This is a genomic window from Corynebacterium sp. KPL1818, from assembly GCF_000478135.1.
GTDB classification, from domain to species: Bacteria; Actinomycetota; Actinomycetes; order Mycobacteriales; family Mycobacteriaceae; genus Corynebacterium; species Corynebacterium accolens.
On the sequence record NZ_KI515760.1, the window covers coordinates 288,290 to 465,959 of the forward strand.

The 177,670-nt window shown below is 59.1% G+C and carries 167 protein-coding genes, 4 tRNA genes and 4 pseudogenes; 110 read left to right on the forward strand and 65 right to left on the reverse strand.

The genetic code is table 11. The features are described 5' to 3' along the window. The first annotated feature begins 250 nt into the window (after positions 1 to 250). From HMPREF1261_RS12570 to HMPREF1261_RS11075, 29 genes are all read left to right on the forward strand, one after another. Positions 251 to 532, forward strand: a complete 282-nt coding sequence (locus tag HMPREF1261_RS12570) for an HNH endonuclease (RefSeq protein WP_023030990.1) — start codon at positions 251 to 253, stop codon at positions 530 to 532. Between the two features lie 592 nt (positions 533 to 1,124). After that, positions 1,125 to 1,589 (forward strand): HNH endonuclease, encoded by a 465-nt coding sequence (locus tag HMPREF1261_RS13300; protein WP_084538551.1) that lies wholly within the window; start codon positions 1,125 to 1,127, stop codon positions 1,587 to 1,589. A 10-nt stretch (positions 1,590 to 1,599) separates the two neighbouring features. Beyond that, positions 1,600 to 2,064 carry a hypothetical protein gene (locus tag HMPREF1261_RS10950; protein WP_023030992.1) on the forward strand — a complete coding sequence of 155 codons (465 nt, stop codon included), beginning with the start codon at positions 1,600 to 1,602 and terminating at the stop codon, positions 2,062 to 2,064. 73 nt (positions 2,065 to 2,137) lie between these two features. Beyond that, positions 2,138 to 3,712 carry a hypothetical protein gene (locus tag HMPREF1261_RS10955; RefSeq protein WP_232208014.1) on the forward strand — a complete coding sequence of 525 codons (1,575 nt, stop codon included), beginning with the start codon at positions 2,138 to 2,140 and terminating at the stop codon, positions 3,710 to 3,712. Next, positions 3,713 to 5,119: a phage portal protein gene (locus tag HMPREF1261_RS10960; RefSeq protein ID WP_023030994.1), complete on the forward strand. Its 1,407-nt coding sequence runs from the start codon at positions 3,713 to 3,715 to the stop codon at positions 5,117 to 5,119. Beyond that, positions 5,119 to 5,952, forward strand: coding sequence for a hypothetical protein (locus HMPREF1261_RS10965; RefSeq protein WP_023030995.1), 834 nt, complete (start codon positions 5,119 to 5,121; stop codon positions 5,950 to 5,952). Before HMPREF1261_RS10960 ends, HMPREF1261_RS10965 begins: the two co-directional genes overlap by 1 nt. A 93-nt stretch (positions 5,953 to 6,045) precedes the next feature. Next, positions 6,046 to 6,621, forward strand: coding sequence for a hypothetical protein (locus HMPREF1261_RS10970; RefSeq protein WP_023030996.1), 576 nt, complete (start codon positions 6,046 to 6,048; stop codon positions 6,619 to 6,621). Between the two features lie 3 nt (positions 6,622 to 6,624). Beyond that, complete coding sequence (locus HMPREF1261_RS10975; protein ID WP_023030997.1) at positions 6,625 to 7,026, forward strand: hypothetical protein; 402 nt, start codon at positions 6,625 to 6,627, stop codon at positions 7,024 to 7,026. 3 nt (positions 7,027 to 7,029) lie between these two features. Further along, on the forward strand, positions 7,030 to 8,052 hold the full coding sequence (locus HMPREF1261_RS10980) for a major capsid protein (RefSeq protein ID WP_023030998.1): 1,023 nt from the start codon (positions 7,030 to 7,032) through the stop codon (positions 8,050 to 8,052). A gap of 128 nt (positions 8,053 to 8,180) precedes the next feature. Further along, complete coding sequence (locus tag HMPREF1261_RS10985) at positions 8,181 to 8,564, forward strand: hypothetical protein (protein WP_023030999.1); 384 nt, start codon at positions 8,181 to 8,183, stop codon at positions 8,562 to 8,564. 242 nt (positions 8,565 to 8,806) lie between these two features. Further along, positions 8,807 to 8,929, forward strand: coding sequence for a hypothetical protein (locus HMPREF1261_RS13180; RefSeq protein WP_255342633.1), 123 nt, complete (start codon positions 8,807 to 8,809; stop codon positions 8,927 to 8,929). After that, positions 8,926 to 9,093, forward strand: coding sequence for a hypothetical protein (locus tag HMPREF1261_RS12785; protein ID WP_023031001.1), 168 nt, complete (start codon positions 8,926 to 8,928; stop codon positions 9,091 to 9,093). Before HMPREF1261_RS13180 ends, HMPREF1261_RS12785 begins: the two co-directional genes overlap by 4 nt. Positions 9,094 to 9,096: 3 nt before the next feature. Then, on the forward strand, positions 9,097 to 9,348 hold the full coding sequence (locus HMPREF1261_RS10995) for a hypothetical protein (RefSeq protein WP_156907322.1): 252 nt from the start codon (positions 9,097 to 9,099) through the stop codon (positions 9,346 to 9,348). Between the two features lie 6 nt (positions 9,349 to 9,354). Continuing rightward, a complete protein-coding gene (locus HMPREF1261_RS11000; RefSeq protein ID WP_156907324.1) occupies positions 9,355 to 9,720 on the forward strand; it encodes a hypothetical protein in 366 nt (121 codons plus the stop codon). Positions 9,721 to 9,760: 40 nt separating this feature from the next. After that, a complete protein-coding gene (locus HMPREF1261_RS11005) occupies positions 9,761 to 10,432 on the forward strand; it encodes a hypothetical protein (protein WP_023031004.1) in 672 nt (223 codons plus the stop codon). A gap of 105 nt (positions 10,433 to 10,537) precedes the next feature. Then, the gene (locus HMPREF1261_RS11010; protein WP_023031005.1) at positions 10,538 to 10,807 is read left to right on the forward strand and encodes a hypothetical protein; all 270 of its coding nucleotides are present in this window, start codon (positions 10,538 to 10,540) and stop codon (positions 10,805 to 10,807) included. A 56-nt stretch (positions 10,808 to 10,863) separates the two neighbouring features. Beyond that, positions 10,864 to 11,241, forward strand: a complete 378-nt coding sequence (locus HMPREF1261_RS11015) for a hypothetical protein (RefSeq protein ID WP_023031006.1) — start codon at positions 10,864 to 10,866, stop codon at positions 11,239 to 11,241. A gap of 28 nt (positions 11,242 to 11,269) precedes the next feature. After that, positions 11,270 to 17,077: a tape measure protein gene (locus HMPREF1261_RS11020; protein ID WP_023031007.1), complete on the forward strand. Its 5,808-nt coding sequence runs from the start codon at positions 11,270 to 11,272 to the stop codon at positions 17,075 to 17,077. A gap of 20 nt (positions 17,078 to 17,097) precedes the next feature. Further along, positions 17,098 to 17,826 (forward strand): hypothetical protein, encoded by a 729-nt coding sequence (locus HMPREF1261_RS11025; protein WP_023031008.1) that lies wholly within the window; start codon positions 17,098 to 17,100, stop codon positions 17,824 to 17,826. Between the two features lie 236 nt (positions 17,827 to 18,062). Then, positions 18,063 to 18,263 carry an HNH endonuclease gene (locus HMPREF1261_RS13305; RefSeq protein WP_369707789.1) on the forward strand — a complete coding sequence of 67 codons (201 nt, stop codon included), beginning with the start codon at positions 18,063 to 18,065 and terminating at the stop codon, positions 18,261 to 18,263. 95 nt (positions 18,264 to 18,358) lie between these two features. After that, positions 18,359 to 19,237, forward strand: coding sequence for a hypothetical protein (locus tag HMPREF1261_RS11035; RefSeq protein WP_023031009.1), 879 nt, complete (start codon positions 18,359 to 18,361; stop codon positions 19,235 to 19,237). Continuing rightward, positions 19,237 to 20,490 (forward strand): hypothetical protein, encoded by a 1,254-nt coding sequence (locus HMPREF1261_RS11040; protein WP_023031010.1) that lies wholly within the window; start codon positions 19,237 to 19,239, stop codon positions 20,488 to 20,490. Before HMPREF1261_RS11035 ends, HMPREF1261_RS11040 begins: the two co-directional genes overlap by 1 nt. 42 nt (positions 20,491 to 20,532) lie before the next feature. Further along, the gene (locus tag HMPREF1261_RS12170; protein WP_156907326.1) at positions 20,533 to 22,002 is read left to right on the forward strand and encodes a hypothetical protein; all 1,470 of its coding nucleotides are present in this window, start codon (positions 20,533 to 20,535) and stop codon (positions 22,000 to 22,002) included. Positions 22,003 to 22,077: 75 nt separating this feature from the next. Further along, the gene (locus HMPREF1261_RS13310; protein ID WP_369707790.1) at positions 22,078 to 22,704 is read left to right on the forward strand and encodes a glycine-rich domain-containing protein; all 627 of its coding nucleotides are present in this window, start codon (positions 22,078 to 22,080) and stop codon (positions 22,702 to 22,704) included. 27 nt (positions 22,705 to 22,731) lie between these two features. Further along, positions 22,732 to 23,292 (forward strand): hypothetical protein, encoded by a 561-nt coding sequence (locus HMPREF1261_RS11055; RefSeq protein ID WP_023031013.1) that lies wholly within the window; start codon positions 22,732 to 22,734, stop codon positions 23,290 to 23,292. A gap of 64 nt (positions 23,293 to 23,356) precedes the next feature. Beyond that, positions 23,357 to 24,148, forward strand: coding sequence for a peptidoglycan recognition family protein (locus tag HMPREF1261_RS11060; protein WP_023031014.1), 792 nt, complete (start codon positions 23,357 to 23,359; stop codon positions 24,146 to 24,148). Then, positions 24,148 to 24,513, forward strand: a complete 366-nt coding sequence (locus tag HMPREF1261_RS11065) for a hypothetical protein (protein ID WP_023031015.1) — start codon at positions 24,148 to 24,150, stop codon at positions 24,511 to 24,513. Before HMPREF1261_RS11060 ends, HMPREF1261_RS11065 begins: the two co-directional genes overlap by 1 nt. A gap of 5 nt (positions 24,514 to 24,518) precedes the next feature. Next, the gene (locus HMPREF1261_RS11070) at positions 24,519 to 24,932 is read left to right on the forward strand and encodes a hypothetical protein (protein ID WP_023031016.1); all 414 of its coding nucleotides are present in this window, start codon (positions 24,519 to 24,521) and stop codon (positions 24,930 to 24,932) included. Further along, complete coding sequence (locus tag HMPREF1261_RS11075; RefSeq protein ID WP_023031017.1) at positions 24,929 to 25,303, forward strand: hypothetical protein; 375 nt, start codon at positions 24,929 to 24,931, stop codon at positions 25,301 to 25,303. The genes HMPREF1261_RS11070 and HMPREF1261_RS11075 overlap by 4 nt, the downstream gene beginning before the upstream one ends. 33 nt (positions 25,304 to 25,336) lie before the next feature. Here the strand turns inward: HMPREF1261_RS11075 and HMPREF1261_RS11080 are convergent, their stop codons facing one another. The 8 genes from HMPREF1261_RS11080 to HMPREF1261_RS11115 all read right to left on the reverse strand — a co-directional run bounded on the left by HMPREF1261_RS11080 (position 25,337) and on the right by HMPREF1261_RS11115 (position 32,090). Beyond that, positions 25,337 to 26,026, reverse strand: a complete 690-nt coding sequence (locus tag HMPREF1261_RS11080) for a MucR family transcriptional regulator (RefSeq protein WP_023031018.1) — start codon at positions 26,024 to 26,026, stop codon at positions 25,337 to 25,339. After that, a complete protein-coding gene (locus HMPREF1261_RS11085) occupies positions 26,026 to 26,691 on the reverse strand; it encodes a hypothetical protein (protein ID WP_023031019.1) in 666 nt (221 codons plus the stop codon). Before HMPREF1261_RS11085 ends, HMPREF1261_RS11080 begins: the two co-directional genes overlap by 1 nt. A gap of 94 nt (positions 26,692 to 26,785) precedes the next feature. Next, complete coding sequence (locus HMPREF1261_RS11090; protein WP_023031020.1) at positions 26,786 to 26,980, reverse strand: hypothetical protein; 195 nt, start codon at positions 26,978 to 26,980, stop codon at positions 26,786 to 26,788. A 407-nt stretch (positions 26,981 to 27,387) separates the two neighbouring features. Then, positions 27,388 to 27,461, reverse strand: a tRNA-Arg gene (locus HMPREF1261_RS11095). Positions 27,462 to 27,514: 53 nt separating this feature from the next. Then, positions 27,515 to 29,071 (reverse strand): alpha/beta fold hydrolase, encoded by a 1,557-nt coding sequence (locus HMPREF1261_RS11100; RefSeq protein ID WP_023031021.1) that lies wholly within the window; start codon positions 29,069 to 29,071, stop codon positions 27,515 to 27,517. 111 nt (positions 29,072 to 29,182) lie between these two features. Continuing rightward, complete coding sequence (locus HMPREF1261_RS11105) at positions 29,183 to 29,803, reverse strand: LUD domain-containing protein (RefSeq protein ID WP_023031022.1); 621 nt, start codon at positions 29,801 to 29,803, stop codon at positions 29,183 to 29,185. After that, positions 29,800 to 31,305, reverse strand: a complete 1,506-nt coding sequence (locus tag HMPREF1261_RS11110) for a lactate utilization protein B (protein WP_023031023.1) — start codon at positions 31,303 to 31,305, stop codon at positions 29,800 to 29,802. Before HMPREF1261_RS11110 ends, HMPREF1261_RS11105 begins: the two co-directional genes overlap by 4 nt. Then, entirely contained in the window at positions 31,305 to 32,090 is a 786-nt protein-coding gene (locus tag HMPREF1261_RS11115) for a (Fe-S)-binding protein (RefSeq protein ID WP_023031024.1), read from the reverse strand. The genes HMPREF1261_RS11110 and HMPREF1261_RS11115 overlap by 1 nt, the downstream gene beginning before the upstream one ends. A 226-nt stretch (positions 32,091 to 32,316) precedes the next feature. On the opposite strand from HMPREF1261_RS11115, the gene argS reads away from it, so the two are divergent. Both argS and lysA read left to right on the forward strand, forming a co-directional pair. After that, positions 32,317 to 33,969, forward strand: coding sequence for an arginine--tRNA ligase (gene argS / locus HMPREF1261_RS11120; protein WP_023031025.1), 1,653 nt, complete (start codon positions 32,317 to 32,319; stop codon positions 33,967 to 33,969). Beyond that, positions 33,970 to 35,307, forward strand: coding sequence for a diaminopimelate decarboxylase (gene lysA / locus HMPREF1261_RS11125; RefSeq protein ID WP_023031026.1), 1,338 nt, complete (start codon positions 33,970 to 33,972; stop codon positions 35,305 to 35,307). 106 nt (positions 35,308 to 35,413) lie between these two features. Here the strand turns inward: lysA and HMPREF1261_RS11130 are convergent, their stop codons facing one another. Further along, complete coding sequence (locus HMPREF1261_RS11130; RefSeq protein WP_232207963.1) at positions 35,414 to 36,613, reverse strand: IS30 family transposase; 1,200 nt, start codon at positions 36,611 to 36,613, stop codon at positions 35,414 to 35,416. Positions 36,614 to 37,209: 596 nt separating this feature from the next. Between HMPREF1261_RS11130 and HMPREF1261_RS11135 the strand changes: the two genes are divergently transcribed. Next, positions 37,210 to 38,553: a homoserine dehydrogenase gene (locus tag HMPREF1261_RS11135; RefSeq protein ID WP_023031027.1), complete on the forward strand. Its 1,344-nt coding sequence runs from the start codon at positions 37,210 to 37,212 to the stop codon at positions 38,551 to 38,553. A 23-nt stretch (positions 38,554 to 38,576) separates the two neighbouring features. Beyond that, positions 38,577 to 39,506, forward strand: coding sequence for a homoserine kinase (gene thrB, locus HMPREF1261_RS11140; RefSeq protein WP_023031028.1), 930 nt, complete (start codon positions 38,577 to 38,579; stop codon positions 39,504 to 39,506). Here the strand turns inward: thrB and HMPREF1261_RS11145 are convergent. The 4 genes from HMPREF1261_RS11145 to HMPREF1261_RS11160 form a co-directional block, all read right to left on the reverse strand. Continuing rightward, a complete protein-coding gene (locus HMPREF1261_RS11145) occupies positions 39,493 to 40,152 on the reverse strand; it encodes a metalloregulator ArsR/SmtB family transcription factor (protein ID WP_023031029.1) in 660 nt (219 codons plus the stop codon). The genes thrB and HMPREF1261_RS11145 overlap by 14 nt on opposite strands. Before the next feature lie 4 nt (positions 40,153 to 40,156). Continuing rightward, positions 40,157 to 42,013, reverse strand: a complete 1,857-nt coding sequence (locus tag HMPREF1261_RS11150; RefSeq protein ID WP_023031030.1) for an ATP-binding cassette domain-containing protein — start codon at positions 42,011 to 42,013, stop codon at positions 40,157 to 40,159. Positions 42,014 to 42,016: 3 nt separating this feature from the next. Continuing rightward, positions 42,017 to 42,778 (reverse strand): molybdate ABC transporter substrate-binding protein, encoded by a 762-nt coding sequence (gene modA, locus HMPREF1261_RS11155; RefSeq protein ID WP_023031031.1) that lies wholly within the window; start codon positions 42,776 to 42,778, stop codon positions 42,017 to 42,019. An 84-nt stretch (positions 42,779 to 42,862) separates the two neighbouring features. Further along, positions 42,863 to 43,123: a DUF2249 domain-containing protein gene (locus HMPREF1261_RS11160; RefSeq protein ID WP_005282371.1), complete on the reverse strand. Its 261-nt coding sequence runs from the start codon at positions 43,121 to 43,123 to the stop codon at positions 42,863 to 42,865. A 71-nt stretch (positions 43,124 to 43,194) separates the two neighbouring features. Here HMPREF1261_RS11160 and HMPREF1261_RS11165 point away from each other — a divergent pair, with 71 nt between their 5' ends. From HMPREF1261_RS11165 to HMPREF1261_RS11175, 3 genes are read left to right on the forward strand one after another with little or no spacing between them, the layout of a single operon-like run. After that, positions 43,195 to 44,271 carry a hypothetical protein gene (locus HMPREF1261_RS11165; protein WP_023031032.1) on the forward strand — a complete coding sequence of 359 codons (1,077 nt, stop codon included), beginning with the start codon at positions 43,195 to 43,197 and terminating at the stop codon, positions 44,269 to 44,271. Beyond that, on the forward strand, positions 44,261 to 45,460 hold the full coding sequence (locus HMPREF1261_RS11170; RefSeq protein ID WP_023031033.1) for a hypothetical protein: 1,200 nt from the start codon (positions 44,261 to 44,263) through the stop codon (positions 45,458 to 45,460). The genes HMPREF1261_RS11165 and HMPREF1261_RS11170 overlap by 11 nt, the downstream gene beginning before the upstream one ends. Next, positions 45,461 to 46,846, forward strand: coding sequence for a multicopper oxidase domain-containing protein (locus HMPREF1261_RS11175; protein ID WP_023031034.1), 1,386 nt, complete (start codon positions 45,461 to 45,463; stop codon positions 46,844 to 46,846). It begins immediately after the preceding gene. A 317-nt stretch (positions 46,847 to 47,163) separates the two neighbouring features. Here HMPREF1261_RS11175 and narI read toward each other — a convergent pair whose 3' ends face one another. The 5 genes from narI to HMPREF1261_RS11200 are packed head-to-tail and all read right to left on the reverse strand — an operon-like array spanning position 47,164 to position 55,464. Continuing rightward, positions 47,164 to 47,943, reverse strand: coding sequence for a respiratory nitrate reductase subunit gamma (gene narI, locus HMPREF1261_RS11180; RefSeq protein WP_005280178.1), 780 nt, complete (start codon positions 47,941 to 47,943; stop codon positions 47,164 to 47,166). Positions 47,944 to 47,953: 10 nt separating this feature from the next. Beyond that, the gene (gene narJ / locus HMPREF1261_RS11185; RefSeq protein ID WP_023031035.1) at positions 47,954 to 48,781 is read right to left on the reverse strand and encodes a nitrate reductase molybdenum cofactor assembly chaperone; all 828 of its coding nucleotides are present in this window, start codon (positions 48,779 to 48,781) and stop codon (positions 47,954 to 47,956) included. Between the two features lie 8 nt (positions 48,782 to 48,789). Further along, positions 48,790 to 50,382, reverse strand: coding sequence for a nitrate reductase subunit beta (gene narH, locus HMPREF1261_RS11190; RefSeq protein WP_023031036.1), 1,593 nt, complete (start codon positions 50,380 to 50,382; stop codon positions 48,790 to 48,792). Next, positions 50,382 to 54,119 carry a nitrate reductase subunit alpha gene (locus HMPREF1261_RS11195; RefSeq protein ID WP_023031037.1) on the reverse strand — a complete coding sequence of 1,246 codons (3,738 nt, stop codon included), beginning with the start codon at positions 54,117 to 54,119 and terminating at the stop codon, positions 50,382 to 50,384. The genes narH and HMPREF1261_RS11195 overlap by 1 nt, the downstream gene beginning before the upstream one ends. A gap of 19 nt (positions 54,120 to 54,138) precedes the next feature. Beyond that, positions 54,139 to 55,464, reverse strand: a complete 1,326-nt coding sequence (locus HMPREF1261_RS11200) for a NarK/NasA family nitrate transporter (RefSeq protein WP_005280182.1) — start codon at positions 55,462 to 55,464, stop codon at positions 54,139 to 54,141. Between the two features lie 228 nt (positions 55,465 to 55,692). On the opposite strand from HMPREF1261_RS11200, the gene HMPREF1261_RS11205 reads away from it, so the two are divergent. Continuing rightward, entirely contained in the window at positions 55,693 to 56,172 is a 480-nt protein-coding gene (locus HMPREF1261_RS11205) for a molybdopterin-binding protein (RefSeq protein ID WP_023031038.1), read from the forward strand. Between the two features lie 66 nt (positions 56,173 to 56,238). Here HMPREF1261_RS11205 and HMPREF1261_RS11210 read toward each other — a convergent pair whose 3' ends face one another. The 5 genes from HMPREF1261_RS11210 to HMPREF1261_RS11230 all read right to left on the reverse strand — a co-directional run bounded on the left by HMPREF1261_RS11210 (position 56,239) and on the right by HMPREF1261_RS11230 (position 61,484). After that, positions 56,239 to 56,814 carry a molybdenum cofactor guanylyltransferase gene (locus tag HMPREF1261_RS11210; protein ID WP_023031039.1) on the reverse strand — a complete coding sequence of 192 codons (576 nt, stop codon included), beginning with the start codon at positions 56,812 to 56,814 and terminating at the stop codon, positions 56,239 to 56,241. Further along, a complete protein-coding gene (gene moaC, locus HMPREF1261_RS11215; protein ID WP_023031040.1) occupies positions 56,814 to 57,293 on the reverse strand; it encodes a cyclic pyranopterin monophosphate synthase MoaC in 480 nt (159 codons plus the stop codon). Before moaC ends, HMPREF1261_RS11210 begins: the two co-directional genes overlap by 1 nt. Before the next feature lie 15 nt (positions 57,294 to 57,308). Beyond that, the gene (locus HMPREF1261_RS11220; RefSeq protein ID WP_023031041.1) at positions 57,309 to 58,508 is read right to left on the reverse strand and encodes a molybdopterin molybdotransferase MoeA; all 1,200 of its coding nucleotides are present in this window, start codon (positions 58,506 to 58,508) and stop codon (positions 57,309 to 57,311) included. An 11-nt stretch (positions 58,509 to 58,519) separates the two neighbouring features. Then, positions 58,520 to 59,635 carry a GTP 3',8-cyclase MoaA gene (gene moaA / locus HMPREF1261_RS11225; protein ID WP_023031042.1) on the reverse strand — a complete coding sequence of 372 codons (1,116 nt, stop codon included), beginning with the start codon at positions 59,633 to 59,635 and terminating at the stop codon, positions 58,520 to 58,522. A 61-nt stretch (positions 59,636 to 59,696) separates the two neighbouring features. Continuing rightward, positions 59,697 to 61,484 (reverse strand): long-chain fatty-acid--CoA ligase, encoded by a 1,788-nt coding sequence (locus HMPREF1261_RS11230; protein ID WP_034658387.1) that lies wholly within the window; start codon positions 61,482 to 61,484, stop codon positions 59,697 to 59,699. A gap of 373 nt (positions 61,485 to 61,857) precedes the next feature. On the opposite strand from HMPREF1261_RS11230, the gene rho reads away from it, so the two are divergent. The 25 genes from rho (at position 61,858) to HMPREF1261_RS11350 (ending at position 84,174) form a co-directional block, all read left to right on the forward strand. Beyond that, positions 61,858 to 63,732 (forward strand): transcription termination factor Rho, encoded by a 1,875-nt coding sequence (gene rho / locus HMPREF1261_RS11235; RefSeq protein WP_034658388.1) that lies wholly within the window; start codon positions 61,858 to 61,860, stop codon positions 63,730 to 63,732. After that, entirely contained in the window at positions 63,725 to 64,801 is a 1,077-nt protein-coding gene (prfA, locus tag HMPREF1261_RS11240; RefSeq protein WP_005282411.1) for a peptide chain release factor 1, read from the forward strand. Before rho ends, prfA begins: the two co-directional genes overlap by 8 nt. Positions 64,802 to 64,810: 9 nt before the next feature. Continuing rightward, complete coding sequence (gene prmC / locus HMPREF1261_RS11245; protein WP_023031045.1) at positions 64,811 to 65,644, forward strand: peptide chain release factor N(5)-glutamine methyltransferase; 834 nt, start codon at positions 64,811 to 64,813, stop codon at positions 65,642 to 65,644. 32 nt (positions 65,645 to 65,676) lie between these two features. Beyond that, positions 65,677 to 66,345: an L-threonylcarbamoyladenylate synthase gene (locus tag HMPREF1261_RS11250; RefSeq protein ID WP_005282416.1), complete on the forward strand. Its 669-nt coding sequence runs from the start codon at positions 65,677 to 65,679 to the stop codon at positions 66,343 to 66,345. Positions 66,346 to 66,359: 14 nt separating this feature from the next. Further along, positions 66,360 to 67,535: an MraY family glycosyltransferase gene (locus tag HMPREF1261_RS11255; protein WP_023017787.1), complete on the forward strand. Its 1,176-nt coding sequence runs from the start codon at positions 66,360 to 66,362 to the stop codon at positions 67,533 to 67,535. Between the two features lie 10 nt (positions 67,536 to 67,545). Next, the gene (locus HMPREF1261_RS11260) at positions 67,546 to 67,977 is read left to right on the forward strand and encodes a hypothetical protein (protein WP_005280194.1); all 432 of its coding nucleotides are present in this window, start codon (positions 67,546 to 67,548) and stop codon (positions 67,975 to 67,977) included. A gap of 445 nt (positions 67,978 to 68,422) precedes the next feature. After that, entirely contained in the window at positions 68,423 to 69,223 is an 801-nt protein-coding gene (gene atpB / locus HMPREF1261_RS11265; RefSeq protein WP_005280195.1) for a F0F1 ATP synthase subunit A, read from the forward strand. A 104-nt stretch (positions 69,224 to 69,327) separates the two neighbouring features. Next, positions 69,328 to 69,567 (forward strand): ATP synthase F0 subunit C, encoded by a 240-nt coding sequence (locus HMPREF1261_RS11270; RefSeq protein ID WP_005280196.1) that lies wholly within the window; start codon positions 69,328 to 69,330, stop codon positions 69,565 to 69,567. A 43-nt stretch (positions 69,568 to 69,610) separates the two neighbouring features. Beyond that, positions 69,611 to 70,180, forward strand: coding sequence for a F0F1 ATP synthase subunit B (locus tag HMPREF1261_RS11275; protein ID WP_005280197.1), 570 nt, complete (start codon positions 69,611 to 69,613; stop codon positions 70,178 to 70,180). 6 nt (positions 70,181 to 70,186) lie between these two features. Further along, positions 70,187 to 71,002 (forward strand): F0F1 ATP synthase subunit delta, encoded by an 816-nt coding sequence (locus tag HMPREF1261_RS11280; RefSeq protein WP_023031046.1) that lies wholly within the window; start codon positions 70,187 to 70,189, stop codon positions 71,000 to 71,002. 60 nt (positions 71,003 to 71,062) lie between these two features. Further along, entirely contained in the window at positions 71,063 to 72,703 is a 1,641-nt protein-coding gene (gene atpA / locus HMPREF1261_RS11285; RefSeq protein WP_023031047.1) for a F0F1 ATP synthase subunit alpha, read from the forward strand. A gap of 50 nt (positions 72,704 to 72,753) precedes the next feature. Further along, positions 72,754 to 73,743, forward strand: coding sequence for a F0F1 ATP synthase subunit gamma (locus HMPREF1261_RS11290; RefSeq protein WP_005280200.1), 990 nt, complete (start codon positions 72,754 to 72,756; stop codon positions 73,741 to 73,743). Positions 73,744 to 73,746: 3 nt separating this feature from the next. Beyond that, entirely contained in the window at positions 73,747 to 75,192 is a 1,446-nt protein-coding gene (gene atpD, locus HMPREF1261_RS11295) for a F0F1 ATP synthase subunit beta (protein ID WP_005280201.1), read from the forward strand. Positions 75,193 to 75,202: 10 nt separating this feature from the next. Continuing rightward, positions 75,203 to 75,577, forward strand: coding sequence for a F0F1 ATP synthase subunit epsilon (locus tag HMPREF1261_RS11300; RefSeq protein WP_005280202.1), 375 nt, complete (start codon positions 75,203 to 75,205; stop codon positions 75,575 to 75,577). 183 nt (positions 75,578 to 75,760) lie between these two features. After that, on the forward strand, positions 75,761 to 76,240 hold the full coding sequence (locus HMPREF1261_RS11305; protein WP_005280203.1) for a DUF2550 domain-containing protein: 480 nt from the start codon (positions 75,761 to 75,763) through the stop codon (positions 76,238 to 76,240). Positions 76,241 to 76,261: 21 nt separating this feature from the next. Beyond that, positions 76,262 to 76,954: an endonuclease NucS gene (nucS, locus tag HMPREF1261_RS11310; RefSeq protein WP_023031048.1), complete on the forward strand. Its 693-nt coding sequence runs from the start codon at positions 76,262 to 76,264 to the stop codon at positions 76,952 to 76,954. Continuing rightward, positions 76,954 to 77,238: a hypothetical protein gene (locus tag HMPREF1261_RS13100; RefSeq protein WP_084538553.1), complete on the forward strand. Its 285-nt coding sequence runs from the start codon at positions 76,954 to 76,956 to the stop codon at positions 77,236 to 77,238. Before nucS ends, HMPREF1261_RS13100 begins: the two co-directional genes overlap by 1 nt. A gap of 10 nt (positions 77,239 to 77,248) precedes the next feature. Further along, positions 77,249 to 77,557 (forward strand): thiamine-binding protein, encoded by a 309-nt coding sequence (locus HMPREF1261_RS11315; protein WP_034653892.1) that lies wholly within the window; start codon positions 77,249 to 77,251, stop codon positions 77,555 to 77,557. Then, the gene (locus HMPREF1261_RS11320) at positions 77,557 to 78,474 is read left to right on the forward strand and encodes a tetratricopeptide repeat protein (RefSeq protein ID WP_023031050.1); all 918 of its coding nucleotides are present in this window, start codon (positions 77,557 to 77,559) and stop codon (positions 78,472 to 78,474) included. The genes HMPREF1261_RS11315 and HMPREF1261_RS11320 overlap by 1 nt, the downstream gene beginning before the upstream one ends. A gap of 50 nt (positions 78,475 to 78,524) precedes the next feature. Next, entirely contained in the window at positions 78,525 to 79,343 is an 819-nt protein-coding gene (locus HMPREF1261_RS11325) for an ABC transporter ATP-binding protein (RefSeq protein WP_023031051.1), read from the forward strand. Beyond that, positions 79,343 to 80,170, forward strand: coding sequence for an NUDIX domain-containing protein (locus HMPREF1261_RS11330; protein ID WP_005282435.1), 828 nt, complete (start codon positions 79,343 to 79,345; stop codon positions 80,168 to 80,170). Before HMPREF1261_RS11325 ends, HMPREF1261_RS11330 begins: the two co-directional genes overlap by 1 nt. After that, positions 80,167 to 81,300, forward strand: coding sequence for a class I SAM-dependent methyltransferase (locus HMPREF1261_RS11335; protein WP_023031052.1), 1,134 nt, complete (start codon positions 80,167 to 80,169; stop codon positions 81,298 to 81,300). Before HMPREF1261_RS11330 ends, HMPREF1261_RS11335 begins: the two co-directional genes overlap by 4 nt. Positions 81,301 to 81,326: 26 nt before the next feature. Then, positions 81,327 to 82,109: an electron transfer flavoprotein subunit beta/FixA family protein gene (locus HMPREF1261_RS11340; RefSeq protein ID WP_005282437.1), complete on the forward strand. Its 783-nt coding sequence runs from the start codon at positions 81,327 to 81,329 to the stop codon at positions 82,107 to 82,109. Between the two features lie 8 nt (positions 82,110 to 82,117). After that, positions 82,118 to 83,059, forward strand: a complete 942-nt coding sequence (locus tag HMPREF1261_RS11345; RefSeq protein ID WP_023031053.1) for an electron transfer flavoprotein subunit alpha/FixB family protein — start codon at positions 82,118 to 82,120, stop codon at positions 83,057 to 83,059. Further along, complete coding sequence (locus HMPREF1261_RS11350) at positions 83,059 to 84,174, forward strand: cysteine desulfurase family protein (RefSeq protein WP_023031054.1); 1,116 nt, start codon at positions 83,059 to 83,061, stop codon at positions 84,172 to 84,174. Before HMPREF1261_RS11345 ends, HMPREF1261_RS11350 begins: the two co-directional genes overlap by 1 nt. Here HMPREF1261_RS11350 and HMPREF1261_RS11355 read toward each other — a convergent pair. Then, a complete protein-coding gene (locus HMPREF1261_RS11355) occupies positions 84,171 to 85,349 on the reverse strand; it encodes an HNH endonuclease signature motif containing protein (protein WP_023031055.1) in 1,179 nt (392 codons plus the stop codon). The two genes, HMPREF1261_RS11350 and HMPREF1261_RS11355, sit on opposite strands and share 4 nt — an antisense overlap. A gap of 206 nt (positions 85,350 to 85,555) precedes the next feature. Between HMPREF1261_RS11355 and HMPREF1261_RS11360 the strand changes: the two genes are divergently transcribed. Then, positions 85,556 to 86,719, forward strand: coding sequence for a glycoside hydrolase family 25 protein (locus HMPREF1261_RS11360; RefSeq protein WP_034658491.1), 1,164 nt, complete (start codon positions 85,556 to 85,558; stop codon positions 86,717 to 86,719). Here HMPREF1261_RS11360 and HMPREF1261_RS11365 read toward each other — a convergent pair. Next, complete coding sequence (locus HMPREF1261_RS11365; RefSeq protein ID WP_023031057.1) at positions 86,700 to 87,536, reverse strand: spermidine synthase; 837 nt, start codon at positions 87,534 to 87,536, stop codon at positions 86,700 to 86,702. The genes HMPREF1261_RS11360 and HMPREF1261_RS11365 overlap by 20 nt on opposite strands. A 97-nt stretch (positions 87,537 to 87,633) precedes the next feature. Between HMPREF1261_RS11365 and mnmA the strand changes: the two genes are divergently transcribed. Next, positions 87,634 to 88,719, forward strand: coding sequence for a tRNA 2-thiouridine(34) synthase MnmA (gene mnmA, locus HMPREF1261_RS11370; protein ID WP_023031058.1), 1,086 nt, complete (start codon positions 87,634 to 87,636; stop codon positions 88,717 to 88,719). Further along, positions 88,720 to 89,640, forward strand: coding sequence for a hypothetical protein (locus HMPREF1261_RS11375; RefSeq protein WP_023031059.1), 921 nt, complete (start codon positions 88,720 to 88,722; stop codon positions 89,638 to 89,640). It abuts the gene before it with no gap. Here HMPREF1261_RS11375 and HMPREF1261_RS11380 read toward each other — a convergent pair. The 5 genes from HMPREF1261_RS11380 to HMPREF1261_RS11400 all read right to left on the reverse strand — a co-directional run bounded on the left by HMPREF1261_RS11380 (position 89,637) and on the right by HMPREF1261_RS11400 (position 93,341). Further along, a complete protein-coding gene (locus tag HMPREF1261_RS11380; protein ID WP_051142548.1) occupies positions 89,637 to 90,719 on the reverse strand; it encodes an ATP-binding protein in 1,083 nt (360 codons plus the stop codon). The genes HMPREF1261_RS11375 and HMPREF1261_RS11380 overlap by 4 nt on opposite strands. A gap of 153 nt (positions 90,720 to 90,872) precedes the next feature. Then, positions 90,873 to 91,133 carry a hypothetical protein gene (locus HMPREF1261_RS11385; RefSeq protein ID WP_023031061.1) on the reverse strand — a complete coding sequence of 87 codons (261 nt, stop codon included), beginning with the start codon at positions 91,131 to 91,133 and terminating at the stop codon, positions 90,873 to 90,875. A 9-nt stretch (positions 91,134 to 91,142) separates the two neighbouring features. Then, a complete protein-coding gene (locus HMPREF1261_RS11390) occupies positions 91,143 to 92,132 on the reverse strand; it encodes a serine hydrolase (RefSeq protein ID WP_023031062.1) in 990 nt (329 codons plus the stop codon). After that, positions 92,132 to 92,629 (reverse strand): helix-turn-helix transcriptional regulator, encoded by a 498-nt coding sequence (locus HMPREF1261_RS11395; RefSeq protein WP_023031063.1) that lies wholly within the window; start codon positions 92,627 to 92,629, stop codon positions 92,132 to 92,134. Before HMPREF1261_RS11395 ends, HMPREF1261_RS11390 begins: the two co-directional genes overlap by 1 nt. Positions 92,630 to 92,669: 40 nt before the next feature. Further along, positions 92,670 to 93,341, reverse strand: coding sequence for a 3'-5' exonuclease (locus HMPREF1261_RS11400; RefSeq protein WP_034658395.1), 672 nt, complete (start codon positions 93,339 to 93,341; stop codon positions 92,670 to 92,672). Between the two features lie 45 nt (positions 93,342 to 93,386). Here HMPREF1261_RS11400 and ligA point away from each other — a divergent pair, with 45 nt between their 5' ends. Next, a complete protein-coding gene (gene ligA / locus HMPREF1261_RS11405; protein WP_084538554.1) occupies positions 93,387 to 95,456 on the forward strand; it encodes an NAD-dependent DNA ligase LigA in 2,070 nt (689 codons plus the stop codon). Positions 95,457 to 95,467: 11 nt separating this feature from the next. On the opposite strand, the gene HMPREF1261_RS11410 is transcribed toward ligA, so the two are convergent. Further along, entirely contained in the window at positions 95,468 to 96,130 is a 663-nt protein-coding gene (locus tag HMPREF1261_RS11410; RefSeq protein WP_005280230.1) for an amino acid-binding ACT, read from the reverse strand. Between the two features lie 199 nt (positions 96,131 to 96,329). Here HMPREF1261_RS11410 and gatC point away from each other — a divergent pair, with 199 nt between their 5' ends. The 3 genes from gatC (at position 96,330) to HMPREF1261_RS11425 (ending at position 98,752) form a co-directional block, all read left to right on the forward strand. Next, positions 96,330 to 96,626, forward strand: coding sequence for an Asp-tRNA(Asn)/Glu-tRNA(Gln) amidotransferase subunit GatC (gatC, locus tag HMPREF1261_RS11415; RefSeq protein ID WP_005280231.1), 297 nt, complete (start codon positions 96,330 to 96,332; stop codon positions 96,624 to 96,626). Then, on the forward strand, positions 96,627 to 98,114 hold the full coding sequence (gene gatA / locus HMPREF1261_RS11420; RefSeq protein ID WP_023031066.1) for an Asp-tRNA(Asn)/Glu-tRNA(Gln) amidotransferase subunit GatA: 1,488 nt from the start codon (positions 96,627 to 96,629) through the stop codon (positions 98,112 to 98,114). Between the two features lie 104 nt (positions 98,115 to 98,218). Continuing rightward, positions 98,219 to 98,752 carry an META domain-containing protein gene (locus HMPREF1261_RS11425; protein ID WP_023031067.1) on the forward strand — a complete coding sequence of 178 codons (534 nt, stop codon included), beginning with the start codon at positions 98,219 to 98,221 and terminating at the stop codon, positions 98,750 to 98,752. A 77-nt stretch (positions 98,753 to 98,829) separates the two neighbouring features. On the opposite strand, the gene HMPREF1261_RS11430 is transcribed toward HMPREF1261_RS11425, so the two are convergent. After that, complete coding sequence (locus HMPREF1261_RS11430) at positions 98,830 to 99,153, reverse strand: membrane protein (RefSeq protein WP_005282483.1); 324 nt, start codon at positions 99,151 to 99,153, stop codon at positions 98,830 to 98,832. Positions 99,154 to 99,200: 47 nt separating this feature from the next. Between HMPREF1261_RS11430 and HMPREF1261_RS11435 the strand changes: the two genes are divergently transcribed. The 3 genes from HMPREF1261_RS11435 (at position 99,201) to HMPREF1261_RS11445 (ending at position 102,671) form a co-directional block, all read left to right on the forward strand. After that, positions 99,201 to 100,577, forward strand: coding sequence for a DHA2 family efflux MFS transporter permease subunit (locus HMPREF1261_RS11435; protein WP_034658397.1), 1,377 nt, complete (start codon positions 99,201 to 99,203; stop codon positions 100,575 to 100,577). A gap of 24 nt (positions 100,578 to 100,601) precedes the next feature. Further along, positions 100,602 to 101,633 carry an ATP-dependent 6-phosphofructokinase gene (locus HMPREF1261_RS11440; protein WP_023028693.1) on the forward strand — a complete coding sequence of 344 codons (1,032 nt, stop codon included), beginning with the start codon at positions 100,602 to 100,604 and terminating at the stop codon, positions 101,631 to 101,633. Positions 101,634 to 101,705: 72 nt separating this feature from the next. After that, positions 101,706 to 102,671 carry a bile acid:sodium symporter family protein gene (locus tag HMPREF1261_RS11445; RefSeq protein WP_023031069.1) on the forward strand — a complete coding sequence of 322 codons (966 nt, stop codon included), beginning with the start codon at positions 101,706 to 101,708 and terminating at the stop codon, positions 102,669 to 102,671. On the opposite strand, the gene HMPREF1261_RS11450 is transcribed toward HMPREF1261_RS11445, so the two are convergent. Further along, a complete protein-coding gene (locus tag HMPREF1261_RS11450; RefSeq protein ID WP_023031070.1) occupies positions 102,668 to 103,453 on the reverse strand; it encodes a DUF4261 domain-containing protein in 786 nt (261 codons plus the stop codon). The genes HMPREF1261_RS11445 and HMPREF1261_RS11450 overlap by 4 nt on opposite strands. A gap of 57 nt (positions 103,454 to 103,510) precedes the next feature. Between HMPREF1261_RS11450 and gatB the strand changes: the two genes are divergently transcribed. From gatB to HMPREF1261_RS11465, 3 genes and pseudogenes are all read left to right on the forward strand, one after another. Then, positions 103,511 to 105,016, forward strand: a complete 1,506-nt coding sequence (gene gatB / locus HMPREF1261_RS11455) for an Asp-tRNA(Asn)/Glu-tRNA(Gln) amidotransferase subunit GatB (RefSeq protein ID WP_034658400.1) — start codon at positions 103,511 to 103,513, stop codon at positions 105,014 to 105,016. Between the two features lie 127 nt (positions 105,017 to 105,143). Beyond that, positions 105,144 to 106,195: pseudogene (locus HMPREF1261_RS11460) on the forward strand (NAD(P)-dependent alcohol dehydrogenase). A gap of 204 nt (positions 106,196 to 106,399) precedes the next feature. Beyond that, complete coding sequence (locus HMPREF1261_RS11465; protein ID WP_023017814.1) at positions 106,400 to 107,830, forward strand: hypothetical protein; 1,431 nt, start codon at positions 106,400 to 106,402, stop codon at positions 107,828 to 107,830. Between the two features lie 115 nt (positions 107,831 to 107,945). Here HMPREF1261_RS11465 and HMPREF1261_RS11470 read toward each other — a convergent pair whose 3' ends face one another. Beyond that, complete coding sequence (locus tag HMPREF1261_RS11470; RefSeq protein ID WP_023031073.1) at positions 107,946 to 108,665, reverse strand: LysE/ArgO family amino acid transporter; 720 nt, start codon at positions 108,663 to 108,665, stop codon at positions 107,946 to 107,948. A gap of 69 nt (positions 108,666 to 108,734) precedes the next feature. Here HMPREF1261_RS11470 and HMPREF1261_RS11475 point away from each other — a divergent pair, with 69 nt between their 5' ends. Next, on the forward strand, positions 108,735 to 109,607 hold the full coding sequence (locus HMPREF1261_RS11475; protein WP_005280244.1) for an ArgP/LysG family DNA-binding transcriptional regulator: 873 nt from the start codon (positions 108,735 to 108,737) through the stop codon (positions 109,605 to 109,607). Here HMPREF1261_RS11475 and HMPREF1261_RS11480 read toward each other — a convergent pair. After that, positions 109,576 to 110,673, reverse strand: coding sequence for a glutathione S-transferase family protein (locus HMPREF1261_RS11480; RefSeq protein ID WP_023031074.1), 1,098 nt, complete (start codon positions 110,671 to 110,673; stop codon positions 109,576 to 109,578). The two genes, HMPREF1261_RS11475 and HMPREF1261_RS11480, sit on opposite strands and share 32 nt — an antisense overlap. A gap of 195 nt (positions 110,674 to 110,868) precedes the next feature. On the opposite strand from HMPREF1261_RS11480, the gene HMPREF1261_RS11485 reads away from it, so the two are divergent. The 3 genes from HMPREF1261_RS11485 (at position 110,869) to HMPREF1261_RS11495 (ending at position 112,668) form a co-directional block, all read left to right on the forward strand. Next, entirely contained in the window at positions 110,869 to 111,759 is an 891-nt protein-coding gene (locus HMPREF1261_RS11485; protein WP_023031075.1) for a DoxX family protein, read from the forward strand. A gap of 146 nt (positions 111,760 to 111,905) precedes the next feature. Further along, positions 111,906 to 112,361, forward strand: a complete 456-nt coding sequence (locus HMPREF1261_RS11490; protein ID WP_023017819.1) for a hypothetical protein — start codon at positions 111,906 to 111,908, stop codon at positions 112,359 to 112,361. Beyond that, a complete protein-coding gene (locus tag HMPREF1261_RS11495) occupies positions 112,351 to 112,668 on the forward strand; it encodes a transcriptional regulator (protein ID WP_005280248.1) in 318 nt (105 codons plus the stop codon). The genes HMPREF1261_RS11490 and HMPREF1261_RS11495 overlap by 11 nt, the downstream gene beginning before the upstream one ends. Here HMPREF1261_RS11495 and HMPREF1261_RS11500 read toward each other — a convergent pair. From HMPREF1261_RS11500 to HMPREF1261_RS11510, 3 genes are all read right to left on the reverse strand, one after another. Continuing rightward, a complete protein-coding gene (locus tag HMPREF1261_RS11500) occupies positions 112,643 to 113,914 on the reverse strand; it encodes a glycosyltransferase 87 family protein (RefSeq protein WP_023031076.1) in 1,272 nt (423 codons plus the stop codon). The genes HMPREF1261_RS11495 and HMPREF1261_RS11500 overlap by 26 nt on opposite strands. A gap of 78 nt (positions 113,915 to 113,992) precedes the next feature. Beyond that, entirely contained in the window at positions 113,993 to 115,846 is a 1,854-nt protein-coding gene (ilvD, locus tag HMPREF1261_RS11505; protein ID WP_023031077.1) for a dihydroxy-acid dehydratase, read from the reverse strand. Between the two features lie 56 nt (positions 115,847 to 115,902). Beyond that, a complete protein-coding gene (locus HMPREF1261_RS11510) occupies positions 115,903 to 116,445 on the reverse strand; it encodes a PH domain-containing protein (protein ID WP_005280251.1) in 543 nt (180 codons plus the stop codon). Positions 116,446 to 116,750: 305 nt separating this feature from the next. On the opposite strand from HMPREF1261_RS11510, the gene HMPREF1261_RS11515 reads away from it, so the two are divergent. The 9 genes from HMPREF1261_RS11515 (at position 116,751) to HMPREF1261_RS11555 (ending at position 127,403) form a co-directional block, all read left to right on the forward strand. Continuing rightward, complete coding sequence (locus tag HMPREF1261_RS11515; RefSeq protein ID WP_023031078.1) at positions 116,751 to 118,601, forward strand: acetolactate synthase large subunit; 1,851 nt, start codon at positions 116,751 to 116,753, stop codon at positions 118,599 to 118,601. 3 nt (positions 118,602 to 118,604) lie between these two features. Next, complete coding sequence (ilvN, locus tag HMPREF1261_RS11520) at positions 118,605 to 119,120, forward strand: acetolactate synthase small subunit (protein ID WP_005282517.1); 516 nt, start codon at positions 118,605 to 118,607, stop codon at positions 119,118 to 119,120. Between the two features lie 102 nt (positions 119,121 to 119,222). After that, entirely contained in the window at positions 119,223 to 120,236 is a 1,014-nt protein-coding gene (ilvC, locus tag HMPREF1261_RS11525; RefSeq protein WP_023031079.1) for a ketol-acid reductoisomerase, read from the forward strand. A gap of 124 nt (positions 120,237 to 120,360) precedes the next feature. Next, positions 120,361 to 122,151 (forward strand): DUF262 domain-containing protein, encoded by a 1,791-nt coding sequence (locus HMPREF1261_RS11530; RefSeq protein WP_023031080.1) that lies wholly within the window; start codon positions 120,361 to 120,363, stop codon positions 122,149 to 122,151. Further along, positions 122,135 to 123,046, forward strand: coding sequence for a hypothetical protein (locus HMPREF1261_RS11535; RefSeq protein ID WP_023028713.1), 912 nt, complete (start codon positions 122,135 to 122,137; stop codon positions 123,044 to 123,046). The genes HMPREF1261_RS11530 and HMPREF1261_RS11535 overlap by 17 nt, the downstream gene beginning before the upstream one ends. Positions 123,047 to 123,110: 64 nt before the next feature. Further along, positions 123,111 to 124,697, forward strand: coding sequence for a phosphoglycerate dehydrogenase (serA, locus tag HMPREF1261_RS11540; RefSeq protein ID WP_023031082.1), 1,587 nt, complete (start codon positions 123,111 to 123,113; stop codon positions 124,695 to 124,697). 133 nt (positions 124,698 to 124,830) lie between these two features. After that, positions 124,831 to 125,850, forward strand: coding sequence for a 3-isopropylmalate dehydrogenase (locus HMPREF1261_RS11545; RefSeq protein ID WP_023031083.1), 1,020 nt, complete (start codon positions 124,831 to 124,833; stop codon positions 125,848 to 125,850). A gap of 115 nt (positions 125,851 to 125,965) precedes the next feature. Continuing rightward, the gene (locus tag HMPREF1261_RS11550; RefSeq protein ID WP_023031084.1) at positions 125,966 to 126,778 is read left to right on the forward strand and encodes a fumarylacetoacetate hydrolase family protein; all 813 of its coding nucleotides are present in this window, start codon (positions 125,966 to 125,968) and stop codon (positions 126,776 to 126,778) included. Positions 126,779 to 126,884: 106 nt separating this feature from the next. Beyond that, the gene (locus HMPREF1261_RS11555; RefSeq protein ID WP_156907332.1) at positions 126,885 to 127,403 is read left to right on the forward strand and encodes a bifunctional 2-polyprenyl-6-hydroxyphenol methylase/3-demethylubiquinol 3-O-methyltransferase UbiG; all 519 of its coding nucleotides are present in this window, start codon (positions 126,885 to 126,887) and stop codon (positions 127,401 to 127,403) included. Positions 127,404 to 127,417: 14 nt separating this feature from the next. Here the strand turns inward: HMPREF1261_RS11555 and HMPREF1261_RS11560 are convergent, their stop codons facing one another. Next, positions 127,418 to 128,521, reverse strand: coding sequence for an isochorismate synthase MenF (locus HMPREF1261_RS11560; protein WP_005282538.1), 1,104 nt, complete (start codon positions 128,519 to 128,521; stop codon positions 127,418 to 127,420). A gap of 100 nt (positions 128,522 to 128,621) precedes the next feature. Between HMPREF1261_RS11560 and HMPREF1261_RS11565 the strand changes: the two genes are divergently transcribed. Continuing rightward, positions 128,622 to 129,686 carry a PHB depolymerase family esterase gene (locus tag HMPREF1261_RS11565; protein ID WP_232208015.1) on the forward strand — a complete coding sequence of 355 codons (1,065 nt, stop codon included), beginning with the start codon at positions 128,622 to 128,624 and terminating at the stop codon, positions 129,684 to 129,686. A 26-nt stretch (positions 129,687 to 129,712) separates the two neighbouring features. On the opposite strand, the gene HMPREF1261_RS11570 is transcribed toward HMPREF1261_RS11565, so the two are convergent. The 7 genes from HMPREF1261_RS11570 to HMPREF1261_RS11600 are packed head-to-tail and all read right to left on the reverse strand — an operon-like array spanning position 129,713 to position 139,404. Then, positions 129,713 to 131,260, reverse strand: coding sequence for a choice-of-anchor M domain-containing protein (locus HMPREF1261_RS11570; RefSeq protein WP_023031087.1), 1,548 nt, complete (start codon positions 131,258 to 131,260; stop codon positions 129,713 to 129,715). Beyond that, positions 131,257 to 132,177, reverse strand: a complete 921-nt coding sequence (locus HMPREF1261_RS11575) for an anchored repeat-type ABC transporter permease subunit (RefSeq protein WP_023031088.1) — start codon at positions 132,175 to 132,177, stop codon at positions 131,257 to 131,259. Before HMPREF1261_RS11575 ends, HMPREF1261_RS11570 begins: the two co-directional genes overlap by 4 nt. Beyond that, positions 132,174 to 132,908: an anchored repeat-type ABC transporter ATP-binding subunit gene (locus HMPREF1261_RS11580; RefSeq protein WP_084538555.1), complete on the reverse strand. Its 735-nt coding sequence runs from the start codon at positions 132,906 to 132,908 to the stop codon at positions 132,174 to 132,176. Before HMPREF1261_RS11580 ends, HMPREF1261_RS11575 begins: the two co-directional genes overlap by 4 nt. After that, positions 132,895 to 133,785, reverse strand: coding sequence for a choice-of-anchor M domain-containing protein (locus tag HMPREF1261_RS11585; RefSeq protein ID WP_023031090.1), 891 nt, complete (start codon positions 133,783 to 133,785; stop codon positions 132,895 to 132,897). The genes HMPREF1261_RS11580 and HMPREF1261_RS11585 overlap by 14 nt, the downstream gene beginning before the upstream one ends. After that, positions 133,778 to 135,283, reverse strand: coding sequence for an anchored repeat ABC transporter, substrate-binding protein (locus tag HMPREF1261_RS11590; RefSeq protein WP_023031091.1), 1,506 nt, complete (start codon positions 135,281 to 135,283; stop codon positions 133,778 to 133,780). Before HMPREF1261_RS11590 ends, HMPREF1261_RS11585 begins: the two co-directional genes overlap by 8 nt. Beyond that, positions 135,283 to 136,869: a choice-of-anchor M domain-containing protein gene (locus tag HMPREF1261_RS11595; RefSeq protein WP_023031092.1), complete on the reverse strand. Its 1,587-nt coding sequence runs from the start codon at positions 136,867 to 136,869 to the stop codon at positions 135,283 to 135,285. Before HMPREF1261_RS11595 ends, HMPREF1261_RS11590 begins: the two co-directional genes overlap by 1 nt. Positions 136,870 to 136,926: 57 nt before the next feature. Next, positions 136,927 to 139,404 (reverse strand): choice-of-anchor M domain-containing protein, encoded by a 2,478-nt coding sequence (locus HMPREF1261_RS11600; RefSeq protein ID WP_023031093.1) that lies wholly within the window; start codon positions 139,402 to 139,404, stop codon positions 136,927 to 136,929. Between the two features lie 233 nt (positions 139,405 to 139,637). Here HMPREF1261_RS11600 and gltX point away from each other — a divergent pair, with 233 nt between their 5' ends. From gltX to HMPREF1261_RS11620, 4 genes are all read left to right on the forward strand, one after another. Next, complete coding sequence (gene gltX / locus HMPREF1261_RS11605; protein ID WP_084538557.1) at positions 139,638 to 141,131, forward strand: glutamate--tRNA ligase; 1,494 nt, start codon at positions 139,638 to 139,640, stop codon at positions 141,129 to 141,131. 228 nt (positions 141,132 to 141,359) lie between these two features. Beyond that, a tRNA-Gln gene (locus tag HMPREF1261_RS11610) sits at positions 141,360 to 141,431 on the forward strand. A 38-nt stretch (positions 141,432 to 141,469) separates the two neighbouring features. After that, positions 141,470 to 141,542: transfer RNA gene (locus tag HMPREF1261_RS11615), tRNA-Glu, on the forward strand. A gap of 227 nt (positions 141,543 to 141,769) precedes the next feature. Next, positions 141,770 to 141,842, forward strand: a tRNA-Glu gene (locus HMPREF1261_RS11620). 317 nt (positions 141,843 to 142,159) lie between these two features. Here HMPREF1261_RS11620 and HMPREF1261_RS11625 read toward each other — a convergent pair. From HMPREF1261_RS11625 to HMPREF1261_RS11640, 4 genes are all read right to left on the reverse strand, one after another. Beyond that, positions 142,160 to 144,349: a YhgE/Pip domain-containing protein gene (locus tag HMPREF1261_RS11625; RefSeq protein ID WP_023031095.1), complete on the reverse strand. Its 2,190-nt coding sequence runs from the start codon at positions 144,347 to 144,349 to the stop codon at positions 142,160 to 142,162. After that, complete coding sequence (locus HMPREF1261_RS11630) at positions 144,346 to 147,018, reverse strand: YhgE/Pip domain-containing protein (RefSeq protein WP_023031096.1); 2,673 nt, start codon at positions 147,016 to 147,018, stop codon at positions 144,346 to 144,348. Before HMPREF1261_RS11630 ends, HMPREF1261_RS11625 begins: the two co-directional genes overlap by 4 nt. Before the next feature lie 234 nt (positions 147,019 to 147,252). Continuing rightward, positions 147,253 to 147,546, reverse strand: a complete 294-nt coding sequence (locus HMPREF1261_RS11635) for a hypothetical protein (protein ID WP_023031097.1) — start codon at positions 147,544 to 147,546, stop codon at positions 147,253 to 147,255. 214 nt (positions 147,547 to 147,760) lie between these two features. Continuing rightward, positions 147,761 to 148,444 (reverse strand): IclR family transcriptional regulator, encoded by a 684-nt coding sequence (locus HMPREF1261_RS11640; RefSeq protein WP_023031098.1) that lies wholly within the window; start codon positions 148,442 to 148,444, stop codon positions 147,761 to 147,763. A gap of 52 nt (positions 148,445 to 148,496) precedes the next feature. On the opposite strand from HMPREF1261_RS11640, the gene leuC reads away from it, so the two are divergent. From leuC to HMPREF1261_RS11655, 3 genes are read left to right on the forward strand one after another with little or no spacing between them, the layout of a single operon-like run. Continuing rightward, positions 148,497 to 149,918, forward strand: a complete 1,422-nt coding sequence (gene leuC / locus HMPREF1261_RS11645) for a 3-isopropylmalate dehydratase large subunit (RefSeq protein WP_023031099.1) — start codon at positions 148,497 to 148,499, stop codon at positions 149,916 to 149,918. A gap of 22 nt (positions 149,919 to 149,940) precedes the next feature. Further along, positions 149,941 to 150,531 carry a 3-isopropylmalate dehydratase small subunit gene (gene leuD / locus HMPREF1261_RS11650; protein WP_023031100.1) on the forward strand — a complete coding sequence of 197 codons (591 nt, stop codon included), beginning with the start codon at positions 149,941 to 149,943 and terminating at the stop codon, positions 150,529 to 150,531. 48 nt (positions 150,532 to 150,579) lie between these two features. Next, complete coding sequence (locus tag HMPREF1261_RS11655; protein ID WP_023031101.1) at positions 150,580 to 151,365, forward strand: hypothetical protein; 786 nt, start codon at positions 150,580 to 150,582, stop codon at positions 151,363 to 151,365. 29 nt (positions 151,366 to 151,394) lie between these two features. On the opposite strand, the gene HMPREF1261_RS11660 is transcribed toward HMPREF1261_RS11655, so the two are convergent. Further along, on the reverse strand, positions 151,395 to 152,393 hold the full coding sequence (locus HMPREF1261_RS11660) for a bifunctional NUDIX hydrolase/histidine phosphatase family protein (RefSeq protein WP_023031102.1): 999 nt from the start codon (positions 152,391 to 152,393) through the stop codon (positions 151,395 to 151,397). 150 nt (positions 152,394 to 152,543) lie between these two features. On the opposite strand from HMPREF1261_RS11660, the gene HMPREF1261_RS11665 reads away from it, so the two are divergent. Continuing rightward, positions 152,544 to 153,542, forward strand: a complete 999-nt coding sequence (locus tag HMPREF1261_RS11665; RefSeq protein WP_023028733.1) for an NAD(P)H-dependent glycerol-3-phosphate dehydrogenase — start codon at positions 152,544 to 152,546, stop codon at positions 153,540 to 153,542. A 22-nt stretch (positions 153,543 to 153,564) separates the two neighbouring features. Continuing rightward, positions 153,565 to 154,632 carry a D-alanine--D-alanine ligase family protein gene (locus tag HMPREF1261_RS11670; RefSeq protein ID WP_023031103.1) on the forward strand — a complete coding sequence of 356 codons (1,068 nt, stop codon included), beginning with the start codon at positions 153,565 to 153,567 and terminating at the stop codon, positions 154,630 to 154,632. Between the two features lie 14 nt (positions 154,633 to 154,646). On the opposite strand, the gene HMPREF1261_RS11675 is transcribed toward HMPREF1261_RS11670, so the two are convergent. Beyond that, positions 154,647 to 155,546 carry a DUF3515 domain-containing protein gene (locus tag HMPREF1261_RS11675; protein WP_023031104.1) on the reverse strand — a complete coding sequence of 300 codons (900 nt, stop codon included), beginning with the start codon at positions 155,544 to 155,546 and terminating at the stop codon, positions 154,647 to 154,649. Between HMPREF1261_RS11675 and HMPREF1261_RS11680 the strand changes: the two genes are divergently transcribed. The 8 genes from HMPREF1261_RS11680 to HMPREF1261_RS11715 are packed head-to-tail and all read left to right on the forward strand — an operon-like array spanning position 155,494 to position 162,731. Further along, positions 155,494 to 156,531: a thiamine-phosphate kinase gene (locus HMPREF1261_RS11680; protein ID WP_034658411.1), complete on the forward strand. Its 1,038-nt coding sequence runs from the start codon at positions 155,494 to 155,496 to the stop codon at positions 156,529 to 156,531. The genes HMPREF1261_RS11675 and HMPREF1261_RS11680 overlap by 53 nt on opposite strands. Before the next feature lie 2 nt (positions 156,532 to 156,533). Then, positions 156,534 to 157,172, forward strand: coding sequence for a uracil-DNA glycosylase (locus tag HMPREF1261_RS11685; RefSeq protein WP_023031106.1), 639 nt, complete (start codon positions 156,534 to 156,536; stop codon positions 157,170 to 157,172). A gap of 10 nt (positions 157,173 to 157,182) precedes the next feature. After that, positions 157,183 to 158,535, forward strand: coding sequence for a DAK2 domain-containing protein (locus tag HMPREF1261_RS11690; protein WP_034658413.1), 1,353 nt, complete (start codon positions 157,183 to 157,185; stop codon positions 158,533 to 158,535). Positions 158,536 to 158,537: 2 nt separating this feature from the next. Next, positions 158,538 to 160,664 (forward strand): ATP-dependent DNA helicase RecG, encoded by a 2,127-nt coding sequence (locus HMPREF1261_RS11695; RefSeq protein ID WP_023031108.1) that lies wholly within the window; start codon positions 158,538 to 158,540, stop codon positions 160,662 to 160,664. A gap of 19 nt (positions 160,665 to 160,683) precedes the next feature. Then, complete coding sequence (locus HMPREF1261_RS11700; protein ID WP_005282633.1) at positions 160,684 to 160,896, forward strand: biotin/lipoyl-containing protein; 213 nt, start codon at positions 160,684 to 160,686, stop codon at positions 160,894 to 160,896. Then, complete coding sequence (rsmD, locus tag HMPREF1261_RS11705; protein ID WP_023031109.1) at positions 160,897 to 161,499, forward strand: 16S rRNA (guanine(966)-N(2))-methyltransferase RsmD; 603 nt, start codon at positions 160,897 to 160,899, stop codon at positions 161,497 to 161,499. It abuts the gene before it with no gap. Positions 161,500 to 161,514: 15 nt separating this feature from the next. After that, on the forward strand, positions 161,515 to 161,988 hold the full coding sequence (coaD, locus tag HMPREF1261_RS11710; RefSeq protein ID WP_023031110.1) for a pantetheine-phosphate adenylyltransferase: 474 nt from the start codon (positions 161,515 to 161,517) through the stop codon (positions 161,986 to 161,988). Beyond that, a complete protein-coding gene (locus tag HMPREF1261_RS11715; RefSeq protein ID WP_023031111.1) occupies positions 161,985 to 162,731 on the forward strand; it encodes a sulfite exporter TauE/SafE family protein in 747 nt (248 codons plus the stop codon). The genes coaD and HMPREF1261_RS11715 overlap by 4 nt, the downstream gene beginning before the upstream one ends. 28 nt (positions 162,732 to 162,759) lie before the next feature. On the opposite strand, the gene HMPREF1261_RS11720 is transcribed toward HMPREF1261_RS11715, so the two are convergent. Genes HMPREF1261_RS11720 through HMPREF1261_RS11735 form a run of 4 tightly spaced genes read right to left on the reverse strand, consistent with a single transcriptional unit; the run spans position 162,760 to position 166,193 of the window. Beyond that, the gene (locus tag HMPREF1261_RS11720; protein ID WP_023031112.1) at positions 162,760 to 163,524 is read right to left on the reverse strand and encodes an amino acid ABC transporter ATP-binding protein; all 765 of its coding nucleotides are present in this window, start codon (positions 163,522 to 163,524) and stop codon (positions 162,760 to 162,762) included. Then, complete coding sequence (locus HMPREF1261_RS11725) at positions 163,524 to 164,477, reverse strand: amino acid ABC transporter permease (protein WP_023031113.1); 954 nt, start codon at positions 164,475 to 164,477, stop codon at positions 163,524 to 163,526. Before HMPREF1261_RS11725 ends, HMPREF1261_RS11720 begins: the two co-directional genes overlap by 1 nt. Continuing rightward, positions 164,470 to 165,357, reverse strand: coding sequence for an ABC transporter substrate-binding protein (locus tag HMPREF1261_RS11730; RefSeq protein ID WP_023031114.1), 888 nt, complete (start codon positions 165,355 to 165,357; stop codon positions 164,470 to 164,472). Before HMPREF1261_RS11730 ends, HMPREF1261_RS11725 begins: the two co-directional genes overlap by 8 nt. After that, positions 165,357 to 166,193, reverse strand: coding sequence for a DUF368 domain-containing protein (locus HMPREF1261_RS11735; RefSeq protein WP_023031115.1), 837 nt, complete (start codon positions 166,191 to 166,193; stop codon positions 165,357 to 165,359). The genes HMPREF1261_RS11730 and HMPREF1261_RS11735 overlap by 1 nt, the downstream gene beginning before the upstream one ends. Positions 166,194 to 166,721: 528 nt before the next feature. Here HMPREF1261_RS11735 and HMPREF1261_RS13315 point away from each other — a divergent pair. Both HMPREF1261_RS13315 and HMPREF1261_RS11745 read left to right on the forward strand, forming a co-directional pair. Further along, positions 166,722 to 166,865: a hypothetical protein gene (locus HMPREF1261_RS13315; protein WP_284902041.1), complete on the forward strand. Its 144-nt coding sequence runs from the start codon at positions 166,722 to 166,724 to the stop codon at positions 166,863 to 166,865. Further along, positions 166,866 to 168,056: pseudogene (locus HMPREF1261_RS11745) on the forward strand (IS256 family transposase); the annotation flags it as partial. Between the two features lie 511 nt (positions 168,057 to 168,567). Here the strand turns inward: HMPREF1261_RS11745 and HMPREF1261_RS12795 are convergent. The 5 genes and pseudogenes from HMPREF1261_RS12795 to HMPREF1261_RS11775 all read right to left on the reverse strand — a co-directional run. Continuing rightward, positions 168,568 to 169,522: pseudogene (locus HMPREF1261_RS12795) on the reverse strand (IS3 family transposase); the annotation flags it as partial. Positions 169,523 to 169,629: 107 nt separating this feature from the next. Next, positions 169,630 to 170,022: a hypothetical protein gene (locus tag HMPREF1261_RS12590; RefSeq protein ID WP_023017857.1), complete on the reverse strand. Its 393-nt coding sequence runs from the start codon at positions 170,020 to 170,022 to the stop codon at positions 169,630 to 169,632. 102 nt (positions 170,023 to 170,124) lie between these two features. Next, positions 170,125 to 170,832, reverse strand: coding sequence for a DUF4232 domain-containing protein (locus tag HMPREF1261_RS11765; protein ID WP_023017858.1), 708 nt, complete (start codon positions 170,830 to 170,832; stop codon positions 170,125 to 170,127). A gap of 196 nt (positions 170,833 to 171,028) precedes the next feature. After that, positions 171,029 to 171,811: an ABC transporter ATP-binding protein gene (locus HMPREF1261_RS11770; RefSeq protein ID WP_023017859.1), complete on the reverse strand. Its 783-nt coding sequence runs from the start codon at positions 171,809 to 171,811 to the stop codon at positions 171,029 to 171,031. After that, positions 171,811 to 172,722 carry an iron-siderophore ABC transporter substrate-binding protein gene (locus HMPREF1261_RS11775; RefSeq protein ID WP_023017860.1) on the reverse strand — a complete coding sequence of 304 codons (912 nt, stop codon included), beginning with the start codon at positions 172,720 to 172,722 and terminating at the stop codon, positions 171,811 to 171,813. Before HMPREF1261_RS11775 ends, HMPREF1261_RS11770 begins: the two co-directional genes overlap by 1 nt. A gap of 522 nt (positions 172,723 to 173,244) precedes the next feature. On the opposite strand from HMPREF1261_RS11775, the gene HMPREF1261_RS11780 reads away from it, so the two are divergent. Further along, positions 173,245 to 174,444, forward strand: a complete 1,200-nt coding sequence (locus tag HMPREF1261_RS11780) for an IS30 family transposase (protein ID WP_232207963.1) — start codon at positions 173,245 to 173,247, stop codon at positions 174,442 to 174,444. Here HMPREF1261_RS11780 and HMPREF1261_RS11785 read toward each other — a convergent pair. Both HMPREF1261_RS11785 and HMPREF1261_RS11790 read right to left on the reverse strand, forming a co-directional pair. After that, on the reverse strand, positions 174,431 to 175,495 hold the full coding sequence (locus HMPREF1261_RS11785; protein WP_023031119.1) for an iron chelate uptake ABC transporter family permease subunit: 1,065 nt from the start codon (positions 175,493 to 175,495) through the stop codon (positions 174,431 to 174,433). The genes HMPREF1261_RS11780 and HMPREF1261_RS11785 overlap by 14 nt on opposite strands. Beyond that, entirely contained in the window at positions 175,495 to 176,598 is a 1,104-nt protein-coding gene (locus HMPREF1261_RS11790; protein WP_023017862.1) for an iron ABC transporter permease, read from the reverse strand. The genes HMPREF1261_RS11785 and HMPREF1261_RS11790 overlap by 1 nt, the downstream gene beginning before the upstream one ends. A gap of 125 nt (positions 176,599 to 176,723) precedes the next feature. Between HMPREF1261_RS11790 and HMPREF1261_RS13105 the strand changes: the two genes are divergently transcribed. Next, on the forward strand, positions 176,724 to 176,999 hold the full coding sequence (locus HMPREF1261_RS13105) for a hypothetical protein (RefSeq protein ID WP_023028744.1): 276 nt from the start codon (positions 176,724 to 176,726) through the stop codon (positions 176,997 to 176,999). Positions 177,000 to 177,001: 2 nt separating this feature from the next. Here the strand turns inward: HMPREF1261_RS13105 and HMPREF1261_RS12600 are convergent. Both HMPREF1261_RS12600 and HMPREF1261_RS12605 read right to left on the reverse strand, forming a co-directional pair. Then, positions 177,002 to 177,088, reverse strand: a pseudogene (locus tag HMPREF1261_RS12600) (IS3 family transposase); the annotation flags it as partial. 40 nt (positions 177,089 to 177,128) lie between these two features. Continuing rightward, the coding region (locus HMPREF1261_RS12605; protein WP_023031120.1) for an IS3 family transposase at positions 177,129 to 177,670 on the reverse strand (542 nt) is incomplete at its 5' end.

The following is a 177,670-nucleotide window of genomic DNA, read 5'->3' on the forward strand; positions in this document are numbered from 1 at the left end:
TCAGCTCCTGACGTCTTTGAAGCCGAGAATTCAGCTACACTGACTAGAGCAGCATAGCTAACCCCCGACGTGTCCACTTTCCGGGGGTCAGGCCCCCCACCACCCGGTGGGGAGTTCTTCGTTTTACCCGTCTTGTAGCCACCTCAACACCAAGCACACCCCGCGAGATAGTGCTTGCTCTAAGCGACAATGAGGCGCAGGCCGCTGGTTCATGACCAGAACAAGACACCAATAAGGAATGAGGCCCAAAATGTGGAACAACCCATCACGCGGCGCACCCCACAAACAACGCCAACAAGCCCTCAACCGCGACCACCACCAATGCGTACAATGCGGCAACACCGAAAACCTCGAAGTAGACCACATCAAAAACATCGCCAACGGTGGTAGTCACAACCTCGACAACCTGCAAACACTATGCAGACCATGCCACAAGCAAAAAACACTAGGGGAAATGCGCGCCGGCCACCAGGGGAGAAAAACCCGCGCCCGGTATCCAGCAGAAACCCACCCCGGACTGATAAAAAAATAATAATCGAAAAAGAATTTCATAAAAGGGCAGGGGGATTACCCCTCCCCCCGCCTCCCAGCCGAGCCGGAGGGCAATGTTGCTAAGGCTGTGCCTAACCGTGGAGATCCAGATAATAAAATTTTGATACATGATTAGAAGAACCGGCGATGGCGGCAACCATCCCGGCTCGTGGCTGAAACTGTGAAGGAGTTTCAACGTGGATAATGTTACATATCCTTATGGCGATTTCTCGCCGGGGCATTGTTTATGGTGCGGTTCTGTATTGCCGAGACCGGCGCGGAGCAATAAAAAGTGGTGTTCAGAATCATGTTGCAGTAAGGCATCTAGTTTTAGAGCTAAAGGATTCGTGGGCGCTAGGTTCCCTGCTAAGGCGCGGGTAGAGCTTTCTAGTTGTCGTGGTTGTGGGGTCGAGATAGACCAGTCGGGGTGCCGTAATCCTCGGCGTTGGTGTTCTCAAAAATGCCGGTTGCGGTTCTATCGTGAGAATAGTGAGAGCTACCGGGAATCTAATGCGGCTAGTGCTGAACGGAGTAGGCAGCGTTTAGAAAAATCGAAGCCTCCACGCCCGCGCTGTAAAAATTGCGGTGCCGAGATGAATCGACGCAGGTCTAATGTTTTTTGTTCTAAACCGGAGTGCCGTTCTGCATCTCGAAAAGAATACGCGAAGAGTCAACCAGAGTGCTCTATTGAAGGGTGCTTACGTCCAGTGAGCGCGAATGGGCTTTGTGGTTCTCATTATTCGGCTCAATGGAGGAAGAAGAATCCCGATAAGGCTTCTGCGGTTCGAGGACGCTATCGCGCTCGCAAGCGGTCTGCGTTTGTTGAAGATGTGGAGCCGATAGCTGTGTTTGAGCGCGATAAATGGATTTGTGGAATCTGTGGGGAGCTAATCCCAAAGCGGGCTAAGTGGCCTGATATGCGTAGCGCGTCGGTTGACCATATCGTGCCGTTGTCGTGTGGCGGGAAACATGAAATGCGGAACGTTCAGGCTTCGCATTTGGGGTGCAATAGCGTGAAGCAAAACCGGGGCAGTGGTGAGCAATTAGCGTTGATTTAAGGAGGTTGTGATGGCTGGTAAGGGAATGGTCGGTAAGCCTGCGGATAAGTTAGCGGGGCATGGCGCACGTAAGAAGCGTGAAGCACAGATGACTGTTCTGGTGTCTGACCCTGTTGCGCAGCCACCGTTGCCAGAGTCTCGCCCAGGTGGAGAGGATTGGCCAGAGCAGACTGTGCGGTGGTGGGAAATGTGGAAAGATGACCCGCTTTCATCAGAGTTCCGCGAGGTTGATTGGGCGGAATTGTTGGACTGCGCGTTGATACATGCTGAGGTGTGGTCTGGCAATGTGCGCATGGCTAATGAGCTCCGTTTGCGTACCCAGATGTTTGGTACGACGGCGGAGTCTCGTGCTCGGTTGCGTATTCAGTTCGCGGCAGCCGATGAAGCTGATGATAAGCGTGAGCGCCGTCGTTCAGGGCAGGCGGGAGAAGACACTAAGAAGCGTTATTCCAAGTTACGAGCGGTTGATTCTTAAATAGCTAAGGTGGTGGTCTGCTTTGCCGTGGAAGCCGGACTATCCAGGCGAATTTCCCACATTGGGGTGGGCGATGCTCGATTTTTACACGGACATGTTGGCGCAGCCGGATTGTGCAGACTATCGACCGTTGACGTTGACTAATGAGCAGGCAAAGTTTGTTCTTGATTTCTATCGCATAGATCCATTGACAGGGCGGCGGGTTTATCGTCGTGCTGTGTTTAGTCGTGCGAAGAAGTACGGCAAGTCTCCAATGATGGGCGCACTTGGCATCGGTGAGGCGCTTGGCCCAGTCGTTTTTGACGGGTGGGATGCTGATGGCAAGCCTGTAGGTAAACCATGGTCGGAAGTTCGTACCCCGTGGGTGCAGTTTGCGGCGGTAAATGAAGACCAGACACGAAACGCGTTTGATCCAGTCTTACAGATGATTCGCCAAGGGCCGATCATGGATTATTACTCGATTGACCCAATGGAGACGTTTGTGGCTTTACCACAAGGCCGCATTGAGTACATTACTGCCGCAGGTACGTCGAAAGAGGGGCAACGCCCAGTGTTCGCGGCGTTAGACCAGACTGAAAGCTGGTACCGCAATAATGGTGGGGTAAATTTGGCTGCCGTTATTCGCCGTAACTTGGCGGGTACTGGTGGTACATCAATTGAGACTCCTAATGCTTATCGCCCAGGTTCGGGGTCTGTGTCGGAGGCGTCGTTTGAATATGCCCAGTCCATTAAAGAAGGGACTGTGCGTGATGAGGGCCTTTTGATGGATCATCAAGAAGCCCCGCCGGATACGGATATGTCTGATGAAGAATCATTACGTGCTGGGCTTACGGTGGCTTATGGTGATTCTGCTAAAGACAATGGTGGTTGGGTAGATATTGACCGCATTATGGCGGATATTTACGACCCTGCTACTGATCCACAAGATGCGCGGCAATACTTCCTCAACCAGGTCACCCATGCGTCGGATTCGTATTTGTCGCAGGTTGATGTTCGTGCTGTGAAGGATGATTCGAAGCAGTTAGAGCCCGGCGACACGATTGTGCTGGGATTCGATGGTTCCGGTGGCCGTGTTCGCGGCAATCCTGATGCGACTGCCCTTGTGGCTGCACGCCCATCTGATAGGCATATTTGCGAAATTAAGATTTGGGAGAAAGGCCCGGATGACCCGCAGGATTGGCAACCAAACCTGCTTGATGTCCAGGCCACGCTTGATGATTGCTTTCGCAAGTATCGCGTCGTTGGGTTCTACGCTGACCCGTCCGGGTGGCAGTCACAGGTTGCTGAATGGGAAGCGCGTTATCGCAAGTATTTGCGTGTTCGTGCGTCTCGTAATTCGCCTATTGCGGCGTGGCCACGTTCTAAAACGTCGTCGGTGTCGGAATGGGTCGAGAACTTCCGCCAGGCGATTGTCATGGAGGAAGTCAGTGTAGGCCCGTCGCCGCATCTTATTCGGCACCTGCTGAACGCCCGCCGGCGTGCTACGCGCTCGGGCTATTTGCTGTATAAGGCTTACCCGGATTCACCGGACAAAATCGATGGCACTTATGCAGCAATGTTGGCATTTAGAGCGATGACAGAGGCCGTGTCGTTGGGTTATACGAAGAATAAAGACCGTACTGATAAAAGAAAGATTGGGGTGCTGTAAATGGCTGTGCTTTCCAAGTCGCACCATGAGTATCTTTCCACGCTGGATAACGTGCGCTTGTCGCGGTTGTCTGCGAACAAGACTGCGGAGCAGTTTTACACTGGTGAGTACATCACTGGCACCCTGGATATTGCAGTGCCGCCGGAATTGTCGTCGAAGCTTAATGTGGCATCGGATTGGCCGGCTACGGTGGTTGATTCTTACGCGGAGCGCATGCGATTCCTTGGGTGGGCTGACCAGCGTAACCGCGGCGTTAGCGAGACTACTCAGCTCGCTGGAGTGTCATTGGCGGCGAAAGAATCTGTTCTTGATTCCCTCATTTTTGGCATCGGATTTATCGCCCTGGAACCAGACGATTCTGGCACCTGGGTAGCCCAGTCCGTGCCGCCGACTGAGGGCACAATTATTTGGGACAATCTCAACAATCGCCCGGTGGCCGGCATGCGGCTGCGAACATTCATGGATGGCTCGCAGCAGACGGTCATGTACTTGCCGGAAGGTGTGGCCTATGTGTCGGGTGCTTCGCATCAGATAGACGATTTCGTGCCGCATACTTTGGGGATGCCGTCAATTGTGCGTATCCGCAATAGTGTGCGCTCACGCCGCTGGTATGGCCGGTCAATGATTTCCCGCCCGGTGCGGTATTACACCGTTGCCGCGTGCCGCACCCTTGAGGGCATGGAATTAAACCGTGAGTTCTACACGTACCCGCAGCGGTGGTTGAAGAACGGAACGATGGACATGTTCGTGGATTCGGATAATCCATCTCATTCAGAGAAAGTCATGGCCGGGTTTAAGGCCACGACCGGTTCCATGCTGACGCTGCCGCCACCGGAGGAACCGGGCGACCCAGAGATGGAACTGCATCAATTTTCATCATCGCCGCCAACGCCGTTCATTGAGCAGATACGAACCTATTCGCAGCTCATGTCATCGGCTACTGGCATACCGGTGGCGTATCTTGGTTTCTCCACAGAAAACCCGCCCAGTGCGGATGCCATTAGAGCTTGGCTAGACCGGCTCATTTTGGGTTGCCGTAATCAACAAGACCTCATTAACCCGGATTTACGCCGGGTGGGGTGGATGGCAGCATGGCTGAACGGGAATCGTATCCCCTGGCAGGAGTTCACCACCAACGTGAAGGAACGTTGGGAAGACCCCGCATCGCCAACACTGTCGTCTGATGCTGATGCGATCATGAAGCTGTCACAGTTTATTGACCCAACCTCTGATTGGGCGCTTGACCGGCTACGCATTCCTGATGATCAACGTCCTAAGATTCGTCAGAATGCGCGGGCTGAAAAGCTCAATAAGTTGGTGGAGTCAAAGATGCAGCAGCAAACGGCATCACGCAGCAATGATGATGAGCTCGCCGACGAGTTAGCTAATAAGCGGGGTGAAGCTTAATGACAGCCCCGGTTTTAGCGGGCGTGTCAGTTCTTTCTGGCAATAAGCTGGAATGGGACTTGATGCGCAACCAGCTCACGCAAGTCAACGCCATGGCAATGCGGGACTTAATCAGCATCGTCAATCGCGCCCAAGAAATGGACCCCTGGGCTGGCAGGGCATATCTGACAGACGCTTTCGAAGCTCTGGTAAACACCTATGGTGGTGTGGCTGGTGACCTTACTGCCACTTGGTGGGATGAGATTATGGCGGATGATATTTACTTTGCCCGCCCGGCTGACATGCCGACTTACGACCAGTTACGCACCGAAGTGGCATGGGGTACAGCGTTAAATGCGAATGGCCGGCGTGATGTCTTATCCCGCATGGCGCTTTTGACCCAGAAGCATATTTTTGGCGCGCACCGCGACACCGTAGACCTTAACGCGTTGAACACTAAGACAGGGTATGCGCGCATGGCCCAGCCCGATGCGTGTGCTTTTTGTCGAATGCTTGCTTCACGCGGAGCTGTCTACGGTTCCGAATCAGCAGCACTGTATGTCGGCGCGGCTACAGTGCGTAAGCATTACTCTGACGGGCATGACCGCGGTTATCGGCTCAAGCAGGGCCGGGTGCGTGGAGTCCAGGCCGCTGGCAGTAAGTACCACGACCATTGCCGTTGTGTGGCGGCGCCGATACCGAAGCATATCGACGCGAACGCACCGTCTTATATCGACAAGTTCGATGACGAGTACAGGAAGGCGATTAGTGCCCTAGACAAGATAAACCCTGATAAGCCGCATTCATTGGCTGAAGTCACGAAAATGATGCGCGAGCAGGGACACGGTAAATAGCCGGAAAGGCCGAGTTAGTAGCGCGGGAACGCCCCACGGTGGGGTGGTCGCGCTCATAAGTCATGTCCGAAAAGGAAAACAAAGGAGACCGCTATGACTGATGGCGTAAACCAGGAAGCAACCCAAGAGGAAGCAACCACCAACGAGGCCACAACGCCTTCTACCCCCAACGAAGACAACATCCCCGCGAACCCGTGGGAGGAAGCATTCCCCGGCAAATCCCCCGAAGACGTCCTTAAAGAGACCAACGAGTGGAAGCAGCATTCTCGGGAGTGGGAAAAGCGCGCTAAGTCGTGGAAAAAGCAGGTGGATAACAATTCACCTAAAGAACAGGACTTCGACGAGCTCAATAGCCGCGTCGAACACACTGAATCGCGTCTTAGCGAAGCACAGGCCGAAAACGGCATGTTCCGTGACCTCATCGCCTTAGAAATTGAGTCGGGAAACCCGGTACCAATTTCACAGCTGGCGGACTCAATCGCGTTCCGCAACGCATACGATGCCCTTGACCGTGAAGCCGACGATTTTGCTGACAAGCTACAAGAAATTGTCGATAAGCGCGCCCCGAAGACGACTGCCGGCATTCAACGCCAGGTGGAAGTGGGGCAAGAAGAGTCCAGCGGCATTGATTTGTACCAACGCATGTTCAACAAAGAGAAGGAGAACTAGAACATGTCCCTTATCCTCGCAGACGAAAAGCTGGGCAATTTTAACCAGAAGTGGTTAGGCTCTGCCCACGCCACTAGCGAAGCGCAGACCGTCACCTTGAAGGTGGAAGCATTCAGCGCATTCGGCGACACCATCCCATCTGGTGTGCCGCTCAAGAAGAACGAAAAGGGCACCTACGAGCCAGTCACCGACGCCGGTGACACCCTCGCTGGGTTCCTTTTCACTGACCAGCCCGCCCGCGGTGAATTTCAGGTCGCGCCGATGCTGTGGCACGGTCGTATCCGGCCTAAGCATCTGCCAGAAAAGGCATTCGACATCACCACGCTGACCAACGTTCCGCCGCTGCTGTCTTTCCCCACTAAGCCGGCAGCAGAAGAAGGCGTAACTGAAGACTCGGAGGTTTAACCCATGGCGCTTTACAATGATTTGATTTCTGCCTCTGAACTTACGGTGTTCGCCCGCCGTACCCAGCAGGACATCAACGCGAACAACCTATCGTTGTCGCAGTACTTCCCGGACACCCTGACCGACTCTGACGTGGCTAAGTACACCATCGCTGATGGTGGCTTGGTTCCCGCCGCAGAGTACCGCTCCTACGACGCTGAATCGTCTATCGGCGGTGTTCGCGGTGGTCGCCAGGTTGCTATTCAGCTGCCGCCGGTATCGCAGAAGAACCGTGTTGGCGAGCTCGACCAGATTCGTTCCCGTGCAGGCAACGAACAGGCCGAGCTGAAGATTGGTCAGGTCGCCGCTGACACCACCGCCGCTGTCCTGAACCGCATCGAAGCGATTCGCGGTACTGTCCTCGAAACCGGCCGTGTCACTATCAACGAGAACGGCTTCTACGCTGATGAAGACCTTGGCCGCAAGAAGGACATGACCACCAAGGCCGCCAACCAGTGGGACACCAACGAGGGCACCCCACTGGATGACCTCATTGCTTGGGCTGAAAAGTACCAGGACGAAAACGGTGTCCTGCCGGGCTCTATCCTTGCTTCCAACAAGGTTATTTCCGCATTCCAGCGCAGCAAGCAGGTAGGCGACGCCATCGGCGGCAACGCCACCCGAAATGTCGTATCCATCGACGAGCTCAATGCGCTGCTTGGCTCCTATGACCTGCCAACGTTCACCCGATTCACCCGCCGGGTAAACATTGGCGGCAAGATGCAAAATGTGCTGTCCCCAGACAAGGTATTCTTGCTGCCAGCCGCAGGCACCAACGAGCTCGGCCAGACCGTGTACGGCACCACCGCCGAAGCAAACGCCCCAGAATACGGTATTGCCACCGGTGCCGCCCCCGGCCTTGTAGCCGGCGTAAACATTGAGTTCGACCCGTATGCATACTGGGTTCGCGTCAACGGCATCTCTCTGCCGGTGATGACTAACCCGAACGCTTCGATGGTTGCGCAGGTGCTTAACTTTGCAGGTTAAAAACACACTCACTGGAACAGTGCTAGTTCACACCCCAGCAGGGCCAGTATTCCTCCAAGCAGGCGATACTGTCCCTGATGGGGCCACGATTGATGACGCGCTGGTAGACGCAGGAAAGGGTGGCAAGAATGCCGCAACTAGCGGAACTAAGCGACGTGCAAAGGCTGCTTCCCAACCAGCCAATTCCGGAAAGTGACACTGATTTCGTTGCCGCGCTAATCGAAGAATCCGGCGACCTAATCAGTGCGTACTGCCGAACGGCATTTGACGACCACGTACCGGAAAAGATTCGCCGCGTAGCCGCCCGCATGGTGGCAAGGGCGTATAAGGAACAACTCGATGGGATGCAGCTCCCAGAGGGAGCGTCGAACGCGTCCTTTACGGCTGGGCCTTTTTCACGCTCTATGGGCTTCGAAACCGGTTCCACCACCTCCGGCGTTTGGCTATCGGCCAATGACAAGCAGCGCCTACGCGGCTACCGAGCTCGCGTCTTTACGGTGTTCCCGTACTAGAAAAAAGGGGGAGGGCCACGAACATGTTTCCTTTAGCACAAAAGGTAGACATACTTATCCGGGGTGAGCCTGAAACAGACCGCTTCGGTAATGAGCGCCCCGGTAAGGGTGTGTGGCGGTCGGTGGCTGTGGCGTCGTGGTGGGTTGACCGTACGGATGAAAAATCAGGCGATTCAATTCTGCGCACCATTGATTATCTGCATGTGCATTTCCGGCCTGAGGATGCACCTAAACCTGATTCTGTGATTCGTCTACCGGATGGGTCACAGTGGCAGGTGCAGGGAAACGTTGAGGACTATAACCACGGTTGGCACGGCTGGGCGCCGGGCCTAGTGGTGGTCAATGCGAAGAAGGTAGAGGGATGATCCAGGTTAATATCCGCGATGAGCATGGGGCGATTAAGCCGTTGGATTTTGACACGAACGCTGTTGAGGTCATGGACGGGGCGCTGATTGTGTATTCAATGGATGCCCGTGATTTCCTCGCCGGGTTCGCTGCTGGCCAGTGGTTGACGTTTCAGAAGATGTGATGCGTGATGACTGTCCGTTTTAAATGGTCGTCGGATGCGTTCAATAAGATTCGTCAAGACCCAGCATTACGCGGTGAGATTGACGATTTAGCATCCGGTATCGCCACTCGTGCTGGCCGTGGCTTCGGGTGGAAAGCAGAAGTTCGCGGCGGCAAGCGCGGCAGTCGTTACCGCGCCATCGTCTTCACGGATACGCCTCGCGCCATGGTTGTCAATGCCCGGGATAATACGTTGTTGAAAGCACTTAAGGGGTAAATAGCATTGTTTGTTACTCCTGTTGAGATTCTTCAGTCGGCACTGCGGAAGAGTCTTGATGCTCCGATTTATACGAAAGTGCCGATGCACCCGCCTGGCCTGTTTGTGAGGTTGGATGTCACCTCCAATGAGATGACCACCCCAAACTCGCAGGATACGACCATTGCGGTGCAAGTGTACGGGGCGAACCAGGAAGAAGTCATCAACATGCTTGGTGCTTTGCGGTTCGTCCTTGCTGATGAAATTTATGCCCGTAACCCAAAGATTCTGTGGTGGCAGGAAATATCGGGGCCGATGGAATTTCCAGACCCTGATACGGATAACCATCATCGTTGGCAGCTTACGGGCACAATGACCACGACCCTCACCTAAGCCAGGTGCAGGGTCTTTTCTTTTGAGTTAGGAGACTCACATGGCTGATTTGCGTAATCGTCGCAATGTTCTCGTTGGCGCACCAGACGTGCAGGCCGCTGGTGGCATCACCATTGGCCCGGCATTGAAGACGTCGGAAAACTTCCCGACTGATGCGTCTAAGGAACTGGATGCTTCCCTAAAGCATGTTGCTGCTGGCTACGTATCCGAAGATGGTGTGACCAAGACCGTTGACCGTTCGACCGAAAAGATTAAGGACTGGCACGGTGACACGATGGTTATCACCCAGTCTGACCACTCGGTGACTTTGCAGCTGACCTTCATGGAGGGCGCTAACGGTGAAGTGCTCAAGATGATTGCCGGCGAGAACAACGTCACTGTTTCTGGCAACACTGTGCGTGTTGTTGATAACGCGGACGAGTTGCCGCACCGTTCTTTGGCGTTCTACATCAAGGGCGGCAATGGTGCCCGCATTCTGGTGTTTGCCCCGGATGCGCAGGTCACTGAGGTTGGCGATGTGTCTTACGTGCGCTCGGACGTGGTGAAGTACCAGGTGACGGTGGAGTGCTTCGGTGTGGATAACACGAAGCTCATTTCGTTGATTAAGCGCGCCGATGATGATGGTGTCGCGGTCGCCGGCGGCGCTGAGGAAACCCGCGACGGGCGCGGTGAGGAAGATTCTCCTCGCGAGGGCGACACCGAAGAGAGCTAGTAGTACGACGGCCCTGGGGACTTTTCATAGTGGTTCACCCCAGGGCCACCCAACGAACCACTATGCAGTTGTCACACAAACACAATTCGAGAAAGGGAAACCACTATGGCACTCGAAAAATTCCACTTTGAAGCATCCGACGGCACCACCATCGACGTCCACTACATGATGGATAAGCTGTCCTATAAGAAGATGCGCAAGATTCGCAAGGAATTCGAAGGCGACGGCGAAGCCCAGGGCGACGCATTCCTTCAAGCAGCCCTCAACAAGGACGAGCTCGACAAGGTAGAAAACCTGTCCATGCGTGACTTCAACGCGTTTATGAACGGTTGGGCTGAAAACGAGGATGTGGACCTGGGGGAATCTTCGAAGTAGTCCAACTCCTTGAGGACGAGGACACGCTCGCAGCCCTAGAAGCTGACCTTATTCGCATGGGGCTGCGATTACGGTGGATTGGTGACGGCACCGACCGTATGTCGTGGCGTGACCTTATTGCGCTGGTGCATCATCCGCTGCCTGATTCGTCATTGTCTGTCCAGGTGACAGGCGGGGATAGCCAGTGGGGCTTGCAGGAACACTTGCAGGCCCTAATTTTTGATGCTGTACAGGGCATCATTTGGCAAAACGGCGGCGGCAAGGGCGCCAAGCCGAAACCATTCCCACGCCCCGGGGACACCACTGCATTTGCACATAGCCCAGAGGTGGCAGAGGGGCCGCAGGGTAACCCATTTTCAGACGATGAATCCGGCGTATTCCGCGGTGAGCCCACCCCGCTGAACGAACTAAACGAGTGGCTGGGGTGGACATAGACAACACTTACTGAATGGAGATTTAATTATGGCTGGCGTTGAACTCGCGAACGCGTGGGTGACTATCATCCCAGATACGTCGAAAATTGCCCCGAAAATTAAATCTGCATTCGGTGATGTTGAGCCCGCTGTCCAGAAGAAGGGCATGAGCATCGGCAATGGATTGTCGAACGCTATGGGCAAGGCCCTTAAGGTTGGTGCAGCGTCGGTAGGTGTTGCTGCCGGCGCAGCCCTTTCTGGGTCTATCGCCAAAGGCTTTAGCCGCCTGAACGCAACCTCGAACGCGGAAAAGAAGCTGGAAGCGTTGGGCAACTCGGCCACTGATGTGGCTGGCATCATGGATAACGCCTTGGCGTCGGTAAAGGGCACTGCGTTTGGTATTGGTGAAGCTGCTGGCACCGCGGCAACGATGGTTGCATCTGGCATTAAGCCAGGCCAGGAGCTTGAGACTGTCCTTAAGGGCGTTGCCGATACCGCGTCGGTCGCTGGCACGTCCATGGAGGATATGGGCCTTATCTTTGGTAAGGCCGCAGCTAAAGGCAAGCTTGATGGTGAGGTTGTAGCCCAGCTGCTTGAACGCCAAATCCCTGTTTATGACATCTTGTCAAAGAAGATGGATGTCGCCTCTGAAGACATCGCCGACATGGTGTCCAAGGGTGAGGTGGACTTTAAAACCTTCTCCGAAGCGATGAATGAGTACGTCGGCGGCGGCGCGCAGAAGATGGCCGAAACGTTCGATGGTGCATTCATGAACATGGGCGCTGCCATGGGCCGTTTCGGTGAGACGCTGTTGAAGCCACTGTATGATGCATCGCCAGCATTATTGTCCGCTGTCGGCGGTGTCTTTGACGGCATGGAAGAGGCCATGTCGCCTGCAATGGAGCAGGTGGGTGAAAAGCTTGGCCCTGCCTTTGAGTCTTTTGCGGGGATAATTGAAGATAGAATCACCCCAGCCATGGCGGGTTTTGCAGAATGGCTGGGCGAAATTGCGCTTAAGGTGACAGACGTCGTTGTTGACCCGGAGAACTGGGAGAAATTAGGCGAGGCGTTTTCATCGCTTAAGGACACGGCGGCAAACCTTGGACCCGCGTTAGGTGACCTGATTGGTTCGTTGGCGGCTGTGTCTGCATCGGTCAGTGTGGCTGTGTGGCAGGCGCTGGCAGACGTGCTGAATGCCCTTGAGCCGCTGATTTCGTCTGTGCTGGTTCCCCTGGTGGAAAAGATTGCAGACGTCGCTGCACAGAATCCAGGGGCTGTGCAGGCGGTGGTTATGGCGTTCCTTGGGTTCAAGGGATTGTCTGCCATTGCAGGCCCGGTGGGCTCTGCTGTCGGCATCATTAAGAACTTGGGCGGGGCAGCAAAGTTCGCCGGCGGCGCATTTAAGGGCGCCTCGATTGGTGAAGCAATGCTCACGCTCATGTCGGGCGCTAATTCTGCCAACCCAGCTGTGTCCAAGATGGGTAAAGCCACCGCTAAGACCGGGCGTGGACTGGCTAAAAGCAGCATGGCTGCCAGCGCTACGGGCAAAGCCTTCGGCAAGATGGGCAAGGTACTTGGTCCTGTCGGTAAGGTCTTTGGCACGATTGGCCGCGCCGCAATGAAAGCCATCCGATTCATCAACCCGTGGGTTGCTGTAATCGCGACGCTTACCGGCGCGTTCGTGTGGTTTTTCACCAAAACCGAGTGGGGACAGCAAATCTGGGAGTCGTTCACCCAAGCTATCGGTGCCGGGTGGGATTGGCTCGTTGAGAAATTCCAGGCCGGTATCGACTGGATACAGTCCACGTTTGGGCCTATTTTCTCCCAGATTGGTGACACCATTTCCGCCGCATGGGACGCCACGGTCGAGAGAATCACCGCGGGCATCGACAAGGTCAAGGAAATCTTCGCCGGTGGCCTAGAGTTTTTCCAGACCGGCGAGACTACGGACTTAGCCGCAGCATTTGGCCTTAGTGAAGATTCGCCCATCTTTACTGTGATGACGTTCTTGCGCGACAAGATTGTGATGCTCAAGGACGTTGCCATTGAGGCGTGGGGCCTGATGAAGGAGAAGTGGGCCGAGTTCACCACTGGGTTCGGTCAATTCTACGAAACGTGGATTGCCCCGGTCGTGGATTTTATTGGTGAGAAATTCACTGGGGCGAAAGAGCTCGCTGTTGAGGCGTGGCAGGCCATGCAAGATAAGTGGGCTGAGTTTACGCAAGGATTCGGCGAGTTCTATGAGACGTGGATTTCGCCCATCGTGGAGACAATGGGTGAGGCTTTCACCGTCATGGGTGAGGTTGTTTCTGCTGCCTGGACTGCTTTGGGTGATGCTGTATCCGCAGTGTGGAATGGTGTCATCAAGCCGGTGTTTGACACGTTTAAGCAGGTAGCAGAGATTATCTTCCCAGCTATCGCCAGCATCGTTGGCACTGTGGTTGGTGCCGCATTCCAGAATATGGGCTCTGTCATTTCCACGGTGTGGAATAGCGTTATCCGCCCCGCGTGGGAAGTAATGAAGTCCGTATTCGGGGTTGTTGCTGACGTACTGACGGGTAATTTCGACAACCTGGGCAACCGGTTCAGTGAGCTTGGTTCCCGCATCATGGGCCTGGTGACCGGTATCTTCACAGGCGCGTGGAACCTTCTGCGCTCTGTGGTGACTACCGCGTTGAACGCTGCTGGCGCCATTGTTGACACGTTCAAGGAAACCGTCATCAGAATGGTGAACGTTGCCAAGGGCCGTATCGATGACCTGATTAATGGCTTTAAGGCCATGCCGGGCAAGATTAAGGGCGCGTTCGCGAACGCTGGTACGTGGCTGTTGGATGCAGGCCGCAGCATTATCAGCGGTCTTGCTCAAGGTATCCGTAACGCTGCTGGCATGGTCGAAAGCGCCATTCGTGCAGTAGTCCCAGATAACTTGGAACGCTTTATCCCAAACCTGCACTTGGGTGGTGTTGTCCCAGCATTCGCCCGCGGCGGCGTACTGCCGGACATTCCGGGTATTTCTCGAAACGAACGTGACCCAATTCTGGGCTGGTCGTCAGAAAAGAAACAACCCATCGCCCGCGTGGAACCCGGCGAGTTCATCGTCAACCGTGAAGCTACGCGCAAGAACTGGCGACTACTCACCGCGATTAATGGCGGCAAGGTTGATGGCCAGCAAGGCGATATTGGCCTGCCGCGCTACGCGAACGGCGGCGTCGTATCCTACGACCAGGCCTACCGCTTCCTCAAAGGCGAAAGCATCAATGGCGCCCGACCGCCGCGCCCACTGGAAGGCTCAGCCTACGTGTGGGGCGGCGGCCTGAATGCCAACTGGGGCGACTGCTCTGGTACACAGTCGGCTGAGGCCGCGCTCGTGGCTGGCGTTAACACCGCAGGCCGCAAGTTCGCCACCGGCACGCAAGGCAGTTGGCTTGGACAGCACGGCTTTAAGCGTGGCCGTGGACCGGGTAAGAACGCATTCGAGACCGGCTATTTCAATGGTGGCCCTTGGGGTGGCCACACCGCGGGTACACTGTTCGACTCGCAAGGCCGGTCGGTCAACTTTGAGATGGGCGGCGGTCGCGGTAACGGCCAGCTTGGTGGACCTGCGGCTGGCTCGCGTCATCCACAGTTCACTGATGTGTGGTGGCACCCGCTGAAAGCGTCTTCTAAGACGATTACCGGCGTGGAATCTACCTCTACCAGCGGCGTTACTGTCAGCACCGTCGATGAGAAGAATAATTTCCAGGCGGAGCAGATAGATTGGGGCGAAGCCTCTAAGCTGGCTACGGACTGGGAGAAGGACGAAAGGACGAAGAAGAACCTTCGTCGGTGGTCTGCCGGTATCTTTGACACCGGCGGCATCCTAAAGCCAGACCACTTTGCGTTTAACGCGTCCGGTAAGCCCGAGCGCATTCTTGACCCAGGATTGACTGTTGCTGTCGAGCAGATTGCCAAGGTGTCGCCCGATTTGGCTAAGGCGATGAACAACTTCGCCAACGTCAATTGGGCCGGTGTAGGTACTGAAATGTCGGTTGCGTTCGCTGGCGGCAATGCTGGTAACAAGAACCTGGCCGCCGCTGTCGGTGACCATGTTGCAGAGCGCCTTACCGGCTACGCGTCGTTTGCTGGCGCTCAAACGCGCAGCATTCAGCGCGGCGACAAGATTGGGGCATACCTGCAAAACATCGGCGTCGTCGAAGGTGTAGACCTCGCCGACAAGATTGGCAACCTTGTTGGCATCGACGGCATCAAGTCCACGTTCGGTGGCGTTGCCAGTGCCTTTGAGGGCCTGGAGGATGCAGCATCTGCGGAAGTGGACGCCGCTGAATCTGTAAAGCAGGCAGAAAAGAATCTGGCTCGCGCCCGCAAGGAAGGCTCCCCAGAGGACGTTAAGGCCGCCGAGGAAGACCTTGCTAAGGCCCGTGGTGCTGTCCAAATGGCCGCAACGGCCATGGGGCAGGCCCAGGTTGCGATGATGGTGGAGCTTGCCGCGCTGGCTATCAAGCTGGTGAAGGGAATTTTCCAGTTCATCGAGAGCAAGATCCAGGGCGTGATGAAGGCTCACGTTGAAGCGTTTGAGGCTATCTCTGACGTTATGGGCGCGGTTGGCAAGCTGGATGAGACGGTGCTGAAGCTACGTGAATCTGTCACCGGTTTGGTCATTGACCAGGCTATGGCGCAGATTGAGCTTGCTGCCGCTGCCCGTAATGTGCGCATGGCGCAAATGGATGGGGTAACCGCGCAGCTTGAGGCCACGAAGACGCTTGCAGAAGCGCAAGCCGATTTCGATGCGCAGCGCAAAAAGGACATGCGCCTAGCCGCCATGGACTACACGGATTTGTCGTTGGCATACGACCGATTCCGGTGGGAAATGATGGGCGCTAATGAGGACATGATGGATTCCATGGCCGCATGGTCTGACGAGTCCCATGCCTTGTATTCCGAATTGTTGGCCGCACAGGTCAACCAGCAGTTGGTGCAAAAGCAGGCGCAGCAGGCCAGCTTGGAGGCCGCTTATAAGCACACTTTGGCTGTGCTTGAGCTCAACGATGTGACGGCGAACCTGGAGGTTGCGGCGAAGAAATTGGCCGTAGCTTCCAGCCAGGCGTTCGGCATGGACCAGGTTGGTGCCACGGTCGGACAACGCTATGCCAACTTGATGGGTGAAAAAGCGAAGCTGAAGGCTGACCAGGCCAGCTTAAAGACGTGGCTGAACCCCGTGAACTGGTTTACGACCATGCCAGCTAACCAGCGTCGCATTAAGCAGATTGACCAGCAGCTAAAGCAGCTAGAGTCCATGCCGGAGTTTAAGGACTTCGACAAGGGCACGCGCCGCGATATTGATAAGGCCGTGAAGTCTTCGGGCTGGATGGGCTTTTTCGGCGCTGGTGACAAGGTTGAGCAGATGATTAAGAACTCTGCTTTGGGGGATGCTTCGCGTGCGCTGGAGCAGATGGAGTTTGAGCATCGTCTAATCGACTTGAAGGCTAATCAGGACGAGCTTCGCCGCAAGGTGGAGAAGAATCTTGCTGAGGTTGAGTACCGCAAGAAGAATGACCCGCTTGAGACGCTTATTGAGGGGCTGAAGCAGGAGAAGGATTCTCATAAGACGTGGGCAGAGTACTGGCGCACGGATAACGAGAATGTTCGAAAGGCTCTTGCTGACCTGGCTAAGCATCAGGCGGATTCTGCGGCTGAGCTGAAGAAGATGTCTGCGGAGCCCAATAAGGTTGTGCAGATTTCTGGCGAGTCGTTTACGCGTGAACAGCTGGAAGCTGCGATGCGCGAGCTGGGTGTGCGCGTGGAACGTTTGGAGAATCCACGTGCTTCGGCGTCACAGGTTGTGGCGTCGCGTCGCTAAAGAGGTAGAGGAGAAAAGTAGTGCCGTATTCATTGTCGTATTTGTCGCCGACTGGCAACGAGTACGAGTTCCTTCACGGTTCTGATGGTGGCCCGTTTATCGAGCTGGATACGCTGACGGGGTTTGTCGCCCAGTTTGAGGACATGCCCGTGTCATCGGTGGGGTTGCCGGGTGCGACTGTTGATATTCGTGACCGTGTAATCCATCAGATGGAAGGCTCGTTTACGCTTGTGGTGTTTAGCCAGGAGCAATGGCGGCAGGTGCGGCGCGATTTCTCTACGCGTGAGACCGGCACGTTGATTCTTGATGATGGTAATCGTCTTGAATTGCCGTGCCGCTTGGCTGCGTCTTTGCCGACGCCGGGCCGTGTACCCAAGGTTGGTGCGCGGCTTGAGGTGAGCATGATTGCTGACGGTGGCGTGTGGGAGTCGGCGACGTCTGCTTCGGGCAGGGTTGAGGTCACGAACTGGGGCGATGTTCCTATATGGCCCTCCGTTGTGTGGTCTGGCGATGTTGGTGACGTTGTTTTGCCGTCTGGGGTCGAGTTCAGATTGCCCAGTGTGTCTGGTGAGCACCGACTCCCCCTTGACCGTCGTGCGAGTGGTAAGGCGGTAAACCTGTTGACGGGGGAGCGGATTAATACAGACGCGGTTAGTGAGATGGTTCCAGTGGAGCAATCGCGTGTCTATACGGTGCCGAGTGGGGCCAGGCTGGAATGGCGGGTCGGCTTATTTGACCCGTGGAATTAAGTAGATAAGAAAAGGCCGGTAGTTCGCTCTACCGGCCTTACGCATATGTCTGAATAGGAGACAACATGCAGAAGGAAACTTTATCAGCTCATAAGAATCTGAAAAACCCTGCAAAAGGGAAGTGTGGGTGGTGTGGTAGCACGCTTCCCCGTCATGGCAGAGGCCGTCCCCGTAAATTCTGTAGCGCTTCCTGTAAGCAGAGAGCTTACGAATCCCGGAAGTTTGGCATCGCGGAGATGTGGAGTTTATTCCAGTCTGAAGTTTCGACTTGTTATATCTGCGGGGAATGTCTCGACTATTCACGTCCACAAACTCTTTGTGTTGACCACGTTATCGCTACGGTTCATGGCGGACGAACGGATGTTGAGAATCTGCGCCCGGTTCATATTCGCTGCAATGCTGCTAAGGGGGCGAGTTTGTTTGCGCCAGCTGTTTAGTCACAGGTGTGACGTTAATGGCCTAACTGTTAGGTCGTTTCCGGGTTTTAATCGTCTTATTTTACTGGGAGGTTCCCACTTTTTAAGGAGGGGAAATGGATTTAGTGCAGTGGCGCGCCCACATTAAGCAGGTTGTGGAGGACGAGGGCCAGTGGCTCGGCATTCTTAATGAGGACGGTTTACCGTTTTATGAGCTCGGCCAAGTATCACGGGTGTCTTTCCCTGAAACGCGGCTGGCAGCATCGTCGGTAGAGGTCGCGGTAAACGTGACACTTGGCGATAGGGTTGTTGATGACCTTGTTGGCGAGGGGCTCGGCAAGACAAGTGACGAGGGCCGACTTGTGCCGGCCACTGGCGCGTTGCGCATGCTATGCCTTATACGCCCCGGCGGGGAACGACGCGTGGCGTATGTGACGCACACTGTAGCTGAGGGGCGTGCTACCCCGTCTGTGCTCACGATTCATGGCTTGGATTTGGTCGATGGCTTAGCGGCATGGCCGTGCCCGTCTATCCCCGTGGAATGGTCAGGCAAAGAATTCAAGACATGGGATACGGACGCATCAGGGATTGAGTACTCTAAGCCGCGGGTTTTAGCCCAGGTGCCGTTTGCGACCAAGGCAGACGGATACACGGTGAAAGGGTCGGCGAGGGATACGATTCGGCGTCTTATCCAGGATTCTTTCGATGGTGTCAACGCATTGTATGGGTGGGGTGATGACCCTCATGCGGTGGTTGAGTTTGATTCTTCGGTTGATGATTCCGCCCAGGTGCTGATTCGTGTCAATGATGACCCTGTATTGGAGACGGTGGCGGAACCGGCACGCTCGGCGGGCCTTGGCATTGAGGTGTCGTTGTGGTGGCCGGGGGATACGCCGGTTCGGGTGAGGGTGTCACGCGACCCTGAACAATTTGAGGTGCGGTCATGGGCTCACCCTGTGCAGGTTGTGCGTATCCGTCGCGTTAAGGAGAAGTGATGTACCCGTTAGTTGCTGATGGCGGCGAGGTCACGGTTTTACGTGACTTGGCCGCTTTTTCCTATGGCAGTTGGTCGGTGGATTGGCCGGAATCGGTACCGGAAGACCAGCGCCCCGAATTGCCGGATGATAGGGATTTTGGCTACGCCTTAAAGCTGAAGGAACCGCCGGGCCGTATGGGCCGCCGGTTCGTGCGGGCCAACGTGTCTATCACGGCGCAGGACTTCGACAATGAGGGCCAGCCGGTGCCTTTTAGCGGCGAGTCCGATGTTGAGCAGGTGCTCGAAGAAGCCGCTGAACGCGTTGATGGGGACGTGTTCTTTGAGCGGGAGATTACCCGCGCCGGGCTGGGTGCCCTGGTGCCGCGTGTTGATTTCGATGTTGATGATGTCGTGCCGGTGATTATTTGGGGCAAGACGATTTTGTCGCCGGTGACGTCGATTGAGGATGTGGCGGAGGCCGGCGCTGTGGTGGATTATCGGGTGCATGTTGGTGGGCAGTTGTTGCGTGATGATGCTGCTCGTGAGCGGGCTAATCGTGAGGTTGAGCGCACGATTGCGCAGGAGCGGCGGGAGCGGGTGGAGTCTGTCGCGAAGGAACGCAAGGCCCGTAAGCGGGAGATTAGTGCTGAGTCGTCGGCGCGGCGTGCTGATGTGGAGTCGGTGCGTGGTGTTTTGACTGGTGGGGGCGAGCACCAGCAGGACTTACTCGCGTCGTTGGAGGGGTTGAATCGGCAGCTTCGGCGTAATGGTGAGGAACCCGCCCCTGGGCTTATCCCCGCGTATTTGCAGATGAATACGCAGTTGTGGCGTGTACAGCAGGAGACGAATGAGGCCCTGCGGCGCTCTGACGAGGCTCTGAAAAAAGGGCAGGAGGCGAATACGAATCTTATTGAGACGAATCGTCGCCGCCAGCAGGAAATTCAGGCCAACCAGTCCAGGTTGGAGGACCAGTCAAGGCGGCTTAATAACGTCATCGCGGACGTGCAAAGACGGCAGCCGCAGTTTATTGCTTTCTCGTCGGGTGGGGGGATTAGTTCGCTGGGGGCGATTTCGATTAGCCGCGGCAACATCGTCTTCTCAAAGTCGGGTTCGTGGTCTGGGAATGTGGCGATTTTTGCGTGGGTTGATGCGATTTTGGCTTATCCGATTGCGTCTCAAATTTTCTTGAGCTCATCGGAACGCGAAAAGGAGTTTCGTGTGGGTGCTTTTGAGTCGGTGAAGGCTGGCTTGGCGATTATTGTCCCTGATTAAGGAGGGTTTTGTATGGCTACGGTGAGTGGAAGTTTATTGTTTGTGTCGTCTCGGGCGGCGCAGGTTAGTGAGGTGTGGCTGCACGCTCGTGAGGTGCGGACCCACGACCGTGGTGTGGTGACGACGGGGAATGACCGCTTCCCCGTGAACGAGGGGGAAGTAACTTTTACGTGCTTGCCTGGCCCGGCCGTGCTGGCACTCATCTCGCAGGGCAGGGCTGTGGATACGATTCCTATCGTCGTCGGTGAGTCCGATGAGCAGTCTTTGCGGAATGTGGTGCGTGCTGCTCAGGTGGTGGACGATTCCACGCAGCGTGAGATTGAGCGTCTGTCTGCGGAGATGATGGAGGCGCTGGACTCAGCGCGTGGGCATGATGAGTCTGCGGCGGAGTTTGCTGCGGAGGCTAAGGAGTCTGCTGGTAAGGCTGGTGGTGCTGCGTCGGCGGCGGAGTTGTCGGCTGGTGAGGCGAAGTCGTCGGCTTCGGCGGCTGAGGGGCATGCGTCTCGGGCGCAGCAGTCGGCGGAGGAGTCGGGGCGTGCCGCTGACCGTGCCGAGGGGGCGCGAGGTGAGGCCCGTGCGGCGTGGGACGGGGCGAAAGAAGCCCGCGATACCGCCGAGGGCCACGCGTCCACGGCGGAGGGGCACGCCAACGCGGCTTCCTCTTCGGCCAGTGATGCTCAGGGTGCCGCCGGGCGCGCTGATGAATCCGCACAGCAGGTGCGTGAAATCGCGGAATCCACGCGGTGGGATGGTGACCAGGTCACCGTGAATGGTAAGCAATCCCCACACCTCACGGGCCCACGGGGTGAGATAGGCCCTCCAGGCCCTCCCGGCACCGTCGACGGCATCGACTTTGAGCAGTACGCCAAGGTAGAGCAGCTATCTGACGTGGTGCGCGAGGGCACGGAAGCTAATTTGTCCGGCATTTTCCTCGACAATGGCGCAGAAGACGCTACCGGCATCATCTTTCAAAATAGAGGTGCAGAGTCCTACCTCCGCTTTTCTGCGGATAATCACCTGACGCTCACAAATATTGATGGTGACGCCGACCGTGTAGTCTCCATGCCTGACCAGTGGGATTTCAACACGCATGTGGACATGCGGGGTAACCAGCTGCGTGGCCTGCCAGCCCCGTCGGGCGACAACCATGCCGCAACTAAGCAATACGTGGACGGCAAGGTGGATGGTAAGCAGGATGAGGCTCAGGTGCTGAATGAATTATCCCGCTTTAAAGGGACGACCACCACTATCAGTGGTCACAGTATCCTCAATGACCAGTCGAATAAGGTATTAGTCACAGACTCTAATGGCTGGGTATCGGTCTTTCAAAATCCGAGACATGAGAGTCACGTAGCCCATAAAAAGTACGTCGACGAGCAGGTCAGTAGCGTGCGTGACCGTGTAGGCGCGCTGGAATCCGGCGGCGGGGGCGGTGGCTTTTGGGCTGGCACTCAGGCCGCGTATAACCGCGAATCCAAAGACTCAAATACGCTTTATGTGATTACGGGGTGATGTGGTGTGCCTACTGTAAGAGCGAGGGATATTGCAGGTGCGTATGTGGGTGAGCGTGAAGCCGGGGCGATGCTCATGGGTAATAAAATCATCTGGAACCGCACCGCCCTATACACCCGCACGAATAATAGTGCCCCGGCTGTGCCTGATTGGGCCACGTTTTTCACCGCAATTCTCGTAGGCGGCGGTGCTGGCGGCCAGGCCGGTAACGGTGGTGTCGGCTCACAAGGCGCTGGTGGTCGCAGTGGTGACGTGCGATTCGTGTCGGATAGTATCCACCCCGGCTCGAGCCTGTCCCTAGTGATAGGCAAGGGTGGTAGTGGTGGCCGCAGCGCATCATTGGAGTACGGCCGCAGTGGCACTAGCACGACGCTGTCGTATCGAAAATACGGGTCCTCATCCCGGAGTAGTACCAGTGCTGCTGGTGGTAGTGGTATCAAGGGTAATCCGACTGCGGGGTCACCGTATATTACCTCTGGTCAGGGTGGCCGGTATTACTCGTCGCATAGGGGCGGGACTTCCACGATGACTATTGGTAGTGGCGGGAAAGGCAACGCGGGTTCCGGCACGAATGGTGGTGGCGGCGCTGGTGGTAATGGTGGATTTTTCAACAATTACACTCCCGGCGGCCGCGGCGGCGACGGCTGGTTCCAAATCCAATTCTATGGAGTGGACCCGCTGGCCTACCAGGCTTATAGGTAGACAGAAAACATTGATTAAGGAGAGATAATGGAGACCATTAAGAAGCAGATTCAGGCCCTAAATGGTGCTGATTTTGCGGAGCTACGCCGCTGGATTTTCGACGATGAGGTACAGCGCCGCCAGGCACTACCAGCCGTGCAGGAAGCCGAAGTGGAGCTGGTGAAAGACCTCGCAGCGCAGGGTGAGATTACTCGCCCTGAGGTGGCGACCGAGGAGGCCGCAATCAACGGGGACGGTATCGTGCCAGCGTGGCGTGACCCGAGCTCGAAGAAATCCCAGGCCTACATGCGGGGTGACGCGGTATTAGACGATGGGCGTATCTACATCAACCGAGCCGACGGGCTGAACAAAAATCGGCCATCCGCCCCTGATTCTGGGTGGGAGGTGTACAACCCACCCAAGGAAGACGCGGTGCCGGAGCCGGAGGAGGCCCCGGGCGTGCCAGCATGGAAAGAACCACAATCCAAGACCGAGCTGTACCCCGCGGGCGCAGAAGTCACCCACCAGGGCAAAACCTGGCGCTCCACCACCGACGGCAACCGCAGCGAGCCCGGAACCGATACCAGCTGGGAAGAAACCAGCGAATAACCCCCACAGCCCCCGTTGACCGCCAAGGTCACGGGGGCACACTCATACCCTAAGGAGGGCAAAAATGGATTGGGAAAATATCGAGCCGGATAAATATAACCTGCTCAACAAGCACTACACACCGGGGCGCGGAGGAGCACGAATCGAGTTCGTCACCCTACACCACATGGCGATGATAGGAGACGTAGACGACTGCGTACGCGTCTGGCAGCAACGGCCAGCCAGCGCACACTACGCCATCTCACCCACCGGCATGATCGGCCAAGCCGTCAACGATACGGACACCGCTTGGTCGAATGCGAATCTATATTCTAACCAGCGTTCGTTAAGCATCGAGCATTCTAACAGCGCCGGGCCTGACCAGGACTGGCCCATCAGCGAAGTCACCCGCGAGGCAGGCGCGCATCTTGTCGCCGCACTATGCCGCTACTACAAACTAGGACGCCCAGAGTCAGGCAAGAACGTCCGCTTCCACAGTATTGAGTCCGGCGGCTCGACCTCATGCCCGTATCACCTACGCCCCGGGCATAAATACCATGATGCGTATATTCGTCGCGCCCAAGAATGGTACGACCAAATGACCAACGCGGCGCCAGCGCCGAAGAAAGAGAACACGCCAGTGGCACTCACACAAAAATACTTCACCGATTTCATCACGGGCTATTTTAGCCCGCAGTTTGACGCTATCCAGGAAATCTGGACGCAGCTACGCGGCCCACACGGCAAGGGCTGGCCCCAGCTAGGGCAAAACGAGAAAGGGCAGGACCTCACACTGGTTGATGCTGTGGCAAGTATTCGCCACCAGCTTGTGCAGATTCAAGCAGACCTAGACGAGCTAAAGCGGAGGAAGAAATAATGGCAAAGCACTACAAGAATCCTGCCCTCACGACCGTGTCGGAGCAGGTTGCTGACGCTGTAGCCATAGAACTCCAGGAGCAGCCGTGGTGGCTACGCTACAAGGGCACCATCATGCTGGTGTTGCAGGCCTTAGCATGGGTCGCTGGCATTATCCCCGTCTACTACGCGAACGCCCCAGAATGGACTATTGCGCTTATTGGCGGCGTGGGATTTTTCCTCACCACACTAGTCAACCGCCTTACCATTGATGGTGTCACCCCATCCATGGCGCCGCGCTTGGCTGGGCAGGCTGACCGTGCTCACCTCGAAGCACAGCCCGCAGGGTTGCCGGTTTACAGTGGCCCTACTACCGCGGGGGAGTGATAATCATGGACTCCTGCAAGCTCCGCACGTGGCTCACGAGTGACGCCGCAGGGTTGGCTATTCTAGGTATCTCCATCATTGTGCGCGGTTCCTCATACCTCCCGATGATTGTGGACCAACGCCGCACGCCAGTGCACTTTTTGGAGTCGCTGGCGGAACCATCTACATGGTCGTGGGTGTGGCTCACTATCGGCCTTTTCTGCCTGGCCGCCATCCCATTGCGGCACGCCCGCCCCCTGGCCGTCGGCCTGGGCATCGGTATTCATTTCATGTGGGCAGTCAGCTTCATTGTCTCCGGTGGTCGTGGGTGGGTCACCGCGATTGGTTACGCCACCATCACACTCCTCGCCCTCTGGGCATTCGGTAGGGGCCGCGCCCCCGATAAGCTGGAGGTGCCCGAGCTTAAGGGGGCTGGATGAATATTAGCGGTGAATGGGCCACGCTCATAGGTGTCATCGGCGCCGCCATCCTCACCTATTTAGGAACGAAAGTCACAGCCCAAGCCACCCGCGACGCGAAACGCATAGAGTCGGATAAGCCAGAATGGAAAGCATTCACCGACTCCATCATGCGGCGCATCGACGCCCAGCAGGAAGAACTCAAGGCACAGTCCGACCAAATCGATGCGTTGCGAGACCGGGTAGAATCCCTCCAAGAAATTGTGGAGACCACCCGGCGGAAATATTGGGCCGCCGTCAATGGCCTGCGCCGCATCACCCAAAAACACGATGTGCAGCTAGATTCCGCCCAGCTCCCACCCGACGTGCATGAGGATGTCATCAACGGATAAACCCCGCCCACCCGGCGGGGTCTTTTCGTCGTTTTACAGGCTATCGCGCTCCCATGCCTCCAGCTCCACCCCAGGCACCTCGCTTATCAGGACTCTAATATCATCCATGTGCTCCAACCAGCGGTTGACCTTTACTCGCACATTCGTATGCGAGCACCCATACTGTCTACCGATGCTGGATTTTGATTCACCCGCTTCGAGCATTTCAGCCCACCGGGTGACAATCGGGCCACTGCCCCAGGTGCGATAGCGGTGAATCCGGGCGCATACCGGCCCGCAGGTGGGCACATTGAGTTGTGCTTTGCTGGGTGGCCTGCCGCATACCTCGCAGGGGCGGCGCGGCTTCCGCGCCCCGGCAATATTCTGTATGGCTATCTCCCGCTGCCGCTCGCGCTCCACACCCCGCCGGGTGAAAGACTCTTTACTCCTCGCGTGAGATGCGGCGGTGGGGTCGCGCTTGCTCTCGAAGTTTTTCCACCCCGCATCGCCTATCCGTCCCCGTGTGTGAGTGGATATGCGGTCTCCTACATCGTCAGAGACTAGCGGGATATGCCGGGGGATACCGTGCTCCTCCCGGTATTCATCAGCGGTCATGCCATGCGCTATGACCGCGTGAGCTCCGAGAGACTGGAAATACTCGCCGCATTCATGGCATAGAAGGTGGGTATGGTCGCCGTCGATGAATCCGTATCGGCCATACCCGTCTGGGTCACCTACTCGCATTAGCGGCTCATTTTTGCGACTGCCTGCCGGGTGATACCGGCGGCGCGGGCTACATGGGAGGCGGATGCACCGGCGGCCAAAGCGGCCTTTATGGCGCGGTCGCGCTCCTGCCTAAGCGATTCCGCCGTATCCGCCGCGTCCTGATACTCCGCCGCACAGTCCTCTACATGCTCCATCTCGTTTCGTCCGAGGTCACCGGCGGCCCGGGCGCTTTTCACCGCGCCAATAAGGAAATCAGCATCCTGCTCACAAATCGCATCCTCATCAATGCTCCGCCCGTCGATATCCTCTACCTGCTCAATGTAGGTGCGTAGCGTGTCTACCGCCGCGTCCGTATCCATGTCGAGCATGTAGTGCAGAGTATCGCCGAGGCGGTGAATGTCGGTGCCGTCCTCCTCATGTAGGGAGACAGTGGGCACATCCCAGACCATGCGGGCTAGTCCTTTGAGAATGTCCGGGGTGAGGTTGCGGGGCGCAGTCGACTCCTCATCGTCGTCCAGCTCAGATTCGTCGCGGGGGTAGACCGCCTCGAATTGGTCTAGGTAGTCGCCGTATTGGGGGTCGCGGCGATTCTCCTCATGGAAATCGACCAATTTTTTGCGCAATTCTTCCAGCGTGTCGCCGGTGAGCGAGAGATCCTTATTCGGGGTGGTGAGGCTGTACATGAAATGTCCTTCCAGTGGTGGGGGTGGTAGCGCCGGGTGGCGCGGTGCCTAGCGGGGGAGTCGAACCCCCGCGGGTGACCATCTAGGCTATTTTTTACAGTGCGTGCTGTGCGACTACATCCCAGAAGTCCACATCCTCGCGCAGGGTGTAGCGGTAGTCGATGCCCTCGCCGGTGGTGGTGAGTACTGCGTCTGCAATGGCGTCGATATCGTGCTGTGCGGCGTACTCGCCGAGCGGGGTGATGATCTCGCGGTCGATGGCCTCGTTGCGGGTGGTGTAGGCGGTCATTGTTGTTTCCTTTTGGTGTTGCTCTCTTGCTTACATGTCTAAGTGTATGACAAGCGGGGCGCGTTGTCAACCTGGTTGCGTAGTGCTGTGCGAAAGGGGCGCAGCGATGCCTAGCTAGCAGTGGGGGATACACCGTTGCCGAGCCGGCGCGTACCCATGGCGGCCCCGGGGTGCGCCGGCTATGCCGTCGAGCCGGGATAAGCCGGGATAGAGTGCTGCACTATAGGGCATAGGGTGCGCCCATCGACCGGTCCGAGCTACCGAGCTATCTCCGCAAAAACGGCCATGCAATTCCACGACATACACGACAGGAAACCACCCAAAACGGCCCGAAATCACCCGATACACGAAAACGAAGAAACCCCCTCCCACCAGCAAAAACACTGATAAAAGGGGGATTATAAAAGTGTCCCCGACAGGGATCGAACCTGCGACCTTCGGTACCGGAAACCGATGCTCTAATCCGCTGAGCTACGGAGACATCGCTGGGAAAATTCCCAACGATGTGATTCTAGCGCATCGGCCGCCGCGGAACTAAATCAGGCCCGGTGCGTCAGCGGTGGTTACCTCACCGGTGCGTAGATAGTGCACGCCAATCTCATCGACGGCCTTATTACCCAGCGCAAAGTGTCCGTGGCCGGGACCGTGGACGGTGACGACCCGCGATTGCATGGGCTGGGAGAGGGCCTCATGGTACTGGTACGGGGTCTGCGGATCGCCCGTGCCTTGGATTTGCAGGGGCTTGGTGGCAAGGTGCGAGCCATCGAGTGGTGCCCCGCCGGTAACGGGTCCGCGGCCGCCACACCCGGCGCCAGATCCATACATGGAATTAACCAAGGAGAAAATATCGCCGGTGACGAAGTTGGACCACAGGTAGGTGGGGAAGAGCCACGGGTTACCGGCGACGGTGTTCTCGTTGCAGACGATGAGGTTTTGCATATTCATCATCTGGATTGTTTGCTGTTGCACCGCGCGGGCAAGCTCCGGATCATCGACGACTTCGAGGGGCTTGCTGCCGTTTAAGTACTTGGCAAACTCATCCCAGTGCGCGGGCATGGGAACTACCTCGCGGGTCTTGCCTAAGGTGATTGAGGCCCTCTGATCTGCTTGTGGGTTAAGAGCCTTGTTGGCGAGGAATTCTGCCTGCACGCGCAGCTCACCCGTGGCGGTCATGATGTCCGCGCCCGGTTGGCCGGCGAACTCGAGCCCTGGGGGAAGGTCACCGATTTTCGCATCCGGTGGCAATACGGTGGGGCGGGCGCCGGCTTCCATGGCGACTTTCTGCGACCACTTTTCATAGACCTGGAGTGGGGTAGAACCCAAGTGGTAGGTGGCGTCATTGTCCGCGATGAATTGGAAAAGATCCTGCAGCGCATTTTCATATCCCTGTTGCTGCGAGGCGAAGATGCCGTTCCATGCCAGCTGCGGGCTCATGCCGGAATCGAGCAGCACCTTGCCGGTGTGCTGCGGATACTTGGTGGCATAAGCCGAGCCAAGGTAAGTGCCGTAGGAAACGCCGGCGATGTCAATGACGTCCTCACCCAGCGCCTGGCGCACCATTTCCCAGTCTTGGGCGGTATTGGCGGTGGTCAAAGAGTTGGTATAGCCAGGGGTATTCTGCTCGCAGGCATCGCGGGTGGCCTTGCCGATCTGCGTAGTGGCCTCGATGGGATTGAAATTCGGGGTGGCGGCGCAGTCTACCGGGGTGGAACCGGGCAGCCCGCGCGGTTGGACGCCGATCAGATCCCATTCGTTGCGAATTTCTTCGGGCCATTCGACGGCATCGTTGCCAGCCCAAGAATAGGCGTCACCGCCAGGGCCACCTGGGTTGGTAAAGAGCGCACCGCGGCGCGCGTCTGGCTGCGCGGCGGGTACGCGAACGAAACCGACGCTAATGGTGCCAGCCTCGGGATTATCGTAGTAGGTAGGTACCTCTATCCGGCCGCACTCGGCGCGATCGATGTTGACCTGTTCAGGGCAATCCTCCCAGGTGATGTGCGGCTCTGCCGCGGTGGCGGTGGGGGCTGCCACGCCCAGTGCGAGGGCGCTAGCGCAGACTACGGTAGAAATTTTTCTAGAAAAAGAAAGCATAAGCTAAAGCTCCGACTTCTATAGCGTTTGTCAGAGTCAGCTTATGCTTTTTTCAGGTTCGTAGCAGTGATTTCCACGCGGCGGGTGCCCTAACTCGGCACCCTAACCACGCTACTTCACAATAATCACAATGAGATCGCGCGGGCCGTGCACTCCCTCGACGCGCGAGAGCTCGATATCGGAGGTGGCGGAGGGGCCAGAAATCCACGTTGCGGGCTTGTCGGGGTCCATCCGGGAGATAACCTCGGGGATACCGTAGACCACCTCGTCGCGGCGGACGATGCAGATGTGGCGGTCCGGTACCAGCGTCAACGCGCGGCGGCCGCAGCGGGAATCGGACTGCAATACGATGGTGCCGGTCTGTGCGGAAGACACGAAGGACTCGGTGACGACGGCATCGGCATCGTCAAGCTCGCGCGGATCCGCGTCCTCGTCGTCCGGGCGGGCCGGAAGGCCGTCAAAAAGATCGGCATTCATGCCCGGGGCGTAGCGGATGTCCTTACAGTTTCGATCGTTGACGATCGTATCCAGCGTCTTTTTGAGATCGCTTTCCTCCGTGACGTGGACTTCCGCCTTGTAATCCTCGAGGCGATCGACCAGCATCTCGCGCAGCTCATCATCGTTTAGAGTGCCTTTGCGCTGATATTCGCGCGGCACATCGACGTGATCCGCGAGCCCAGCCTGCTTCTGTGCCGAGCGAATGCGGTTTAGGATGTCTTGCTTGGCGCTCACTTGTTGGCCTCCTTACGGGCATTAGCCAGCAGCTCTTTGCCTTCTTCGGAGTCGAACCATTGGCGGAAGGATTTCTTCGGTGGAATCGCGGTATCGCGGCCATCGGACCAACCGGACAGAAACAGCGGAAGCGATTCGATGGTCCCGTTGAACCCGCCCATTACGCGGCCGAGCGCCACGAGGTGGGTGACCTTATCCCACATCTTCGGATTATCCCAGAGCAGCTGCACCGTCTTGAAGAGCTTCGGCTCGATCGGGGAGGCAGCGTGGGTGACCTTCTGATGGCGGTTTTCCACGATGACATCAGAGAGCGGAATCTTCACCGGGCACACGTCGTCGCAGCGTCCGCACAGCGAGCAGGCATACGGCAGGCTTGCCGATGGATCGTTGTGGTCCTTCATGCCGGTAAGCTGCGGCGTCAGCGAGATGCCGATAGGGCCTGGGTACACGGAGCCGTAGGCGTGGCCGCCGGCGCGCTCGTACACGGGGCAGACGTTCAGGCAGGCCGAGCAACGGATGCACTTCAGCGCCTGGTGGCCAATGGGCGAGGACAGCGCAGCGGTGCGCCCATTGTCCAGCAGAACGATGTGGAAGTTCTGCGGGCCATCGCCCTCTGTCACACCGGACCACATGGAGGTATAAGGATTCATGCGCTCCGCGGTGGAGGAGCGGGGAAGCAGCTGCAGGAAGACTTCCAGGTCCTGGAAGGTGGGCACGAGCTTTTCGATACCCATGACGGTAATCAGCGTTTCCGGCAACGTCAGGCACATGCGGCCATTGCCCTCAGATTCCACAACGTTTACGGTGCCGGTCTCGGCCACGCCGAAGTTGGCGCCGGAAATGGCGACCTTGGCCTTCATGAATTGCTGGCGCAGGAACTTACGGGATGCCTCGGCCAATTCAGCGGGCTCAGCCTTCAGAGAGTCATCCGTATTGGGCATCTTATCGACGAAGATATCGCGAATCTCCGCACGGTTGCGGTGGATTGCGGGCACCAAAATGTGCGATGGCTTATCGTTACCAAGCTGGACGATGAGCTCTGCCAAGTCGGTTTCCTGGGCGTGAATTCCGGCTTCTTCGAGGTGCTCGTTTAAGCCGATTTCCTGGGTAGCCATGGATTTCACCTTGACCACATCGGTCTTGCCCGTTTCACGGATGAGCCCTTCAATGATCTCGTTGGCTTCCTTGGCGTCGCGTGCCCAGTGGACGATGCCGCCGCGGTCAGACACGGCCTTTTCAAACTGCTCGAGCAGTTCCGGCATGCGGGCAGCGACGTCCTCTTTGAGGGCAGAACCGGCGTTGCGGAGCTGCTGCCAGTCATCTACTTCCTGCACGGTGTTGGCGCGCTTTTGGCGGATCGTGGTGGTCGCGTGCTGCAGGTTGTGGCGCTGGGTAGCATTATTCAGCCCAACGTGCGCGAGCGGGACGAAGGCCTTGCTACCGCGCAGGTTGCCGTAGCCTTCAGGGGCGCGTGGTGGGGTGGTCTCGAGGAAAGAGGTCATTAGAGCATCGTCTCCTTGGAGTAAGCGGCGGAGTCAGGCTGCCACGGGTGTTCCTTCGTGGAGGCCAAAATCTCTGCCATGTGCAGGGCGCGAATGCCGGAGCGCTGGCGGTGCAGGGCGCCGCCGATATTCATCAGGCAGGAGGAGTCACCGGCGGTCACGTACTCGGCCTTGGTGTCTTTAATGTGGCGAGTCTTATCGGAGACCATGGCCTGGGAGACCTCCGGATTCTTCAGTGCGAAGGTGCCGCCGAAGCCGCAGCATTCCTCGCTATTGGCCAGCGGTGCTAAGTCGATGCCCTCGACTTCTTGCAAAAGCTTGTAGGGGCGGTCTTCTAGCTTAAGGAAGCGCAGGCCGTGGCAAGCGGAGTGGTAGGTCACGCGGTGCGGGAAGAAAGCGCCGACGTTGGTCGCGCCCTCAATATCGACCAAAAATTCCGTGAGGTCGTAGGTCTTTCCCGCGGTCTTCTGCGCGCCATCCACATCGGCCGAAGTACCGTAGCGGTCGGCGATGCTCTCGTGGCGGTCGCGAACTGCTGCCACGCAGGAACCGGAGGCGGCCACGACGTAGTCAATGGAAGGATCCGCGAAGGCATCCGCATAAGAGCGGATCATCCCCAGAGTTTCCTTCTGGTAGCCGGTGTTGATGTGCATCTGGCCGCAGCAGGTTTGCTCTTCCGGAAGGACCACTTCGTGACCTAACCGGGAAAGAATCAATGCCGTCGCCTTTTGGACGTCCGGGAACAGGGTGTCACCAATGCAAGTAGAAAAAAGCGCAATGCGCATACGGTGCTCCTTATTAGTTTTTTAAGTCATGGAGGTGTAATTAACCCTACACATTCACCAGGTGAATCGTAGGGTGTATCACCTTGTTATCAGCATATATTTTGTAATATATATCGCAATATAGGTTTGCCTAAGAGGTCTAGAAAATGAGTAAATTCTGCCCTCGGAAAAGTTAGCCAGTGCTTCTTTTCGCACGTGTCGGGGCAGTGGACTAGACTCTTGCCACATGACTCCAGCTGATTTGGCCACCTTAGTTAAAGAATCCGCCACCGAGGTCATGGCAGAACATGACCTAGACGTGTCCGTATTGCCGGACTCAGTCACGGTAGAGCGCCCCCGCAACCCAGAACACGGTGACTACGCCACCAACCTTGCTTTGCAGGTGGCCAAGAAAGCCGGCGCTAACCCGCGCGAATTTGGCAGCTGGCTAGCGCAAAAATTGGCCCAGCACGATGCGATTGCGGAGGCCGATATTGCCGGCCCTGGCTTTATTAATATCCGCCTGGCCGCCGCCGCCCAGGGTGAGATCGTGGCCCAGATTCTGCAGGCGGGCGCGGACTACGGTTCCAATGGTTCCTTTGCGGGCAAGAAGATTAATTTGGAATTCGTATCCGCCAATCCCACCGGCCCGGTTCACCTGGGCAGTACGCGGTGGGCCGCCGTCGGCGATTCGCTGGGCAGGGTGCTTACTGCCTCCGGTGCCGAGGTCACCCGCGAGTACTACTTCAACGATCACGGCGGCCAGATTGACCGCTTCTCGCGCTCCCTTGTTGCCGCAGCGAAGGGCGAGCCCACGCCGGAGGACGGCTACGGCGGAGATTATATCCACGACATCGCAAGCGCGGTGGTGGAAAAGAATCCAAGCGCGCTCGAGGGCGATGCCGCACAGGTACAAGAGGCCTTTCGTGCCGATGGCGTGGAGATGATGTTTGCCCAGATTAAGCAGTCCCTGCATGAATTCGGCGTGGACTTTGATGTCTACTTCCACGAAAACTCGCTCTTTGAATCTGGCGCGGTAGATAAGGCGCTTGAGACCCTGAAGTCTGAAGGCCACCTCTATGAGGCGGACAATGCGTGGTGGCTCAAGTCCACTGATTATGGCGATTCTAAGGATCGCGTCGTGGTGAAATCGGACGGCAATGCGGCGTATATCGCCGGCGATATCGCCTATGTGGCCGATAAATTCGACCGCGGTCACGATCTCAATATCTACATGTTGGGCGCTGACCACCACGGTTATGTACCGCGCTTGAAGGCGGCAGCAGCCGCCCTGGGCTATGACGCCGATGGCGTCGAGGTGCTCATTGGCCAGATGGTCAACCTGCTGCGCGATGGCAAGCCGGTGCGCATGTCTAAGCGCGCGGGCACCGTGATCACCATTGAGGATTTGGTCGCCGCCATCGGTATCGATGCATCGCGGTATTCGCTGGTGCGCTCGTCCGCGGATCAGTCCATCGATATCGACCTGGGCCTGTGGGAGTCGCAGTCTTCGGATAATCCGGTCTACTACGTGCAATACGGGCACGCCCGGTTGTGCTCGATTGGGCGCAAGGCCGCCGAGCTAGGAGTGAGCTCCGAGGGTGCGGACCTCTCCCTGCTGGAGCATGAGCGCGAAGGCGACCTCATCCGCACCCTGGGTGAGTTCCCTGCCGTAGTGGCAGATGCCGCGGAGCTGCGCGAGCCGCACCGCGTGGCGCGCTATGCCGAAGAGTTGGCTGGCGTATTCCACCGTTTCTACGACACCTGCCAGGTCTTGCCCAAGGCAGGGGAGGAAGAGCAGCCCATTCACAGCGCACGCCTCGCATTGGCGGAAGCCTCCCGCGTCGTCCTGTCCAATGCATTGACCATGGTTGGCGTGAGCTCACCGGAGAAGATGTAAATGACTGATTTCAATGAGCTTCCCGCCCACGTGTGGCCGCGGAATGCGAGCCGCCAGGAAGACGGCGTCGTTACCGTGGCTGAGGTGCCTTTGCCGGATTTGGCAGAGGAATTCCAGACCCCGCTCTACGTTCTCGATGAAGATGACTTTCGCTCGCGCTGCCAAGACATGGCCCGCGCCTTCGGTGGACCCGATCACGTGCACTATGCCTCCAAGGCGTTCATTTCCAAAAAGGTCGTGCAGTGGGTCAACGAAGAGGGCCTGTGCCTCGATGCCGCCGCGCTCAATGAGCTAAAGATCGCGCTCGCCGCCGAGTTCCCAGCCGCACGCATTACCGCGCACGGCAATAATAAGGACGAGGAATACTTGCGCCTGTGCGTGGATGCAGGCGTGGGCCACGTGGTCATTGATAATGAGCAGGAGCTCGAAGAGCTCAACCGCATCGCCGGCGAGGCTGGCGTGGTGCAGCCGGTAATGATTCGCGTTAAGCCGGGTGTGGATGCGCATACGCACGAGTTCGTTGCTACCTCGCACGAGGACCAGAAATTCGGAATTTCCTTGGCCACGGGCGCGGCTTTTGCCGCCGCGAAGCGCTGCCTTGAGGTAGATAACCTTCACTTGAGTGGCTTGCACTGCCACGTGGGTTCTCAGGTTTTCAACGCCGAGGGGTTCAAGCTCGCCGCCGAGCGCGTGCTGGAGCTCTACCGTCAAATCCACACCGAGCTGGGCGTTGACCTAGCGGAGCTGGACTTGGGCGGTGGCTTTGGTATTCCATATATGCCCTATGAGGAAGCGCTGAATATTGACCGCGTGGCGCAGGACATGCTGCGGGCCGTGGACCAGACCGCGGAAGAACTCGACATTAAGGCACCGTTCCTCCTCGTGGAGCCGGGGCGCTCCTTGGTGGCGGGTTCTGCCGTGACCGTCTACCGCGTGGGTACGGTCAAGGACGTGGAAACCGGCAAGGCCGATTTGCCGGTGCGCCGGTATATCTCCATCGATGGGGGAATGTCCGATAATATTCGCCCCGCGCTCTATGGTTCCGAATACGATGTGCGCCTGGTGAACCGCTTTAGCGATGGCGAGATGGTGCCCTCGCGCATCGTGGGCTTCCACTGCGAATCCGGCGATATCCTGCTGGAGGAAGGCGAATTGCCCAATGATATCCAGCCGGGAGATTTGCTCGCCTTCGCGGCCACCGGTGGGTATCAGTACATGATGTCCTCTCGCTACAACGGCGCGGTGCGCCCAGCCGTGGTTGCCACGCGCGTGGGAAATACCAAACCCATGCTGCGGCGCGAAACCATTGAGGATCTTTTGTCCTTGGAAGTGGATTAAGCCCAGTTCTACCCCCGTAACGCAGGGGCCGCATTCGGCCCGTGCGGCGGGGGTTTTCTGTAGCTGAACGAATCTTGGATTCTAGGGGTCGTTGCAACGATGATGGTTACTTTGGTGTGATACTACCGGTTTGTGTCAGGGCGTTGGTCATTACTTCGGCTGGGGTGCGCCAGTTGAGTGCTTTGCGTGGTTTGTGGTTGTGAATGTTGGCGATCATCTCCAGGTCCTCGGCGCTGTAGATGGACAGGTCGCTGTTTTTGGGAAGGTTTCTCCTGAGCCTGCCGTTGGTGTTTTCGTTGCTGCCTCTCTCCCACGGTGATCCTGGATGGCAGAAGTAGATGGGAATGTCAGTGGCCATGGTAAAGGCTTTATGGCCAGCCATTTCACTTCCTTGGTCCCAGGTAATTGATGACCAGAGTGCTTTATCGATTCCAGCGACAGCCTTGTGCAGGGCTGTGAATACTTCTTTGCTGGTGTGCCTGCCTGGCAGGTGGCCAAGGACAACAAATCGGCTGACGCGTTCTACTAACGTGATCACCGCGGATTGGTTATTTTTACCAAGGATGAGGTCGCCTTCCCAGTGGCCTGGCAAAATACGTTCAGTAACCTCTTCTGGCCGGTCGTCGATGAGGATCATGTCGTCAACGAAGCGTTGCTGGGCCGGTGTGGTGGTGCGTGTGTGGCGTTTCTTGCGTTTCTTTCTGCCGGTAGGCAAGTCCAGGCCAAGGTCTTTGAGTCGTCCTTTGGACTGTAGATAAAAGGCGTCATAAATCGTTTCGTGACTAATGCGCATGTCCTTATCCGTGGGGTAGTCGATGGGCAGGCGATTGGAAATCTCCTCCGGTGACCATTGTGCCCGCAATTGTGCGCATACATAGTCCCATAACCTTTTGTTGGCCAGCAGTTTCGGTATTTTCGGTCGCAATCTCCGCGCACAAGCCTTTAACTGGGCGGTTTCTGCACGATACGGGCCTTCAGCGCTGTGGTTTCTGCGTACTTCACGCTGAATTGACGAGGCACTTCGCCCTAAACGGCGCCCGATTTCCCGCAGCGGCACATGCTCACGAAGAAGGTCGGCGATAATTACGCGTTCTTCAAAGCAAATATAGCGATCACTGATGCGTTTATACGGATCCACACCGCCAGGCAAGGCAGGGGCACAAAGCCGTCCAGATTCGATGACGTCATGGCGTTGGCGCAGCGCTTTCATGAGTCTTTTATACGTGGTGGCATCCTCGCCGACAGGTATGAACTCTTTACGTGGCCCTCCGGATTTGATGAGTCCTTTTTCGAAGTCTAAAGACAATCGACGATCAATTCCTATCCCAGCCCCAGCATCACCAACAGGCAAGCTCGCCAACCGAAGGCGTAAGTATTCCACCCTTAACTGTGTTTGGCGGACTTTCCGGGCATACCTCGTTAGCCGGATATGGCACCCAGCTTCTGTAGCAACGGCATACGCAGCGGTGGGATGCATTCCACACGTTTTGGCGGCTTGGTGTACTGAGAGTCCGCCTTGAACTAGTTCTACAAGCTGTAAAGCCTGGCTACCGCGGCGATCAACTCGTTTGGCTTTATGTATGACTGGCACTCCGTGAGCATGGCAAAAATTCAAAGCATGCACGTAATGACAGCCAAGCTCACCAGCAGCCGAGCGAACGCTACGCCCACTGCCAACCATGGCCACCAAGCCACGACGATCCGACTCAGACAACGAATGAAACGGGCCCACAACTCCAGGCACAACAACACCCTCCTAAGGGAAAGTGTTGCAACGACCCTCTGAACTCAAGAATATTATCCCCCGGATGTCGCAATATAGACAGCTCGTTCTGTATAGTGACCTGTAGCCGCATACAGCGGGAGACATTTTCCACCACTTAATCGACATGGAGACGGACTATGGATGCTTCAAACAGTGAGCTACAGCTACATTCGCGTACCGGCAAGGGCGAAGGCGAAACCGTTGGCATTGCGCTGCTTGGATTCGGCACCGTGGGCGCGGAAGTTTTCCGCCTCTTAGATGAAAATGCGGATGCCTTTGCTCATCGCATCGGTGGGCCAGCAGAGATCCGTGGCATCGCCATCCAGAATAAGAATAAGCTGCGCCCGGGCGTGCCCAGCGAATTGTTGACCGATGATGCTAAGGCCCTGATCTCCCGCGATGATATTGACTTGGTGGTGGAGGTCATCGGCGGGATCGATTTCCCGCGCGAGCTGGTTTTGACCGCGCTTAATTCCGGCAAGTCCGTGGTGACGGCGAATAAGGCGCTGGTTGCCGCGCACGCTGATGAATTGGCCGAGGCTGCGGAACGCTCCGGGGTTGACCTCTACTTTGAAGCGGCCGTGGCTGCCGCCATTCCGGTTGTGGGCATGCTGCGCCGCTCTTTGGCTGGCGACCAGATCGAGCGCATCTCCGGCATCGTCAATGGCACGACCAACTACATCCTGGACGCCATGGAATCCACCGGTGCTTCCTATGATGAGGCCTTAGCGGAAGCCACCCGCTTGGGCTACGCCGAGGCGGATCCCACCGCGGACGTAGAGGGCCACGATGCCGCATCGAAGGCCGCCATCATGGCCTCCATCGGCTTCCACACCCGCGTGAAGTTCGAGGACGTGCACTGCGAGGGCATTACCGATATCACGGCAGACGATATTGCCGCGGCAAACGATGCCGGCTATTCCATCAAGCTGCTGGCCATTTGTGAGCGCCTGCGCCGCGAGGACGGATCCGAAGTGGTCAACGCGCGTGTGCACCCGACCTTGGTGGCTAAGGATCACCCGCTGGCTTCTGTCAGCGAGTCCTATAACGCCATTTTCGTCGAGGCAGAGGCAGCCGGCTCGCTCATGTTTTACGGCAATGGTGCCGGCGGCAACCCTACCGCTTCGGCTGTGCTTGGCGATGTCGTCGGTGCCGCCCGCAATATCGTCCACGGCGGCCGCGCGCCTGGCGAGAATACCTACGCCAACCTGCCGATTGCGGACTTCGGCGAGGTCGATACCCGCTTCCACATCGATATGGAAGTCCAGGACCGCGCCGGCGTCTTGGAGGCTATTTCCGCGCTCTTCGCGCAGCATGGGGTATCCCTGCGCACCGTGCGCCAGGAGGACGGCGAGGACACCGCGCGCCTTATTGTGGTCACCCACGCTGCCAAGGAAGCGACCCTGGAAAGCATCGTCTCGGCATTGGGCGAGCTCGATGAGGTCAAGGCCGTTCACTCGGTCATCCGCCTGGGCAGCTAAATCGGTTCGATATATTAGTCACCATGAGCATCGAAGTTGAAGTCGGCACCAAAGCGATAGTCACCGTCCCCGCCTCCACGGCGAATTTGGGACCGGGCTATGACACCCTGGGCATGTCATTGAGCATGTATGACACCGCCGAGGTGGAGGTCATTCCCTCCGGCCTCGAGGTGGAGATTTTTGGCGAGGGGGCAGACGACCTCCCGCGCGATGGATCGCACCTGATGGTCAAGGCCATCCGGTCCGCACTATCTGCTGCCGAAGCTACGGTGCCAGGGCTGCGCGTGGTCTCGCATAATACGATTCCCCAATCGCGCGGCCTGGGATCTTCTGCGTCCACGGCGGCCGCCGGCGTTGCCGCGGGCAATGCCTTGGCGGGCAGCCCGCTGACCCAAGATCAGCTCGTGCAATTGTCCTCGGCGTTTGAGGGCCACCCGGATAATGCTGCGGCCTCGGTGCTGGGCAGCGCCGTGGTTTCGTGGACGACGGTGCCCGTCGATGGCCGCTCCTTACCGGAATACAAGGCCGCTACCATCAACGTGCATCCCGATATCCGGGCGACCGCGCTGGTGCCGGATTCCCATGCCTCCACCCAGGCGGTGCGCCGCGTCCTGCCCTCGCACGTGACGCATTCCGATGCCGCCTTTAACGTCTCCCGCACCGCAGTCCAGGTAGCCGCATTGCAGAACTACCCGGAATTACTGTGGGAAGGCACCCGCGACCGCTTGCACCAGCCGTATCGCGCCGACGTGCTGCCCGTGACCGCGGAGTGGGTAAACCGCCTGCGCAACCGCGGGTACGCCGCCTATCTTTCTGGGGCGGGGCCGACGGTGATGGTGCTGCACACGGAGGACATCGACGAGAGCATTCTTGATGATGCCCGCGAGCAGGGCCTGCGCGTCTTCGATCTCAAGGTCGCGGGCCCGGTCCGCGTGGAAGTTACACAGGCTTAATCTCGATTTGGCACACTTCGGGGCGCTGCATCGGCGTTAAGGCGATGTCCGTATCCGTACCGCTGGCTTCTTGCAAAAAGCCAGCGTGTATGGCGCAGACAAAGGGGCTCGGGGTGGTTCCGGAGGAGACGAACGGGCAGGCATTCAACTCGATTTCGGAAGGATCCGCGCCCTGCGAGGGATCAAAACCCATATCGCGCAGGGTGGCAAAAAGGGTATCGAGCGCGCCGCTCTGGATATCCGCGCCCGTGGCGCGCGCCCACTGCCGCCCCAATTCCCGTGCCTGTGGGGAAGAAAAATCATCGAGCTCTTCCTTGCCTGCGAGCATGGTGGTGAGCACGCTAATGAGGCCGACGTATTCGTCTGCGATGGCGCGGTTATCTGGCACGCGTGCCTGGAAGATCAGGGACGGGCGCCCGCGCCCAGTGCTGCGTTCTGGAACGGCGGTCACAGCGCCGACATGAATGAGTTCATCGATATGCCCGCGCGCGGTATTGACGTGCATGCCTAAATCTTTTGCTACCTCCGCTGCACGAGCTCCTCGCGGGTAGTGCTGCAGCTGCGTGAGTACCTCGCGTTGCTTAGGCGATAGCTTGAGCGCTTCTGGGAAAAGGTCGGAACTGGGGCGGGGGAGCGAATTAGGCATGCGATTAACTTCGTATCTCTGAGTGCTGATGAGGGGCTTGATTAACAGAAATCTTATCTTTAGCCACGCAATAGGATACGGTATCGCCCGTATCAATACCTAAAGCCGTCTGCCTGCTTACCGGCACGGTAATGGTGTGTCCGCCCATATTCAGGCTCAACCGGGCATCCGCCATGCTGGCCGCTTCCACCGCGATGACCTTGGTGGACCAGTGATTAATCCCGGTAGCCTTGTCAGACTTCAGGTGCACGTCGCTGGGTTTAAAGGTGACCGCTACCTTATCGCCGGCGCGGAGATCGGCGGGCCCGCCGGTGATGGTGGTATTCCCGCAGGTAACAACGGTTTCGGTGGCGGTTGCCTCTGAAACGGTGCCTTCCACGCGGTTGAGCCCTGCAATATTAGCCACAAAGCCGGTGGGTGGGACATCGAGGAGGTCTGCGGCAGGTCCGTGGGCGGTGACGCGGCCGGAATTCATGACCACCATGTCATCGGCAAGCCCGGCAATATCCAACGCATTGTGGGTCACCAGCAAGGTGGTGCGGTCATGGCGGGTAGCGCGCAGGAAGCGGCGCCACTTGCTGGCGGATTCCACGTCGATGGCCGCCAAGGGCTCATCCAAAATCAGGATGGTGGGCCGCGCGGCGAGCGCGCGGACGAGGGCCACTTGGGCGGCCTGGCCGCCGGAAAGGGCGGGCACGGGGACATCGTTAAGCTCCCGCAAGCCTGCTGCCTCCAGCAACTCCGTGGCGCGCTGCTTATCGCGGGTGACCATCGCAATGGCCTGGTTGGCGGTGGCCCGCGGCGGCAGGCCGGGGCGCTGGGTAAGCAGGACGATCTCATCTGGGTCGGCGGTAATCTCCGCGCCGGTCAGCCGCCCGGCGATGCGCCCCATGAGTGTGGTCTTGCCCGAGCCATTGGAACCGACGATGGCCGTGATCGCGCGCGGGGTAAATTCCGTGGTTTCCCCATCCGCCGTGACGTTTAGGGTGGGGGCCTTTTCTGGGGCCGTCAGGGCGCTGAGCTTCTCATAGTCCATGCTGTGTAGCTCGCGGGCCTGCGCTCGGTAGGAACGCTGGAGGAGAGAGGGAAGCCCGGCGAGGGTGAGGCAGAGGATAGCCATCGCAATGAGGATGGCGGAGAGCACATAGGCACCATCGGTATCGACCTCGCGCTCCAAGTAAATGCCGAGCGGCATCGTGCGGGTCACGCCCGGCTGGGAGCCCGCAAAGGTCAGCGTGGTACCGAACTCGCCAAGGGAGCGCGCAAACGCAAGGCCGGCGCCGGTGGCCAGGGCGGGGGCGATGGAGGGGATGGTGATTTTTCGCAGTACCTCCCAGCGGGAAAGTCCCACGCTGGCGGCAGAGGCCAAGATCTCTTGATCCAATTGGCGCAGGGCGGAATCGACCGCCACCACGACGAAGGGCAAGGCGACGAAGCACTGCGCGGCGATGACGCCGGGAAAAGCAAAAGCAAAATGGAAGTCTATGGCGTCAAGAAACGGGGCCAAGTAGCCCCTGCGGCCAATGGCTGCGGTAAGCGCGAGGCCGCCCACCACGGGCGGCATGGCCAGGGGCAAATAAATGAACAGGCGGATAACGCCGCTGCCTCGGCCGAGCTGTTGGACCCATAAGGCAAGACCGGTCCCCAGCACCATCGCCAGCAGCATTGATTGGAATGCCGCGGTAAGGGACAGCTTGAGCATGTCCCAAATCTCCGGTTTGGCGAGGTATTCGCCGATGCGGTTCCACGGTACGCGCAGCCCCAGGGAGGCTACGGGAACGAGGATGACAACGACCGCGATGAGGCCGATAAGGCCGATAACGAGGGGAGATTTAAGGCGTATGGGCTGGGGAGGGGTCATTTATTAATCTGCTGGGTTAAAGCCGTACTCTTCCCAGGTCTTATCAAAGTCATCGGCCAACAGGTCGAGGACTTTTTGCGCCTCTTCTGGGTGCTCAGCCTCGGCGGAAACGGCGCCCAGGATCTGGTTGGCGAACTTATCAGCATCCGGAATCTCGATGACCTCTACGTCATCGCCAGCGGCTGCAGCGTCGGTGGAGTAGACCCAGCCGGCATTGGCCTCACCGGAGACAACCTTGCCCAAAACGTCAGCGACCTGCTGCTCCTGGGAGGCAGGCTTTACGTCCAGGTTGTTTTCTTCGATGATCTGGGAAGAGATATCGCCACATGGAACCTGTGGGTCACAGATGACGAAGCGGTCTTCGTTCTGCAGATCCTCGATGGAGTGGATATTGCCCGGGTTGCCCTTCGGTACAACCATCACCATGACGTTGGTGGCAAGCACCTTCGGGTCCTTGACGGTTCCGTCATTGATTGCCTTGTCCATGGTCTTCTTGGACGCGGTGAGCAGCAGGTCTGCAGGAGCGCCCTCGCTCAGCTTATTGACCAAGTCGGAAGAGCCGCCATTTTGGAACTCGAGGTCAACCGGGGTGTCGAACTCGGAAGCGCGCTTTTCCAGCTCATCGTTGATGACGCGGGTGGACGATGCAGCCAGCAAGTTCAAGCTGGTCTGCTCTGCATTGGAGGTGGTGGAGGTATCGGGAGAGCAGGCGGAGAGCGCCAGGCCGGTCGCAGCCACGGCGGCTGCGGCAAATTTCTTATTCATAGTGAATGCTCCGTGTTATGTAGACAACTATGTACGAGAGATAGAGTTATCACCACTTAGCCTATCGATTAGCACGGGAATACACTACGAAATTCGCGTGAACTTGATGTGATAGTCGTTTTCTTCTTCCTTGAGGTAAGACAGCTCAAATTCCTCCGCGCGCTCTTCCACTTCCTTGAGTAGAGGGAGTGGGTTGTGCGGGGCAATGAGGATCATGGCTTGGCCCACGTTCAGCGTGCCCAAAGCGCCGTGGATGGCGCCGTGGCGCACGGCGTGGGGGATTTCCGTGGCGTTGAGGGTGGGAATGGAGTGTTGCTGGGAGGAATCGGTGATGGGAAGTTCCATGGGGGAGAGTCATCCTTTCGGAGGTGGGGTGAGAGTTTTACCTTGCCACCAATATTAGTACGATTAAAGCCGTGATAAATAATAGGCTCGCGCACCGCTTCTTCTTCCTTGCTTGCGCCGGGCTGTCCTTGCTGCTTGGGCTCGCCGCCGGGGCATCCCTGCTCGGCGTGGGATTCTCACCGGCAGCTTCTCTGGCTGCGGATCATGGCCCCTTGATGGTCTTCGGCTTTGTCGGCGGCGCCATCGGGTTGGAGCGCGCCGTCGCCGTGCGCACGCGGTGGGCATGGATAGGCCCCATCTTCCACGTCGCCGGCTTCGTGGGCATCGTGGCGGGCCTGCCGCGGCAGGTTCCGGCTTTGTGTTTTGCCGCAGGCTTCATAGTGCTGGGGTTTATCTATGCCACCATCCACCGGCGCCAGCCCGCCTTGTCCATCATCGTGCAGGCCACCGGCGTCATCGGCGGGGTAGCGGCGGCCCTGCTGTGGGCCATGGAGCCGGCCTTTTCTACTGCGATGCCGCTGTGCGTGCTCTACGTGGTAGCGACGATCATCGGCGAGCGCATGGAGCTAGCCCGCATCACCATGGCCGGCACCCAGTCAGAAAAGCGCATTACCCTGTGGGTTTTGGGGCTGGCGGCGCTCAGCGTGGTCTATATGCTCTCCCCGGCAGTGGGCTATCGCGCCATGGGCGCGGCGCTTATCGGCGTTGCGGTTTCTACCGTGCGCGTGGATGTGGCGAAGAACCTGGTGCGCTCGCGCGGGCTGCCGCGCTATTCCGCCGCCTGCATGCTCGCCGGGTATTTCTGGCTGGCCCTCGGCGGATATTTCTGGCTGCTCTACGGGGAAAGCTCCGGCTTTGCCTACGACGCCTCCGTGCACGCCATCTTCTTGGGCTTTGTCATGTCCATGATTTTTGCCCATGCCCCCATCATCATTACCTCCGTCATCCGCCGCCACTTGCCCTACCATCCGGTGCTCTTCCTCCCCGTAGCGGTCCTGCACGGCGGGCTGGCGCTGCGCATTCTTGCCGATGTCGCCCGCCACACCGTCGCCTACCAAGTGGGCGGTCTGACTACCATCGCTGCCGTCTTGGTTTTCCTCGCCTGCGGCATTACTTTGTCGGTGAAGGAGGCCCACCGTGCACATTAATGACATCTCTCTGGCCGCCCGCAGCCGCTGGCACATCGTGACCGCTGCGCTCATCGGCGCGTGGGTGCTCATCGGCATCGGCATCAACGTGGCGGGTCACTTGGGCGCGCCCGTGGTGTGGTGGGATCTCATCCACCCGCTGACCATCGGCGCGCTGACCACCGCCATCATCGTATTTTCCACCCACTTCACCGAGGCGCTTACCCGCACCGCCAATAACGGATACCGGGGCGTGGGCGCGCGCGTGGTACTCATCCAGGTGGGCCTCATTCTGCTCATGATCGATCGCGCGGGCTATGACTGGGGCCTGCTTGCCGATGCCGCCTCCCTCCTCATCATCGCCGCCCTTGCCTGGCAGCTCGCATTCACCTACACGCGTTTGCGCGGCTCGCTTTCCGGGTCTTTCGCGGTGACGGTGCCGTTTTATGCGGCCGCATCCATCTTCATGATCGTTTCTGTGATCCTCGTGATTTTAAGCGGCAATGGCGTGGGCAACTATTCCTTCCTGGTGGCGGCGCACTCGCGCGGCATGGTCTGGGGGTTTGCGTGGCTGACCATCGTGGGCACCATCGTGACGCTCCTTCCCACCTTGTCCAGCACCGCGATTTCGCCCACCGCGCGCACCAGGTGCACGCGCGGGCTCATCGTCCACTGCGCCGGGCTAGCGCTGACCATGGTCTGCGGCGCGGTGGGGTGGACGCGCGCGGCGGGCATCGCCCAGCTGCTCGTCGTGCTCGCCGCCATCATGATCATCCAACCCGTCCTGGCCACCGTGCTGGGGCGCAACCCCCGGCTGACCACTGCATCGGTTTCCGTCATCGCGGGGCTGCTATGGATGGTGGCCCTGTGCGCCGGGGATGCCGTGGCCGCAGCGCTTGGTGCCTATCCGCGCGTCATCACCCTATTTTTGGTCCCGGCCTTCATCGGTGGTGGAGTCTTGCAAATGGTCACGGGCGTATTGCACCACCTCTTGCCCACGCTGGTGGGAGGGGGACCTGCCAAGGTGCACCACGGCCGGGCTACCGCGGACCACGCGGGTTTTGCCCGACTCGTCCTCATCAACCTCGGCGCCCTGCTGAGCCTTGTCAATGCCCTGGCTGCCGGGCTTATCCTCATGGGGATAGGCTTAGCATTAAACGTGCTTGCCGTGGGCCGCGCCGTTTACCAACAACAGAATCTGGAGAATTAAATGCTTAGTGTTTCTTCCCCACAGCCACAGGATAAGCCGCCGGAGTCCGGCAACTCCCAGTGGGCCTCGTGGCTGCTCATCGGTATCGCGCTTGCCGCGGTTATCGCACTGGCCCTAGTCAATACCACCTCTAAGGACTCCCAGCCGTCGAGCTCTGTGGCCGAAGGCGAAACCCACACCATTGACGTGGAAGTCGATGGCATGGCCTTCGTCCCCAACCACGTCGATGTGGATCCCGGCACTCACTTGGTGGTTAACTTCACCAATACCGGCGACCAAGTCCACGATCTCAAGATTGGCGATGCCGAAACCGGCCGCGTCGATCCCGGCGATACCGTGCAGCTCGATGCCGGCGTCATCGACTCGAGCATCGAAGGCTACTGCACCATCGCCGGCCACCGCCTGCAGGGCATGACCTTTGACGTCAACGTGGGCGATTCCACGCCAAGTACCGGCGGGCACGATCATCACCATCACGCCGTGGCCGGGGCGTCCAACCCGCACGTTGATGTTCCCAGCGCCGCCGAACTCGGTGCCTCCCGCGAAGGTTTTAAAGCCCATGACGCCTCCCTCGCGCCAGCGGCCAATACCACCACGCATGAAGAAACCTGGTCTATGACCGAGGAAATCGTTGAGGTAGCCCCCGGCGTCAAGCAGATGCAATGGCTCTTTAACGGCCAAGCGCCCGGGCCGACGCTGCGCGGCAAGGTGGGCGATAAGTTCAAGATCACCATCAAGAACGAGGGCAGCATGGCCCATTCCATCGACTTCCACGCCGGTGAGGTCAGCCCCGATGAAAACATGAAGTCCATCCAGCCCGGGGAAGAACTGACCTACGAGTTCACCGCAAATCGCGCCGGAATCTGGATGTACCACTGCTCAACTGCCCCGATGTCCCTGCACATCGCCAACGGCATGGCCGGCAACGTCATTATTGATCCACCAGATCTTAAGGACGTGGATGCCGAGTACAACTTCATCGCCAACGATGTCTTCCTCGGCGAGGAAAAGACCGGCGCCGATGCCCAGCGCGTAGCCGATGGCGAGTTCGACCTCATGGCCTTTAATTACTACCCCAGCCAGTACGACGTCGATCCCATCAAGGCCAAGGTAGGCGATACCGTTCGCCTGTGGATCCTGAACGTGGGCCCCGATCAGCCGCTTAGCTTCCACGTGGTGGGCGAGCAATTCGATACCGCCTACAAGGAAGGCGCCTATCTCATCAAGGACGAGGAAAAGACCGGCTCGCAGGCCTTCGACCTGCTTCCCGCGCAAGGCGGGTTTGTGGAAATGACCTTCAACGAGCCCGGAACCTATTCCTTTGTCAACCACATCATGACCAACGCCGAGAAGGGACAGCACGGCAAGTTCGTCGTCACCGAATAAAGCGGCCTTAGTTTCCCGCCCCTAGCCCCGCACTTCGTCCCCTCGCCCTTCGCGCTCACCAGGGCACTGCAGAGAGGTAGATCCACCTCTCCCCGTGAGCGCGAAGGGCGGGTGGGTTCTTCGAGCGCTGCCTCTCCTTGGCGCTCACTGGGTGGAAGTATCTACGGGCGCACCGCCTTGCCGGTGAGCGCGAAGGGCGCGTGGGAGGCGAGTGGTGGGCGCATGGGGAGCGCCGGAGTAAACGTAGACATAAGGAAACCGCCGCGGGCCATCCAAATATTGGACAGCGCGCAGCGGTGAAAGGACCGAGGAACTACCTAGGCACCGTGGCCCGGGGTTTCTCCTTCCAATTGCTTCCGGTTGGAGCGGATAGGCTCCCACGCGGTATTGGAGCGCATCGGGGTGGTGCGCTCATCGCGGGAACGGTAGACCACGTACGGGCGGGTAACGTAGCCGACCGGCGCCGAGAAGGCATGGACCAGGCGGGTAAAGGGCCACACGGCGATGATGGTGAAACCGCAGAGGACGTGGACCTTAAATTGCCACGGGGCACTGGCCATGAGATCGGGCTGGATGTTGAAGATCAACAGCTGGCGCAGCCACGGGGAAATGGTTTCGCGGTAGTCGTATCCACCGGTGCCGGCGAGGTCAAAAAGCTGCAGGGTAAAGGTGGCAAAAGAACCCGATACCAGCGCGAGGCCGAGCAGCGCGTACATGACCTTGTCCGAGGTAGAGGTGGACAAGAACACGGAGCGGTTCTTCAGCCTGCGATACAGCAATCCGGCAAAGCCCAGCAGGACTGCCAGCGCGGCGATGGATCCTGGGATGGTGGCCAGGAGGTGGTAGGCGTGGTCGCTGATGCCAACGGCCTGGGTCCAGGACTTGGGGAAAGCCAAGCCCATCAGGTGGCCGATGACGACGAAGACCATGCCCCAGTGGAAAAGCGGCGAGGATAAACGCAGCAGCTTGGATTCATAGATTTGGGAGGAGTGGGTGGTCCAGCCGAATTGGTCGGAACGCCAACGCCAGAAGATGCCCACGAAGAATGCCGCGATGGCTAACCACGGGAAGGCACCCCAGAGGAAGTTATCAAACATGATGTGGCTCCTAGACGAGGTCTGGTTGGGTAGTGGGGAAGGGTAGGTCTGCAATGCCGACCATCTCGGCGGGTGGGCCGGTGCGGATGAGATCGACGTACTTTTGCGCGGTATCAGAATCGACTTCTGGAAGGGCCTTGCACAGCGCGACGATCAAGCTGACATACGGCGAACGCTCGCGGGCGAGGGCCGCGCGCAGCACCTCGATTCCTTCGCGGTAGCTGGCTACCAATTCGACGGCGCGCTCGTGCGTATCCTCCTCGCTCATGGCGAGGGCTTCGAGGACCACGCAGAGGTGATCGGGCAGTTCTTCATCCGAAATTTCGAAGCCGAGCGACTCCAATTGCTGGCGGAAGGACAAAATAGCCATCCCGCGCTGGCGGGTATCGCCAACAGCAAAGTAGGACAGGTACAGCGCGCAGCGGCGGCGCTGGTCAAAGGTCTCGACGTAGTGCTCTTCCAAGCCGCGGGGGCCGATGCTGCGGGCCCATTCGGCGAAGTTGATGAAGTCGGTGGCAATGGCCAGCGGCAGGTCATCTACCTGGTCTTCGACCACTGAGAGGCGGTCAAAGATGTCTTCGCCGGGGTAATTAAGCAGCACGGACACGGCCATGGCGACGATTCGCCGCTGGTCTTCGGTGACCTCGACCGGCGTGACGAATTCGTTAGGGACCTGACCGGTGTGGGTGCGCAGCGTTTTTTCGACGTCCTTGGCACCGCCCATGGAACCGATGCCGGCGGGTGTTCCGAATCCTGCCACGGGGGCATCGCCACCCTGCTGGGCCGATTGCCGCTGCAGGGATTCCTGGCGTTTGCGGAGTTTATCGAAGATATTCACGGCTTAACCTACTTCCGCGGCGGGAACATGGCATCGGGCCGGTCACCGCTCCAGGAGAGCAGCGAGACCTTGCCCTGTGGTTCCGCGCCGTGGGTACAGGCCTCGGGCGCACCCATGCCTAGGTCGTGGAAGACGTCCTCGGAGGCCTTGGCCGGGTCCACATCGCCAAACGGGTCCAAGTCGGTAATGCCGCGCGGGGATTCGGGCGAGGCGGTGGGGATGACGTAGCGGTCATCGTATTTAGCGATGGACAACAGGCGGTACATGCCTTCCATGTCCCTGCCCGTCATGCCGACTGCCTGCGCGATCTCCTCCTGCGGCTCATTGCCCAGGTTGATATCGCGCATATACGAGCGCATGGCGACGAGCCTGCGCAGGGACTTTTCCACCGGGACGGTATCGCCGGCGGTAAATAGGCCCGCCAAGTATTCCAGCGGAATGCGCATATTCGATAGCGCCGAGAAGAGGATCTTGTGGTCCTCACCGTCGTTGCCGGTTGCGGTCACCTTGTCAACGATGGGGGACAGCGGCGGGATGTACCAAACCATCGGCAGCGTGCGGTACTCCGGGTGCAGCGGCAGAGCGACGCCGTACTTGAAGATGAGGTCGTAGATCGGCGACTGCTGCGCGGCATCGATCCAGGAGTGCGGGATTCCCTCGGCCTGGGCCGCGCGGACAACCTCCGGGTCGTGGGGATCGAGCATGATCGACTTTTGGGCCTCGAAAAGGTCCTGCTCATTCTCGGTGGAGGCGGCCTCGGCGACGCGGTCGGCATCGTAGAGGATGACGCCCAAGTAGCGCAGGCGGCCCACGCAGGTCTCGGAGCACACGGTGGGCTGTCCCACCTCGAGACGCGGGTAGCACAGCGTGCACTTTTCGGCCTTGCCGGTTTTGTGGTTGAAGTAGACCTTCTTATACGGGCAGCCGGATACGCACATGCGCCAGCCGCGGCAGCGGTCTTGGTCCACCAGGACGATGCCGTCTTCGGTGCGCTTGTACATCGCGCCAGAGGGGCAGGAGGATACGCAGGTCGGGTTCATGCAGTGCTCGCAAATGCGCGGCAAGTAGAACATGAACGAGTCCTCGATTTCCTTCTTGATCTCGAGGTTCATGTTGTGGAGCACGGGGTCATCGTCAAGCGTGGCAGTAGAGCCACCCAGGTTATCGTCCCAGTTGGAAGACCATTCGATCTTGCCGATGTCCCGGCCATCGATCTGGGAGACCGGCTTGGCGGTGGGCTGGGTCTTCTGACCTGCCTCGGCGCCCATCAGGTCCTCGTACTGGTAGGTCCAGGGCTCGTAGTAATCCTGGATGGTGGGCAGGTTGGGGTTGTGGAAGAGGGTGGCCAGCTTTTTGAGGCGGCCGCCAGCCTTGGGCTTGATCTTGCCGGACGCCGTGCGCTCCCAGCCGCCCTTCCACTTTTCTTGGTCCTCCCAGGTGCGCGGGTAGCCGAGGCCGGGGCGGGTTTCGACGTTATTGAACCAGATGTACTCGGTGCCTTCGCGGTTGGTCCATGCCTGCTTACAGGTAACTGAACACGTGTGGCAACCAATGCACTTGTCCAGGTTCATGATCATGGAGATTTGGGCCATGACTTTCATTAGTAGGATACCTCCTGGGAACGGCGGCGTACGCGGGTGACTTCATCGCGGTTATTGCCGGTAGGGCCGATGTAGTTGAAGTGGTAGGTCAGCTGGCCATAGCCGCCAGCGATGTGCACCGGTTTGATGGAAATGCGGGTCAGCGAGTTGTGCGTGCCGCCGCGGCGGCCGGTGTGCTCGTTGATCGGCGTGCCCACGGTGCGCTCCTGCGCGTGGTTGCACAGCATGGTTCCCTCCGGGATGCGGTGGGAGACGATGGCGCGGGCGGAGACGACGCCGTTGCGGTTATATACCTCAACCCAGTCGTTGTCCGTGACGCCGATTTTCTCGGCGTCCTTATTGGACATCCAGACCACCTGGCCACCGCGCGAGATGGACAGCACGTGCAGGTTGTCGAAGTACTGCGAGTGGATGGACCACTTATTGTGCGTGGTCAAGTAACGCAGCGTGACTTCGGCCTCGCCGCGGTCATTGGTCAATTCCGTGCCCGGCGCGAATTCGCCGTGCATGTGGACGTGATCGAGTGGCGGGCGGAAAATCGGCAGCGATTCGCCGTAATCCATGAACCAGTCGTGGTCGATGTAGTACTGCATGCGGCCGGTCAGCGTGTGCCAGGGCTTATCAAACTCGACGTTGATGGAAAAGGCGGTGTAGCGGCGCTTATTACGCTTATCGGCGGTCCACTCGGGAGAGGTGATGACCTCCTTCGGGCGTTCCTTGATGTCATCCCAGGTGATGCGTACGTCTTCATCGGGAGTGCCCAGTGGCGTCAGATCCTTGCCGGTGCGTGAGGATAGGAACTCAAAACCTTGCTTGGCTAGCTCACCGTTGGAGACACCAGACAGGTGCAAGATGGCGTCGATGACTTTGGTGTCCTTGGACAGATCCACCAGCTCGCCCATGGAGGTCTCCGTGGTGCCGCAGATGAGCTCGAGCTCCTTGACCTGCTTTTCCACGTTGAACTTGGTGCCGTGCACGCCGGTGCCGGCCTTGGCGGGAAGCGGGCCTAAGTGAGCCCACTTTTCGTAGACCTTGGTGTAATCGCGCTCGACCACATGCAGCTTCGGCATTGTGACCCCAGGGATAAGGCCCTGTTCTTCGGGGTCGGGGACGATGCCGTTGGGCATGCCGAGCTCGTCCGGGCTGTCGTGGTGGCTCGGCTGGGTAATGACATCGCGTTGCACACCGAGCCACTTGGTGGCTTTATCGGAGAGCGCTGCGGCCAAGTCCCGGAAGACCTCGTAGTCCGAGCGCGCCTGCCACGGCGGGTTAATCGCCGCGTTAAACGAGTGCAGGTACGGGTGCATGTCGGTAGAGGACATGTCGTGCTTTTCGTACCAGGTAGCGGCCGGGAAGATGAGGTCCGAGACCAGCGTGGTGGAGGTATTGCGGAAGTCCGTGGTCATCATCAGATCCAACTTGCCCTCCGGTGCCTTATCCACCCACTTGATGCTGCGCGGGCGGTCTTCGGGGGCTAGTTCTTCCGCGGTGGCATCCGAGTCGATGCCCAAGAGATGGCGCAGGAAGAACTCGGTGCCTTTGGCGGACGAGCCGAGCAGGTTGGTGCGCCAGTTGAGCAGGATGCGCGGCCAGTTTTCCTCGGCGGACGGGTTGTCATAGGAGAATTCCAGGCGGCCATTTTCTAGCTCTTGGACCACGTAGTCGTTGATGTCCATGCCGGCCTCATCGGCTTCATCGGCAAGGAAGAGGGAGTTGCGGTTGAACTGCGGGTAGGCCGGCATCCAGCCGCGGCGCATGGATTCCGCCATGGTATCGGAGACCATCTTGTCACCAATGGAGCCATGGCTGGCAAGCGGCGAGCCCAAGTGAGAAGCGCGCGAGTTATCGTAGCGGTACTGCTCGGTGGCGAAATAATAGAAACCGGTGGTGATCATGTGGCGCGGCGGGCGCTGCCAGTCTGCGGCCATGGCCCACTGGGTCCAGCCGTTGATTGGGCGGAGTTTTTCTTGGCCCACGTAGTGCGCCCAACCGCCACCGTTGACGCCCTGGGTACCGCACATGGAGGTCAGAGCCAAGAAGGTGCGGTAGATATTATCGGCGTGGAAGTAGTGGTTGACGCCAGCGCCCATGATGATCTGCGAACGGCCCTGGGAGTCTGCGGCGTTTTGCGCGAATTCGCGCCCGATGCGGATCGCGGTATCAGCGGCCACGCCCGTGAGCTCTTCCTGCCAGGCGGGGGTGCCGACTTCGCTAGGATCGTGGAAGTCCTTTGGCCAGCTACCCGGCAGGTGGAGATCTTCGCGGTTGACGCCGTAGTGGGCGAGCATGATGTCGAAGACGGTGGTAACGAGCTTGCCGTCGACCTCGCGGACGGGGACGCCGCGGTGGACGATGCCCGCGCCAATCGGCTTATCGGTTCCCACGTCCTCTGGGTTGGTATCGAGGTCAAAGCGGGGGAAGAGCACCTCGGCGGTGTCAAAGCTATCGGTTTCTGCGATGGACATGACCGGATCGGCGTTGTCCAGCGCCAGGTTCCACTTGGCGCTTTCGTTATCCCAGCGGTCTGCCACGGTGCCGCCTGGGTCAACGATGCGCCCGTCTTCCTCCATTACCAGGCCACGGTGGGTGGCGTTGGGGGAGGAGTTCAAGGTGGCATCGGCAAGCTGCGAGGCGGTGAGGAACTTGCCCGGTGTGTAGGTACCGTCGCCGCGGTCTTCCAGGGACACCAGGAAGGGCGAGTCGGTGTATTTGCGCATGTAGTTCAGGAAGTACGGTTCCTGGCGGTCCACGTGGAAGGTCTTCAAAATGACGTGGCCCATGGCAAAGGCGAGCGCGGCATCCGTGCCTGGCTCGATGCGGGCCCATTCATCGGCGAATTTGGTGTTATCCGCAAAGTCGGGCGAGACCACGACGACCTTGGTGCCCTTGTAGCGCGACTCCACCATGAAGTGGGCGTCCGGGGTGCGGGTAACCGGGATATTCGAGCCCCACATCATGAGGTAGGAAGAGTTGTACCAGTCACCGGATTCGGGGACATCGGTCTGGTCGCCGAAGGTCTGCGGCGATGCCGGGGGAAGGTCGGCGTACCAGTCATAGAAGGAGAGCGCGACGCCGCCGATGGTCTGCAGGAAGCGCATGCCGGCACCATAGGAGATCTGGGACATGGCCGGGATCACGGTAAAGCCGTTGATGCGGTCCGGCCCGTACTTGCGGATGGTGTAGACGTGCGCGGCCGAGGCGATATCGATGGCCTCTTCATAAGAAATGCGGATAAGCCCGCCCTTGCCGCGCTGGGAAATATACGCCTTACGCTTTTCTGGGTCCTCCTGGATGGCGCGCCATGCCAGGACGGAATCGCCGTGCTTTGCCTTTTCCTCGCGGAACATATCCACTAACACGCCGCGGGCATACGGGTAACGCACGCGGGTAGGAGAGTAGGTGTACCAGGAAAAGGAGGCACCGCGCGGGCAGCCACGGGGCTCGTACTCTGGCATGTCATTGCCGGTGGTGGGATAATCCACCGCCTGGGATTCCCAGGTGATGACGCCGTCTTTGACGTAGACCTTCCACGAACACGAACCGGTGCAGTTCACGCCGTGGGTGGAGCGCACCATCTTGTCGAAGGCCCAGCGATTGCGGTAAAAGACGTCTGCCTGGCGGCCGCCCTTTAAGAAAAGTTGCTGGCCAGAGTCGGTAGCTTCGCCTTTGCGCAGGTAGGCGCCAAGCTTAAAGAGTGGATTTGAGTTGCCTTGTTCGGGCGCGAAGTATGCAGTCATGGGGAATGAAAGCTCCTAATTATCCGGGGAATGGGGCGTTGGGGCGGGCGTAGTAGATCCACACCAGCACGGTGGTGATGGCGAAGTACACGGCGCAGCCCCAGAAGAACGTCGGTGCAGACATCATGGAGAGCAAGACACCTGCGACAAACGGGCCGAAGGCGCCGATGGCACCGGTCCAACCGATAACGCCGCCTGCTTGGCGCTTGGGCAAAATCATGGGCATTTGCTTAAACGTGCCGGCATTGCCCAGGCCAGTGAAGAAGAAGAAAATGAGCATGGTGCCCAGGAACCACCAGACCTCATCGGGCTCGTCCGGGGTGAGGAAGAAGGTGGCCACGACGGTAAAGATGGTCATGCCCAGGCAGCCAATGAAGGTCCAGATGGCGCCGCCGAACTTATCGCACAGTGGACCCCACAGCGCGCGGACGAGCGCGCCGATGAGTGGTCCGAGGAAGGCGTAGCTCGCGCCGGCAGGAAGGTTGTCGTAGGCGCCGGCAAATTCGGAGCCTTCGCCGAAGATTTGGTTAATAAGCAGCGCGGTTTGTGCCGCGAAGCCGGAAAATGCGCCGAAGGTCATGAAGTAGACGACAGTAAGAATCCAGGTGTTCTTATTGCCAAAGATGTCCATCTGCTGGCGGAAATTCGCCTTCACGGGAACGTCCTTGAGCAGGGTCCATGCCAGGAATGCGCCGACGATGGCCCACGGGACCAAGAAGATGGCGGGGTTGTGGACAAAGATTTCGCCGTCATCGGTGCGCTGCGGGGCAACAAAACCTACACCCAACAGGGTAAAGCCCATGAGCCATGGGGCAACCAGCTGGATAAAGGAGATACCGAAGTTACCGATGCCGGCCTGGATACCCAGCGCGGTACCAGAGAGGCGCTTGGGGAAGAAGTAGCCGGTCGAGGGCATGAATCCGGAGAAGACGCCGCCGCCGATGCCGGAGAGGAAGGCGAGGGTCATCAGCCACCAGTACGGGGTGGAGGAGTCCTGCACCGCGAAGAACCAGCCCAGCATGGGGATGATAAACAGCAGCGAGGAGCTGAAGACGAGCTTGCGCGTGCCCAGGATGGGCGGCAAGAACATGAAGATGAGGCGGAAGATGCCGCAGGCCAATCCGGGGATGGCGGTCAGCCAGTAGAGCTGGCTGCGGGATAAGTCGAAACCGATCTGGTTCAACTGTGGGGCAATTGCCGATACGAGGTACCAGGTGGCAAAGCCAATGATAAGGACGAATGTGGAGATCCACAGCGTGCGCCAGGCAATTTTAGAATCCCAGTGGTCAGAATCTTCTGGATCCCAACCCTGGATGACTTTGCCTGAGGTATCAAGAGCAGTCATGATTTCCTCACAGATAGTAGGTTGTTCAACTCTTTAATCTACCGGCGACTATGCTCAAAAAGGTAAATAAAACCGATAAAATCCGTATCTAATTACGACACACAAATGTTGCGTAATTCTTGATCGATTCCGATGTTGCTGGTTAGCCCCGTGCCTCAAGTGTGTTGGTATCGAAAACGGAATAATGTGATATTAACCACACTCTATAGTGGGGAAGGAATGAGACTCATGTCCCAAAGAAAGGCGCAGATAATCGTCAGCTCGGACCGCATCCTGGCCGGGGAAAAATCGAACCGCGCCGGGGAGAAAGCGGCAGAAATCCTGCGCGCGCACGACATCGAGGTGGCACCACCCAGCATCGTGCCGGAGGGCTTTACGCCCGTCGATGACGCGCTGCGCACCGCCGTGGATACCGGCACCGATATTGTCGTGATTATCGGCGGCACCGGCATCGGGGCGACGAACCTGACCCCAGAGGTCACCGAGCGCTATATCAAGGCCCGCCTCTATGGCCTAGAGACCCAGGTGCTCCTGCGCGGGCTCGAGTCCTCGCCCAAGGCTGGCCTGTCTCGCGGGATCATCGGCATGACCGAGCACGGCGGCGGCAGCCTCATCATCAATTGCGCCTCATCCACCGGCGCCGTGGCAGATGCCCTTGGGGTTATTGCGCCGCTGCTTGCCGATGTCTTCCGCTCCCGCGGCGAATAATTCTCCTCCTCACCCCTCCCCGTAACCCTCCCTTCGTGCTCACGGGGAGGGTGGACTGTGGCTAAATTAGCCGCGCCGGTGAGCGCGAAGGGCGGGGTGTGGCTGAATGTCCTGTAATTCGGCCGGGGTATCGTAATCGCGTTCGGCACCGGTGCCGGCCACCTCGACGAAATCGGCGCCGCGAACCAGCCTTCGCACGGAGACATTGCGGGTGGACTCCAACGCACCTAGGCACCCAAAGAGCGCATCGGTATGCCACAGCGAACACAGCGGTTGTAAGTACCCATCTGCGGCGCGGGTAATCGCGGCACCGGCGGTGGGCGCGGCATGCAACGCTCCGTTCAGGTGTGGGAGCAGTTGCGGGGAATCGGGAGCATCCACCGCGAAGAGTGCCAGGCGGTCACAATGCGACAAAGCACGCGCACCGGCCTCGATGCCGGCGACGGGGCCACCAAAAAGCGGCGACTCGTACACCTGCGGCATACCGAGGTAATGCGGGGAAATAACGATAGACGGCATGCCATAGGGAAGCTGGCGCAGCAGGCGGTCCACCAGGCGCAGGCCAAAGGCGCGTACCTGTGCCTTATCGGCCCCGCCCATGCGGCGCGATTGCCCGCCGGCCAAAATGATCGCGCCGTCCATTAAGCCTCCGGGAGGGTCCTAGACCAATCGCCGGAGCGCCCGCCCGACTTCGCCACGATGCCGCACCGGCGAATATACGCGGAGCGATCGACGCCCTTGACCATGTCAATGAGCGCTAAGGCGGCAACGTTGACCGCGGTCAGTGCCTCCATTTCCACGCCGGTGCGGTCGGCGGTGCGCACGGTGGCGGTGATCTTCACGTGGGCATCAGCAAGCTCGAGATCCACCGCGCAGCCATGCACGCCGATGGTGTGCGCGAGCGGCAGGAGCTCTGGGACCTTCTTCGCCGCGGAAATGCCGGCGATGCGCGCGACCGCCAGCACGTCGCCCTTGGGCACGGTGCCCTCGCGCAGCGCGGTCATGATCTCCGGGGAACAGGCGACCTCGCCCTCAGCGGTGGCCGTGCGCACGGTCGGTTGCTTCTCGGTCACATCGACCATGTAGGCGGTGCCGGCGGAATTGAGGTGGGTAAACTCCATAGAAAATTCTCCTCGTTAATACAGATAGACGGTGGTTTCTTCGCCCGCGGCGGGGGCATGCCCATCGATGATGCAATACCCATTCGTACCTGCCAGCGAGACCACGCGGTGGCTGCCGCGGCTTAACGCGCCAGTAATCCTGGGCTTTCCCGCAAAACTTACGGTTACAGGAACAATGAAGGGGCGCGTGCTTGCGGGTGGCAGTGGCACCGCCACCTCCGCACGCACCTGCACGGTCTCGCGCGGATGTGGCTGGCCCGATAAGGCGGCGATAAGCGGGCGGGCATAAAGCTGGAAACCAACGAAAGCCGCCACAGGATTGCCCGGCAGCGCAAGCACTGGAACACCCCGCCACGTGCCGATGCCCTGCGGCGCGCCGGGCCGCTGGTGAACGTGCCCGAACCACGAATTATCGCCCGTGCCCAGCACCCCGTGCACCACATCGAAGGCGCCGGCCGATACCCCGCCGGAGGTAATGATGAGATCGTGGGATTCGGTGAGCTCATCGAGCAATCTGGATAACTCCGCGGGGTCGTCGCCGACGTGGAAGTAGGACTCCGTGTGGGCGAGGGAGGCGAGCATCGGCCCATTGGAATCTGGCAGGCGCCCTGGGGAAAGCTCGTCTGGATACGAAGAAAGCTCATTGCCGGAAGAAATCACCGCAATGTGTGGGCGCCGGTAGGCCTGCACCGAATAGATGCCGGTGGATATAAGCGCTGCAATAACCGCGGCATTCGCGGTGGTCCCGGCCGTAGCAACGACGGTGCCTGGCCGTATATCTTCGCCGGCGGGGCGGATATGCGTTTTTGCGGGCGCTTCGGTGATGGTGACCCTGCGCGGCAGCTCCGTAGGCCCGGGCGGGACGGTGGTGTTTTCTACTGGGACGACGAGCAGGCCAGCGGTATCACCCACCGGCGCACCGGTCATGATGCGAACGGCCTGGCCGGCGGGAACTTCCTGGGCGGTAGCCCCGGCGGGGACATCGCCTGCGACCGGCAGCGTCCACGGGCCCGTGCCCGAAATATCAGTGGCGCGGACGAGGAATCCATCCATGGCGGAATTAGCAAACGGCGGGACGGGAAAACGCGCGGTGGCATCCTCTGCTAATACCCGGCCGCGCAGCGCTGGGCCCACGGGAACGGACTCTGCGCGCGGGGCCGGCGCCAGCGCCAGAACCGCGGAAAGGTGCTCAGAAATGGAACGCGATGCGGACATAAATAATTAGATTAGCCGCCAATGGCTGACATGGGACGATCCGGCTGCAAAAAGCCTTCATCATCAATGCCGTGGCCGGGTTTCTTCGTCCACATTTCCCCGGCCCATGCCTCCATCAACTCCTCGTCGCTCGCGCCAGAGCGCATGAGATCCCGCAATTGGGTTTCGGAATTGCCAAAAAGGCAGTTGCGCACGGCGCCATCGGTGGTAAGCCGGGTGCGGTCGCAGTCGCCACAGAAGGGATGGGTTACCGAGGCGATAATGCCCAGCTTGCCGGCGGTGCCATCGGGGGCGATAGCATCCCACAACGCGGCCGGGGCCGATCCGCGCGGCTCCCGCGCCGGGCGCATGGAAAAGTGGTCCTGGAGCCTGAGCAAAATATCATCGGCGGTGACCATGTCTTGGCGGCGCCACTTTTCGCGCGGGCCGAGAGGCATCTGCTCGATAAAGCGCAGCTGGGCGCCCTGGTGCAGGGCATAGTCCGCCAGCGGGACGATATCTTCCTCGTTGACGCCGGGCATGACCACGGCATTGATCTTGACGGGATTCAATCCGGCATCGGCCGCAGCGGCGATGGCCTCGAGCACGTGGGATAGGCGGTCGCGGCGGGTGAGTGCGGCATAGCGCTGAGGATCGATGGTATCCAGCGAGATATTGATGCGGTCGAGCCCCGCGGCGGCAAGCTTTGCGGCGCGCTTTTCCAGACCCAACCCATTGGTAGTCAGCGCCGTGGACGGTGCGATGCCTTCATCCGTGGTGAGTTCCTTGGTGGCGGCGATGATATCTGCCAAGGATTTGCGCAACAGCGGTTCGCCGCCGGTAAAGCGCACCTGGCGGATGCCGAGCTTTTCCACGCCGAGGCGGATAAGCCGGATGGTTTCTTCATCGGATAGCGTTTGCTGCGTGGGCATCCACTCTAAGCCTTCGGCCGGCATGCAGTACGTGCAGCGCAGGTTGCAGCGATCCGTAAGCGACACGCGCAGGTCGCGGGCCCTGCGGCCGTAGCGATCAACCAAGGCGCGGGTGCCGTCGCTTGCTGCGGCAGGTAAGTCCTCCGGCGGCTGCGACCGGCCCACGGTGGGCAGGGGTAGGGAGACCGCTGAAGAAGAAGGCGTTGGTGAAGTCATTGCTGCCAGTCTAAGAGTGGGGAACAAGGTACACCAAGCTACAACGCCACCTGGCCGGGGATTATTCCTCGTTTTCCCGGTTAAAATCGCTTTCGTCGATATCGTCAAGGCGCTGGGCTTCACCCGGGCCCTTGAGGCGGATGATGTTGTAATCGCCTTCGGCCAAGTGGGCGCGCAAATCCTTCTTATCGAACTTGCCCACTGACGTCTTATCGATGGATTTTACGAAGGTCCAGTACTCCGGCAGCATCCAGCTGGGCAATTCCTTGCGCAGGCTCTGGCGCAACTTTTCGGCGGTCTCGATGGTGGGCGAGGCCTGCTCGCCCAAGACGGTGACGGCAAGTGGGCGTTCCACCCATTGCTTATCGGGGTAGCCGATCACCGCGGCTTCCACCACATCGGAATTGGCCATGATGAGGTTTTCCAGCTGTACCGAATAGATCCACTCGCCGCCGGAGCGGATGACATCGCGGGCGCGGTCCTCAACGGTAAGAAAGCCGTCCTTCGTCACGGAACCGACATCGCCGGTGCGCAACCAGCCATCCGCGGTGAACTTGGATTCTGCGGCCTCGACCGGCTTGCCGCGGAATTCGGAGGCCACCTCGCCCGGCTCGGCGGTGGGCGAATGATAATAAGAACCGGTCACAAGGTTGCCACGCACCTGGAGCTCACCGGCATTGCGGTCGGTCTTGGATACCACTTGGCCATCATTGACCACGCGGTACTGCAGCGAGGCGGCAATCTTGCCCTGGGAGATGCGATAGGCCCAGCGGGTATCGCCGGAGGCACCCTGCGGCGGGCGGGCAACGCTGCCTACCGTCGAGGTTTCGACCATGCCCCAGACGTGGACGACGTCGACGCCGTAATGCTCTTCCCACATCTTGATAAGCTGCGGCGGCACGGGGGAGCCGCCGGCGAAGATCTCCGTCAGCGTCATGCGCTCAGGTGGATTGTGCATGTAGTGCACGAATAGCTGGATCCAGATGGTAGGCACGCCGTGGGCCACGCGCGGCGACGTGGCCGCGATGACCTTGGCGAGGGTGGGGGCGGAGACATCGGCATCGGGAAGCACGAGCGGGGTGCCCGTCATGAAACACGTAAAGGGAACGCCCCAGCTCAGCACGTGATAGATGGGGATGCAGCACAGGAAGGTCTCACCGTGGGTAATGCACAGCGAGTCCGAGGAACGCAGCTGCATGGCCTCGAGGTAGAGCGAGCGGTGGGAGTATAAAACGCCCTTGGGTGCGCCGGTAGTGCCGGTGGAATAGCACAATGCGGCGGCGGTGCGCTCATCGAGCTCAGGCCAATCGTAGGTGGTAGAGCGGCCATCGAGAAGAGCCTCGTAGGAATAAAACTCTATCCCGCGCGGGAAATGGTGGGCAAAGCGCTGTGGCGATTGGGAACCGGTAAAAATCACCGAATGCACGGATGGGGCACCGTTTAAAACCGTGCCCAATTGCGGGGCGAGGCGGGGATCACACACGATGACGGAGACCTCAGCGTGGCTAATGATGTGCCGGATCTGGTCATTCATCAACTGCTTATTCAGCGGGGTAAAAACCGCGCCCTTGCAGGCGGAGCCAAACATGACCTCGAGGTGCTCGGCGCAATTCCACATGAAGCTGCCCACGCGCTGATCACCGGTAATGCCAAGGTCATCGTGTAAAACATGGGCAAAGGCCGCCGCGCGGGCGGCGATATCGCGGAAGGTGACCTTTTCTGCGGGGCCAAACTCGGATCCGGTGCCCTCACCGTGCCAGGTGGTAACAGTGGTATTGCCATGCACCGACGCGCCGTATTCCAAAATACGGGTTAAAGACAGGGGAATATCCATCATCGTGGAAAGCATGCTTCCACTGTAGCGGTGTCCAAGTACTCACGGTGTAGCGAATGCGCTATACTTGCCATCGACTGATAGGAAAGCGGGAAATCTTCCCAATCCTATGCAATCGGGCCCAGTGACAGGTCCCATCGTTAAACATTGCCCACAGTCGTTTCTTGAATTCTTCCGCCCCCGCGTACCAGCTACAAGGGGGAATTCCCATACGGTAACCGGAAGAGGCCTCATGCTTATTGCCCGGCAGGGTGCGCTAGCGCCTTGGCACGAGGGCGAAAAGATAAGAAAAATACACATCGGCTTCCAGTGCAACCGCCCAAGCTTCCCTGAAGTGGGGGAGGGCGGATCCCAACTATGGACCTGGTCAAGCAACGAAAGGATATCCGTGAGCGATACGGACAACACCGCGGCACAGGATCTCGCATCCCTGAAGCTGCCGGAATTGCGCAAAATGGCTGCCGAGCGCGGCCTTCGCGGCGTCTCTGCCCTGCGCAAAGGGGATCTCATCACCGCCATTAAGACCGGTCAGGTTCCCCCAAAGGCGAAGGCAAAAATAGAGCAGGCAGAGAAGGCCGAGAAGGCCGCTAAGGATGCGGCGCCTGCCAAGCAGAAAGATAAGCCGTCTAAGAAGGACGATCGCGGCGAGAGCGATAACGGCAAGTCCAGCGAACAGCAGGACAACCGCGGCAAAGACCGCAAGGACAACGGCGACGACCAGCGCTATGAATCGCGGTCGCAGGCCCGCCGTGCCCGCCGCAACCGCGCCCGCCGCCAGGAGCGTCAAGAGCAGGACGATAATAACCGGGGCGATAATAACCGGAGTGACAACAACCGGGGCGACGCGCACAACCAGAACCAGAATCGCCACCAGGATCGCCGCGATGACTCCCAGGATGGTTCCGATAACCAGGGAGACAAGCAGGGCGATAAGAACGGCGATAATAATCACCGCAATAATCGCAATGACGATAATAATTTTGACCGCGGTAACCGCCGTGGCCGCCGCAACCGCCGGAATCGCCGGGGTGGCCGGGGTAATAATGATAACCACGGCGGCGGCAATGACCTGCAGGTACGCGAGGGTGATGAGCTGCAGGCAGTCGGCGGCATCTTGGATGTTGTAGACAATAACGTCTCTTTCCTGCGCACCACTGGGTACCGCGCGGGCGATGCGGACGTCTTTGTTAATAAGAACATCGTGCGCCGGCTGGGTCTGCGCTCTGGCGATGCCATTACCGGTCAGGTGAAGGTGGCTGGACCTACCCACACCCACGGCAATGGCCGCAACCGCCGCAAGTACAACCAGTTGGTGCAGGTCGATACCGTCAATGGGATCGATCCAGAAGAGGCCAAGCAGCGCCCGCACTTTAATAAGCTCACGCCGCTGTATCCCAACCAGCGCCTGCGCTTGGAAACGGATCCAAAGATCCTCACCACCCGCGTCATCGACCTGATCATGCCGATTGGTAAGGGCCAGCGCGCGCTCATCGTCTCGCCGCCAAAGGCCGGTAAGACCACGATTTTGCAAAATATCGCGAATGCGATTGCCACCAATAACCCTGAGTGCTACCTCATGGTGGTGCTGGTGGATGAGCGCCCTGAAGAGGTCACGGACATGCAGCGCTCCGTGAAGGGTGAGGTCATTTCTTCGACCTTTGACCGCCCGCCATCAGAGCACACCTCCGTTTCCGAGCTGGCCATCGAACGCGCAAAGCGTCTGGTAGAACAGGGCAAGGATGTTGTGGTGCTGCTGGATTCCATCACCCGCTTGGGCCGTGCGTACAACAACTCCTCCCCGGCATCGGGCCGCATCCTGTCCGGTGGTGTGGATTCCAATGCGCTCTACCCGCCAAAGCGCTTCTTGGGCGCTGCCCGCAATATCGAAGAGGGCGGTTCGCTCACCATCATCGCCACCGCGATGGTGGAGACCGGTTCGACCGGCGATACCGTCATCTTCGAGGAATTCAAGGGCACGGGCAACGCGGAATTGAAGCTGGACCGCGGGATCTCGGAACGCCGCGTATTCCCAGCTGTGGATGTCAACCCCTCCGGAACCCGCAAGGACGAGCTCCTGCTGGTGCCTGAAGAGGCGCGCATCATGACCAAACTGCGCCGCATCCTGTCGGCCCTGGATTCCCATCAGGCAATTGACCTGTTGATCAAGCAGCTTAAGAAGACCCGCTCGAATGGCGAGTTCCTCATGCAGGTGGCTTCTTCTGCACCGATGGCTGCGGATAAGGACGAGGAAGACTATGTCTAATCAAGTTTCCATGGTTGATGACATTGTGTCGGAATACCAGGGCATTGAAATGCAGATGGGCGACCCAGAAATCGCCGGCGATCAGCAGGCTTTTCGCAAGCTATCCAAGCGGTACGCGGAGCTGCGCCCCATCATCAAGGTCAACGAGGAGCTGACCCAGGCGCGCGAGGATCTCGCGGACGCCAAGGAGATGGCTTATGAAGACCACGACTTCCAGGAAGAAGCGGACCGCCTAGCAGCGTCGGTGGAAGAGCTGGAAGAAAAGCTGGCTGACCTGCTCGCCCCGCGCGATGAGCAGGACTCGGAAGATATCATCATGGAGATCAAGGCCGGCGCCGGCGGCGAAGAGGCCGCGCTCTTTGCCGGCGACTTGGCCCGCATGTACGAGCGTTTTGCCGATAAGATCGACTTTAAGTGGGAGGTCTTGGGCCTTAACGAGTCCGATTTGGGCGGCGTAAAGGACATGACCATTTCCTTCCGCGCTAAGTCTCCGACGCGCGATGGCGCGTGGTCCGTCTTCAAATTCGAGGGCGGCGTGCACCGCGTGCAGCGCGTGCCGGTCACGGAATCGCAGGGCCGCATCCAGACCTCCGCTGCTGGCGTGCTGGTGTACCCGGAGCCCGAAGAGGTGGAATCGGTCAATATCGATGACAAGGATATCCGCGTCGATGTGTACCGTTCCTCCGGTAAGGGCGGCCAGGGCGTGAACACCACCGACTCCGCGGTGCGCATTACCCACCTGCCCACGGGGTTGATTGTTACCTGTCAGAAGGAACGTTCGCAGATCCAGAACAAGGCCCGCGCCCTGCAGGTGCTGCAGGCTCGCCTGGATCAGATGGAGCGCGAGGCCCGCGAGGCCGAGGCTGGCGAGCAGCGCGCCTCCCAGGTGCGCACCATGGATCGCTCCGAGCGCGTGCGCACTTATAACTGGCCCGAAAACCGCATCACGGATCACCGCATTGGCTACAAGGCCAATAACCTGGATTCCGTGTTAAACGGCGATATGCAGGATCTCATCAAAGCCCTGCAGGACCAAGAGCGCGCCGAGCGCCTTGAGGCCGAGGGGTAATTGCGGTCGATGGAATCGTACGGTGAGGCGCTGCGCCATGGGGTGCAGCGCCTTCGCGTTGCTGGAGTAGGAAGTCCCGAGTGGGATACGCGGATCCTCATCTCCCACCTCATTCACTGCGGGCATTTGGATATCCCGCTGCACGAGCCACCCATGCCCGGCTTCGAGGTGGCTTTTGAGGCGCTTTTGCGCAGGCGGGAACAGCGCGAGCCGCTGCAATACGTGCTGGGTACGGCGTGGTTTGGTCCCCTAGACCTAAAGGTGGGCCCAGGCGTGTTCATTCCGCGCCCGGAAACGGAGGTGATGGCGGACTGGGCGGTCCACCACGCACCAGGCCCGCGCATGGTGGATTTGTGCTCGGGTTCGGGCGCGCTGGCGCTCTACCTGCAGCATTACGTACCGCAGGCGGAGGTTAAGGCAGTAGAGCTTTCCGATGCCGCCCTCGAGTTCACCCGCGCCAATACTCTCGGCACCGGGGTAGAGGTGGTGCAGGCGGACGCGACCGACAGTCAGACTCTGGCGGACTGGAATGGCACGGTCGATCTCGTGGTGAGCAACCCGCCATACGTTCCGGAAGATCCGAACTTGCAACCGGAGGTGTATCACGATCCGCGCGTGGCCGTCTTCGGCGGCGATGACGGCATGGGAGTAATCCGCGGGTTGATTCCCACCATCGCCAGGCTTTTGCGCCCGGGCGGGGTCATGGCGATTGAACACGACGATACGACTGGCGATGCCGTGCGCGATGCGGTGCGTGACCACGGCGGCTTTTCCCATATCGCTCCGCTTAAGGACTTAACAGGCACGCCGCGCTTTATTACTGCACAGCGCGCGGTAGACTAAGGCATCACCGTCGGGCAAGAAGGGGATAATTGATGCAAGGAAAAATTTATAATTGCGCCGATGACACCGAGCGTGAGGAAGGCGTGAGCATCGCCACCAAGGCCGCAAAGTCTGGGCGGCTCGTGGTCATGCCCACCGATACGCTGTACGGTTTGGGCTGCGATGCCTTCGATAATGACGCGGTAGCCAACCTGCTCGCCACCAAGCAGCGCGGGCCGGATATGCCGGTTCCCGTGCTCGTTGGCTCGTGGAATACCGTGCGCGGACTCGTCGCCTCGTACCCCGATTCCACCCGCGACCTCGTCGAGGCCTTTTGGCCAGGCGGGCTATCCATCGTGGTGCCACAGGCGCCATCCTTGCCGTGGAACTTGGGAGATACCCGCGGCACCGTCATGCTGCGGATGCCCCTTCACCCGATTGCCATCGAGCTCTTGCGCGAGGTAGGACCGATGGCGGTTTCATCTGCCAATATCTCCGGACACCAACCACCAACTACGGCGCAAATGGCCAAGGACCAATTGGGCAAGGCCGTCACCGTGTACTTGGATGGGGGAGAAACGGACATCGGCAAGCCCTCGACCATTATCGATCTCTCCGGTGATCATCCATACCTACTGCGCGAGGGTGCATTATCCGCGGAGGAAATCGGTGAGGTCCTCGGCGTCTCCGCTGATTCCCTGCGGACCCGGCCCCAAGGATAGAAGGAGCATTTCGCGTGAGCGGCACTGGCGTACCGCTGCGCGAGTTGGCCTTGGTCATCCTCGTAGCAGCGACATTTACCTACCTGACCACCGGAGTGGTGCGATCCTTTTTGGTCCGCACGGGCCGGGTGGCAGAAATTCGCCTGCGTGATTCCCACTCCCAGCCCACGCCCCGCATGGGCGGGCTCGCCATGTTTACCGGTTTTGGCGCGGCGATATTCCTCGCAGCCCAGCTTCCAGCCTTGACTCGCGGGTTTATGCCCGTCACCCCGGAGATGAGCGCGGTGATGTGGGCGGCGCTGGCCATCGTGCTTGTCGGGGTTGCCGATGACTACTTGGAACTCGGCGCCCTCATCAAGCTTTTCGGGCAGCTCTTTGCCGCCGCGCTCATGAGTGGCCTGGGCCTGACGTGGACGCTGCTTTTCATCCCCTTCGGCGGCGGCACCACGGTAGTGCTCGACCAGATTCAAAGCACGTTGCTTACCGCGTTTTTCACCGTGCTCCTTATCAATGCCATCAACTTCGTCGACGGCCTCGATGGCCTCGCAGCAGGACTTGGCCTCATCGCCGGTGGCGCCATCTTAGTCTTTTCGCTCACCGTCCTGCATGACCAGGGCGGGGCGGTATCGGCCTATCCACCCGCTATTATCAGCGCCGCTCTGGTGGGGATGTGTGCGGGCTTTTTGCCCCATAACTTTGAACCCTCGCGAATCTTTATGGGCGATTCCGGCTCCATGCTTATCGGGCTCTTGCTCGCCGCGGCTTCTACTTCGGCCTCGGGCAAGATCAATATGTCTCTCTACGGCACCGTGGACATGGTGGCGCTAATGTCGCCCATCCTCGTGGTGATCGCAGCGGTGTTTATTCCAGTCTTAGACCTTGTCTGGGCGGTTATTCGCCGCCTATCCCAGGGCCGTTCGCCATTTTCTGCGGATAAGGCGCATATCCACCACCGCCTGTTGTCGTTGGGGCATACGCACCGGCGCACTGTGCTCGTGCTGTACCTCTGGGTATCCGCGGTGGCCTTCGGTGCGGTGTCCTTTTCCATCGTGCCGGCCCCGGTAGCGGTCGGCTTGTCCATCACGGCATTATTGGTTGCCTTTGGCACGACCTTGATTCCACTGCGGCAGGGCAAGATTGGCCTCCGGTCATCGGATGATTGCGTATTGCATGACTCTGCGAGCGCGTGATGTAGGGTGAATGTCCGTGAGTGACACAACGGAAAATGCTAATTTCGATGACCCGCGCGTGCCGCTGCAGCGCGCCGTAAAGAAGGGGGCTACCGCCCTCGGCATCTTTACCATCATTTCCCTCGCCGTCTGGGGAGGGGCACAAGGTGTCGCCGGGCTCTGGGGCGTTATCGTCGGCGCTGCTCTCGGCGGCGGCTTTGTCTTGTTTACCGCGCTGTCGGTCCTCTTTACCGCGAACTCGACCCCCTCTACCACTATCGCGGTGGTATTGGGCGGCTGGCTTATCAAGCTGATCGTGCTTATCGGCGTGCTGGCCATTATCCGGGACATGGATTTCTATGACACGTGGGCGCTCTTTCTTACCGTCGTCGTCGCGCTCATCGTTACCTTAGGCTCCGAAGTCTGGGCCGTGGTCACCTCTCGGGTCACCTACGTGTCCTAATTCGTGCCCACATTAGGGCTTAGCCGTCGCGCACTGGGGTGGTGCGCGACGGCCTTTTTGTGCCTGCATGCTGGCATTAATGGAAGGTGACCACCCCCGAGGAGGTGTGTTGGCTTAGGGGTGTGATCAACTGCACGTTTGTGAATTAGGCAGGAATAGCGCGGTTTTGTCTGCCAAAAGGCGGATATGGCGGTATCGGGTGTGGCTTATGGGGCCCCCACGTGCGAAAACTGTTGATCCAGCTGATACGATTTGCTTCGGGTTACCGCGGGGTTAAGTGTTGCGCTTTTATCCTGCACGGTAAATCCCTGTCTTGTTCACGCTGATGTGCGACGGAGTCCGTGTTCAAGGCAGAGAGTTTGAGACGTCCATCGCACCACAGAAGCCAGCTATTGGCTGTGTGGCCCGAACACGGGAGAGAACGCTGAGCGTTACAACATTGGCTATGAAAGGGCACTTCCATACGCCCGATCTAGGTGAAGAATTCTTCCCGGGGCAAATTGATGCCGACCATCTGTTTTTCGGTGACTTCGCCGACGGATGGTTCGCGCTTGACCGCCTGATGCTGATTCGCATTTTGATGACGCTAATTGTGGTGATCCTTTTCTGGGCTGCCTTTAAGAACCCTAAGTTGGTTCCTTCTGGCATTCAGAATGTGGGCGAGAACGCGGTCGACTTCGTCCGCGTCCACATCGCCGAGGACATTTTGGGTAAGAAGGAGGGAAAGCGATTCCTGCCAATTATCGCTAGCATCTTCTTCGCGGTTCTGTTTATGAACGTCGCGACCGTTATCCCGGGACTTAACGTCTCGCCCAACGGTCGTATTGGTATGCCAATTGTGTTGGCAGCCGTTTCGTACATCGTCATGATTTACGCCGGCGCCAAGCGCTACGGCTTTGGTAAGTTCATTCGCTCCTCCGTAGTGATTCCGAACTTGCCACCGGCATTGCACCTTTTGGTGGTTCCGATTGAGTTCTTCTCTACGTTCATTCTGCGACCGGTTACCCTTGCAATTCGTCTCATGGCGAACTTCCTTGCTGGACACATCATCCTGGTTCTTCTCTTCTCTGCTACGAACTTCTTCTTCTGGCAGCTAAATGGTTGGACCGTCCTGTCTGGGCTGACCGTGGTCTTGGGCTTGGCTATGAGCCTGTTCGAGATTCTGGTTATCTTCTTACAGGCGTACATCTTCGCTTTGTTGACGGCGGTGTACATCGAGTTGTCCTTGCACGCTGATTCGCACTAAGGACGAGGTCGACGAGCGCGACCGAGTAATCCACCTAATTACACAACACTGACATTCGGTCCGGTTCGGACTGAAGATTTTTACGAAAGGGAACGACTTTCACCATGAACGAAATCATTCTGGCACAGGATGCTGCTACGACGTTCGAAGGCTTCGGCACCATCGGCTACGGCTTGGCTGCTATCGGCCCAGGTATCGGTATCGGCATCGTTGCCGGCAAGACCGTTGAGGCTATGGCTCGCCAGCCGGAGATGGCCGGCCAGCTGCGTACCACCATGTTCCTTGGTATCGCCTTCACCGAGGCCCTGGCCCTTATCGGCCTGGTTGCCGGCTTCCTGTTCTAAAAGTACGAGTTTTCCAAACCGAAACTTTTAAGACGGGAGACCAATGAATAACGTCGTTTATATGCTTGCAGCAGAGGGCGAGGAGAACCCAGGTTCGGGTAGCTTCTCCGTTCTTCTGCCCAAGAACTATGACATTTTCTGGTCTTTGCTGTGCTTCATCGTAATTCTCTGGTTGTTCTGGAAGTTCGTGCTTCCTCGTTACACCAAGTTGCTCGAAGAGCGTGAAGACCGGATTGAGGGCGGCATGAAGCGCGCTGAGGCCCAGCAGGCCGAGGCCAAGGCTGCTCTAGAAAAGTACAATGCTCAGCTGGCTGATGCCCGCGCAGAGGCAGCCGAGATCCGCGAGCAGGCGCGCGAGCGCGGCAAGCAGATCGAGGCTGACGCGAAGAGCCAAGCGGAAGAGGAATCCCGCCGCATCGTCGCCAATGGCGAAAAGCAGTTGGAAGCTTCTCGTGCGCAGGTTGTTACTGAGCTGCGTTCCGAAATGGGACAGAACTCCATCAACCTGGCAGAAAAGATTCTGGGCGGCGAGCTTTCTGACGCCTCCAAGAAGTCCTCTACCATCGATGGCTTTTTGTCCGAGCTCGACTCTGTGGCACCGGCCGGAAAGTAGGCAACTATGAAGGCAGCTAGCCGCGAAGCACTCGCGAACTCACAATCCCGTGTGGATGAAATCCTCGCTGGCGATAAAAACGTCGCTAGTGCAGTCCAAGCGGGCCTAGACATTTTTGAGGTCGTCGACGTTTTGGATGGGGACCGCGAATTGCGCGTATCCTCCATCGACGTTGCAGCCCCGGCTGAAGCACGCAAGTCCTTGGCCGAGAATCTCTTTGGCTCCAAGATTTCTGCCGGTGCACTGAGCATCCTGCAGGAAGCTGCGGCGAACCAATGGTCTTCGCCGAAGGACTTCGTCAACGGGCTTGTATCCTTGGGCCGCCGCGCATTGCTGCGCGCAGCCGAGGCGCAGGGCCAATTGGGCCAGGTCGAAGACGAGCTTTTCCGCTTGGTGCAGATTCTGGACCGCGAGGGCGAGCTTACCCAGCTGCTTTCCGATCGAACTGCTGAATCCGCACGCAAACGCGGATTGCTGGCAAACGTGCTCTACGGCAAAGTGACGATGTTTACTGAAGCGCTCGCGCTGCAGGCCGTCAGCCGCCCAGAGCAGAACCCCATTGATGACGTTGCCGGATTGGCCGATGCTGCAGCAGCGCTGCAGGATCGCACCATCGCGCGCGTAGTCGCTGCGGGTGAATTGAATGAAGGCCAGCAGGCAGTACTCGCTGAGAAGCTGGGCAAAATTTATGGTCGTGCGATGTCCATTCACTCTGAGGTTGACACCAGCCTCCTCGGTGGCATGCGCATCCGCGTCGGCGATGAAATCATTGACGGCTCGACGGCAGGCAAAATTGCCCGCTTCCGTGCCCAGATGGTGTAGCCGAAACGACAGAAACGATTTAAGTAAGTGCTGGAAGATACTACCGAGAGCAGGAAGAACATGGCGGAGCTGACGATCTCCTCCGACGAGATCCGTAGTGCGATTGCGAACTACACCTCGAGCTACTCCGCGGAGGCCTCCCGTGAGGAGGTCGGCGTGGTCATTTCGGCAGCTGACGGTATTGCGCAGGTTTCTGGCCTGCCATCCGTTATGGCGAATGAGCTGCTCGAGTTCCCCGGCGGCGTAATTGGCGTCGCACAGAACCTTGACACCAATTCCATTGGTGTCGTGGTCCTGGGTAACTACGAGTCCCTCAAGGAGGGCGACGAGGTTAAGAGGACCGGAGAGGTCCTTTCCATCCCCGTGGGCGAGGACTTCCTCGGCCGCGTTATTAACCCACTGGGCCAGCCCATCGACGGCTTGGGCCCAATCGAAAGCGAAGAGGAGCGCGTCCTCGAGTTGCAGGCACCTTCGGTGCTGCAGCGCCAGCCGGTTGAAGAGCCAATGCAGACCGGCATCAAGGCTATCGATGCGATGACCCCGATCGGCCGTGGTCAGCGTCAGCTGATCATTGGTGACCGTAAGACCGGTAAGACCGCGGTTACCATCGATACCATTTTGAACCAGAAGGCTAACTGGGAGTCTGGCGACAAGGACAAGCAGGTCCGTTGTATTTACGTCGCCATCGGCCAGAAGGGCTCGACCATCGCCAGCGTGCGCCGCACCCTTGAGGAGCACGGCGCGCTGGATTACACCACCATCGTGGCGGCCCCAGCTTCTGATTCCGCCGGCTACAAGTGGCTGGCACCGTTCTCCGGTGCTGCATTGGGCCAGCAGTGGATGTACCAGGGCAACCACGTCCTGGTTATCTACGATGACCTGACCAAGCAGGCTGAGGCATACCGCGCAATTTCGCTGTTGCTGCGCCGCCCGCCGGGACGTGAGGCTTACCCAGGCGACGTCTTCTACCTGCACTCCCGCTTGCTGGAGCGCGCTGCCAAGCTTTCCGATGACATGGGTGCCGGCTCCATGACCGCACTGCCCATCATCGAGACCAAGGCTAATGACGTCAGTGCCTTCATTCCGACCAACGTCATTTCCATTACTGACGGTCAGGTCTTCTTGGAGTCCGACCTCTTCAACCAGGGTGTTCGCCCGGCTATTAACGTCGGTGTGTCCGTCTCCCGTGTTGGTGGTGCGGCACAGACCAAGGGTATGAAGAAGGTTGCCGGTAACCTCCGTCTTGACCTGGCTGCATACCGTGACCTGCAGGCATTCGCTGCCTTCGCATCCGACCTGGACGCTGCCTCCAAGGCACAGCTGGAGCGCGGCTCTCGCTTGGTCGAGCTGCTGAAGCAGTCCGAATCCTCGCCGCAGCCGGTGGAATACCAGATGGTATCCATCTACCTCGCCGAGGCAGGCATCTTCGACGTCGTTCCCGTCGAAGACGTTCGCCGCTTCGAGGCCGAGGTGCACGAGTACCTCAACGCCAATACTCCAGAGGTCTTTGAGCAGATCGCCGGCGGCAAGGCGCTCAGCGATGAGTCCAAGGAAGCACTCGAGGCCGCAGCCAAGGAGTTCGCTCCTACGTTCCGCTCCTCCGAGGGCCACAACTTGGGTACCGAAGAGCCTGTAGATCCTTTGGACGAAAATGACGTGAAAAGCACCGAGCTCAACGTCTCCCGGAAGACGGCTAAGTAGAGTTCAGCTCTCGTAATTAACCGTCTATATGAAAGAAGGGAGGAGAAACGATGGCTAATCTTCGCGAATTGCGCGACCGCATTCGGTCCGTGAACTCGACTAAGAAGATCACTAAAGCCCAGGAGCTCATTGCTACCTCGCGCATTACCAAAGCGCAGGCTCGGGTGGAAGCCTCTCAGCCGTACGCGACTGAGCTGACCAATGTCATGAACAGGTTGGCTGCAGCGTCGACGCTAGAGCACCCTATGCTGCGCGAGCGTGAAGACGGCAACGTCGCCGCGATTCTCGTAATCACCTCTGACCGAGGCATGTGCGGTGGCTACAACAACAACGTCTTCAAGAAGGCAGCCCAGCTCAAGGCCCTCCTCGAAAGCAAGGGCTACGAGGTAGTTCGCTACGTCACCGGCAGCAAGGGCATCGGCCACTACAACTTCCGCGAGGAAGAGGTAGCAGGCAGCTGGGATGGTTTCTCTCAGGATCCAACCTGGGAGGGCACCCACGATGTGCGTCGCCACATGATCGATGGCTTCGTTGCTGGTTCGAAGGGCACTACCAAGGGCCGCGAGGGCCTGCATGCGGAAGGTGAAGGCGCAGGTGTTACCGGTTTCGACCAGGTGCACGTGGTCTACACCGAGTTTGAATCCATGCTGACTCAAACCGCGCGTGCGCAGCAGCTTTTGCCTGTTGAGCCGGTCGTGCAGGGCGAGGAGTACGAGATGGGTGACTCCGCACTGGAAGATCCGGAGCCGACGGAAAACATTTCCGCAGACTTCGAGTTCGAACCTGACGCGGATACCCTGATGGAAGCGCTGCTTCCGCAGTACGTCTCGCGTATCCTGTTTGCTATGTTCTTGGAGGCTTCGGCTTCCGAGTCCGCTGCACGCCGTACAGCTATGAAATCTGCTACTGACAATGCAACCGAGATGGTCAATGACCTGTCTCGCGTGGCCAACCAGGCCCGTCAGGCGCAGATTACCCAGGAAATTTCAGAGATCGTCGGTGGCGCTGGCGCGCTATCTGACAGCGCAGAAAGTGACTAGATTATGACTACAGCTCTGCAAGAGCAGAATGCACAGTCTTCGGCAGTCGCCGGTCGTGTCGTGCGCGTCATCGGTCCGGTGGTGGACGTGGAATTCCCACGCGAGGCACTTCCGGCCCTGTACAACGCACTCCACGTCGAGATTAAGCTCGAAGCTGTGGCAAAGACCGTCACCCTCGAGGTCGCTCAGCACCTCGGTGACAACCTCGTTCGTACCGTGTCCATGGCACCTACCGATGGCCTCGTCCGTGGCGCCGAGGTAGTCGACTCCGGAGAGCCTATCTCCGTTCCGGTCGGCGACGTCGTCAAGGGCCACGTCTTTAACGCCCTCGGTGACTGCCTCGATGAGCCAGGCCTCGGCCGCGATGGCGAGCAGTGGGGTATCCACCGCGAGCCACCAGCGTTCGACCAGCTCGAGGGCAAGACCGAGATCCTCGAAACCGGTATTAAGGTCATTGACCTGCTGACCCCTTACGTTAAGGGCGGCAAGATTGGCCTCTTCGGTGGTGCAGGTGTGGGTAAGACGGTCCTGATTCAGGAAATGATTACCCGTATTGCCCGCGAGTTCTCCGGTACGTCGGTCTTCGCCGGCGTCGGCGAGCGCACCCGTGAGGGCACCGACCTCTTCCTGGAAATGGAAGAGATGGGCGTTCTGCAGGATACCGCACTTGTCTTCGGCCAGATGGACGAGCCACCAGGAGTTCGTATGCGCGTGGCCCTGTCCGGCCTGACCATGGCGGAGTACTTCCGCGATGTGCAGAACCAGGACGTGCTGCTGTTCATTGACAACATCTTCCGTTTCACCCAGGCCGGCTCCGAGGTATCCACCCTGCTGGGTCGCATGCCTTCCGCCGTGGGTTACCAGCCAACCTTGGCTGATGAGATGGGTGTGTTGCAGGAGCGCATTACCTCCACCAAGGGTCGTTCCATTACCTCTCTGCAGGCCGTTTACGTGCCTGCCGATGACTACACTGACCCGGCCCCAGCCACGACCTTCGCCCACTTGGATGCGACGACCGAGCTGGACCGTGCCATTGCTTCTAAGGGTATTTACCCGGCAGTGAACCCGCTGACCTCTACCTCTCGTATCCTCGAGCCAGGCATTGTGGGCGAGAAGCACTACGAGGTAGCACAGCGCGTCATCGGTATTCTGCAGAAGAACAAGGAACTGCAGGACATCATCGCCATCCTTGGTATGGACGAGCTGTCTGAAGAAGACAAGGTGACCGTGCAGCGTGCCCGCCGTATCGAGCGCTTCCTGGGCCAGAACTTCTTCGTCGCGCAGAAGTTCACTGGTCTGGAGGGGTCCTACGTGCCGCTGCAGGACACCATCGATGCCTTCGAGCGCATCTGCAACGGTGAGTTTGACCACTACCCAGAGCAGGCCTTCAACGGCTTGGGTGGCTTGGACGATGTCGAAGCTGCATACAAGAAGTTGAACGAGAAGTAGGGAGAGGCACATGGCTGACATCACCGCCGAATTGGTTTCCGTCGAGCGCTCATTGTGGTCTGGTCAGGCCTCCATAGTGACGGCTGAGACCACCGAGGGTGAGATCGGCGTGCTTCCCGGTCACGAGCCTGTGATCGGTCAGTTGATCGACAATGGCGTAGTGACCATCCACCCAGTTGATGGCGCGCGGCGCGTTGCCGCCGTCCAGGGTGGCTTCCTCTCCGTTACCCAGGACAAGATTACCGTCCTCGCTGATTGGGCCATCTGGTCCGATGAGGTGGATGAGGCCCAGGCGGAAGAGGACTCCTCTTCGGCTCATGAGCTCACCAAGTCCCGCGGTGAGGCTGCATTGCGTGCACTTCGCCGCGCAGCAAAGGCTGAATAAACCTTGGATTGGTAGGAGAGGGCAGCAATAGCCGCCCTTCCTGCTCTCAGAAAAGCGCACTGGAATGTATCCGGTGCGCTTTTTCACGTTTTCTTTGCCTTTTCTTATTGGCGCGGAGGCGGAATCAGGCGCTACAATCCAAATAATTGTTCTTTCACTAACCAAGGATGGCGTGTGGAGCCCATGAATTCAACGGTTATCTCGGTGGTCCTGTGGGCCTTAGCGTTGGTGGTATTGCTAGTAGTTCTGCTGGCGGCCCTGCGATTTTTTACTCTGCGCTCGCGCGGAACCGCGGTGTTGTTGCGCTCAATGCCGGCGAAGGATAGCTTTTCTTGGCGCCATGGCGTGCTGCGCTATACCGGAGAAGTTGTTGAATATTTCAAACTGCGCTCTGTATTTCCGCGCTATAACCTGTGGTTTAATCGCCTCGACATCACCATTTTGAACTCCCGTTCTTTGGATGATGACGAGGCTTCTTTCATGTCTGATGCCACCGAGGTAGTGCACTTTAGTACCGGGGATGCGGAATACGAGCTGGCTTCCGATGCCCGAGGGATCATGGCCTTCGAAGCCTGGGTCGAGGCTGCGCCGTCCAAGCGGCAACAGCGCTTTGATTACAAGCAATTGCGGGAGCGAGCCACCCGGCAGTCCAAGCGCCAATAGCAACAGGCTAGGGTAGTAGCCATGCGCTTAGTAATCGCCCGTTGTTCAGTTGATTACGTGGGACGGCTCGACGCCCACCTGCCCTTGGCGGACCGCCTGCTCATCGTCAAAGCAGACGGCTCGGTATCGGTGCATGCCGATGACCGCGCGTATAAACCCCTCAATTGGATGACGCCGCCGTGTACGGTGAGTGAATCCGTCATCGAGGACGTGGATGGCAATGACACCGGCGAGGTCTTGTGGCTAGTGGAAAACCCGAAGGGTGAGCAATTGCGCATCACTATCGCGGAAATCCACGAGGATATCTCCTACGAGATGGGCGAAGACCCCGGCCTAGTAAAGGATGGCGTGGAGGCGCACCTACAGGAGCTTTTGGCCGAAAAGATCGACACCTTGGGCTCCAATTTCACCCTTGTGCGCCGCGAGTACCCCACGGCTATTGGCCCAGTGGACATCATGGCTAAAGATGCTGATAACCGGAATGTTGCCGTGGAGGTCAAGCGGCGCGGTGGCATCGACGGCGTAGAGCAATTGACCCGCTACCTTGAGCTATTGAACCGCGATGAGTTAATTTCCCCGGTATCTGGCATTTTTGCTGCGCAAGAGATTAAGCCACAGGCCCGAACGCTTGCCGAAGACCGCGGGATTCAGTGCGTGATTTTGGATTACCAAGAGTTGCGTGGACTCGAGTCGAAAGAATTGCGGTTGTTTTAATGCCACGGCGAAATAGGCGAAAACCGCAGGAATTCCGGCCACTGCCCAAGGACGGCTCTACCTTCCTTGGTTCGCAGACGGTCGAGGGCCCCAGCTGGACGCACGGGGAGCCGTATCTCATGCGGCACATCGGTTCAGCGCGGGCGCAAAAATTCTATATTTGCCCGGGGTGTAACCAAAATATTCCGCCTGGGGTTGCCCACATCGTCGCCTGGCCGCGCGATACCGGCAGGCAGGGCGATGACCGCCGCCATTGGCACCGGCACTGTTGGGAGCGAAGGTAGACTTGCGGGCATGATTGTTGCATTTTCAGTAGCACCCGCAGTGGTGGATAATGACTCCGGCGAGATGGCCGATGCCGTGGCGGAGGCGGTCCGCGTGGTGCGGGAATCCGGCCTGCCCAATGAAACCAACGCCATGTTTACCCTTGTAGAAGGCGAGTGGGACGAGGTTTTCGGCACTATTAAGAAAGCCACCGAAGCGGTGCGTGCGGTATCGCCGCGCACCTCGTTGGTGATTAAGGCCGATATCCGCGAAGGCGTGACGAACCAATTGACAGATAAAGTAGACGCCGTGAATCGTCGTTTAGCTAAGGAGGATTAATGACTTCTGCGAATAATGCTTATGTAGGCGGCGCCCTCGATCTCAGCCAGGTCAAGGCGCGTGCGGAAGCCCGCCAGCAGGCGCAAGAGCAGCCGCAGTCTAACGGAGTCCAGCCATTTTTTACCGTCACCGAGGCGAATTTTGAGACTGAGGTGGTGCGCCGCTCCACTGAGGTGCCGGTCGTCGTCCTTGTCGGCACCCCGCGCTCTACCCAGTCCGACCAGCTGAAGCAGGACCTGCAGGAATTAGCCGCGGCGGGAAACCTTAGCTTCCTCGTAGGCTACGTGGATGCGGACGCCACTCCACAGGTCGCGCAGGCCTTCGGCGTGAAGAACTTGCCCACCGTGGTAGCCATTGGCGCAGGCCAGCCGCTGACTAATTTCGAGGGAGCCCAGCCAAAGGATGCTCTCAAGCAGTGGCTGGATAGCTTGGTAGAAAACGTCGGACCGCAGCTTAAGGGGCTTGAGTCCGCACCGACCGCAGCGGAGGAGGAAGAAGAGGACGATCCTCGCCTGCAGGAGGCAGAATCCTTCCTGAACTCCGGCGATTTCGACGGCGCTATTAAGGTCTACGAATCCATCTTGGAATCGGAACCGGATAATACCCAGATTAAGCAGGCGCGGGACACAACGAAGCTTCTCAAGCGGCTGGACCCGGCCAACCAAACCGAGGACCCGATTGCTGCTGCGGATGGGGATAAGGGGGACATCGGCAAGCAAATGCGTGCCGCCGATGCCGAAGTGGTGGCAGGTGCCCCTGAAAAGGCCTTTGACCGCCTCATCGAGGCCATGAAGGTTACCGCCGGCGATGAGAAGGCGCAGCTCAGGGAACGCCTACTTGAGCTCTTTGGCCTTTTTGCAGGCAATGACCCGCGCGTTCTTGAGGCGCGCACGAAGCTGGCAAGCGCGCTGTATTAAAGTCGGCGGAGCTGTGTCAATTACTGCGGGCGGTGAATAGATCAGTCACAATGGAAGGCGTGAACGACGTAACCCCAACTGATCAAGACTGGCTCATCGACTTCCGTGGCGTGGAGCTTCGCCGCGGTGGCAAGAACTTGGTAGGGCCCGTGGACTGGCAGGTCGAGCTCGATGAACGCTGGGTCATCATCGGGCCGAACGGTGCCGGAAAGACCTCCCTGGTGCGCATGGCGGCCGCGGAGGAATTTCCCTCCAAGGGCACGGCCTTTTTGATGGGCGAGCAAATTGGCAAGACCGATATGCGTGATCTGCGCGCGCTGATTGGTCTTTCCTCTGCCGCCGTGCAATCGCGCATTCCCGCGGATGAGCGGGTCTATGACCTCGTCATTTCCGCAGGTTACGCGGTCTTGGGTCGGTGGCGCGAAGAGTATCAAGACATGGACTTTTCCCGCGCCGATGACATCTTGACCCAGGTTGGCGCCAGCCACCTAAAGGACCGTACGTGGACGACGCTTTCGGAAGGCGAGAAGAAGCGCGTCATCCTCGCCCGCGCCTTGATGTCCAATCCGGAGCTGCTCATCCTGGATGAGCCTTCTGCTGGCATGGACCTCGGCGGGCGCGAAGATCTCGTGGGATACTTGGGCGATCTCGCGATGGATCCGGATGCCCCGGCCATCGTCATGATCACCCACCACGTGGAAGAAATCCCGTATGGCTTTACCCACGCGATGCTTCTGGATGACGGAGAAGTAGTAGCGAAGGGGCTCATTAACTCCGTGCTGACCTCGGAGAACTTGTCTCAGGCCTTCCACCAGCCCATCCAAGTAGATCGCATTGGGCAGCGGTACTTTGCCCGCCGGATATCTTGATGAACAACCAGATTCATGACCAGCTCGATGCGATCGACGCCAGCGATACCACCGGGTTTAACGGTGGGCGCATGGCGGCGACTGTGCTCTTGCTTCGCGATGGCCCCGACGGGCTCGAGGTCTGGGTGCAAGAACGCGTAAGCACCATGCGTAACTACCCGGGCCATGCCGTATTCCCCGGCGGTGGGGTAGACCCGCGCGATTTCCCACCGCGTTCGTGGGATTCCGGTGATTTGTGGGCTGGAAAGTCCGTTGTGGCTATGGCTCGGCGGATGGGAGTCACCAAATACAAGGCCCACGCCCTCGTCTTCGCCGCGGCCCGCGAGCTCTTCGAGGAATCTGGTACCTTGTTTGCGATCCGGGATGACGGCACGATTTCTAATGCGCGCCGGTATCACCGCGAGCGCAGGCTCCTAGAAAGCCACACCATCTCCTTCACCGAGTTCCTTAGCAATAACGGGATGCGCGTCGATGCTGATATGCTCCTCCCATGGGCCCGGTGGGTGGGGCAAAGCAAAAACCATTGGTTTGATACTTTTTTCTTCGTTGGCCTGCTTCCGAGCGGGCAGGAGCCGGACGGGGACACTCACGAAGCAGATGATGCCGGGTGGTTTTCGCCGCAGCTCATCCTGGAGGGCTGGCGGGCCGGACTCGTCCGCCTCGTAGTTCCTACATGGGCGCAAATGCAACGGTTATGCAAGTACTCCACCGTCCAGGAGGTGCTTGATGATGCCTCCTCGTCCGACCTTCGCCCCGTCATCGGCGATCCCCGCGATGACCCGCAGTATGCGGAATATTTCGCCACCACCCCTACAGAGCGCATATGAGTTTTAACCTCGATGAAGTCCGTTTCTTAAGCGAGCACAACGCCGAACTGGCTAGCTTGGACTTGGAGCTGAGCAAGGCTTCGCAGCTGAAGGATCTGAAAAAGCTGAAAGCGGCCTACGGCGATTATGCGCGCTGTGCCATGGAGCTACTTACTGCCCGGCGGGGCGGAAAGTTGCCCGAGACCTGGCTTATGGATGCCGATTCCGCCCAGCAAGCCACCCCGCTGCCCGTCGCGCGCTATCGGTCCGAGTTCTTGCGGCAGCGGGGAATGCGCACCGTCCACGATGTCACGTGTTCCATCGGTACCGAAGGCTATGGATCAAGCCTTGACTACTTCGGTTCCGATATCGATGCCTCACGCCTTGCCATGGCCCGGCATAATTTGGCATCTAACGCGTTCTTTCAAGCAGATGCGCTCACTACCACCTCTACGGCGGACGTCATTATCGCCGATCCCGCCCGTAGGAAGGCGGGGCGTCGCATCTCCCGTCCGGAGGATTTGCTGCCACCGCTACCGGACCTGATCGCCGCGCACCGGGACGCACACGTGGCCATCAAGTGCGCACCCGGCCTTGATTTTAGTGACTGGGACGGATTGGTCACCGTCAGCAGCGTCAATGGGGCAGTTAAGGAAGCGTGCCTCTACACACCAGGCCTCGGAACGGGCAGGCACGCGGTGATGATTCAGGGCGAGTCAGTTGACGTCCTCACGGATGAAGAGCAGAACCTGCCTGAGGCTGGCGACATCGGCACTTTCCTCATTGATCCAGATGGGGCAGTGGTGCGCGCTGGACTCGTGCAGCACTATGCGGCGCGCGAGGGCTTGTGGCAGATCGATCCGCGAATTGCGTACCTGACGGGCGAACGCATTCCGCAGGGAACATCGGGATTTCCATTCATAGAAAAGGTCCCCCTAAAGCGCCTAAAATCTGTCCTAAAGGCCTATGATGCAGGCAGCCTAGAAATCCTTGTGCGCGGCGTCGATGTTGACCCTGACCAGCTAAGGAAACAGATGAAGTTGAAGGGATCGCGGCCTTTCGCGGTCATCATTACGCGAATTGGCTCACAGGGTATCGCGTTGCTCTGCCAACCCCGAGTATTATCGTCCGAAGATAATTACGCAAGATAAATCTATCGGAAAGGTGAGTGCCCCCAATGCCAACGATTGTGGCTCTGGTCAAGCATGTACCGGATACGTGGTCCACCAAATCTTTGGAGGATGACCACACCCTGGATCGCACCTCCGTGGACAACATCATTGATGAAATTAATGAATACTCCGTGGAACAGGCGCTACGCCTGCGCGATGAAAATCCGGATGAAAACTACCGTGTTGTCGCTTTAACGATGGGCCCCGCACAAGCAGATGAGGCCCTCCGCAAGGCGCTTGCGATGGGTGCAGATGACGCGGTCCTCGTATCCGATGACGCCCTAGCCGGCGCCGATGCACTGTCTACCGCGTGGACCCTGAACGCAGCAATTAACACGCTAGAGGATGTCCAATTGATCACCTTGGGCAATGAGGCTTCCGATGCCTCCACCGGAACGCTCGCGGGACTGCTCGCTGAATACCGCCAACTGCCCGCATTGACCGAGCTGCACCAGGTGGAGCTTTCGGGCAGCACGGTAAAAGGCAGCCGCGAAGACGCCCGCGGAACCTGGGAGCTCGAGGCAGCCCTTCCAGCGATTATTTCCGTCACCGATAAGGCGGATAAGCCGCGTTTCCCCAACTTCAAGGGACTTATGGCTGCAAAGAAGGCAGAGATCACCACTTTGAACGTGGCGGACCTAGGCATCGAAGCCATTGCGCCCACCACGACCGTTACCGAATCTTCCAAGCGCCCGCCGCGCACGGCCGGCGAGGTTATCTCGGAGCCGCAGCCGCAGGATGCTGCGAAGAAGATTGCTGACTTCCTAGCCGCAAAGAACTTGATTTAGGAGTAAAAATGTCTCACGTTTACGTACTTGTTGAACACGATGCAGACAGCATTCTCCCCGTCACCGGTGAGCTCATTACTGCCGCACGCGAATTGGGTACGGTGTCTGCGGTGGTCGTCGGCAAGCAGGCAGATGCCTTCGATGCAGAGCTAGCTGCCCTCGGCGCCGCCCAGGTGGTGCAGGCAACGGCGGAGGATTATGACCAGCGCCTGGTGACCCCTGAGGTTGATGCCTTGCACGCCCTGGGCGCAGCCAATCCGGCGCCCATCGTCCTGGCCGCCAGCCCGACGAATAACGAGATTGCGGGCCGCCTGTCTGCCCGCCTGGCTTCCGGTGCGCTCGCCAATGTGGATTCCATCAAGGCGGATGGCTCTGCAACGATGACCATTTTCGGTGGCACCTACGAGACCACCTCGCAGGCTTCCGGCAGCTGCCCGATTTATACCCTGCAGCCCGGTTCGGTTGTGGCGGAGCCTCAGCAGGTGGAAGCCCAACCGGCGCCCATGCCGCTTCCTGCGGCAACCGCGAAGGATGTCAAGGTTAATTCCTTTACTCCCGCCGAAAAGTCCGCCCGCCCCGAGCTCACCGCAGCCAAGGTCGTGGTCTCCGGCGGCCGCGGCGTGGGCGATAACTTCGCCGAGATCGTTGAGCCGCTTGCCGATGCCCTCGGTGGCGCCGTCGGTGCCACCCGCGACGCCGTCGATGAAGGCTTCTACGATGCCACCCACCAGGTGGGCCAGACTGGCGTGACCGTGTCGCCAGATCTCTACATTGGCTTGGGCATTTCCGGTGCCATTCAGCACACCTCGGGCATGCAGACCTCCGGCACCATCGTGGTGGTCAACCAAGACCAGGATGAGCCGTTCTTCCAGATTGCGGATCTTGGCGTCGTCGGTGACCTGCACGAAATCGCCCCAGCCCTGACCGAGGAATTGAAGGCGCGCCAGTAATGCCGCACTATTTCGACTACGCAGCAACCCAGCCGATGCGCCAATCCGCCATCGACGCATGGGTTGCCGCCTCCGGCTCGCTCAACTCCAGCGCCCAGTACGCCTCTGGCCGCAGGGCACGCTCCGTGCTTGACGATGCCCGCGAGAAAGTCGCCTCCCTCCTTGGGTGCGAACCCATTGAGGTCGTCTTTACCTCCTCTGGTACCGAGGCGGATAATATCGCTATCCAGGGCCTTTATGCTGCGGGAAATACCAACCGCATCATTTCGACGGATATTGAGCACCCAGCGGTGCGCGATACCGTGAGCAAGCTTGCCCAAGCCGGCGCCACCGTGGATCTGCTCCCCGTGGACCGTAGCGGGCATATCAGCGATGGGGGCGCCTTCGCAGAGCCTGCCGATCTTGCCACCTGCATGTGGGCCAATAACGAAACCGGTGCGATTCAGCCCATTGAGGAGCTTGCCTCCCTCGCGCAACAATCCGGTATTCCTATGCACGTGGATGCGGTGCAGGTAGCGGGCAAGCTGCCCATCAATTTTGCGGAATTGGGCATCACGACGCTCGCCGCCAGCGCCCACAAGTTTGGCGGCCCGCGCGGTATCGGCGTGCTATTGGCCAAGCGCACCCCAGCGCCACAGCCGATTTCCTATGGCGGCGGCCAAGAGCGCGGACTTCGCCCAGGCACGGTGGACGTAGCCAGCGCCTCGGCGCTCGCCGCTGCCTTGGAGGAGTCGATCGCCGAAAGCGCTGCCGAGGGCGAGCGCATCGCTGGACTCCGGAACAAGCTGCGGGATGGGATCCTTTCTTCCATTGACAACGTCGTGGTGAATTCCACCGAGCCATGCTTGCCGTCGCACCTACATGTTTTTTTCCCCGGCACCGATGGCGACAGCCTCATTATGCTGCTGGATTCGCTGCAGATTGAGGCATCGACTGGCAGCGCCTGCAGCGCAGGCGTCAACCGCATGTCCCATGTGCTTTCTGCAATGGGCGTCAGCGAGGATGAAGGAATCGGCTCCCTTCGGTTTACCTTGGGGCGCCTTACCTCTGAAGACGATGTGGATTACGTGCTCGCGCACTTGCCAGATGTCGTTGCTCGGGCCCGCACGGTCTAGGTATCAGCCCTTTCTTTGGCAGCATTGCGCCGCGCTGCGATTGCCTGGGCAACGGTGAGCGCCCAGTTCTTATTCTTCGCCGCTAGCGGCCCCTGCGGTTCATCGTATTCCCACCGCCCGTCTTGGAAGAGCCAGATAATGTCCCCGCTGTGCGGATCCATGATGTAAAAGGCGCTTTTATCCGTCTTTACATTGTGGTGATGCTGGCACAGCGAGGCCAAGTTTCCCGCCGTCGTCTTTCCTCCCTCTGAGAAATCGATCCGGTGGTCCTTCTGGCACCTGTAGGCCGGGCGGTTACACCCTGGCCAGCGGCACACACCATCGCGACCCTCCACATAGGCACCGATGAGCGGCGGCGTGGAGTAGGCCGGACTTACCCTTGTTGCCGCTTGGTCCATATCCCGTGTCGTAGTCGGGGCTAGCCGGTCTGCGGTATCTGGGTGAACCCATCCATAGCCCTGGATGAAACCGGGCGCCGCTTTTATATCGCTGGCGCGATACATATAAAGGTGCACCTGAGATTTATCTTCGACGGTTCCGAGAATCAGCTGGGCTAGGGCATCGGCCTTGCTGATTCCGTGTTCTTCCGCTGTGCGCTGAACAACCTCGTCAATGAGGATGAGCGCGTCTTCGTCGAACTCTACGTTTAACCCTGCTCGTCCACCCGCGGTCGGGTAGATGAAATAGGGTTCATTTCGCGCGTCCTCTTCCTCGGAGTCCTTGTCTCCCGTAGTGTCCGGAGATTCCATCGTGATGAGCCCATTGAGCTTTCGACGCAGGGCAGTGTTTGATGGAAAACTTTGGCCCGGCTTTGTGGGAGTGAGGTACTTTTCTAATTCTGCGTCTATGCGCTGGAGGACGCTGTTGTCTACTTCTCCAAGCTTGCTCAAGACCGCATCAATGGTGATAAGCCGAGAGAAGTCGAGGAAGTAGTAGGTTTCCTGCAGCAGTTGGGTGCGTGGCAATTCCTCTAAGCGGTACAGGGCCATGGTGATATCCCTCGTGCGCCTCTCGCTTAAGCCGGTGCGACCCGCCAAGGTATGGCACGAGATATCGAAATCGTCTTCTAGGCTTGGTTTAATTTCCTTCCAGAGTAGGTAGTCGGACTTTCTATTGCAGGTTGCACTAACCGCGATGTCATCGTGTGGGTCAGTGATGAGGTAGTAGGGCTCCACGGCTATTATCCCCCGAATTTCGCACTAAGTTTCTAATTTACATAGCCCCACCATAAGCCGCCCACTCAACCCTCGCAAGCCGAAAAGCGGAAATATGTTCTAAATGGTACATTTCCAACGAGTTTGTCTACGCGAGTGAAAAACTCCTCTCTAAGTTGCGTGTGTTGCAAATGTGGTTAGTGTGAATGATTGTTAAACTCTCGCGCATGACAACTATGAGGGCACTCCGCAAGAGCATCATCGCGGTTATCGCTGCAGTTGCAGTCACGGTAAGCGGGACCGCTGCCGCGCAGGCAGCATTGGGAACCAGCGCACCAAAAGGTATTGATATTGCTGCCCACCAGCACCCAGGTGGCATGCCTATTGACTGGAATAAGGTGAAGTCTGATGGCCAGTCCTTTGCCTTTGTGAAGGCAACTGAGGGTGGGGACTGGATTAACCCGCACTACGTCAAAGATATTCAAGCCGCCAATCTGCATGGCCTGAAGACCGGCGCATACCACTATGCGCGTCCAGCTGGCGATGCGAAGACGCAGGCCGCAAACTTTGCCACGCAGATTGCATTGGCGCCGAATCAGACGTTGCCGCCGGTGCTCGATATCGAGGTTTCCGAGGGCAAGTCCGCCTCCCAGTTGGAGAGCTGGATCGAGGAATTTACCAGCGAGCTCAAGCGCCTGACCAACCGCACGCCAATGATTTATACCTATAAGTACTTCTGGATCGGTGAGATGAATAACTCCCAGAAGTTCTCCAATATGCCACTGTGGTTGGCGGCATACCAGGATGAAGCGCCGGATCCAGTGGGTGGGTGGAAGAACCTGTCCTTCTGGCAGCGCTCCGGATCGGGCAAGGTTGCAGGTATTCCAACCGATGTGGATTTGAACCTCTTCAATGGCACGAAGCAGCAGCTTGATTCCTTTAGTGGCGGCAATTACGTCGATATCGGCGGCGCGCTCGATAGCCTCGTGCTTGATGATGGCGTCGATCTGAGCGCCGATAGCACTCCGCTGATTGGCGCCATCTTCGCTCTTGCGGCAGGCCTCCTCGCCATGCCCCAGCTTGCCGATGCCGCCAAAGACGCCGGCCTCGACGCCCAAGCTGCCGAGGGCTTGGCAGCTTTTGTGAAGACCTTGGAAGACGAGGACGCTCTGCCTCTCAAGCAGCTTGGCAAGATGGCAGTCGGTGACTTCACCGTCGGTGACTTGGCGATGTTGCTAGAAAACGCTGGCCATGTCAATGGCGTCGACGCAGGCGAGGTCTCTGGAGCTCAGGTAGAAGAAGCCAAGGATGCGGCGAAGAAGGCCGGTGCCGATGTCCCCGACTTCGACGCTAATCAGGTGGCCGAGCTGCTCAATCGTGTGCTGAAGTAGCTCCCGCAAAGAATTTTCGGGTCCAGCTTTCATCCTTAAAGTGAGCTGGGACGGCCCCACCTAAGAGTGCCTTTGCCAGCTGAGCGGCTTGGACCGAGCCCTCAGCTGGCAGTTTCGTGTCTGAGGCCAGCAAGATGATATTTCCATACCGGCGCCCTTTGAGCATGGGCGGGTCAGCGATTACGGCGAGGTGATCGAAGACCTCAGAAAGCCCGGCCAGCTCTTCCTTAGCCAAGTGGAGATCCGAGTGATCGCCGCAGTTCGCCACGTAGAGGCCTCCGGCAGACAGGGATGATTTAGCCGCTTGGAAAAACTCCACAGTGGTTAGGTCTTTCGGGGTTTTATCCCCAGCGAAGACATCGCGGATAATGATATCGCGGCTGGCGGGCAGAAAACCTTCGGTTTCCTTTCGGGCATCGCCGGGGCGGATCTTGACGGTGGGGGAACGGGGGACATCGAAAAGATCGCGGACTAATTCGCCCAGTTTGGCATCGAGCTCGACCACCGTATGGCGGCTGTCCGGCCACAGGTCGGCGAAGTAGCGCGGGAGTGAGCAACCTGCCCCGCCGAGGTGGGTAACGCGCAGTTTATTGGGCGAGACCGTATTAAGCTGTTCTACCGCCGCTGCGATCCAGCGCATGTACTCAAAGTCGAGTTCCTGCGGCTCGCCCAGCACGATATGGCTGCTAGGAACGCCATTGACGTTAAGGATATAGGCCCCGTCGCGGAATTCATCCGGCACAACCTCGGCGGTGCCGGTGGAGATCTCGTAGGTGCCGGTGATGCCTGACCTGTTCGCGGCTCGCTTTCTACCCATGGGGTTCAAGCTTAGGGAATGGAATCGATTTAAGCTGCGTTGGGGCAAGGGAGTACACTTTCGGGCCTGTAGTCGAGGTATTTAAAAGGGGAATGCAATGCGAGTATTGGTAGCAATGTCTGGCGGCGTGGACTCATCTGTCGCCGCCGCCCGCGCGGTGGAGGCTGGCCACGATGTCGTCGGCGTGCACCTGGCGCTGCATAAGGACGCGCAGCAAACGCGCGAAAAGGCCCGCGGCTGCTGTTCGCTGGAAGATTCCGCCGATGCCCGCCGCATTTGCGATAAGTTGGGCATTCCGTTTTATGTCTGGGACTTTTCGGAGGAATTCAAGGAAGAGGTCATCACGGACTTCGTGGATTCCTATGCCCGCGGTGAAACCCCGAATCCTTGCCTGCGCTGCAATGAGAAGATTAAATTCCGCGCATTGCTGCAAAAGGGTATGGCCCTGGGCTTTGATGCCGTTGCGACCGGCCACTACGCCACGCTTGATGATGACGGTTATATGCGCCGCTCCAAGGATGAGAATAAGGACCAGTCTTATGTGCTCGGCGTCATTTCCGCCGAGGAGCTGGACCACTGCTTTTTCCCCATCGGTGATACCCCTAAGCCGCAAATCCGCGAAGAGGCTGCGGCGTACGGTTTTTCCACAGCGAAGAAGCCGGACTCTTATGACATTTGCTTCATCCCGGATGGAAATACCCAGCAGTTCCTTGGAGCGCGCATCGGGCTTCGCCCCGGCATGATCGTGGACCAAGAGGGCACGGAGCTTAAGGAACATGACGGGGCGTGGAATTACACCATCGGCCAGCGCAAGGGCCTAGACATCAAGGCCCCAGCTGCCGATGGCCGCCCGCGCTACGTCACCGATATTGACGCTGCAACGGGCACGGTGACCGTTGGCGCCCGCGAGGACCTAGCGGTTACCGCCATCCGGGCTGACCGGCTCAAGTACCTGCACCCTGGTATGGACGGTGACTTTGAGTGCGAGGTCCAGGTTCGTGCGCACGGTTCCGTAGTGCCGTGTATCGCGCATGTGGACCGCGCCGCAGATTCGATGCGCTTGGAACTCAAGGAACCGCTGTCTGGGGTGGCGCGCGGTCAGGCTGCGGTGCTGTACTTGCCTTCCCCAGATGATCTGGGCGATATCGTCATCGGTTCCGGCACTATCTGCGAGACCGTGTAAATGACCGGCTTTGCACTTGGGCCCATGCCCGGTACCTCCATGGTGGAGGCCGCCGACATCATCATGGGAGAGAGCGAACTTCCCGCGCTCCCGCAGCTCTCGCAGCGTGGCCTTGGCTCCGATGCGGTGGGGCGAACCGCCAGCATGCTTGAGGCCATTTCCCTTGACCGCGGCCCGCGTTCGTGGCGCATGACGGCTCGGCCCCAGCTGCTTACCCGCCGCGCGTGGGATCGCCTCGAGCGTGACCTCGACGAGGTGCAGCAGGTGTGGGGAGAGACCGTCCCTCGCATCAAGGTGCAGGCGCTCGGCCCTTGGTCGCTGGCGGCCAGCATCGAGCTTTCCGATGGCCACCGAGTTCTTAGTGACCGCGGTGCCTTCGCCGAGCTTTCTGAAGCCCTTCTTCATGGGCTGCGGGCGCATGCAGATGATGTGGCACGCCGCTTCCACGGCGAAGTTGTGGTGCAGCTTGATGAACCTTTGCTTGCGGATATCGTGGCTGGACGCATCCCAGGTACCACGGATTTTGATTCTATCCCCGCCGTGGCTGACGAGGTAGCGCTAGAAACTCTGCTCGGCTTTGACGCGGACTACCTGCATGCCCCGCCGTTGTGGTCCATTGCTGGTGCCGCAACGACCTTGCTCGTCGATTTCCATAGCCCTCGTTATCGCCTCGATACCCCTGAGCATTTCGATGGCTTGGGAGAGCACCTGAGCGATGGCCATCGCATTGGTGTGGGGATTTCCGGATCGGATGCCCGTGCCGAGGCCATCGCGCTGGCCAAGCATCTCGACCGCATCGGCATGCCACGCGAACTTTTGGTCGATCGCTTTGATGTATATCCCGTGCAGGCCTCTGCCCGAACCCTGTGTTCGGTGACGGAGACCTCGTCCATCCTTGTCCGGGACGCCGGTGACCTTTAATCCACTCGACCCAAGCTATCGGTGGCCGTGAAATAGGCCTCCATGTAGGGAATGACGAATCTAAGCTGGCCGTGGCCGGTGGGTTCGATGAGATCGGCATCGATAAGCCGCTGGCGCGTGGCCGATAGGGACCGCACCGTGCGGTCGTGGTGTGCGGCGATAGCTTGAATTTCTGCAGTGTCGTTGTCCATGACAGCACTCATGGCTTCAAGGAAGCGGCGCTGTGCGGGTGGGAGCGTGAGGGTGGCGGGCTGGTGCACTTGTGTGCCTAGGACGGATATCGCCTCGGCCGAGATGGCTTGGACAGTGTTTTCTTCTATGCGGGTCGCGCCAGAGCGCTGTGCGTGGGCCCACGCTAGTGATCCGACGAGCTGAACCAGGTAGGGATATCCTCGAGATAGCTCCACGGCGGCGGAGACTGCATCTGCACTGAAGTCGAGGCCCGAGTGTGCGGCGGTTTCCTTAAATGCAACGGTAGCGTTGGCGGGTGACAGCGGGCCCAGCACAAACTTTTGCGCGCGGCGCAGAAAGGTTACTCCGGGCAGCTCTAGCAGCCGGTTAATGCCCTGTGGCAGGCCGGCTACGACGATGGCGACATCGAGTTCATCGCGCACTAAGTCTTGGTAAGTAACGGCCAAGGAGGCCAATTCTTGGGCATCGGCATCTTGGACTTCATCGATGGTAAGGAGCACACCTGCACCCTTGAGTTGGGCGAGTAATTCGCGTAGCCGGGTATTTAAGGTGGGCTTATAGGCTTCATTCGTGTTGTGTTCGATTCCTATGGAGCCAAGGCCGCCGATTCCGATGCGGTTGACTTTGTGCTTATCTGCCGGCGCAAGCGTGTCCATGATGCGGGGGATGGTGGTCTCGACGAGCTCTTCCACCATGGCGCTGCGGCCGGAGGCGCGCAGCGTAATCCATCCGCGGGTGGCGGCGATGTCTTCCAACTCGTTGAGGAGGACCGTCTTGCCAATACCACGGGCGCCGCTAATGACGAGTGAGCGACCGGGGTGTCCAGGTTGGGCATCGAGCGCTGCGCGAAAGGTATCGAGGACCGCGGTGCGGCCGACCCAAAACAGCGGTGGGACGCCAAATGTGGGGCGGAAGGGGTTCTCGTGAAAAGGACATAGTCTCCATCGTAGTCCAACCGGAGATTTGGGAGACTTTTTAGCAACCGGAGATTTGGGAGACTTTTCACTCTTGTGTGGGCGCCTTGCTTGTTGCCAGCAAGGTTAGGTGCGGCCCGCAGCAGGGCTGGTGGCACCCCACGTCATGGCTCCCGCATGGAGGGCGAAGGAGCCAACCAGTGCATACCACCAGTAAAAATGCACGGAGGTGTACCAGGGCAAGGCGTGGCCTAAGAAGATGATGACGACGGCGGTCAGTGCCGCCGAAAAGACGCGGGATGCCGTCGAGCCGGGTTTCTTTAAAGCTTTCCATGCGGCCCAGAGTTCGGAGGCGATGAAAACGGCGAGGATAATGGTCGTAGGCATGGTGTTTCCTTAAAGCTCAGCGAAGAGTGTGTGGCCAAGTTCTTCGGTACCGGTGAGCGAATCGTTGTTTGCAAATGCGGCTCGCTTTGTCTTTGGGTCGATGATGAGCATGGTGGAATAGCCGTAGGTTCCGCCGTTATGCCAGAAGCCGGTGCCGTTATCGTTCTTCTGCCATCCGTATGCGGGATCGCCGTGTGCCATAAACCACTCTGCGAACTTAGCCATATCGCTTGCAGTTGAGCGGATCGCCCCTGCAGGCGCCGAACCGTCCATTTCCCAAGGCTGGGCCTGCCGCCCAGTGGCGGTGCGGCCGCGCGGGGCATCGGCAGGCACGGCGCCGGGGGTCATAAGGTAGGTCTCCGTTAATCCGGCTGGCTCGAATATTCGCTGTTTCAGTAACCTCTCATAAGGCGTGTCTGCCGCGGTTTCTATTACGTGCCCGAGCAGGGCGTATCCGAGGTTGGAATAGGATTCCTCCCCGCGGTTGCTGAGCTCTGCTGCGGCGGCAGCATCGACGATATCTTGAGTGCTTTCGCCCTCATATGGGTTCGTACCGGCCACTGCGGACCACAGGAAACCGAAGAAATTCCCGTCTGCTGTGGGAGGTAGGCCAGAGGTGTGATCGAGTAGTTCCTTAATCGTTATATCCGCTACGGGCGCGTTGTCTACGTCTAGAAACTTGCCAACGGTGCTATCGAGTCGCAGTGTGCCTTCTTCTACAAGCTGGTGGGTGAGTTCGCCGGTGAACATTTTAGTGACAGAACCAATCTCGACTTCTGTGTGCTCGTTGCTGCCTACACCCGCAAAGGTGGCGATACCGTCGCGGAGTGTAAAAGCGGTGAGGTGATGAAAACCCGGCTTCGCGTGTTCTCGCAGTGAGGAGGCAAGGGCTGCATCTCCTGTATCTGTTGGGGCGAGCGTGAGGCGCCGAAGACCAGCCAGTAGGAGCACGGAAGCGATAGCGATGGCGGTGACGATACTGAGGGCGAGTCTGCGCATTAGTGGTCCTCGCTAGCGGTGATAATGGCGAGCAAAGGGATAACGCGGGCGGGGCGAATAGAGTACTCGCCACTTGTCTTCGTGGTCCAACCTGCGCTGGTTAGAGCGCTGAGGTGGTGATAGGCCGTGCCGGTGGAAGAGACAATATCCTCGTCCACTAGCTCCGCGGCGGTAGCAGGTGCCGCGAGGAGGCGTCGAAGAATTTCGCCACGTACGGGATGGTCAAGTGCGGCGAGGCGTTCGATATTTTCTGACCAGTCCTGGTCAGTTATTGCCGTGGTGGGACGCTGCCACTGATAGGCGTAGGTACGCTTGCCGAGAGCAATGTTGCCGCCGAAGATTACCGATCCATCGGGAAGCTGAGTGGAGGGAGTTAGGGCATCGACAAGCCAGTAGGTCGACTCCTCCGAGGGAGGCTGCGGTGGGGCGCTCGATTGGCCTTCGAGTTTGGCGACGCGTTCCTCGAGATCATGAAGGCGTGATTCAACGATGTTCATATTTCTAGAATTCCAAAACTCTAGAAATATGGCAAGGGGATTAGGAAATGAGCGGCCACGCAGTCGCGACATCAGAGGCATCGCGGCCCTTGCCTTCTAGGTACTTCTTGAAGGCGACGCGGTCCTCGTACCACTTGACCGCTTGGAATTCCATGAGCTCGTTTTCGTCCATCTGCGCGAGGTTGGGGTAGTGCTGGCGCACCTGCTTCCAGGCCACGCGGGCGGCAGCGAGGGCATCGGCAGTGGCCTCGTGCGCATTGCCCAGTTCCACACCGTAGTGCTCGCACACCGCGCCGAGGGTGCGCTTTCCCTTGCGCCACTTATCGCTCACGCGATCAATGACGTACGGATCGAAGACAGGGCCGGTGACCGTGAAATCGCCGGTGAGGCTGCGCAGGACGGTAAGATCGAAGGCCGCGTTATAGACGATGAGCGTCAGGCCGTCCTCCCACGCTGCCTTGATGGCATCAACCGTGTCCTTGAGGACCTCCTCGTGCGGGCGGCCTTCTGCCTGGGCCTTTTCCGTTGTGATCCCATGCACGTCGGTGGCGGCTTGGGGGATCTCGATGCCAGGATCCGCAAGGTGCTCCACCTTCTGGACATCGCGGCCGTCAATTCGGACTAGGGCAGAGGTAACTATGCGAGCGTCTTTGGGGTTGGCGGAAGTGGTCTCAAGGTCGAAGGCGAGCATGCGGGAGGCGTCGAAGTTCATGGTCCATACCTTAGTAGCTAGCCCGGACATGGGGGATCGCTAGACTTGGATACCGTGACTAATCCAGCTGATGTGCAACGTGAATGGAACGACCTAGCGCAGGAAGTGCGCCGCCACCGTAACCTGTATTACAACGGTGAACCTGCGATTCCCGATGCCGACTTTGATGCGCTTTTCCAGCGCCTTATGGACCTAGAAAAGCAGCACCCGGAGCTGGCGGTTCCGGATTCGCCTACCCAGCAGGTAGGTGCAACGCCGAACGCTGGCGAGGATATCGAGCACCTCGAGCGCATGATGAGCCTAGACAATGTCTTTAGCGCCGGTGAGATGCAGGACTGGTTGGATAGGACGCCCGCCAAGACCTACCTGACGGAGCTGAAGATCGATGGCCTCTCCATCGACTTGGTCTACCGCAACGGGCGCTTGGACACGGCCGCTACCCGAGGCGATGGCACCGTGGGCGAGGAGATTACCGCCAATGCGCGGGTTATTTCTGATATCCCGCACGAGCTTACGGGCACCGATGAGTACCCAGTCCCGGAACTTATTGAAATTCGCGGCGAGGTCTATATGCGCCCCGAGGACTTCGAAGAAATCAATGAGGAGCGCGCGGCAGACGGCAAGGCGCGGTTTGCCAATCCCCGCAACGCTGCGGCCGGCGGGCTGCGCATGAAGGATCCCGCCGAGGTAAAAAAGCGCCGCCTGCGCATGGTGTGTCACGGCCTAGGCGCGCGCGAGGGATTTTCCCCCTCCTCCCAGCACGATGCCTATAAGGCCATCGCCGCGTGGGGCTTGCCCGTCTCGCCCTATACCAAGCAGGTCCACTCCGCCGCAGAAGTGCAAAAGGAAGTATCTTACTGGGCCGAACACCGCCACGATGCGATTTTTGAAATGGATGGGCTCGTGGTCAAGGTGGACGATTTGGGCTCACAGCGCCAGCTCGGGGCGACCTCCCGCGCACCGCGCTGGGCCATTGCCTATAAGTACCCGCCGGAAGAGGTCACGACGAAGCTGAAAAATATCGAGGTCGGCGTAGGGCGTACGGGGCGCGTTACCCCCTTTGCCATCATGGAACCGGTCTTTGTCTCCGGCTCCACGGTATCCATGGCTACCCTGCACAATCAGTCTGAGGTCAAGCGCAAGGGCGTGCTTATCGGGGATACCATTATTATCCGCAAGGCCGGGGAAATCATTCCTGAGGTACTAGGCCCCGTGCGCGAACAGCGCGATGGTAGCGAATACGAATGGTCCTTTCCCACGCAATGCCCAGCCTGCGGCACGACGCTCGCCCCGCAAAAAGATGGCGATGCTGACTGGCGATGCCCCAATACTCAATCCTGCCCAGCCCAGCTTTCCGCACGCCTGGAATACCTCGCCTCCCGCAAGGGCCTCGACATCGAGGCGCTGGGGGAGAAGGGAGCTATGGATCTCATCGAAAACGGAATCCTCACCGATGAATCCGAGCTCTTTGAGCTAACGGAAGAAAAGCTGCTTGCTTCCGATGTCTATACGGCCAAGCGCGATACGAAGGATAAACGCAGCAAAAAAGAGGGCAACGTCAAGGTCAATACCGCGGGCAAGAACCTGCTGCAGAACTTAGAAGAGGTCAAAGACCGCGACTTCTGGCGCGTGCTGGTCTCGCTATCCATTCGCCACGTCGGGCCCATTGCCGCCCGCGCCTTGGCAGCGCGCTACGGCTCCATGGAAAAGCTGCGCGCGGCCAAAACCGAAGATCTTGCAGAGGTAGATGGCGTAGGCGCGGTCATCGCGGAATCCTTCCATGCCTGGTTCGAGGTGGACTGGCACCGCACCATCGTTGAGAAATGGGCTGAAGCCGGCCTAGCCATGGAGGTAGCCGCCGAGGACAGGAAGGAACAGACCCTAGAGGGCCTGACCATCGTCGTCACCGGCAGCCTCGAAGACTTCACGCGCGATTCCGCCAAGGAAGCCATCATCAGCCGCGGCGGAAAGGCAACCGGCTCCGTATCAAAGAAAACCTCCTACCTCGTCGCCGGGGCGAATGCCGGCTCCAAGGAGGATAAGGCCCGCGACCTTGGCGTACCTATCTTGAATGAGGAGCAATTCCATACGCTCTTAAACACTGGGGAGGTATAGCCGCGCCGGGCTTATTTGAGGAATGCTCCCAAAATCGTGCCGATGTGGCCAAGGTGCTCTACCTCGGAGGCCAAGTATTCTGGCCCACCGGTGCGGCCCATGGCGATGACCATCCCGGTATCTCCCAGGGGGGCGGCGGCCAGGGCGGAATCGAGCAGTGCCCAGCTTTCTGGCACCCATTCGTCCTTATCGGGGTGCAAGGTGCGCGCGCTGTCGATGTTGAGATCGACCGGAATCGTATCGTCATCGGCAGGGGCCGCGTTTGAGGAGGCCACGCGGTGAATGGGCTCATTATTGTCAATGACGATGGCCCACGTGGAGGTCGCCGCCTTCGGGATGGCCGCGACGACTTCCTCCATCGCTGCCGTGACATTGGAGGCATTGGCGGCAACGCGTGCTAATAACTCGATCTGCCCGCGCCGGTCCACGCGGCCGCTGAAGGGCCGAATGGAATCTACTTCCACGCCATGAACAGAGGCGGCGGCGGTAATTAAGGCATCGGCCATAGCGTCTGCGGGAAGCTCAATGACAATGTCATCCATGACGGTGCCATCCGGGAAGGATTCTACGATGTCAACCGATTGGATATTTCCGTCAACCAGCCCGAAGGCCTCCGAAAGCTGGCCCAAACTACCAGGGGTATCGGGAAGCAGGACACGGATTAGGTAAGACATTAAGTCGCACGCTTTCAATAGCTTGTAGTCCCATTTACGATACCTGGGTCACAGTGCGGCGTTCAAGGGGCAATAATTCGGGGTGACTCGGCAACTGCGCGGGTTGGTGCAGTATTATGGAGCCTTAGCAATTTACATAGTACGCGCGGGAAAATAATTTTCACCTGCGCGTCGATTATGGAAAAAGGATGGAGTTCGCGTGTCTGAGATTTCGCGTGATGAGGTAGCCCACCTTGCCAAGCTTTCCCGCCTGGCATTAAGCGATGAAGAGCTAGCCCAATTCGCAAGCCAGATTGATGAAATTGTTGATTCCGTTTCCGCAGTACGGAACGTGGACACTGAAGGCGTGGAACCGATGAGCCACCCGCACTCCGTGGATGCACCGATGCGCGAAGACGTTATCGTGCGCACCCTTACCGCCGAGCAGGCCTTGGACCAAGCGCCGGCCGTGGAAGATGAGCGATTCGTCGTGCCGCAGATTTTGGGAGGAGAGTAAATGACCAACGTTGTTGTACCTGCGGAGGGACTGACCTCTTTGACCGCCGCCGAGCTGGCGGACAAGATTCACGCGCGCGAGGTGACCTCCCGCGAAGTTACCCAGGCCTTTTTGGACCGCATTGCGGAAACCAATCCCGAACTTAACTCCTTCCTGCACGTGGGGCAGGTGGAAGCATTGGCGGCTGCCGATGCCGTGGATAAGGCCCTCGATGCCGGCGAAAAGCCCGCATCGGCATTGGCCGGCGTGCCGCTGGCCCTAAAAGACCTGCTGGTTACTACCGATGCCCCCACTACCGCCGCATCCAAGATGCTCGAGGGCTACATGTCTCCCTACGACGCCACGGTGACCAAGCGCCTGCGCGAGGCCGGCATCCCCATCCTTGGCAAGACGAACCTGGATGAGTTTGCGATGGGTTCGTCCAATGAGAACTCCGCCTTTGGCCCGGTTCACAACCCGTATGACACCGAGCGCACCCCGGGCGGTTCCGGTGGCGGTACCGCAGCAGCGCTGGCTTCGGGGCAGGCTCCGTTGGGCATTGGTACCGATACCGGCGGATCCATTCGCCAGCCGGCGGCGCTTACCAATACCGTGGGCGTGAAGCCCACCTACGGCACGGTGTCTCGCTACGGCCTGATCGCGGCCGCGTCCTCGCTGGACCAGGCGGGTCCCTGTGGCCGTACCGTCCTGGATACCGCGCTCTTGCACGAGGTTATTGCTGGCCATGATGCCTTCGACGCCACGTCTGTGGACAGGCCTGTTGCCCCCGTGGTGGAGGCCGCCCGCGAAGGCGCGAAGGGTGATCTGAGCGGCGTCAAGGTAGGCCTTATCAAGCAATTCGAGCGTGATGGCTGGCAGGACGGCGTGATGGAGAACTACCACGCCGCCGTGGAACAGCTGCGCGAGCAGGGCGCGGAAATCGTTGAGGTGGACTGCCCGCACTTCGATGAGGCATTGGCCGCGTACTACCTGATCATGCCGTGTGAGGTCTCGTCCAACCTGGCCCGCTTCGATGGCATGCGCTACGGCCTGCGCGCTGGCGATGACGGATCCCACTCCGCGGAACAGGTCATGTCCCAGTCGCGCGCAGAGGGCTTCGGCCCCGAGGTCAAGCGCCGCATCATGCTGGGCACGTATGCGCTGTCCGTGGGCTACTACGATGCCTACTACCTGCAGGCGCAGCGCGTGCGCACCCTCGTGGCCCAGGACTTTGCCCGCGCCTTCGAGCAGGTTGACGTGCTGGTCTCGCCGACCACCCCGACCACCGCGTTCAAGCTGGGAGAGAAGGTCGAAGACCCCATGGCGATGTACAACTTCGACCTGTGCACCTTGCCGCTCAACCTCGCCGGCCTGTGCGGCATGTCCGTGCCTTCCGGCATGGCAGCCGATACCAACCTGCCTACCGGTTTGCAGATCATGGCACCGGCTTTCCAGGATGATCGCCTGTACAAGGTGGGTGCGGCCTACGAAGCGAAGCGCCAAAACTAGCCGCGCTATTTAAAATAGTTGTCACTGTGAAATAGCTGCGGATTAGATAACGATTCGTTTACACCCCTGTCGGATGCCCATCCGGCAGGGGTAAATTACTGGGTATGACTTTGAAAAAGATTGCAACCGCGACGATGTCCGTCTCCGCAGCTGCGCTCATGGCCATGGGCGTAGCAAACGCTGAACAGCCCGCAGCAACTCCCAAACCAGCAGAAAACCCCGCACCGGTTGAGCCCGGTACCGAGGTAGCAGACTCCACCGCCAAGAGCGACTTGGTGGAATCCCTGCCGGCAGACGCTGACAAGCTGGTGCCGAATATCGAGGGCCAGACCATCACCGGTGAGCTGCACTCCGTCAAGGAAGACGGCAAGTTCACCGTGCAGTTCGACAAGGATCAGTCCTTGGTCCTCAACGATGGCTGCAATACCTACACCACCTCCTACGATGTGGATAAGGATGGCACCATCCACGTAGGTGACTTCGCCTCCACTATGGCGGCATGCGATGACCACACCCAGGCGCTTTCTGATTCCCTGCGTGACGTCCTCGAGTCCGAGCCTTCCTTCTATGCCCTGCCTGACGGCCAGGCCGCACTGGGCACTGAGGACAACGCCGTTGTCTTCAACGTCGTAGAGTAAATACTCACAAGATCACTCAGCACCATGATCCTCCTTGGCGGGGGACCATGGTGCTGTTGTGTATGTGGTGGGGTGGACTACTTGGCATCGGAAAGCGCGTAGGCGGCGCCCGCAGAGGCGGCCGTCACGGCGAGGACTGCTGGCCAGGAACCAATCTTCTTTGCCAATGGGTGGGAAGCGCCGAACGCGCCGACGTACAGGGCGGACAGGCCAGCGGTCGTGGCTGGGTTGGTCTTCTTTGCCCAGGAACGGCCGGCCCACAGGCCCGCAGCGCCGAGGATGACGCCGCCGAGTGGGCGAATGCCGGTCTCGCGGGCGGTGACCCAACCACCGATGAGGCCGAGGGTAACGGTGGTGGCGGTGGATACGTCTTGTGGTTTTTTGATATCAATCATGGACATGGTGGCCAGTCTAGGCCTGATTTGTGTGCCCCGCTAGAATTCCTGCCATGACTGTGGAGACTAATCTGCCACCTGAGCGCCAAGCATGGCGCGCCATGTTCGCGCTATCCCTCGGCTTCTTCGTGTCCCTGTTGGATCAGTCGATGGTGGCCATCGCCCTGCCGGAGATTCAGGCGGATTTAGGCGCCACGGTCAATGAAATCTTGTGGGTCTCGGCAGCCTTTTTGCTTGCCGTGGTGGTGCCGCTGCTCTTTACGGGGCGGCTTGGCGATGTCCTTGGCCAGCGCGCCCTATTTTGCATCGGCGTGGGGCTGTTTGGGATCGGCGCAGTAGCGTGCGCGCTGGCGCCGTCGATAGAAGTGCTCATCGTCGCGCGCATCGTGCAGGGCTTGGGAGCATCGCTGGAAATGCCACAGACGATGTCCGTTATTAACCGGGTCTTCGCCCGCGAGCGCCGTGGGCGTGCGCTGGGGGTGTGGGGGATTATCGGTTCGGTGGCATCCTTGGCCGGGCCGCTCCTCGGCGGATTCCTCGTGGCTTATTTTGGCTGGCAGGCGGCCTTTTGGGTGCACGTACCATTTGTCATTGCCGCCATCGTGCTGGCTCTGCTGTGGATACCGAAGCTGCCGACCACAGCCCAGGACATCGATAAGCCCTCGGCCATAGTCTCGCTCATCGCGCTCGGCTCGATCGTCTTTGGCATCCAACAAGGCCCAGAGTTGGACTGGGATTGGCGGGTATTGGTGGTGCTTGCCATCGGCATTGCCGCAAGCATTGCCTTCGTGCGCCTGCAGGCTAGCGCGCAGGATCGTGGTTCCACGCCGCTGTTTCCGGTGGAGCTCTTCCACAACCGCAACTATGCGGCCGGCTCCGTGGGCATTTTGACCATGGGCTTTATGGCGGCTTCGGTCATGTTGCCGGTGATGTTGTGGCTGCAATCGGTCAAGGGGCTATCCGCCGGCGAGGCCGGCATCATCGTGGCTCCCATGGCGCTGGTCTCAATGCTGATGTCGCCCATCGCAGGCATCCTCACGGACGCGGTGAATCCGCGCCTGATGGGGCTAGTGGGTTTTAGCCTGATGATCGCCTCGCTGTGTTTGGCCTGGTGGGTCATGCATGCCGATGCCAACCCGTGGTGGCTGGCCCCGCCCATCGCCGTCTTAGGAATTGGCCAGTCCTTTATCTGGGGCTCTAATGCGGCAACGACGCTGCGCGATATTTCACCTCACCACATGGGCGCGGCGTCGGGGGCGTATAACACCTCCCGCCAGGTGGGATCCGTGGTGGGCGTGGCCCTAGTTTCCGCCGTGATGCAAACGGGTAATCCGACAACGGCGATCATCAATTCGCTCCTTGTGATTGTCATCGCGCTGGTAGTGGGACTTATCTCCTCGCTGCGCTACGTGGACACGCTGCATGGATAAAAATCCTGCGCTAAATTGGGGGATATGCGTCTTGCTGTACTGACTTCCGGTGGCGATTGCCCCGGCTTGAATGCTGTAATCCGTGCGGTTGTGCGAACCGCATCCAACGAATTCGGCGATACCGTCGTGGGTTACGAAGACGGGTGGGTTGGACTCTTAGAAGACCGCCGGCGCGATCTTTACGACGATGCCGGTATCGACCGGATTCTCTTGCGCGGCGGCACCATTTTGGGCACCGGTCGGCTGCACCCCGATAAATTTAAGGCCGGCCTGGAGCAGATCAAGACGAATATGCGCGAGGCCGAGGTCGATGCCCTCGTTGCCATCGGCGGCGAAGGCACGCTCAAGGGTGCTAAGTGGCTCAACGATAATGGCATCCCCGTTGTAGGCGTGCCGAAGACCATTGACAATGACGTCAACGCCACGGACTATACCTTCGGCTTCGATACCGCGGTATCGGTGGCAACGGATGCGATCGACCGCCTGCACACGACGGCGGAGTCCCACAACCGCATCCTCATCGTGGAGGTCATGGGCCGCCACGTGGGCTGGATTGCTTTGCACGCAGGCATGGCCGGCGGCGCACACTACACCGTGATTCCAGAAGAGCCCTTCGATATCGCGGAGATTACCAAGGCGATGGAACGCCGCTTCCAGATGGGCGAGAAGTACGGCATCATTTGCGTGGCCGAAGGTGCCCTGCCAAAGGAGGGCACCATGGAGTTTGAAGCCGGTGGCGTCGACCAGTTTGGCCACCAAACCTTCAATGGGATTGGCCAGGTCATTGGCGATGAAATCAATAAGCGCACCGGCTATGACGTGCGTACCACCGTGTTGGGCCACATCCAGCGCGGCGGCACGCCCACCGCGTATGACCGCGTTCTGGCAACCCGCTACGGCGTGCACGCTGCCCGCGCGGCGCACAATGGGGACTCGGGAATGTGCGTTGCCCTGCACGGCGAAGATATCGAACTGGTGCCTTTGGAAGAGGCCGTGGGTACGCTGAAGACGGTGCCCGATGCCCGCTACCGCAATGCGCAGGCCCTCTTCGGTTAAGGCCCGTTAAATCTCCGCCGTCTCGAATATTAAGATCGCCCTCTCACATGGTGGGAGGGTATTCTTTTGTCTATGAGTACCAATAGCGCTACAGAAAAACAGGAAGAACGGCAGGCGCTCATCGCGGCTCTGGGCTTTCCCATGCTCGTTATCATCGGTGGCATTATTGGCTACATCGCCCCGAATACCGCGGCATCCTTTGCCCCGCAGGTAACCCCGCTGCTGGGCATCGTCATGTTCGGCATGGGGCTTACCCTCAAGCCTGTCGATTTTGCGCTCGTGGTGCGACGGCCGCTGCCGGTGGTGCTTGGCGTGGTGACACAGTTCGTCATTATGCCGCTGATCGCGCTCGCCGTGGTGGCAGCCATGGATCTACCAGAGGCGGTGGCGGCCGGAGTGATTTTGGTCGGCTGCGCCCCAGGTGGCACGAGCTCCAACGTGGTGTCCTACCTAGCGCGCGGCGATGTCGCGCTTTCGGTGACCATGACCTCCATCTCTACGCTTTTGGCGCCCATCCTCACCCCGCTTTTGACCTTGTGGTTGGCGGGCGAATACATGCCGGTCTCCGCGGCGTCGATGGCGTGGTCCATCGTCAAGGTGGTGCTCGTTCCGGTCATCGCGGGCATCGTCATCGGCATGCTGCTTCCACGGCTCGTGGCAAAGATTCAGGCGGCATTGCCGTGGATCTCCGTTACCGCGATTGCCTTGATCGTGTGCATTGTTGTTGGTGGCGCACATGACAATATAGCCACCGCCGGTGCGCTGGTCTTTGCCGCTGTGGTCATTCACAATGCGTGCGGCTATGGCTTGGGCTACCTCGCGGGCCTTTTTACCCGCCAGCCGGTTCCGGTCCGCCGCACCATGGCTGTGGAGGTAGGAATGCAGAATTCCGGGTTAGCCACCAGCCTTGCCTCGTCCTACATGAGCCCACTGGCCGCCTTGCCCGGCGCCGTCTTTTCTGTGTGGCACAACTTGTCCGGCGCGATCCTGGCTGCGCTGTGCCGCTTTAGCGATGCCCGCAAGGCCAAAGCCAGCTAAAAATGAATGGTGACAGCGGGGAAGTTCTGGTCTACGAACCAGGGCTCCTCCGTGATGGTGAGTGGGGCTTGGCCTTCCTCGAAGGCTAAGGTATCGCCGCCTTTGACGGTGGCGCCTTGCAGGATGTGGTCGGCGATATTTGCCAGCTTGTAATAGAGGTCCGTGGGATCCATCGAGCTGGTGCGCGCCTGAATTTCCGGGTGACCCGCTTGGACTAGGCCCATGGAGTAGCCGCGGAGCTCGCCGCCAGATTGGGTAATCCACACCGGCGCGATGTGCATGGGGGCGAGGTTATTGCGCACGGCGTCATTAAACATCGCCGGGGAGATGGAGACGTTTCCGCGTGGGTTGTGGATGATAAGGCAGTTGGCGTGCTGGGCTACGGCGGACGTCGCTTGGGATAGCAGCTCTAGGTGCTCGCGGCGCGGCTCGCGGAATTGGTGGGAGAGGTCGTGTTCCTGGTTATCCGGAAGGACCGAGACCAGCACCTGGGTTCCCGCGGTGTTGAGGTCGCCGGCATCGGCGCTCAAGATGGGGTGGAGGCCGTAACTATCTGGGGTGGGTGCGGAATCGATGGTCTGGTAGTGCAGGAGAAAAGCGCCATCGATAGGCACCACGAGGCTACCCGGGTTCTTGCCGGGAGTAATCTCGCCGGCACGCCCCGAAAACGTGCCGGTAATGGCCTCTTTGATCTCTTCGGTAGAGGGGGCGGTGGAAAAGACGGCGATGTTGATGAGTGGGGCATCGACAAGCGAAGTGTCTACTGTATGTGGAGTCGTCATGACAGTCACCCTAGGGGCTAGCGCGCGAGAGTGCACGAACGTATTAAGATGGCACGCATGACTGCTGCGATGTATGACCTGATGGACTTCGACGAGGTCCTCGACAAGTATGAACCGGTAATGGGCATGGAAGTCCACGTGGAGCTGGATACGGAAACCAAGATGTTTTCCACCTCCGCCACGAACTTCAGCGCAGCCCCTAACTCCAATACCGATCCGGTATCGCTGGGCCTTCCTGGGGCTCTTCCCGTGGTTAACTCCAAGGGTGTGGAGGGCGCAATCAAGATTGGCCTGGCGCTTAATTGCTCCATCGCGGAATCCTCGCGCTTTGCCCGCAAGAATTACTTCTACCCGGACCAGCCAAAGAACTACCAGATTTCACAGTACGATGAGCCGATTGCCTATGACGGCTACCTCGACGTCGTGCTGGAAGACGGCACGGAATGGCGCGTGGAGATTGAGCGCGCCCACATGGAAGAAGACACCGGAAAGCTGACCCACCTGGGTGGCGCCGATGGCCGCATCCACGGCGCCACCGCATCCCTAGTGGACTGCAACCGCGCGGGCATCCCGCTCATTGAGATCGTTACCAAGCCCATCATCGGTGCCGGCGAGCGCGCCCCCGAGGTGGCGAAGGCCTATGTATCGGCGCTGCGCGAGCTTGTCGCCGCCTTGGGCGTTTCCGATGCCCGCATGGATCAAGGCTCCATGCGCGTGGACTCCAACCTTTCCTTGCGACCAATCGGCCAAGAAGAATTCGGTACCCGTACCGAGACGAAGAATATCAACTCCATGCGCTCGGTCGAACAGGCCGTGCGCTTTGAGATGCAGCGCCAGGCACAGGTGCTGGAAGATGGCGGCAGCATCGAGCAGGAGACCCGCCACTACCAAGAAACCGATGGCTCTACTTCTAAGGGCCGTCCGAAGGAGACCGCGGAGGACTACCGCTACTTCAATGACCCGGATTTGCCGCCGGTCATCGCCCCGCGCGAGTGGGTAGAAGAGCTGCGCGCAACCCTTCCGGAGCTGCCGTGGGTCCGCCGCGCCCGCATCCAAAAGGAGTGGGGCATTAAGGACGAGGAGATGCGCGACCTAGTCAACGCGGGCGCACTGGACCTCATCGTGGAGACGGTCGAAGCCGGCGCGAAGCCGGACGAGGCTCGTTCCTGGTGGGTGTCTTATCTTGCAGGTAAGGCCAATGAGCAGGACAAGACCCTGGCCGAACTGGATATCACCCCAGCCCACATTGCCCGCGTCATCGCCTTGGTCAAGGAAGGCAAACTGACCACCAAGCTAGCGCGCCAAGCCGTCGATGGCGTGCTGGCGGGCGAGGGCGACGTTGACGAGGTCGTCGCCAAGCGCGGCCTCGAGGTCGTGCGCGATGACGGTGCCATCGAAAAGGCTGTGGATGATGCCTTGGCCGCCAACCCGGACATCGTGGAGAAGTATCGCGCCGGCAATAAGAAGGTCACCGGCGCGATTGTCGGTGCCGTGATGAAGGCGACGCAGGGCAAGGCGGATCCGGGCCAGGTTAATAAGCTGATCGCGGAGAAGCTGAGCTAATACGCCACTGATCGAGCCAGTCTTCGTCCCCGGTTCTAAAGGGGTCGGAGGCTGGCTTTCGTGGTTTTTAAATTGACCATAGTTTTCATTTGGGCAGGTCAGGGCGGCAAAGCGTAGACTATGTGACATGCCAATTAAATCTAAAGTTCTGCAAAAACGAGCCCGGATGCACCATTTCGCACCGTAGAAATCGAACGCCGCGATCCGCGCGAAGATGACGTCGTCATCGATATCAAAGCGGCAGGCATTTGCCACTCGGATATTCACACCATTCGCAATGAGTGGGGCGAGGCCCACTTCCCGCTGACGGTGGGCCACGAGATCGCTGGCGTGGTGGAAGCAGTAGGGGACAAGGTCACCAAGTTTAAGGTGGGCGACCGTGTGGGGGTTGGCTGCTTGGTCAATTCCTGTGGGGTATGCGAGCAGTGCCGCAATGGGCAAGAGCAAAACTGCCTGAACGGCTCGGTGGGAACCTATAACTCTGAAGACGTTGATGGAACCATTACCCAGGGCGGCTATGCACAAAAGGTCGTCGTTAATGAGAATTTCGTGTTGACGATTCCAGAAGGCCTCGACTTTGATGTTGCGGCCCCGCTCTTGTGCGCCGGTATTACCACCTACTCGCCCTTGGCCCGGTGGCAGGTCAAGGAAGGCGATAAGGTAGCCGTCGTTGGCCTTGGCGGTCTGGGCCACATGGGTGTGCAGATCGCCGCCGCCAAGGGTGCTGAGGTCACCGTCATTTCCCGCTCCTTGCGCAAGGAACAAGAAGCCTACAAGCTCGGCGCGCAGCGGGTGTTGGCAACGGGTGAGGACCCCGATTTCTTTGCCAACCACAAGGGCGAGTTCGATCTGATTTTGTCCACCATTTCCGCTTCCTATTCCCTCAATGACTACTTGCAGCTGTTGAAGCCGCGGGGGATCATGTCTGTGGTCGGCCTGCCGCCAGAGGAACTGGGAATCACGATGGGCAACCTCGTCGGTGGCGGCAAGGTATTGACCGGAAACAATATTGGCGGCATTGCCGAAACCCAAGAGATGCTGGACTTCTGTGCAGAACACGGCATTGGCGCGGTCATCGAAAAGGTGGGCGTTGATGACGTTGACGCAGCCTATGAGCGGGTTGTTGCCGGTGACGTAAAGTTCCGCTTCGTCATCGATACGGAAACTTTCGCGGATTAAGTATGTAAGCTACTTCATCGCCAAAAGATGATGTATTGTATTTCACGCACGTGCAAGTAGGATTTCGTTATTGGCTTACGTACCATGTGCACAGGAGCACACTCCTGCGCCGCGCCTCCCTGCACGTGTCGGGGGGGATAAGGAGGGGGCCTGGAGCGCGCGCACTGGTGTGTGAAAATTATCCGCTACAAAAGTTAGGCAACTGTGTCTTATAAAAATATTCTCGCCATGGCCATGTCCTTCGTGGGCCTGCTGGTAGGCGCAGGCTTTGCTACGGGCCAGGAGGTCGTGCAATATTTCACCGCCTTCGGCTCTTGGGGTATTGCCGGCATTATCGTCGCAGCGGCCATTATGACGCTGGCGGGCACCGTGTTCTTGCAATTGGGCAGCTATTTCCACGCCACTGAGCACAACACGGTCTTCCGCAAAGTCACGCACCCCATCGTGTCCAAGCTCTTGGACGTGGCCGTTATTATCACGCTCTTTGCTATCGGCTTCGTGATGCTGGCCGGTGCAGGTTCGAATATGGAGCAGCAATTTGGCTGGCCGGCTTGGATCGGCTCGACGCTGATGCTGGGGCTCGTGATTGCCGTCGGCATGATGGACGTCGATAAGGTGTCCAAGGTCATCGGTATGCTTACCCCGTCCATCATCATCGCCGTCATCGGCGTGGCCATTTACACCATGTTCCATATGCCGGACGATATTGGCGCAGCGATGGAAGCCTCCAGCCAGATCGATACCCCGATTGGCAACTGGCTGGTCTCCGCGCTGAACTACAACGGTCTGGCTTTGATGCTGGCGGTATCCATGTCGCTGGTCATTGGCGGCGATAATATTAGCCCGCGCGAGGCCGGCTGGGGCGGCATCTTCGGCGGCATCGTCTACTCCGTCATGATGGGCCTGGCAGGTTTTGCGTTGTTGATGAACGCCGAGGAGATCGAGGGCTCCGATATCCCGATGCTCTCCTTGGTCGATAGCGTCAACCCAGTCTTGGGCGGGATCATGGCCATCGTTATTTACCTGATGATTTTCAATACCGCCATCGGTATGTTTTACGCATTGGGTAAGCGCCTCTCCGCCGGCAACGAGTCCAAGTTCCGCGTTATCTTCATCGCTGGCTGTTTCGCGGGCTTTGGCGTTTCCTTCTTCGGCTTCAAGACCTTGATGCAGTACGTCTACCCGGTCATCGGTTACATGGGCATCGCGATGGTGGCCGTCTTGGTCTTTGCATGGTTCCGCAGCCAGTCCAAGATTCAGGACGAGGCGCTGCGTCGCGAGCGCGTGCGTTCGCTGATGCACCTGAAGCTGAATCCGAACAAGGAATACGACGCAGATCGCTACGACGACGAGATTGGTCAGCACCTTGAGGATTCCAATATGGATAGCGAGGCACTCTATGAAGAGCTCGTGACCGAGGTGACGGAAAAGCTCGACGGTGATGACGATGTGGACTTTGATAAGGAAGAATTTGAGAAGCAAAACCAGGACGATCACACCTACTACATCGAGCGCGATGGCGTAGAGCACGACCGCTCGCCGGAAGAGATTGAAAAGTGGATCGAGGAAACCGGTGCTATCGGTGATCCGGAGGAAGACGATGAGTCTTCCGAAGCGGAAAGCTCCCAGAAGTAGTCTCGCCTTCAGGCAATAAATTTCCCTCCCCAGGATTTCCTGAGGAGGGATTTTCTATGCCTTGTGCTTGCCGATGCCCCCTTTAAACGCTTAGCGCTGGAGCTGGGCTAGGGGATTACAGCAGGAGAAGCTTGAGGGTCAGGCCGATCATGATGACGCCGATGCCAACGTTAATCCAGCGCCAGACTTCCGGGCGGGAGAGGACGTGGGAGAAGCGGGCAGCGCCAAAGCCAATGACGGGGAACCACGTAAAGCTGGCGGCAATGGCACCGCCGGCGAACAGCCACCGGCCGGGGTCACCATACTGGTTGGCGATGCCGCCGAGCATGACCAAAACGTCGACATAGGCACCAGGGTTGAGCCAGGTTAGCGCCAGCGCGGTAAGAAGCGGCTTGACCCAAGAGGGCGAGCGCTTGATCTCTTGGCGTTGGGTGGCGGTAGCGGTGGCGACAGAACCGTGCTCGGTGCCGGCCCCACCCGTGGAGTCGCCGTCGAAGGTCGCTACTTCCTCGGTCGAATTCGGGGAAGTAGATTCCACGTCGATGGCCTCGCCCTTGGTTTTGAAGGCATCGCGGAAGCAGGTGAAGGTGAAAAAGGCGAGGTATGCCGCGCCGATGTACTTGAGCGCCTCAAGCGCATTGGGAAAGCGCTCAACCAGGTAGCCGACACCGGCGGTGCCGGAGGTAATGAGGATGACATCGGAAAGCGCGCACACCACGATGATGAGCCCGATGTGATCGCGGCGGATGCCGTATTTCAACAGCATCGCATTTTGGGGGCCGACGGCCACGATGAGGGACAAACCAAGCACAAAACCAGCAAGCACGATGGACATGCCTCTAGTGTGAATCCAAGCGGTAAATAAGTCCAGTTAATCTATCTTCATATGGTTTAGAATAGCTTCATGAACCCGGTACATTTGGAAACCTTGCTGGCTATCGTGGAAGAAGGAAGCTTTGAGGTCGCCGCCTCGGTCCTGGGGATTTCTCCGTCTGCGGTAAGCCAGCGCATCAAGGCGTTGGAGGCGAGCACCGGCCGCGTGCTGGTGCGGCGGGCGAATCCGGTGGGGGCGACGGAAGCCGGGGAGATCCTGGTGCAGGCGGCACGGCGCATGGCGTTGGTGCAGGCAGAGACCGATGCCAGGTTGGGCCAGCGCCTAGCGCGCGTGCCCTTGTCGGTGGCCATCAACTCCGACTCGCTCGCCACCTGGTTTACGCAGGTATTAAGCGATACCGCGCAGCGGGGAGACGTTGCCCTGCGCATCCGCATTGAGGATGAGGCCCGCACGCTCGCGATGCTGCGGCGCGGCGATGTCTTGGGTGCGGTAACGAGGGAGCATTCGCCGGTATCCGGGTGCGATTCCACGTTCTTGGGGACCATGCGCTATTTCGCCGTTGCCGCCCCGCATATCGCGGAGGGCTTTCATTCAGGGCGGTTTACCTGGGAGACGATGCCGCTGGTGGGCTATGGTCCCAATGATCAGGTGCTCGATGATGCTATGCGCGAGCGCTTTATTGATTCTCACGTCGTGCGCGCCAGGGTTTCGCAGATTCCTTCTTCGGAAGGTTACCTGGAGGCCGTGCGCGTGGGCCTGGGGTGGGGGCTATTGCCGCAGGCTCAGGCTCAGCCACTGGTGGAATCGAAAGAGCTGCTGCTTCTCGATGACCACCAGCTCGACATCGACCTCTACTGGCAGCGTTGGCGCCTAGAATCCGAGGTCTTAAGCGATCTGACTAGGTCCGTAATTAACGCGGCTGCGGGGCTGGGAAGAGCTTAAGCTGAAAGTCTTCCGGATTCTTTACTTCCTCGCCGGAGGGAATGGGACCCGGGAGACGCACGCTGGGGGCAAAGGGTTGGCCGCCAAAGCGATCGCGGTCATGGGGCTCTGCTAACCAGGACATATCCGGTCCCACCGGAATGATGCGGGTGGGGTTGATTTCCGTGTGCGTGGCAAAGTAATGCTGCTTGATCTCGGTGAAATCGGTGGTATCACCAAAGCCCGGTAGCTGGAATAGTTCCTGCAGGTAGCCGCGCAGGTTGGGCAGTTCCTGGATCTTGTGGCGCGAGCACTTGAAGTGTGAGTAATACACCGGATCGAAGCGCACGAGGGTGGCAAACAGGCGGATATCGGTCTCGGTAATGTGTTCGCCAACCATATAGCGCTGGGTGCCCAGGCGCTCCTCGGCCCAATCGAGCGCCTCCCACAGCTGGTCATAGGCCTCTTCGTAGGCTTCTTGCGAGCCGGCAAAACCGCAGCGGTACACGCCATTATTGATGCCGTGGAAGATGTACTCGTTGAGTTCCTCCATCTCCTCGCGGTGCTGCTTAGGGAAGAGATCGGGGGCGCCTTCTGCCTGGAAGTTGGTCCACTGCTCAATAAAATCGCGCACCATAGAGGGGTAATCATTGGTGACCACCCGGCCCGTAGATTCTTCGACTAGGGCGGGCACGGTAATCCCGCGGGGATAGTCCGGAAAGCGCTCAAAGTAGGCTTCCTGCAGGCGCTTGTAGCCCAAAACCGGGTCTACTTCGCCCTCGTCTAGGTCGAATGTCCAGGACCGCGCATCGTGCACGGGCCCGGCGAGGGCCAAGGAAATGGAGTCCTCTAAGCCCAACAGGCGGCGAGCGATGACCGCGCGGTGCGCCCACGGACAAGCGCGGGCTGCAACCAGGCGGTAACGGCCAGCCTCCATGGGCCAATAAAAGGTACCATCGTCCTGCGCGGTTACCTCGGATACTTCAGGTGAAATGCGGTCTTCGATATAGGTGGTATCGCGAATAAACTCGCCATCTGGTGACGCATTGCGGGCATCTCCTGCCCAGTCGGAGTCGTGTGAAGTCATCGAGTCATTCCCAATTCTGGTGGATTCATAAGGCGGAGGAAGTGTCCCCGCCGACAATTAATGTTTATACGTCAACTATATGACATTGTTGATATTACGACAAGATGGGAGCTAGGGGAAGAGGGGTGCGGGAACAATTGCGGCGCGCCGTTAACGGTACCGCAAAACTGCAGGCAACTGTCTTAAATTGGTCATATGAGCGATAAGCAGCAACCGGATAAAGCCAATCCCTTAGACGAGGATCTTAATGTCCCAGCCTACGATTCCATGCGGCAGGATAACCCCGATGTCTTTGCCCGCGCAGGGCGCGCCGAACCGCAAGAAATTCGGCCGCAGAAGCAAGAGGCGGCGGAGACGGAAGTTTTGTCCAACCCTGCCGCTAATGGGGCTTCACAGCAGGGAAACCAGCAATCCGCAGGTGAGGATACCGCGGTATTGGATCCCGCAGCGGCGGCGCAGACCGAAGGTATTGCGGCAGAAGATGTTTCCCTAACCCCTGAAGAGCTGGCGGAACAAGAGCGCAAGCTTCAGCAGGAGCAGGAGGATAAGGAAGGCTATAAGCGCTATGGGCGTCGTGGCACCATTGACTTTGGTCTCTTTTTTGTCCGCTTGGCTATGAGCGCCTATCTCATGATTGCCGGCGTAGCCACGTTCTTCTCGCTGGGCGATGGCGCCGGAGTCTCCGGCTTGGAAAGCGATTACTCGCAGTACGCTTGGGCTAATTCCTTTGCCCTAGCGGTGCCGACCGTGCAGCTGATCGCCGGAGCATTCCTCCTTTTGGGCCTGATTAGCCCGCTTGCGGCCATGCTTGGCTTGGTCGTTACCGGTTTCACCGCATTGCACGAGCTGGCGGAATCGGGTGCTGGTCTGCAGGTCTTTGACTGGCCGGACTCGGTATGGCTATCGCTGGTACTTTTTGTGGTCGCGATTGGCCTGCAATTTACCGGTCCTGGTTTTATTTCCTTGGACTTTGGCCGCTCTTGGGCGCGGCGCCCACTGGGTACGTCGTGGGTCTTTGTGGTGGTCGGTATCGCCATCTTGGTTGCCGTGTGGTTCTTTGGCGCGGCAGTAAACCCCATTGCTTAGCCTGTTACTCGCTACCGTGTAAGTGAATCCCCGCCGCAGTTAATGCGGTGGGGATTTCCTTCCACCCTTGCTTTCCGCTATGGAAAGTGAAAGAATTGCCATAACGGAAAGTATGGAATCCTGGATTTTGGAGATGGTGGTAGAAGATGGAAGATGAGCTAAAGAAGTCGCTCGAGTTTAATGACAGCCTGCAGGATCAAGGCGCTGAGCGAAAGCGGCTTGTGCAAAATATCCTCCTAGTGATCGCATTGGCAGCGTTCTATGTGGGAATGACCGTATTCGCAGAGATAATGCACCCCGTCGCGTTTCTGATTTTCTACTTTGTCCTTATAGGACTCATGGTGTGGGCGCTACTTCATTACCAGGGCAAGGTGCGGACCAGCTATCGCCAGGATCCGTATACCCAGCCCAAGGCCGATAAGAAATACTACGCGGGGATGGCAGTAATACTTATCCCGATCTTTGTCACCAACATGCTGCGTGAGCACATGTGGGCTCTGGTAATCTTCATCGCGGTGTGGGCAGTGGCAATGGTCTGGGTGCTGCAATCTCGAGCCTTGGACGTTGCAGCGCGGCAAGGAGAGGGCCGTAGTGCTCAGTGATATTGACCCGGTTATCTATCCGCTCAATCGCTTCAAAATCTGTGCGGTATTAAACGCGCGAGGTGCGGTGGAGGGACAGGTGCGCCGCGAAATGCGCTTCGCGGCGCTGCGGGAAGAGGTGGGGCAATCGGCCGCCACCTTATCCAAACAATTAACCGCCCTAGAAAAGGAAGGCTATATCAGCCGATTCCGCGAGTACGGGTCTTCCCGCGATAAGGACACCGTGTGGGTTATGCTCACCGCTACCGGCAAGTCTGCATTCGATGCCCACCTCGCCGCGCTTAAGTCGCTAGCAGAGCAGGAGTAGCGCTACGTGTGGTCTGCTTGCGCTGGGCGGCAATGAACGCGGCTGTATACAGCGTTACGGTAAACACGGTGAGCCAGACGAAGTCATCCATCCAGAATTTCTGGAAGTGGTTCATGGCATGGACATCGACTTGATCTCCCCACCACCACTTCGGTGGAACGGTGAGCAGCAGGGCTGCCCAGGCGATGAGGACGGCCAAGAGGCTGCGGGCAGCCCATCCGGTAGAAAGCCAGCTCCACGCGCGGTAGGCGAAGACTGGGATGATGAGCGTGAGCCAGACCCAGTGATGGGACCAAGAAACAGGGGAGATGAGCAGGACGGTGAGGGCGGTGACCAATTGGGCATCGACAAGCAAATGCTTCTCGCACAGGCGCTTGATGAGCCACGCCGCAACGACGATGACAATAAGGGACGCCGCGATCCACGCGAGGCCTATCGTCAGGCCATTCGCCTCCATGGATTCGGTGGATGGATACATGCGCTGAATGGCGCCCTTGATGGAGCTATTTGACTGATAGTCGGTTCCCACGCCGAAGTCACGGCCGGAGCCCATGTCGAGCAGTGTGGAGCTGAAGAACTCCACGAACGCCTCCCAGCGGAAGGCCGCGGCAAGAAGAGTGGCCGCTACGGCGGAGAGCAACGCGGTGGCAATCTGCTTCCATTCCCTGCGCACAAGGAAGTACAGCAGCATCGCCAGAGGCGTGATCTTGATGGCGGCCGCCACGCCGATGAGGATTCCCTGCGGCAGGAATTGCTTGCGCGGAACGAGGTCGAGGATAACAAGCGCCATGACCACTATATTGATTTGGGCATAGTTGTTATTGAGGTCAACCGGCTCAAAGTGTAAGACAAGGGCCCAGGTAATGGCGGTTACGGGTAAGAGGAATTCTGGCTTCTTGAGCACCGCCCTGAAAACGAAGTAAAGGCACACGAGCACAAGGAGATCCGAAAGGATAACCATGATATTGCCGGCCAGGGTGTGGTCGATGGCGTCGAAGGTCGTCAGCGGTACCATCGCCAAGGCGCCAAAGGGCGGATAAATGAAGGGCAGCTGAATATCGCCGGCGGGCATCGGCGCGCTATAGACGGAGCGGTGCTCGAGGAAGGCCTTGACGCCCTCGCGGTAGACCACCATATCGATGGGGAATTCTGTGATGCGGGTGTCTTCAACGACCTTCCAGGCGCCGAAAAGGAACCCCAGCAGGGCCACGGTATATCGGAATAACGGGGTACGAGCGAATTTCATCGCGATACAAACTACGCGATTTTTAACTACAGAGCTCGCACCCCCACCGAGGTCACAGCGATTTAGCAGCCAATTGTGCTAGTTTACATAGCCGTCTACCACACGCACCGCGCCGCGATCCGCGGAGGTCGCCATTGCGGCGTAGGCGCGCAGCGCCTTGGTAATCGGGCGGTTGCGGTCCACCGGCGTCCATGGCTTTTCGCGCTGCTCTTGCGCGGCGCGGCGGCGCTCCAGAACATCATCGTCCACGTCGAGCGTGAGCTCGCGCTCATGGATATTGATGGAAATGGTATCGCCATTTTCGATGAGCCCGATAAGGCCCTGGTGGGCGGCCTCCGGGGAGATGTGGCCGATGGAGAGACCGGAGGTGCCGCCGGAAAAGCGGCCGTCGGTAATCAAGGCGCACGCCTTCCCTAAACCTGCGCCCTTGAGGAAGGACGTCGGGTGGAGCATCTCCTGCATGCCGGGGCCACCGGACGGGCCTTCGTAGCGAATGACGACGACATCGCCGGGCTGGACCTCTTTATTCAAGATGATGGACACGGCCTGCTCCTGGGATTCCACGACGCGGGCCGGGCCGGAGAAGGTCCACAGCTCTTCCTCCACGCCGGCTGCCTTGACGATGGCCCCGTCTGGTGCCAGGTTGCCGCGCAAGACCACCAGTCCGCCGTCGGAAGAAAAGGCGTGGTCGGCATCGTGAATGCAGCCATTGACCGCGTCAGTATCCAGTTCATCCCACCGGTTGGACTGGGAGAACGGCTCCGTCGTGCGCACGCCACCGGGGGCGGCGTAGTACAGCTCGCGGGCCTGATCGGTTACCCGGGGATTGCGGATATCCCAATCATCGAGCCACTGCTCCGCATTGTCATAGAGGGCGGTGTGCACCTTGAGGTTGAGGTGGCCCGCGCGGCGCAGCTCGCCCAAGATGGCCGGAATGCCGCCGGCGCGGTGCACATCCTCAATGTGATAGGTGCCGTTGGGCGCGACCTTGGACAGGCAAGGCACGCGGTAGGAGATGTCATTAATATCATCCAGTGTGAAGTCCACTTCGCCCTCTTGCGCTGCGGCGAGGGTGTGCAGGATGGTGTTGGTGGATCCGCCCATGGCCATATCGAGGGCCATAGCATTGGTAAAGGCTTCCTTCGTGGCGATATTGCGGGGGAGGACGGACTCGTCTTCTTCGCCGTAGTAGCGGCGGCACATATCCACGATGGTGGAGCCGGCCTTTTCAAAGAGCTCACGGCGCGCGCTGTGGGTAGCCAGGGTGGTGCCATTGCCCGGAAGCGCCAAGCCGAGAGCCTCGGTCAAGCAGTTCATGGAGTTGGCGGTAAACATGCCGGAGCAGGAACCGCAGGTGGGGCAGGCGGATTCTTCGACCTGGGCCAAACCGGCATCGCTAACGCTGTCGTTCGCGGATGCGGTGATTGCGGTAATCAGGTCGGTCGGTGCATGGGCAACGCCATCGACCACGACGGCCTTGCCGGCCTCCATCGGCCCGCCCGAAACGAAGATCGTGGGGATATTCAAGCGCATCGCGGCATTGAGCATGCCCGGGGTGATCTTATCGCAGTTGGAGATGCAGACGAGGGCATCGGCAGTATGCGCATTGGCCATGTACTCGATGGAATCGGAGATGATCTCGCGCGAAGGCAAAGAGTACAACATGCCGCTATGTCCCATGGCAATGCCGTCATCGACAGCAATGGTGTTGAACTCCTTGGGCACGCCGCCGGCTTCGCGGACAGCATCGGAGACGATATCGCCGACGTTTTTCAGGTGCACGTGGCCGGGCACGAACTGCGTATAAGAATTGGCGATGGCGACAATCGGCTTGCCAAAGTCATTTTCCTTGGTGCCGGTAGCGCGCCACAAGGCACGCGCACCGGAGGCTTGGCGTCCGACGGTAGTTACGTTAGAGCGCAGCGGGAACATGGTTTAAGTCACCATTCCTTATAGATTAATCAGATGGGGAGGAGGAGAAAGCAAATTTAATTATCTGCCGAATCTTTAAGCTCGGGGTGTTTTTCAAGGTACGCAGCATATTCCTCTTTGCTTAAGAGGATCTGCTGCCCGTCGCGGTGCACGATGACGACCTTGTCATCGGCTGCCTCGCGGCCCTGGGTGAGGGCATCGGGAATGCGTCCGCGGGATGCTTGTGCCAAGCGGGGCAGCGAGTTGAAGGTTACGCCAGGTAGGTTATGCTTCGCACCATTTTTAGTCTGTGCGAAGGCCCGGGCGCGCTGGAACCCAATCCCGGCGAAGTCATCCCACGCAATGGAGACGTTCTTGCGGAATGCATAGGAAATGGAGATGCCCTTCTCAGAGACCCTCGTGCGGGCCTTGAGGACCCACCATAGGCCGATGACGGGGATAATGAGCAGCCATCCCAGGTATTTGGGCGCCCAGCCGATGCTCAACAAGGCGATCGTGGACAGAATTAAAATGCCCAAGATGTGGTCGCGGGAAGGGGTGAAGACCTCTGCCTGGGAGGTGGACTGACGAGGTTGTTTGTCCTGTGCTGGTGGGGTCATAATCAGCCAGCCTAATTGACCATGCGGTGGGGAAGCGAACCATTTTTCCGCCGCGTTTCAACATGTGGGAAAGTTTTCCCAAAAGGGGGTAACCGCTTCCAGATATAATTCTATCGGTATATAGTTGGAAATATGATCATTATTCGACTTCAGGTGGTGCGAGCGCGGCGGTGACCGCGGCGTTTCCTGAACGTCGACGCTTTCGCCCCCGCAGACCACCGGCCCGCGGGGGCTTTAGTTGTAACTAGGGCGTTTCCCTCGATGATCAGTTTCCATGACAGACCAACCCAAGGAGCACATACACCGTGGTAACGACATCCTCGCCCACGCCCGCTTCCGCGGCCGCTGCGACTTCTGCTGCGCCCGCGGAGCGAATGAGTGGGGCTCATGCTATTGTCCGCACGCTGGAAGATCTGGGCACCGATCTCGTATTCGGTATTCCAGGCGGTGCCGTGCTTCCGCTCTACGATGCACTGCATGGTTCAACCAAGCTGCGCCATGTGCTAACCCGCCATGAACAAGGCGCCGGCCACGCCGCCGAGGGTTATGCGCAGGCCTCCGGAAAGGTGGGCGTGTGCATCGCTACCTCCGGTCCTGGTGCGACCAACCTGGTTACCGCGCTTGCCGATGCCAACCTGGACTCCGTTCCCATCGTCGCCATCACCGGCCAAGTGGGCAGCAACCTTTTGGGCACCGATGCCTTCCAAGAGGCCGATATCCGCGGTGTCACCATGCCGATTACCAAGCACAACTACATCGTGACGGATCCCGCAGAGATCCCTTCCGCTATTTCGGCCGCCTTCCACTTGGCTTCTACCGGCCGCCCCGGTCCGGTGCTCGTGGATATCCCGAAGGACGTGCAAAACGGCTTTTTGGATTACCATTTCCCGGAAACGCTTGACCTGCAAGGCTACAAGCCGGTTACCAAGCCGCACCACCGGCAGGTGGCCCAGGCCGTGGAATTGATGGCGCATGCGGAAAAGCCCGTGCTCTACGTCGGCGGCGGAGTCATGAAAGCCAACGCCTCCCAGGAGCTGCTGGAGTTTGCAGAGCTGACGAATATCCCCGTGGTTACCACCTTGATGGCCCTGGGCTCCTTTCCAGACTCCCACCCGCTGCATCTGGGAATGCCGGGCATGCACGGCACCGTCCCAGCCGTCGCGGCGATGCAGCGCGCCGACCTCATCATCGCCATTGGCGCCCGCTTCGATGACCGCGTGACCGGCGATACCTCTACATTCGCACCCAATGCGAAGGTTATCCACGCCGATATTGACCCCGCTGAGATTGGCAAGATCCGCGAGGTTACGGTCCCCATCGTCGGCGATGCGCAAAAGTGCTTGACCGCGTTGAGCAAGGAGTACCGCAAGAAGGATGTGCAGCCTGCCGCCGATGTGAAACAGTGGCACGATTACCTGCGCGGCATGCAAGAGCGCTTCCCGCGCGGTTATGAGCCCACTGATGATGGCCTGCTGAACCCGCAATTCGTCTTGGAAAAGCTCAGCGAAACTGTAGGACCGGAAGCTATCTACTGTGCGGGCGTGGGCCAGCACCAGATGTGGTCCGCGCAGTTCTTGGACTTTGAGCACCCGCGTTCCTGGATCAACTCCGGTGGCGCCGGAACCATGGGCTACGCCGTTCCCGCTGCCTTGGGTGCAAAGGCGGCGCGCCCAGATAAAGAAGTCTGGGCCATCGACGGCGATGGCTGCTTCCAAATGACCAATCAGGAACTTACCACCGCAGCCTTGGAGGGCTTCCCGTTTAAGGTCGCCGTCATTAATAACGGCAACCTCGGCATGGTCCGGCAGTGGCAGACGCTGTTTTATGACCAGCACTATTCGCACACCAAGCTGCGCGAAGAAAACGCCTTCACCCCGGACTTCGTCCGCTTGGCCGAGGCTCTTGGCTGCGAAGCTATCCGGGTCACGTGCGAAGAGGATGTCGTTCCGGCCATTAAGCACGCACAGGAAATTAACGATAAGCCAGTTGTCATTGACTTCATCGTCGGCCAAGATGCGCAGGTTTGGCCGATGATCGGCGGCGGTGCCTCCAATGAGGAAATCCAGTACGCCCGCGGCCTGCGCCCGCTTTTTGATGAAGCTGAATCCGCCGCGGAGACCCCGGCTGAGATCGACGAAACCATCCAGGAGGCATAAACCATGACGCACAACGAGGTAACTCGCCATACCTTATCGGTATTAGTCGAGGATGTAGAAAGTATCATCGCCCGCGTGGTGGGAATGTTCAGCCGCCGTGGCTACAGCCTGGTGTCCTTGGTCTCCGCACACACGGAAACCCCAGGGATTAACCGCCTGACCATCGTCGTGGATGCCTCTGAGGTCATTATTGAGCAGGTCACCAAGCAGCTCAATAAGCTCATTCCGGTCATCAAGGTCGTGGAACTCAAGGAAGATTCCACCGTCGCCCGCGCCATCATGTTGGTAAAGGTGGCGGCTGATAATTCTAACCGCGCGCAGGTGGTGGATGCGGTAAATATCTTCCGCGCCCGCGTGGTGGACGTGGCAAAGGAATCGGTCGTCGTGGAGGCTACCGGTACGCCGGGCAAGCTCGCGGCGCTGCTTGAGGTCCTCGAGCCCTTCGGCATTCGCGAACTCGTGCAATCGGGCCACGTAGCCTTGGGGCGCGGCCCGAAGGCTACGGCTCCCAAAAAGTAAATAAAATCTCACGATGTGAACACAATGTCTCGCGCAGTGGTATATACTCTGCGTCAGGACGCTTCATTACAGCTTTTCCTACCAAAGAATTGAGGATTTGAAATGGCAATTGATACCTACTACGACGACGATGCTGACCTGTCGATCATCCAGGGCCGCAAGGTAGCGGTTATCGGTTACGGCTCCCAGGGCCACGCCCACTCCCAGAACCTGCGCGATTCCGGCGTCGAGGTTGTTATCGGCCTGCGCGAGGGCTCCAAGTCCGCAGCCAAGGCAGAAGAGGCCGGGTTCGAGGTCAAGTCCGTCGCGGAGGCATCCAAGTGGGCCGACGTCGTGATGCTCTTGGCACCGGATACCTCCCAAAAGGAGATCTTCGAAGAGCACATCGCCCCAAACCTGGAGGACGGCAATGCATTGCTGTTCGGACACGGCCTGAATATCCACTTCAAGCTGATTGAGCCGGCTGCGTCCGTCACCGTCGGTATGGTTGCTCCCAAGGGTCCAGGCCACCTGGTCCGCCGCCAATTCGTTGACGGCAAGGGCGTTCCTTGCTTGATTGCCACCGAGCAGGACCCGAAGAACGAGGGCCATGACCTGACCATGTCCTATGCCGCAGCAATCGGCGGCGCCCGCGCCGGCGTTATCCCCACCACCTTCGAGGCAGAGACGGTCACCGACCTCTTTGGTGAGCAGGCCGTCCTGTGCGGTGGTGTCGAGTTCCTCATCCGCAACGGCTTCGAGGTCCTCACCGAGGCCGGCTACGAGCCAGAGATGGCATATTTCGAGGTCCTGCACGAGATGAAGCTCATCGTGGACTTGATGTTCGAGGGTGGCATTGCCAACATGAACTACTCGGTCTCTGATACCGCTGAGTTCGGTGGCTACATCTCCGGTCCACGCATCATCAACGCCGATACCAAGCAGCGCATGAAGGATGTCCTGTCCGATATTCAGGACGGCACCTTCACCAAGCGCCTGCTCGCCAACGTTGAGGGCGGCAACAAGGAACTGGAAGACCTGCGCGAGGAATTTGCGCAGCACGAGATCGAAAAGACCGGCACCAAGCTGCGCGATCTCATGAGCTGGGTCAAGAATCCTTTGGACGCTACTGCCTAGTCAATAGCTGAATCCAGTGCGGCCCGCGGGACACTCCCCGTGGGCCGCTTTTCTTACTTGTACCTTGGATTCCAGCGCTACGCCCGTGAGGTACCGCGAAGGTGTTGCGGGTAGTATTGGCCCTATGGGTTTTACGACGCCAAGCTATGATCTCAGGGACCTTTTTTCGCGGATTGACCGGGGCGATATCCAGCTTCCGGATTTCCAGCGCAGCTACGCCTGGGATGAAGACCGCATCCGCTCACTTATCGTTACGGTCCTGCGTGGATACCCCATCGGCGCGCTGATGGCCCTGGATACCCGCAATGAAAAGATGCGTTTCCGCCCCAGGGTGCTGGCGGGTGCGCCCGAGGTTGGCGTCGATCCCGGGTTGCTGCTCTTGGACGGCCAACAGCGCCTTACCTCCCTGTACCACTGCTTTAATGGCGAGGGTTTTGTCAAGACCACTGACTTCCGGAAAAAGAAGGTCCACCGCCGCTTTTTCATCGACGTCCGCGCCGCGGTAAGCGGGGACTTGCTTGCCGATGACGCTATTTTCGCCGTCGACCAAAACGGCGAGATCTGCTCGCACTTCGGCCCCGACGTTGATGGGGCTATTACCTGCCGCCAGGATGGGCTGGACAATATGTGCATCCCCGTGGCCTCGCTACTCAGCGAGGAAGGCACCAGCATGCTTTTCGAGCTCGCCGCCACACACGAGCAATACAGCGCCGAACTTGCCGCGTTCAATAACCGCATCGTGCGCCCCTTAGCGGGCTACGATATCCCCATGATCCGGCTATCCCGCGAAACGGAGCGCTCCGGAATCGGTTCCATCTTTGCCCAGGCAAATTCCGCAGGCTTACAGATGGATGTCCTCGATCTCTTAACCGCCGTCTTTGCCTCCGAAGATCCGACCTTCCACCTTGCCAACGATTGGCAGCAGGTGGAAAAGGATCTGCGGGATTCTCCTGCGCTCGATGGCATCGGACGTAATGAATTCCTCTCCGCAGTATCCCTCTTGGTCACAGGGGAGAAGGGCAATGCCGGCGGCCAGCGCGAAGACATTTTGAAGCTGTCCCTGTCCGAGTACAAGGCGGCCGCGCACGACCTGCGCATTACCTTCCATGAGGTTGCCGAATTCTTGGCGCAGCGCCGCATTTTAAGCCTCGATCAGGTTCCTTATACGGAACAGATCGTGCCGCTGGCGGTCATCATCGCGCGCCTGGCCAAGCGGCCTGGGGCCCTTTCCAGCCAGCAGGCATGGGATCGCATTGACCAGTGGTTCTGGTGTGGCGTCTTTGGCGAGCTCTACGGTTCTTCCGCGGTGCCGCTGCGCGCCGCCCGCGATGTGGATGAGGTGACCGAGTGGGTTGCCGGGGCCACCGACGATGTTCCCAAAACGGTCGCGGATGCAGGATTCCGGGAATCCCGCCTGCTCTCGGTCGATGAAAACGATGGGGTGTGGCACGGAATCTACGCCCTGCTTATGGCCCGCGGCGCGAAGGACTGGCGGACGGGCAGCGAGTTTACCCGCCACACCTTTGAAGAGTTGAAGCCCGGATTTTTCCCGGTATTCCCGCTGAATTGGTGCCAGCGCCACGGGGTGGATTCGGTCCTGGCCCATTCGGTCATGAACTACACCCCGATGGGCAAGCGCACAGAGGTCGTCCTCGATGGGTTCGCGCCGAACCGCTACCTGCCTCGCGTGCAGTCCAAGTCCATCATGGAAGACGAGGAATTTGATGCCGTCCTGGCATCGCACGACCTCGATGTCGCTAACCTAAGGGAGTCAAAGAGTCAGGAATTCTTGGCTGATCGTCGCCATCGCTTCGTGGATCTGGTGGAAGAAACCTTAGGCATTCCCGTCATTCGAGATGTCGATGAAGCAAACCTGGCCGGCGGTGAAGAGGGGCCACATGCGTTTGGCCGCTAAGAGGTATCGGGCGGCTGCAGTGGTTATCGCAGCCTCCCTCGTACTTGTTGGCTGCGGTGATGCCTTGCAGGAGCCCAAGCTTGTTAAGCGTGGGCTTTCGGATCTCTCCGAGTCCGATGTTGAGCTTGAGCGCGCCAAGTCAGAGAATCAAAACCGCCTTATCGATCCCAAATTCGCCGGCAAGCTGGACATCATCGACGATCCGAGTGGCATCGACGCCGCGCGGGCCTTCTTCGATGATTCAGATTCCATGGTGCTCTTTGCGCCCGATGATAAATCCGTGTTGCGCGCGGCAACGTTGGCGATTAACCAGCACTTGCCAGCCGTGGAATACGATCCTTCGCGCCGCGGTGACATCCTCAACTTGGTCGGAGACTTGGAGGTAAAACGACTCGTCATCGTGGGTGATATCCCGTGGACGCAATCCAGCGGTGATTTCACTGTCATCAAGGATCCGGGAACGCATGAAGCGCTGGGGGATTTTACGGCCTTCCAGTACGAGTCCAAGGTGGTTGCCTCGCCGAACCAGGTGGTCAAGGACATCGCGCGGCTGGATAAAACACCCTACGTTGAGTTGCGTCCTGCCTGGATTCCTTATGAGGGCGAACCTGACGATGATGGCAAAAAGCTGCCGGCCGTCCCGGCACAGTCGCGGCGCGATGGCCAGATGGCGCCCAATATCGTGGCCACGGCGGATAGTCCGGTAGCCAATGTCATTACTGCCGCGGCCTATGGTGGCTCGGTTTTAGTGATGCCGACGGCGGATCCGCTGGAAGATAAGCGGAGTATGGCCATGGTGGCAGGGCTCGATGAGGGCTCGCTTATCGCTTTGGGACCGGAATTCGGTCACGTGAAAGAATTTAAGGAAAAAATACGGCAGGGCACCCCAAACTGAACTACACTTCCTTCACACGCGGTGATTTTCGCGTAATGCACAACGAAGTGAAACGAAGGATGATATGTCGAAGCCGGTAGTTCTTATCGCCGATAAATTGGCCCAATCCACAGTGACGGCTTTGGGGGATTCCGTCGAGGTGCGCTGGGTAGATGGCCCGAACCGCGAGGAATTGCTCGCTGCGGTTCCTGAGGCAGATGCACTGCTCGTGCGCTCTGCTACCACCGTCGACGCTGAAGTTCTAGAAGCCGCGCCCAAACTAAAGATTGTGGGCCGCGCGGGCGTGGGACTAGATAACGTGGATATTGACACTGCCACCAATAAGGGCGTCATGGTGGTCAACGCTCCCACCTCCAATATCCACTCTGCGTGCGAGCAGGCGATTGCCCTGCTTTTGGCCACTGCCCGCCAGATTCCTGCGGCGGATCAGTCCCTGCGCGAGGGCGAGTGGAAGCGCTCTTCCTTCAAGGGCGTCGAGGTCTACGGCAAGACTATTGGCATCGTCGGCTTCGGCCACATCGGTCAGCTTTTTGCCCAGCGGTTAAGCGCCTTTGAAACGAAGATTATTGCCCACGATCCTTATGCCAATCCGGCGCGTGCGGCAGCGCTTGGCGTGGAATTGGTCGAGCTGGAAGAGCTGTTGGCGCAGGCAGATTTTGTCACCATTCACCTGCCCAAGACGCCCGAGACCGCCGGAATGTTCAACGCGGAGCTTCTGGCCAAGGCAAAGGAAGGCCAGATTCTTATCAACGCCGCCCGCGGCGGCCTCGTAGACGAGCAGGCCTTGGCGGATTCCATTACCTCCGGCCACCACCGCGGTGCGGGCTTTGACGTCTACTCCACGGAGCCGTGCACGGATTCCCCGTTGTTTAAGCTGCCGCAGGTCACGGTCTCGCCGCACTTGGGCGCGTCCACCGTGGAGGCACAGGACCGCGCGGGTACCGATGTCGCCGCATCTGTGCTCAAGGCTCTGGCCGGCGAGTTCGTTCCCGATGCGGTCAACGTCTCCGGCGGCACGGTGGGAGAAGAGGTTGCCGGCTGGCTCGACCTCGCCCGCAAGCTGGGCCTTACGGCCGGACGCCTGTTGGACCAGGCTCCCGTCGCCGTGGAGATCGAGGCTTGCGGCGAGCTGTCCACTGAGGACGTGGACGTACTGGGCCTTTCCGTCGTACGCGGCCTGTTTAGCGGCGTGACCTCAGAGCCGGTTACCTTCGTCAACGCGATGAAGATTGCCGAAAGCCGCGGGGTCGAGGTTTCGGTATCCACCAACCCAGAATCCAAGGGCCACCGTTCTTCCTTGCAGGTCAAGGTCATTAGTGCAGAGGGCGTGACCTCTTCGCTTACCGGTGCTCTCATCGGCATCGACGGGACCGAAAAGTTTGTGCGCATCAATGGCCGCGGCGTGGATATGCGGGCTGAGGGCCGCAACCTCTTCTTCCGCTATGCCGATGCCCCAGGCGCGCTGGGTACCGTGGGTACCAAGCTGGGTGCAGCAGGTATCAACATCATCGCCGCGGCCTTGACGCAGGGCAAGCAGGAATCCGATGCCGTGCTCATCTTGCGCGTGGAGTCCGAGGTGCCAGATTCTCTCATCGAGGAGATCAACTCGGCCCTTGGCGCTACGTGCCAGCAATTCGACATGGATGAATAACCTCAGCGCAGGTTAGGAGAGTGGCCTAACCGCGTACGTGTGCCCGCCCATCGCGCAGATTTCTGCTGCGATGGGCGGGTTTCCTTTGGTAGGCTGATGTCTAATCCACTATGTGAGAAAGGAATCTTATCTAATGAAATTAGCGGTGATTGGTGGCGACGGCATTGGGCCGGAAGTAACGGCGGAAGCCCTGAAGGTATTGCGGGCGGTGCGCAGCGATATTGAAACCACCGATTATGACCTGGGCGCGCGGCGCTACCTGCGCAATGGCGAGCTTTTAACGGACGCGGACCTGGCCAGCCTGCGCGAGCACGATGCCATTTTGCTGGGCGCCATTGGCGCACCCGGCGAGGTCCCCCCAGGTGTTCTGGAGCGCGGCCTGTTATTGAAGATGCGCTTTGCACTCGATCACCACGTGAACCTGCGCCCCTCCATCTTGTATCCCACGGCCCGCTCGCCGCTGGCTAACCCGGGCGAGATTGATTTCGTCGTGGTGCGAGAAGGCACCGAGGGCCTGTACTGCGGCAATGGCGGTACACTGCGGGAAGGTACGCCGCACGAGGTAGCCAGCGAGGTTTCGCAAAATACCCGCTTTGGGGTAGAGCGCGTGGTGCGGGACGCTTTTGAGCGGGCATCGCAGCGCCGCAACCACCTGACCCTGGTGCACAAGACCAATGTCCTCGTCAACGCCGGCGATCTGTGGCACCGCACGGTAGAAGAAGTCTCGGCAGAATATCCGCAGGTGGAAGTGGACTACAACCACATCGATGCCGCGACCATCTACATGGTGACGGACCCGTCCCGCTACGATGTCATCGTTACCGATAACCTCTTCGGCGATATCTTAACGGACTTAGCAGGCGCTATTACCGGCGGAATTGGATTGGCTGCATCGGGCAATATCGATGCCTCGGGTAAGAACCCCTCCATGTTTGAGCCGGTGCACGGTTCGGCGCCCGATATTGCTGGACAAGGCATCGCGGATCCAACCGCGGCCATCTTGTCGGCGGCGATGCTCTTGCGGCAGCTGGGTGATGAAGACAATGCGCAGAAGATTGAAAAGGCGGTGGCGGAGGGCATCGCCAAGCGTGGCGATGCCCCAATCAAGACCGTCGAGGTGGGAGACCGCATCGCGGGGAGCCTGAAGGCTTAAGCGTAAGGAATCCTGAGTGCGAATCCGGTTCCGGCGGGGACCTAAAGGATCTTCGCAAATTAACACCGCAAACTTTGCACACATGTAAAGGCTACCGTTTAGTAGGATGGCCGTTATGCGTTTAGGACGAATTGCACACCCAGAAGGAATTTGCTTTGCCATCATTGACGGGCCGAAAAATGCCCCGATGGAGGAGCTTGTAGCCAAAGAAATCTCCGGCACTCCGTTTACCCCGCCGGAGCCCACCGGCCGGGAATGGAAGCTGGGCGAGGTGCGCCTCTTGGCGCCGACCTTGCCCACCAAGGTGGTGGCGCTCGGGCGCAACTATGCCGACCACGTCGCGGAGGTCTTTAAGAAGTCCTCGGATTCGCTGCCGCCAACCATCTTCTTGAAGCCATCGACCGCGGTTATCGGCCCGAATGAGGCCATCAAGATTCCCGATTACGCCACCAACGTGGAGTTTGAGGGCGAGCTGGCCGTGGTTATTTCCAAGCCATCGAAGAATATCAAGGCTGAAAACTGGAAAGACCACGTTTTGGGCTACACCATTTGCAACGATGTTTCCTCGCGTGACCTGCAATTTAAGGATGGCCAGTGGGCGCGCGCCAAGGGTATTGATACCTTCTGCCCGCTGGGCCCGTGGATTGAAACGGACCTGGAGAGCTTGGATCTTGATGATCAGAAGATCAATGCGTACCTGACCCACGATGGTTCCCGGGAGCAGAAGCAGGATTCCAATACGGATCAGATGATCGTCAAGATGGGCGGCATCTTGGAAGAGATTTCTGCCGCCTATACCTTGCTGCCTGGCGATGTCATCACTACCGGATCGCCTGCAGGAACCGCACCGATGGTGCCGGGCGATACCATTGAGGTTGAGATTCCAGGGGTTGGCACCCTGCGCAATACGATTGCCAGGGCGCAGTAGGTTCACTGCAATGCAGCTGCCGCTGGTGAGGTACTGGTAGAAGGAGAACGGCGTGCCGGAACATTCGCATCAAGGCCACCGCGGGTCCGCGCCGAGCGCGCAGGAGATGGAGGAGCGCTACCGCGCCACCGCACAGGTGTGGTCAGGGAGCCCGAATGCGACGCTGGTGGACCATGTCAGCGACCTTCCGGCCGGTACCGCCCTCGATATTGGCTGCGGGGAAGGCGCTGATGCCCAGTGGCTACACGAGAATGGCTGGCAGGTGCTCGGCATCGATTTTGCTCCCACGGCCGTAGCGCGGACTAGGGCGCGTGGAGTCCCCGCGGAGGTTGCCACCTTTGATGAATTTAGCCACGCCCCCTTTGATCTGGTTACAGTCCACTACGGCAGCGTCCGCGCCACCGCAGAGGAAGTAGCATTGCTAGAAAAACTCGTTGCCCCGGGTGGAACCTTGCTCTATGTTCACCACGACATGGAATCGGAAGAAATCGCCATGCCGGAATGGCTGGCGGAAAATCTTTCCGAGTTGACGGTGCAGACCCTGCGGCGATCGCCGCGCCAAGTTACTAGCGGCGCAGGTGCCCATCACACCAGTGATGTGGTCCTGGTAGCGAAGAGGCGCTAAGCCGCGCCGCGCTTTTAAAGGCTGAGCGCGCGAAGGATTGTTTGCAGCTTGGCGGTGGTTTCTTCCAGCTCGGCTTGGGCATTGGAGGCACCGACCACGCCGCCGCCAGCCCACGCGCGGGCGGAGAGGCCATCGCCGGCAACTTCTGCGCAACGGATGGCAACCATGTATTCGCCATCGCCGGAGCTATCGCACCAGCCGACGGTGCCGGCATAGAAGCCGCGGTCGGTCTCGGCGGTCTCGATAAGCGCCTGCGCCGCTTCCGTTGGCGTGCCACAGATTGCGGGGGTGGGGTGGACTACTTCTGCCAATTCCAGGGCGGTGAGGTCTTTATCCCGCAATGTGCCGGTGACCGGCGTGCCCAAGTGCCACATCTCATTGGTGTGTATGAGCTGCGGGGTCTCGGGGATATCGAGGCTGCTGCACAGCGGCTCTAATATCCTGCGCAGGTGTTCTACTACAAAGGAATGCTCGAGCAGATCCTTGGCGGAGTGCAAGAGGTCTTGGCTGGCAATGTGGTCTGCCGCTTTATTGGCTCGGCGCGGCGTGGAGCCGGCGAGTGGGAATGCAGACACGGTCGAGCCTTGGCGCTTGATGAGTACCTCCGGCGAGGAACCAACCAGCATGGCCCCTGGGCGGCCTGCGGGGGAGAGATCCGCAATGAACCCGTCGCGGTTGACGGAGAGATCGATAAGGCGCGCGGCCACCAACCGGGGATCGATGGGGGCGGCAAATTCGATATCGACCGCGCGGGCGAGGACCACCTTTTCCAGCTTGGAGGTCTCGATGGTGCCGATGGCCGCCTCAACGCGGCGCAGGTGCTCCTCGGGCTCTGGGTCAAAGCCCACGACGCGGGAATTGAGCGATTGGTTGCGGTAGAACGCATGTGGTTCCAGCGGGCCGTCTTCCCGGATGATTGACTCTGGAACGGTCAGGGCGGCGGGGGTATCGGAGTCGAAGGGGATGGCGCCAACTACCATCTCGGCGTCGCCGCGGCGCAAGGCGTCAACCGCGGCCTCGGCACTGGTAAAGGTTGCCCGCGCACCTTGGGTACGGACAGACCCCGTTGCTCGGGAGAGCAAGAAATCGGGGGCGGTGCTTGGTCTGTCTTCGTGCATGAGGATCTAGCTTAGTGCCTTATTAAAAGTTGGTAGAAATTGCCCTCCGTCAAGCGTGTGGGCACCCGTTGGCGCGGCGGCTGTGGCTAGTGTTAACAATGTGGCTAATGTTACTAAATTTTCCCTACGGGCCGGCTATCTCCTTGCAGCGCTCCTGATTGCTAGCGGTGCGTTCTCTGCCCCGGCAGTGGCTTCTGCGCAAGAAACGCCAGCAGCTCCCGAGAAACCGGCCCCTCCCGCCCCTGCACCGGAACCGGCACCGGATGACTCCCACCTGCTGCCAGAAGGCGTTGAGGAATCCACGCCGAACCAGCCAGCACCTGCGCCGGCCCCAACCCCAGACGCGGCGCCGGCGCCGCACCCAGCGCCTGATGCCAGCATCAACCCCCATCCGCCCATTGCTGCTGGAGACACGCAGTCGCTGGAGATGGAGCATGAAGGCAAAGAGCGTCGCTACCTCCTGCGCATCCCAGATAATTACTCGCCCGAGGCTCCTGCACCGGTGCTCTTTGGATTTGGTGGGTGGGGAGATTCCTCGGAGGAGTTCTCTGGCTACGCGCGCATGGGAACGACTAAGGCCACCGATGATGCGGTCATCGTCTATCCAGAAGGCTTCGAACGCGCCTGGGAGCCAGCGCCCTATGCAAAGACGCGCGACGGCGAGGATATCCGCTTTATCAAGCGCATTTTAGATGCTGTGGATGCGGACTATCACGTGGACCGCAACCGCGTCTACGCCATGGGAATGTCCAATGGGGGCGGTTTTACCTCAGTATTGGGCTGCCACGCCCAAGATATGTTCGCGGCGGTAGCGATGGTCTCCGGGGCGTTTTATACCCCAGTGGAAACCAATTGCGTCGATGCGCCGATGCACACGCTCATCATGCACGGCACCAGGGATAAAATGCTCACCTATGAGGGTGGCACCCGCCATGAATCCGGCTACCTTCCCGTGCGCACCGTTTTGGGCGGCTATCTGCACCGCAACCACTGCGATATGACCTTTCAGGCCCGCCCCGCCGCCGGTAACTCCGAGCGGCTGAACTTCAATGGTTGCGCCAAGAACGTGGAACTGTACAAGGTACCCGGCGACCACACGTGGTTCTGGCAGCCGGATACCGCAAACATTGTGTGGGACTTTTTAGCCACTAAAACCCGCGTGTAGCGGGCTCAGCGCACGTACTGGCAGGATTAGCGAACGCGCGGAATCTGCGTCGTGGCATCATCGGCCTGCGGTGGCACAGATTGTTCTGGCTGCTCGGGCTGTGCAGCCTGCGAGCCGGCGCCCTTCTTGCGGAAGAATTGGACATAGATCAAAAGGCCAATTCCGAGCACGAGCGCGAATGCGCCGAGCCCTGCCAAGATGCCCGCCCAGAAGCTGCTCTTGGTCAGCGAGGCGGTGTAGGCGGCATCGGCAAGCGCCTCATTGTTCTGGCCCTTGCCGCCCGCGGACGCGTTGGGCGCTGGCGCCGTACTCCGGTTCTCGGACTTAGTGCCCTTGGATTTGCTGTCCTTAGACTTGCTGCTCTTGGACTGCGGGGTGGACTTGCCCGCGGATTTCTGGCCAGAATTTCCGCCAGACTTGGATTGCGAGGCCTTAGAACCGGAGCGAGAGCCGCTGCTTGACGATGCCCCCTTCGACGAGCCCCCACCCGAGTTGCGCGATGCAGCACCAGAGCCGGCCCCAGAACCGTGGGCCGAGCCCTTGTGGGATCCGGAGTTCGACCCAGACTTGGAGCCTTGGTTGGACCCCTGCTTCGAACCAGAGTTTTTCTCGGCAGCCTTCTTACCAGAGCCACCGGATCCGCCGGAGCCACCGGACTGGCCCTGCTTAGACGGCTTATCGCCAGATTTATCCTTGGCGTCTTTGTCCTTCTTCTTATCGCCCTCGAGGAATTTTTGGCCTTCCTTCAGGGTATTTTCCAGCTCCTTATCCAGGCCCGCGATGGCCTTATCTACTCCCTTGATGTCCTTGGCCAGCTGATCTGGGAGGGAGGTTCCGCCCGAAGGGACGCTTCCTTCGGCATCATCGGACTCGTCGTAGTCCACGCCGCACAGCTCTGCTGCATCCGCGTCATCGCCCACGAGGAATCCGGCGTGCAGGTGGTGGCGGGAGCCATCGGGAAGCTCAAAAGTAAAGCTCACGGCGTAGGTGCCCGGCTTGGTAAAAGCGAAGGCAGGGTGGGAGTGGGACCTGCCCGGATAGTCCCAAGCGGTGCCGTCCTCGGTGTCCATACGGACTTTGAGATCGCCGATGCCCTCATTCTGGAAGGCCACAATGCGCCCATCCTCGGGACCAGACGCGATGGCCATGCTTAAGGTCGCGGTCTGCTTCGAGCCGAGGTATTCCTCCGAGAGTTCCTGGGTATTAAAGCCCAACCATGGAACATCCTCAATCTGGGTTTGCGGGAGTACCCATCCCTCGTCGGGCAGGGAAGGGATCTTGAGATCAGAAATACGCTGCTTGTTCTTCTCCGCTACCTCTACCGCGAATTCTTCGGACTGGTATTCCTTGCGTTTGTGATCGTCCTTGACCACAAAGCTGATATCCCCGCCTTCATCCTTTAGCGCCATGTCTTGGTGGCCTTCGGTGATGCGGATAAAGTCCTCGGCGCTGCAGGTCTCTGCGGCATGCGCGGTGGCCATAACGGAAGAGGGTAGACCCACTCCGGTGAGGGTTCCCACGCTGAGGAATCCGGCGGTGCCTAGGGCAAGAGCGGTACGGCACAAGGGTTTCATGATTCGATGGTTTCCTTTCGTGGGGTGTTCTCGGAAGCGTTAGCTGGCACGCGAGGAGAAGAGTGGCCCGGTTTGCGGCGAGAGCGCAGGAAGGGATGCAGGGCCCAGACAATGAGGAAGAGGACCGTGAGCGTTAACACGATGGTTGCGCCCGCGGGAAGATCGATGGCCCACGCCAAATAGATGCCGAAGAAGCTGCAGACGGCACCGATGATGGCCGAGAGGAACATCATCGTGGTGAGGTTGGCCGTCAGCAGGCGCGCCGTGGCGGCCGGGGTAATCAGCAGGGCGAGGACCAAGATATTGCCAATGGTGCTTACGGAAATGACCACCGCGGCGGTCACGCACAGATAAAGAATGATATCCAGGGCAAAGACCGGCAGGCCCATGGCGCGGGCGGTCTCTCGGTCCAAGCAGGTGGCATTGAGCTGCGGGCCAAAGGCCACGACCACGGCTAGGACCACGAGGCAAACGCTCGCGGCGACGGTAATATCTGTGCGCGAAACGCCGGTGAGCGATCCGAAAAGGAAGCTGGTCAGCGAGGCGCTATAGCCATCCGTGCGCGAGATGATTACCATGCCCAAGGCAAAGGCGGCGGCGAAAAAGATGCCGATGATGGAATCAGCGCGCACGTGGTTGCGTTGCGAAAACGCGGCGATGAGCACCGCGACGACCGCGCCGGCAACCGCCCCGCCCAAGAGGACTGAGGCCTGCAGCGCAAAGGCGATGGCCAGGCCCGGGAACACGGCGTGCGAGACGGCATCGCCAATAAAGGCCATGCCACGCAGCACCACATAACAACCGATGACTCCACACACGATGGCGGCGATGAGCGAAATGCCCACCGCCCGGGCGAGGAAATCGAGGTGGGGATTGGTTAAATCCCGCAGGAAATCGATAAACGAGATATCAATCATGCAGCGACTCCAATCGCAGCGAGCAACGGGGACGAGGCACTGACGCCAAATGCGCGGGTCCACGGATCCTTGTCGGCCAAAAGCTCCTCGGCGGGACCGTCTGCAATGACCGTGCGATTAAATAGCACCAGCCGCTTGCACGTGTGCGCCGCCTCAGACAGGTTATGGGTAGACATCACGATGGATTTTCCCTGCTCCGCAAGCTCGGCGAAAAGCTCTAAAAGGGCCTCGGTATTCGGGGCGTCGAGCCCGGTGAAAGGTTCATCGAGTAGCAAGACCTGTGGCTGGATGGCGAGGGCGCGGGCGATCAGTACGCGCTGGCGCTGGCCGCCGGAAAGCTCCTCGATGGGCCGAGAGGCAAATTCCTCCATATGCACCAAGCGCAGCGCCTCCGCAGCGGCGGCGTGATCCTTTTTCCTCGGGCGCTTGAACCACCCGATGAGCCCGGTACGCCCGCTGAGCACGGTGCGGTACACGTTGATGGGAAAGCCCCATTCCACCTCGTGGCGCTGGGGAACATAGCCCACAGAGCCGGTGACGGTACACGTGCCGGAGGAGGGGATAAGGCCCAAAACAGAGCGCATAAGCGTGGTCTTACCTGCACCGTTGGGGCCTAGAAGCCCAATGAATTCACCGGTACCTACCTCGAGGTTGGCGTCCTCAATCACGGTGCGGCCAGATAGCGCTACCTGCAATCCGCATACCTGAATGCACGGCTTAGACATGGCCATCGCCTCGCTTGCGGGATTTCGCGAGCACGGCAACACCGGCGATCAGCACGATGATTCCGCCGCCGACCAAAACATAAACCCATACCGGCAGGGAAGAATCCTCGGTTGTGGCGTCTGCTGGGTTCCACTCCGCATCCTGGGCGGCCTGGATGTCTGCGCCATCGCCTACGGCGAAGGTCAGCACGCCGTCGGTACTAAACTCCTCGCCGTCTGTGGTCTCGCCCTTGATCCGGATGCCCACCTGGTGGGTGCCCGGCTCCGTAAAAGTCCAGTTGGCGTGGGTGTGCGTATTGAGGTCTACCCAGAATTCAGACTCGCCTTTTTCTGCCGTAGACCACAGCAGCTGGGGTGCTTCAAAGCCGCCGTTTTGCAAAAAGAGAGAAAAATCTCCTGGTCCGGAGTGGCCGAGGAATTCCATGGTGACGCCGCGATCGGCGTTATCGACAAGCGAAGGTGCCTGGGTATTCCACCCCAGCCACGGAACGCCGACCTGCTCAGTTTGCGGGACAACCCAGACATCCTCGCCGGATTGGGCGCCGACGAAGCTGAAATCATCGGTATCCGGCAGCGTTTGCTGGGCCGCATCGCCCACCGAGAACACCAGGTCATCAAGGTGGCGCCACACTGGGGAATCGCCCGCATCATCGCGGGCCAATAGCTCGGCATCAGAGCCATTGAGCAGCGTGCCGATATCAACGTGGCCCGCATCGATGACCTTTTCTTCGCCCTCGGGTGCAACGGTCTCATCCGCGCCGACCACCTGCGCGAGGTCGCCGGCCCAAGCGGGCGTTGCGGATACGGCCAAGCCGGCAGTGACGATGCAGGCTGCCGTGCGAGTGGCCGCGCGGGTAACGGTACGAGAGGCAAGGTTAAGCATGGTTATCTCCATTCGAAGGATGTAGGCAACGCTGCAGCGAGTCAGCATTGAATTTCATGAGATCGATATAAGTAGGCACGGCATCATCAAGCGTGTCGCCGTAAATGGGGCACAGCTCCACGTTTTGCTGCGTGGCGGCCTCTTTCAGCGTGCTGGCGCTGGCTTGTTCCACCGGCTCCACAAAGACCGCGGGAAGGTGCAGGTTCTCCAGCGTCCGGCGCAGGGCAATGACCTCCCGTGGCGAAGGCTCAATGGCGGGATTGGGCGTCACGAACCCAGCCACCGACAGGCCATAGCCTTGCTCTAAGTAGGCATAGCCGTGGTGGGTGGTGACCAAGTGCCGGTTGCTCTGCGGTATGGAAGAGATTGCGCGGTCTACGTACCCGTCAAGCTCGCGCAGTTCCGCGATATAAGACTCGGCACGGGCGCGGTAATCGGCGCCGTGAGACGGATCCGCATTCGCCATTTCTTCAGCGATGACATCGACATAGGCAATGGCATTGTCCACGTTGTGCCACAGGTGCGGATCCACCTCGCCGTGGATATGTTTGCCCAATACAGCCTGGGGGAGCAGGTACGTATCCGCACCGGGCGTGCCCAAGAAGCGATAGGCGGGGTCCGGCGGAATGGGCTGCAAAACCGAGGAGGGGACCGCTACCGCGGTAAGCGCGGGATCAAAATGCTGGTCTTGATCGCGTAGATCAATAGATCCCTTAGCCACATCAGCGGCAATATCCACGTGGCCGGAATCAATGACATCCATATCTGCCGGCGGGTTCACGCCCACCGCGACGGTGAGGTGCTCTACCTCTGTGCCATCTGCCTGAAAGCCCAGCTTATAGATGCCCGGCTCCGAAAAACCCCACGAGACGTGCGTGTGAGCATTGGCCGGGAGGGTGACCGCGTCATCGCCGGCGTCGATGCCATCGGCGCTATTAAATAGCACCTCCGGCGTGCCGAAGGTGGAGACCACGTAGGCTGCGACATCGCCTGGCCCTTCGGCAGAGACCATGCGGAAATCCACGCCGGAGTTGCGCTGTTCGGCACCGCTAATGCGCAGGCCCAACCAGATGGCATCCAGGGAGACATCTTCAACCAGCGGTACGAGGGTCGCACCGCGGGTGGAGGCCGAGTCAGCGACCTCTACCACGGGCGCATCCGTGGACTCGTGCAAGGTATCTATCAGGGATTGCGGTTCCAAGAGGTATCCATTGCTCAAGGCAAGATCCGCATTGGCCACGTTGCGCACCGTGCGCAGCGTCGGCTCAAAGGTGTGCGGGTCCTTTCCGCTTGGGATAAGGCCGGTGACCGAAGCATCCTCGCCTGCGACGTGGCGTGCCATATCCGCCAAAATGGGCGTCGTGGCCACCACGCTGAAGCGATCCGAGGTATCCACCGCTGCCGATGTCGTGCAGCCTGCCGCAAGGAGGGAGACGCTAAAGAGCGCCCCGACGGCCTGCAGCCCGCGCGGTACGAAACGGTAGTGGGACACTGGCATTAATTCTTTGCCCTCGCCACAGCTAGGCGTGCAATACCCAGGCCAAGGAACAGCATGCCCAGGCCGAGCACACCGATTCCAAGCGGCATGGTGGGGGTCCCAGTATTGGCAAGAGCCGCGTTGCCGCCCTTACCGGATGCGTTCGCACCGGAACCGGCTTCCTGGCCAGCGCCGGAGCCATTAGAGCCCGCGCCGGCTGCGGCGCCAACACCACAGTCACCGCCATCCGGGTTCACTTCCGCACCCAGGTCAAAGTGGCCATTATCGAAGGAGCCCTCTGGCCTGCCACCGCCGACGACAAAGTGCAGCGTTGCTTGGCCTGCCACCTGCTTGCCGGCGGAGGTTTGCGCCACCTGGCGAATGGTGACGTCGTAGGTGCCCTGCTTTTCGAAGACCCAGTTAGGGTGCACGTGGGTATTGGGCGCGATATTGTAGCTGCCTTCAACGGCGCCGTTGGCACCGCGGAACCATTCATCGCCGACGATCTTGCCCAGGCCACCCTGGCTGTAGACCATCATGGCACCAGGGCCCTTCATGTCTACGAGTTCCCAGGTAACGTCGCCCGGAATGTGCTCGCGCATGGAGGGGCTCTGGGTATTCGCACCAAGCCACGGCACGCCATCGACCTGCGTAGAACCGATCATCCACGCCTGGCCGGCCGAAACGGGTCCAACATCTTCTGGCAGCTCGACGCCGGAATTATCGGAGAGGTAGAAAGTCGCGCCATCGGCATCGCGCCACTGCGGTGGCGAGACCGTATCGTCTTTAATCTTCGGGATAATACCCGGACGGCACTCTGGGTCCGTGGACTGTCCGCCGCTTGCAGCGTTGCCGCCTTGGCCACCCTCGGAATTGCTGTGTCCAGCGTTATTGCCGGAGTTATCTGCATCGCCAGAACCGCCCGCAGAACGGTGACCGGAGACTGCCTCTCCGCCTTCGCCCACCTGCCAGGTATAGGTCACCGCGTTACTGGTTTGGCCATTGGAGGAGGCCTGAACGGTCATCTCATAGGTACCGGCCTCACTAAAGGCCCAGTTAACGTGGCGGTGTGCAGGACTCGGCTGGTTAATAACCTCGCCGCTGGTCAGCTCCATCGAACCGGAATTGGTCACGGCACCGACGTTGCCAAACCCAGTGGTTTCAAAGACATAGACCGAGCCCGGCCCGGAGATATTGGTGAACTCGAAGTCAATGTTGGTGAATCCGCCATCGCGTGCCGGCTGCGTATCCCAGCCTGGCCAGATGATATTCGGGTCCTGGGTCTGGGGCAGGAAGTAGGTCGGTTCTCCGATCTCGGGAACGGCCTCTGTGGCATCGGACCATGCCGATTCCACAACCTGGAGCAGCACGTCATCGCCGGGGCGCTGGACGTGTGAACCGGTGACATCTTCCTGCATGGATAGGTGCAGCTGGCCATCCGGCGCGGTGACGTAGAACGCATCGATATGTCCGGAGTCAAAGACGTCCTCGAAGGCCAACGCTGGTGTGGCCGGAACGAAAAACGCGATAAGGGCGGTAATCACCGCCGCGATGATGCGGCTGCCAGGCCTGTGGGCTCTGGTGCGCGAAGTGGTGTTGGTATCCATGGTTGATATTCCTTTAAATCGCCTGGGCTGGGGTTCCCATTAGCTGCGGATTAGTTATTAGATGCGCCAGCCAAAGCGCTCACGAATGAGATCTTGGTTGTCGCGGAAGAAGTTGTAGAAGGCCTTGAAGGTGATGCCAAGGACCGCAGGCAAGACCAGGGCCCAAGGATTAAACGAGTTGCCCGCAGGAGCTGACGGCTTAGATGGCTCGGACGGCTTCGAGGGCTTGGAAGGCTTAGACGGTTTCGAGGGCTTGGCCGAGTCCGAAGGCTTGTCGGACGGCTTCTCGGACGGCTTTTCCGATGGGGCATCGGAAGGCGCATGCGTAGAACAAGACTTCACCGCGTCATCACCAATGGCAAAGGTCAACGTCTGTGGCTCGGATGCAAGTTCTTTGCCATCGGTGGTACTTGCCGTATAGGTTGCCTCGAACGTGTAGATTCCTGGCTTGGTAAAAGCCCAATGGGTATGCCTATGCGATGCGAAAGTGGTCTCGATCGTGTGGTCGTCTTCGGCGGAATTGGCAAGGACGTCATATCCGACACCCCTGGCCTTATCGATATATGCGCCCCACTCAGCGCCCTCTGGTGTGTGCGTGGGCTTGAGGTTCAAATTGACCGTGCCATCTTTCATCTTGGAGTAATCCAATTTTTCGGTGTTATACCCCGGCCAGATGATGGCTTGGTTCTGCGTTTGTGGCAGGTGGTAAAAACGGTCACCGATATTGCCAAGGAAATCGAATTTCTTATCACCCAGCTGCATGCCGCGAGGAGTAAGCGCGTTATTGTGCACGCCAAGCACTACGTCATCTAGCGAGCGGTCTACCGAGTTCTTATCAATTTGTCCTGTGTCATCACGAAGGACGGTACGGAAACCATCGTCTGTAGGCAGTGCCTTGATATCGACGTGCCCACGGTCAAGTACCTGCTTTTCGCTGCAGCGCTGAGCTTCCTCGTCCTGTGGCGGTTGAGATGGTGCCGGCGTATCACCGGGCGCGGGTGAATCGCTGGGTGCGGATGAATCGCCGGCCCCAGGCTTTTCGCCTGGAGTAGCGGTGTTCCCGTCCGCGCTGGTAGAAAGCTCGTCTTTTACTTCGTAGTTTTCATCGAATTTGTAGGACTCGGTCAGCACCGTGCTTCCGTGACCGGCCTTGACAGTTGAGTGCGGGAAGACGTTGACTTTGGCAGTGTAGTTTTCAGAGTACCTACCGAAGGTAAAAGTGGCTTCTCCGTGGCCCTTGGTAATCGCTGCTTCCACCGAAGTAGAGGATTTCTCGTCGTTCTTGTTTTTGTAGAGACCACCAGTCATCACGCCGCTGAAGTTTTTATCATCCATGTCGATGATAATTTTGGTTCCTTCTTCACCCTGTTTGCGCATCCGCACCGTATAGCCGGTTTCTTGCAGCGTTACCTCTTCGGTAGGAGCCAGCTGGCGCGGATTCTCGGTTTCTTCCCACTTCTCTTCGGTAGTGGAAGAATCGGTGTGGGCGGGAGAGCCGGGGGTAAATTTCACCTGCTGCGAAATCCAGCGCGGTGCATCGTCTTCTGGGGTAAAGACGGCCTGGATATTGGACGATTCTGGGCCCATGTACTCATCCCACTCGGCGTGGCCATCGGTGACGGGCAGATCGGTGAGGAAGTAGCCATCGATAAGCAGCGTAAGCGTACCGGATGCCTTATTCTTTGCATCAAAGGAAATGGTGGTGAGCTTATCGTCACCGTCCTTTTCCAGGTTCTGCTTTTTGTCCATGCTCAGGCTGTAGCCAGCAGCGGCGGCATCACCGGAGGAGGATTTATCGAAACGTTCCTTGAGGCTCGGAGTCTTTTCATCCTTTGGCTTTTGACCACCCACTTGGTAGCTGGTGGTCTGCGGTTCACTGGCCACGAGTTGCCCATCCGCCGTGCGCGCGGTGGTGCGAAAGGTCAAGCGATAACGGCCGGGCTTGGTAAAGAGCGTGTAGTTGTGAGTGTGGCTACCACGTTCGAGAAATGCAGAGTGTGGTGAGTCCTCGAACGAACCCAGCATGCGATTGAGATCGGTGCCGTCTTTATCGTCCTTATTGGTAAAAAGCTCCACGTCCCCTGGGCCATCCACGCTTAAAAGATCGAGGAAGGCGATGTTGTTGCGGAAACTTTCCACGGGAAGCCCCTTTGAACCGAATCCGATCCAGATGGGCTGTTGGTTAGCGGAGGCTTGCCACGGGGCAGTGTAGTACGGGGTGCCTGGGTCGCCGATGTAGTCCTGCGTACCGTTTTGCGGCAGGGAATACATAAAGTTCTGGTGGCGCTTACCGTCCTCATCTTCGCGGGTATAGCCTTTGCCTACCCAGGCAACGGTGTCATCGATAAGCGGGGTTTGACCGGAAAATTCGGATTTCAGCAGGAAGTTGTCGTTTTCCCAAAAGCTCTTGGGGGAGTCGACGTGGGTTTGGGCCGCGATTTTTTTGCCATCGTCTGGACCGGCGTAGGCGGTAGCCGGGGTAATCAGCGCGATCGTGCTGAGCGCGGCCATGAAGCGGATACGAGGAGAAGCCACCAGCGCGTTACCTTTCTGCAGTTGTCAGTAGTTCACTCCGAAACTATAGAAAATGATTCCTATTACTGGATAATCAACTGAAACCGGTTCCCGTTTACCTGTGGGTTTATAATGAATACCGTTATCGTCTACCCCCGTTTGTGTGTATTTGTGTTGGCGGGTGCACACTTTTAGGTATGTGAGTGAGGTGCTGGTTTGGGCTGGTGCGGACTGTGTCCCCCGGCTCCACTACGATGGTGGCCATGACTGAAGTTCGCGTTAGATTTTGCCCTTCTCCCACTGGCACCCCGCACGTTGGCATGGTGCGTACGGCCCTGTTCAACTGGGCCTATGCCCGCCACACCGGCGGAAAGTTGATTTTCCGAATCGAAGATACTGATGCTGCCCGCGACTCGGAAGAGTCCTACCAGGCCATCATTGATTCCTTGACCTGGCTCGGATTGGGCTGGGACGAGGGCGTCAATGTAGGCGGCCCGCATGAACCGTACCGGCAGTCTCAGCGCATGGACATTTACAAGGATGTCCTGAACAAGCTTATCGATGCCGGCCATGTCTACCCCGCATATTCCACCGCCGAAGAGGTAGAAGAGCGCCACCGGGCTGCAGGCCGTGACCCGAAGCTGGGGTACGACAACTACGACCGTGACCTTACTCGGGAACAGATTGACGCCTTTGAGGCGGAAGGCCGCAAGCCCGTCTGGCGCCTGCGCATGCCGGACAAGGATTGGTCCTGGACCGACCTTGTACGTGGTGAGATGTCCTTCAAGTCCGAAACGCAGCCTGACTATGTGGTGGCGCGCTCCAACGGCGCCCCGCTCTACACCCTGGTCAACCCAGTGGATGACGCGCTGATGCGGATTACCCACGTGCTACGCGGTGAGGACCTGCTCTCGTCCACCCCGCGCCAGCTGGCCATGTATGAGGTGCTGAAGGAAATTGGCATCGCGGAATTTACCCCAGAGTTTGGACACCTTCCCTTCGTGATGGGCGAGGGGAAGAAAAAGCTGTCCAAGCGCGACCCACAGTCCAACCTCTTCAACCACCGCGATAACGGCATCATCCCAGAGGGCATGCTCAACTACCTGTCGCTGTTGGGCTGGTCTTTGTCTGCGGATCAGGACATCTTCAGCATGGACGAGCTAATTGAGAACTTCGATGTCAATGATGTTCTGGGCAACCCTGCGCGCTTTGATCAGAAGAAGCTCGAGGCGATCAACGCCGATCACATTCGCCTGCTCGAACCCGAGGAATTTGCCTTCCGTCTGCGCAACTACCTAACGGAATACACCGACTTCCCGGCCGATTATGACGGCGAGAAATTCGCCTTCGCCGCGGACCTGGTGCAAACGCGCATTAAGACACTTGCCGATGCCTACGGGTTACTCAGCTTCCTTATCACCCCCGATGCTGAGCTCACCCTGGATGAAAAGGCGGCCAAGAAGAACCTGAAGGAGGACGCCGTCCAGCCGCTTGAGGTGGGCATTGACACCCTTGAAGCGGTAGAGGAGTGGAAGACCGACGCTATCGAGGCAGCGCTGTCCAAGGCGCTCATCGAGGATCTAGAGCTTAAGCCGCGCAAGGCCTACGGCGCGCTGCGTGTAGCCATCTCCGGCGCTCAGGTGTCGCCGCCGCTCTTTGAGTCCATGGAGCTTCTGGGTAAGGAGTCCACCTTGGCGCGCCTACGCGCTGCCCGCGAGGCAACTCCGTACGTTCCGGCCGCCGAGTAATACCGGAACCGTCCGAAGCCTGACGGAGAAAGCCCACTAAAGCGGCGGATGAACATCGAACTTACACAGATGTCATCCGCCGCTTTATTTTATCTCTAAGAAAACGCCTAAAAATGCCGGTTGTGCTGGCGATTTGGAGCATTGGGCAACGATCATTATAGTTATAACACGTTGCAGCGAGCAAGGGAGCGCAGCCGGTAACGGTGCGGTTCCAAGCGAGTGAGCAAATGGCCTATGGTGTAATTGGCAACACAGCGGTTTCTGGTACCGCCATTCTAGGTTCGAGTCCTGGTAGGCCAGCAGTGAAAATGCTTTTAAAGCAGGCTCACTAGTTCTATGCCCCGTTCGTCTAGAGGCCTAGGACGCCGGCCTCTCACGCCGGTAACACGGGTTCGAATCCCGTACGGGGTACAAATAAAATAATTCCTCCAGCCACTGCGGTTGGAGGAATTTTTCGTATGTGCGCTCGCGGATTAATCGGGAACTCAGCGGCTCTTAACCGGGGGATTTACCGGAGCGAATTCCCGCACTATCTGCTGATTTGTATTGTGTTTACCCATCGTTTACTGTTTAACGAGTCCGCAACAAGCGAGTTAATTGCCAGCACAGCTTTTGATTTGCCTGCCACGCGCGAACGAGCCCCGTTCGTCTAGCGGCCTAGGACGCCGGCCTCTCACGCCGGTAACACGGGTTCAAATCCCGTACGGGGTACATATATTGGCTGCGAGCTTTAACGCTCGCAGCCTTTTTCTTTTGCCGTTTTCTTCTCGCGCCTCCAGGAGAGCTTAAACGGCTCTCGCTGCGCCCCATTGAACATCGCGCTTTGGGGAGAGCACGATGGGCGAGGTGGGGGCATCGGAAAGCGCCTGCTTTAGCCGCAGCCCGCCCTTCGCGCTCACGAACTCAGCGAGGACTGGGGCGGGGTCAGCTGCCTGTGAGCGCCAAGGGAGGGGGATGGGTCCGCCACCGCAAAAACAACGCCCAGCGAGCCTCTCAGGCTGCACTGGGCGTTGTGTGTAGGCGTGTGGCTAGGCCATGACCTTCGTCTTCTTAATCGCCTTCTGGAGGCGCTTGTGATAGTTATCCATGGCGGGGCGCAAGAACAGGCCGAGGATAAGCGCCGGGATGGCGAAGAGAAGGAGCATGCCGAGCTCGCGGAGGATATCGGCCTCATAAATGCCGGCGATGGCGCTGCGGAATGCGTCGATGCCATAGGTGGCCGGCAGCCATGGGCTGACATTTTGGAACCATTCTGGAAGCAGTGGCAGGGGATAGGCGCCGCCGGAACCGGAGACTTGGATAACCAAGAGCAGCACCGCGAGGGCCTTGCCCGCGCTATCGAATGTGATAACCAGTGAATAGATTATCAACATAAACACCAGTGTGATTATCCACGAGGCAAAGAGCATCATGAATGGGTGCTCGGGCTCGATCTCCACGAAGAAAATCAGGCTGAGGACCACAAGGGTGGATTGGGCGATGCCGATGAGCCCGAAGGTGATGAAGCGGCCCAAGAAGACTTGGTTCCTGGTGAAGTGATCCTTCTTGTCGAGGTTTTCGTTCTTCTTCAAGTACTTGCGTTCGGCGTTGGTGTGTACCAGCACGCAGGCGAGTAGGGCGCCGACCCACAGTGAGAGCGTGAGGTAGAACGGCGTCATGCCAACACCGAAGGCGGCAACCTCGTAGATGGGCTGGCGGTCCACATTGACCGGTGAGGCGATGCGGGAGGCCAGTAGCTCTGGATCATCGCCGATGAGATCGGCGAGCTGGCTGAGATCGCCGCCGTCGCGGATCTCATCGATCTTTTGGCTGAGCTCACCAAAGCGGGCCGCCTGCTGCTGCAGGGTGCCGGATAGGCCGGCGGTCATATCGCGGGCGCGGACGAGGGCATCGTTGTCATTGGAGATGGTATTGCGGACGCCCGCGATATCGCGCTTGACCGCATCGATATCGTTGGCCACCGTGCCCACGCTATCGCCCAAGGCTGCTAACTGCGGTTTGAGGTTGGAGTTATAGGAGTTGCGGGCGTTTTGTACGGCCTGCTTGGCGCTGGCAATCGCAGCTTGGGTTTGTTGCTTGGACTCTTGGGACTTTCCGCCGTTGTCGATGTTATTGGCCGTGGAGGTCAAAGAATCGTGCAGCGCATTGCTTTGGGCGATGCTGGCATCGAGTTGCCCCATGACGGCCTTATATCCCGCTGCCACAGGGGCGGGAAGATTGACCTTATCGGCTTCTTTTTGGATGCTGTCCTTCACACCTTGGAAAGCAGCGGTTTGCTGTCCCACGCGGTCCGCGGCAGTGCGGAAGGTCTGGGCAGTTTGCGCGGAGGTGGCGCTGGCGTTGTTGAGCAATTCCTCAATCTGCAAGGATAGGGCCTCGTAGCTCTGCGTGGTCGCGGCAAGGGACGCGTCCAAAGAACCAGTGGACTCATCCAGCGTGGATTTGAGGATGTCGATGGGGGACTCGCCGTTGTCATTCGCGGTGCTGGAGGCCTGGTTTCCCGCCTCATTCAGGATGTTATTGGCGGCTCGGGTCAGCGGAATGGTGGAATCAACCAGATTACTTAGCGCCATTACCGTGCCTGAGGCCGCATCGAGGCGCGATTGCACCGTGTTGACGCGGTGGTGCACGTTATTGAGCGCGGCTTGGGTTTCGCCCTCATCCAAGTACTGGTCCAATGAGGAAATGACGCCGAGGCCCACATTGGATACGACGCGGGTGAAGGACTCGTCGATCTTTTCGATCACGCCGGTAGCGCTGCGCTGGGTAATCGTGGTCGACAGCGCGTTCTTCTTCTCGTTGGTGTAGAGATTCAGCTTGCTCGGCTCGGTGCCTTCCACATAGAAGGTAAGGAGGTTGGCGCTAAAGTCCTTGGGCAAGACGATGCCGGCGTAGTACTCGCCGGACTTGGTGCCCTCAATGGCATCGTCGCTATTGGTAAGGACCCAGTTGATCTCGTCATTGCGGCTGAGCTGGGATAAGACCTCATCGCCTAGGTTGAGTTTGAGCGAAGCTAGGTCGCTTTGGTGCCCCTCGTCCTCACTGGCGACGGCGATTTTGAGCTGTTTGGTATTGGCAAACGGGTCCCAGCTGGCGAGCACGTTAAAGGTGGTAAAAAGCAGCGGGATAATGGCGAGGCCGAAAATGATGACGGCGGTCATTACGTTGCCACGGATGGCCTTGAGGTCATCGCGGAGAATGGTCAGGATGTTGTTCATGACTTATCTCCCTTTCCGGATTCTTCGCCGCCGTCGGCGGGCTTATCTGTAGTATCGCCCTGCGATTGTGGGGTAGAAGATATTTCGGCGTGTTTATCCGACTGCACATCTTCTAACCGATACTGATTGGGGTTTCGGCGTTGATGCTCAAGGTGCTGCTGGATTTCCTCATCGCTCAGATCTGCCAGGCGGTTATCGTGCGCGATGCTTTGCTTCATGTATTCCAGCGAACAAATGGTCGCGACCGCAATCAGCGCCACGAGGCAGGCAATGCCGAAGATGATCGCCTTTTGATCCGGCATGAACCGGGAGCAAATAACGAGCACAGTAACCAAGGCCAAGCCAATGGCAATGGTCAGCTTCATCAACTGAGAATAATTCTTCCGCGCGGTCATCCACTTGGTATCCAAGCTCTTTTGGTACCCCTCGCGGTCCGCGGAGGCATACAACAGATCAGTGAAGCGGTAGCGGCTGCCGATGAGGTGGACCTGCTCGTTGATGACGAGCCCGCCCTTGGCCAGCTCGTCATTGACCAGCATGGTGACGTTGGACAACCCGCGCCTTAAGAAGGTGCCCATGAGGTAGGCGATAGCCGCCATGCCGGTCAGCGCGGCGATATCGCGGATGTAATGGGTGCCGTAGAACCCGCCCACGGTCTCGCGCATGGCATCGATGCCGTAGGTAAAGGGCAAGAAGGGGTGGACGGCGCGGAAGAAGTCCGGCGTCATCTCGATGGGATACAGGCCCGATGCGCCGGGAATTTGGATGAAGGCGAGGACCACCGCGATACCGCGGCCCACGTGGCCAAATGTCGAGACCAAGCCATAGGTAATGCTGAGGTAGCACAGGCTGATGAATACGGAGGTAAGGACATAGGCGGTGGCGCTGACGTGCTCCACGCCAATGACCAAGTTACCGATGGACACGATTAGCGCCTGGGCAATGGCGAAAAAGCCGAGGAGCAAGAAGCGTGCGAAATACGCCTTGTTGATGGTCAGATCCCGGCGGCCCTGTGGGTCAACCTCGGCGCGGAAAATGATCAGGAGCATGAAGGCACCGATCCACAGTGTGAGGTTGATAAACAGCGAGGACATGCCGGAGCCGTAGTGGGTAACGGGGAAGACTGCGTGGCTTTCCATCTCTGCGGGCGAGGAGAGGAAGGAAGATACGTGGTCCGTATCAAGGCCATTGACGGACTTCAGCACGGTGTTATTAGTGGCCGTGTTGCTCAAGGCAATGACATCGGTCCGCGCGGAACGCAGGCCTTCCTCGACGCGGTCCAGGTCGACCGAGAAGCGCTTTACCACTTCTTGGGCGTGGGTCAGCTGCTCGTCGACGCCCCCGAGAAGCCCGTCCGTTTGCCCAACCAGCGCCTTCTGGCTGTTGAGCGAGGCGGATAGGCGTCCGGCGGTTGCGGAGACATTAGAAAGCGCGGAATTGAGCTTAGGCAGGCCGTTGGCCACGTCATCGTGGAGTCCATGGGAATCATCGCGCGCTTGGGCGGCCATGGAATTGAGCAATTCCGAGGTCTTATTCAGCGAATCCAGGGTGGCATTCGTATCGCTATTGAGGGAATCGAGCTCGCCTAGCACCGCGCGGTTTTGGTTATTGCGGTCGCGCAGCTCAGAGACCGACTGGTTGATCTGCTGGGATACCTCTGGGGGAAGGGCCGGCAGGGCAGCGACACCGGCCAATTGGTCGATGGCCTTATCGGCTTGACCGAGAATGCCCTGTGCGCCGTCGGTGGCGGCGTCGACGCGGTTAAGGGCGCCGTTTAACTTCCCTGTGACAGAACCGATATTGGCATTGGCGTTCGCGGTGCCATCGGCAAGCGCAGTCGTGCCTTGGATATAAGCGGCGGTGGCATCGTCAGCGAAGGAGGTTACTTCCTTTTGCACCTCGTCGGTCAAGGCGGTGACCTGGTTTAAGGCCTGCTGCGCGTCATCGATCGTGGTCTGCACGGAGCCTAGGGACTTGCGCGCCTGCGCGATGGTGGGGCGGGCATCGTCGATAGTAGCCGTGACATCCGTGAGGGAATTGCGGGAATTGGCCACGGTATCGGCGGTCTCTGAAAAGGAATTAGCGGTATTGCCCGCGGTGCTATTGATCTTATCGCTGAGATCGCCGCCGGAATTCCTCAGCTCGGTAGCTACTGATTTCGCGACGTTTTCATTAAACGTGGCGCTAATCGTGGTTTCGAGGGTAGAAGAACCGGAGTCAGTGACCTTGGGGGCAATGGCATTGATCTTCTCATTGACCTGATACTCCAAGGTGGGCTGAGAGTATGTGCCTTCGAAGAGACTGACAAAGTCAGAGGAAAAATCCTCCGGGACAATGATGGAGGCAAAAACGTCGCCGGATTTCGCCGCGTGCTCGGCTTCGCCGCGGTCCATAAACTGCCAGCCGAGTTTGTCGTTGTTGTGCAGCTTTTCCATCATCTGCCCGCCGACGTCAATATCGCCGGTGAGATCTGACGAGGCACCCTTGTCCTCATTCACCACGGCTACCTTGAGGTGTTCGGTATTGCCATAGGGATCCCAAAAACCGGAGACGTTGACCCAAGAATATAAGGCAGGGGTAATCATCAAACCGATGAGAATCACCCAGACTTGTGGCGTCCGCCACAGGCGGACGAAGTCTTGGAGAAAAAGCTTCCAACTAGTAATCACTCGAAAGACCGTAGCACCGAAACGGTGTTAACTAATAGTCAAGCAGGCAGATTCCGCGAAATTGATAGCTTGGTTACCTCCCAGTCCCCCGTGCCTCGCGCACCAATGCGGCTAGGGTTAATAAAAGGTTAATTCACGCTGGGCTAATGCATGGAAAAGCGCCGCGATAATCCGTGCATCAAAGTGGCGGATTATCGCGGCGCTCGGGCGCTGCGGGGCGCTTGGCGGCGAGGCTTAGTGCTCGTCGTAGTGATCGCCGTGAGCGGCGTGGCGGTGGCCGTCGTGGATGTAGTCAACGTGGTCGCCGTGGGGGACGGCAACGTGGCCGCAGCCTTCGCCGTGGGTGTGCTCGCTGTGTGGCTCAGCCTCGACGTGCTCGTTGGTCTCGCATTCGTCCCAGTGGCCTTCGTGCTCGCGGTGGATGTGGCCATCGTGGACGAAGTCGGTGTGGTCCTTGTGTGGGAAAGCAACGTGGCCGCAGCCTTCGCCGTGGGCGTGCTCGTGTTCAGTGTGGGTTGTGTGAGTCATAATCATGAATCCTTTCCGTGTCTTGGTCGGGGAGTGACCTTCTCGTTTTCACTCTGTTTTCATTAAATCATGTTTTCAGTTCGGTTTCAATAGCGTGCGGGAGATTTTCGATATTTCTTCAATAGGCCACGATGGGGTGGGGTATGCAGGGGTGAGACGTGACAATGCCCTGGGCCGGTGGGAGGTCCAGGGCGTTGGTTAGGCGTTGGGGAAGCTAGAGCAGCTCTGAAAGTTCTTGGGCGGCGGAGGTAAGAAGGTGGGCGTATTTCTTGGCGGGCGAGGGGCGGAAGCGCTCAGCGGAGCCTGAGATAGACAGCGCTGCGCGAAAAACGCCAGAAGAATCAAAGACGGGGGCGGAAATGGAAGCTAGGCCAGCTTCGCGTTCCTCGATGGATTCTGCATAGCCTTGGCGGCGGGCAGCTTCCACCTCGGCGGTGCTGAATTGCGCGGCGTCAAGGGGGAAATCCACGTAGCCGGCGATGATGCGTGCTGCAGAACCAGAGGTTAGTGGCAGCTGTCGTCCCACCGGAACCACGTTGTGTAGGCCGGATTTGGGTTCGCGAGTGGCAATGCAGGTGCGGGTGGTTCCCGTGAACTCATAGAGCTGAATGGACTCACCGGTGCGGTTGAGGAGCTGATCCATGATGGGGCCTGCGACTTCTAAGATGTGATCGCGGTTGCCGGGGAGTGCTGGACCTGCCTTCCACTTTCCTTCAGGGGTGCGCACGAGGATACGGTGTGCTTCTAACGCGGTGGCTAGTCGGTGCGTCGTTGCCCGAGGTAGTCCCGTGGTTTCACATAACTCATTAAGGGTCGATGGATGGTTTGCGGCGGCCATCATGATGGCCATTGCACGATCTAGTACCTTAATGCCGGAAACTGCGCTATACTCTCCCATATAATGAAATCTACGTCCCAAATTATGAGATTTCAAGTGTGGAGTGATGTTTATGAACCAGCAGCTGACCTTGGCAGAAAAAGTATGGCGTGACCACGTTGTCCAGCAGGGCGACGCGGGCGCACCAGACCTTATCTATATTGACTTTCAACTTTTGCACGAAGTTACCAGTCCGCAGGCCTTCGATGGGCTGCGCCTGCAAGGCCGCACAATGCGGCACCCGGAATTGCACCTGGCAACCGAGGATCACAACGTGCCAACGGAAGGCATTAAATCCGGCAACCTCTTAGAGATTAAAGATGAGATATCGCGCACCCAAGTTTCTACCTTGCGCAAGAACTGCGAAGAATTTGGCGTGCGGTTGCACTCGATGGGTGATGAGCAGCAAGGAATCGTGCACACCGTTGGCCCACAACTGGGCATTACTCAGCCCGGCATGACTATTGTGTGCGGCGATTCGCATACCTCGACCCACGGTGCGTTCGGCTCCATCGCCATGGGCATCGGCACCTCAGAGGTAGAGCACGTCATGGCTACCCAGACGCTATCTTTGAAGCCATTTAAGACGATGGCCGTCGAAGTCACCGGCGAATTGCAGGAAGGCGTCTCCGCAAAGGACCTCATCCTGGCGATCATCGCCAAGATCGGCACCGGTGGCGGCCAAGGCTACATCATCGAATACCGCGGTGAAGCCATCCGAAAGATGTCCATGGAAGCCCGCATGACCATCTGCAATATGTCCATTGAGGCCGGCGCTCGTGCCGGTATGGTTGCGCCCGATGAAACGACGTTTGAGTACGTCAAGGGTCGCGAGTTCGCTCCTAAGGGCGCCGACTGGGATGCCGCGGTGGAGTACTGGAAGACGCTGCCTACTGACGATGGCGCCGAATTCGATCGCGTCGTAGAAATCGACGGATCAGCGTTGACACCATTTGTGACGTGGGGAACGAACCCGGGCCAAGGCCTGCCGCTGGGCGAAACCGTGCCGGATCCAGAAGATTGCGGCGATGACAATTCCAAGGCCACCGTGAAAAAGGCCTTGGAGTATATGGACCTGCAACCAGGAACCCCACTGCGCGATATCAAGATCGATACCGTCTTCGTGGGATCGTGCACCAATGCCCGCATCGAGGATCTGCGCGCCGCCGCCGAGGTGGTCAAGGGCCGCACCATCGATGCCAATACGCGCATGATCGTGGTTCCTTCCTCCGCGGTGGTTAAAGCCGATGCGGAAAAGGAAGGCCTCGACCAAATCTTCCAGGAGTTCGGTGCAGAGTGGCGCACGGCGGGATGCTCCATGTGTCTGGGCATGAACCCTGATCAACTGAAACCAGGGGAGCGGTCTGCATCCACGTCCAATCGTAACTTTGAAGGCCGGCAGGGCCCTGGCGGGAGAACCCACCTCGTTTCCCCACAGGTTGCTGCCGCTACCGCCGTCACCGGATACCTGTCCAGCCCGGCTGACCTGAAATAAGCACGCGAGAAAGGTTGAAATAATGGAGAAATTTATCACCCATACCGGCACCGGAGTCCCGCTTCGGGCATCCAACGTGGATACGGACCAAATCATTCCCGCGCGCTATCTCAAATCGGTCAAGCGTACGGGCTTTGCGGAGGGCCTGTTTTCCAACTGGCGCTCTGATTCCACCTTCGTACTTAACCAAGAGCAGTTCAAGGACGGCTCCGTTCTCTTTGCAGGGCGCGACTTTGGCACCGGTTCCTCTCGCGAGCACGCAGTATGGGCCCTGCGCGAATACGGCTTCAAAGCAGTGTTCTCCTCGCGTTTTGCGGATATCTTCCGTGGCAACTCGGGAAAGTCTGGTCTGCTTACGGGGCTGATGGAACAAGAGGACATCGAGCTTATTTGGAAGCAGTTGGAGGCAGGGGAAACCCAAGTCACGGTCGATCTGGAGGCGCGCACCGTTCAGGTTGGTGAAAACACCTACTCATTCGATATTGATGACTATACGCGCTGGCGCCTGATGGAGGGCCTCGATGACATCGGCATCACCCTGCGCAATGAAGAAGCGATCACGAACTTCGAGAACTCCCGCGCCAGCTTTAAGCCGGCGGTTCACCCGGAATAGCGGCAGCACCGTAGCCGTGAAACCGGATTATCCACTATTGTCTGCGGTATGACTTCGCCTTATTCCGGTTCAAGCGACCATGATGGATATAATCCCTATTCCCAGCAGCCCTATTCAAATGGGCAGCCGGGATTCTCCGGCGAGCCGCCCGCCCCAGGCGGCATTGATACCGTCAGCATCATCGGCGATAGCTTCCGCTATTTCGGACGCAATTGGGTGCCGTGGCTTTTTGCCCCGCTTGTGCAGATGGTCGTCCTTTTTGTCGCTTACGTCGTAATCGCCGTAGTCTTTGCCGCCGGTGGCGGATCCCTTTCCATCGAGGCGTCGACCGAGGGAGCCTTAGACGGTTCCCTTGGCGTACTGGGCATGCTGTTACTTATTCTCGGGGTAATAGCCCTGTTAGTTATTTATCTGTGGGCAAACGCCATCTGGTACCAAGCCGCTACTAAGCAGGTCAACGGCCAGGACTTAACTTTCGGAGATTTCTTTACCTTTAAGGGCATGGGCGGCATCATGCTGGCTTACCTGGTGACCAGCGTGGTCATCGGCATCGGCTTTGTCTTGCTCATAATCCCCGGGCTTTTCGCCCTGTTCTTCTGGTGGTGGGTCCCAGCCGTCAAGGCAGCACGCCCTGACCTAGGCCTAGGGTCCTGCTTCACGCTTTCCGCGGGTATCGCAAAGAGGAACATCGGCACCACCTTCCTGGTGGGCATCGTTCTCATCATCCTTTACATGGCGCTGGGCTCAACCGTGGTGGGCGTCGTCGTGCTGCCGGGGCTCATGGCCTTGGCCCCCACCCTCTTCGTGCGCCGGAACCTCGGCATGCGCGGCTAAGGGCTAGGGGCTCGCGCGGCCCGAGCTATCTAGCGCACCGGCAGGGGGCTAGGAAGATAATCTGCCCCGGTTAATTCACCATTATTGAAGGACAAGACCCACACCGAGGCCTTTTTAAACTTCAATTCCTCCTGTGGCTTCTTGAGGAATTGCGGCGCCAAATCCTCGATGATGCCGGGGATGGTCTGTCCCTGGCTGATAATGACCGGCACCCCGCCGTCTTCAACTACGCGGCGGAAAGCCTTCTTGGCGGCCGCCGGGTTCTTTTCCCATGCCTCGTCGCCAAAGTCCTTATTAATGGCGATGTCCTTGCCCAGTTCGTCGGCAAGCGGCGCGGCGGTTTGCTGGCACCGGTGCGGGCGAGCGGAATAGATCGCGGTGGGATGATAGGCCGCCAGCATGGGCACGAGCATTTCTGCTTGCCGACGCCCCTTCTTATCCAAAGGCCGCAGGTTGTCATCGCCCTCCCACTTTTTGCGGTCGTGGGCGTGGGCGTGGCGAACATACAATACGCGCGTTGTGGGGGCGAGCTGCAGCCGCTTTTGTGCCTTGGAGACGACGTCGTTGTCCACGTCATAGGACAAAAGTTGCTGTGCTTGGTCAATGGGCACCCAGCGCAGCTCATCGGTCTCATCATTGGGGGTATAGGTGCCGCTGAGGTAGAACGCCGCCCAGTAATAGACCACCTTGGTGCGCCCCTGCACGGGGTAGGTGACCTTGCCAATCAACTTGCCCAGGCGTACGTGGAAGCCGGTTTCTTCCTCAATTTCGCGCGCCGCGGTGGTAGGCAGGGATTCGCCTGGATCCACCTTTCCCTTGGGCAGGGACCAATCATCATAATGCGGGCGGTGGATGAGTGCGATCTCTGGGTTCGCGGGGTCGCCGCGCCAGACTACGGCACCGGCGGCAAGGGTAGTGCGGGGAAACTCCTTGGCAGGATCCACCGGAATTTCCTGGTGCCGGCCGGAAATGAATTTTTCGGACTTTTTATCTTTATCGGTCTCGTGCATCTTCTTCGCGCTCGGCATAGCTTTTCGTACCTTTCTTCGGTGACTGAAAAATTGGCGTTAACCTCATCATCATTGTTCCACGGGGGAGATCCCTGCCGCATCCTTGCCACGCCCAGAGCAATAAATGCCTTAAGGTGGAGCTAATAGGAAAAACGTTTGGAGGAAGCCATGGTAAAAGTAGCGGTAATGGGTGCCGGTTCCTGGGGCACCACCTTGGCCAAGGTATTTGCGGACGCAGGAAACGATGTCACCCTGTGGGCGCGCCGGACCGAGTTGGCGGAAGCGATCAATGAAACGCATACCAACCCTGACTACCTGCCGGATGTCCACCTTCCGGCGGCACTGCGCGCCACGCACGATGAGGAAGAGGTGCTTTCCGGCGCGGATATCGTGGTCTTCGGTGTGCCATCGCAGTCCCTGCGCGCCAACGTGGAGCGCTGGGCACCCGTATTGCCCGAGGATTCCACGCTGGTCTCCATTTCCAAGGGCGTAGAAACCAGCACGCTCAAGCGCATGAGCGAAGTCATCGTGGATGCAGCGGGTGTGGATCCGCAGCGCGTGGCGGTTCTATCTGGGCCCAACCTGGCCAAAGAAGTAGCAGCGGGGCAGGTTACGGCCACGGTCATCGCCTGCACCGACGAAGAGCGCGCCAAGGCGGTGCAGGCGGCCATCGCCGCGCCCTACTTGCGGCCCTATACAAATACCGATGTCATCGGCGCGGAGATCGGTGGCGCGTGCAAAAACGTCATCGCCTTGGCCTGCGGCATGGCCTCGGGCAAGGGCTTGGGCAATAACACCATGGCCACGATGATTACCCGCGGCCTGGCGGAAATTACGCGCCTGGGCACGGCCTTGGGGGCGGAGCCATTTACCTTTTCCGGCCTGGCGGGTTTGGGTGATTTGGTCGCCACGTGTAACTCCACGCTCTCGCGCAACAGGACCTTCGGTTACCGCCTCGGTCAAGGTGGCAGCCTAGAAGAAGCGAAGGCGGCCACCAATGGCCAGGTGGCAGAAGGCGTGTTTTCCTCTGATTCCATCTTCCGCCTAGCCCAGCAGGCTGGGGTAGAGATGCCCATTACGGAAGCCGTCTACGGCGTGTGTCATCAGGGCATGGCTGTAGACGATATGATCATTGCCCTTATGGGTCGCTCCAAGAAGTCGGAGTAGCAGAAAGGTAAAATCATCGCCCATGACTGAAAAGACCCGCGTGGCCGTCCTTTACGGTGGCCGCAGTACCGAGCACTCCGTGTCCTGCGTATCCGCAGGCGCAATTATGAAGCACCTCGACCCGGAAAAATTCGAGGTGGTGCCCATCGGCATTACGCGCGAGGGCACGTGGACGCCGGGCGATACCGAGGGCTTAGAAATCGTCGATGGCGTCATGCCTGAGGTCAAGCGCGGCACAGAGTTGGCGCTTTCTGCGGATCCAACGCGTAAGGGCGAAATCCGCACGATTAGTGACGGTTCGCTGTATGCCCAGGTTGACGTTATCTTTCCCATTCTCCATGGACCCTATGGTGAAGACGGCACTATGCAGGGGCTTTTCGAGCTCTCCGGAATCCCTTATGTGGGCCCCGGCGTATTGGCGTCCTCGGTGGGAATGGACAAGGAATTTACCAAGAAGATTTTATCCGCAGCGGGCCTGCCGGTGGCACCAGAGGTCATCGTGCAGGGGCGTATGGAATTAACCGCGGAAGAAAAAGAACGGCTTGGCCTGCCGGTATTCGTCAAGCCTGCCCGCGGGGGCTCCTCGATTGGCGTCTCCAAGGTCAGCGACTGGGCGGATTTCCCAGAAGCCGTGCGTATTGCCTTGGAAGACGATGACAAGATTTTGGTCGAGCCAGAAATCGTCGGCCGCGAGGTAGAGGTCGGCGTCCTGCAATACCCAGATGGCGAGCTTATTGCCTCTGTGCCGGCGCTGCTTAAGGGCATCGATGACTCCGATGAAGGGTTTTATGGTTTTGAGACCAAATACCTAGATAACGTGGTCACGGCCCAAATTCCCGCGCCTTTCCCAGAAGAACTCACGGCGCAATTGCGCGATATGGCGATTCGGGCCTTCAAAGCGCTCAACTGCGCAGGCCTTTCCCGCGTGGATTTCTTCGTTACCGAAGAGGGCCTGTACATCAACGAGGTCAATACCCTGCCGGGATTTACCCCGATTTCCATGTACCCGCAGGTGCTGGCGGCCTCCGGCGTGGATTACCCCACGCTGCTTGAGGTACTCATCGCCAGCGCAGAGGCCCGCACCGCGTAGGTCTGCGGCTTCCTTTACCTTTCTGGAACGTGCTTCGCGGTGATATCGCTGAGCGCCACCAGTGCTGCCTGTGCGGAATCCTGCGGGGCGTGCAGCGCTAGGTAATTCTCGCGGCCGAGCGCAAACCAGGTTCCTGCGGTCGTGCCTTGGGCCAAGGTCGTATCCTCAAACCAGGCAATATCGTTGACCTGCTGGAGCTGCACGCCCGCCTCGTAATTTTCTGGCTGGGCGATACCACAGCGCGCGACGATGTCCTCGTGCCCCTCAGAGCTCCACACGTAGGTGTCCTTATCGTCCACCTCGCGGCGGTGGTAGCCATCCGCAATCTCATCCGGTAGCGCCTTTTCTACCGCGGTACAGCGGTCATTTTTTGCCGCCATAAGATCGCGCAAGGGTGCCGGGTGGGTCTCGGCCGGCTTGTTCTCCAGGGTGGCAACGGGCTCGTTGAGGTCCTGCGGCTTTTCATCATTAAAGGTCGTGACCGCCACGACGGGGAAGCGCTGGGTCGAATACCAGGTAGAGAGGTTAGAACCAGAGGTCGCATCCTTGACCTTGAACCACTGCTCACCATCGACGTCTTGCGTCGTGGAGTAATCGGTGTACTGGAAGGGCATGGCAACACCGCAGCGCGCCGTCACCTTTTCCTGGGAGTTAGCGGCCCAGGCGGCAACGCCGGCGGGGACGGGCTCTGCAATATCGGCGCGCGGTTGGCCCATGGCTTCATCGGGAAGCGCATGCACAAAGTCCGTGCACGCCTGTGAATCGGCCTCTGGCGAATCCACCGGGGAGACCGCCACGGGGGCCTTGGCCGTGTTTGTGAATACGTATTTCGCGCCGAAAAGGACCGCTAGAACCATCACTATGGACAACCCAAGTGAAATGAAGATCGCGGTGCGGTTAAATTGGGATGTCATAGGGGTTCATTTTATCGAAAGGATGCCGGTGAACTTAAGTCAGACTCTCGCAGACGTGGGGGAGCAGGCGGTGATTCGAGAAATCACAGCGGCCGCTCCCAGCAGCTTGAATGGGGATGATGCTGCTGTGCTTTTCGCGGCACCGCCCAATTCGCGCACGGTGGCCTCTACCGATCTGATGGTAGATGGCCGCCACTTCCTGCGGGAATGGTCCACCCCGCGCGAAATCGGTAAGAAGGCCATCCTGCGCAACTTCGCCGATATCGAGGCCATGGGCGCGCGCCCAGTGGCGGCCCTTTTAGCCATCGCCGCACCGGGTGATACGCCGGTGAGTTTTGTCAGGGGCGTGGCTAAGGGCATCGCCGAGCATTGCTCTTTCTACAACGCCGAGCTGGTGGGCGGGGATATTACGAAATCGGACCTGCTGGTTATCAACATCACCGCCATCGGCTTTTTGGGCGGCAGCCGGGCAGCATTGACCCTTGATGCGGCGCGCGCGGGCCAGAAGGTCGTGGCCCACGGCGAGATTGGCCACGCCGCGGCGGGGCTGTCCTTGCTGCAGCGCTTTGGCCGCGACCTGCCTGCAGAGCATGCGGATTTGTACCCGCTTATTGATGCCCAATGCGCCCCCTGGCTCAGCCCCGGCCGCGGCGTTATCGCCCGCGCCGCTGAGGTTACGGCCATGACTGATAATTCCGATGGTCTCATCCAAGACTGTGGAACCATGGCGCAGCGCTCTGGGGTACACATCGATTTGGATGCCGATGCCATCCAGCCCGATCCGCTCCTGCACGCCGCGGCCGCCGTCCTCGATTGCGATCCGTGGCAGTGGGTCCTTGCCGGCGGCGAGGATCATACCCTGATCGGAACCACCGCAAAGCAGGCGCCTTCAGGCTTCCGGGAAATCGGCACCGTCTCGCGCGGCAGCGGCGTTACGGTGGATGGTAAACAACCCCGTTATGCAGAAGGGTGGGCAGGATTTTAGATATGCACCCGACTTACCATCCCTCGTGGGAACCGGTTCTCGCGCCGGTGCTGGAGCGCCAGTGGCCACGGATTTCTCAGGCGCTGGACGGCCAGGATTACCTGCCACAGGCTGAAGACGTATGCAGGGCATTGCAGATGCCGCTTGAGGATGTCCGCGTGCTCATCGTTGGCCAAGATCCCTATCCCACCCCGGGCCACGCGATGGGGATGGCCTTTTCCACCAAGCTGGGGGTCAAACCCCCGCGCTCCTTGGTCAATATTTACCGCGAGCTGTATGACGATGTGGGCGTTCGCGGGCGCGAAGACGGCGATCTGAGCGCCTGGGCCGACCAGGGGGTACTGCTTCTGAACAGGGTGCTGACCGTGGCGCCGGGGCAGGCGGGATCGCACCGGCGCATCGGCTGGGAAGAGGTGACCGAGGCCGCCATCCGCGCCCTCAACCGCACCCCGATGGTCGCGATTTTATGGGGCCGCGATGCCCAATCCTGCGAGCGCTTCCTTCCCGATGTGCCCTGCATTACCTCCCCACACCCGTCGCCCCTCTCGGCCAGCCGCGGGTTCTTTGGGTCCCGTCCATTTTCGCGGGCAAACGCCCTTTTGCGGGACCAAGGCGCGCGAGAGATCGCGTGGGACTTGTAAACTATTGCGCATGTCATACCCCAGCACGCTGGACGCTCACGGATTGCGCAATTGGGCGCACCGCGCTGTAGGCGAGCTTTCTCATCGGCGCGCCGAAATCAATGCGCTCAACGTTTTTCCGGTGCCGGATTCTGATACCGGCTCGAATATGGCGCACACCATGGAAGCCGCCGTCGCCGAGGTGGAAAAGGGCGGCGGCGACGTTGCGGCCGCGCTTGCGATGGGGGCCGTGCGCGGGGCGCGGGGAAATTCCGGAATGGTCCTCTCGCAGGTCTTGCGCGGGGTCGCGGAGGCCACCGTGGATTCCACCATCGATGGCGCCATCTTTGCGGCTTCGCTTATGCATGCGGTAGAGCTCGTGGACCGAGCCATTGCAGAGCCGGTGGAAGGCACGGTCATTACCGTATTGCGGTGTGCGGCAGAAATGGCGGAGCACACCGCGCGGCAACCCGAATCTAGTTTTCACGGCGTCGTATCGGAGACGATTTCCGCTGCCCAGAAAGCCCTTGCGGAAACACCCTCGCAGCTGCCAGAACTGCGCGCAGCCGGGGTCGTGGATGCAGGCGGTGCTGGCCTAGTCATCCTTTTAGAAGCCCTTCTTGCAGAAATCGAGGGCACTACCAGCCACGCAGCCGAATCCATGCCGGAGGCCGTCACCGAACTTGAGGTGGTCTTCTTTTTCGAAGGCGATAGCGCGGTACTGAAGGAGAAGATTGCTCCCTTGGGCACGAGCTTGGTCATCGCGCAAGCAAGCGACGATAGCGCTTCGATCCACATCCATTCCACCCAGGCCGGTGCAGTCATCGAAACCGCCTTTGCGGCAGGATCGGTCAGTAACCTGCGGCTTGAGGCACTTCCGGAAACCTCGGCCTCGCGCGGAGACACTGGCGCCGGTCATACGCGCACCGTCTACGCCGCGGTGCCCGCCGGCCCCATAGCCGAGCTGGTGCAGTCCGCCGGGGTGACGGTGCTTCAACCAGGAGAAACAATCCATGCGGCGGGCGAGGACATCGTTTTATCCAGCGGGCTAGAAGAACACGCAACTGCAGCGCATACCGTGGAGATTTCTTCCCTTGCGGCGGGGCTGGCCGCCATCTCCGTCTATGAACCGGATAATGCGGATACCGCCGCGGTCGTAGAATCCATGCGCGATGCGGCGCACTCGATGCGGGTGGCGCACCCGGAAGAAGAATCTGCGGCAGCCATCGCTAAGACGTGCCGCCAGTTGTTGGCCGCCGGCGGGGAACAGGTCACGGTCATTAGCCCGCTTGCCATCTCGCAAGAAGAGTTGTCGGCAGAGCTCGGCGTCGATGTAGTGGCCTTGCAAGTGCCGGATATTCCTACCGAGATCGGGGTGGAATAGCGATGCTTGGCTGGCAGGATGACCGCCCTTTGACCGATGTACTGGATAAAAAAGATGCCACGAAGATCACCAAGGCGCTGGGATATAAGACCTGCGGGGAACTCTTAGCGCACTATCCGCGCGATTACATTCGCCATAATAAAGACGTGGGGCTTGGCGATGCCGCCGAGGGCGATATCGTCACCATTACCGGAACCGTAACGGGAATAACGACCCGCGATACGGGCAAGACGACTATCATCAACGTCCAGCTCGATGGTCATATTATCGCCACGTTTTTTAATGCCATGTACGTCTTGCGCATGCTCCACCGCGGGCAGCGGGTTATGATGAGCGGAAAATTGAAATATTTCCGCCAGCAGCCCCAGCTACAACAGCCGGATTTCGTAGAAATCGATGCCTTCGGGCGCCCAGACGGGGAACTTGCCGCCTACCAGGCGCCTGCGGCGGGAAAGAAAAAGCCACAGAAGGCGACCGGGTCCCTGCGCAACCTGTCCCAATTCGGCCGGCTCGATAAATTATTGCTCGAGCGGGAATGGATACCGGTATATCCCGCCACGGCAATGATCACCTCGTGGTACCTCATGGGAGCCATCCACTACGTGCTCGCGCATACCCCCACCATCCGGGAGCCTTTGGACCAGCAGATGATTATCAGCCTGGATCAAGCGGTGCGCGAAATCCATGAGCCCGGCGCGGCTGGCCCGCAACGCGCGGTTCAGCGACTCAAGTACAACGAGGCGCTTTCCATTGGTCTGGTCATGGCGCTGCGCCAGCGCGATGCGCATGCGCACACGGCGCCGACGATGCCCGCTATTTTGGGCGGTTTCCGCGAAGAGTTATTGACCCATCTTCCCTTTGAACTCACGCAAGGCCAGCGCAGGGTCATTACTGAGATCGACGATGACTTATCCGGTTCCTTACCCATGATGCGTCTGTTGCAGGGCGAAGTGGGCTCGGGAAAAACCATGGTCGCCACCTGCGCCATGCTGCAGGCCATCGATGCCGGAAGCCAGGCGGCGTTGCTTGCTCCCACTGAGGTCTTGGCCTCCCAGCACGCGGCCTCCATTGGTACGTCCGTGCCAGGAGGCGTCAAGGTTGTGCTCTTAACCGGATCCATGCGGACCGCCGAGAAGCGCCAAGCGCTCCTGGATATCGTCTCGGGTGAGGCGAATATCGTCATCGGCACGCATGCCATCATTCAAGAATCGGTCGAGTTCTTCGATTTGGGCTTGGTGATCGTGGATGAGCAGCATCGCTTTGGCGTAGAGCAACGCGATAGCCTGCGCTCTAAGACGCGCGAGGGGATAAGCCCCCACGTCTTGGTCATGACGGCAACCCCCATCCCGCGTACCATCGCCATGACGATTTTCGGCGATCTCGCCGTATCGACGCTCGCCGAGCTGCCCGGCGGGAGAAAGCCGATCCAGTCCGCAGTGGTGGCGGAGTGGCGGCCCATTTGGGTGGCGCGGGCGCTTGAGCGCATTCGCGAGGAAGTGGCGCATGGTCACCAGGCTTATATCGTCTGCCCGCGCATCGAAGGCGAGGGCGGTGTGCTTGAGCTGGCGGAACAGCTTGCCGCCGGCCCGTTTAAGGGGCTGCGGGTAGATATCTTGCACGGCAAGATGCCGAATAAGGATGAGGTCATGACCTCTTTTGCCCGGGGTGAAATCGACATCTTGGTATCCACCACGGTCATCGAGGTGGGCGTCGATGTTCCCAACGCCACGGTCATGCTCATCCGCGAGGCGGAGAATTTCGGCGTCTCCCAGCTACACCAATTGCGCGGGCGCGTAGGCCGCGGCGGCAATGCATCGATTTGCCTGATGCATACGAAAGCGGAGGATAACTCGGCCTCGTATCGGCGCATTACCCAGATTGCCCAGACCTCGTCTGGGTTTGACCTTGCGGAATTAGACCTTCGGCAACGCCACGAGGGCGATATTCTGGGTGCGGTGCAATCTGGTACGCACCGGACGCTGCGGTTGCTCAACCTTGCCGATGACCAAGATATTGTTGAGCGCACTCACGCGGATGCGTATGCCATGGTTCAGCGCAATCCACAGTTGGCCGAAGAGCTGACGCGGAATTTGAGCCAAAGGGAGCAGGAATACTTGGAGAAAAACTAAGAGGGGATAGGCTATAGGTATGAAAATCTACGCCCCCTTCGCGGGCATCGTTCGCTGCCATGTCGATGTAGGTGAGAAAATTAGTACTGGTCAGGAGCTCGCTACCGTTGAGGCAACGAAGCTGGAATCGCCGGTCGTGTCCCCTGGTCCAGGGACGATTTCTCGCATTGCGGTGGCGGATTTTAGCGATGTAATTGGCGGAGACTTAATTATGGAGATTGGAGAAGCGTAAATGACGCGGATTATTGCAGGCGAAGCGCGGGGGCGGACTATTAAAGTTCCAGCAGAGGGAACCCGCCCGACCGCCGATCGCGCGAGGGAAGGCCTGTTTTCCTCGTTGAATGCCCGCTGGGGGTTCGCAGGCTCCACGGTGCTTGACCTGTTTGCGGGATCCGGCGCGTTGGGGCTCGAGGCATTAAGCCGTGGGGCAGACGAGGCAGTGTTGGTGGAATCGAACCCTGCGGCGGTAGCCATTATCAAGCACAACATAGGCGTGGTGAAACACCCCGGTGCCCGCGTGGAGGAAAGGAAGGTATCGACGTACCTGGCCAGCGCCCCGCGCGGTTACTTTGATCTTGTTCTAGCGGATCCGCCCTATGCGTTTGACGATGTCGCCGGGCTTATCGCCGCAATAGAGCCAGTGCTTACAGATAGCGCGTTGGTGGTCATTGAACGCCATGTCGAATCAGCCGAGACCGACTGGCCCGAAGGTTTTGAGCCGACGGGGCAGAAATTAAAGAAGCGTACCTTCGGCATCGCGCGCATGGATATGGCAGTCTATACCCGTCCCGGTACCGACGATGCCGACGAAACCGATGACACCTTAGATAACTAGAGAAAGCGATATTTTATGACCACAGCCGTGTGTCCCGGGTCTTTTGATCCCATCACTCTTGGCCACGTGAATATTTTTGAGCGCGCCAGCGAGATGTTTGATGAGGTTACGGTGCTCGTTACTGGCAACCCAGAAAAGCCTTCCGGGTTATTTAGCGTGCACGAGCGCATGGATCTCATCCGGCAAAGCGTGGATGCGCGTATTAACGTGGACTACTGGTCCGGCCTGCTCGTGGACTATACCTCGCAGCACGGCGTTGACGTTTTGGTCAAGGGGCTGCGTTCTTCCCTGGACTATGAATACGAACTGCCGATGGCCCAGATGAACAGGCGTTTGTCCGGCATCGATACGGTCTTTTTGCTTACCGATGAAAAGTACGGCTACATCAGCTCTTCGCTGTGCAAGCAGGTCGCGCAATTCGGCGGTGAGGTCACCGGCATGCTTCCTGATCCGGTAGTACAAGCGGTGAAGGAAAAATACCGCCGATGATATTGGCGCTGATTATTTTTGCCGTCGTTGTCGCGGGATCCACCCTGCAACGCGTCTCTGGCATGGGGCTTGGCCTTATTGGCGGGCCAATTCTGATGCTGGTCATGGGCCCAGTAGAAGGCATCCTCGTGATCAACGTCTTGGCGGCGGTCAATGCTCTGCTTACCACGGTGACTGTTCGCCGCAATGTCAGTTGGAGAATGTTTGGGCTCATCGCGCCCGTGATGATTATCGGTTCTCTGGCGGCCGCGGCGTTGATTAGCAAGATCGATACCGCAGGGCTATTGATAGTGGTGGGTGCAGCACTGCTTATCGCCCTGGCGGTGGTGACCTACGGCGCTAGGTTCGTCCCGCCGATGGAGGGCAAGGGCCCGGCCATTTCCGCGGGTATTCTTGGTGGATTTACCAATACCTTGGCGGGAGTGGCCGGCCCGGTCATTACCGTCTACGCTCAGGCGGCCAAATGGCCGCAAGCCATGTATACGGCGACCCTGCAGCCGATCTTTGTGGTGGGCGGGCTCTTTTCCGTTATTACCAAGACCGCGCTCGGCGCCGCGACATTCGATGGCCTCCCCTGGATCATTTGGCCCGCAGGCATTGCCGGCATGTTCATCGGTATCTGGCTGGGCTCGCGCATCGCGCATATCGTGTCCAGGGATATCGCGCGCGCACTGTCGCTATCGGTAGCAAGCCTCGGCGCTTTAAGTGCGCTGATTCGCGGCATCGTCACCTATGGTGGCTAAGGCGCGACTGGCACCGCGCGAGGCCTACCTAAAGCAGCGAGGATAAGAACTCCTTGGTGCGTGGCTGCTGTGGATTCTCGAGCACTTCAGCCGGGGTACCGGATTCTAAGACTACGCCGCCGTCCATGAAGAAAATTTTATCCGCCACCTCGCGCGCAAAGCCCATCTCGTGGGTCACCACGAGCATGGTCATGCCCTGGGCCGCGAGATCCTTCATCACGCGGAGGACCTCGCCAACGAGCTCGGGATCCAGGGCGGAGGTAGGTTCATCGAAAAGCATGAGCTTTGGATCCATCGCCACGGCGCGAGCGATGGCAACGCGCTGCTGCTGGCCGCCGGACAGCTGGACCGGGTAGTTATCGGCCTTCGCCGCAAGTCCCACCTCATCTAACAGCTCCATGGCACGCTTCCGGGCCTTATCCTCCGGGACCTTCTTGACCTGCATCGGTGCTTCAATGATGTTTTCTACCACCGTGCGGTGGGGGAAGAGGTTAAAAGACTGGAATACCATGCCGATATCGGAGCGCTGCTGCGCAGCTTGCTTCTCGCTGATTTCGTAGAGGATTCCGTTCTTTTCGCGGTAACCAATGAGCTCACCATCGACATAAAGGCGGCCCGCCGTGGCCTTATCCAGGTGGTTAACGCAGCGCAGGAAGGTCGACTTACCTGAACCGGAAGGGCCTAAAAGACAGGCAACTTCGCCGGGTTGGACCTCTAAATCGATGCCCTTGAGCACCTCGAATTGCCCGAAAGATTTGTGCACATTCTGGGCGGAGATCATGGGAGTAGTCATTAGTTTTTACCCTCCTGGATTACAGAGACGTTGCGGGGGATAGTACCTTCGGCATCGGCAAGCGCGGCCAGCTGGCGCCCGGTGAGCTCGCGGGTGGCGCCGCGCTCAAAGTGGCGCTCGAGGAAGTACTGGCCCACCATGAGCAGGGAAGTAATGACCAAGTACCACGAGGCGGCGACCATCAAGAGCGGAATGGGCTGGAAGAGGGCTGCGGAAATGTCTGTGGCGCGGCCGAAGATCTCGTGGGTATAGGGGATGGCCACCACCAGTGACGAGGTCTTGAGCAGGGAAATGAACTCATTGCCGGTCGGCGGGATGATAATGCGCATCGCCTGCGGCAATACGGTGCGCCGCATGGTCATCCACCAAGACATGCCGAGGGCTTTGGAGGCTTCCTTTTGGCCTTCTGGCACCGAGGAAATGCCCGAGCGCACGATTTCGGCCATATAGGCGGCCTCGTTGAGTCCCAAGCCCATGACCGCCAAGAAGAAGGCATTGGTCAACACGCTTTGCAGGGAGACCTCTGCAAAGCCCAGGTTGATGGACTGGTAGATCGCAGAGAGCAAGCCCCAGAAGACCAGCTGGACATAAATCGGGGTGCCGCGAAAGATCCACAGGAAGATCCAGGAAATGGCGCGCAGGATGGGGTTGGGCGACATGCGCATCACGGCGAGGATGGCGCCGCCTATCACGCCAATGATCATGGACAAGATGGTGATTGCAATCGTGTGCAGGGAGGCGATGGCGATGCGCTGGTCAAAGAGATACTGGAAGTACGTATCCCACCCGAAGGCCTCGTTGCGCGCGGAGGCAATGATAAACCACAGGCCGAGGATCAGCAGCACAGCGGCAAAGATCCACCGCCAGGGGTGGCGCAGAGGCCGGGCTTCAATCTTGGCGGGTGCCTCCTGCTGTGCCGTAGGGCCGGCTGTGTCCTTGTGCTCGTTAACCATTGATGGGCCTTTCATTAATCATCGCCTGGTCTACTAATCCATCTTCAATTCCCCAGCGGGCCAAGATCTCCGCGTACTCACCGGTATCGATAAGGTGCTGGAGGGCCGCAGCCGAGGCCTTAGCCAAGTCCGAGTCCTTCGGAACTGCGAACCCGTAAGGAGAGGCCTGGAACATATCGCCCACTGCACGCATCTTTCCCTCGGAGCGATTGACCGCCCAAGCCGTTACCGGCGAGTCTGCGGATAGGGCATCGGCGCGGCCCATCAGGACGGCGAGCGCGGCGTTATCCCCAGTGTCATAGGACAAGACGGTGAGATCGCCGTCGCAGGCCTCTTGCTTGGGGCGCACATCGTCGGTCTCGGACACGGTGGTGCGTTGCACGGCGACGGTCAAACCGCAAGGGTTTTGGGGATCGACCTTATTGGGGCCATCGACAAGCTCTGCCCACTGGATGCCCGCATAGAGGTGGTCCACGAAGTCGAACTCATCGCGGCGATCGGCCGTATCCGTAAACCCGGAGGCCCCCATGTCTATCTGGCCGGACTGTACCGCCGGCAAGATCATGGAAAAGTCTTGCTCCAGGGCCTGGAATTTCAGGCCCAGCACCCCGGCTACGGCGCGGGCCAGGTCGAGCTCTACGCCCTGCAGATCTCCGTGGGAGTCCTTGAGCTGAAACGGTGCATAGGGCGGGTTTGTTCCCGCTGTCAGCACGCCATCATCGTCGTGGTACATCGCGGCGATCTCTGGAACCTCGCTGGTCTGTGGCTCCTCCCAGCCCTCTGGAGTCGAATCCTCCTCGTTGACCACGCACGCGCTCAAGGGCAGTACACACGCCATCACGGCGGCCGTTAGTGGTCGATGATTAATCGCCCAGGGCATTAATATTCCGCCGTCCTTTCATCGATGGCTTGTGCGTTCCTGCGGTCTACGTAGATGAAGATGGACACGATAATGGCACCGAGAATGAAGTATCCGATGATGGCACCCGAAGAAGCGTCCTGGTCTGCACCCCAGGGCCACAGGGCGCGCAGGGATCCCAGCATGAAGCCCGCCATGGCGGCCAGGGTGGGAGCGCGGTGGGTACTCAGCAAATAGTTGAGCAATTTGATGAAGGCGGCGAGCCCGCACAGGGCACCCAGTGCAAAGACGCCCATGGTGCCTAACTCACGGTCCGATACCGCGCCGATGATCGGCTGGTAAAGCCCCATAGTCAGCAAGATGAGCGAGCCGGAAATACCCGGCAGAATTAGCGCGCATACAGCAATCGCTGCGGCAAAGAAGACCACGATAAGGCTCGGGTCATCCTGCGGCTCGGAGGTAAAGCCCGTGACGATAAAAATCACGACGGCAGCAGCGATAAACGCGATGATGGAGGAGGGGGCGGTGCGCTCCGCCTTAGACAACATGGAAAGCGGAACGATGATGGAGATGACCACCATGCCTAAAAAGAGCGCGCTGGAGGCAGAGACGTTGTTGTCGACGAAGTTGGACAGGAGCGTGGAAAAGCCGAAAACGGCGATGAGCATGCCGACGGCGACGGAGCCCAGAAAGGACCACTCGACCTTTTTAAAGTTGCCGGAGATGAGGTCATTGGCATTGCGGACGGCGCGCTCATAAATCCCCACGATGAGGGCGACGGTTCCGCCGGAGATGCCGGGAACTAGCTCGGCCATACCGATGAGGGCGCCACGAACGGCGTTCAAAATAAAGTGCATAAATTAAAAATCTACCTGGGTATAAGACATGACTGCGGTTGACGGGCCACTCTGGGTGCCAAAAACTCGTTGCTCAGAACCAAACCGTGCGGCGACGCTGCGCCCGAGGTGGCCTAATCCTGCATATCTTTCATTACTTTAACGGTTATCTACCCTATATGAGATGGGCGTGTGCTTAAAGTCTCGAGGTAAGAGGGTATTATTTTGCAGCATTCATGGTTCTCGGGCGTTGTGTAAATATGCAATTCGCGGAAGGATATACGCTGAATCGAGGCCGTGGTAAGAGAAAGAAAGTGGCATGACGAAACCCCGCTTCCTTCGTGGATATTTTTCCGGAAGGAAGCGGGGTTGTACCGTGCCCCTGGTGAGACTCGAACTCACGCGGCCTGCCGTAATTTAATGGTCTGACCAGGGGATAATTTACGATGACCCGGTTTGTGACAACGAATTGACAACTATGATGAGAGTGTCTGATGGTTTGTGTGTGGGTACCTAACCTGCACGAGGAGATGGATCAGAATGACTAGTGTGGCACGACGAGATCCGGCTGATAAGGCCAAGATTGATGCGATTGAAAAGAAGCTGCTTGCTAACCCTGAGATCGCGAAGCTGATTGATGACCTAGGCAGGTCGACAATGGATGCCAATGACTTGGTTCGCGGCATGTTGTAGGCCTCGATTACCAGGGGACTCAACGCTGAAATGGATGCCCATTTGGGCTACGAGTCTGGCGACAGGAGCGCTAAAGCTGCTGCTGGGACAGACAATTACCGCAACGGGTCGTATCCAAAGACCGTGGATTCTAACTATGGGCCATTAACCGTTGATGTCCCGAGGGATCGGGCTGGTACATTCTTGCCGACTATGGTTCCTAAAGGTTCTAGGCGTTTGACTGATGTCGATGACATGATCGTCAGCTTGTATGCCGGTGGGATGACAATTAGGGACATCCAGCACCATATGGCAACGGCGATGCGGGTTGATATTTCCCATGAGACGATTTCCGCAGTCACCGATGCTGTCCTCGATGAGGTCATGGTCTGGCAAAACCGCCAGTTAGATGAGTTCTACCCCGTGGTTTTTCTGGATGCGCTGCGCATTAAAGTCCGGGATGGTGGCCGGGTGGTCAATAAGTCCGCGTACATGGCTATCGGCGTGGATCTCGACGGTATCAAGCATATTTTGGGGTTGTGGATTGCCAAAGAAGAAGGCGCTTCATTTTGGGCGCAGGTATGCGCCAATCTTTCTAACCGTGGGGTCAAAGATGTCTTTATCGTCTGCTGTGACGGGCTTAAAGGCCTGCCTGAAGCAGTTGAGGCAACTTGGCCGAACTCTATGGTGCAAACCTGTATCGTGCACCTGATTCGCGCCGCTAACCGGTGGGTAGCCTATGGGGATCGCTGGGGCGTATCGGCCGCGTTGAAAAAGATTTACACCGCCGCGGATGAAACAACAGCTCAGGCTGCCTTAGACGATTTTGAAGCCTCTGAATTGGGAGAAAAGTATCCACGCTCAGTCAAGGTCTGGCGAGATGCTTGGCAGCGTTTCGTACCGTTTCTCCAGTTCCCACCAGCGGCCAGAAAGGTTATCTATACGACGAATTCGATTGAATCATTCAACAATGAACTGCGTAAAGCTACCCGCAACAGGGTGCAGTTCACCAACGATGATTCAGCGCTCAAAACGCTATGGCTGATGATCTGCAATATCGAAGACAAACGAGCTGCCACGAGGGCGAAGCAGGGGAAACGAGTCTCAGCGACAGCCGGCAGACTCATGGAAGGAGCCCGAGTTTCCGGCTGGAAACAAGCCATCAACCAAATGGCCGTGGCCTACCCCGACCGCTTCGACAATTACCTATAAACCTAGCCCCACACACAAACAACTTGACACGCTCCCTTGACGGGGCGTAGATGGTGTTGGAGCAGTCTCGGTCGTGGTACCTAGGCAACGCCACCAATCAAGACCGGTTTAACCACCGCCCCGACGTGGTGTGGCACTAGCCTCATTTCATTGAGCTGGCTACGCCTGAGCTGTCCGAGAGGTGCAATACGCACGAGGAGCTGGATAAATACTGCGGCGCTGGGGATTCCGGACGGCCTATTTTGGGGTGTAGCGTAGGCCTTACGCAGCCATCCAGAGGAATGCTGGCCGGTTGTTCCATTGCGTTTGGTATCGGCGCCGCAGTGGCAGCGTGGTCGACTCTTTGGCATTGGGGCACCACACCACCGCCGACTACCACAGGCAGTCAGCCACAACGTGGATTTACGTCCCCAAGGCCAGATATACGCTCCCAAAGCGTATATCTGACGCTAACCTAAAGGTCAGGGCGTAAAAATCCCCGATCCCAGACACACTTTCTGACCCTTAACCTGGAATACTTCAGTGACACGTACTGGCTGCCCCGATCGCTATGGTGAATCAGCTGGTTTCCATGGATTCGTCCGGCAGTCGTTAGCGCATCCTCCAAGGCCTCCATGGGCTTCGCATCGGTGCGCATTGTCGATCGTGTAGCGACACCAACAATTTTTCGGCTGTAGACTTCCACGACAAATGCGGTGTAGGCGAATCCTGACAGGGTGCGAACGTAGGTAATGTCGGCAACCCACAACCTGCCTGGCGCCTGCGCACGGAAGTCTCGCTGTACAAGGTCTGGGCGATGATCCGGTGCCTTCGGGCTAATCGTTGTCACAGGGGTTCGTCCACGTCGGCGGCCGGAAACACCTGCGAGTTTCATCAGACGTGCGGTCTTGTCGCGGCCGATATGAAAGCCTTCACGGTTCATGGCGTGCCACATTTTGCGGATGCCGTAGACCGAGAAGTTCTGCGCATGCACACGCTGTATTTCTGGGATGAGCAGGCTATCGCTTAAGGTTCTTGCACTGGGAACGCGTGTGGTGGCTTTGCGGTAGCCGCGTGAGGTGATGAATCCACGATCTGCTTGTTTAAGGACTCGGCAGATGTCCCCGGGCCCCAAACTGATCTTTATACGCGTCGATGTAGGAGATCATTTGGTCTTAGGTCCGGTGGAGTCCCGTTGCGAAAAAGCCGAAGCAGTCTTAAGAATCCCGTTTGCTCGTTTCAGCTCGCGGTTTTCGCGGCACAGACGCCCCAAGCTCTTCTTCCATCGTTTCGCCGCATGAAGCGTCAGAGTCATCACGTACTGAAGCGCTGTCACGGTACCAAGCCCGCAACGTAGGGTGAGATACCCCTAGCAGCTCACCGACCTCTGTGTAGGCACGTTGCAGTGCGCAGGACTCCAGGCGGACCATTTCGATGATCTGATGGATCGCCTTCTCCTTGAACTCGACGGAATACTTTCTAGGCATAGTTCAATCCTTCCTTAGCTGAGGTAGGAACTAAACCGAGGACGCTTCACTCGCACGCATCGAAAGAATCTTGGGTGACCTTGAAGTCTTTGAGAGGCGCTCCGCGTTCAGGCTCCTCCCGTCGACAGGAAATGAACGATGGCCGTTGGTGCTTCGCCTTTGTCAACGAATTCGCCGACTTCGGTGTCGGCGACTCTGGCGTTCGGGTCGCAGCTTTCTTCGGCCAAGGATACGGGCCAGTTGCGTGTCGATGCCGCCCTGCTCGACGTAGCTGGGCTGGTGCTGCTGCGAGTCGCGCGTGAGGAAGTGCTCGAGGTCGCTGTTGGGTTGGAGGCAGACTCGGTCGCCGTGGTCGAGTCAGGTGCTACTGCGGATTCCGACGGGGCTGCCTCGCGCCGGGTGTCGGGGAGGGAGCAGGACGCAACGAGCGCGGCTGCTGATGCCACCGCTACTGCGGCACGCGCGGTGCGTTGGGGCAGGAGGACAGGGAGAGTGGTCATGGTGTATGTCCTTCGTCCGAGGGGCGAACTCGTGGCCGAGACTAACGAAGCGCGAAGCCGAGTTCTATCACCAGCTGGAAATTGTTAGGAGATCGAAATGATTTACGGGGAGAGCTCAGTAATGGGCTGGACAGACAAGATGTCGACCTCGCCCGCGCAGCCCTGCAGGCCCGGTACTGCGACATAGAGGCTGTCGGTGTTTTCGGGCGGATAGATCCGCAGGCCATCGGCGTCCTGAGGTTGGCAGGCCGCCGCGTCGAGCAATCCCACGTTGGTGATCTTGAGCCCCGCGCGGGCCTGGGCCCCTGGCGCCAGCGTCACGGTGGCAGCTTCGGTGCCGGTCTCACGCAGCGCGGCGGGGCCTAGTTGAGTGCCGTCGTTGCCGGTGACGGCGGAGACGCCGGGGAAGCCCGTGAGGGTGCACTCCTCGCCAGAGGTATTGGTCAGCACGATGTCGACGAGTCGGGAGCCAGCGGCTCCCTGCTCGTTGGTGATCTCGGCGGAGAGCTGGGAGGTGGCGCAGGCGCCCTCGGGCAAGGGCGGGATAGTGGAGGATGCTGGGGCTGGTGCGGTGCCGGACGCGCCGGGAGCGGCCCCGGAAGCAACGTTGTCGGCCGTGGCGGTATCGGCGGCGTCCGCACCGCCAGCACCGACAGTGCCGTCGGCGGCATCGTCACCCGCAGGGGCGTCGGCCGAGTGAACGACGGTGGTCGTGACTGCCGACGGTGCCGCAGTGTCCTCCTCGCCGGCGGAACACGCGGCGAGTGGTAGCAGCAGGCTGAGGGACAGGAGTACGCGCAGATTCTTCATGCCCACAGGATAGTTTCACAGCACGACGGGGACTAGAGATTACTGGTCACGAGTCTGTTAAGTCTTTGCTAGCAATGAGCAACGATTCGCAGAATGTGTCACACAGTGTGCAGTAGCCGTCCTGTGACTGAAAGCGTGAACATGATGAACTCCCGCCGCCTTTCCCATGATCGAAAAACGCAGGGAACGACGGGGCTTATGGGCGCTCCGGCACGATGAGCGGCCCGCCGGTGACGGGGTCCTCGATGACGCGGGAGTCCAGGCCGAAAACGTCGCGCAGGGCCTGCGGCGTGATGGTGGACTCGGGCGAGCCCAGGGCCGTGACGGAGCCGTCTTTCATAAGGACGAGGTTGTCCGAGTAGCGGGCGGCCAAGTTGAGATCGTGGAGCACCATGACGATGGTCTTGCCCTGTTCCTTATTGAGCGTGGAGACGAGCTCGAGGACGTCTGTGGAGTGCGCCAGGTCCAGATAGGTGGTGGGCTCGTCGAGGAAGACGATGTCGGTGTCCTGAGCCAGGACCATGGCTATCCATACGCGCTGGCGCTGGCCGCCGGACAGGGAGTCCACGGGGCGGTCGCGCAGCTGAAAGACATTGGTGAGCGCCATGGCCTCGTCCACGGCGGCGGAGTGGGAGGCGGACCACTGCTGCAGCCAGGACTGGTGCGGGTGCCTGCCGCGGGCCACGAGGTCTGCGACGGTGACGCCGGCAGGGGTGATGGGGGACTGGGGGAGCAGCGACAAGCGCGTGGCTAGCTCCCGGGAGGAGTAGTCACCCAGCTTCTTCCCGTCGAGGGTGACGGAGCCCTCCGACAGTGGGAGCAAGCGGGACAGGCCGCGCAGGAGGGTCGACTTGCCGCAGCCGTTGGCGCCGATGAGCGTGGTGACCTGGCCGTCGGGGATGTCGAGCGTGACGTCGCGGCTGATGACGGTATCGCCATAACCGACGGAGACGGAGTGCGCGGAAAGTCGAGCGTTCATTACTTGATGTTGTCCTTCAGACCCTGGAGGATGATGGTGGCCGAGAGCAGGGACGCGTTCATGTACCAGGACTCGTAGTCCACGGACACGGCCTGGTTGGCCTGCACTGCCTTGAGAGATTGCCACGTGGCGGCCTGCGAGGGGTCGGCAGCGCCGGCGTTGACGCCGTAGAAGATCCAGTCGGCGTCGGCCTCGGAGAGCTGCTCGGCGGAGATGTCCTGGCCAGCCTTCTTAATCTGCTTTTGGTTGGCGGGGCGGGGCAGGCCGGCATCGGCGGCCACGGAGCCCGCCATGGAGTTGACCCCGTAGAGCTGGAACTGGTCGTCCTTGGAACGCAGGAAGGAGACGGTGGGCTTGGAGGATAAGCCCTCGCCCCAGGCTTTGGCGTTGGACTCGTACTCGGCCAGGAGGGTCTCGGCGGAGTCCTTCTTGCCCACGGCCTCGGCGATGGTGAGGAGGTCCTGCTTCCAGTTCTCGCCGCCGCCCTCACCGGTGACGACGGGCGCGATGGCCTTGAGCTGCTCCAGGATGGCCTCGTCCGTACGCAAGTTAGCGCAGATGAGGGTGGGCTTCAGGGAGGCGATGGTCTCCAGATCCGGGTTAGCACGTAGGCCGCAGTCCGCGATGGAGTCCAGATCGAAGTCGGAGCCGAAGCGGTTGCGGATGTAGTCCGGGACGACGCCCAGGTTCTTGGCCTTAGCCGCGCCCACCGGGAGAATGCGCAGCATGAGGAGGTTGTCCAGCTGGCCGGTGTTGAGCGCGATCACGCGCTGGTGCTGCTCGGCGGCGCTGGATGATGCCGCGGAGGTGGCCGCCTGCTCGCTCGGCGCAGTCTCCTGTTTGGAGCAGGCCGCAGCGAAGGCGGCGACGCCGAGGCCGGCGGTGATCTTGAGGAAGTTACGTCGTTGCATGGTTGTCTACTCTCGTGTTCGAGTTTGCTGCCAGACTTGAGTTCAGAGGGTCGTTGCAACACTTTCCCTTAGGAGGGTGTTGTTGTGCCTGGAGTTGTGGGCCCGTTTCATTCGTTGTCTGAGTCGGATCGTCGTGGCTTGGTGGCCATGGTTGGCAGTGGGCGTAGCGTTCGCTCGGCTGCTGGTGAGCTTGGCTGTCATTACGTGCATGCTTTGAATTTTTGCCATGCTCACGGAGTGCCAGTCATACATAAAGCCAAACGAGTTGATCGCCGCGGTAGCCAGGCTTTACAGCTTGTAGAACTAGTTCAAGGCGGACTCTCAGTACACCAAGCCGCCAAAACGTGTGGAATGCATCCCACCGCTGCGTATGCCGTTGCTACAGAAGCTGGGTGCCATATCCGGCTAACGAGGTATGCCCGGAAAGTCCGCCAAACACAGTTAAGGGTGGAATACTTACGCCTTCGGTTGGCGAGCTTGCCTGTTGGTGATGCTGGGGCTGGGATAGGAATTGATCGTCGATTGTCTTTAGACTTCGAAAAAGGACTCATCAAATCCGGAGGGCCACGTAAAGAGTTCATACCTGTCGGCGAGGATGCCACCACGTATAAAAGACTCATGAAAGCGCTGCGCCAACGCCATGACGTCATCGAATCTGGACGGCTTTGTGCCCCTGCCTTGCCTGGCGGTGTGGATCCGTATAAACGCATCAGTGATCGCTATATTTGCTTTGAAGAACGCGTAATTATCGCCGACCTTCTTCGTGAGCATGTGCCGCTGCGGGAAATCGGGCGCCGTTTAGGGCGAAGTGCCTCGTCAATTCAGCGTGAAGTACGCAGAAACCACAGCGCTGAAGGCCCGTATCGTGCAGAAACCGCCCAGTTAAAGGCTTGTGCGCGGAGATTGCGACCGAAAATACCGAAACTGCTGGCCAACAAAAGGTTATGGGACTATGTATGCGCACAATTGCGGGCACAATGGTCACCGGAGGAGATTTCCAATCGCCTGCCCATCGACTACCCCACGGATAAGGACATGCGCATTAGTCACGAAACGATTTATGACGCCTTTTATCTACAGTCCAAAGGACGACTCAAAGACCTTGGCCTGGACTTGCCTACCGGCAGAAAGAAACGCAAGAAACGCCACACACGCACCACCACACCGGCCCAGCAACGCTTCGTTGACGACATGATCCTCATCGACGACCGGCCAGAAGAGGTTACTGAACGTATTTTGCCAGGCCACTGGGAAGGCGACCTCATCCTTGGTAAAAATAACCAATCCGCGGTGATCACGTTAGTAGAACGCGTCAGCCGATTTGTTGTCCTTGGCCACCTGCCAGGCAGGCACACCAGCAAAGAAGTATTCACAGCCCTGCACAAGGCTGTCGCTGGAATCGATAAAGCACTCTGGTCATCAATTACCTGGGACCAAGGAAGTGAAATGGCTGGCCATAAAGCCTTTACCATGGCCACTGACATTCCCATCTACTTCTGCCATCCAGGATCACCGTGGGAGAGAGGCAGCAACGAAAACACCAACGGCAGGCTCAGGAGAAACCTTCCCAAAAACAGCGACCTGTCCATCTACAGCGCCGAGGACCTGGAGATGATCGCCAACATTCACAACCACAAACCACGCAAAGCACTCAACTGGCGCACCCCAGCCGAAGTAATGACCAACGCCCTGACACAAACCGGTAGTATCACACCAAAGTAACCATCATCGTTGCAACGACCCCTAGAATCCAAGAGAGCAGCCGGATGAGGAAAGGTCCGCCGATGACCGAGGTAATGATGCCCACCGGGATCTCCCAGCCGAAGGCACAGCGGGCGATGAGGTCGGACACGCACACGATGAGCGCGCCCATGGCCGCCGATGCCCCCAGGGGCGGCGCCCCGACCCGCGCCAGGCGCGCGGCGATCTGCGGGGAGACGAAGGCCACGAAGCCCACCGGGCCCACGGCGGAGACGGTCACCGCGGCCAGTAGAACTGAGACGATGAGCAGTGCCGCGTTGATCTTCTTCAAGGGGGCGCCGAGGGCTTGGGCGGAATCCTCGCCGAGCTCCAGCGCGGGCAGATCGATGGCGATGCGGGCTAGCACTAGGCCACACACCACGAGCATGCCCAGGGTGGGCCATAGGTGCTCGAAGGTGCGGCCGTTGAGCGAGCCGACCATCCACACCTTGGCCGCGGCCGCGGTGTTGAGATCTGTGGCGGCTAACATGTACGTGACCAAGGCGTGAAGGAAGGCGTTGCCGCCGATGCCCACGAGGACGAGGCGGAACATATCCACCCCGCCGCGCCGGGACAGCATCCAGATGGCCGCGCCGGTGGCGAGACCGCCGGCCATGGCGGCGAGCGGGATGCCGACGTAGGCACCGAACGCGCCGCCGGCCCCGGCAGATCCTCCGAAGACCATGATGGCCACGGCCGCCACGGTGGCGCCCTGGTTGATGCCCAGGATGTCCGGGCTGGCCAGGCCGTTGCGGGCGATGCGCTGCGTGATGGCGCCGGAGAGCCCCAGCGCGGCGCCGACGGCTAGACCCACGAGCGAGCGGGCCAGGCGCCAGTCGATGACGACGGTGCGCTCGAGCTTGTTTCCGCCGCCCGCCAGAACGCCGATGACCTCGACGGGGTTAAGGGGGAACTCGCCGATGCCGAGGCTGATGACCCACACGAGCGCGCTCGCGACCACGATGGCCGCGGTCCAGGCTTGCGTGCGCGGGTGGTAGAGGAAGCTGAACTTTCCGAGGCTGAGGTACTTCATTACAGGCTCACCACCGTTCGGTGCCGGACGAGCCAGATAAACGCCGGCCCGCCGAGCAACGCGATGACGATGCCCGCCTGGAGCTCGCCGGGGCGCATGATGAGGCGGCCCACGATGTCGGCGCCGAGCAACAGGCAGGCGCCCGCCAGCGCGGAGTAGGGGGTGACCCACTTGTAGTCCGGGCCGGTGATGCCGCGGGCGACGTGGGGCACCACGAGACCGATGAAGCCGATGGGGCCCGCGGCTGCCGTGGCCGCGCCGGCCAGCAGGGTGATGGCCACGAGGCCCAGGATATTGGCGCGGGCAACGTTGGTGCCCAGCGCCTGCGCGGCCTCCGCGCCCAGATTGAGGATGTTGAGCGTCGGGCCCAGCGCCAGCGCTAGTACCGCGCCGATGGCGAGCGGCACGAGCGCAGGGGTGATGATGTCGAAGCCGCGTCCGGTGACGGACCCCGCTTGCCAGAAGCGGAGGGTGTCGAGCGCGTTGGGATCGATGTAGACGATGGCCGACGTGGCCGCCGCGAGGACGGCGGACAGGGCGGAACCCGCGAGGACGAGGCCCAGGGTGTCGCCGCGACCGATGCCGCCGGCGGAGAGCCCGAAGACGAGCAGCGCCGCCAGGCCCGCGCCGAGGAAGGCGAGGAAAAGGTGCGACTGCATGGACGTCAGCCCGAAGAGGAAGATGCCCGCCGCGACGAAGAGTGCGGCGCCCGCATTGACGCCGAGTAGTCCAGGGTCCGCGAGCGGGTTGCGGGTCAGGCCTTGAACGAGTGTGCCGGCTAGTCCGAGCGCAGCTCCGACGACGATGGCGAGCACGGTGCGCGGGATGCGCATTGTGGCAAGGATTCCGGCGATCTCGGCGACGCTGCTGCCCACGGTGCCGGCGGCCTGGGCAGTGTCGGTGTGCCCGCGCAGGATCTCCCAGGCGGTGGGCCAGGCCTGGGTGAGCTCTGAGATGGAAGTCGCCTTGGCGCCCAGTGCCAGGCTGGCGAAGACAAGGGCGGCGAGTGCGGCCACGAGGAGGGCTAGGCCGAGGAGTCGTCTGCTGTGGCCCGCGGCGCGCGGGGTGCCCGCGGCCGGTGTCGGCAGAGTCGTCGATGTCATGTAGGTAAGGTTACCCTAATTGCTCCGATATACGTGAATTGTCTTTCCTTGCTGGAGGTTCGTCGGCTTGCGATAGGTTCACCTAATGTTGGTTAGGCTAACTTTTCTCAATTCGACAGTCTTTTGTGTCTCTGCGGACTTCCCGCACTCGTCGCTCGGCCGCGGTATTCCTGTCGCTCGCCCATGTCGGCTGGGGTGTGGCCGCATGCTCGTCGGACCCCGATTCCGGTGCGGCCGACAACTCGGTGGCGGCATCGTCGGCATCGTTGGCGCAGTCGGCATCGGCTGACGGCGACGCCGCGGCCTATCCGGTCACAGTGGCCACCAAGTTCGGTGACTTTACCGTCGAGGAGGCCCCGCGGCGCGTGGTGAACTGGCCCCCGAAAGTTGGACTGGTTTAATTCTAGGCGGTGAGGGGTTCAAGGGTCTGATTCCGATATTGCATCGGGGTCAGGCCCTTGAGTCGTTGTTGGATGCGTTCGGTGTTGTACCGGGCCTGACCCCCGGAAAGTGGACACGTCGGGGGTTAGCTATGCTGCTCTAGTCAGTGTAGCTGAATTCTCGGCTTCAAAGACGTCAGGAGCTGAAAGATTGCACCAGGAGTGCCGTCGGCGTGTGTTGTAGCGCATGCACCACCGGAAGACTTCTTGGCGGCAGGAGATCGGATTGTCAAAGACTTTCCTGTCACGCAAGATTTCCCGCTTGAGCGTGGCGTTAAACGATTCTGCTAGGGCGTTATCAGCACTCGTTCCTACCGCTCCCATAGACTGGCGCACACCCAACGACGAGCAATAGTTCCTAAAAGCTTGTGAGGTATACACGCTGCCGTGATCAGAATGGAAAATTGCCCCTTTAAGGCTTCCGCGGACTTTCCTGGCATGGGACAAAGCTTCGATAACCAGTGATACCCGCATGTGATCGGCGAGTGCATGTCCGACAAGTTTGCGCGAGTAGACGTCGATGACCGTGGCCAGGTACATGTTCTTGCCGCCCTTACACGGCAGGTACGTAATGTCGCCTACATAGACGTGGTTTGGCCTGTCAGCTGTGAATCTGCGGCCTACTAGATCTG

Excerpts from the sequence above, each read along its gene's own strand:
- HMPREF1261_RS12570 (WP_023030990.1), top strand. The coding sequence starts at position 251 with ATGTGGAACAACCCATCACGCGGCGCACCCCACAAACAACGCCAACAA.
- HMPREF1261_RS13300 (WP_084538551.1), top strand. The coding sequence starts at position 1,125 with ATGAATCGACGCAGGTCTAATGTTTTTTGTTCTAAACCGGAGTGCCGT.
- HMPREF1261_RS10950 (WP_023030992.1), top strand. The coding sequence starts at position 1,600 with ATGGCTGGTAAGGGAATGGTCGGTAAGCCTGCGGATAAGTTAGCGGGG.
- HMPREF1261_RS10955 (WP_232208014.1), top strand. The coding sequence starts at position 2,138 with ATGCTCGATTTTTACACGGACATGTTGGCGCAGCCGGATTGTGCAGAC.
- HMPREF1261_RS10960 (WP_023030994.1), top strand. The coding sequence starts at position 3,713 with ATGGCTGTGCTTTCCAAGTCGCACCATGAGTATCTTTCCACGCTGGAT.
- HMPREF1261_RS10965 (WP_023030995.1), top strand. The coding sequence starts at position 5,119 with ATGACAGCCCCGGTTTTAGCGGGCGTGTCAGTTCTTTCTGGCAATAAG.
- HMPREF1261_RS10970 (WP_023030996.1), top strand. The coding sequence starts at position 6,046 with ATGACTGATGGCGTAAACCAGGAAGCAACCCAAGAGGAAGCAACCACC.
- HMPREF1261_RS10975 (WP_023030997.1), top strand. The coding sequence starts at position 6,625 with ATGTCCCTTATCCTCGCAGACGAAAAGCTGGGCAATTTTAACCAGAAG.
- HMPREF1261_RS10980 (WP_023030998.1), top strand. The coding sequence starts at position 7,030 with ATGGCGCTTTACAATGATTTGATTTCTGCCTCTGAACTTACGGTGTTC.
- HMPREF1261_RS10985 (WP_023030999.1), top strand. The coding sequence starts at position 8,181 with ATGCCGCAACTAGCGGAACTAAGCGACGTGCAAAGGCTGCTTCCCAAC.
- HMPREF1261_RS12785 (WP_023031001.1), top strand. The coding sequence starts at position 8,926 with ATGATCCAGGTTAATATCCGCGATGAGCATGGGGCGATTAAGCCGTTG.
- HMPREF1261_RS11005 (WP_023031004.1), top strand. The coding sequence starts at position 9,761 with ATGGCTGATTTGCGTAATCGTCGCAATGTTCTCGTTGGCGCACCAGAC.
- HMPREF1261_RS11010 (WP_023031005.1), top strand. The coding sequence starts at position 10,538 with ATGGCACTCGAAAAATTCCACTTTGAAGCATCCGACGGCACCACCATC.
- HMPREF1261_RS11015 (WP_023031006.1), top strand. The coding sequence starts at position 10,864 with ATGGGGCTGCGATTACGGTGGATTGGTGACGGCACCGACCGTATGTCG.
- HMPREF1261_RS11020 (WP_023031007.1), top strand. The coding sequence starts at position 11,270 with ATGGCTGGCGTTGAACTCGCGAACGCGTGGGTGACTATCATCCCAGAT.
- HMPREF1261_RS13305 (WP_369707789.1), top strand. The coding sequence starts at position 18,063 with ATGTGGAGTTTATTCCAGTCTGAAGTTTCGACTTGTTATATCTGCGGG.
- HMPREF1261_RS11035 (WP_023031009.1), top strand. The coding sequence starts at position 18,359 with ATGGATTTAGTGCAGTGGCGCGCCCACATTAAGCAGGTTGTGGAGGAC.
- HMPREF1261_RS11040 (WP_023031010.1), top strand. The coding sequence starts at position 19,237 with ATGTACCCGTTAGTTGCTGATGGCGGCGAGGTCACGGTTTTACGTGAC.
- HMPREF1261_RS13310 (WP_369707790.1), top strand. The coding sequence starts at position 22,078 with ATGGGTAATAAAATCATCTGGAACCGCACCGCCCTATACACCCGCACG.
- HMPREF1261_RS11055 (WP_023031013.1), top strand. The coding sequence starts at position 22,732 with ATGGAGACCATTAAGAAGCAGATTCAGGCCCTAAATGGTGCTGATTTT.
- HMPREF1261_RS11060 (WP_023031014.1), top strand. The coding sequence starts at position 23,357 with ATGGATTGGGAAAATATCGAGCCGGATAAATATAACCTGCTCAACAAG.
- HMPREF1261_RS11065 (WP_023031015.1), top strand. The coding sequence starts at position 24,148 with ATGGCAAAGCACTACAAGAATCCTGCCCTCACGACCGTGTCGGAGCAG.
- HMPREF1261_RS11070 (WP_023031016.1), top strand. The coding sequence starts at position 24,519 with ATGGACTCCTGCAAGCTCCGCACGTGGCTCACGAGTGACGCCGCAGGG.
- HMPREF1261_RS11075 (WP_023031017.1), top strand. The coding sequence starts at position 24,929 with ATGAATATTAGCGGTGAATGGGCCACGCTCATAGGTGTCATCGGCGCC.
- HMPREF1261_RS11080 (WP_023031018.1), bottom strand. The coding sequence starts at position 26,026 with ATGCGAGTAGGTGACCCAGACGGGTATGGCCGATACGGATTCATCGAC.
- HMPREF1261_RS11085 (WP_023031019.1), bottom strand. The coding sequence starts at position 26,691 with ATGTACAGCCTCACCACCCCGAATAAGGATCTCTCGCTCACCGGCGAC.
- HMPREF1261_RS11090 (WP_023031020.1), bottom strand. The coding sequence starts at position 26,980 with ATGACCGCCTACACCACCCGCAACGAGGCCATCGACCGCGAGATCATC.
- HMPREF1261_RS11100 (WP_023031021.1), bottom strand. The coding sequence starts at position 29,071 with ATGCTTTCTTTTTCTAGAAAAATTTCTACCGTAGTCTGCGCTAGCGCC.
- HMPREF1261_RS11110 (WP_023031023.1), bottom strand. The coding sequence starts at position 31,305 with ATGACCTCTTTCCTCGAGACCACCCCACCACGCGCCCCTGAAGGCTAC.
- HMPREF1261_RS11115 (WP_023031024.1), bottom strand. The coding sequence starts at position 32,090 with ATGCGCATTGCGCTTTTTTCTACTTGCATTGGTGACACCCTGTTCCCG.
- argS (WP_023031025.1), top strand. The coding sequence starts at position 32,317 with ATGACTCCAGCTGATTTGGCCACCTTAGTTAAAGAATCCGCCACCGAG.
- lysA (WP_023031026.1), top strand. The coding sequence starts at position 33,970 with ATGACTGATTTCAATGAGCTTCCCGCCCACGTGTGGCCGCGGAATGCG.
- HMPREF1261_RS11135 (WP_023031027.1), top strand. The coding sequence starts at position 37,210 with ATGGATGCTTCAAACAGTGAGCTACAGCTACATTCGCGTACCGGCAAG.
- thrB (WP_023031028.1), top strand. The coding sequence starts at position 38,577 with ATGAGCATCGAAGTTGAAGTCGGCACCAAAGCGATAGTCACCGTCCCC.
- HMPREF1261_RS11145 (WP_023031029.1), bottom strand. The coding sequence starts at position 40,152 with ATGCCTAATTCGCTCCCCCGCCCCAGTTCCGACCTTTTCCCAGAAGCG.
- HMPREF1261_RS11150 (WP_023031030.1), bottom strand. The coding sequence starts at position 42,013 with ATGACCCCTCCCCAGCCCATACGCCTTAAATCTCCCCTCGTTATCGGC.
- modA (WP_023031031.1), bottom strand. The coding sequence starts at position 42,778 with ATGAATAAGAAATTTGCCGCAGCCGCCGTGGCTGCGACCGGCCTGGCG.
- HMPREF1261_RS11160 (WP_005282371.1), bottom strand. The coding sequence starts at position 43,123 with ATGGAACTTCCCATCACCGATTCCTCCCAGCAACACTCCATTCCCACC.
- HMPREF1261_RS11175 (WP_023031034.1), top strand. The coding sequence starts at position 45,461 with ATGCTTAGTGTTTCTTCCCCACAGCCACAGGATAAGCCGCCGGAGTCC.
- narI (WP_005280178.1), bottom strand. The coding sequence starts at position 47,943 with ATGTTTGATAACTTCCTCTGGGGTGCCTTCCCGTGGTTAGCCATCGCG.
- narH (WP_023031036.1), bottom strand. The coding sequence starts at position 50,382 with ATGAAAGTCATGGCCCAAATCTCCATGATCATGAACCTGGACAAGTGC.
- HMPREF1261_RS11195 (WP_023031037.1), bottom strand. The coding sequence starts at position 54,119 with ATGACTGCATACTTCGCGCCCGAACAAGGCAACTCAAATCCACTCTTT.
- HMPREF1261_RS11200 (WP_005280182.1), bottom strand. The coding sequence starts at position 55,464 with ATGACTGCTCTTGATACCTCAGGCAAAGTCATCCAGGGTTGGGATCCA.
- HMPREF1261_RS11205 (WP_023031038.1), top strand. The coding sequence starts at position 55,693 with ATGTCCCAAAGAAAGGCGCAGATAATCGTCAGCTCGGACCGCATCCTG.
- HMPREF1261_RS11210 (WP_023031039.1), bottom strand. The coding sequence starts at position 56,814 with ATGGACGGCGCGATCATTTTGGCCGGCGGGCAATCGCGCCGCATGGGC.
- moaC (WP_023031040.1), bottom strand. The coding sequence starts at position 57,293 with ATGGAGTTTACCCACCTCAATTCCGCCGGCACCGCCTACATGGTCGAT.
- HMPREF1261_RS11220 (WP_023031041.1), bottom strand. The coding sequence starts at position 58,508 with ATGTCCGCATCGCGTTCCATTTCTGAGCACCTTTCCGCGGTTCTGGCG.
- moaA (WP_023031042.1), bottom strand. The coding sequence starts at position 59,635 with ATGACTTCACCAACGCCTTCTTCTTCAGCGGTCTCCCTACCCCTGCCC.
- HMPREF1261_RS11230 (WP_034658387.1), bottom strand. The coding sequence starts at position 61,484 with ATGCTTTCCACGATGATGGATATTCCCCTGTCTTTAACCCGTATTTTG.
- prfA (WP_005282411.1), top strand. The coding sequence starts at position 63,725 with ATGTCTAATCAAGTTTCCATGGTTGATGACATTGTGTCGGAATACCAG.
- prmC (WP_023031045.1), top strand. The coding sequence starts at position 64,811 with ATGGAATCGTACGGTGAGGCGCTGCGCCATGGGGTGCAGCGCCTTCGC.
- HMPREF1261_RS11250 (WP_005282416.1), top strand. The coding sequence starts at position 65,677 with ATGCAAGGAAAAATTTATAATTGCGCCGATGACACCGAGCGTGAGGAA.
- HMPREF1261_RS11260 (WP_005280194.1), top strand. The coding sequence starts at position 67,546 with ATGTCCGTGAGTGACACAACGGAAAATGCTAATTTCGATGACCCGCGC.
- atpB (WP_005280195.1), top strand. The coding sequence starts at position 68,423 with ATGAAAGGGCACTTCCATACGCCCGATCTAGGTGAAGAATTCTTCCCG.
- HMPREF1261_RS11270 (WP_005280196.1), top strand. The coding sequence starts at position 69,328 with ATGAACGAAATCATTCTGGCACAGGATGCTGCTACGACGTTCGAAGGC.
- HMPREF1261_RS11275 (WP_005280197.1), top strand. The coding sequence starts at position 69,611 with ATGAATAACGTCGTTTATATGCTTGCAGCAGAGGGCGAGGAGAACCCA.
- HMPREF1261_RS11280 (WP_023031046.1), top strand. The coding sequence starts at position 70,187 with ATGAAGGCAGCTAGCCGCGAAGCACTCGCGAACTCACAATCCCGTGTG.
- atpA (WP_023031047.1), top strand. The coding sequence starts at position 71,063 with ATGGCGGAGCTGACGATCTCCTCCGACGAGATCCGTAGTGCGATTGCG.
- HMPREF1261_RS11290 (WP_005280200.1), top strand. The coding sequence starts at position 72,754 with ATGGCTAATCTTCGCGAATTGCGCGACCGCATTCGGTCCGTGAACTCG.
- atpD (WP_005280201.1), top strand. The coding sequence starts at position 73,747 with ATGACTACAGCTCTGCAAGAGCAGAATGCACAGTCTTCGGCAGTCGCC.
- HMPREF1261_RS11300 (WP_005280202.1), top strand. The coding sequence starts at position 75,203 with ATGGCTGACATCACCGCCGAATTGGTTTCCGTCGAGCGCTCATTGTGG.
- HMPREF1261_RS11305 (WP_005280203.1), top strand. The coding sequence starts at position 75,761 with ATGAATTCAACGGTTATCTCGGTGGTCCTGTGGGCCTTAGCGTTGGTG.
- nucS (WP_023031048.1), top strand. The coding sequence starts at position 76,262 with ATGCGCTTAGTAATCGCCCGTTGTTCAGTTGATTACGTGGGACGGCTC.
- HMPREF1261_RS13100 (WP_084538553.1), top strand. The coding sequence starts at position 76,954 with ATGCCACGGCGAAATAGGCGAAAACCGCAGGAATTCCGGCCACTGCCC.
- HMPREF1261_RS11315 (WP_034653892.1), top strand. The coding sequence starts at position 77,249 with ATGATTGTTGCATTTTCAGTAGCACCCGCAGTGGTGGATAATGACTCC.
- HMPREF1261_RS11320 (WP_023031050.1), top strand. The coding sequence starts at position 77,557 with ATGACTTCTGCGAATAATGCTTATGTAGGCGGCGCCCTCGATCTCAGC.
- HMPREF1261_RS11325 (WP_023031051.1), top strand. The coding sequence starts at position 78,525 with ATGGAAGGCGTGAACGACGTAACCCCAACTGATCAAGACTGGCTCATC.
- HMPREF1261_RS11330 (WP_005282435.1), top strand. The coding sequence starts at position 79,343 with ATGAACAACCAGATTCATGACCAGCTCGATGCGATCGACGCCAGCGAT.
- HMPREF1261_RS11335 (WP_023031052.1), top strand. The coding sequence starts at position 80,167 with ATGAGTTTTAACCTCGATGAAGTCCGTTTCTTAAGCGAGCACAACGCC.
- HMPREF1261_RS11340 (WP_005282437.1), top strand. The coding sequence starts at position 81,327 with ATGCCAACGATTGTGGCTCTGGTCAAGCATGTACCGGATACGTGGTCC.
- HMPREF1261_RS11345 (WP_023031053.1), top strand. The coding sequence starts at position 82,118 with ATGTCTCACGTTTACGTACTTGTTGAACACGATGCAGACAGCATTCTC.
- HMPREF1261_RS11350 (WP_023031054.1), top strand. The coding sequence starts at position 83,059 with ATGCCGCACTATTTCGACTACGCAGCAACCCAGCCGATGCGCCAATCC.
- HMPREF1261_RS11360 (WP_034658491.1), top strand. The coding sequence starts at position 85,556 with ATGACAACTATGAGGGCACTCCGCAAGAGCATCATCGCGGTTATCGCT.
- HMPREF1261_RS11365 (WP_023031057.1), bottom strand. The coding sequence starts at position 87,536 with ATGGGTAGAAAGCGAGCCGCGAACAGGTCAGGCATCACCGGCACCTAC.
- mnmA (WP_023031058.1), top strand. The coding sequence starts at position 87,634 with ATGCGAGTATTGGTAGCAATGTCTGGCGGCGTGGACTCATCTGTCGCC.
- HMPREF1261_RS11375 (WP_023031059.1), top strand. The coding sequence starts at position 88,720 with ATGACCGGCTTTGCACTTGGGCCCATGCCCGGTACCTCCATGGTGGAG.
- HMPREF1261_RS11385 (WP_023031061.1), bottom strand. The coding sequence starts at position 91,133 with ATGCCTACGACCATTATCCTCGCCGTTTTCATCGCCTCCGAACTCTGG.
- HMPREF1261_RS11390 (WP_023031062.1), bottom strand. The coding sequence starts at position 92,132 with ATGCGCAGACTCGCCCTCAGTATCGTCACCGCCATCGCTATCGCTTCC.
- HMPREF1261_RS11395 (WP_023031063.1), bottom strand. The coding sequence starts at position 92,629 with ATGAACATCGTTGAATCACGCCTTCATGATCTCGAGGAACGCGTCGCC.
- HMPREF1261_RS11400 (WP_034658395.1), bottom strand. The coding sequence starts at position 93,341 with ATGAACTTCGACGCCTCCCGCATGCTCGCCTTCGACCTTGAGACCACT.
- HMPREF1261_RS11410 (WP_005280230.1), bottom strand. The coding sequence starts at position 96,130 with ATGTCTTACCTAATCCGTGTCCTGCTTCCCGATACCCCTGGTAGTTTG.
- gatA (WP_023031066.1), top strand. The coding sequence starts at position 96,627 with ATGACCAACGTTGTTGTACCTGCGGAGGGACTGACCTCTTTGACCGCC.
- HMPREF1261_RS11425 (WP_023031067.1), top strand. The coding sequence starts at position 98,219 with ATGACTTTGAAAAAGATTGCAACCGCGACGATGTCCGTCTCCGCAGCT.
- HMPREF1261_RS11430 (WP_005282483.1), bottom strand. The coding sequence starts at position 99,153 with ATGTCCATGATTGATATCAAAAAACCACAAGACGTATCCACCGCCACC.
- HMPREF1261_RS11435 (WP_034658397.1), top strand. The coding sequence starts at position 99,201 with ATGACTGTGGAGACTAATCTGCCACCTGAGCGCCAAGCATGGCGCGCC.
- HMPREF1261_RS11440 (WP_023028693.1), top strand. The coding sequence starts at position 100,602 with ATGCGTCTTGCTGTACTGACTTCCGGTGGCGATTGCCCCGGCTTGAAT.
- HMPREF1261_RS11445 (WP_023031069.1), top strand. The coding sequence starts at position 101,706 with ATGAGTACCAATAGCGCTACAGAAAAACAGGAAGAACGGCAGGCGCTC.
- HMPREF1261_RS11450 (WP_023031070.1), bottom strand. The coding sequence starts at position 103,453 with ATGACGACTCCACATACAGTAGACACTTCGCTTGTCGATGCCCCACTC.
- gatB (WP_034658400.1), top strand. The coding sequence starts at position 103,511 with ATGACTGCTGCGATGTATGACCTGATGGACTTCGACGAGGTCCTCGAC.
- HMPREF1261_RS11470 (WP_023031073.1), bottom strand. The coding sequence starts at position 108,665 with ATGTCCATCGTGCTTGCTGGTTTTGTGCTTGGTTTGTCCCTCATCGTG.
- HMPREF1261_RS11475 (WP_005280244.1), top strand. The coding sequence starts at position 108,735 with ATGAACCCGGTACATTTGGAAACCTTGCTGGCTATCGTGGAAGAAGGA.
- HMPREF1261_RS11480 (WP_023031074.1), bottom strand. The coding sequence starts at position 110,673 with ATGACTTCACACGACTCCGACTGGGCAGGAGATGCCCGCAATGCGTCA.
- HMPREF1261_RS11485 (WP_023031075.1), top strand. The coding sequence starts at position 110,869 with ATGAGCGATAAGCAGCAACCGGATAAAGCCAATCCCTTAGACGAGGAT.
- HMPREF1261_RS11490 (WP_023017819.1), top strand. The coding sequence starts at position 111,906 with ATGGAAGATGAGCTAAAGAAGTCGCTCGAGTTTAATGACAGCCTGCAG.
- HMPREF1261_RS11500 (WP_023031076.1), bottom strand. The coding sequence starts at position 113,914 with ATGAAATTCGCTCGTACCCCGTTATTCCGATATACCGTGGCCCTGCTG.
- ilvD (WP_023031077.1), bottom strand. The coding sequence starts at position 115,846 with ATGTTCCCGCTGCGCTCTAACGTAACTACCGTCGGACGCCAAGCCTCC.
- HMPREF1261_RS11510 (WP_005280251.1), bottom strand. The coding sequence starts at position 116,445 with ATGACCCCACCAGCACAGGACAAACAACCTCGTCAGTCCACCTCCCAG.
- ilvN (WP_005282517.1), top strand. The coding sequence starts at position 118,605 with ATGACGCACAACGAGGTAACTCGCCATACCTTATCGGTATTAGTCGAG.
- ilvC (WP_023031079.1), top strand. The coding sequence starts at position 119,223 with ATGGCAATTGATACCTACTACGACGACGATGCTGACCTGTCGATCATC.
- HMPREF1261_RS11530 (WP_023031080.1), top strand. The coding sequence starts at position 120,361 with ATGGGTTTTACGACGCCAAGCTATGATCTCAGGGACCTTTTTTCGCGG.
- HMPREF1261_RS11535 (WP_023028713.1), top strand. The coding sequence starts at position 122,135 with ATGCGTTTGGCCGCTAAGAGGTATCGGGCGGCTGCAGTGGTTATCGCA.
- serA (WP_023031082.1), top strand. The coding sequence starts at position 123,111 with ATGTCGAAGCCGGTAGTTCTTATCGCCGATAAATTGGCCCAATCCACA.
- HMPREF1261_RS11545 (WP_023031083.1), top strand. The coding sequence starts at position 124,831 with ATGAAATTAGCGGTGATTGGTGGCGACGGCATTGGGCCGGAAGTAACG.
- HMPREF1261_RS11550 (WP_023031084.1), top strand. The coding sequence starts at position 125,966 with ATGCGTTTAGGACGAATTGCACACCCAGAAGGAATTTGCTTTGCCATC.
- HMPREF1261_RS11555 (WP_156907332.1), top strand. The coding sequence starts at position 126,885 with ATGGAGGAGCGCTACCGCGCCACCGCACAGGTGTGGTCAGGGAGCCCG.
- HMPREF1261_RS11560 (WP_005282538.1), bottom strand. The coding sequence starts at position 128,521 with ATGCACGAAGACAGACCAAGCACCGCCCCCGATTTCTTGCTCTCCCGA.
- HMPREF1261_RS11570 (WP_023031087.1), bottom strand. The coding sequence starts at position 131,260 with ATGAAACCCTTGTGCCGTACCGCTCTTGCCCTAGGCACCGCCGGATTC.
- HMPREF1261_RS11575 (WP_023031088.1), bottom strand. The coding sequence starts at position 132,177 with ATGATTGATATCTCGTTTATCGATTTCCTGCGGGATTTAACCAATCCC.
- HMPREF1261_RS11580 (WP_084538555.1), bottom strand. The coding sequence starts at position 132,908 with ATGGCCATGTCTAAGCCGTGCATTCAGGTATGCGGATTGCAGGTAGCG.
- HMPREF1261_RS11585 (WP_023031090.1), bottom strand. The coding sequence starts at position 133,785 with ATGCTTAACCTTGCCTCTCGTACCGTTACCCGCGCGGCCACTCGCACG.
- HMPREF1261_RS11590 (WP_023031091.1), bottom strand. The coding sequence starts at position 135,283 with ATGCCAGTGTCCCACTACCGTTTCGTACCGCGCGGGCTGCAGGCCGTC.
- HMPREF1261_RS11595 (WP_023031092.1), bottom strand. The coding sequence starts at position 136,869 with ATGGATACCAACACCACTTCGCGCACCAGAGCCCACAGGCCTGGCAGC.
- gltX (WP_084538557.1), top strand. The coding sequence starts at position 139,638 with ATGGTGGCCATGACTGAAGTTCGCGTTAGATTTTGCCCTTCTCCCACT.
- HMPREF1261_RS11625 (WP_023031095.1), bottom strand. The coding sequence starts at position 144,349 with ATGAACAACATCCTGACCATTCTCCGCGATGACCTCAAGGCCATCCGT.
- HMPREF1261_RS11635 (WP_023031097.1), bottom strand. The coding sequence starts at position 147,546 with ATGACTCACACAACCCACACTGAACACGAGCACGCCCACGGCGAAGGC.
- HMPREF1261_RS11640 (WP_023031098.1), bottom strand. The coding sequence starts at position 148,444 with ATGGGAGAGTATAGCGCAGTTTCCGGCATTAAGGTACTAGATCGTGCA.
- leuC (WP_023031099.1), top strand. The coding sequence starts at position 148,497 with ATGAACCAGCAGCTGACCTTGGCAGAAAAAGTATGGCGTGACCACGTT.
- leuD (WP_023031100.1), top strand. The coding sequence starts at position 149,941 with ATGGAGAAATTTATCACCCATACCGGCACCGGAGTCCCGCTTCGGGCA.
- HMPREF1261_RS11655 (WP_023031101.1), top strand. The coding sequence starts at position 150,580 with ATGACTTCGCCTTATTCCGGTTCAAGCGACCATGATGGATATAATCCC.
- HMPREF1261_RS11660 (WP_023031102.1), bottom strand. The coding sequence starts at position 152,393 with ATGCCGAGCGCGAAGAAGATGCACGAGACCGATAAAGATAAAAAGTCC.
- HMPREF1261_RS11665 (WP_023028733.1), top strand. The coding sequence starts at position 152,544 with ATGGTAAAAGTAGCGGTAATGGGTGCCGGTTCCTGGGGCACCACCTTG.
- HMPREF1261_RS11670 (WP_023031103.1), top strand. The coding sequence starts at position 153,565 with ATGACTGAAAAGACCCGCGTGGCCGTCCTTTACGGTGGCCGCAGTACC.
- HMPREF1261_RS11680 (WP_034658411.1), top strand. The coding sequence starts at position 155,494 with ATGGACAACCCAAGTGAAATGAAGATCGCGGTGCGGTTAAATTGGGAT.
- HMPREF1261_RS11675 (WP_023031104.1), bottom strand. The coding sequence starts at position 155,546 with ATGACATCCCAATTTAACCGCACCGCGATCTTCATTTCACTTGGGTTG.
- HMPREF1261_RS11685 (WP_023031106.1), top strand. The coding sequence starts at position 156,534 with ATGCACCCGACTTACCATCCCTCGTGGGAACCGGTTCTCGCGCCGGTG.
- HMPREF1261_RS11690 (WP_034658413.1), top strand. The coding sequence starts at position 157,183 with ATGTCATACCCCAGCACGCTGGACGCTCACGGATTGCGCAATTGGGCG.
- HMPREF1261_RS11695 (WP_023031108.1), top strand. The coding sequence starts at position 158,538 with ATGCTTGGCTGGCAGGATGACCGCCCTTTGACCGATGTACTGGATAAA.
- HMPREF1261_RS11700 (WP_005282633.1), top strand. The coding sequence starts at position 160,684 with ATGAAAATCTACGCCCCCTTCGCGGGCATCGTTCGCTGCCATGTCGAT.
- rsmD (WP_023031109.1), top strand. The coding sequence starts at position 160,897 with ATGACGCGGATTATTGCAGGCGAAGCGCGGGGGCGGACTATTAAAGTT.
- coaD (WP_023031110.1), top strand. The coding sequence starts at position 161,515 with ATGACCACAGCCGTGTGTCCCGGGTCTTTTGATCCCATCACTCTTGGC.
- HMPREF1261_RS11715 (WP_023031111.1), top strand. The coding sequence starts at position 161,985 with ATGATATTGGCGCTGATTATTTTTGCCGTCGTTGTCGCGGGATCCACC.
- HMPREF1261_RS11720 (WP_023031112.1), bottom strand. The coding sequence starts at position 163,524 with ATGACTACTCCCATGATCTCCGCCCAGAATGTGCACAAATCTTTCGGG.
- HMPREF1261_RS11725 (WP_023031113.1), bottom strand. The coding sequence starts at position 164,477 with ATGGTTAACGAGCACAAGGACACAGCCGGCCCTACGGCACAGCAGGAG.
- HMPREF1261_RS11730 (WP_023031114.1), bottom strand. The coding sequence starts at position 165,357 with ATGCCCTGGGCGATTAATCATCGACCACTAACGGCCGCCGTGATGGCG.
- HMPREF1261_RS11735 (WP_023031115.1), bottom strand. The coding sequence starts at position 166,193 with ATGCACTTTATTTTGAACGCCGTTCGTGGCGCCCTCATCGGTATGGCC.
- HMPREF1261_RS12590 (WP_023017857.1), bottom strand. The coding sequence starts at position 170,022 with ATGACCACTCTCCCTGTCCTCCTGCCCCAACGCACCGCGCGTGCCGCA.
- HMPREF1261_RS11765 (WP_023017858.1), bottom strand. The coding sequence starts at position 170,832 with ATGAAGAATCTGCGCGTACTCCTGTCCCTCAGCCTGCTGCTACCACTC.
- HMPREF1261_RS11770 (WP_023017859.1), bottom strand. The coding sequence starts at position 171,811 with ATGAACGCTCGACTTTCCGCGCACTCCGTCTCCGTCGGTTATGGCGAT.
- HMPREF1261_RS11775 (WP_023017860.1), bottom strand. The coding sequence starts at position 172,722 with ATGCAACGACGTAACTTCCTCAAGATCACCGCCGGCCTCGGCGTCGCC.
- HMPREF1261_RS11785 (WP_023031119.1), bottom strand. The coding sequence starts at position 175,495 with ATGAAGTACCTCAGCCTCGGAAAGTTCAGCTTCCTCTACCACCCGCGC.
- HMPREF1261_RS11790 (WP_023017862.1), bottom strand. The coding sequence starts at position 176,598 with ATGACATCGACGACTCTGCCGACACCGGCCGCGGGCACCCCGCGCGCC.